The following is a 205,308-nucleotide window of genomic DNA, read 5'->3' as shown; positions in this document are numbered from 1 at the left end:
CGGCGTCGCCACCCAGGACCCCGTCCTGCGCAAGCGCTTCACCGGCCAGCCCGAGCACGTGATCAACTATTTCTTCTTCGTCGCCGAGGAAGTCCGCGAGATCATGGCCTCGCTTGGCTTCCGCACCTTCAACGAGATGATTGGCCAGGTCCAACTGCTCGACCAGACCAAGCTGGTCGCGCACTGGAAGGCCAAGGGCCTCGACTTCTCCAAGCTGTTCGTCAAGCAGAAGGAAGAGAAAGGCCAGAAGATCTATCACTCCGAGCGCCAGAACCATCATCTGGAGGCGGTGCTCGACCGCACGCTGATCGAGAAGGCGCAGCCTTCGCTCGACCGCGGCGCGCCGGTGAAGATCGAGGCTGCGATCAACAGCACCAACCGCTCCGCGGGTGCGATGCTGTCGGGCGCGATCGCCAAGATCTATGGCAATGCCGGCCTGCCGAACGACACCATCCAGGTCAGCCTCAAGGGCACCGCCGGCCAGGCTTTCGGCGCCTGGCTCGCGCATGGCGTCACTTTCGAGCTCGAGGGCGAAGCCAACGACTATGTCGGCAAGGGCCTCTCGGGCGGCAAGATCATCGTCAAGCCGCCGGCCAACAGCGCCATCGTGCCGGAAGAAAGCATCATCGTCGGCAACACCGTGATGTACGGCGCGACCGACGGCGAGTGCTACTTCCGCGGCGTCGCCGGCGAACGCTTTGCCGTGCGCAACTCGGGCGCGGTCGCCGTCGTCGAAGGCGCGGGCGATCATTGCTGCGAATACATGACCGGCGGCATCGTGGTCGTGCTCGGCAAGACCGGGCGCAACTTCGCGGCCGGCATGTCCGGCGGCATCGCCTATGTGCTCGACGAGACCGGCGGCTTCGACAAGCTGTGCAACATGGCGATGGTCGAGCTCGAGCCGGTACTGTCGGAAGAGCTGGTCAACGCCGGCACCTATCATCACTCCGGTGACCTTGAGGCGCACGGCCGGGTCGACGTGTTCAAGAACCTGCTCGATTCCGACGTCGAGCGGCTGCACGTCCTGATCTCGCGCCATGCCAAGGCGACCGGCTCCAAGCGCGCCGCCGACATCCTTGCCAATTGGAAGGAATGGCTGCCCAAATTCCGCAAGGTGATGCCGGTCGAGTACCGGCGCGCACTGCGCGAAATGGCCGCCAACGCGGACGCCGAGCCGAAAATCGCGATCGGGGCGTAAGGCGATAAGCCCTCATGGTGAGGAGCGCGTGAGCTGCGTCTCGAGCCATGAGGTCACCACCGGGGCCTTCATCCTTCGAGACGCGGCGCCAAGTGCGCCGCTCCTCAGGATGAGGGGTGAAAGAACAAACGGATTTAAGCGGCAGGGACTTCGGGTTTAATGGGCAAGATCACGGGTTTTCTCGAAATCGAACGGCACGACCGCAAGTACACCCCGGTCGCCGAGCGCGTGAAGCATTTCAACGAGTTCGTCGTTCCCTTGACCGAGAAGGAGACGCGCGACCAGGCCGCGCGCTGCATGAACTGCGGCATTCCCTATTGCCACGGCACCGGTTCGGTCACACCGGGTACGCCGGGCTGCCCGGTCAACAACCAGATCCCCGATTTCAACGACCTCGTCTATCAGGGCAATTGGGAAGAAGCCTCGCGCAATCTGCACTCGACCAACAACTTCCCGGAGTTCACAGGCCGCATCTGCCCTGCGCCATGTGAAGCCTCCTGCACGCTCAACATCGACGACAACCCGGTCACCATCAAGACCATCGAATGCGCGATCGTCGACCGCGCCTGGGACAATGGCTGGCTGAAGCCTGAAGTGGCCGCCGTCAAGACCGGCAAGAAGGTCGCCGTGATCGGCTCCGGTCCGGCCGGCATGGCCTGCGCGCAGCAGCTCGCGCGCGCCGGTCACGACGTGCACCTGTTCGAGAAGTTCGCCAAGGCCGGCGGCCTGCTACGCTATGGCATTCCCGACTTCAAGATGGAGAAGGGCATCATCGACCGCCGCGTCACACAGATGGAAGGCGAAGGCGTCACCTTCCACTACAACAGCCATGTCGGCGCCGACGGCAATGTCGATCCGCGCGAGATGCTCAACCAGTACGATGCGATCGCGCTGACCGGCGGCGCGGAAGCTCCGCGCGACCTGCCGATTCCCGGCCGCGAGTTCGACGGCATCCACTATGCGATGGATTTCCTGCCGCAGCAGAACCGCCGCGTCTCCAGTGAGCCCTTGAACGGCGTCACCGAGATTTTGGCCGGCGGCAAGCACGTCGTCGTCATCGGCGGCGGCGACACCGGCTCCGACTGCATCGGCACCTCGCTGCGCCAGGGCGCGCTGTCGGTGACCCAGCTCGAGATCATGCCCGCCCCGCCCGAGCGCGAGAACAAGGGCCTGACCTGGCCGAACTGGCCGCTGAAGATGCGCACGTCGTCGAGCCAGGCCGAAGGCGCGGTCCGCGAATACGCGGTGCTGACCCAAAAGTTTTCCGGCGAAAACGGCAAGGTCAAGAAGCTGCACTGCGTGCGCGTCGATGACAAGTTCAAGCCGATCGAAGGCACCGAATTCGAGCTCGACGCCGAGCTCATCCTGCTCGCGATGGGTTTCGTCCATCCCGTGCACGAGGGCCTGCTCAAGCAGCTCGCGGTCGACCTCGACCCGCGCGGCAACGTCAAGGCCAACACGCTGGACTACCAGACCTCGCGCCCGAACGTGTTCTCCGCCGGCGATATGCGCCGCGGCCAGTCGCTGGTGGTGTGGGCGATCCGCGAAGGCCGGCTGTGTGCAAGGTCGATCGACACGTTCCTGATGGGGAAGACGGATCTGCCGCGCTGAATTTGGCGTGCGCTGACCGCCACGAATAAGACTGTCATCGCCTGCCTTGTGCGCAATTGCGCACGATCCAGCATTCCAGAGATGTCAAACGTACTGGATGCCCCGCCTTCGCGGGGCATGACAGCAGAGCTAATTCTGCAACCTCACCCCCAGCATCACCACCGTCCCCTGCGAGCTTGAGCCCGGCTGGTTCGAATCCAGGATGTCGTGGCGCAGCGTGCCCTTGATCCAGACATTGCGGTTGAGCTTGTAGATCAGATTGCCTTCGATCGAGTAGGCCTTGTCGTTGCGATTCTGGCCCTGGTAGTCGTAGGTGCCGTAGGTGAACTTGCCGACCGCGGTGAGCCAGCGGCGGAAATCGTGATCGACCTCGGCGGCATAGGTGTGCACCAGCACGCCGGAGGAGCCGGGGATCGTGGTTTCCGCGATCTGCGTGTCGGTGTTGAATTTCACCGTCGTCAGCCCGCTTGCGTTCCAGATCAGCGAGCCCGAGGTGAGGAAGCCCGAGAGCTGGCTCAGCCGCGGATCGACATAGTTGCGCGCGGAATAGCCGACCGAAATCTCGCCGGTGAGGATGCGCGAGAATTCGAAGGACGAACCGACCTTGGCGTAGCCGCCGGTTGAATCGCGGAAGTAGCCGTTGCGATCGGCGGCCTGGTCGTGGACGCGATTGTCGCCCTCGATCTCGACGAACGGCTTCAGGCCCGGCTTCAGCTCGTAGGAGAAACGCCCGACGCCGCCATACTGGTTGAAGTCGCGGTCGTCGTTGCTGAAGGTCGAGCCGTCGGTGAGCTTGGAGTCGGTGTAAGCCGTGCGATCGATGGTGGCGCCGGCCGCGACCTGGAAGCGGTTAAAAGTCTGGTCGAAACCGAAGGTGCCGCCATAGGTGGCGTAGACCGGATATTTCTGCAGGCCGGCCTGTACGTTCGGGCTGCCGGGATTATCGGTCGCGAGCCGCAACCGGAATTGCGAGGTCAGCTTGAGGTCGCGGTCGACGTCGAAGCGGCCGTCGACATGACCGGTGAAATCGGGGCGATTGATCTCGACCGGCGACGGCGACGCAAAGCCGTCGATCGTCGCCGGCATGTTGTTGGTGTAGCCGGAGAACGAGCCGCGCAAGTCAGCGACAAGCGCGTGGCGCTCCCAGTCGGACATGACGAGAAGATCAGGCGCAACGACATAGACCGGCGAACCGACCGGCTTTTGCAGGCGCGCCGGATTGGTGTCGTAGCCGGTGGAGAGCTCGAGCCCGCCCTTGATCAGGAAGCTGCCGGCATAATCGCCGACCGCGCCGAACGCATCATCGTCGACCTTGAGACGGCGGCGCAAAGGTTGGCCGGGCACGGTGCCTGCCATCGCCGGCGGCACTGGTGCCTTGTTCGCGGTCTCCGACGGCGGTGGCGCGATGCGTGGCGGGCCGAGGCCCGCTGCGGGTGTTGCGGGCGGCACCGGCGAGCCAGGCCCAGCGGACTTCTTCGGCTTCGGCTGGCCCGGATAGAGTTTTGGCTGCTGGCGCTTGCGATTGAGCGAGTCGTAGCCCGAGCTGCTCGCGCCGTTCGCCGCGGGCAGGCCATAGGTCGGCACCTGGCCGATACGTGACGGCGCGGGCGTCTCGCGGCTCTTGCGCGGATCGTCGTTGGGATCCGGTGGCGCCGGGATCGCGTCCGACGGCGCCTGCGGGACTCCGGCCGTACGGCGCGTCGGCAGCGTGTCGGGCGCGGCAAAGCCGCCGCGGTTGGGATTGAACAGGTCGGGCGTCAGGCTTTGGGCGGCCGCCGGGCCAGTTTCCAGTGCGGTCAGCAGCAGGCATGGCAAAGCGGCGCGAAAGGCGTACGCGCGACTGCTCCGGCCCCTACCTGGAGGCGACCCCACGATGTAATAACTCCAACGAAATCAGATACTTAGTCGATGGCCACCCGCGAACACGCGGGAACCATCGTTAATGGAGTTAAAACAATTATGGTTAATGACCCGTTGAGGGCTTTGGCGCTCGCGTCGCCTCGAGGGCCGGGGCGTGCTAAGCAGGCGGCAATCGCCTTACCTTCCTGGATAGATGCATGCCGAGTTCGAAACCGCTGATGACCCAATCATCCGGCCCCACCCCGACAAGTGTCGAATCCGCGCTCCGCACGCTGGAGACCGAGAGCGGCGGCATCAACGCGCTCGCGGCCGCGCTGCGCGGCCCGCTCGGCGAGGCCTTTGCCAAGGCGGTCGACCTTATCCGCAACGCCAAGGGCCGCGTCATCGTCACTGGCCTCGGCAAATCCGGCCATATGGCGCGCAAGATCGCAGCGACCCTGGCCTCGACCGGCACGCCGGCCTTCTTCGTTCACACCGCCGAAGCCGCCCATGGCGACCTCGGCATGATCACCACCGACGACGTCATCATGGCGCTGTCCTGGTCCGGCGAGCAGCCGGAGATGAAAACCCTGGTCAATTACTCGGCGCGCTTTGCGATTCCCATGATCGCGGTGACGTCGAACGCGACGTCCTCGCTGGGCCAGGCCGCCGACATCGTCATCGAGCTGCCGAAGGCGCGCGAGGCTTGCCCGCACAATCTGGCGCCGACCACTTCGACCCTGATGCAGGCCGCGATCGGCGATGCGATTGCGATCGCGCTGCTCGAAGGCCGCGGCTTCACTGCGCTCGAGTTCGCTCATTTCCATCCCGGCGGCAAGCTGGGGGCGATGCTTAAATTCGTCCGCGACTACATGCGCACCGGCGCGGAAATCCCGGTGAAGCCCGAAGGCACCAAGATGTCGGACGCGGTGATGGAGATGTCGGCCAAGGGGCTCGGCTGCGTCTGCATCGTCAACGCCGCCAACGAAGCCGTCGGCATCATCACCGACGGCGATTTGCGCCGCCACATGCGGCCGGATCTTCTGACGGCGTCGGTCGACGACATCATGACCAGGCAGCCGAAGACCGTGCCGCCCTCGATGCTCGCCAGCGAGATGATCGAGGTGCTCAATGCGCGAAAAATCACGACGCTGGTCGTGACCGAGGCGGACAAGGTGGTCGGCATCGTGCATCTGCACGATCTGCTGCGGGCGGGCGTGGCGTAGGTCCCTCCCCGTCATTGCTTCGTCGCAAGGGCTCCTCGCAATGACGGCGGTTAGAGCTACGCCTATCGCGGAAACCGCGCCGCCTTCTCCTCCAGCGGCAATCGCAGCCCATTCGCCAGTTACGACACCGTGCGATAGAATCCGCACAGCAGCATGATCTCCAGGATCTGCGCCTCGTCGTAATGCGCCGATAGCGCGGCAAACTCGGCGTCGGTGAAGGTCGCGCGGTGATGCAGCGCGTCCACCGCGGCGATCAGCACCTGCTCGGCCGGAGACCAACACGGTGAATTCGCATCGCCCGCGACAGTCGCGCGGACCTCATCCTCGGTGAGCTTCGCCGGGCCGGCAAAGACCGCGACATGCACGCCCCATTCATATTCACATTTGTTCAGCGCGCAGGTGCGGTCGATGACGATCTCGCGCTGGCGCAACGACAGCGGCCCGGGATCGAGCAGACCGCCGGCGCGAAATTTGTCCCAGGCGCGGGTGTGGCCCGCAATCACCCGGAACAGCACCAGCGGCGGCGCGCCGCGCATGATGCGGTCGAACTGCGCCTGAATCTCCGGGGGATAAGGCGGCTGCAGTGGTGCGATGCGCGGCATCGGTCGGGACATGGGGCGCCTCCATTGCTACATTTATCGTAGCAATAAGCTACACTTTCTGTAGCGATACGCAAGAGGGCTTCGATGGCAAAGCAGGCCGACTCCAAAAAACGCAGCGTGCGCGGCTCGCGCAGCGGACGGCCGATCATGGCGCTGCTCGACCTGCTCGGCCAGCGTTGGACCCTTCGCATCCTGTGGGAGTTGCGCGACGCAACCCTCACCTCCCGCGCACTGCGCACGGCCTGCGACGAGGCTTCGCCGACGGTGCTGCAGGCCCGACTGACGGAGTTGCGCGAGGCGGGATTCGTAGAGCTGGGCGAAGGTGGCGGCTATGGGCTGACGCCGCTGGGGCGGGAGCTGTGCGAGACGTTCATGCCGCTGCACCGGTTTGCGGCGAGGTGGCGCAGCAAGAGTGCTGCCTGAGCTGGCCACGCCGCTCCAACAAACTCGTCATTGCGAGCGCAGCGAAGCAATCCAGACTGCTCCCGCGGAAAGATTCTGGATTGCTTCGCTGCGCTCGCAATGACGGCGACTACGCAGCAGCCACCGTCAGGTTCGCACCATCCACCTGCACCACCTTCACACGCGTTCCCGCCGGTGTATCCGGGCCCGCCACGCGCCACACTGTGTCGCCGATGCGCATGGTGCCGTTACCGTCGACGATCGGCTTCTCCAGCGTGAACTCGCGGCCCAAGAGCGCCTCGCTGCGCTTGTTGAGGAAGGGGCTCGCGCTTGCATTCGGCTTCGGCCGGGCGAGCCGGCGCCACACCGGGACGGCGGCGGCTGCGAACACCGCGAACATCACGAGCTGGATCTGCCACGATATGACGACAGCGAACGAGATCAGGCCGACCAGCAATGCGGCCAACCCAAGCCAGAACAGGAACACACCTGGCGCGATCACCTCCAGCGCCATCAGGACGAAGCCGAAGATCAGCCAGTTCCAGGTGCCGAGCGATACGAACATGTCGGTCATGACACGACCTCTTTATATTGGCGCATGCCCTTGTCGGAAAACCGGTCTCCACTTTGCACTAACGTGGCCCTCCGGGTCCGGGGCATGCGCTTGATATTGGCGCATGGCCTTATCGGAAGACCATGCACTGATCCTATCCCTGCCGCGGCGGCACCGCCGGCGGCGTAGAAGCGGAGGATGGCACCGAGCCGCCACGACGGGCGGCGGCAGCGGCAGATACGGCACTTTCGCCGAACGTCGCCTTGGCGATCTCGCCGATGCCGGCGAGCGAGCCCAGCATGCCCATCGCTTCGACCGGCAGCATAATGACCTTCTGGTTCGGCGACTCGGCCAGTTGGCCGAACGCCTTGATGTATTTGTCGGCGATAAAGTAGTTCAACGCCGCCACGTCACCCTTGGCGATAGCTTCGCTGACCATTTGCGTGGCCTTGGCCTCGGCTTCCGCCGATCGCTCGCGCGCTTCGGCGTCGCGGAAAGCGGCCTCGCGGCGGCCTTCCGCTTGCAGGATCTGCCCCTGCTTTGCACCCTCAGCGCGCAGGATCTCGGACTGGCGCGCACCTTCGGCCTGAAGGATGTCGGCGCGCTTGACACGCTCGGCCTTCATCTGCCGGCCCATCGCTTCAACGAGGTCGGCGGGCGGCACGATATCCTTGATCTCGATGCGGTTGACCTTCAACCCCCACGGCGAGACCGCGGCATCGACCACGCGCAAGAGCCGTTCGTTGATCTCGTCACGATGCGAGAGCACCTGATCGAGGTCCATCGAGCCCATCACCGATCTGATGTTGGTCATGGTCAGCACGATGATCGCCTGCTCGAGGTTGGAGACCTCGTAGCTCGCTTTGGCTGCGTCGAACACCTGGAAGAAGGCGACGCCGTCGACCGTCACGGTGGCGTTGTCCTTGGTGATCACCTCCTGCTCGGGAATGTTGATCACCTGCTCCATCATGTTGATCTTGCGCCCGACGCGATCGAAATAGGGCACGATCAGATTGAGCCCGGGGCTCAGCGTCTGGGTGTATTTGCCGAACCGCTCGATGGTCCAGTCATAGCCCTGCGGCACCGTCTTCACGCCAGCAATCAGCGTGACGATGACGAGCAACACCAGAACAATCGCGAAAATATCGAAACCGCTCATATTTCCTCCAAGGCGGGAAAAGCCCTTTCCCGCGCTGCCATTGGTCGGGATCGAGACCCTACCGGTTCAGCGGTCGCGGGTTACGTCGGCATCCACGCGATTCTGCACAAGACGCGACGAGAGGGAAAGGCCACGATTATGTATTTGTGGGCCGGCCTTGAAAGCGCGCAGGCGCAGACCTACTGCCAAACGTTAAGATTTGCGAACCTATTCGATCACGTCGTGTGCAGTTGCGAGCAGGCTCGCCGGGATCGTGACGCCCATCACCCTGGCCGTCTTCAGATTGATGACGAGCTCGAACTTGGTGGGGTTCTGGACCGGCAGGTCAGCCGCCTGTGCGCCCCTGAGGATGCGATCGATATAGCTGGCGGCACGCCGCAGCTGCTCGGCGCTGTCGGTGCTGTAGGACATCAGCCCGCCCTCGTCGACGAAGCTGCGGCTCCAGAACACCGCCGGCAGGCGCGCGTCCGCAATCGCCGCCAGGAGAGGCGCGCGATTGGCGATGGTGAAGAAATCGGGCAGGACCAGGAAGCCGGCGTCCTTGCGCGCGGCCAGCGCCGCGATTGCGGCGATGTCATGCACCGGCGCGGGCTCCGCCGTCACGTGAAGCGTCCGCGCGGCATCCTCGATCGTTCGCAGCATCAGGGGCGCGAACGGCGCGGTTGCCGGATTGTAGACGACGAGGACGCGCGACACCTTCGGGGTGATCTGCGTCAGCATCTCCAGCCATTTGCCGGCGAGCGGGCCGTCATAATCGGTGAAGCCGGTGATGTTGCCGCCGGGATGGGCGAGGTTTTGGACAAAGCCCTGGCTGACGGGATCAGTGACGACGGCGAACACGATCGGAATTGTCGTGGTGCGCTGGCGCAGCTCCTCCACCGAGGGCGTGCCGATCGCGAGCAGAATGTCTGGCCTGAGCGCGATCAGCTCGTCAGCAAGCCGGGCGATGGTCGCACGATCGCCGGCGCCACTGCGCCAGTCGACCCTGAGATTGTCCTGCTCCTTCCAGCCATGGGCGGCGAGCGCCTCGGCCAGGCGGGTCTGTCCGATCACATCATCGCCGGCGGTGACCGCGAGCACGCCGAGCCGGCGCAGCGCGTTCGGCTGTTGCGCCAGCACCGAGGCCGGCAGCGCCGTGACCGTCCCAAGAAGCGCCAGGAGCTCGCGGCGGTTCATGGAGCGCCCATCAGATCCAGCCCTGAAGCTCGCGCAGCACCAGGGTGCGGATCACATCCATGCCGGGGGCGCTGTCGTTGAGGCAGGGGATCGCGGAGAACTGCTCGCCGCCATTGTGCTTGAATATCTCGGCATTCTCCTGGGCGATCTCTTCCAGCGTCTCCAGACAGTCGGCCGAGAAACCCGGCGTCACCACCGCGATGCGGCGCACGCCTTCTTTCGCAAGACGCTCCATCGTCTTGTCGGTGTAGGGCTGCAGCCACTCGTCATTGCCGAAGCGCGACTGGAAGGTCAGCAGCAGTTTTGTGTCGTCCATGCCGAGCCGGCGGCGCAGCGCCTCTGTCGTGGCGATGCAGTGGCTCTGATAGGGATCGCCCTTGTCGACATAGGATTTCGGCATGCCGTGGAAGGAGGCGACAATCAGCTCGGGCTTGAACGGCAGTGTCGCCAGATGCGCCTCGATCGAGACGGCGAGCGCCTCGATATAGGCCTCGTCCTCGTAGTAGGGCGGCGTCACCCGCAGCGTCGGCTGATTGCGCAGGCGCGCGAGCACGCGGAACACCTCGTCGCAGACGGTCGCCGAGGTCGAGGCGGAATATTGCGGATAAAGCGGCACAGCGAGGATGCGATCGCAGCCCTTCGCAATCAGCGCATCGATGCCGGACTTGATCGAGGGATTGCCGTAGCGCATGGCCCAGTCGACCACCACGTGCGCACGGTCCGACAGCGCGGCGGCGAGCTTGTCGCTCTGCGAGCGCGTGATGGTCTTCAGCGGCGACTCGTTCTTTTCAGTGTTCCAGATCTTCTGGTAGTCGAGCGCCTTGGTGCGGGGACGGCTGCGCAGGATGATGCCGTTGAGCACCAGCTGCCAGATCAGGCCCTGGTCCTCGATGACGCGGGCGTCCGAAAGAAACTCCTTGAGATAGACCCGCACGCCCGGGGCGTCGGCAGTGTCGGGCGTGCCGAGATTGACCAGCAGCACGCCGACGCGCGGCTGGGCCGATGGCGCGGCCGGTTTCGCTGAAACGATGGGGGCAATGGTCGTCATGGTCCGTTGGGTCGCGCGTTGCTCCGAACTTGTCAAGGTGAGCCCGGTTTCGCTAGGGTCGCCCTCAAGCGGGGGAGGGAAGATGACACTCGCGGAATGGTGCGTTCTCGGAGCGCTGCTGCTCTATCTCTTGACGATCACCTCGATCAAATGGATCCGGTTTCGCGGCTTCGACAACGCCCGGCCGCGCGACCCCGCGTTCTATGAGGACGCGATCGCGCAGCGCGCGCTCGGCGCACATCAGAACGGCATCGAGACCTTTCCGTTCTTCGCCTTCGCCGTGCTGCTCGCCGAATTCCGGGACTCGCCGCAGCGCCTGATCGACGAGCTCGCGGTGCTGTTCCTGATCGTGCGGATCGCCTATGTGCTGACCTATCTCGGCAACCGCCCGGCACTGCGCTCCATCCTCTGGAGCATCGGCTTTGCGATCAATCTCGGGATTTTCTTCATGCCACTGTTGAAGCGATTGCTGCCGGTGTGAGCGTGTGAGACCGTAGCCCGGATGAAGCGAAGCGCAATCCGGGACAGCTCTATCGCGGAAACGCCCCGGATTGCGCTTCGCTTCATCCGGGCTACATCCTTAGAAGCAGGTCGTCCGTTCAGCCGCGATGTAACCGAGCAGCAGGCCCGCGCCGAACAGCAGCACGAGGGCGGCCGCACCGAACTCGATGCCGCGCATGAACAGCGCGCCGCCGCCGTCCCGGGCTCCGCTCAGGCGGCCGGCGATGTCCTTGGCTGAAACGGCGATAACCGCGATGGCAGCGACCGTGATCGCAGTACCCAGCCCCATCAAAAAGGTCGCGGCGATGCCGGCCCAGAACAGGCCCTGGGCGAGCGCGAACACCAGCACCAGGATCGCGCCCGAGCAGGGGCGGATGCCGACGGTAAGGATCGCGGCGAACCCGCGCCGCCAGCCGCCGGGGCCGGCGAGCTCGCTCGGCGTGGGGCCGTGGGAGTGGCCGCAATGCTCGTCATGAACATGGTCGTGCGCGTGATGGGCGTGCGCGTGACCGTGGTCGTGGTGATGGTGATCATGATGATCGTGCGCATCATGATGATGGTGATGATCGTGATCACGATGGTCATGCGGCACGCCGGCGATCGCCGGCACCGGCTGCGTCGCCTGGAGCGCGCGGATGAATGTGCGGCCCTTGACCCACACCAGCCGCAGGCCGAACAGCGCGATCAGGCCATAGCTTGCGATCTCGATCGCGCCCTCCGCCTTGCACATGGTCTTGGCGGTGGCGTTCAGGATCCAGGCCGAGATGCCGACGATCAGGATCGCCACCACCGACTGCATCAGCGCCGAGGCAAACGACAGTGCGATGCCGCGCCGCGCGGTCTCGCGGTTGGCGACGAGATAGGAGGCGATCACCGCCTTGCCATGACCAGGGCCGGCGGCATGGAAGATCCCGTAGGCAAACGAGATGAAGAGCAGCGTCCACACCGCGGAGCCGTCGGTCTTCGCGGCGCGGATGGTCGACGACATCTGGCGATAGAATTCCGACTGCTTGGCCAGCAGCCAGCCGATCAGGCCGCTGGCCTCCGGCTCGGCCGCCTGCGCCGGCTTCGGCGCGCCGAATGGATTTTGCGCCAAGACATCGTGAAGCGCGGCATCGGCCACGCCGACGACGAGGAGAACGGCGGCGCAGGCGAAGAGCACGCGCCCGAGAGGCGAGAGATGCGGCTTCAAGGGCAATCCACCGTGATCTTGTTGGCGAACATCATACCGAAATTGGCGTTCGGGCCGTCCATGAACGTCTGCTCGTTGAGCTTCTGCGCCGTCGCGGTGCCGTCGCTGGGACGATCGAGCTTAATCTGGCAGCCCGCGGGCGCGCCGATCAGCTTGACCGGATTGTCCTTGGCCATCTGGAAGTCGATGAAGAAGGAGCGGTCGAACACTTCGAGCATCAGTTGCTTCGGCTTGAGCGGAGTCTTCAGCGGCAAGGTAAAGTGCAAGGTCAGCACCGTGTCCTTGTAGTCGAGATAATAATCGACCGGCTCGCTGAAGCGCTCCTTCTTGCCGTCGGCTCGCGCAAAGGTGAAGTAGGCATATTCCTTCAGCGACTCGACATTGGTCTGCGCCAGCGGCCCCAGCTCCTCGCGCGTATAGGTGCCCTTGGTCTTGCTCTCGAGTCCCTGCACCGCATAGGCCGAGAACATGTCATCAAAGGTCCAGGCGTGGCGGACGCCGGTGATCGAGCCATCCTCGGCATAGAGCAGCTCGCTCGTCGCCGTGATCCAGACATGCGGATGCGCGCTCGCCGCACCCGCTGCAAGCAGCAGGCCGACGGCGAGCAGCCATCCCAGCAGGGCGCGCATGCCGGTCATGCCGCCTTGGCGTCGTCGAGCAGGCCGCGGCGGCGGAGCAGCGCGTCGGGCTCGGGCGGGCGGCCGCGGAAGGCCTCGTAAGCGGCCTCCGGATCGACCGATCCACCGCTCGAATAGATGTCGTCGTGCAGGCGCTTGGCCACCGCCGGATCGAAGATGTTGCCGGCTTCCTCGAACGCGCCGAAGGCGTCGGCGTCCATCACCTCCGACCACATGTAGCTGTAGTAGCCCGCGGCATAATGGTCGCCGGAGAAGATGTGGCCGAATTGGGTCGGCCGGTGCCGCATCGAAATTTCCTCGGGCATGCCGATCTTCTCCAGCTCCTTCTTCTCGAAGGCGCGGACATCCTGCGCGGCGGCAGCCGGCTGGGAGTGGAACTCGAGATCGACCAGCGCCGAGGAGACGAACTCGACGGTGGCAAAGCCCTGGTTGAATTTTCGCGCGGCGAGGAAGCGCTTGAGCAGGTCATCCGGCAGCGGTTCGCCGGTCTGGTAGTGGCGGGCGAATTGCTGCAGCACCTCGGGCCGCTCCTGCCAGTGCTCGTAGAGCTGGGAGGGCAGCTCGACGAAGTCGGTGAACACCGAGGTGCCCGACAGCGACGGATAGGTCACGTTGGAGAGCATGCCGTGCAGGCCGTGGCCGAACTCGTGGAACAAAGTGCGGGCATCGTCGGGCGACAGCAACGAAGGCTCGCCGCCAGTGCCCTTGGCAAAATTGCAGACATTGATGACGAGCGGCGCGATCTCGCCGTCGAGCTTCTGCTGGTCGCGCAGCGAGGTCATCCAGGCGCCGGAACGCTTGGAGGGGCGGGCATAGTAGTCGCCGTAGAACAGCGCCTTGTGCTTGCCGTCGAGGCCCTTCACCTCCCAGACCCGGACGTCGGGATGCCAGACCGGCACGTCCTTGCGCTCCGCGAAGGTGACGCCGAACAGGCGGGTGGCGCAGTCGAAGGCGGCGGCGATCATGTGGTCGAGCGTCAGATACGGCTTGATCGCGGCATCGTCGAAATTGGCGCGCTGGAGGCGGAGCCTCTCGGCGTAGAAGCGCCAATCCCAGGGCGCGAGCTTGAAATTGCCGCCCTCTTCCGTGATCAGCGCCTGCATCTCGTCGCGGTCGGCGAGCGCCCGGGTCCGGGCCGGCTTCCACACCCGCTCCAGCAGGCCGCGCACCGCATCCGGCGTCTTGGCCATGGAGTCCTCGAGCCGGTAGGCGGCGAAGGTCGGGTAGCCCAGAAGCTTGGCGCTCTCCTCGCGCAGCTTCAGGATCTCGCCGATGGTCGTGTTGTTGTCGTTACCATTGCCGTTGTCGCCGCGCGCCGTAAAAGCCTTGTAGACCTTCTCGCGCAGATCACGCCGGGCCGAGCTCTTCAGGAACGGCTCGGTCGAGGAGCGCGACAGCGTCACGATCGCCTTGCCGTCCATGCCGCGATCTTCTGCCGCAGCCTTGGCGGCGGCCACAAAGCTCTCCGGCAGGCCCTGGCGGTCGGCCTCCCCTAACTCCATGAACCAATCCTGCTCGTCACCGAGCAGATGATGGCTGAAGCCGGTCGCGAGCTGGGCCAGTTTCTCGTTGATCTCGGCCATGCGCGTCTTGGCCTCGTCGGAGAGGCCGGCGCCGGCGCGGTGGAAGCGGGTGTAGGTGCGCTCCAGCAGGCGGAGCTGCTCCCGGTCGAGGCCGAGATTGGCGCGGTTCTCGTGCAGCTGGGCGATGCGACCAAACAGCACGGCGTTCATCATGATCGGATTCCAGTGCCGCGCCATCCGCAAGGAGACCTCCTTGTCGATCTCCAGGATGGCCGGGTTGGAATGCGCCGAGACCAGGTCGTAGAAGACGGAGGCGACCTTGTTGAGCAGCTTGCCGGAGCGCTCCAGCGCCGTGACGGTGTTGGCGAAGTCGGCCGCGGCCGGATCATTGGTGATCGCCGCGATCTCGGCGGAGTGATCGGCAAAGGCCTGCTCGAAGGCGGGCAGGAAGTGCTCCGGCGTGATCTCGTCGAAGGGCGGGGTCGCAAACGGCGTCACCCAGGCCTTCAGCAGCGGATTGGTCTCGGAGTCCGTAGTTTGGCGGGGGTCTGACATCGCTGGTCTCGTTTTTCTGGCTCGATTGTTGGGGCCAGCTATAGCACGCGATGGGGCTTTTTTGAGCCATTTGGCCTTGCTCCCGCCCGCCTTTTCGGGGAGATTGCGGCCCTCGAAGCCACGGACCCCAATGCCCATGAACGCGCCTTCCTCGTCGTCCCGTCAGATCGTCTGGCCGAGCGTCATCACCGTCATCAGCGCCGCCATCCTGATCGGCGCCGAGGTGTTCGGCGCGGCATTTGCCGGCGGCTGGGCGCTCGCGATCCTGTTCGGGCTCGGCGACCAGGGCGCGCACATCCTGCAGGCCGTGCTGTTCGCACTCGGCGTGCTCGTGATGACAGCCTTCATCCGCGCCGCTCAGCGCGTCGAGCCGTTCTTCAAGCGCCGCTGACGCCTCACGCGCGCGAGAGTCACGCGCGCGGCACAGAAAACTTAACGCGCGTTCATCTTCCGCGTCGCGCGCGCAACACTGCGCAAGCAGATGTTAGGCAATTCTGTCCTCAGCCTAAAAAAAATCTTGCGAAGCTGAGTCAAAACCCTTATGTGCGCTCTTGCCCAATTTCGCACGTGCCTGTGGTCGTGTGTCAGTCGGTAGGTATCCGGACAAGAGGCCGGACAGCCGCCAAGGGGTGAAGAAGCCGAGGGGCTCTTCGGAAGTGCGGAAGTCGGAAGCCTTCATAAGGTGGAAGACGAAAGCAAACCCGGAGCGTCCAGCATCTCTCTCAAAGAGATGCCTTGTCGAAGGTGACTTCACTTTTTGCAACCGTGACTGGCAGCCGGAGGCGAACCGGCGCACTCCGCTCTCAACGGGGGACGCGACTTAAAGCAACGACGGATCGGGCTTTTTTGGTCTCTACCGGCAGTCCAACGCCGGCGCGGGCTACTGAAAAGGCTTGTCCTTCATTGCCAGGTGTGCGGGCGGGAAAATTCCCAACCAATCCACGGCAGCACAGTCTGATGTGAGTCTTTGGCTCGTCACGCCTCCATCGCGTGATCTGGCCGGAGCGCTCTTATCCGACGTCATTTTTTGAACGGATCCCCGTCGCTGGGCCGTTTGGGAGAGTGCTATGACCGAACGTATTCAGGAATTCCTGCGCAACCGCCGCAGCGAGGGCCGGGACACCGAGCCTTGCCTCGTGGTCGACCTCGAAGTCGTGCGCGACAATTACCAGACCTTTGCCAAGGCGCTGCCCGACAGCCGCGTGTTCTATGCCGTCAAGGCGAACCCGGCGCCGGAAGTGCTGGCGCTGCTGGCCTCCATGGGCTCCTGCTTCGACACCGCGACCGTCGCCGAGATCGAGATGGCGCTGGCTGCGGGTGCGACGCCCGACCGCATCTCCTTCGGCAACACGATCAAGAAGGAGCGCGACATCGCGCGCGCCTTCGCGCTCGGCATTCGCCTGTTTGCGGTCGATTGCGCCGCCGAAGTCGAGAAGGTCGCCCGTGCCGCTCCCGGCGCGAAGGTGTTCTGCCGCATCCTCTATGACTGCGCCGGCGCCGAGTGGCCGCTGTCGCGCAAGTTCGGCTGCGACCCGGAAATGGCCGTCGAGGTGCTCGACGTCGCCAAGCGCCTGGGCCTGGAGCCGTGCGGCATCTCCTTCCATGTCGGCTCGCAGCAGCGCAAGGTGAAGGCGTGGGACCGTGCGCTGGCGATGGCCTCGCAGGTGTTCCGCGACTGCGCCGAGCGCGGCATCAACCTGACCATGGTCAACATGGGCGGCGGCTTCCCGACCAAGTACCTGAAGGACGTGCCGCCGGTCGTGACCTACGGCCGCTCGATCTTCCGGGCGCTGCGCAAGCACTTCGGCAACCAGATTCCGGAGACCATCATCGAGCCGGGCCGCGGCATGGTGGGTAACGCCGGCATCATCGAATCCGAGGTCGTGCTCATCTCGAAGAAGAGCGACGAGGACGAGGTGCGCTGGGTCTATCTGGACATCGGCAAGTTCGGCGGTCTCGCCGAGACCATGGACGAGTCGATCCGCTACGCCATCCGCACCCCGCATGACGGTGCGGACATGACCCCGTGCGTGCTCGCGGGCCCGACCTGCGACAGCGCCGACGTGCTGTACGAGAAGAACCCGTATCCGCTTCCGGTGACGCTCGAGATCGGCGACAAGCTGCTGATCGAAGGCACCGGGGCCTATACGTCGACCTACTCAGCGGTGGCGTTCAACGGCATCCCGCCGCTGAGGACATACCACATCTAAGCAGCCTCTTTTTCAGAGGCCAGACGAACCCGGGAGCCGGTCCGCCGGCTCCCTTCCTGACATTGCCATTCTGACGACGCCTTGGACTGGCGTGCCGCGCGCACGTCAGCTCAAGCGGGGACTGACGCGCCATGACTGCTTTTCGGAAGCCACAAGTCGCCCTCACTTCGAAAGCCGCTCCGTTCGCGATCCGTGCGGAACGTGCTGTCGACGTCACGATGCGTGAAGCACTGCTGGATGCCAGCTTTGGCGAAGACCGCCATGGCCGCACCTGCGAGCGCCTGCGCGACGGACGTGCACCTGCCGCAGGCCTTGCCCTGTCGGCAGTGCGCGAGGGGACACTCGTGGGAACCGTGCGGCTGTGGCACGTCAGCGCCGGAGGCAGGCCCGCTCTGGTCCTCGGACCCTTGGCGGTGGACCCTGCCTGCCGCGAGCTCGGGATCGGCGCCGCGCTGATGCAACAAGCGCTGGCCGCCGCCCGGGCGCGCGGGCATGCCGCCGTGATCCTGCTCGGCGATGCGCCCTACTACGCCCGTTTCGGCTTCTCGCCCGAGAAGACCGGCGCGCTGGTGCTGCCCGGCCTGTTCGAGCGAGACCGCCTCCTGGCGATCGAATTCCAGGCCGGTGCGCTGGATGGCGCCGAGGGAATGATCGTCCCGACCGGCGCCGCCCTGCCCAAACGGAGGGTAGTTCGCGCCCTCCAAGCGCACGCGGCCTAAGGGATAGCCATGATGGCGACCACCGAAGCCGCGCTCAGCGGCTTCGTCCGACTGCGCCTCCGATAAGCTCTATTCGTTTGGGGTTGCGTGAGCCCCAGAAACGCCCTTTAACCCACGAAATTCCCGCTTTCAGTCGAGGCCGAACCCATGTCCCGTCGCCTGATTTCCACCGGCTCCCCCCTCGAGAAGAGCGTCGGCTACAGCCGCGCCGTGATCGACGGCGATTTCGCCTTCGTCGCGGGAACCACCGGCTATGACTACACGACGATGACGATGCCGGCCGATGTCACGAGCCAGTCACGCAACTGCTTCAAGACCATCGCAACCGCCCTGAAGGAGGGCGGATTCGAGATGGCCGATATCGTCCGTGCGACCTACTACGTCACTGACGCAAACTACATTGACGCCCACTTCGCCGTCTGCGGCGAGGTTCTCGGTGACATCAGGCCGGCTGCGACCTTGCTGGTCGTCAGCGCCCTCGCCAAGCCCGAGATGAAGGTCGAAATCGAAGTCACCGCCAAGCGCCGAAGCGCCTGAGCCACCCCTCACCCCTTGTCCGCCAGCACGTTCCGGAGAACCCATCCCATGAGCCACCCCTCGCAGATCTACGCGAAGATCACTGGTCCCATCGTCATGGTCGGCTTCGGCTCCATCGGCAAAGGCACGCTGCCGATGATCGAGCGGCATCTCGATTACGACAAGTCGCGCGTCACCGTGATCGATCCCAAGGACGAGGGCCGCAAGGCCCATTGCGAGAAGCAGAATGTGCGCTTCATCCAGAAGGCCGTGACCAAAGACAATTACCGCGAATTGCTGACCCCGCTTCTCACCGAAGGCGGCGGCCAGGGCTTTTGCGTCAACCTCTCGGTCGACACCGGTTCGACCGACATCATGGAGCTCTGCAACGAGCTTGGCGCGCTCTATATCGACACCGTCAACGAGCCCTGGCTCGGCTTCTATTTCGATGCCTCGAAGGGCCCGGAAGCGCGCTCGAACTACGCGCTGCGCGAAGTGACGCTGGCCGCCAAGAAGGCGCGCCCGGCGGGCTCTACGACGGCCGTCTCCTGCTGTGGCGCCAATCCCGGCATGGTCTCGTTTTTCGTCAAGCAGGCGCTGCTCAATGTCGCGGCCGACCTGAAGCTCAATGCCCCCAAGCCGAAGACCAAGGCCGAATGGGCTGACTTGATGCGGCAGGCCGGCATCAAGGGCATCCATATCGCCGAACGCGACACCCAGCGCGCCAAGAAGCCGAAAGAGCCGGATGTCTTCGTCAACACCTGGTCGGTGGAAGGCTTCCTGTCGGAAGGCGTGCAGCCGTCCGAGCTCGGCTGGGGCACCCATGAAAAATGGATGCCCGAGAATGCGCACACCCACGAAGCCGGCTGCGGCGCTGCCATCTATCTGATGCAGCCCGGCGCCAATACGCGCGTGCGCACCTGGTGCCCGACCCGCGGCGCGCAATACGGCTTCCTCGTCACCCACAACGAGTCGATCTCGATCTCCGATTACTTCACGGTGCGTGACGCATCGGGCAAGGCGGTCTATCGGCCGACCTGCCACTATGCCTATCACCCGGCCGACGATGCCGTGCTGTCGCTGCATGAAATGTTCGGCCGCGCCGCCAAGATGCAGGAAAAGCATCACATCCTCGACGAGAACGAAATCGTCGACGGCATCGACGAGCTCGGCGTGTTGCTGTTCGGCCACGACAACAATGCCTATTGGTACGGCTCGCAGCTCTCGATCGAGGAGACCCGCAAGCTCGCGCCCTATCAGAACGCAACCGGCCTGCAGGTGACCTCCGCCGTGCTCGGCGGCATGGTGTGGGCGCTGGAAAACCCGAAGGAAGGCATCGTCGAAGCCGACGAGATGGATTTCGATCGTCTGCTGGAAATCCAGCTGCCGTATCTCGGCCCGGTGAAGGGTTTCTACACCGACTGGACGCCGTTGACGGATCGTCCAGGACTGTTTCCGGAAGACATCGACACCAGCGATCCCTGGCAGTTCCGGAATATTCTGGTGCGGTGAGGGCGCGACGCCTGATCGATCGTGATGCCCGGCCTCGCGCCGGGCATTTTCGTTTCGCGGCCCGCTTTGGTCCTTCGTTACTTCGCCAGGTTACTTGGCCAGTGTTTACTTGGCCATGTAATCGAACGCCACGCTGCCGAGCCCTAGCGTCAGGTCCGCCTTGAAATGCAGCGCCGAGATCACCTCGCGCACCGGCAAGCGAGCGACGTCACAGAGTGCGTGGGGAAACAGGCCGAGTGCGGCAGGGCCGGTCCATGCTTCCTTCAGCACGACGTCATCGAGATGAAAACGCACCAGCTCGCAGATCCGCGCGCTGCCGTCGACATGCGGGATGATCTTCAGGATGAAGTTTGGCGCCGCCATCGACTTAAGCACCGTGTCGTGGTCGACCTTGCGGTGCTTGTAACCCATCGTTGCCGAAGCGCAGAGCACCGAGCCGTAGTGCAGCGAGCCGACGAGCACGTCGGTTTCGACCTCGATCTTCGGTCTTGCGAGCTTCTTCGGAAATCCCCAGAGCTCGCGGCCGCCGGCAATCGGAGCCTCGTCGTCCAGATACATCGCGTGAGTGTAGGCGCCCTCCTCGCCCTTGAAGCGGACCGGGATCACCTGCCCGGTTTCGGTGTAGTTACCGAAGCCGGTCGAGTCGGGCATGCGGATGAACTCGTATTTCACCACCGGCTCCGTCACCTCAAGCGGCTCGGGCACCACGGCCGCAAGGGCTTCGGGATCGGTCCTGTAAGTGATGATGAAGTATTCGCGGTCGAAGAAGCGATATGGCCCCGGCGGGAATGACGGGTTGGTGAGCGGCATCGAATAAGCGGTGCGGCGGACGTCTTCGATCTTCATGGAGGACCCCATCTGTCGTTGGTGCGACAGATTATGGAGCGGGTCGTGCGCCGAGGCGAGATCGTAGAATCGGCATCGATCGTAAAATGCGCGTCACAATAGGTTGCCCTGGGGGCTACTTCTCCTTGATCGGCGGCGCGACCTTCTCGGCCGGGGCCGGCGGCAGGGCCGGCTTGGTCGCCGCGCCCTGGGTCTGCGGATCGGGGCGCGCCGGCTCGGGGGCCGGCGTGGTCGGCCGGTCGCCGCCGGGCTTGGCTTCGGCCGGCGTCTTGCTCTGGTCGTTGGACGGCGTGCCCTGCAGCGGCTGCGTTGCCTGCGCCAGCTCCAGCCGGCTCTCGGCGCGGATTTGGGCGAGGGACATCACTGACACCACGACGCCTGCTGCGAACAGCGAGCAGGCAATTGTGAGGTCGAGCTTCAGTCTACGGTTTTCATTCTGGCCGGGCATGTCGATCACCGCCTTTGTCCGCGGGATCAACGAAGTTCTCCGACCGCGGTTCCATGCCCGGCAAGCCGGGAACCGGGTGTCAGCGTGCCAAAACGCCACACTCAGTCTGTGGTGCTGACTTCCCAGGTGGCGTGGCGCACGCCGGGCAGGTGCTGGAGATCGGTCGCCGCCGCGTTGAGCTCGTTCGGATCGACCGCGGACGCAACCAGCTTTGCGACGATCTCCAGAATATCGTCGCCGATCTCGACGATTTTGATGTCGGCCACCTGATATTTCGCCGCCTCGAGCTTGTCGACGAGGCGGTCGCGCATGTCGGGCAACGCGTCGGTCGCGACCGCGAGCTTGAAATAGTAGGTCGCCTCAGAGGTCTTCTCATTCAGCGGGATGCGGTTGATGGCGTTGACCAGGGGGCGCAGCATGGTGTTGCCGGCGATGACGAACACGGTCAGCGCCGCTGCCTGTGCGACCATGTCGGCCCCGGCGCAGGAGCCGACCGCGGCAGAGGCCCACAGCGTCGCCGCGGTGTTGAGCCCGCGCACGTCCATGCCCTGCCTCATGATGACGCCGGCGCCGAGGAAGCCGATGCCAGTGACGACATTGGCGATCACCCGAACCGCGCCGTCGGCACCCATCAGATGCATGGCAAGATCGACGAAGGCGGCGGCCGCGACCGCGACCAGCACGTTGGTGCGCAGGCCCGCGGTGCGCTGCCGGTATTGCCGCTCGGCGCCGATCAGCGTGCCCAGCACGAAGGCCGTGAACAGGCTGACCAGCGTGTCGGCAAAATCAGCGAGCTGGAAGGTCGTCAGGAACCGCATGATTCCCTATACGGCCGGAATGATGACAGATCAAAGCTCCAGCAGGCCGCCGTCCCCATTTTCGTCGGCGAAGGCCAGCAGCGTGCCCTTGGCGTTCCAGGCGAGCCCGGCGACCGGCGGGGTGCCGTTGCGGCGGACCAGGATCTCCGCGCCATCCTCCAACCGCACCATCAGCACGGTGCCGTCGCTGTAGCCGGCGGCGAAGATGTCGTTCTTCGGGTGGCAGGCGACCACGGCGACGCGCGCCTGCAGCGGCGCGAGCATCGCAGGCTCCTTGCCCATCGGACCGTCCTTGCTGGCGAACGGCCAGATGATGACGGTGTCGGCACCCGAAGTCGCCAACCCCTTGCCACCCGCGCTCCAGGACATCGAGCGGACGCGGCCGGGATAGCCGGTCATGCGCATATGCCGGTTATCGGCGAGCCGCCAGCCGTGCAGCGCCGCCTCGTGCATGGTGGTGACCAGGAATTTGTTGTCCGGGCTGAAGGTGACGCCGAGATGCGAGCCGGCCCAGGGCAGGAATTCGGCTGATCCCTCCATGTTGGGAAACCACAGCGTCGCGCCGTTATAATGGGCGATCGCGAGCCGCAGCCCCTTCGGCGCGAATGCGAGGCCGCCGACGGTCGAGGGCACTTCGAGCGATTTTTCCTCGGCCTTGCCGCTCTTGACGGTCGCGGTCTTGCCGGCCGACCAGGCGTAGGCACCATCCGGATGCAGCGCCACCGCGTCGATCCAGCGCCGCTTCGGATCGGTGGCGAGCAGCGTCACCTCGCCCCTGGCGTCGAGCGCGACGACCTTGCCGTCGTCGCCGCCCATCACAAGGCGCTTGCCGTCTGAGGCGGCCGAGAGAATGCCGCCGCTGTGAACGGCGACGGTGCTGATCTCGCCCTTGGCGTCGACGAACGCGACGTTCTCCTCACTGCCAACGAAGGCCGCGCGGGGGCCAAGGAAATGCACCGAGGTCACGCCCATGCCGAGCGCAACCGGCTTGACGCGGTCGGTGACGGAGACGATCGAGGCTGAATCCGGAGCCGGCGTAAACTCTTTCATCACGAGACGATGCAGCTCTCGAAGCCCGTTCGAATGAGCTCTTCGGGCAGTTCGCGGCCGATGAAGACGAGGCGGCTTTGGCGCGGCTCGCCGTCCTTCCATTTCCGCTGGTGGTTGCCCTCCAGCATCATGTGGACGCCCTGGAACACGTAGCGGTCATCGTCGTCGTGGAAGGCGAGGATACCCTTGGAGCGCAGGATCTTGCCGCCCTCGACCTGCACCAAATTCTGCAGCCAGGGCATGAACACGTTCGGATCGAGCGGCTTGTCGGTCTTGAGCGACAGCGATTGCATGTCCTCGTCGTGATAGTGCTTCAGGCCGTGGCCGTGACCATGATGGTGATGATGGTCGTGGCCGTGATGATCATGGTCGTGGTCATGATCGTCGACCTCCAAAAAGTCCGGCTCGATATCGAGGATGCGGTCGAGGTCGAATGCACCGCGATCGAGCACGTCAGCCAGGGCGACCGAGCAGCGCTCGGTGCGGTGGAGTTTCGCATAGGGGTTGATAGCGCGGATGCGGGCCTCGACCTCGGCAAGCTCCGGCTTGGTGACGAGATCGGTCTTGTTCAGCACGATCACATCGGCGAAGGCGATCTGGTTCTTGGCTTCGGGTGCGTCCTTCAGACGGTCAGACAGCCATTTGGCATCGGCAACGGTCACCACCGCGTCGAGCCGCGCGTTCTTCTGCACGTCCTCGTCGACGAAGAAGGTCTGGGCGACCGGCGCCGGATCGGCAAGGCCGGTGGTCTCGACGATGATGGCGTCGAACTTGCCCTTGCGCTTCATCAAGCCGTCCATGATGCGGACGAGGTCGCCGCGCACGGTGCAGCAGATGCAGCCGTTGTTCATCTCGAACACTTCCTCATCGGCGCCGATGATGAGGTCGTTGTCGATGCCGATCTCGCCGAATTCGTTGACGATGACGGCGTATTTCTTGCCGTGGTTTTCCGACAGGATGCGGTTCAACAGCGTGGTCTTGCCGGCACCGAGATAGCCGGTCAGGACGGTCACGGGAATTTTGGAGGCGGTCGCTTCAGACATAACAACTCCGACTTCGGGCTTTCCGCGCGACGCACGGCGGGGTGGCCCCCTGCCCTAGTGGTCAAGCGCGCTGGTCAGGGCCTTTATATTGTGCCTGACCATGTCAATGTAAGTGGGTGCAGGCCCCTTTTCGCCGGTCAAACCGTCCGAAATCAGGGTCCCGCCGACCTTTGCCCCGGTCTCGGCTGCGATCCGCCGGATCAGGCGGTCATCGCTGATATTTTCCAGGAAAACGGCCGGGATTTTTTGAGCCTTGATCTGGCCGATGATGGCGGCGATGTCCCGCGCGCTGGGCTCGGTTTCCGTGGAGACCCCCAGGGGGGCAATGAGCTGCACGCCGTATTCAGCGGCGAAATAGCCGAAGGCATCGTGGGTGGAGATGACCTTGCGCCGCTCCGCCGGGATTTTGGCCACGGCGTCGCGAACCTCGCGGTCGAGCGCTTCGAGCTTTTCCAGATAGGCTTTTGCCTGGGTGCGGAAGGCCTCCGCACCATCAGGATCGGCCGCAGCCAATGCGTTGGCGATGTCAGTCACATAGACCTTGGCATTGAGGACGGACTGCCAGGCATGGGGGTCTGCCGCCGAGCCGAGCTTAAGCGGGGCAATCCCGGCGCTGGCGATCACGATCGTCGCCTTGCTGCCGGAGGATTGCACCAGCCGCGGCAGCCAGCCCTCGAGTCCGAGACCGTTGACGATGACGAGTTTTGCGTCCGCGATCCGCTTCGCATCGCTTGGCGCCGGCGTGTAGACATGGACGTCGCTGTCGGGGCCGACCAGCGTCGTGACGTTGACCCGGTCGCCGCCGATGGTGCGGACGAAATCGCCGAGGATCGAGAAGCTCGCGACGACGTTGAGCGGCTCCGCAGCGTGCAACGGCGAGGCGATCAGCAGGAGCACGCAAAGCAGGAGGCGCCGCATCGTCATGCTTCCAGATGCCGGCCGGGAAACAACTGCCGGACGATGCCGCCGACGCGACCGAACAGGACGGAGACGATGTAGAACACCGTCGCCACCAGAATGATCGCAGGGCCCGAGGGCACGCGGGTCTGGAACGACAGCACGAGGCCGGCATAGCCGGAGACGGCGGCAGCGACGACCGCGATGCAGATCATCACCGTGAGATCGCGCGACCAGAACCGCGCGATGCCCGCCGGAAGGATCATCAATCCCACCGCGAGCAACGTGCCGAGCGCCTGAAACCCGTTGACGAGGTTGATGACGACGAGCGCCAGGAAGGCGAGATGCGCAGGCCCTCCGGCGCGGCTCACCGTTCGCAAAAACAAGGGATCGACGCTCTCGATTACCAGGGGGCGGTAGATCACGGCGAGTACCAGCAGCGTCACCGTGGCGTTGAAGGCGACCACCAGCAGCGTCTGGTCGTCCATCGCGAGGATGTTGCCGAACAGCACGTGCAGCAGATCGATATTGGTGCCCTTGATCGAGACGATGGTGACGCCCAGCGCCAGCGAGGCCAGATAGAAGGTTGCAAGCGAGGCATCCTCCTTCAATCCGGTCGAGCGCGCGACCACGCCGGCAAGGATCGCCACGGCAAAGCCCGCAATCAGCCCGCCGGCGGTCATCGCGAACAGATTGAGGCCGGAGAGCAGGAAACCGACGGCGGCACCGGGCAGGATCGCGTGCGCCATGGCATCGCCGACGAGGCTCATCCGCCGCAGCATCAGGAACACGCCGATCGGCGCGCCGGCAAGCGACAGTGCGATCACCGCGGCGAGCGCGCGCCGCATGAACTCGAATTCGGTGAACGGACCGATCAGCGCGTCATAGACCATCTGGGATCACGCCGCCCGCGAGCGAGCATCATCGGCCGCGCAGGCCGCCGCACTGTCGTCAAAGGCTTCGCACATCCGCATCGCGACCAGTAGGTTTTCCGGCGTGAGCACCTCCGCCGTCGGTCCCCAGGCCACGGGGCCGCGCGCCAGCACCAGCGTCTCGGCGAAATGCGTGCGCACCATCTCCATGTCGTGCAGCGCGGCGAGCACGGTGCGGCCTTCGCTATGCCAGTGCTTCACCAGCGCGAGCAGGTCGGCCGTAGTCTTGCTGTCGATGGCGTTGAAGGGTTCGTCGAGCACGATCAAGCGTGCATCCTGGAGCAGCACGCGCGCGAACAGCACGCGCTGCCTCTGGCCACCCGAGAGCGTGCCGATGGTACGGTTCTCGAAACCGTTGAGACCGACGGAAGCGATCGTGCGCAGGATTTTTTCGCGCGCAGCCTTGCCGATCCCGCCGAACAGGCCCGTCGCGCGCCACAACCCGGTTCCGACGAAATCGAACACCGAGATCGGGAAGCTGCGGTCGATGTCCGCGCTCTGCGGCAGATAGGCGATGTCGCGGCTATCGAGCCCGCCGAGATGGATGCTGCCGTCGAGCGGCCGGAGAATGCCGACGATGCCACGCAGAAGGGTCGACTTGCCGGCGCCGTTCGGGCCGATCACGGCGACCAGCGCGCCGGGCGCGACCTCGCCGTTGAGATGGTGCACGGCCGGATGGCGGTCATAGCCGAGCGTGACGTTGTGAAAGTGTACGGCTGCCATGGTTACCTCATCGCGAGCCAGACGACGCCCCAGAGCACGGTGCAGACGGCGACTGCCGCCGCGAGGCGGCCGGCCATGGTCATGCGCAAGATCGACCAGGGCGCGTCCTGGGCCGGGTGCGGAGAGGCCGCGTCGTGGACGTGGGCGTGGCTGTGGTCGTGCCCATGCGAATGCCCGTGGTCGTGAGAATGGCCAGAAGAATGACCATGGGCAGGGTCGTGATGATGGGCATGGGATGCGGCGGGAACCATGTCCAGGACGTTATATTATAACATTACCCCTGTCCACGGCCGGCTCAGGGCTTGCCGATCACCATCGCGATGGCGGCCGCCACGAATGGGAACGGCACCGAGACGGCGCAGCGGAACCAGACGAAACGGGCCGGCATGAACGGGATTTCCCACAGAATCACGCGCTGGAAGGCGAACAAGGCCCAGGCCACGACATAGGCGACCACCTGGGGCACCCCGCCGCCCGACTTCAGCGCCACCGTGCCGATGGAAAAGCCGATCACCGGGCCGCCGGGCGTGGCCGCGCCGGCGACCACGGCAGTCGCAACCCCGAGCCAGCCGCTGTCCGGTCCGAGCCAGCCGGAGATCACCTCCTGCGGGATGATGGCCGCGATGTAGCCCGAGCCGATCACGCCCAGTGCAATCCGCGGCACGATATTGATGAAATCCATCGAGCCTTCGCGCAGCGAGGCCTTGAACACCGGAGGGCCGCGGCGGAACGCGATCAGGCCGACGCCGAACACCGAGCCCCACAGCAGGATGTCGATGAGAAGCGCCGCGCTCATGCCGCGTCCTCGTCGCTGTCGCGCTTCGGATAGAGCCGGACATAGACGAAGCGGCCGAGCGCGCCGGCGAGCACCGGGAGCGGCAGCGAGATCACGATCCGCCACAGCGTGAAATCGGTGCCCATGATCGGGATTTCCCAGGCAACCGCGCGCCCGTAGCCGATCAGGGTCCAGCTCACGACCATGGCGATGGTGGCACCGAAATCGGCGCCGACTGCGAGCAGCGCGCTCGCCACGGGATAGGCGGTGAACGGGCCGCCGGGCAGGATCGCACCGAAGGCGGTGCCGATCAGAAGCCCCTTCAGGCCGGATTTCGGCCCGAGCGAGCGCGAGACTTTTTCGTGCGGCAGGATTTCCGAGATGAAGGCGCCAAGCAGGCAGCCCGCCAGCACGCGCGGCAGGATGCCGCCGAACAGCGAGAGGTCGTGGGTGAGAATGTCGAGGACGCCGTCGGTCCCGTCACGCCGCCAGACCAGCGCTGCGCTCACCGCCACCAGCGCTGCGATGATGATGGTCGACCAGCCGATCGGCTTGCGGACACGCCCCGGCCGCGGCTCGAACTCCGCGTCCTCGGCAGGCGCAGGACTATTCGGGGACGGTTCTGACAACGGGCTCGGTCGGCTCGAGGGTGATGCCCGTCCTGATTAAGGGTGCCGTGGAGGTGATGCAAACGGAACGATGACAGACCCGTGCGCGCGCCACGCAGGACTGATTCAATCAATTCCGCACAGCAAAAAGGCGGCCGCACATGCGACCGCCTTTCGCTGTTACGATGAGGCTAACTCAGACCTTGTCGAACAGGGACTCGACGTATTCCCAGTTCACGAGGTTCTCGACGAACGCCTTGAGATAGTCGGGACGGCGGTTGCGATAGTCGATGTAGTAGGAGTGCTCCCAGACGTCGACGCCGAGGATCGGGGTCGCGCCGTGCACCAGCGGATTCTCGCCGTTCGGGGTCTTGGCGATTTCAAGCTTGCCGTCCTTGACCTGGAGCCAGGCCCAGCCGGAGCCGAACTGGCCGACGCCGGCTGCCTGGAAGTCCGTCTTGAACTTCTCGAAGCCGCCGAGGTCCTCGTTGATCTTCTTCTCGAGCTTGCCCGGCAGCTTGGTGCCGCCGCCATTGGGCTTCATCCAGCTCCAGAAGTGGATATGGTTGTAGTGCTGGCCGGCATTGTTGAACACCGCGGGGTTCTTGCCGAACGAGCCCTTGACGATCTCTTCAAGGGATTTGCCTTCCCATTCGGTCCCCTTGAGCGCGTTGTTGCCGTTGGTGACGTAGGCCTGATGATGCTTGTCGTGGTGGAATTCCAGCGTCTCCTTCGACATGAACTGGCCGAGGGCGTCATAGGCGTAAGGGAGGGGGGGCAGCGTGAATGTCATGGGTTCTTGTCCGCAACTGGGTGGGGAACGTTTTAACGGTCACCCCTTATAGAAGGTTCCTGCGCCGTTAAATACCGCCAAATTGCGAAAAGGCGCGATTGCGACGGCATGGCCCGATTGCACAGCTTTCAGATCACCGAAAAATATCATTGCCTTTGAAGCGCTTATGGCAGAACGAATGCGTCACGGAGCAGAGCTGCGAAAGCCATGAGCATCGAAATCGACATTTTGAACGGCGACGCCGCGTGGCCGATCGCACAACCGCTGCTCAGCGCGGTCTGGGGACGCGGCGCCGCCGAGAAGCCATCCTGGAGCCACGTCAAATGGGCCCATGCCGATCTGCGCGTGCTGATCGAGACGCCTGAGGACGGCCTCGTCTGCCATGTCGGCATCTATTTCCGCACCATCACCTGGAATGGACAGAAAGCGCATGTCGGCGGCATCGGCGGGGTCTGTACGCGCGAGGATCGCCGGGGCCGCGGCTATGCGACCATGGCGATCGACGCGGCGGTGCATACCATGCGCGCCAACGAGGCGGTTCGCTTCGCGATCCTGTTCTGCGAGCCGCACAATGTCGCGTTCTACGAGGCTCGCAAATGGCGCGCCTTCACCGGCGACATCTATTGCGAACAACCTGAGGGCCGCGCGCGCTTCACGGATCTGGCGCCCTATCTGTTCGACATCGTCCGTGCGCCGACGCTCGGCATCATCGACCTCTGCGGCCTGCCGTGGTGAGAGATTCACTGGGGCAAATGAGCGCAGCAATGTGATTCCATCAGGCGTTGCACGATTCTGATTTGCTGCTATGGAGACGCCTCCATTCCGAGGCCCGTCCATGTCCCGCAGATTCGCCATCCTCTCCGTCCTCCTGGCTGCGCTATCCGGCGCGACGGCCGCGCATGCGCAAAGTGCTGACGCGAGCGGGACCTGGCTCACCCAGGCGGGCGATGCCCGCGTGAAGATCAGCAAATGCGGCGGCGGCATCTGCGGCGTCATCGTCTGGCTGCGCGAGCCCACCGACACCGCGACCGGCCAGCCCGCCACCGACAGCAAGAATCCCAATCCGGCGCTCGCCAGGCGCCCGATGATCGGCCTGCCGCTGTTCTCCGGCATGCAACCATCAGGGCCGAACAAATGGTCGGGCCAGATCTACAATGCCGATGACGGTAGCACCTATGCGAGCAGCGTCTCGGTGACATCAGCAGAGACGCTGCGCGTCGAAGGCTGCGTCGGCGCGCTCTGCGGCGGCGAGACCTGGACGCGGGCGGGACGCTAGGTTGCGGCCGCAACCATCGCCTTGAGCGCCGTCGCCGCCGAGGCGTAGCCGCCACGCGCGCCGTCGATGAAGTGTACATGGTCGCTGCGCAGCGCCGAGGGCGTGAAGCAGGTCATCATCGCGGCATCCTGCGGATAAAGGCCGTAGCGCACGACGCCGTCGCGCGCGGCGGCCGCAAGACGATCGCTCAGGGCACGCTCGAGCTCCGGCGTGCAGTCGAGGATCATGCGCAGGCCGTCGTCATATTTGCGGAAGTCGGAATTCTCGACCACCTGGCGCTTGTAGACCTTCGGCAGGAAGCCGCCGACCTTGATGTCGAAGCGCATCAGGACATAGGCGAAAAACGTATAGGCGAGCAGGCCGGCGCGGCGCTTGAGCAACGACCCGCCACGGATCGCCCGCGCCTCGTAGTCCAGGCCCTGCGGCGGCCATTTCAGCGGCGGCCCCTGCGATGGCACGGGACGCCCCGCATCGGGACTGCGCTCGACGAGATGGATGATGTCCTCGATCACCTTGCGGAAGGCCTGCGGGTCGACACCGCCAACCGGCATCACCAGCACTGACAGGATCAGCCCGCGTGAGGCCGGCATCACCTCGAAGCGACAGGACAGGCCGGAGAGATCGGGCTGCGTGCCCGAGGGCGCCTCAGCGACGGCGAACTCGCCGCGCTTCATCGCAGCGTCGGCGAAGGCGAGCCCACCGCCGGAGAACATCGCATAGGACAGATTGGCCGACGGACCGAAGCGCGCGACGCGCACGTCGAGACCTTTCGCCCTTATGGCGCTCACCGGCACGAGCGCGACCCGCATTTTGAGATCGAGGTCTTCCCGCACCCAGGTCGCGGTCGCGGCCAAGGCTTCGTGCGCCGCATCGAGATCGGCCGGCGCAACCGCAAAACTGGCGCCGTCGCCGCCGAACACGAAGGGAAATTCGCGTCCCTCCAGCGCATTCGTCACCGCCGCGATCACGGCGGCCCCGGCCATGTTGACCGCCTTGTAGCGCTGCGCCGCAATCGCCTTGGTGGAATCGACGATGTCGGCGACACCGATGCTCCAGTCCTCCGGCAGCGGCGAATAGAGTTTTGGCTCCATCAGGCTGGTGAAGCCACGGAAGACAGGGATGCTGCCGTAGAAGGAAGCGGCGCTCATTGCAGAAGCCGGTCTGGTTTCAGGTGAGACGAGATACGTGGCGGGACAGATTTGGGTTCGCCGGCCGGCTCCCCCGAAAAGGCTGGGCATCATTGGCCGAAACGGGCTCGACAACAAGATGCCTGCTCGCGCCGGCGAGCACAATCAAATGCAATGGCCGACGGGACGGTTTCGCGCTCGTTGGAAATAGGCGATAGGCTAGTGCACCTTTTCGCTCTCGCGCTTTCGCAGAGCCTCGAGAGAGGCATCATGACAGCCGATCAGCCGCACGAATTGCTGCGGATACATTTCGTGGCCGTGGCTGCCGGAGTTTTGATGCGACATCGGCGGACAGCGGGCATCGCCCAGTTTCGCGGGCGAAGGCTCCACGGGCGCTTGGCCCGGACTCGCAACGGTGATGTTTGGCGTGGCCATACTTTGCGAGGCCATATTTCGAGAGGCCAAATTTTGTGAAGCCATGGACTGCTCCCTGTCGTTTAGGGCAGTTCGATTGACGTAACCCAATCGAGTACGAGGCATCTTACGACCAAATCCGGCTTGGTGTCATTGCGCCGGATCAACCCGATTGTGACGGCAGAGTTCCGTCTTAGGCCGTATTCCCGGCGTCGATCGTGAACACGGTGCCGGTCACATTGCGGCCGCCCTCGCCGAGCAGATATTCCACCATGCGCGCGACGTCGTCGGTCTCCGGCAGCCGGCGCAGCGCGCTACGGCCAGCGATCCGCTTGCGGCTCTCGTCGGAGAGATTATGCGTCAGCTCGGTGTCGATGAAGCCGGGCGCGATCGCGTTCACAGTGATGCCGAGCTTGCCGACCTCGCGTGCGAGCGATCGGGTGAAGCCGGTGGCGGCTGCCTTGGTCGCGCCGTAAACGGACAAACCGTTGTAGCCTGTCGTCGCGATGATCGAGGAGATGTTGATGATGCGGCCGGCGCCATCGGCCATCATCTGGCGCGCGACATATTTGGTGAGGACGATCGGCGACAGCACGTTGAGCTGCACCAACGCCTCGATCTCCGAATTGTGCATGGTCGCGAGCAGGCCCTCGGTGCCGAGACCGGCATTGTTGACGAGGCCATAGGTCGGGCCGAATTCATCGCGCACGAGCTTTGCGAAAGCGGGGATCGCGTCGATCACGGCAAGGTCGCAGGCACGGAAATGCAGTCGGCCCTCGGAGGCAGCGATCGCGGCCTTGAGCTCGTCGCTCTCGCGCCGCGCGGCTGCGATCACGTTGTAGCCGGCGCTGACCAGACGCTTGCCAATCGCAAGGCCAATGCCGCGGCTGCCGCCGGTGATGAGAACATTATGCATCGGTGCGCGCCAGTTTGCCGGCCGGGGTGACGTCGAGCGCCTCGACGAAGCGGATCACCGCCGGCACCTTGTGGGACGCCAGCTGCGCGCGGCACTGATCCAGGATCTGGTCGCGGATTTCCTTCGCGCGTGCCTGGTCGGTGCCGTCGGCAAGGATCACGTCGGCGACGACGATGCCGCCCGTGATCGGGCTGCGCCGCGATTTCGCGCGCGACATCCGCACGTCGGGATGACGGTTGATCGCCGCCTCGATTTCTTCCGGGTGAACTTTCAGCCCGCCGATATTGATGATGCCGCCGCGGCGGCCGACGAAATAATAGCGGTCGCCGCGCAGTTCGACGATATCGCCACTGTCGACGAAACCGTCGCCGTCGGTGAGCGCAGCCGCGTTGCGGCCGATATAGGCGTGTGCCGTGCGCGTCGAACGGATGCGCAGCGAGCCGTCGACGACCTTCATCTCGACGCCGTTACGGTTGCCGAGATAGTTCGCCGGAAACCCTTCAAGCCCGTCATTGACGGCGAAGCCGACGCCGGCCTCGGTCGAGGCATAGGCATGGCCGACGGAGGAATTGGGGAATGCCGCCTTGAGGCCGTCGAGCACGGCCTGGTCGGCGATCTCGCCGGAGAGGCGGACATAGCCCGGCGCGAACTGCGCGGCGGAGCCGCTCATCAGGAGCTTGCGCCAGTGCGACGGCGTGCCAGAGATGTGCGAGACGCCGCGCGCGTTCAGCCGCGCGACGTGATCGGCGAGCGCCTCGTGCGGGTCCGACAGCACCATCGAGCCGCCGGAGAGAATGGCGCGGAGGAATATCTGCAGGCCGCCATAGCGGCGGATGTCGTAGAACGTGGCCCAGACCGGCGCGGGACTCTTGGCCGGGCCTTCGGCAACGATGGCGCCGGTGAGTGCTTCCAGCGTATGGCCGACGATTTTCGGCACGCCTGATGTGCCCGAGGTGAGCATCAGCCATTCGGTCGCGCGCTCGGTCTGCACAGGCGTCGTGGCTTGAAGCGGCATTTGTGCGGTGACGACCAGCGACACACCAGTCGCGGCCCAGCGACCGGGCTCGTCGGTGACGACGGCGTCGATCCCGGCATCGGCGATCAGCTCGTCCAGATACGCAGGATTAAGGTCCGGCGGGCACAGCAACATGCGACGGGCGATACCGTCGAGCTCGATCATGGCGAGGCCCGACCGGAGCTGGTCCGACAGTTTCAGCAGGACCGCGCGGCCGGACAGCTCGCGCAGGCGGCCGCCGAGCACGGTCCGCGGCAGGATATCGGTCAGCGACACCACATGGTGCGCATCCGACAGGGTGCGGCCGGTCAGCTCCGCGCCGAGATGGTCGCGGAGCGCGAAGATCTCACGCGGGGACATTTTCGTAGGCCCGCACGAAATCGCCCACGGTGGCGGGGAACGCAGCGTCCTCGGAAATGGTGAAGGGGTCGACGCCGGTCTCGTCCTCGAGACGCGCGACCAGGATCGCGAAAGCGAGCGAGTCAAAGCCCGTCTCGTGCAGGGACAGATCGTCCGAGAGTGCAGGAAGCGTGACGTGCTGCTCTTTGGCGATCTGCTGGATCGCTTCAATGACCTTGGATCGTACCGACATGGCTGGCTCGCCTTCTTCCTTAGTTAATCGATCGTATGTCTTGCGGCGGCTCTTGACGACCGCCTCCCCTTGCCAGTGTGTTTACCGGACAGAAGTAAATGGCCTCTTGGACAATTCAGATAAAATTGGACCTATTTCCGGATTTTGTTGCTGTTACAGCCGGATCGTACCGTCCGCGATATGCGCATACGTGTCGAAACCGAGCGCGAAATAGGCGCCCGATCTCGGGTCGAGCATGAACAGCGGCTCGGCGATCGCGCCCGGGTCAAACCCCTCGCGCGCCAATTCCCCCTTCTTCTGCTTGAATGTCTCGGTCGCATCGAGCTCGCGCGAGATGCGGATGAAGACCGGACGGGCATAGACCGGCAGGCGCTGCGCGAAATGCGCAGACAGTGCGGCGATATCAAAGCCCTCGTTCACGACGATCGCGCTCATGCCGGCGCGGCCGTCGGCGCCGGGGATACTGACGCCGTAGGTGGTGGCATCAACCACGCCCGTAAAATCGCGCACCGCGTCGTTGACCTCGGAGGTCGCGACGTTCTCGCCCTTCCAACGAAAAGTGTCGCCGATGCGATCGACGAAATGGAAGAAGCCCTTGTCATCGAGCCGCATCAGATCGCCGGTGCGGAACCAGGCATCGCCCTTGGCGAAGACATCGCGAAGGATTTTCTTCTCGGTCTCGCCCGCGTCAGTATAGCCCTCGAAGCGGCCACCGCCCTCGTCTGCCTTGCCGATACGGCCGATGGCCTCGCCCGCCTCGCCGCGCGCGCAGGCGATGCAAAAGCCCTCGTCATTGCGCAGCAGCGCGCCGGTGTCGGGATCGAGCTTGACGAGGCCTGCAGGAAAGCGATGCGCAAGCAGCGGCGGAATGCGGCCGATGGCGCCGGGCTGGCCCTCGACGTTGAACAGCGAGAAATTGCCTTCGGTCGCGGCATAGAATTCGAGAATGCGGGGAATGGCGAAGCGGGCCTGGAAATCCTCCCAGATGTCGCCGCGCAGGCCGTTGCCGCAAGCGAGCCGCAGACGGTGACGGTTCTCATATTCCGACGGCGGCGCCTTGAGCAGATAGCGGCAGAGCTCACCGATATACTGAAACAGCGTGCAGTCGTGCCGCACAATGTCGGGCCAAAAATTCGAAGCAGAAAACTTCTCCGCGATCACCACCGAGCCACCGGCGGCGAGCATGCTGCACGGCGCGACGATGCCGCCGACCGAGTGGAACAGCGGGAGGCAATCATAGAGCCGATCCTGCGGCGTCGCGCCGGTGAGGCCGGCGAACCAGAAACCCCAATTGAGGATGCGGCGATGGCTGATGCTGGCAGCCTTCGGCAGGCCGGTGGTGCCGGAGGTGTAGATCAGCAGCGCGCGGTCATCGATGGTGACCTCGCCGTGCTCGTCCGACAACAGCGCCCCGTCGTCGAGCGCGGCGAGCGCAACATCGATCGCACGCTCGCTGCGGGCATCGCCATGGGTCCATATCTTGGCGTCGGTCTTCAGATGCGGCATCGCGCTCTGCAGCGTCTCCGAGAGGTCATGCGCGACGATGATATGCGAGGGCTTTGCGACATCGACGCAATGCGCGAGAGATTGCCCGACGAGTTTGGTATTGATCAGCGCCACCACGCCGCCAACACGGCTGATGCCGACCCAGGCCGCGACATAATCGATGCCGTTCGGCATGATCAGACCGACAGTATCTCCTTTGGCGACGCCAACCGAGAGTGCCCAGCGCGCATAGCGATTCATGCGCTTCGACAGACCGTCATAGTCGAGGCTTGCGTCGTCCGTGACCAGCGCGACGCGGTCGGGCTGGCGACGCGCCCAATCATCGACGACGTCGGCGAACAGGCGGCCCGGCAGTGTCTCGATCCGCGCAGTCAGCTCGATCGCCTTCAGCCAGATCTTTGAAGGCGAGGGCGCGCGCGCGGCTTTCGTTTGCTCGATGACGCCGGTGGTCATGCCGTTCATTCTTTCGGGCGGTATCTGCTTGTTCCCGGCAGCTTAGCTCGCGCGCCCTGCCCAGGTGTTAAGAGACAAGGTAAAACTCGGTTAGCTCTCGATTAACTGCGATCATCCTTTACCAAGCCGACGGGAACGTGGTGCGGCCTGGCGCGATTCTTGCGATAGCCAATCCAGTCATTCGAGCGCGCCGCGCGCGTCCTCTCGCCCGCGAGAGATGAACTGGAGGCCACGATGATCACCAGGCGACATTTCCTTCAGACCGCCGCCTGTGCCGCGGCCACGCTGATCGCTCCGCGCGCCTTCGCGATCGGCAACCCGTCCTATCCGTCGCGCAGCGTGAAATGGGTGGTGCCCTATGCACCGGGCGGCGCCACCGACGTGCTGTCACGTCTGATCTGCCAGCGGCTGTCCGACCGGCTCGGGCAGACGTTCGTGGTCGAGAACAAGCCCGGCGCCGGCAGCAATATCGGCACGCAAGCGGTGATCACCTCCGCACCGGATGGCTACACGCTGCTGCTGACCTCGACTGCCAATGCGATCAACGCCTCGTTCGATCCGGCGCTGCCCTATGACTTCGCCAAGGGGATCGCGCCGGTCGCCGGCGTCGCACGGATTCCGCTCGTACTGGTCGTCAACAACGATCTGCCGGTGAGGAGCGTCGCCGACTTCATCGCCTACGCCAAGGCCAATCCCGGCAAAATGTCGATCGCATCCTCCGGCATCGGCACGTCGCTGCATCTCTCCGGCGAGCTGTTCAAGTCGAAGGCCGGCGTCCAGTTCACCCATGTGCCGTATCGCGGCTCCGCACCGGGCCTGACCGACGTGATGAGCGGCCAGATCCAGGGCATGTTCGACAACGTCACCTCGTCCTTCGAGCTGGTGCGCGCCGGCAAGCTGCGCGCGCTCGGAATCACCACGCGCGAGCGCTCGGAGATTTTGCCTGACGCACCACCGATCGCCGACACGCTTCCCGGCTACGAGACATCTTCATTCTACGGCGTCGGCGCTCCCTACGACACGCCGCGCGAGATTGTCGACCTGCTCAATCGCGAGGTCGACACGGCGCTGTCCGACGCCGAGATCAAGGCGCGCATCGCCGAGCTCGGCGCGATCCCCCTGCACGGCAATGCCGGCGAGTTCGGCGGAATGCTGACGGCCGAGACCGAACGCTGGCGCAGGGTGGTGGAGCTGTCGGGGATCAGGAAGGAATAGCGTCCGGCCCTTATTCGGCGATCTCCTTGGCAACTCCGCGGTCCAGGTTGCGGTTGAGCCGTCGCAACAGGTCGCACAGCATCGCAATTTCGGCCTCGCTAAAGCCCTCGACCAGCTCGGCGCGGCCCGCGTGGAGTGCCCCGCGTAACGCCGGCGCCTTCGCCAACGCTTTCTTGGTCAACGAAATCAGGCTGCTGCGGCCATCCCTCGGATCAGACGCGCGGCGGATCAGACCATCGCGCTCCATCCGCGCAAGAGTCTGCGCCATCGAGGGCTGCTCAATGCGCGCCAGCCGAGCCAGATCGCGTTGCGTCATCGCGCCGCCATCGCGCAGCAAATAGAACACCGGAAGCTGTCCAGCGCTGGCGCCGAACGGTTTCAGGCGCCGCTCGGCGAGGCGCATCAACCCGCGTGAGGCCATGTTGATGAGTGGTGCCGGCGTGCTGAACAACTCCCATTCGTCAGCAACAGGAACATCCTGCTTATCCACCTCCGCAATTGCACTGTCCCGCTTCACATCAGCCATTGCATAGGTACCTATGTATAATATATAGGGACCTATATATCAGTTTTCAGGAGTCTGTCTATGGTCGCCCGCCCCCGTATTGCCATCATCGGCGCCGGCCCTGGCGGCTTGATGCTCGCCCGGATCCTGCATTGCGCCGGCATCGCTGCCACCGTGTTCGAGAAGGAGACGCATGCGCTCGAGCGACCCCAGGGCGGCACACTCGATCTCCACGTCGAGGACGGCCAGCTCGCCCTGAAACGCGCCGGGCTGGAAGCGGAATTTCATCGCATTGCCCGCTATGATGACCAGGGCAGCCGCCTTTACGACAAGCACGGCACGATGCTGTTTGCCGACGATGATCCCGTCGACGCCGACCGGCCCGAGGTGGACCGCACCGCGCTCAGAGAGATTTTACTCGCGTCATTGCCCGATGGCGCGGTCCGCTGGGATCACTCGCTGCGCGAGGTACTCCCGGCCGACGACGGCACATTCGCACTGCGCTTCGAGAACACGATAGAAGGCCGGTTCGACCTCGTGGTCGGGGCGGACGGCACCTGGTCGCGTGTGCGGCCGCTGGTTTCGGCTTACGAGCCGCAATACACCGGCATCACCTTCATCGAGTTCGGCATAGACGATGCGGATGCGCGCCACCCGGCACTCTCCGCACTGGTCGGCAAGGGCAAGCTCGGCGCAGAGGGCGACGGACGCGGCATGATCGTGATCCGCAACGGCAACGCTCATCTCCGCGGCTATGCCATCTTCCGCGTCCCGTCTGATTGGGCAGCAAGGACATTCGATCTCGCATCACCGGCGGCGACCCGTGCGCGGCTGCTCGAGGAATTTGCGGGTTGGTCGCCGAAACTGCTCGATCTCATTCGTGCCAGCAACGACAGGCTGGTGGCGCGCTCGATCCACGCATTGCCGGTCGGCCATCATTGGATCAATCGTCCCGGAGTAACGCTGCTCGGTGACGCCGCGCATGTGATGTCGCCCTTCGGCGGCGACGGCGTCAATATGGCGATGTTCGACGGCGCGGAACTCGGTCGGCATCTCACCGAGAATGACGACTGGTGCGAGGCGGTGCGCGTCTATGAGCGCGAGATGTTCACGCGTGTGGCGCTTCCCGCCGCGCATGCCGCCGAAGCTGTCGCAACCGAGCTCTCCCACATCGGGCCAGAGCTCTCATTGCAACACATGCAGGGTTATCTCGCCGCCCGAGCGATCGGTGCCGCCGGCACGGCGAGCGGTGACTTAGCGTGATCCTAACCGGCTCACCTGTGCGGCGATGAGCAGAACCATCGGCGCGTCGGAATGTCCGCTGAAAACCGCATCACAGTCCGTCAGTACACCTGCTTGTGACGCTTGCGCGGCCGGGGCGGCGGCTGATCGAAAGCGTAATAGGGATTGACGTCGCAGCTGGCCGCGAGGCCCGATGCCGTGGCGCGGCACTGCTCCAGCGAAGTGAAGCTGCAGTCGAAATAGCCGCCGCCGCCACCACCCAAGCCACCGCCGCCGCCCGTGAATTTGTGCATGCACACCGGGTAACGCGGATCATAGGTCTGGGCGCTGGCATCTGCCGCCACGAACAGCGTGACAATGGCGGTGAGGGTCAGGAGAGGCAGGCGCATCGGACATTTCCTCGAATTGGCGGCGTCGGCGGATCTGATGCCGACGGCCTCCTATGACATAACGCCACGCCGGAGGCGACTGTTCCTGGGGACAATGACGGCAAGGTGAGCGCGCCGTGGCGCTACCCGCCCAGCCCCTGCAACACCAGCCGGTTCAGCCTCGCCGCAAACGCGGCCGGATCTTCCGGAAGCTCGCCATCCAGAATCTGCGCCTGTTCGAGCAGAAGCAGGCTGAGGTCATCGACCGTCTTCGAACCGGCTTGCGCTTTGGTGATCGCCGTGACCATGGGATGGCGCAGGTTGATCTCGAGGATCGGCTTGGTGCGCATGCCGCGGTTCTGCTGCGCCAGGATGCGCTCGAGCTCGCGGCTCGGACCCTGGCTGTCGGCGACGAGGCAGGAGGCCGAGCTGGTGAGGCGGGTCGAGGTCTTGACGTCGCTGACGCGCTCGCCGAGCGCCGCCTTGATCACCGCGATGGTGGCGGCCTCGTCCGCCTCGGGCTCGTCCTTCTTCGTATCGTCCTTGTCGTCGACGCGCGGGATCAGGTCGAGATTGAGATCGCCCTGGCTCAGCGACTTCAGCGGTTTGCCTTCGAACTCCGTCGGCATCGAGGTCCAGAACGCATCGACCGGATCGGACAGCAGCAGCACCTCGATGCCGCGTGCGGTTGCAGCTTCCAGCCGCGGACTGGACTTCAGCCGCTCGATGCTGTCGCCGACGAGATAATAGATCTCGGTCTGGTTCGGCTTGAAATCGGCGACGATGTCCTTGAGCGCGCGTTTCTCGCCAGTCGTAGTGGTGAAGCGCGACAGCGCGAGCAGCTTTTCGCGGCGCTCGAAATCCTCGTAGATGCCCTCTTTCAGCACCGCACCGAATGCTTCCCAGATCTTTGCGAAGTTTTCCGCATCCTTCTCGGCGAGGCCTTCGAGCTCGTTGACGACGCGGGTCGCCACGGCCTTGCGGATCTGCGCCAGCTGCGGGTTGTTCTGGAGCATCTCGCGCGAGATGTTGAGCGGGAGGTCCTCGCTGTCGACGACGCCGCGGATGAAGCGGAGATAGCCGGGCAACAGGTCCGCATCGTCGGTGATGAAGACACGGCGGACATAAAGCTTGACGCGGCCCTTGCGGTTCGGCTCGAACAGGTCGAACGGCTTTGTCGACGGCGCGAACAGCAGCACGGCGTAGGAGTAGCGGCCCTCGGCGCGATAATGCAGCGTCATCGCGGGATCGTCGAAGGCGGACGCGATCTGCTGATAGGCTTTCTTATAGTCCTCCGGCGTGAGCTCGGACTTCGAGCGTTGCCACAGCGCACTCGCCGAATTGATCTGGCGCGGTTCACCTTCTTCCGGCACCAGCTCGATCGGGAAGAGAATGTTGTCGGAATAGGCACCGACGATCCGCTCGATCTCGAAAGCTTCGAGATATTTCTTCGCATCGTCCTTCATGTGCAGGACGATCTCGGTACCGCGCGCCACATGCGCCGCCTCCTCGTCGCTGGCGCGCGCGATCTCGAAGCCGGAGCCACCTGATGACGTCCAGCTCCAGACGTCGCTCTCGCCGGCGCGGCGGCTGACGACGACGATCTTGTCGGCCACCATGAAGGCGGAATAGAAGCCGACGCCGAACTGGCCGATCAGGCCGAGGCCGTCCTTGGCCTCCTTCAGCTTCGACACGAAGGCCTTGGTGCCGGAGCGGGCGATGGTGCCGAGATGGTCGATCAGCTCCTGCCGTTCCATGCCGATGCCGTTGTCGGCGATCGTCAGCGTCCCTGCCGTCTTGTTCGGGATGATCCGGATCTTGAGCGCGTCGCCCTCGCCCAGCAGGGCCGGATTGGCGATCGCCTCGTAGCGCAACTTGTCGCAGGCATCCGAGGCGTTGGAGACCAGCTCGCGCAGGAAGATGTCGGTCTCCGAATAGACGGAGTGCACCATCAGGTGCAGCAGCTCGGAAACCTCGGCCTGGAAAGGCTGCGTATGCGTGGCTGTATCGGACGTCGTCATGCGTTTACCCGGTCAATCAGAAGTGGAGAAACCCGGGATATAACGCGATGGGATAAGGGATCAAGTGCACACGCAAAACCGCCCTCCCGGCAGGAGGGCGGTTTTGCATGAGAGACGAGGCAGATCAGGTCACGCAGCGGCCGGGCTGCAGCAGCTTGGCCACCTCGGTCAGGGCGCTGACCATCGGCTCGCAGGCGATTGTCGGCTTGCGGCCCGACTTCAACAGCGTGGGAGCCGGCTTGGCGTTGCCGGTCTCGATGACCGCGGGGACCCGGAGCAGCACGGACGTGTCGGCCAGATCGTTCAGCCGCATCGAGACGGTGCGGGTGGGAGCCGCCGCCGGCTTCGGCTCAGCGAGCCGGTCGGACTTGCTGATGCGATTGACGTTATGAGTTGCGACATTACGACCCGAGGTTTGGCCCGGCTGGTCGGCCATCGCCTCCCAGCGGTCGGCCAGATCGTGGCCGGAGGCCAGTTGCACGGCGCCAACCTGAACGGCGCCAAGCGTCGCGGCGAGTGCGACGGCACCAAAAAATACCTTTTGAATCTGTGGCATGGCTGTCGGTCCCTCGCCCCATGGCGATCGGGGGAACAACGCAAGCAGAGGACCGGAGTTTCCCAGACGTTAAGATCACTTAACCGTGTGCCAAATTCACTCCAGGCCGCACAAAAAATTTTGCAACCGCCTGGAACGACTCTCGCGCCTGGGAGTCGTCTCAACAGCCGGCTATTCCCCCCTGCCCCATAAGCCGGCGACGTAGGGCGCGACTGTGGTGATGCCAGTCGCGCCTTACTTTTTTCCCGGGATTTTGACGACTTCCATCGAACCGCCCCACCATCCGCCCCGCCTCTAGGCAAAGCCTGCGCCGCCTTGTTTTGAGCAACAGGCCCGTCCTTCAGGTGGTTCCCAAACACAGGTCTGGCGATCTGAATCGGGAGCCCAAGATCGGGGCGTTGATTCGGAAGGCGTTGCGAGTGTCCCGGACGCTTTACCGGGCCAGCCCGAGGTTCATATCGTGCCGGCTGGCCACTTCGCGTTCCTCCGCCGTGCTCACCGGAGCTTGCCGCCAACCTGCCGCGCTTCTGCACCGACCCGGCGGGCTTCGATCGGGCAGCCTTTCAACGTAGGCGTTGCCCCTTGGGCGCGGAAGCAACCGCCTCGCCACGTGTCAAAAAGGGAGCGCCCTGCTCCCATTGAGCCTTACCTGCTTGGTCGGCCCTTGCCGGGCCGGCGACGTCCGGTCAAGGCCGCGAGCCGCGAAGCGGGGGCGCGGTAGCGCCAGCCTTGACGGGATGGCGGCGGCGGTCACACCCACTCGCGTCAGGCAGGCAACGCCCCTCGCCGACCGCGCTCACAACCCGAGTTCTCGTTTGCGGCCAAAGCTCCACTCGATGCCGCTGCCATCACCCCGCTTGACGCCGGTGATGTGCGGGCCAATCCGCCGATCCAGGATGGGCTGCCAGGGCACGAGACTGAAGCCGAGGCCTCCGTCGTAGCGCCGCGCGCGAAGATTTAGCGCGAGAAGCCGATAGGTAGGCTGCCGCACGTCAAACACGCCTGCCTTGGCTTCCTCTTCGAGTTTATCGGAATTCATAAGATCGACGCGCCACCATAGATCGGCGACGAGCGCGCTGAGCTATAGTTCTCCGATGATGCCGGAACGGGAGACTTCTTACCTCGTTTGCCTAAACCTGAAACAGCCCCTTCACTGAGACGGGCCTTTGGCCTTGACTGAGCAAACGGACAGCCCCAGGAGTCAGGTTCCGGAATTAACTTCGCGTTGCGAGATCAAGCTTAATTCGCGAGTTCAATTGCCGCGGGCATCGAACACGATAGCTTGACATTCATCGGACATTGCCCTCGTCCGCTTTTACCAAGGCGAAGCCCGCGCGCCATCATACTCGGCGCGTCGGCTCTGCTTCCGACAAACGCGGCCATTGAATGCAAAAGTTATTCTCCGTCATCCTGACTGCCCTGACCTACATTTGCCTGTTGGCGCTCGTCATCACAGGCGTCGCGCGCGCCGGTATGGAGGCGAAGGAGCGCAAGTCTCATAGTGTCGCGCGGACCCAAGATGAACTCTGAGCCTTTTTCATCCGCACATGCTAGGCTTTGGCGACCAATGGCGGACGTGATCTCGCTCGCGAGCAAGTTGCCGAGGCAGAACGCGAGGCCGCTGGTCAGCTTCAGGACGCTGAGCCGACGGAAGCTGATCGAAGTCGAAATCACTAGCGCAGCTGATTGTAGGGCTCGACCATAGTGTCTGCCGAATGGAAAGGGATCGAGAGGCGACGGACCACGCGGAAGACGGTGGATCAAACGGTGCTGCTCTCGCTGCCCGGCGACGTAATCGTTACTCCGTGCAGGATGCTAAACCTCTCCGTCCTGGGCGCCGGCATACAGTTGAGGGATACGCCCCTTCTTTCGACGGAATTCCTGTTGTCTTTCGATGACTTTCGAATGCCCTTCAAGTGCTGTCTGGTGTGGCGCCAAGGTGATTTGGCCGGCCTAGAGTTCGTTTACTAGCTCAGACCCCAATAGCGGGCGGGCGATCGGCAGTCCGCCACCCTTCCTGCCGCAATCGGTTAAGGAATGCCGACTAAGGACGGGCTGGGATTCGCATCGACGGGACGACAATGTTGCGGACGCTTAGACTACTGCTGCTTCAGGGTGCTGTACGCGTGGCGATCCCTACCGCCGCGACTGCCGGCCTAGTTGGGGTCCTGTACTTGATTGCTACCGGTTTCCAGCCCAAGGCGCAGTCGGTCGCAGAAGCGACTGCTTCAGGCAGCGTCACCTGCATTCCCAGTCACTGCCGCTCGAAGGCCGCGATCGTCCAGCCAAAGCATTAGGCTGACCGCCCAAGGCCGGCCAACGCCGGAATACGATCGTAGCGACGTATAAGGCCCTCCCAGGGCCCCGGTTTGTATGATCGCTTAGGCTACTCAAAGTAGATTTTTCACATTGGCGCGCGACCTTGACCTGCCAGATTCCGTTGCCAAGGTCGGGGATGCAGGCGGACAGAGCTTCGCTGGAAAAGCCACAACTGAGTACGTTGGCATTCTGCGCGGCTAGCGCGGCGGTGCTGCCGTCACTCGCTGAAACGTCACAGTCGGTGCAACCGCAAACTCGGCGCCCCCTAGCCCGTTGCGCCGGCGCATCAATGATGTCTCTGAATGGTCCTAGAGCTGCCCCGTGTCTCGCGTCTGCGCTGCATCATGTCCCTGCGAAGCTGGCCACGGTTCTGCTCCGGTGGCACTACAACGTGACCGGGATCGGTCTCGGAACCGGCGATCGCGGCGGCCAGGCTGCCTAGCGTTGGATATTGGAACACACGAACGACGGACATCTTCAGTCCCAACTCCGCGCGGATCTTCTCAACCACCCGAACCATCATCAGGGAATTCGCGCCCATATCGAAGAAGTTGTCGTCGATCCCGATCTCGTTCACGCCCAGCAGCTCCTGGAAGATGGCTGCAAGCTTGCGCTCCACGTCTGTCGCAGGCGGAATGAACGGCGTGGCGGTCTCATGACGCGCAGCATCGGGCGCAGGCAATGCTTGGCGGTCCAGCTTGCCATTGGGGGTCAGCGGCAGCGCCTCCAGCGGCACGAATGCCGTGGGAATCATGTACTCCGGCAGCGTGCTTCGCAAATGCTCTCGCAGCGCGGGCAGGAAATTGGCCCCTGAGACAATCCGGAGCGCGGGACGATTTGCGTAAGCGGACACGTCAGACACGGCGGGGGCATTGTCCGTCACCGCAATGTCCGCTGCAGTCCCGGCTACCTTCGTCCCTTGTGGGGGTCTGAAGAGGGCATCGAAATATCCCGGTCCTGCGGCAGACCACTCGATAGCCACCTCATAATTCGCATCGAGCACGCGCACGTCCTCGGGATCGATTCCGGATGATGGGCCCGCAGCGATGTCACCCACGCGATCGGCGGGAGAGCGTATCTGCAGCGCGCGCAACGCGGCCAGCGGCGCGGCGACCCGCGCGTTAGGAATGCCGGTGATGCGCAGCGAGGTCGACCCGGACCGCACCAATTTCCTCAAGCCGTCCAGCGTGCACGGCTCGGGCGCCTTCTCGGTGTCCGCGACTACCGGCCGTCGCGGTATCCCGCCGCGCTTGCTGATCACCACGTCATAGCGGAAGCGAGTCATCTCGCTCGGCTCGCGGCCGAGCTTGAGTTCGACCTGCACGTTCTCGATGTCAGGAAGCCGCTGTCGAAGGGACAAGAACAGGTGGGGGTCCAACACCAGTTCCGGTTCCTCCTCGAGCCGTTTGCGCAGCCGGGCCTGGAGCTCCCCTGCCGGGGCGTCGGACGTGACCTTCTGTAGTTCGATCTCGCAGAGCATCGCCTCCAGCAGCGCGCGGTGGCGCACGTCGCCGACAAAGATCGCGCCGCCTGGTGTCAACTTTTTGAGGGCGGCCGCCAGCACGTCCATGAGATACGCCACGCTCGGGAAATATTGGGCGACCGAGTTGATGACGATCGTGTCGAAGGGGCCGCCCTCGACGGCAGCCAGCGTATCGGCGGACCGTTGCTCCAGAACCACGCCGGCTAGATCTCGCCGCTCGGCCTCGGCCTTCACTCGTGCCAGGGCTGCGGCAGACAGGTCAATGCCGTGATAGAGTTCGCAGTTCGGCGCGACGCGGAAGAGGATCATGCCCGTTCCACAGCCGACCTCCAGTACCCGGCGGGGCCGCAGCTGCTGAATCCGCTCGGTCGTACACGCGATCCATTCGCGCATCTGCGCTTCGGGAATCAAATGGCCGGTATAGCTGCTCCTCCACCCGGCGGTCTCGGAGTCGCCGCTATGCTGATAGGTCTCGTCCCAGATCGTCCCCCAATGACCAATTGTCGGAGCGCTGCCCCGGGTAGGCGCGACGATGTAAGCGACGAGCTGCTGCACACCCGTCGCGTCCGGTCTGGCCACGACCGCACTCTGTTGCACCGAGGGATGGCGGTTCAATGCAGCCTCGATCTCGCCCGGCTCAATCCGGTGACCGCGGATCTTGACCTGGTGGTCGAGACGTCCGAGGTGCGCAAGCGTGCCGTCGGGCAGCCACTGCCCGAGATCGCCGGTCCGGTAGAGACGAGCTCCGGAATCGCTGAAGGGATCAGGGACAAAACGCTCGTTGGTCAGCTGCGGTTGTTCCAGATAGCCCCTGGCCAAGCCGGCGCCGCCGATGAGTATCTCACCGGGGACGCCGACCGGTAGCGATCGCAGCGCTCGATCGACGACATAAACCCTGGTATTTGCAATCGGACTTCCGATCGTGATGGCGTCATCTGCGCCCCCCACTGGGCTCGTCGTTGACCATATACATGTCTCCGTGGGGCCGTACATGTTGCGGATTTCGCCCTGATAGCGTTGCCGCAATCGTTCGACCAATGTCTGAGGCAGCGACTCCCCGCCCAGGAGCAGCATGCGCAGCGAGCTCAAAGCGTCGAGCGAGGCGTCGTCGGACACCAGCATGCTCGCCAGCGACGGCGTGGCCTGAAGGTGAGAAATGCCATGGCGACGAATCTGCGAAGCAATATCCTGATCGGGCTCGGTTGAGATCCTTGTAACGGACGGATTGGCGAGGCGGCGCAACTCATCCAGATAGGGAAGACTGGCCAGCACATCGTCGGCCGAAACGCCGAAATCGATCAGGCAGGCGATCTCGTCGACGCCGAACTGCTTCAGCTTATCGATCGTCGCCAGGCACGAGCTCGGTGATCCAAACAGGCCCGCGGTCTTGAAGTATCGCTCGAAGGCGTGCTCCATGATGACGTGGAGTTCCTCGGCGTCTAGATCCGCGAGGCTTATCTGCGGCGCGGCCGATGCTTGCCGATCATCGCCCTTGGCGAATGCAGTCAGCTCCCATCGCATCTTGGAGATGAGGTCGGTCGAGGTCTTGAGGTATTCCAGGAAAGGACCTCGCACCTTGGTACGGACCTCCGCCGCGTCGGGGCCCACGAAGGTGTGCAGCATGAGGGTGACCACCCCTGCCCCGTCATGGCCGGCGTCGGTCCAAGCCTTGCGATAGACCGCGATATTCGCGACGAGCTCCTCGGACTTCATCACCAGCAAGTTTGTCAGCACGTTGGCGCCTAGCCGTCCGGCCAGCGCGAAAGTGTCCGGATGCGAGCTTGCGGTCACCCACAATTTGGGCTCGCGCTGCACCGGAGGCGGAAAAGTCTTCACTTCGACCGGCTGGCCGTCGCCGCCAACCGCCTTGACCGCCTCGCCGCGCCAGAGCGCCTTCACGGTCTCGATGCCGCTGGCCATCAGTTCGCGGCGCTTCTTGTAGTTCTCCGGCTGCAGCACGAAGTCGCGGGCGTGCCATCCGGATGCGAAGCTCAGTCCGACGCGGCCGTTGGACAGGTTGTCGACGACCGACCATTCCTCCGCGACGCGGATCGGGTTGTGCAGCGGCAGCACCACGCTCCCGGCCCGGATGCCGATGCGCCGGGTGACGGCTGCGACTGCTGCGCCGGTCAGCGCCGCATTTGGATACAGGCCGCCGAAGGGATGGAAGTGGCGTTCCGGCGTCCACACCGCGGAGAAGTTGTGCTCATCGGCATATTTGGCACCTTCGAGCAACAGGCGGTACTTGCCGCCGTCACCCTCGGCCGCATCGGCGGCGAAGTAGAACAGGCTGAAATCGATCGGTCTGGCGCTCGATGCCGTACTTGCCGCCCCGCGCGCCAGCCGCTCGGGCTCATGCTGGATGACCACCGTAAAGCCGCGCGCCAGCGTCCAGAACAGCTCCAATACCGAAATGTCGAACGAGATGCTGGTGGTCGCGAGCCACACGCCCGGCTCCGTCCCCAATGCCTGGTCCATGCCTTCGAAGAAGTTGGTGACGTTGCGGTGCTCGAGCATCACCCCTTTGGGACGTCCGGTGGAGCCGGACGTGAAGATGACATAGGCAAGGTTTTCGCCTGACACCGCCACGTACGATCGATCCGCTTGGCCGGCCTCTCCGCCCGACTCAACGCACAGAGCGCGGGTGTGAGGCGGCAGCGCGCCGGCCAGGTTCGTCGTGGTGACTACCACGCCGGCGCGGGAGTCTTCGAGCATGAGCGCGATCCGCTCACCGGGATACGAAGGATCCATCGGCACATAGGCTGCACCGGCCTTGAGGACGCCAAGCAGACCGATCATCATTTCGGCCGATCGCTCGACGTAGATGCCGACCATCTGGTCCGGCTTCGCACCTTCAGCGATCAGCGCGCGGGCGACATGGTTGGCGCGCCGATCGAGTTCGCGATAGGTGAGCGAGCGGGCGCCGTCGACCAACGCCACTTTGTCAGGTGTGCGATCGACCTGCGCTTCAAAGGCCTCATGCACACAGTGCGGACCCGGCAGTGGTCTCTCGGTGTCGTTCCAGGCCCGGAGTATCGAACCGGCGTCCTGCGATGGCAGCCGTGGCAGATCGCCGAGCTTGGCCTCCGGCTGGTCGGCGATCGCGACAAGGATCGCCCGCAACAGATCGGCGATGCGCTCGGCGGCGGCCGGCGCAAAACAGTTCGTGTCGTATGACAATTTGAACGTTAACCGACGGCCGTCATAGGCCATCACGTTGAACGGAAAATTGGTCTGGTCGTGCAGCATGAAGTCGCGACGCTGCCATTCCTGACCGAACGACTTCAGGCGCGCATCGTCGGTTTGCGAATTGAAGACGATGATGGAGTCAAAAAGCGATTGTCCGCGAGGCACCTCGCTGAGGCGAAGGATATCGACGAGCGGCGTGTGTTCGAACCGGCGCAGCTCGACGTGCTGCTCGCGCAGTTGGCGGCATAATTCCAGCACCGGCAATTCAGAGGGCAGCTTGACCCGGATCGGCACGGTATTGATGAACAGCCCGATAACTCGGTCTGCTCCTTCGATCGACGACCGGCGGCCGGCCCTGGTCAGTCCATAAACGACATCCTCCTGGGCCGAAAACGCCGAAAGCACGAGTGACCAAGCGACCTCGACAAGGATGGACGTCCGCAATGAGGCCTGCGCGGAGAGATCATGCAGCTTCCCCGTGTCGGCCGGCGATAGCGCGAATTCGAGGGTGGCGTGACCTGCGGCGGGGCGCACTTCCGAAGCGGCAATCCGCAGCGTTTCGAGATTGGTCGGAGTGCGGAAGCCGGTCAGAAAGTTGCGCCAGTACGCCTCGGCGGCCACTGCGTTCGTTGCTAGGTGCCGTTGAAGCCAGGCGATATGCACGCGAAAGGCCGGACGTTCCTCGAACGACGGCTGCGCGCCGCGCGCTATAGCTGCATAGACGTCGAGCACCTCCTTCACCACGAAAGCGTAGCAGGAGTCCAGAATGGCGTGCGAATATGTGAAGACGAGTCGGTGGCGATCGGTGGCGAGATGCAGTACCGTCACGCGCCAGAGCGGCGCAACGTCGAGGGCGAAGGCTCGCGATCGATCCTCGGCCAAGAAAATGCTCAACGCCTCTTCCTGCTGCTCGGCCGTCATTCCCGACAGGTCGCGCGTCTCGAACGGCACCACGACCTCGCCCAGGACCTCCTGCAGAGGAACTTGCAGGCCTTCCCAGCGGAACCGGGTGCGCAGGATCGAGTGTTGTTTGGCGACCATGGCCCATGCATCGGCGAGGGAATTGGTGTCGATCGGCTCCTTGAGCCGTATCTCGAGCTGTTCAACATCCACGCCCCGGGTACGCGCCTCAAGGTGATGGAACAGCATGCCCTGCTGGAGCGGCGAGAGAGGATAACTGTCCTGAACCATGGTACTCCCAAAAGGTCATCGCGGGCGGCCGCCTGGACCGCGAAAGGGCGGGCGCAGCCTCAGCGGCGTTATATTAACCGCCAAAAATCATATTTTAAATCAGATGCAATATAACTGTTATAGCCGACAAGGTCAGAGCAATTTAAAAAAAAATAAGAGCTTGATTTACAGTCGGTGTTAATGCCGGGACCCAAAGTGTCATCGGTAGATTTACCTTACTGGCGATGTTTCGAAAAAGTTCGAGCTATCTGATCGCGTCCCATGGACGGAGAGCGACAAATGCATAACGATTGCAAGCCGGCTCGTTAACGGCACGCCGATCAAGCTAGATCTCGTCGACTGGCTCGGCTCGGCGGCACCTCGCCCAGTTAAACCGCCTTCATATTTCAACTTGAATTATTCGGTGCTTTGCAGCTGATTTACGCCCCTCGGAGCGAGCCCGGTACAGGAAAAAGTGATGTCAATTGGAGGTACAAGCGGCAGCGAAGCGTCTTCCATCGCAGTCGTTGGCATGGCAGGACGTTTCCCTGGCGCCCCCAGCGTGGCAAAGTTCTGGGAGAACATCCGCGAGGGTCGTGAAACCGTTTGTGTCTTCACCGAGCAGGAGCTGCTTGCCGTCGGCGAGCGCCCCGAGTTGCTGCGCGACCCGTCCTATGTCAAGGCGTGCGGCTATCTGGATGGCATCGATCAATTTGATGCAGGATTTTTCGGCATCTCCCCCCGCGACGCCGCCGTGTTCGACCCGCAGCACCGCCTGTTTCTCGAATGCTCATCGGAGGCTTTCGAGGATGCGGGCTATGTCGGCGGAAAGATCGGCGGCCCGGTCGCCGTCTTTGCCGCGTCAGGCGCGAGCGAATATTTCACCTACAACCTCGCGACCAATGAAGAGGTCCTGCGCTCGATCGGCGCGTGGCTGCTGCGTCACACCGGCAACGATCCGAACTTCCTCGCAACGCGCGTATCCTACGAACTCGACCTCGTCGGCCCGAGCATGAATGTGCAGACGGCCTGCTCGTCATCGCTCGTCGCGGTTCATCTCGCCTGCCAGAGTCTGCTCAATGGCGAATGCGACGTGGCGCTGGCTGGCGCCTCCACCATTTACCCCGAGCAGCGAGGCTACCTGTATAGGCCGGGAGAGATCCTGTCTCCCGACGGACACTGTCGTCCATTCGATGCCCAGGCCGGCGGCACGGTGATGGCATCCGCCGTCGGTTGTGTCGTTCTCAAACGGCTCTCGGACGCCCTGCGCGACGGCGACTGCATCCGTGCAGTGATACGCGGCTCGGCGATCAACAATGATGGCTCTGACAAGGTGGGATACCTCGCCCCCAGCATCAGCGGGCAGGCCCGGGTCATTTCCGAGGCGCTGGACCTCGCCGGTGTCGCGCCCGAAGAGGTATCCTATGTAGAGGCGCACGGCACCGGCACGCTGATCGGCGACCCCATCGAGATCACGGCGCTAGTCGAGGCTTTTGGGCCCAACGTCCCACGCCGGTCATGCGCGATCGGTTCGGTCAAATCCAACATTGGCCATGCCGGCGAGGCCGCGGGCATGTGCAGCCTGATCAAGACCATTTGCGCGCTTGAGCACCGCGAGCTGCCGGCCACGCTGCACTATCAGACGCCAAATCCGCAGGCCAGCTTTTCCGACTCGCCATTCTTCGTCAACGCCAGCCTGCGGCCGTGGCCGGCGACCTCTGGCAGGAGGCGGATTGCAGGTGTCACGAGCCTCGGCGCCGGCGGCACCAACGCCCACCTCATCCTAGAAGAGGCCCCGCCACGGCCCTCGCGGGCGCGTCGGGACGCGGGACCGCAATTGCTTCTGCTGTCGTCGCGAACCAGCGCGGCGCTCGACGCTGCGACACGGAATCTGGCCAACCATCTGCGGACGAATCCGAAACTGCCGCTCGATGAGGTCGCATTCACGCTGATGGCCGGGCGCGAGGCCTTCGAGGTCCGCCGCTCTTTGGTGGCGCGCGATACGGCCTCGGCGATGGCCCAATTGGAGGCCTGCGATCCGCAGCGCATCTTCACGGGCAAGGTCGCGCGCGAGCAACCTTCGACGGTGTTCCTCTTCCCGGGCGGCGGAGCGCAATACGCCGGCATGGGCGCCGAACTCTATGAGAAAGAACCCGTTTTCCGCGACGCATTGGATGCCTGCCTTGCCGTCGTTCAACCCTGCCTCACGGTCGATCTACGCAGATTGATGTTCCCATCGCCCGACGCGGTGGCCGAGGCGGACAAGCAGTTGGAGGCCCCCTCTTTGGCTCTTCCTGCACTGTTCGCCGTCGAGTACGCCCTGGCGATGCTGCTGCGATCGTGGGGCCTGGTCCCCGCCGCGCTGATCGGACACAGCGCCGGCGAGTACGCCGCCGCCTGCGTCTCGGGCGTGCTCACGATGCCGGATGCAATGTCGCTAGTTGCGCTGCGCGGCAAGTTGTTCGAGACGCTGCCCCGCGGCGCCATGCTGTCGGTCGCGTTGTCCGAGGAGCAGATGCTGCCGCGGCTTGGCAACGAGCTCTCGCTTGCTGCCGTGAACGGACCTTCGCTTTGCGTCGTATCAGGCCCGGTGGACGCGATCGCGCGGCTTGAGGCCGAGTTTGCTGCGAAGCAGATCGACCACACTCGCATTCACATCGACGTCGCCGCACACTCATCGATGCTTGAGCCGATCCTGTCGGAGTTCGAGTGCTTCTGCCGACCTATCCGGTTCCAGAAGCCGGCGATCCCGTTCGTGTCCAACCTGACCGGAACCTGGATCACCGACGCCGAAGCGATGGACCCGGCCTACTGGGTCCGTCATCTCCGAAACACTGTGCGGTTCGACCAGGGCGCTCGGACGGTGCTGGGGAGTGGCAGCCGAGCGCTGTTGGAGGTCGGACCTGGTCGCACGCTCGCCAGCCTCTGCAGGCAGCAGCCCGGCAAAGCCGCGGTCGTGACCACCTCGCTTCGTCATCCCAACGAAGCGGCGTCGGACGTCGCCTTCCTGAAAGAGGCGGTGGGCCGACTCTGGGTTACCGGCATCGAGATCGATCCTTTCAGTTTCTTCGCGCAGGATTCACAACGCCGCGTGCCGCTGCCGACCTATCCCTTCGAAAGGCAACGGTATTGGATCGACAAAGGCGTACAGGCCACGCACACCACCTCGCTGACACGGCGACCTGATTTGAGCCGATGGTTCTCGGTCCCCGCGTTCGTGCGTTCGGCGCCCTCCGGGCAGCTTCCTGAAGAGGAGCTTCGCAAGCCGTGGCTGGTTTTCACCGACAGTTCACCTTTGGCCACCGCAATCGTCAAGCGCCTGCGCGCGTCCGGCGGACGGGTTGCCACGGTCACAGCTGCGCCTCAGTTTGCAGAGCGCAGCGCGCTGAGCTTCACGATCGATCCGGCCCGCGCCGCCGATTACTCCAGATTGATGGAGGGGCTGCGAAGGCAGGATGCGCTGCCGGCGCATATTGTCCACCTCTGGGCGCTCGCTCCGAGGCCGAGGCGGTTCTTCGGCTCGACCGGTGACGCCGACCTTGCTGCTTGGGACAACGGTGCGGTTCGAAGTTTCTACAGCCTGCTATTTCTGGCGCAGGCCTTGACATTCGAGATCGATCAGGTCCGGCTGACCGCGATTGGCACCGCGATCGAGGCGCTTCCCGGCGAAAGCGAGCTACATCCCGAAAAGTCTACCTTGATGGGCGTCTGCCGCGTGTTGCCGCGCGAGATGCCAGGCGCATCATGTTCGGTCCTCGACGTGGTCATGCCGCCGGCCAGATCCGGCGCGGAAGCGCTCCTGGCGGATCGCCTGCTCGGCGAGCTCTGCGGCAGCAAGCGCGATCCACTTGTGGTGCTGCGCGACGGTGGGCGATGGGTGCAGCGTTTCGATCCGCTGGTGCTGGATCCCGCGCCGGACGTGCGCACCTGGCTGCGGCCCGGCGGGGTGTACCTCGTCACCGGCGGACTGGGCGGCATAGGTCTCGAACTGATGCAGCATTTGGCGCTGCACGCCAAGGCCCGCCTTGTGTGCGTCGGCAGGTCGGCGATGCCCAAGGAATCCGCGTGGGATCGCTGGCTCCAGGACCACGGCGTAGACGACAGCACGTCGCGGAGAATCGAGAAAGTGCGGGCATTGCAGGCGCTTGGCGCCGAAGTGATGCTGGCCGCCGCCGACGTTACCGACCGAGACGCCATGGCCGATGTGGTGACCGAGGCAACGCGACGCTTCGGCCGCATCAACGGTGTCTTCCATTGCGCCGGCGTGCTCAAAGATCAGTTGATCGCGCTTCGCGCGCCCGAGACTCGATCGGCCGTGCTTTCGGTCAAGGCCAAGGGTGCCCTGGTCCTGCAATCGCTGTTCAGCGATGGCGACCTGGATGTCCTGGTCAATTTCTCGTCGGTCAGCTCAATTCTCGGACTGGCCGGACAGGTCGACTATACTGCGGCCAACGCTGTTCTTGACGCGGTGGCCAAGGGCCGCACGGCTCGGGGCAGCCGGACGCGCACCGTCAGCATCAATTGGAATGCCTGGAAAGAGGTGGGCATGCTCGCAACCCTGGTCCGCGAGCGTCACGGCACGACCGCTGGCGATCTCGCAAGCGCGGGCGCCCTCCTTGGCGACTGCGTGCGCGACGATGTCGAGCAGACAGTGTTTCGTTCCGTGCTGCATCCCAGAACACATTGGCCGTTGGGCGAGCATATCGTTAGGGACGGCCAAGCGGTCATTCCGGGCACGGGCTTCCTGGAGCTTGCTTGCGCGGCGCTTGCCTACCGGCCCGAAGATCGGCCCATCGACATTCGCGACCTCATCTTCCTCCAGCCTTTCACGGTCGGGTCTGGCGAGGCGCGCACGATCAATATCAGGTTGAATCGCGAAGGCGACCATAGACTCGTGATTTATGGCGAGTCCGACGAGCAGCCATACGTCACGGCGCGTGCCGCCTATGTCGACTCGCCAGCAGTTCCGAGGCAATCCGTGTCAGCCATTCGCGAACGCTGCCGCGAGCGTGGCGAGGTGATAAACGGCCGGCTGGTCCAGAACTTCATGGATTTCGGCCCGCGCTGGGCCAACCTCCGCGCGATCAATCTCGGCGAGGGCGAAGCGCTGATCGATCTCGCATTGCCGGCTGCCTTCGCCTCCGATCTCGCAACCTATGCGCTGCACCCGGCGCTGCTCGACATGGCGACCGGTGCCGCCCAAAAGCTGATCCCGAGATTTGCAAGCCATGATGATTTCTACGTTCCATTCTCTTATGGCCACGTGCTGGTCAGGCGACCGGTGCCGGCAACGTTCTCCAGTCACGTGCGTCTGCAGGCCGCGGACAGCAAAAGCGCAATCTTCGATGTCACCCTGCTCGACGAAGACGGCAACGAACTGGTCTCGATCGAACGGTTCATCATGCGCCGGGTCAAGGCGTTTGCTGCCACGCCGGCTTCGCCCAGGCCTGCGCGGCCGGATGGTCCCGAGACGGCCGAGGAAAGCTTCCTGCGCGAGGGCATGACCACTGCGGAAGGTCTTGAAGCGCTGGATCGCATTCTCGGCTGCGACGTTTCGCCGCAAATCGCGGCCTCCACCCTCGACCTCGACCTCTGGCTCGACCGGCTGGACCATGGCGGCCGCGGAACACCGGCGGAGGAGGTGAATTGGTCCATTGGTACACCAGGCCTCGTGCGTCCCGGTGGCGATGCCGGCCTCAGAGCCCCCCGCGATGCAATCGAGCGCGATCTTGCGGCTATCTGGCAGGACATGCTCGGCGTTCAACAGGTCTCGATTGACGATGACTTTTTCGAACTGGGCGGGCAGTCGCTGATCGCGATGCGGCTCTTCAACCGGATCCGCAAGGAGCATGGAGTCGAACTGCCTCTCTCCGTGCTGTTCCAGGCGCCGACCATTGCTGCCACCGCCGCGCTGTTGCGAGAGGCCAAGGGCTTGGCCGCGATCGATCCTTCGGCGGATGGTGTCGGGGCACTCCCGCAAGTGAGGGTCCAGGACCTGCCTTCGTCGCATGGCGCGTCGGCGGCCATCGATCATGAAGCCGCCGAATTCCCGCTCGCAGCGGATATGCATTCCGCGAGGCTCCCGGTGGTGCCCCGATCATTAGTCGAGATCGCGCGCGGCGGCGATCGGCCGCCATTGTTTTGCGTTCATGGCGCCGGGGGTAACGTCCTTAACTTCCGCGACCTCTCCTGGGGACTGCACCATGACCAGCCGTTCTTCGCGCTGCAGGCCCGTGGTGTCGATGGCAGGAGCAGCCCGCATACGTCGATCGAAGACATGGCCCGGGCCTATATTGCGGAGATCCGCGCGTTGCGTCCACACGGTCCCTATTTGCTGGCCGGCTACTCGGGTGGCGGTGTCGTCGCTTTCGAGATGGCGCAACAACTGACGGCCCTGGGTGAAGAGGTCCCGCTCCTCGTGTTCTTCGACACGTTCCATCCTCAGATGCCGATGCGCACAGTTTCACTGGACCGGATGCTCCTCCGTTTGCGCAACGAGGGCCTCGGCTACATCAAAGAGATCGTCCGCAAAAGACGCGAGCGCGTCCATGTGGCGCGCGAACGGTTGCAAATCAAGATGTACGTCCGCGGAAACAAGCCCGTGCCGCACGCGCTGCGGGATCGCCAGCTCACTGATAATTTCGGCCAGGCCGCCGCGTGCTACCGACCTCAGCCGTGGCAGGGAAAAGCGATTCTCTTCCGGGCCGAGAGTGTCCCTTACATCTATGGCGGCGGAGGGCCCTACTATGGGTGGGACAGCGTGATCATGGGCGGATTGAACACGGTCATGATTCCCGGCAATCATGACACGCTGTTGCTTGGAGCCAATGCGAAGGTATTGATGGGTCCATTGAATGCGGCTCTCGACAAGGCAGACTCGCGGACACCTTGCCAGTCTGCACGGAACGAGCGCACGCGCGTCTAACCCGCCGACGGCCCGCGCCCAAAACCTTCATTGTTTCTCGGGCGAAGCAAACGGATTTTCGCGATCACCCGCATTGGCGTAGTCGCGCCGGCAGGAATAGGTTTTGACCAAGCGCTTGAGCGTGGCGAGAGCCGGCGCACCGTTGCCATGCCGAAAGGCTGCATAGGCGGGACAGACGTCCTTCTGCATCAGAAGCCGGCAAGCCGCCATATCTCGGCCCGCGACGGCATCCGCCCGCTGGCCGTAGGAGATGGCAAATTGCCATGCCAGCGCTTGCAGGTGCCGGCCCGTCGCCGGCGATAATCCTGCCGGGATTGCCGCGCCCTCCGGAGAGCTGCCGAACAGGACCGCGTAGTTCACCAGCGCGATGAAGTAGCGGCCGAAATCGCTCATATGCACATTGTCGGAAAACAGCAGGCGCACGCGCGCAGCTGGCGAATCGCTCGCAACGCCCGGCACGCTGCCGTCCCACAGCGCGGCAGCCAGCTCGGCGAGCGCACTGCCACCGGGCAGCACGCGAACACGCGGCGCATCGCCGCGCGCTGGCAGGTCGAGGTTCGCGCGGCTGGCGATGCATTCCCACATCGGCGAGACCGCCCGCTCGTAGTCGATCCAGGGCCACGGCGCGTCGGGATTCACGGGAAGCCAGGAATGATAGAGGAATACCTCCGCGTCGGGATTGCCTGCCAGAAGGTGTTTCGCGATGTCGGTCAGATAGAAAGCGGTGCGCTCCCTACGCGCGATGGCGGGCAAGTCATGACGCTCGGTGACGACGAGGACATCATAGGTGTCGCCGGGTGCCAGCCGCCGGGGTTGGCGCAACTCTTCGGCGACATCTAGGCCGGCGCCTTCGCGGTTCTGACCGGAACGATAGCCTGGCCAGTCGGAAGCCGACGGCACCTCCCCTTTGGTGCGCTGGCGCAGCAGCGAATAACCCAGGACCTGCGTCTCGAAATCCAGTCGATGGCCCAGTGAGCCCGCAATCTGCGCGACAACCTCCGGAACTCCCTCGCTGAGACTGTGGCCCGAGTAGAAGGCGCGGACGTGATCCCCGCGTGGCCCTGACGACATGCCGGCCGCGTCACGTCTTTGCTCGCTCATCGCTATGCCTCCCTCGTCACCCAGGATGATCGCCGCCGCAATCACCGCCAGCCGGCAGACATATCGCCGCGTCATGGCCCTTGCTCGCAAGTTACAACGAATGCATCTGTTCTGCGTACCCGCAATTCAAGTGCGCAATTTTTTGCTAGCGGCATGAATCTGATACTATCGCTTAGAACTCACCCGAAATGAACCCGCTCAAGGCAGCCGTGCCGGCGGGGAGACATACGCGGCCCTGGCTCCGAGGTTGAAGGCCTGCCAGCAAGCCAGCCCAGGCGGGCCTTCCCTCACGGGCACCGCATTAAATACGATTCCAAAGTCTGACTTTGATGACATTGTGCTTCGGCAGAGCCGCTGTAAATTGCTGCTCACCGGGGCTGGCACGTATTTCACTTGGATCGTTTTCACCCGGGTTTTTTGGCAATTCGGGCACCAGCAGCCCTTGCTGCGGCCTTCGCACCATCAGCGATTATGCGCCCCAATTTATTAATCTCTTGCGAGGAAAGCTATGAGCAACTCAGCCCAAACACGCAGTGCTTGCCATTTTCTGTCAATTGAGGCGATCGAAGAACGCCTCGCGACGATCGCTATCATGCAGCGTCGTCTTGAAACTGCTTGCGCTCGAAACGTGCCCGCGCGAGCGTTGCGCTGAAAATATTCAAAGCCGGTTTAGCTCAGTGGTAGAGCGCCGTCCCCGTATGACGGAGGTCGGAGGTTCAATTCCTCTCAATCGGCACCGCTTATTTTCCCCTTTGGCGCTCGCTCGCGTCGCATTTGTCGTTTCTCGAAACGGTTTACCAGCATGAGTTATGAGAAGTTGAGCGACGTCAGCGCTTTGCTCCTTTTGGGGTTGCTTGCCGACGCTAACCGATAGCGTAGGATTCAGATGATTTGCAAAGATGAAGGTACAACTTGACCGCAGCCCTCGTCTTCAGAACGCCACGTTTGTATTGGGCCTCTTCGACTATTCTCGCTTACACGTTCATTCTCAGTATCTAAAATCAAAGAGGCCTCCAACTGAGGCATTCGCATTTGATTCTCGATTGTCCACACAGGCCGTGAGCCAATGAATCAGAAATGGGGTTGGCGGCAGACGCTGAGCTGGCGATCGGGCTATAACCGGGGCAAGTCGGGCAAGCCCTATTGGTGCCCATGGTGGGCTGACGAGCAAGTCTATGGGCTCGCATTCCTGCAAGGCAAAGGAGTGCAGACCTTCAGGGACCGCACCGAAAAGAAAGCGCCACCAAACTTGTGAGCCAGCGGGGCCTTGGCGCAACATCGTACACAAGCCCGCTTTCAAAAATTCGTCGGCCGAATCCGCAACAAGCAAAGACTGTGCTGTTCGAATTCCACCGGGTTTAATCAACGTCATCCTCTAGTTCTTGTCGAACTCCTTCGCGCGCTGGAACAGCGCGGATTGAAACCCGGTAAGGATCAACTTGTTCAAGCTCTCACGATCGAACAATGGAAGACGTCGCGACAGCTCCCGCACCTGTCGCCGGCTGACTGGCGGGCGAAAAGTATAGTCTAGGCGCGTTCGACATCGGTGATCTCCAACGCTAGAAAACTTCGCTCTCGGTAAATGTTTACGCCGCCACTTGCGCAGCCTTCGCACGCTCCTCAAGAGCATAGATCGTCGATAAGAGGTTGTCGCGTCGCTCGCGAAGATTTAGCGCGAGAAGCGGATAGGTTGGTTGCCGCACGTCAAACACGCCTGCTTTGGCTTCCTCTTCGAGGATATCGGAATTCATAAGATCAACGCGCCACCATAGATCGGAGATGAGCGCGCTGAGCTGCAGCTCCGCCGTGATACCGGAACGGGACACTTCTTGCATCGTTTGCCTCAACCTGAAACAGCCGCCCATTTGGGGGCAACCTTAGGCCCTGACTGAGCAAACGGAGTGCCAAAGACAGCTCAAGGGATCAGGTTCTGGAATTAACTACGCGCCGCGAGATCAAGCTTAGTTCGCGAGATCGATTACCGCGGCATCGAACACGGTTCCTTCCGGAGCCCGGAGCGCCGGGCAGGATGCGATGGCGTCGGATGGCCTGGAAGTCAAAAACGTTGGCGTCGGCCGCGTGATTCCCTCCATTCCAAGACGATCGATGACGGGAGCCACGGCCGCGCCGTGGCTCCCGATTACGTTCGCTCGCTGCGGCTGCCAGCCCCGGCGTTTGAGATTTCCGGATCAACTCGACGCAAAATGCAATGTGATTATATTTGCAACTGAACGAAACTAACCTATTAACTTAACGTACACTTGGGCTTCGGCCCTAGTGAGTGAGGGAGGGCTCGCCGGATTGGAAGTACGGCGAACACTCCCCCAAGCACAAGGCTACCTACGCATCCCATGACCGTGCCCCAATTGCGGAATTTGCCTCGATTTGATTAATAATGCCGCCGAACCATGCAGTGAGACTTAGCTGACTTAAGTCGGTTCGAAAGCAAACCGCTAAAGCCTACCGCGCGGTCAGGGAGTGCAATAAATAAGCAGGCCGATGTTTTTATTAGACCTTCGGATTAACGGAACGTTCTGCGGCCTTCCCAGCTTCCAAGACGACTGCTTTCGCCCTGCACAGGAGTTGAAAGATGACTCTCGTCACCGGCTGGGGCCGTTTCCCGGTCATCGATACCGAAATTTCGCGGCCCTGCTCGCTCGCGGCGGTCGGAGAAGCCATTGCTGCGACCGCCGGCGCCATCGCCCGGGGCAACGGTCGCGCTTATGGCGATGCCGCGATCGGCGCCAGGGCGACCATCGCGATGACAAGTTTCGACCGGATCAGGTCGTTCGATCCGGCGACCGGACGTATTCGCCTCGAGGCCGGGGTGTTGCTGTCGGATCTTATTGAGACCTTCGGTCCGCGCGGCTTCCTGCCCTTCGTCGTCCCAGGCACCCGCTTCGTCTCCGTCGGCGGCGCCATTGCGGCCGACGTGCACGGCAAGAACCACCATTGCGAGGGCGGCTTCGGCCGCTATGTAGAGCGTATCCTTCTTCGTACCGGGCAGGGCGAAACCATTGAAGTCTCGCGCGAGGATCATTCAGACGTCTTCTCCGCGACCGTCGGCGGCATGGGGCTGACCGGGGTCATCCTTGAAGCGAGCATGCGGCTGCGACCGGTCGAGACCGGCTGGATCCGCGAACGTATCATCTCCGCATCCGATCTGACGGCCGCGATGCGCGCGCTCGATGCCGGCGATTCCGCTACATATTCGGTCGCGTGGATCGACTGCGCGGCGCGCGGCAGCGAACTCGGCCGCTCGCTGATCTACCTCGGCGAGCACGCCAACAGAGGCGACCTGCCGGACGACACCGATGAATTTCCGACCGGCCAGGCTCCCGGGTTCTCGGTGCCTATCGACTTCCCATCGATGACGTTGAACCGCTACAGCATTCGCGCCTTCAACGAGCTCTATTACCGCAAAGGTGCTCGGCGCGCCGGCGGCGACCATGTGGTCTCGCTGTATCCTTATTTTTTTCCGCTTGACACCATTGGCGGATGGAATCGCATCTACGGACGGCGCGGCTTCCTCCAGCATCAATGCGTGATCCCCGGGCACGGTGCACGCGAAGTGCTCGGCGATATCCTCGAACGCATCACACGACGCGGCGATGCCTCGTTCCTTGCGGTGCTGAAGAAGCTCGGCCAGGGTGAGGGGCTTCTGTCGTTTCCGCTGCCCGGCTATACGCTCGCGCTGGATTTTCCTCTGCGCGGCGACATCCTGTCCTTTCTCGATGAGATTGATCGGCTGGTCGTTGCCGCCGGCGGGCGGCTTTACCTCGCCAAAGACGCGCGCCAGTCGCGCGCGACGTTCGAGGCCGGCTATCCCGACCTGCCGCGCTTCAACGCGATTCGTCAAACCCTCGATCCCGAGGGGAAGATCCGTTCAAGACTTTCACAGCGTCTGTTCGATGAGGTTCAGCCGTGACTTCGCGCAAGACCGTTCTGGTGCTGGGAGGCTCGTCCGATATCGGCCGCGCCACCGCACGCGCCTTCGCCAAGGCGGGATATGACGTCGGCCTTGCAGGCCGTGACGTTGCGGTGCTCGAGCCCGATGCGGCCGATCTCCAAGCCCGCTATAACATCGAGGCGAAGATTTGGGCATTTAACGCGCTCGACACTGCGTCATTCCAAAGCTTCGTCGGCTCGCTGCCGTCGTTGCCGGATGTCGTCATCTCTATCGTCGGATTGCTCGGCGTGCAGGAGAATGCGCAAAACGACTTAGATCACGCGGCAACTATCATGCGCTCGAACTACGAGGGGCCCGCGTTGATCCTCGGCCTGTTCACGGAGAAATTTCTGGCGCGCGGCAACGGCACGATCGTCGGCGTCTCGTCGGTTGCAGGCGATCGCGGGCGGGCCTCGAACTATGTTTACGGGTCGGCCAAGGCGGGATTCTCGGCGTTCCTGTCAGGCCTTCGCGCCCGCGCCAGCCGCGGCGGCGTTCATGTCATCACCGTGAAACCCGGCTTCGTCCGCACCAAGATGACTGAGGGCATAAAACTGATCGGCCCGCTCACCGTCGAGCCGCAGATCGCGGGCAACGCGATCCTCGACGCCGTGCAGAAGCAGCGCGACGTCATTTATGTCAGCGAGAAATGGCGCCTCGTGATGCTTGTCATCAAGACACTGCCAGAAGCAATCTTCAAGAAGCTGAAATTTTGAGCTGTTGGTCCATCTTCCCGTTCTTAGGGGGATAGGTTTACGGTAAAGCGCTGCTACCACAGGCCGGCGCGGGCTGGATCTGCCCCCTCGCCCGATTGCTGCGTGCATGGCCGAAGCGTTGCTTCGGTGATTCTTGAAATCAACCGCCCAAAGCGGCCTATGCCCTTCTCCCCAGCGGCGCGAAGTGAACTAAGGGCGGCGCTTCTGTTACGACACGACATAAAATCTTGGCACAACTCGTGCCCGATCAACCTCACCGGAGTTTTGCGCCACACCCGCCGGGGCTGGAAAGCCGTCGCCCGCGCCACATTTAAGCGGGCGGCGCTTTTGCTTCGCGAATGCGCAAGGCCGGTCGCAAGGCGACGGCACGCTAGATCGAGAGCCCAACAAAGCCGAACTCGCCACTTCGGGCTTCCTTTTTGGAACTCGGGATAACTCGAATCAAGACAATTGACGCTGGCCAGGATCAGCAAATATTCCCGATGTGGAACACATGGTGCGCCCGAATGCGCCTAGCCAAAATTCCAAGATCCTTAATCGAATGACCCAGGTTAGGATATTACCCTCGTTACCCCAAAATCGCGGCAACCGGTCTCCAATCGGCCATCAGAGCTTAGACGCCCAGCGCACGGCTCGCAGAGCCTAGAGAACGAGCTTCCCTGAATGGCAATCCATGGGTGCCACCCTGTAAGGATTGAGTAACGCCCGCTCGGATAACTATTTGCCTTTAGGACAAAGGATTTTGCGATGGAAGGCGAAGTTGATCGTGAATTGGCCATCCTGGACCGAGAAATAACGAAGCATCGACAACATATTAAAGATCAGGCAATCTTAATCGGGGTTCTCGAGCGGGATGGCCACAATATCTCCGACCAAGAATTGACCTTAAAGCAAGAACGCTCCGAGCTCGCAAAGAAGATCACCCGACAAATCGCGCTGCTCCAGAGGACCGTCATTCCTGCGAAATAACAGTTCAGCGCAGTCGCCGGGCGGCCCCCGGAGATCGACGCTTTTGTGAGGATCCAGCCGTTCTATTGCATTCCTCGGCGCCGATGTTTAATTTGATCGCAGTGATATACTAGCAAGTTATTATTTCGAGACAAAACTTTGCGGACCCTTGCCCGCTCAGTCGAAGTTCGCACAGCTCGCATTTTTGTTTAGTTCGATGGATCTGGCTCCAACCAGGAGCTTAGTCAGGCAGTTTCTCTCCGTGTGTAGACAATGCTACGAAACCTGATCCGTGTTGCCGCTTGGGGCATATTCGCGTCAATTGTCCTTGCGACATTATCTCCCATCGGGCTTCGCCCACAGACGGGTCATGTCGTCATCGAACGTTTCGCGGCTTATTGTGCACTATGCGCATTTTTTGTGGCTGCTTACCCTCAACGCTTCATCCATGTTATAGTGCTGGTTCCCATAGCAGCCATTTCCCTGGAATTGTTGCAGCACCTAACCCCCGATCGGCACGGGCATCTGTTCGATGCCGTTGAAAAAATCGCAGGCGCGCTAGTCGGAGGTAGTTGCATTCGGCTTTACCAAACCCTCGGCCGAAGCGCTTCGCAGCTCTCCTAGGGCGATGCATTTCCCCATTGTCGCATCTCTCTCTGATAGTTCGTTTGCGATGGACGGCATGCAGCGTCAACCATTCCTACCCGACCGCTCAGGCCCACTCACATCGGGCCGCGCTGTACCATCAGTAGCCAGGAGGGTCACGATCCGCGATCGATCCCGCAGAAGGACCTTAAGAGAGCCAGTCTCTGCGATTATTAAACATCTTTCCATTTAGCTATGTGCGCGGCTCGTTAGATCGCGCTAATTTCGTTCCACCAATTGCCGGTTTAGCTCAGGGTTAGAGCGCCGCCATCGTACGGCGGAGGTCGGGAGTTCAAGTCTCTTCAACCGGCACCAAATCTTCGCGCGCACAAGATCTCTTTGCACATCACCCGCTTACGCGCCCGCGGTCGCCCCCTTTGGCCAAGCCACCGACAACTGCTTTCAGCTAAGTCCACGAATGTCTGTCGCCGCGCTTGTTGACCGATCCAGTAAATCAGAGGTCATTCCCTCGAGCGGGCGGGCCGCCGCCACACCTCTGCCCTCCTAACCACGCGCTCAGATGGATCGCGGCCGAGCTTAGATCGCAGTTCGACGAGATCGGTAAAGACGTTGGCCTGGCGGCGCAACTCGTCGGCAATCATTGGGGGTACGCTTACTGCGGTTGAAATGACCGTCACCCTCACGCCGCGGCGCTGCACGGCTTCGACAAGGGGACGGAAGCCGCCATCGCCGGAGAACAGCACCAACTGATCGACGAATTCGGCGATTTCCATAACATCTACCGCAAGCTCAACGTCCATATTGCCTTTGACCTTGCGGCGGCCCGTAGCGTCAATGTACTCCTTCGTTGGTTTGGTCACTACTTTATACCCGTTATATGCTAGCCAATCGATCAAAGGACGCATCGACGAGTATTCTTGATCCTCAGCCACGGCGGTATAGTAAAATGCGCGCAGAAGGGTCCCACGGCTTTGAAATTCCCTTAACAAGCGCATGTAATCAATATCTAACTTCAGACTCTTCGCAGCGGCGCACAGATCAGGCCCGTCGATGAAAACTGCGATCTTGCCTGGCGAGCATGACATACCTCTCACCTCTCCCTGAAACGCAGGCTGGCGGCCCCCGGCAATGCCCATCTCGTGCACAAAACCGTTCCTACGTAACCACCCTAAAGAACACGGCCGCCCGGCGCGCTCTCGAGCAATAACGGAATCATTGACCCAGGTGTTGCGATTGGTGCTTGGCTAGATTGATACCGACTTAGCCGCCAGAACCGATCCACTCGTGCGGGCAATATGTGCGCGACGGAGGATCGATCTCAAAGCCATCCTGGCGATTGCATCCTGTCGATCCACTCCCGCCGCCCGGTCCCATTGCACACACAGCGTGGTACACGACGATATCGATCACCACACGGCAATCACCACGATAATAAGATTCAATGCCTTGGAGAATACTACGCCTGACGCGCGCGCGGATAGTTTATGCGCGGAATGCGATAATAAACCTCGCTGATCACATGAATTGATCGCCCTCACAAGACCCCACGCTCAGGGTTCGACGAGATCGGCCCCTAGTGGGTCTCACCGAGTATTCACCCCATCTTCAGTCTTCACGGCAAGGCGTGACGTTCCCTCCGTCAACAGCAACGGCCAGGGCAATGACGACTTACCCCGTCAGGCGGCATGCCATTTCCTCAATGCTCGGCTTGCTAGACCCGCTATTCCGGGCAACCTCACGACTGACAAGTCAAGCGAGATGTAACTTCTATCTCAAAGCCATCCGAGGTCTACTTCCCGGTCGCGGCATGGCGACCGAACAGATTCCTCGCAATTTGCCGATCGCGCCGGTCTTCTACTGCAGCGTGGCTGCGCTGGGTTTCGCCAGCCTCGACCTGGAGCACCCCCGGCGAGCTATTGAAGGCGGTACCAATTATTAGAACCCTAGAAACTTCTGCGAGTTCGTCAGTCTCCGCAGGATCCGTTGACGGGTGATCAAGGCAGAGAGGATAATCCGGTTAGCTCGCCACGATTGGAAGAGCGGCTCCAACTGTGCCGCTCTTCGACCGTCGACTCTACTCCTCTTGCTTCTTCGTCGATCCAACTATTTCTTTTTGCCCAGCTTCGTCCTTTTCTCGTGACTCCAAGGCACGCCGCGAGGAAAGTCGGAGCTCTAGATCGGCAACTACTTTTCGCAGGCGCTTCAATTCCAGATATCGACGATCGAGGTCACCAGGCATCAAGTTTCGACTGCTTGAACCGCATTTCCGGATCTCACCAACGTGAATTGCAGATCACCGAGGCGTCAGGTCAAGTTTCACAGTTTACAACCTGGACAACGGCTAGTGATGCATGAGTCGCACGCATCGATCAGAAACACCTAGAAACAAATTAACTATTCCAGCAATTAAGCTATCTGCTATAATTCAGTTAATCAACAATTAAATGACCAATATTTTATCGGCCTTTAACGGCCGCCACACCTGCCGGATTGACGTTTATTAACTCAGTCGAGGTATTGCCATGGGGGTTTTAAATTCCCGCCAGGTTGACATCAACGGGCATGCAGCGTTGCGCGCAGACTCCGCGGAATTTCAGTGCAATTTCGGTAGAAGGGCATTCTCGCTCGAACATGATCTCGCCGAGAATTCACTGTTCTCGCTCGAAGTATTGGAAGATGCAGCCGACTCCTGGGCGAAGCTCGGCAAGTTGAACCTGGTCTCGGTCTCGATGGGCCAGACCAGGACTGACGCGAGATTCTCGGAAATCGCGGAAAAGAGCAGCATTTCCGGAGCCATTCGTGACCTGTCCCATTCTGGCAGCTACGTCAAGATCAGCAACATCAATGCGCTCAATGCGAACTACGAAGAGGTATTGCAGCAGGCATTGCGAGACGTGGAAGACTTGCTTGGTCAGCGGGTCGTCCCGCGCATCACTTGGGCCCAAATGACGGTCTTTCTTGCTTCGCCCAATATTGTGACTCCCTACCACATTGACCACGAAGCGAACTTCCTTTGTCAAATCGCGGGAGAGAAGGACGTCTGGCTCTATGACCCAAACGATCGAGAGCTTCTTCCAGATCGCGAGATTGAGAGGTTCTATCTTGGCGATCTGAATGGTGCCCTCTACCGGGAACATTTGCGAGGTCGTGGAAGACAGTTTCGCCTTACTCCGGGGGTGGCCGTACACCACCCTTCGTTGGCGCCACACTGGGTGAAGAATGGAGCGAACGTTTCCATCAGCGTCAGCATAAACTTTTGCATGCGTGAGCTGGACAGAAGGGCTCACGTCTATCAGGTCAACGCGCTCATGAGGAGGATTGGGCTGCGCCCTTCTCCTCCCGGGCGATCAGTCACGGGAGACACTGTCAAAGCCCGCGCGATCGAATTCGTCGGCACGTCGCGCCCGAAGAATTATAGAGATGCCGTTTTCTCTGGGCTTGACAGATTGCGTGCGCCCTACCGCCTGGCAAAAAGGGTCGTGATGCGATCAACTCGGTGATCGCGGACAGGTGCCCCGACGAACAGAGATCTATGCGTTAGGCTAGACCACTAGCCATTGCGCCAGACGCACCGCGCCCCAAAGGAGTGCCATCGTCCATCCCGCCATCGAGATTGAGCACAGCACCATCCAAGCAATTTTCACTGCGAACGTGCGTCTGCTGCGCTTGTATACCTGTGCAACTTGGGACATATGACTCGTTACGCTGTCCATTTACGCCGTCTGTTCGCCCGTACGAATTAGTCGCTTGACCAAGACGTTAGGTTCAGGGAAGCATGTCGCTGCTCCCAACAAGCCGAACATAGACTAGGCAAAGCCGACAAACCTGGTCAAGCATCAGGGCAAGACGAATTTCGCAAGCGGGAACCAAGAATAATAGCTGCTCGCTTCTAACATCAGACGGATGTATTATTTCAATTGGCTGAATGGCCACATTTTATTTCATCAGTTTTGACCGAGATGTTCCAGGATCGATCGGAAGGCCAGGCGCGTCCCTTAACGGCGGCTGATATTTTAAGGATCAACGGGGGTGCAGGCCCTGGCTTTGATGCGCTCCGATTGCTGCTTTCGGTGTGGGTTTTCACCTTCCACGCCATGTTTATTTGCGATGGCCCTGACGCTGCCGAAGCGTTCGCCTCTGACCCAATTCACGGGGTGTTTGTGAAGCCCGTGCTGCCGATGTTTTTCATAGTTAGCGGCTATCTTGTCACCGGCAGCGCCGTCCGCACGCGAGGTGTTTCGATCTTTCTCTTGTTCCGCGCGCTAAGGATCTTGCCTGCACTGATCGTCGAAATCGCACTCAGCGCGCTCATCCTCGGCCCTTGGCTGACGGTAAAGACTTCGTCTGAATATTTCTCCGACCCGCTATTTATAAGGTATTTCCTCAACATCATCGGAAGCGTTCAATTCTTCCTACCTGGATTATTTCTTCAAAACCCAGTGCCCGGCGCCGTAAATCTCAATCTATGGACGCTAAGGCCCGAGTTTTTTTGCTACCTCTTCATCGCGTCTATGATCGCGACGAAGGCGATTTTTAGCAGAAAGCTTTGCACGCTGGCTGCGCTAGCGACGATTCTTTTGACCGCCCTGTACATGCTCCGCGGCGGGCAACTGTACAATTTCGTCGGCGTTCCAGATTGGAAGATGCTGATCGGATCATTCGTCTTCGGATGCTGCGCTTTCCATTGGAACAATCGTCTCATCATGTCCGGCGGCAACGCCGTTATAGCTTTCCTCGTTGCCTCCGTCGCCGCTATGTACTCGTCTCTCATAGTCGTCGGCTTACTGGCGCTCACCTATCTTGTCATCTTTGCAGGCACCCGCAAAGTCCGCCTCCCAGCTCTTCTGCGTGGCGGAGACTATTCCTATGGAATCTATCTGTTTGGATTCCCGATACAGCAGACATTGGTCTGTTTGCTTCCGACGGAATACAGACACGGATCGGTCGTTTTGATGTTGGGGCTACCGCTGACTTTGGCATTTGCTATGTTTTCCTGGAATTTCGTCGAGAAGCCGGCGTCGCAGCTGAAGACGAAGATCAAAGGTGGATCCAACGACGCTTCCAGCGCCGCTTCGCAGGCCGCTGCAGAGTGATAGGATTTGCTGGTTGTGCGCAGTTTCAGGCGATATCCCAGCGGGATCTTTTCTCGGGTTGGATCAGGTCGAATCGTCAACAGTCCGTGCCCCGATGCACCTCACAGCATCGCCGAGACCAAGGTATCAGCGAGCAGTTCTCCAATCACAATGAGCGGGCGCTTGCGAGCACCACTTTATCAATCAGCGCAGAAAAGGATGCGGCGGTCGTCTTAATCGCGTACCGTGACGCTAGTGAAGCGTCCGCATCTTGGCGTTGCTTTTGACTATACGCGTCGTTACCTTGACGGGCCCCTGGAACGCAATTCGCGCTGCCACAGCGTACAATGACATCTCGAGCTGAGAGACCTTTTGCCGAAGAGAACGTACTTCACGGTAACGAAGCTCCAGCTGCTCTCGGCTCGAAGCGACCTCTGATGCGTTCGATTTCTTCAGAGAGGTGTCCATCGAAGGAATTCCTAGACTCGAGCTACCGGAAAATTAGGCCAAGCGGGATTTTGCAATACGGTGGTCATGTCATAGCTGGGCCGCACTCGGGCAAGATACTGGGGCACGCCGCTTAAGCAAATGAACTCGCGAATTAAGCTTGACGTACGAGAGATTGATTAAAACGGCCCGTAGAATTGCGGACTTAGAGCCGGATAAGTTGGAAGCCAAGCGGCAACGTAGGTTCCGCGACCAAGCGAAGCAACCCCTAAGCGGATCGCATCTCCGACGGAGCGCTCACTGGCGCCGCGGAATCGGCGACGGGACCCCTCAGGTCGAAGCGATCACGTTGAAACCGCTGCTTGTTAGTGTCGGTTTCCCGTCCGATATCTCGATTAAACTCAAGTCAACAAGCGTCTGAAGCGTAACCGGGTCGACGGGTAATATTCCGAGTCGATTGCCCCTAATATCCCTCAATGCCCATCGCAAGGCGATCGCACGCTCTCTATCGACGGGCGCCGTTCGGAGATCTGGCTCAACGACAGCCTTCAGCAGAGCAAGCTTGCGGCCAGTCGCTGGGATAGGAGCTCCCCTCTCGTCACCCAAGCTACGTAGGTTTCCCGCAGAAAATCGAGCCGGTGCTTGTCCCGATCGGTTAGGTTGCGGCTCGGAGCCATCAGCCTCGATCGCCCTCTCCACGATCGGAGCCGGCGCCCGCCGTTCTAGGGACGTAAAGCATGAAGCTGGCTGCAGCCGTTCGCCTCTACGTACATCGGGCAACCGCTCTTCAATTTCGGCGTAAGCTGCTGGAGGGCATTCCTTTTCAGCGGCGCAATAGGCTTGCGATCCCGAAAACGTCGCTGGTCCTTCGCCAATAGCTGTCTCCTGAGCCAAAGGCCCGTCCAATACGGACGTCGAGAATTGATTTGGATTTGGGTGCCCTGCAATCAGACGAGAGACCTCGGCGCCAGCATCGTCTGGTTCAGATACTGGAGAGTCGTCAATGGCGGCACCTGCAGGGGGTACTGTCGGCACGGTGCACTCGGCATTGGCGTCACCTGGTCTCGCTAGGCTAGCCTCACCCGGCGCGGGATCGGCGACGCTCAAGTCAGCCGGGTTGGATGCTGAAAGGGTAAGCCCCTCGGTGGTGGCTCCGCTCCGAGCCATCCAAGCCGTTCCTCCGACGTTCATATCGGAAACCGCTGCTGCAGGTACCTGATCGGCCTTCAAGAAGGCGGGCTCTTTCTCAGATCCAGGGTCAGCAGGTAAGCGAAGTTGAGTTCCGTCGCTGGATTGGTTGGATGATTCGTTCTCCAATGACGGTTCTTGTTCAAGAGACGTCAAAGATCCGTCAGAGCCCATCGCAAGAAACGAAGTGTCGTCCGCTGGCTGGGATAGCTGTGAATCCGGCTCCGTGACCGGCCGCTCGTCGGAAACTGGAGCACCGCTGACCTCGCCAACGAGCGATCTTGGTTCGTCCGCGCACTGCAGGGTCGCGTCGAACTGAACATCGGCCCCCAAGCTGCTGTCCGATAGCTCCACTTGCTGCTGGCGTTCTTCCAACGCGACCTCAACCTCAACAACCGGGGTGCTTGCAGTTTCGCCCGGAGTCGGGTCCGTTTGTTCCATTACAGCGTCAGCTTCCGACCGCGAAGCCATTTCGATGCTGAGAACAAGAACAGCCTTCGCATTGTTGACCGGCGCGTCGGAATCCAACTGGTGTGAGATCGATTTTGTTACCGACGCCTGGCCCATTTCAGTCGCCAACTGGGTTTCACTGATCGACGGACCACAGTTTGGATCGTTCTCCGTCGCACCTGGTGGCTCTTCGCCGAGTTCTGCCGGACGCAGACATTCTTTTGTCGTCAACTCATCTGTCGCGATAAGGATTCGCTGGCGATCATTTGGAACCTGGTCGAGCATATCGTCAGGCGATGCCCCCCCAATCATCTTGAAGGGTTCGTCAAGCAGACGCCTGAACTCTTCGACATTCCATTCGACTGGGTTTATCTCGGGCATTTCCAACCTTCTGTTGGCATCTTTCGAACGGCCGAGCGCAAAAAAGCGATCGCGAAGAGCCCTCACAATGGCGCTGTTCGCAATTAAATGTTCCATAAAACTACGTCCGTAGAGCAATCACCCCCAAGGGCTGCGATTTAATTACAAAAAATCGATTAACATTTAATTTTATCGCCGGCCAAGGCAACATTCAACCCTGACGCTTCTATTTTCCGGACAAGGGAAGGCAGATACTCTGTTTCCCCACGCCCCACACCTCCAGTCCTGTTACTTTGTTTGTGGTAAACTGTCAGCGATTTGCTTACCTGGGACATCCCATGGACGTTCTATTGGCCGCCGTCGAATTGCTGGCGGCGTCCCTCGTATTGACCGTGGTTCACTTTCCGTTGGAGGCCACGCGAAGCCTCTTGAGCTTCGGCGCGGCCCCAGCAGTCGGCCGCGCACGCCGGAAACAAGTGCGAGCGATTGCTTCTTATACTGCGCGAACACGTGAAACACTCGGCCACCTTATGAATGAGGGACGCCTGATCCTCGCACGACTTCGCGATCCAGCCAAAGACGGTGCGACATCTCGTGCCTACGCGCAGTCTTGGACAACCCAAGTTGAAGAATTTCTCCACAACGAACTCGGCAGCTCCTATGTCGACCGCTTTCACATCCCGTCTGAGGTTGGCGATCATGAGATCATGGGCGTCCCATCTGAGCAATTATCGGATTGGAAGACTCTGAGAAATTGCCTATTTAATTTGGAGCTGTTCAGCACTGAACTATGAGCTGAGGCAAGGCGTAGAGCCCCGGCGAGGCCCTCAGAGACATCCCGCAAGGCGCACCTTCCGGCGAGAAGTTCGATTCAGATGGTAAGGCTTCCCGGGTGCAGAAACCAAATTGATCTTGGACGGCGAGTCGGTTGACTACCTCAAATAGCCTCATATAGTGCGCATTTTAACCATGTGCCTGCGCCCTTGAAATTCCTACCGGTAGCTGGGCAGTGGAGGCTATTGAACGCGAACCATTCTGAGAAGACGTAAGTGGTTGCTGGCACGAAAGTATTTTCGATAGGAGCATTCATGAGCAGGTCTGGGCGAGACCCTCAACGGGACTTTGGCAAAATGACTGATCAAGAACTAGCCGACAGCTATCTTGAGTTGGTAAGATTAAGACAGACGATAAGAATTGCGGAATGTGGTCGGCGACTTCAGACTATTCCTGCTGTGCTAACCGCTCCGTCATCGTCCACGATCTTGTTGCAGTAGGCGTTGCAACAAATATCGTTCCGACGACTTTGCCAGACCGATCCACGAAACTGTTCAGCCGTCTCCTGCAAACGATTTCGCTTGGCACGGAACCAGGCCCGCGCTTCCATGAATAAGCAGACGTCGGCCAGTCGTCGGTGAGCGACAAATGTACCAACGACTTTCTGCACGACAATACTTGGCCACAACTCAGGGTCGCATCCAGACGCTAGACCCGAGAGGCATGTCCCTTTTGGCGGCGCTCGCCGGATTTTGCCTTGCCGGCACCAAGTTTGCCGATCGCGAATTCCTCGATCCGGCGACCGGATTTTAAAGCCGCAACCAGCCAGCGTGGTTGCTTTCCTCGCCCGGACCAAGTTTCGGTGGGGGTATTTGGATTTCGATATTTCGGCAAAACTTCGGGATATTTGCGCCGACTACGAACCACCTCGGAAGAAGACTGCATCTCCGTGTAACGGGCCTGATCTTCGCGATTAAGTTGTGCAAGGCGTTTTTCGAGCTCACGCTTTTCCGTCGTCAAACGTGTCGATAAGATCCGACCAAGCTGTTCATGCAACTGCCACAACTCATCGACCGACATACTATCGAAATTCAACTTGGGGGTCATTTAGGTCGTCTCTGTGATGGAATCATCGACGGCATATGCATCGAAGAGGGTTTCATGCCGCATTTCGGGCAATACCGCAAGGCTTGTCCGATAGAGCCGCCGTTCTCGGGTACGCTATTCGTGGGTACGCTAAAAGACCTCATGGATGTCTGCTTGCATCCGATGGAGGGTAGCATAGCGGCCACCACTCTTGATCAGTTCGTCGTGGGTTCCATCCTCTACCAATCGACCGCGATCGATGGTGAATATTCTATTGGCACGCCGCACAGTTGAAAGACGATGGGCGATAATAAAAACGGTCCGTCCTTGTGCAATGCGACGCATATTGTCTTGGATGATGCGCTCGCTTTCGTAGTCAAGTGCGCTTGTCGCTTCGTCGAAGATAAGAACGCGCGGATTCGTCACGAGCGCACGGGCGATCGCAATTCTCTGACGTTGCCCGCCTGACAGGCTCGTGCCACGCTCGCCGACAACCGTGTCATAGCCTTCTTGAAGTTCGAGGATGAACTCATGAGCGCCTGCAAGTTTCGCGGCCTCAATGACCCGCTCAATCGGCATACTGGGATCCGATAAGGCGATGTTCTCGCGTATGGACTGATTGAAGAGAACGCTCTCTTGCAACACAGAGCCAACCTGTCGACGTAGCCACGACGTATCGACCATCGAGATGTCAACGCCATCAACAAGGATCCGGCCACTCTCCGGGATGAAGAGCCTTTGGATCAGTTTGGCTACCGTGCTCTTCCCTGATCCGGAAGGACCTACGATGCCGATGACTTGTCCCGCGGAAACGCTGAAGCTGACCCCGTGCAGCACTTCGGGTCCATCCGGGCGGTATCGAAAAAGCACACGATCGAAAACGACGTCGCCTCTAATGGAGGGCAACGCTGCGCGGGCAGGATTGAACCTCGGCTCAGGAGGAGTGTTGAGAATATCACCGAGCCGGTCGACCGATATCTGCGCCTGATGAAAGTCTTGCCATATCTGTACAATACGCAGCACCGGCTGACTCACTCTGCCAGCAAGAATGTTGAATGCAACAAGTTCGCCCACCGTAAGATCACCCGAGATCACAAGGCGAGCTCCAAAATACAGAATTCCGGCCGTTACAAGCTTGTTGACGAATTGAACGCCGTTGCTGGCATAGTTGCCCAACCGCAGAACCCTGAAGCTCGCGGCCACGTAGCCTGCCAACTGCTCCTCCCACCGCCTCTGCATCTGAGGCTCGATGGCCATTGCCTTTAACGTGTCGACACCATTGACGCATTCCACTAGAAACGCTTGGTTCTCTGCACCGCGCTTAAACTTCTCGTCGAGCAGCCGACGAAATCGCGGCGTCGCCCCGCCGGAAATGAGTATGTAGAGCGGAAATCCGAGAAGGACGATCCCGGTCAATAACGCGGAGTAGCAAAACATCACGCCGAGAAACACAAAGGTGAAGAAGAGATCGATCACCAGCGTCAGTGCAGAACTGGTGAGGAAATTTCGAATGTTTTCAAGTTCTCGCACTCGAGCAACCGAATCGCCCACACGCCTCGCTTGAAAATACGCCGTTGGTAGCGCTAGCAGATGCTGAAACAGTCTCGCTCCGAGCTCCACGTCGATGCGGTTCGTCGCATGGGAGAAGAGGTAAGTCCGCAAGATGCCGAGAATGGTTTCGAACAGCCCTATTCCAACGAGGCCGATCGCAAGCACGTCCAGGGTGCTGAGACTTCGCTGCACCAGCACCTTGTCAATGACGGCCTGAAAGAACAGAGGTGACGCAAGACCAAGGAGTTGCAGAAAGAAAGACCCGACTAGCACCTCAGTCAATTGCACTCGGTATTTGTGAATAGCACCGAGAAACCAGGACAAATCGAAATGGCGCGTTAGTTCAGCTAAACTGGCACGCTTGGTCATCAGAACAAGCCGGCCGTTCCAGATTTCCTCCAGATCCGCCCTTGTGATCAATTCCGGTCGGGGTGTCCTGGTCGATTGGGCGACGATCTTGTCGTCCCCCACTTTGCCGAGAAGAAGAAATCCGCCGTCCTTGAGTGCAGCAATTGCCGGCAGGGGCGTTTTGACGAGTCGATTCCAGTCGCTTTTAATCTCTCGCGCCTTGAGACCTAAAGCTCGGGCACACCGCACCATCTCGGCGGTACCTATATCCGCCATGCCGCAATGATGGCGAATTTGCGCCGGGTCAGCGCTAACACCATGGAAGCGCAACAGCATAGCAAGCGCTATGAGCCCCGGATCGTTTGGCCCGGTTATTTCCGAATCTACGGTCATCATCTGCCCTGCGGGAGGCAGCGCCAGGATTCGGCGCCTGCCTCGATAGATCATATTTGTTATTGGTAAACTTATAGCGATATTCGGGCGGTGATTTGGCACCTAGTATTCAAAAAAACCTCAATCGGCTCAGATAATAAGGCTTAAGTCAGAGAATCGGCGCGATTGTTCGACTGGAGAAACTGGGGGAAGTTGCGGAGCCAGTCGCCTTGAAAATTATACTGTGATTTCAATGGATTAAATACCGAAATGAAATCGACCTCAAGGATAATACCGTTTCCCACCCTTCCCAAGTCTCGCTCCGCCGAAGAGCTTGAATTTCTGCCGGCCGCGCTTGAGATCGTTGAGACACCGCCCTCGCCGCTTGGACGCGCCATAGGCGCGACGCTTCTTGCGATGTTGGTCTTTGGCCTTTCCTGGGCAAGCTTCAGCCGTGTGGATATCGTTGCGACTGCTACCGGGAAGGTCATTCCAACCGGCCGCAGCAAGGTTATTCAGCCCTTCGAAACAGGCGTCGTGCGTACCATCCGCGTCTCGGAAGGGGAGTTCGTCAGTTCGGGGCAGATAGTGATCGAGTTGGATCCGACGATTGCTGACGGCGAAATCACTCACCTTCAGGGTGACCTGAAATCAGCGCAACTCGACACTGCCCGCCTCAAAGCTGCGTTGGCTGATACCGATGACCCTCTCGGCGCCTTTCAGCCTCCGGAGTCAGCAAGTGCCGATCTCGTTGCTATGCAGCGTCAGTTTCTGATCGCGCAAGTCTCCGAGCATCGGGCCAAGATAGCTTCACTGGACGGACAGAAAGCGCAAAAGGAAGCTGCATTGGCGACCATTACTGCAACGATCAACAAGCTCGATGCGGTGATTCCGACTATCGAAGAACGCGTGAACATTCGCAAGACGCTCAATGAATTTGGATCCAGACTTCAGTATTTCGAGGTCTTGCAGCAACTAACCGAGAGTCAGCAAGAGCGATTGGTTCAGAAGACCCACGCTACGGAAATGCAGGCGGCAATCGCGACCATATTGGAAACCCGGTCCCAGACAAGGGCCGAATACCGCCGGACTCTGCTGGGCGATCTCGCCGAAGCTGAGAGAAAGGCCGCGGGATTCGCTGCCGATCTTTCCAAGGCCGAACAGCGGGCCAAGTTCCAATCGTTGACGGCACCAGTCTCCGGCACGGTGCAACAGTTGGCCGTTCATACGATTGGCGGAGTGGTCACTCCCGCGCAGGCTCTCATGGTCATTGTCCCTCTCGATAGCAAATTAGAGGTAGAGGCCGCAGTGAACAATCGAGACATCGGCTTTGTTCATGCCGGGGATCAAGTCGCAATTAAAGTCGACACCTTCGACTATACCAGATACGGCCTCCTGCAAGGAAAAGTGCTGAGCATTTCATCGGACGCCGTCACGCGCGACGTTCCTGGCGAAAAGTCGATTGATAGGCAGGCAGTCGGATCTACGAGCACGACGAGTGAGCCGAAAGGTCAGGAGATGACCTATGTCGCACGTATTTCCGTCTTGAATCCGAACCTTCGTATCGATGACCGGGTTGTGAGCCTTGCGCCAGGAATGGCCGTTACGGCCGAAATTAAGACAGGGTCAAGACGGCTGATCAGTTACCTGCTCTCACCGCTCGCAAAATACAAACAGGAGAGCATGCGCGAACGCTGACGCGCACTCATCTATTTCAGGGAGCAATCTGGCGAGGGCTCATCGAGCTCGGCTGCCCTTGGCGCGGCAGGAAGGTGCGCTTGGGCATTCCATGGAGCCGCGCGAGCGCCGTCGACCGGGCCACAGGTGTCGGAATTCGACCTGGTGCTGGCACCAACACGTCGGCTGGAGCTTCAGAAAAAGAAGGGCGAAGCGCGCTCAGAGATATGTTGGTGCCCGGTTCAGCCGCGGCATTCACATCGAGCGTTGCAGGGGAGCTTAAGGCTCCCGTAAAGGCCAGCCCACTCGACGACATATTCCCAGCTTTCGGCAAAAGACCCAGTTTAGTCCATTCGGGAAATCGAGATGCTTTATCGTCGCTCAATTCAACCCGGGTTGGTGGCGAAGTCGTATCCGAATTGACCCAATAGGGCACCTTGAATTTATGCGGTCGGGCACCGAGCAGTTTTGCAGCGCCTCCTTCCAAATCCGGTAATGCAACTTGCCTTTCGATCGACCGGAGTGAAGCGCCACCATTGGCCATTGTCAGCTCGGGCGTTGTGGCGTGATCGCTTTGAACGGGATCGGGCTGTATCTCGGAATTCGAGGCTTGGCGAACGCTCTCCCCGGAAACTGAAGATGTAAGGAACGATCCAGGCATTGGCCCCAAGAGTCCGGATGGTGTCGGTGGCGGCGGGGCGACCCTTAGCGATCGATCGTCCGGGTGAACTGTCTCGCCTGGCAAGGGAGAAGGAATATCGTACTCATGCCTCTTGAACTCAGGAGGCGGAGCGAAGGCGACGTTTAGGCTCTGCAGCATGTGGCGCGCATCATAGGCGTGCGGCCCTTCTGGATAAAGTTCCAAGTAGGACCACAAAGCTTCCGACCCGCCAGCGCGACAGGTCCGCTGCCAGATGAGCATTTCCCGCCGAACTGCCATAAGCGCTCGAATGCGCGGAGCCATCGGGTCGTTCGAATGATCTGCTAGATAATCCGAATACGAATCAAACGTATCTCGCAAGAGTGCCGCGAAGTAAGCGTTTTGCGTAGAAAGTCCCGACATCGGTTGCGAACGCAACCAGCCCGAATCCTGGGACACTGATCGCTCAGGGGTACCCGCGACGCGCGCATCTAACGTGAGTTGCGATCCAATCCCCGAACTATGCCACGGCACCTGCTCCCCACGCGTCATTTCGTTGACCCGCATCCGGACACGCACGAAAGCTTCGGCGATCGTGGAATTCTCATCACTCAACATAGCGGCAATGGCGCTGGCGTATGAGCCGCTGCCATCGCCGGCGTCGAGCGAAATGCCCGGCGACGCGCTCAACGCGACCAGGACGTTGGGCCGAGTCTCGATCCATCCGAGCCCGTCGGCGGGTGGCCGCCCCGAGAGCAAGAAGGGCCCCTTGCGCGCTGCATCCAGGATGACTAGTGCTGCCTTAGGATGGAGGGCCGAAAGCGTGCGGACAAGGTCAGAAACGCGCACGCCGAGCCGGAGTCGATCTGCAATTTCATCAACTTCAGCATCGGTGTCGACCGGCAGCAGAAAAGTTTCTCCCTCCAACTGCAGCGCATAGCCGCAAAAATAGACAGCGACAAGCGTGTCGGGGCCGACTTTCGAGACCGTCTCGGCAAAACCAAAAATGGTTCTTGCGAGACTTTCGTGATCTAGGTCTCGAGCCGCGGTTACGTCAAACCCGGCCTTCCGCAACGAGGACGCGACGAGATCGGCGTCGCTTGCCGCAGCCTTAAGGCTTTGAGCCCTGTAGGACGCATTGCCAACGACAAGCGCCAGACGTTCTTGAGAAGCGTCCGCCGGAACGACAAACATCAACAGCACAATTGAGAACCAAGCGACTTTGATCGTAGACGCCTCCGCAAGCTGTGCCGGCCACCAGCCGAAGCTCTATCCCCAAGTGTGATTGGACTGTGGACGTTGAACGGGCATCATCAGCTGGGAATTTTGGCCTCCAAGATCGTTTCCATTCGTATGGAAGCCGCCACTGTCGATCACCGATGACGTCGGGAAGGCGGACGCCACGTGTTGTGACCACAAGGCCAACCGCTGGTCCACAGCGGCCAACCACGCCGCCGTTCCCTCCGAAGGAGCGCCAACCGAGGTACTGCCGGACAAGGGAGGATCAACGATGGACGTCCCACCATTGCCGTCACTCGACGCAACGAAGTTGCCGAGCGAATAGTTGCCGACGACAGCGAGCTTTGCAGAATGTATTCCATCGCTGACTGTGAGCGTGCCGCGCGACGCATTCCCCGAGTAGGATAGAGACGCGTTGGCGCCGCCGGCGACGTCGGTAAGATCAATGATATCGCCTCGCGCCAGCCGGCCGCTGAATGAACCGGTGAATTTGGTGGAGTTGTCGATTATCAGTGTGCCTGTGGACCCCGCAAAACTGACCGTCCCGGAATAGGCGCCTGGTATCTCCACAGTCGCCCCACTACCGACGACGAGAGAGCCCGAACTAATCTTGGTGCCACTACCTGATAGAACGATCACACCGTCACCATTCAGGTCGGCATGAAAGATCGATTCATAAGACTGAAGCGTTGAACTTGTACCCGACACGATCGATGTAAGGTTTGCGATCCAGTTGCCGTTCGCGTCCACGCTGGCAATCATGTACTGAGAGCTGCCGTTGGCCTTGAGAGCTACGTCATAACCGGTTGCCGTCCGCACTGCGGCGATCGGCTTATACCAGGTGAAATCGTTTGCGATGGAGAGGCTGACTCCCTCATATTTCAGAGACGGCCCTGTCCGAGTCGAGTCGAGCAACAGATAGTTGTCGCCAGCGGTCGTCAGCTTGATCTTCGTATCAATTTGCAGCGCGCCGGATGGATTGGTCACGGCACCAGTCAGGTTCGCAACGTTGCCGGAGCTGTCCGTCACGGTTGCCGAATTCAGATTGACCGCCTTTACCGCAAGGTCGGAGGTGTTTTGGCCAGCCCCAACCGTGTAGCTGAAAGTCAGCACGTTGGTTCCCGAGCCGCCGGCATAGGTCGCCACGCCGCCGTCGTTCAGCGTCAGCGTCGGCGTGCCACCGGCCACCGCCACCGCCTCACTGAAGTTGACTGTCAAGGCGACAGCACCACCAAACGCAACTACGCCGCTACCCGCCGCAATGCCACTTCCGGAGGCAACAACCGAAGATACGGTCGGTGTAGTTGTATCGATTTGCAACGTGCCAGACGGATTGGTCACGGCACCGGCCAGGTTGGCCGCATTGCCTGCACCGTCCTTCACCGTCGCCGCGTTCAGGTTGACCGCCGTCACCGCCAGGTCGGAGGTGTTCTGGCCGGCGCCAACGGTATAGCTGAAGGTCAACGCGTTGGTGCCCGAGCCACCGGCATAGGTCGCCACGCCTCCGTCGTTCAGCGTCAGCGTCGGCGTACCGCCGGCCACCGTCACCGCCTCGCTCAGGTTCACCGTCAGCGTGACCACCTTGCCCGTATTCAACTTGCCACTGCCAGACGTGATTCCGCTGCCCGAAGCCACCATCGACGCAACCGTTGGCGCAGTATTGTCGATTGGCTGTGAACTCCCCCCGCCCGCCGCGGGCCCTCCGCCCGCGACCGGAGTCATAGCTAGACTGGCGTTGTTGCCGGCGCTGTCTTTCACCGTCGCCGAGTTCAAGTTGACACTCGCCACTACGAGGCTGGACGTATCTTGTCCAGCGCCCACAGTGTAGCTGAAGGTTAGAGTATCCGTACCCGAGCCACCGGTATACGTCGCCGCTCCGCCATTGGTCAGCGCCAGTGTCGGCGTGCCGCCGGCGACTGTCACCGCTTCCGTAAACTTCATGGTCATCGTCACAACGCTGCCAGCGACAGGATTCCCCGCAGTGATACCGCCCCCAGAGGCAACCAACGACGCGACAGTCGGAGCCGTCGTGTCGATCTGCAACGTGCCCGTTGGATTGGTCACGGCACCAGCCAGATTGGCCGTATTGCCCGCGGTGTCTTTCACCGTCGCGGAGTTCAGGTTGACTGCCGTCACCGCCAGGTCGGCGGTGTTCTGGCCGGCGCCAACCGTATAGCTGAAGGTCAACGCGCTGGTGCCCGAGCCGCCGGCATAGGTCGCCACGCCACCGTCGTTCAGCGTTAGCGTCGGCGTACCACCAGCCACCGTCACCGCCTCGCTCAGATTCAGCGTCAGCGTCACCACATCGCCGGCATTGAGAATGCCGCTGCCCGACGTGATGCCGGTGCCCGAGGCCGCCGCCGACGACACCGTCGGTGTCGTGGTGTCGATCGAGGGACTGCCTTGAGCGATGCCCGTCAGCGATAAATTAGCCGAATTGCCAGTGCCGTCAGCGACGCCGGCGCCGTTCAAGTTGAAGGCCGACACCATAAGGTCGGGGGTATTCTGACCTGCCAATACAGTATAGCTGAACGTCAGCGCGCTGGTGCCCGAGCCACCAACATAGGTGGCAATGCCGCCATCGTTCAACGACAGTGTCGGAGTGCCGCCGGTCGTATTGACCGTCACCGCTTCGCTCATCGTGATGGTGTAAGCGACAATCTTGCCCGCGTTGAGTGCACCTGTTGCGGGCGTTTCTGAAATCGTGCTGATCACGGGCGCCGTCGTGTCGATCTGCAGCGTGCCGGATGGATTGGTCACGGCACCTGCCAGGTTGGCCGTATTGCCCGCGGTGTCTTTCACCGTCGCGGAGTTCAGGTTGACTGCCGTCACCGCCAGGTCGGCGGTGTTCTGGCCGGCGCCAACCGTATAGCTGAAGGTCAACGCGTTGGTGCCCGAGCCACCGGCATAGGTCGCCACGCCGCCGTCGTTCAGCGTCAGCGTCGGCGTGCCACCGGCCACCGTCACCGCCTCACTCAGGCTCACCGTCAGCGTGACCACGTTGCCGGCATTGAGCGTTCCGGTCCCCGCGGCAATCCCGGTGCCGGAGGCTGCCACCGACGATACGGTCGGGGCCGTCGTGTCGATTTGCAGCATGCCGGACGGGTTCGTCACCGCGCCGGCCATGTTGGCCGCGTTGCCCGCACTGTCCTTCACCGTCGCCGCGTTCAGGTTGACTGCCGTCACCGCCAGGTCGGAGGTGTTCTGGCCGGCGCCAACCGTATAGCTGAAGGTCAACGCGTTGGTGCCCGAGCCACCGGCATAGGTCGCCACGCCGCCGTCGTTCAGCGTCAGCGTCGGCGTGCCACCGGCCACCGTCACCGCCTCGCTCAGGTTCACCGTCAGCGTGACCACGTTGCCGGCATTGAGCGTCCCGGTCCCCGCGGCAATCCCGGTGCCCGAGGCTGCCACCGACGATACGGTCGGGGCAATTGTATCGACGGCGGATGCGATCGTTCCGACAGTAATCGAATCGGGCACTGATCCTGAGCTGGTTCCCGTCGAACTCTTTGCCTGAGCAGAGAAACTATGAATACCGTTCGTCAGGGCAGCTGTCGAAAATGACCAGGTATTGTCACTATTTACCGTGGCCGTGCCGATTTGCGTGGTCCCATCGAAGATGGCGACCGTGGTAATCGAGTAGCCGCCCGTTACCGCCCCGTAGAGCGTAGCGACGTTTCCAACCAACGCGTTGCCCGTAATGGTCGGAGAAGGAGGTAGGCTTGAGTTGTTGCCGAACCCAATTCCATTTTCACTGCCAATCGAGCTGATATCGCCGAGCGAGTTAACATCGTAGGCTTGGATGCTATTCCAGGTATTGCCTGCGAACGTGGGAGTGGTGAAAGTCCAGTGCCCGGTGCCGTCAACCGACGTATTTCCCAGAGTTGTGCCGTAAGGCGTCGAAAAGTAGACGGTCGTATTTGCATCCGCAGTGCCGGTGAATGTGAAGGTCCCGTTGCCGTTATCCACGGGGTCGCCGAATACCGGCGTCTTGACCGGCTGCGTGTCGATTATAACCCCGGGAAACTGGACAGAGGCGCCTGTCAGGATCGCAGCGTTTCCGCCGCTATCTGTGATCGATGCACCACTAGGGAGGTTCGCGCCAGTAATCCCAAGCCCCTTGGTGCTACTGTCGTTCGCTCCAACGGTATAGGTGAACGTCAGAGAATTGGTGCCGGATCCGCTCTTATAGACTGCCGTGCCCCCATCATTGAGCGACAGCGTGGGTGCTCCTGTCACCGACACCGCCGAGCTCATCTTCAGAGTGAACGTGATGGTGGTTCCCGTCACTGTCTCTCCAGTTGGAGCAGACGTGACAACGCTGGTGATCATTGGGCCCGTAAACGCGCTGATCGTTGCGCTTGCCGCGGTCGATGCCGCTCCAACGTTACCGGCACTGTCCGTTGCAGTCGCAGTAAGGTTATGGCCGCCGACTGAGAGCGCGCTGGTCTCATAAAACCATGATCCGCTGGAAGACGTGGTCACCGTACCAAGCTTGGTCGCGCCATCATAAATCGAGATGGTGCTGTTCGCTTGCGCCGTGCCTTTCAGCATGACCTGATTGCCGTTCACCACGTTTCCGAGGATGAGCGGTGCGCCGGGCCCTGACGTGATGACCGTGTTCGCATAGTCTACGGTGATGGCCTGATTGCTGGACCAGCCCTCGTAGATACCTTCTTTCCAATAGACGCCACCGCCATACCCGAGCGCGCCGTGATAGTCGACGACTTGCTGACCGTTAATCCAGACCTCGAGGAATCCGCTCGAATTGTTCTGGAAATTGACTTCGAGCTGGATGTCTATGGGTTGACCGCGCACGATCGGCGCCTGAGAAACCCACAAGTATCCATTCAGGGTATCGCCCGGCGTTGTCGCGGCGGTCCACGCTGTTTGGCCAGGAAGGGCGTAAAACGCCTGGATCGCGAGATAGTCGCCTTCGCCATATCCGTTCGCACCGGTCAGGTGGAACGCTAGCGGCGGACTTCCCCCGCTAATCGTTTGGTATGTCGGGTCGTTGTCGTCCGCGTGGAATTGCCCCAGAATCTGCCAAGCTAGGCCATTGCTTGTGTCATTAAAGCCAGGCTGAACTGTGAGCTGATACGATAGATTGATCGTAGACTTCGCGGAGAAGATCGTGCCACCGCTGATTTCACTGCGATGGCTGTCGTTGTCAGCCCAGACATCGTCAGGACGCACTTGAAATTGAAGCGTGTGGCTGTCGACCTGCGTGATCGCCCAGGGCGCATTCCCGTTGATGTTCGCATTTTCGACATAGTACGGCATTCCACCCACTGAGATGGGCGCTGACCACTGGTCGGTCAAAGGAGAAAAGTTAGTGATTTCTCCCACGACGTTTTGCACCATTGCCGAGGACGCAGCACTCGTAACGCCGGCGATCGTCGCTGTTGCCGTGAAGCTATGAGTTCCGTCCGTCAATGAAGACGTCGCGTATGACCAGACGCCAGCACTATTGGTCGTTGTTGTGCCCAGCACGATACTGCCGTCGTAGACAGTAATCGTACTATTTGGCGTAGCCGTGCCGACCAGAGTGAGCTCGTCGGAGTAGCTCGAGCCAGGATCTCGGTCGAAGGCGATGTCGTCCGGAGAAGCCGTCAAGATGACGGGCGGATTGGTCTGCGCAACCATTTAGATTAGTCCCCTTGAATGGCCAGCACTAAGATGACGAGATCAAAATACTGGTTCAAAGTAGGGAACATTTATAACGTTCAGGTTTTTTGGAACCCTCGAGTTTTACGAAACCTTCGCGCGGTTTAATTTTTTTATATTGCACGCATTTAATTGATCGAACCCGACTCAAGCCATTGCTGGCAGCCGAGCAATGAGTATTTATAACTACCCCGGTTAAGATCGGATCCCGCAACGTCGTCCCCTTTTAAGTCCACTGCCCCAAGGCGGCAGATCGGCGCGCGCCCGCACGCCCACTATGCCTCCAAGTCCACAAAACGTGGTTAATCACGCTTTACGGCGCTGTGTGGAACCTAAATTGTTCAAAATGTGAAACCTTTGGGCTTATTCTCTCAGGAAAACCGCATCATAGTACCGATTATTCTCTTGAGGTACCATATAACCATTTAGAGTTGGAATTAGACCACCGGGATAATGCGGACCGCGCTTGGAAATCGATTTGCGGATCGGCCCGGAAACAACGTTGTCGCCGTAAGCGGCAGGACCGAATTACTGCGACCCTCCGGCGATTAATTGGTCTCGGTTTCTAGAGGCTGTCGCTCCACCGATTTGTTCAGGTTCGGAAAGCAGCCTCATTTTTCCGCGTTTACGAAAATTCAGAGACGGACTCGTCTATCGATCAGGTTCGGTTTAAAGTTGGCTGTCGCTATTTCAAACAATTTTTATCCGCTAGTTTTTTTGAAGGTTGACATGCGATGTTAACTACAGCGCCGCACCCGATCGAGGCCCCCGCTTCTTCCGGCCCAGGTAAGCCCTTGGTGGTCGACCTCGACGGCACCTTAGTGAGGACCGATCTTCTTATTGAAACCAGCTTTTCCGAGTTTGGGAGAGATCCCTGGTCGCTTCTCAGTCTCAGCGTCGCTCTCCGTCGGGGCAAAGCCGCACTGAAGCATGAGTTGGCTCAGTCGGCCTCCTTCGATCCGGCGGCACTTCCTTACGAACCGGCGGTACTGGCAAGAATCGAGAGCGCTAGAGATGCAGGACGCCCGGTCTATCTCGCATCAGGAAGCAACGAGCGCCTGGTTAAGGCGGTTGCAGACCATCTTGGAATTTTCTCGGGGTGGTACGCGTCGAATGAAACAGTCAATCTGACTGCAGAAGCGAAGGCCGAACTCCTCGTCAGCGAATTTGGGGAGGGAGGCTACGACTATATCGGAAACGACAAAGCCGATCTTCCTGTCTGGGCCAAAGCCGCCCAAGCTATCTCTATTCGAACTCCCGCGGCCGTAAGACGCGCCCTTGATCAGCTTGGGATAGAGACCGAGCATTTGCCGGCCGACCGGCCGAACTGGCGAACCTGGGCAAAGTTGCTACGCGTTCATCAATACGCAAAGAACGTCCTGGTTTTCGTTCCTCTCCTACTAGCCCACAAATTTTCTCTGGGAGTGATCGCAGAGGCGGTGCTCGCCTTCGTCGCCTTCTCTCTGTGCGCCTCAAGCGTCTATCTCCTAAATGATCTTGCTGATCTGCAGGCGGACCGAAGACATCCGACCAAGCGAAATCGCCCACTCGCAAGTGGCGCGATTCCGACATCGGAAGGCATCATTGCTGCCCCGATCCTGTTTGCTTCATCCGTGTTGGTCGGATCACTGGTCTCGCTGAAATTCGTCGCCGTCCTTCTGGGGTACTTCGCATTGACGACGGCATACTCATTTGTGCTCAAGCGAAAGATGCTTGTGGACGTGATCGCATTGGCGATGCTCTATGTCGTCCGTCTCGTCGCCGGTGCAGTCGCGGTCGAGGTCATGTTTTCGGAATGGCTGCTTGCGTTCTCAATGTTCTTCTTCACGGCTTTGGCGCTGATCAAGCGCTACGTCGAACTCGCAGTGCGGACGGATTCGGGCCTTCCCGAGCCCGAGAACCGCAACTACAAGCTCGCTGACCTCGATGTGGTCGCGGGACTCGCTGCGGCCGCCGGTTTCAACGCGATTACGGTCTTCGCGCTTTACATTTCGTCCGATGCCGTCCATTCCCTATATCGGCGTCCCGAACTGCTTTGGCTAATTTGCCCGGTGCTTCTATATTGGATCAGCCGGGCCCTCATGATGGCGCATCGACGGCACATGGACGACGACCCCATCGCATTCGCACTGCGGGACAAGAATAGTCTCGTGGCGGGCTTGGTTGTTTGCGTCCTTATCCTCTGCGCCATGTGACACCATCATCAACGATGACCGTCGCCGTCCGCTATCTGCTGTTCGCAGCTTTATCGACCCTCGCCAATCTAGCCGTGCAAAGGTTGGTCATTCAGGTGTCGACATCTGAATCGGCGCTCATATTGTCGATGCTCTCAGGAACTGCCGCAGGATTCGCGATCAAATATGTCCTGGACAAGCGCTGGATATTTGAAGACCAGTACGCCGCATCTGCGACGGAGCTGAAGAAGATAGTGCTTTACGGCGCATCTGGGGTGGCGACGACGGTCATGTTTTGGGCAACCGAGCTATCCTTTCTGCATATTTGGCAATCCGAGCGCGCAAAATATAGCGGCGCTGTTTTAGGCTTGGCGATCGGCTATGCCGCAAAATACGCGCTGGACCGGGCCTTCGTGTTTCGAAAGGCCGGCTAACGCGATCGGGGTCCCCTCACTCTCAGCGAACTACGCTTGCGGCCTTACTCCCAATAGGCCGTAAGCTGCCAAGACCGCGAGAAGCGGCTCCACTCCGGACCGAAGATTCCATCTCAAGAGACCGGCCGCAAATCCGGACATCAAGGTGGTCGCGATCACTATCATGACAATCCAGATCCATGGCGGCGCTCCACGATGCGCACGAAGAATGGTCAGGCCTGCTCTGCCAACTCCGAAAAGTACAACCGCGTGAATAATCGTCCAAATCGCGAACAGCGCTACGAGCAGACCATTTCGCTTGAACAGCTCAGCAACAACACCTGCAATACCGAGTTGATCTCTCGTCTTAAGCCACGAGAAGCCATCCGGCGTTTCGCCCAAGCCCAGATAATAACCGAACATGTGGTTCGCGCCAGGGTTCAGAACCAAATTGAACGCATCGGTGTAAAGTGTGTTGAGAAACGCCAACGGATGAGCGACGGACAATTTGACAAATGGCAGCAGCCCAAGGCGTCCCGTGCTGTCCATTGGCAATGACAGGATGCGATCTGCGCGGAACGCCAGATTTGTTTGAAAATCCGCATTTGAAGGACCGAGACCAAAGTCTCCCGTAAAAAGGAGCCTCAGCATCATCCATGAAATTGGGAAAACCGCATACGCCAGCAGTGCCGCCAGCAACGAGGACCCGCGCACCTTGGGAAACATGACTGCGAGGAAGACAGCTATGGCCAACGGGACAAGCAACCCCTGCGGCCGGATAGAAGAGGCAAGCCCCAAACAAGCGAAGCCAGCATAGACCAAATGGAAGTTGGCCGGCAACAAAGCCTGTCGCGACCGGCCAACGGCCAGACAAACGCAGATTGTGCCGAACACTAGAAGAAAGGTGAACCAAGCCTCGGTCGCCAGCAAATGAGGGTTTAGCAGGCCCCCCGGCATCATGATCACGAGTGCCCCTGCCACAGCAGCGACCTTCAGATCATCGGAGATCCGCGCAACGAAGAAGTATACCGAAATGAGAGTAAGGACCCCCAAAGCGATCTGGCTAACGATAACGAGCTTGCGACCGCCAACCGAATACAACACAGCGTGCTGAAGAAAATCACCGGGGACGCCGGAATTCAAGGCAACGTTTGCCACCGCTGCTCGCGAGTCGGCCTGCATCAGTTGATCGATGTGCTGAAGCCGATCAATCGCCCGATCGCCGCGAAGAAAGGCTGTGGGGTTGGCCAAGTCAAATAAGAACAGGGAGGTGTGAATGCTGACGAACAATAGCACCAACAGCATGCCAACTCGCAACGTCGACGGGTTGGAGACATGGAACGACCGCAAACGCAATTGCCGGGTGAGTTGGAGCATACAGTTCCGTCCGAAAATGATTTGAATTCAACAATTGCCTGGCGTTATTCGTGCACCCAAAAAAGGGCACCTTTCTTCTATTGGATGTGCATCTCCACATCCGCCGGCAAAGTCGGAGCAAACTTTCTCAACTTCGCTCTTATGTCGTCAGCGGCATCCTTCCCGGTGGCGAAAAACACCACTTCACTGCGCGCCGGACTTACTCGCGGGCCGGAGAGATCCAAGCTCGCCACCTTCACCCAGGTATCTGGAATTCCTTCGAACCAGTCGGGGTAGATCATTACCAGAGGGGTGTTCTTCCTCGTCACAATCTCATCGAGCCAGGCGCTGTCCTTGTGAGCCCGCAGCAAGGCTTCGGGCGATGCTAATCCATTGAGGTCGAGCACGTACCTGCGAGGATCGACTTGATAGCTCACCCACCCGAGATCGTTTACTGCAAAATTCTTGTCCCAAAATGCATCGACGAATCGGTGCATCTGATACTGCTGTTCATAAATATTCTGAACGCCCCGCGGTATTCGAGAAATGCCGATCGCATAGGGCAACGCACAAAAGAGCAGAATTGCCGTCGCTATGACCGGTAGCACGGTGCGTTCTCCGAGTTTCCCGCTGGAGGACAGGGGAATTGCCCTGAAGAAGATGAGCGCACCAAAAACCATCGCGTACGGCTCGTATCGAAAGAACCCTCCAAATCTCCCGGCAAACAATTGCAAGCCCAGCCCAAGGAGCGCACCAATCAGCGGCCACCGTTTTGTGGCTGGGACGCTTACGATTTCAAATAGGATGCCCGCAATCAAACAAGCAAAAGGAATGCGAATTAAATCGCCCTGACTTGCGCCGGCGAACAATCCGGTCCAGCCACCCCAGCCGCTAGCTTTGGAGATGACCGAACTCGGAAGCGCGGGCAAACCTGCAGAAAGAAGGAACAAGCTGAAGACGGCCGGGACGACTAGACTTCCCACTCCTAGGAAGAAAGCGGCTCGCCATTGGCGCATTCCAGCCAACGTGATGACCATAGCCGCGACAAGCGCAAACATCTCATAACGGATCGACGGCCCCAGCGCCACGAAGAACAGACACCAAAGCGGAATTCGCCGCTCGAACAATGCCTCGATTATTCCAAATGCGCAAATCGAAGCTATGAGGACCTGCGCACTGTGTTCGAGCCCCGTAAACGCAAGGCCACTCAAGTTGCCGATCACGACAAAGAGAAGCGCGACTGCGCAGCGTTTCGATACAGACCAAGAGGCAGTCTTCAACCAACTCTCATCGACCACGATACCGATCAATGCAGCCGTTATCACGCCGCAAACAACGTTGATGGCGAACGGCAAGTACTGGTGCCAGGGCGTACCCGCTCCGACAATCAGAAGAAATGGCCAAAGAATGCTTGATGATGGCGACGCGGGCTCGCCGAGATTGATCCCGTAATGACCCGCCGCCAAACGCTCCGCCAACGCCAAATGTATGTATGGATCGTCAAGGGTGTATCCGAAATGTCCTCGCGCGTAGACGCACGCAACAATTCCACAAAGGAAGGTGATCGCCAGAAATGCGATCACGGCAACTTGCGAAGATGTATATTTTGCCCGCCAATCACTGAACGTACCGGGTGCAACAACGCTCCGATCGAAACTGGAAGAATTTGGGGGCATAGGACTTATTCCATACGGAGAACGAACCTAAAGAACTTCGTAACTTAAATTCGGCGCAGCGACGCAGTCGGCCGACCTTTTCGAGCAGATCTGACGTGAGGAATCAATTGCGATTGCTGGATCATGAGCGCGACAATGATCGACGTAAGAATGGTGGTTAGGCATTTCGCCATGAAATTACTTTCGGTCACGTTCAACACCAGCGTGACTGCCCAAATCCCGAAAGGGAAGATGTTAGTGCGAACCTGATCCGCTGGGTTCATAATCACCAGACGGATTGCTCCCCACAAAATCGCAACGAATACTCCAAAAATTATCGGAGAGAAAACGTAGCCAAACTCAATGAACTTGTCGAGATAACCGTTATCCACGCTCCATTCCGACATATTCGCCGAGACGTTCGCGCCGAAACCTCCCCCAAGCATACTGTAACCCGAGGCGTAGAAGGCCTGCAGAATGATCGGCCAAAAATCCGCCCGGCCACTAAGATCTGTTGACTTTCCAAGGATTGCGACAATCACATAGTTTAGAATACCAAAACGGAAAGCGAGCGCGATCAGGCCAGTGGCAATCGCAAACTTTACGAACATCGGCGTCCGAAGGGGAAACGGCAGGCGGGCTACAAAATTCGCCATGTACAGGAACGCAGGCGTGATCAACGCGGCGACCATCCCGGTCGCGGATTGGGAGCCAACCAGAGAAATCGCACTACAGACCACAAAGAATGCACACACCGGCGCCGGAAATATTGAACTACGATAGAATAACAGAAGTCCGAGAGTCAGCCCGGAAAAATAACCCAGGCCCTGCTTGTGGCTGAATACTCCCCGCCAGAGGCCTGCGTGGACGGTTTGATACGGGTCGGTCAATTGATGAATGGCCGTCTCCGGGAACAAGAGCACCCACAGGATGCTCAAGAGACATCCAATCGCCATCGTCCTCACGACGAATCTAATCGATTGGAAGCCAGGCAGCAGCGCCGCGATGGCCAGCCCGAGCAAAGCCGTTGTCATATAGGTATTGGCGGACTGAACTGTGGCAAACCGATTGTAAGACCAGGCTGCGGAGGCGAACGAAACTATAATCGGCACCCAGATCATCCAAGATCGAGAGAGAAGCGTTCTTGTGGGCCGTGAAACGAGAATAGTCGCGAAGACAAACAACTCCGAGCCAATCGTTATGATTTGAAGTACGGGAGAGCCAATCCAGCGGCCCGTGGTCATATCCATGGCCAATTGAACGGTAAACGCCGGAAAATAGAAGACCAGAAAGACGCCTAGCAGGAATTGCACTGGTCCTGACGCCTGCGCCACGGGCCGCCTAGCACCGAATGGCTGACCAAGGTTTGAGGGTGACGACGTCGGGCCAGCGACAATGTCCATTCGGCGAGTTAGCAATCCAGGCATTCCGATTTTTCCCGAAAGGGCTTCGTCCCAACACATCGCCGTGGAGCCGGCCCGTCGGCACCGCACAAAATCCCTGCAGCTTTACGCCGCGCCGCCATCAAATTCAAGAATTAATAGAATTTCCGGCACTATTTCAATGCTTTAACTTTAACGGACAGATCACATCCATATCGACGAAGGAGCCGGGTTCCTGATGGAAGAAGTCCCACAAGCGTGCTAGATTTAAATCCATATCGGCCATGTAGCAGTTAATTTGGATTATTTGATGCTTCACGTAAGCAAAGATCGTCAACTTTCTTCGTTTGAGCCGGAATTGGCAAATTTACCTCCGGGGTCAGGCTCGGCAGCTCAATATATCCAGACGGTACTTGGATTTCTGCGCCGTCAGGCTTGGGTGCTCGGACTCGCAGGACTATTCGCCGCGGGTGCGACCGGGCTCTATCTTCTATTCGCACCCCCGTCCTATAAGGCCACTGCCACGGTAGGCATCGATACGACCAAGTTCCAGCTGTTTCAGCCTGCTGGCGAGTTGATCATCGACACCTCATCGGCAGTCGAAAGCCAGCTCGAGATCATAAAATCGGAGAAACTGGCACTAGAGGTCATCAAGAAGCTGCATCTGGCGGACAACATTCCGGCTTCGCAGGGCGGCCTGTTCGGGTCATCGAAGCAGCTGACAGAGTTTGAATACACTCGGCAACTCGTCGCGGTCCTCCAGAAACATGTCACGGTCAAACGTCTCGGAATCGCATGGATCATCGAGATCAGTTACGACAGTCGCGATGGTGAACAAGCGGCGCAGTTTGCCAATGCGTTTGCAGACGCGTACATCGCCGATCAACTCGATTCAAAGTACCAGGCGACACGGCAAGCAAGCGCTTGGCTGGAGGGGCGCGTCAAGGATACGCGTGAGCAGACCATGGTCGCTCAACGTTCGGTCGTAGAGTTCAAGGCCAAGAACAACATTGTTGACACCGGTGGACGGCTGATGAGCGAGCAACAGCTCACCGAGCTCAATAGCCAGTTACTGACGGCCCGAGGCCAGACGTCCGAAGCGAGGGCACGGCTTGATCGCGTGAACGCCGTCGTCCAATCCGCACTGTCCGCCGACAATGCCAATACTCTGGTCACCGATGTTCCGATCAACGACACGATAGCGAAATTGCGAGCCCAGCTTATCGACCTCACAACCAGAGAAAAGGAGTGGTCGGCCAAGTTTGGAAGCGACCATCTCGCAGTGATCAATTTGCACAATCAGGCCAGACAGGTGCGCTCTGCCATGGTTGACGAGCTTCGCAGGGTCGGCGAGGCCTTCAAGAGCGACTATGATCTCGCGCTCCGTAAGGAAAAGGGCCTTGAGACAGAAGTGGCCCAAGCAGTCTCCCAGTCGGAATCATCGAGCCGCAATCAGGTCAGGCTGCGCGAACTCGAGAGTACGGCAGCGAGCACGAAGGAGCTCTACGACAATCTGAACAAGCGATATCTCGAATCAGTCGAGCAAAAGTCATTTCCAGTTACTGAGGCGAGGGTTATCACGCGCGCGGCTCCCGCTCTCGATCGCGAGTACAAGACTCCATTCAAGATTGCCGCTGCGATTTTCGGCATAGGGGTCTCCTTTGGTTTTGCGCTGGCCTTTGTTCGCGAGTTCACCGACAACGTGTTCCGCAGCGTTGGCCAAGTCGAGCGGCAGTTACATAAAGATTGCATTACACTGGTGCCGCTCTGGAAACAGGAGGCCGAGACCAATCCAGCCCCCCCGCTCGTACCGGAAGGAGGACGACGGCTCGTGCGGTCGAAGGGGCCTGCATGGGCCGGCATTAATGCTCCACTTTCGAGCTACGCAGAGGCAATGCGCTCCATAAAGCTGGCGATCGATCTCAATTGCCCAGGCAAAGGAGCGAAAGTCATTGGCTTGACCTCGTCGCTTCCCAGAGAGGGTAAATCCACGGTTGCAGCCTCCCTTGCGCTTACGATAGCGACCGCCGGAGCAAAGGTGATTCTGCTGGATTTCGACCTTCGAAATCCAGCCCTGACTCGGACACTGGCGTCCCAAGCAAACATTGGCTTCCTTGACGTTATCTCGGGAAGAACGTCGCTCGCGGATGCTATGTGGTCCGACCAGACAAAATACCTTTCGTTCCTACCCACGATTACCAATGGTCTCTTCGTGCAAAGTAACGAGATCATGGGCGCGCAACTTACGAAGTCGTTCATCGACAAACTGCGCGATGAGTACGCTTACATCATTGTCGACCTGCCACCTCTGGCACCCGTAATTGATGCTAAGGCGACAACTCACCTCATCGACGCTTATCTGTACGTTGTTGAATGGGGCGGCACCAAGATCGATGTCGTCGAGCATGCGCTCGGCCGAGCACCCGGCATTTTGGAGAATACCCTCGGGGTCATCTTGAACAAAGTCGACATGGATAGGCTTCACAAGTACGACGGTGAGAACAAGAGCTACTACGTCAACAAGCACTATGCGCAATACGGGTATACGCATTAGCCATCGGAGTTTGCGGCCTTTGGCCGAATAATCTCGGTGTTCGTCTAGACGGGCGAGATGGCTATGCCACCTATGGGGTTCCGAACCGTCGACGAAATAGCTTGGTGGGATAGCACGCTTCCCAAAGGATTCACCCAAGCACCGAAAGCTGACGCGCACGCGACGTAGACAGCGGTTCCTCTCAGGTTTTCGGTCCCGAGGACCGGGGTGGTGAGACGGCGGGAGGACGTTCGATCCAACGGTTCCGTGCTTCGACCTGCCCGTACCTGCCAGCATGTTCTCAGGCACCAGGATCGCCGGCCCTTCCATCTCCTTGCGGAAGTCTACCGAATTGGTCGCCACTATCACCTGGACCGCCCGTGACGGGCCGATCATCGGCTGGCTTCCATTGTCTGGATGATCGTCTCAATCATCTTCGTGTCTGCGCCACGACCAGCCCAGATCGTGCTGCCGTCAACTTCGATGTTGACGATCCAGGCGCCCACCTTGGCCTTACAACGAGACCCTCCGCGCGCCGACCCAGGTCCGGATCACGAGCGGGCACCGCTACCGCGTAATCTATAACCGTGGGTATAAACTGCATTTCGTCCGCTTCGGGCTAACCTCTGGCTGCTTCTCGCAACTGGCGTCGCCGGCCAACCAATCCCTGTGGTGGCAATCCGTGCCGACGCGCCATCAAATAGACCGAGTCGCCGATCGCTAGAATCCGCGCGACGATCCGCGTCATGTCTTCGTCGATTCACTTCCATCGGCGTCCAGATCCGGAAAATGCCTCAAGCTGACGCGCCAGTTGCGCTGCGAACTCGTACTTATGGTTCCAACCGCAAGATCAAGCTTTGCCGCCACACAAAGATTGGTCCGACGGCTCGGACACGCCAAGCAGGTCGCCTAAATTGAGCGGTGGAATGCGCATTTGCGTGCATCGAAGCGTCAATGGTGCAAGATACGGTCTATCCCCCGCCCTTCAGCTCATCACGATTTGCCAGCTACGACCGGGCTGGCTTCCGGGTGCCGCTGACGGCGCGCCGCCAGATTGAGAGCGCCCCAAAGCCCTCCACCACGCGAGAAATCCGAGAAGTACAGAGCGGCGTAGATGCCGGACGTGCCATAGATCACGCCAAGCAAGACCACCATCGCCGCACCAACTGTGTTTGTCACACCGCTTACGACGGTCGATATCCTGTGGTGCTCTGCAGCATTCAAGGCGTCGAAGGCGAGAAACTGAATGGCGGTCGGAATCACCGTCCACGCGAGAACTCTAACGACGTCAGAGGCTGCTACGAACGCTTGGCCAAACACGAACGACATATAAGGCGCAATCAGGAAAAGGCAGATACTGGTCGCGGCACTAATCCCGACCGAATAGGGAAGATATTTTGCTGCAAGGGCAAGGCTCGCGAGCGGTCCATCCCGGCCAGCAACTGCTAGTTTGCCGTAGATGACGCGATCAAACGCACCTGGCACAACCAGTGCTGCGCCTATCAATCGGCGGCCTGCACCATATACGCCGACAAAATCGGGCGAAGCGATAGCACTCAACACAAGAACGTCCACGCTATGCCGGAGCATGATAAGGAAGCTGGAAAGAGCTAGACTGCCCCCAAGCCAGACCTCCCGACGAAGTACACCCCAGTGCGGCCGTCCAAAACGCCAGATTAAAGCGACGCAGGTAAGGCCGAGGGCGACGTGGATAGACGCCCACCATAACGCCCAGACCTGCAGCGAAGTTACACCGAAGTAGCCACAAGCAGCGAGTGCAGCGAGAGCGCGTGCTACCCCGGTCCCGCTGTTTACCAGATTGGCCGTCCTGAAATCTCCGCGGGCCAAAAAGATGTTCTCAACCAAGTTGAAGAACGACGGAAATACCACGTTGGTGGGCACGAGGAGCAGTAGAATCTGCAACCATATCGACAGATTACCTGCGTCCGCAGTTGCGGCAAAGAACATGCCTCCGACGACCAACACGGTCAGCGCGGCACCTGTGAGGAGGATCATCAGGAGGGTATGGCCGAGTGCCTCAGCATATCTCCCTGAGTCGCGGCTGGCGATTCGACGCAACGCTTCGCCTGGACCAAGCCCGCACCACGCATTCGCCAGCGCCGTCACGGCGCTGATCGTCGTCAATTCGCCGAACTGAGCGGCGCCCAAGGAGCGGGCAAGAATTACGAAAGCCGCAGCTTGTGCAAGCACACCAATGGCCAAACTACCGATCGAGCCGGCGACAAGCCGGACCATTGGGAGTTTCGGTCGAAGATACTTTGCAACGCGAGACATTTTTCAATATTTTCTAGTATCAACAATATAGCGAAGACCACACCCTTAGCGCGCTCGGCTGGTGACGGCGCCCAGAATTACCGGGATTCGATATGAAGACTGACCGCCCACATCAGACTCTCGATCATCCCAAGCCCGCGCCTGTTCCAACGTTAATCTGTCGCTATTCATTCAGCAATGCAGCATCCACACCAGATTACCCTGCAAATTCATGTCTCTTCCGAATGCTCTGTCGCGAAGAAAACTGCTTAGGTCACGCGTAACCTTGCATAATAACCGCGACTAGTTGAACGCCCCAAATGCGGGTGAGTTTGAATAGTCCGGGAGAGGCCCGGAATCAACCACTCGTCTATCACGTCGTAACCGAGCGTCCCAAGGGTCGTTAGAAACTCCGTTCTATCCCGAATCTGATAGGGAATTTCGGCACACTCGAAGTTTTCAAGCGTTACGACGGTAGGACCTTCACGCGTCTGGACCTTGTTCAAAAGCAGATGTCGCGGCAGCGCCGGTAGCCTCTTTAGGAAAGTATCGAACGGAACATCAAGGTACTGCAACAGCCCGGAAGCGAGCAAAACATCTGCATCGGGAGCGTCAGACAAATCGCCAATAAATGTAGGCCCACGCAACTTGCCCTCATCCACAAACTGACGTCCGACGCGGACGATGGCTGGCAAATCATAGATGATCCAATCGATCGTCCCTTCCAACTCCAAATACCGGCTGAAAGCTCGGTATTTGGTGCCAAGATGACCGCCCGCGTCTAGAACAGTATCCACCCTGGGTAAGAGGCGATTTAGCCAGAACAGGACGGGGTAATCCTCGAGCTTGAGCTCCGACATGTATTCGAAGGAATGCATGACCACTTCGTCATTGTCATATCCTACAAGCGCTCCGGGCCGGACAGCCGCGATCGCTTCATCAAATGATGCGTAAGCTCCCCGGTGCCTCAGGTAGGAAGATCTGACCAAGGCGAGCAGGCGACCGACAGCCGCACGGGCAAACAAGACCGGACGCGTGGAAACAGTGTGCTGTAACGTTGCTGGTAACTTAGGCATCAATATTTTTCAGCATTGCGCAAATATGGTTGTGTGGGAAGAAGTTATCAAAGTCTACGTCGCATTGACTCCGGCACTTTTACCACCATGTTTGGTGCGCAATACGAGATCGCGTCAGGACATCGGGACGAGCTTCGACGCGGAGCAATGCTATCCGGACTCGTGAAATATCCGCCCGTCTTCGGTTATGCAGGATACCGACCACCTGGCATCATCGGGTGACCTAAACTCAATCTTGGTTAACTCACAAGACTGCCGTTTTCGAGAACGTTTTGAGCTCGCCGACTCAGCAACCCTCGCAGACCCACACAAGAGAACTATCACTGCCTCTCTGGAACTAGGGCTACCTTTTCAAAGCGGATTTCGGCGGAATCGCGGATCATTTTATCGAGCAATGGCTGGTTACCCCCTCTCAGATACAATTCAAAGAACGCAAATGAATACCGGTCTATGGTTCGGGCTGCCCTGGTGGGATCAATCGCTCCAGAGCGGCTGAAGAAATGTATTGGAGACGAAAATACGTAGTCTGAGAAATTGAAGTGTTTTGATGGCTTGATTGTCAGCCAATATCCTCCAAATGTCGAAAACAGCTTCCGAGCCTGGGCGAATTGCTCCCAATCCAACGCCTTCTCGCGACGCTTCGATAGACTAAGCTGCTCGAGCCCGTCAGCCGGGACTGGATCGATCTCGCTCATAAAGAACAGCGGAGCGATCGCCCCATGCTCCAAGGATTCGCAAGCCATAAAGCCATCCATGTTCAGACATGCTTTGAACCTTCGGTCGAGCCAGCAGGTCTGCGCGGCAACACCTCCTCCGAGCGAGAAACCAAATATCCCGACGCTATTCAGGTCGAGGCGATGCGCAAACGGCTCGGTTGGTCCCGCCGCGTCAAGCTCCTCCAACGCATCCACGACAAATCGTGCATCTTCGGCCCTGGTTCGTATCTCCGTCTCGGCGGTCTTCAGAAATCGATTGAACGAGGCTTCTGTCGCGTAGAAGTCTTCATCCAGCAACTTGCTCTTGATCACCTGACCATCTGGAAGAACAGTTGCATATGAACCATAGGGATGGTCGATTCCGACAACAACGTAGCCCTGACTGGCCAATTGCTCGGCCAGATGAGTGTTCTCAGTTCGCATGCCGTTCCAGGAAGGCACGTATAGCAAGACAGGGTACCGCGTCTCTGACCTCGCCATCGTCGCGTCAATGATGGAATGCGTTGTCACCAGCGAGAAACGTGCGTCCCAAGCCGCCGTGCTTTCTCTCTGCTGGTACTTGGCCAGCTTCCCCTTGAAGGAGCGATCCGCCGGATACCAGATCTGCACCATCAACTCTCGTGGACCACGAGGATCAGCAGAATTCCCTCGGTTTCCATCAACGAAGTGCCGGATACTGGTCCCGACGGGATTGGGACCGGTCGGCGAAGGAAGCTCGAACACAGGAAATATGGTACTGAGGAGAACTCCGATTCCGACGCAGCATAGCGCGCTCCAACTGACAACGTACTGCGCTTGTGTGTCCATCGTCCACTGTAGCGCAGCTTCCCAAGACAGGCCTAGGATCAACACAACATAGATGGGAAGCATCTGCCATCGCGCGCCCTCAAGCAGTCCATGCAGCACAACGATCGGAATGCAGAGGAACAGCAGGCCAGAGAGCCATGGATAGCCGTCGCGATGTGGCGAGAGTTGACAGAGAAGATAAGCAATCAGTGCAACGGTAGCCGTAAGCTCGAAAATTCGCATCCGCCTGTCCTCCCGGCAACCACGTTCTTCGCCCCGCGGTCAGCCCCCAGACCGCCGGCCAGCCGGACTATTATAGCTAAGTAAGATACCTTTTCAGCTGCTCTGCCAATTTAGAGACATTTGGCTGGTGCAGAAACGACAGGTGATCACCAGGTACATAATTGACGCTGACACCTTTCGAGGCGACCCGTTCCCACCCGAGAGATTTATTGAGGTCATACTCGGGGTCACGCCCCTCAACCCTAAAGAGGATAATCTGCGCCGAAATCGGTTTTGGCCGGTAGGATCTCGATACAGCCTTGAACATCGTCAAGTTATCTCGCAATTGCATCGGCATCGGCCGATGTGCCAGACGCGCGGCCCGCTGTACGATGGTCCACAATTGCAGACGCACGTTCTTCCGCAAGAAGAAGAATGCGCTCGAGATGGCGACGTCCGCCTTGCGATCTGCGACTCGGCGATAGTAGCGTTTCATTCGATCGCAGGCCCGAACGATCGCGAAGCGAAACCACTCCTTGAAAGGCAGATTGCGATAATATCCGGGATTTCCCGTGTCCAACATAACGAGGACCGGCACTTCCTCTCCTTCCGCGATCAGTTGCGCAGCCATTTCGAATGCGACAATTCCCCCAAACGAGTACCCACATATTCGATATGGCCCCGCAGCTTGCATGCGACGTATTTCGCTGTTGTACAGTCTGGCGAGTTCGGGAACTGTCATCGCTTTTTCAGCACCATCAAGCTCCGGCGATGCAAGTCCATACACTGGCTGATCGTGAGGTAGCGCTTTGGCCAGCTCTTCATAAGCGAGCACATGCCCTCCACCACCATGTACGCAAAAGAGCGATATCTTGGTCCCAGATGTACGAAGAGGAACCAACGACGAATGCGTACCATCAGTGCCACCTGCTATGACAGCGGCGATCTGCTCGATCGTCCGATCAACGACTAGCTTTGAGAGATCGGTCTTTACGCCAAATTCCCTCTCGATCTCGGCGACAAGCGATGCCGCCAACAGCGAATGGCCACCCAGCTCAAAGAAATCGTCGCGGACGCCAACCCTCGGCAGGTCGAAAAGCCTTTGCCACACCGCCACGAGCTTCGCTTCCGCAAGATTTCGCGGAGCAAGAAACTCCGACGCCCGACTCGGAGCAGGCGCGATCTGGTTGAGCCTCTGCGGGACGTAAGGCGGCGTCAGACCCGATATTCGTTCATTCGGCGCTTCGGCGATCTTTTCGAGGATCGATTGGTAGTAGGAAAGCACGCCACGTATCGACGCGGACTCAAACAGGCCTTGATCATACTCAGCATTTAGCCAAACTTCGCCATCACGTTCGATAATCGCGAGTTGAAGCTCAAACGGGTTTCCTACGCTGATGGAGGGAGACGGGATGATCGTGAGCCCTCCTGCCTCACGCCCTTGTAGAAATGCAGATTGATAAAGAAAATAGAATTGAAACAGCGGATTTCTGCCCCGCACGGATCTCATTTTAAGCCGGGCCATGATACTTTCAAATGGCAGCACGGCGTGGTCAAATGCATCCATCGCGACGTCGCTGGCGCGCGTGAGAACATCGACCAAACTCGGATCGCCCGTCAGATCGAGCCGGATTGCAAGTGGCCCAGAAAACGGACCGATTACAGACTCCGTCTGCGAACTGCGGTTTGCGCTCGGAGATCCGATCGTTAAATCTTGCTGACCGGTGTAGCGCTCTAACAAAACGGCGAATGCTCCCAAAGTCAGCATATACATCGTGATGTTCGCCGACCGGCTTCGCTCCTTTAGTCGTTCAACCAGACCGTCCGCCAAACGCAGTCTCTCGATTGCACCCCGAACTTGCTGGCGCTGACCAGGAGCGTGGTCGGTCGGAAAATCCAGCACGGGAAGCGGTGCCACGAGCGACTTCATCCAATAGGCCAAATGCCGGCTGGCTTCCTCCGATTCGAGCCATTGATTCTGCCAAACTGCAAAATCGGCATACTGGATGGGAAGTGGTGCAAGGTCATGAGACCGCTTCCCCACGAGTGCTTCATATATGGCCCAAAGCTCCCGCTGCAGGATGCTTTGAGACCAACCGTCGGAGATAATGTGGTGTACAGTGATGATCAGGATGTGGCACTCGGCCTCCAAACAAAACAATCGAACCCTTGCGAGAGGTCCACGTTCGAGGTCAAATACCTCCTGCGCCTCCTCACTGAGCAGACTATCCAAATCGAAACCCGACTGCCGCGACACTTCCCGCAGATCGGTGATATACAACTCGCAGTTCGCTTCGCTCGATATGATTTGCGTTAGCTCACCATCTCGTTCTCTGAACGTCGTACGAAGACTTTCGTGCCTCTCGACAAGATCGACCAAGCTTTCTTGGAGGAGCTCAACCGATAGAGGGCCCTCAACGCGGACCGTTGATGGCATATTGAACGCAGCACTATCAGATCTTAGCCGCGAGAGTTTCCAGAATCGAAGTTGACTCACGCTGGCGGAAAACTCGCAACTATCCTCCGGTGACGTCGCGACTTCGGTCGATGCATCCTCGCTCTCGGGCAGCCACGACGACGTTTCCTTGAGATCAGTGCCGTGCTCCGAAAGCTTAATATCTGGGCTCGAGACAATCATCCGGAGAACGCTATCAAAGCCATCAATCAGTCGATCGGCCGTCTCGGCGCTATAGAGATCGGAGCTGTACTCAAGGGACAAACGCCAGCCCTCTGCTCGCTCGACCAGGAAAAAATTAAGATCGTAGAGGGCTCCTGACGACTTCGACGGAACCGGCGAGACTCGAACGTCGGGAAAATCGAACTCGGAGTTCACTGCTCCTCCGAATGCGCGCTGGCAGACGAAATTGACGGAACAGAACTGCTCTTCTCGCGGCTTGTCATTTTCAGGCAGTGCTTCAACTACACTCTCAAATGGAACGACCTGGTGAGCAAGCGCTTCCCAAACCTCATCCCGTACGCGCGCAGCCAGCCGGGTTAGGCTAGGATCGTCCGACAAATCCACCCGAATTGCAGTCTGATTAACGAATAGCCCAACGAGATTCTCGAGTTCAGGTTGACTTCGGCCCGCGAGGGGCGTCCACATCGCAATGTCAGTCACCCCGGTGCACCGATGCAGCATCGCAACACACGCTGCGAACGTGGTACTGAACATCGTGCCGCCGTACCGTTCGCTGAACGCCTTCAACGCATCTGTCGTACTTTTCGGCAACAGACGCGAGATTATTGCGCCTTTCTTGGTACGCTCACCAAGCCCTTGCGTATCAGGCGCTAACTTGAATGGTCGATAGGCCTCAAACTTGCGCGTCCAGTAGCGCAGTTCCCTCTCGCGCTCTTTTTCAGCTCGTTCGGCGCTCCAGACGACATAATCCGGAAATTGGATCGGAAGTGGAGGGAGTTCGACGGCTCTCTTTTCGGCCATAGCCGTGTAGAGCTCTCGCAGTTCCCGCATCATGACCCCGATTGACCAGCCGTCACAGATAATGTGATGGAGGGTCAGCATCAGAACGTATTGAGACTGATCGGCACGAAGCAAGCCGACACGGATCAGGGGGCCCCTTTCAAGATTGAACAAACGTGTAGCCTCGGCCGCACACATTCGCTCAATTTCAGTCGTTCGTCGCGACTCGGACAGATGCCGAAGGTCGGTAACCGGGATCAGCAAACTAAGCGACGGTGCAACTAGCTGGTGAACATCTCCATCTACAAAGCCAAATGTGGCGCGAAGCACTTCGTGCCGGGCGACGATCTCATTGAAACACCGTTGCAACGCGGAGAGATCGAGGGAGCCTTCGAGAATCCAACGGAACGAGGCGTTATATGCAGAATTGTCCGGCCGCTGCTCGTTATCAATCCAGATGCGCCTCTGCGCCGGGGAAAGCGGAAACGCAAGGACATCGTCCTCGGGTTTGGCCGACATACCCGGAGCACCAAGACCCCCTTGCATGGGACTCAAAGAGGCCATTCTCAGTCGTAGGCCTCTCTGCTGCGGGCCACATCGCGCTTTACACGGTACATGTTCCGTTCCAACGGTGTGATCATTTGTGAATGCGCCACTGGCTGATCCTGGCTCAGCTCTGCCAACACGCCACCTATGGTACGCCGTTGAAGAACCTGCTTTGGGGTAATCGACAGACCCGCCTTGACTGCTCGTGAGGTAATCTGGAAGACATGAAGCGAGTCTGCCCCGAGTTCGAACAAGTTGTCAGTGACGCCGATTTTGTCGAGTTTCAGTATTTCGCAGACGATCTTCGCCAGGCTCTGTTCCTGCGGGGTCGCTGGCGCCGAGTAGTCGCGGGATTGAAGTGCGAAGCCAAAGTCCGGTGTGGGCAGCTTCTTCTGATCCACCTTGCCATTTATTGTCAGAGGCATGGCATCGATGGCGACGCATACATGCGGAATCATGTGCGCCGGTAGCTTACTCTCTAGATATCGCCGCAGGTCGGCAGACGTGATCGGATCTCCCTCCGAGGCTACGTAGTAGGCGACGAGCCTAGCGCTTCCGCCGCCGTCGTCGCGTACAACTGTCGCAACCTGCTGGACCGCAGGGTGCTCGGCGAGCGCCGCCTCTATTTCTCCCGGTTCGATACGAAAGCCACGGATCTTCAGCTGAGCATCAGCCCTGCCGAGATATTCGATATCCCCCGTCGAAAGAACTCTCGCTAGATCACCCGATTTGTACATTCGGGCGCTGGGGACTGCGGAAAAGGGATCAGGAACAAAACGCTCCGCGCTGAGCTCCGGGCGGTTGAGGTAGCCCCGTGCGACGCCGGCCCCACCCACGTAGATCTCACCAATCACGCCTGGAGGCACCTGACGCCGCTTCGAATCGAGCACGTAGAGGCGCAGGTCCGGAATCGGCGTACCAATCAAGCTCCGGGCCTCCGACGCAATCTCGTCCGCAACCAGCGGCCGGTAAGTGACGTGTACGGTCGTCTCCGTGATGCCGTACATGTTGATGAGTCGCGGGCTGCTATCTCCGTGACGCTTAACCCAAGGCCTCAAGCTCGCAAAATTCAGCGCTTCGCCTCCAAAGATCACGTATCTAAGAGACAATGGCTTGATAAGACCCGCCTCCTCGACTTGGATCAATTGATAGAATGCTGCCGGCGTTTGATTGAGAACCGTAACGCGTTCATCTGCCAATAGCCTGTAGAAATCCGGAGGAGACCGGGTCACAAGATATGGCACGATGACGAGACGTCCGCCAGTGAGCAGACAACCCCAAATCTCCCAGACCGAAAAATCGAACGACGAGGAATGGAATAGTGTCCACACGTCGGTCTCGTCGAACTTGAACCAGTCATGCGTCGACTCGACCAAGCGCGTCACATTACAATGGCTGACGAGAACGCCCTTCGGCTTCCCAGTGGAGCCGGACGTATAGATCACGTAGGCAGGAGCTTCGGGACCGCCGAGCGCCGACAAATTCTCCGAGTCTTCCTGGCTGATAGCGGCCTGATCCCTGTCAACACAAATGACCCTTGCGGCGCCCTCTGGAAGCCTGTCTACGAGCGCTTCTTGTGTCAGCAGCACAGTTGGCCTGGCGTCCTCAACCAGCATGCTCAGACGCTCGAGTGGATAAGAAGAGTCGAGCGGCACATAGGCCGCCCCCGCCTTCAGGCTTGCCAACATCGCAACGACCATGTCGATGGACCGCTCGAAACTCGTCGCTACCATTGATGAAGGTTGCACGCATGAGCGCTGCAGGTAGCGCGCCAACCGATTTGCCCGTACGTTGAGTTCGCGATACGTGAGACAGCGTTCGCCGATCTGTATCGCAACCTTGTCCGGCGACCGAGCTGCGCGCTCCTCGAACATCCTGACGATCGATTGCGTCGAAGGCGCCTCGATGGGATTCGGATTGAGTCCTGCCAGGATCGACGACATCTGCTTCTCGGTCATCAATGCCAGATCATCAACGCTCTGTTCCGAATTGACGACCGCGTCGACCAAGAGCGTCTCGTAATACTTCATCCACTGCGATATCGTGCCCTCGTCGAAGAGGTCCGAGTTGTAGTCGCAGTCGATCATCAGACCTCGATCAGACTCAATCACGTTGAAGAAGATATCGAGGATGACCGAAGCCTTGGGATTCGGCTCTACCTCCGCCTCAAGCCCTACAAAGCGAGCGCCTGCTCCAAGGCGCTCGAGATTGAATTGGGCATCCATTAGAGGCGTCCGGGCGGGATCGCGGGTGATGCCTAACTCTCGTACCAGCGTCCCGTACGTGTAGGCTTGATGATCATACGCATCAAGCAGTGCCCGCTTGGTGCTGTTCAATGCTTGGGCAAACGACGCGCTTGGATCGATTTGAGTCCGCAGAGGCAGAAAGTTGACGCAATGGCCGACGAGACTGCCGCCATCGAACAGGGCTTGTCCCGCGGCCGGAATGCCAACGACGACGTCACTCTGGCTGCTCAGTCGATGAAGAAGCACGGAAAAGCCAGCGAGCAGCGTCGCGAATAGAGTGCACCCATTCTTGGCTCCTAGCTGTTTTATCCTACGATAGGTTTCAGCATCAATGTGAGACCTTGCGGTTGCGCCTGCATGCGTCTTTACTGAAGTTCTTGGCCGATCCGTTGGCAACGCCAAAGGTTCAGGCAACTTCCGGAACTGATCGAGCCAATACGCCTCGACATTCGCATGCTCGCTGGAGCTCTGCAGTTCGAATTGAGTTCGCGCATACTCGCTGAAGCGGGCCGGCGCCGAGAGTTCCGGCTTACTTCTCTCAACCTTCGCGGAATACAACGTCGCTAGTTCGTCGACCAGCACGTTGGTCGACCATCCGTCGCAAACGATATGATGGGATGTGACCATCAATTTATGATAGGTCTCCCCCAGCCGAAGGACTTCTGCGCGGATGAGCGGGCCGTTAACCAGATCAAACGGAAGCCGCGCATCCGCGGCCAGGATGCGCTCGCACTCCGCCTCGCGCGCAGATGGCTCAACACTCGTCAGGTCGCGTATCGAGACGTCGAGCCGAAGCTCCGGCTTCACATGCATGAAGTGACCGTCTGCATCGATGGTTGCTCGAAGCGCCTCGTGTCGCGCGAGCAGATCGTTCACCGACTCGCGAAGCGATTCTATCCGTAATTCTCCTCTCAACGTTACGCCGAACGACTCGTTGAAGGCGCAGGACGCGTCGCCTCCCAATACGGTCGCAAGAAAGATCTCGCGCTGAGCTTCCGTAAGCTGTATCGATTCCGGCTTCTGCGCCCCTAGATTTCGCGAATTCTCCGAAACTGCGCCGGACGATGACAAATCCGTCGGACCGGACACAAAGCCGGCCTGTCGCATCTCGACAGCGCTCTCTTTGAATGCGCGAACGATACTCTCCAAATCGGCGTCACTGTGCGACGTCGTTAGAAAGCAGGGAAAGCCTTCGCGAATATGGATACCTTTGTCGCGAAGATAGAAGAAGTAGAGGCTTGAAAGCCGCTCTGAAGTCGCGAAACTGAAGTAAAATAGACTACCGAAAGACTCTATGTGTGTGGGTATACCCTCCAACTTCAGCACCTCGTTGAGCCGATGGACCAGGTCTGTGGTCCGTTGGTTCAGACGCTCCTGAAGAGCAGCGCCATGATCCTTGAAATGCGCCAACACTGCATGCATCGCCGCGAGGACGAGAGGATGACGCACGAAGGTGCCGGCAAAGAACGTCACGCCAGCCTCAGGATAGGAATCATCTCCAAACTGCCATGAACCGCCGTCAAGAGCGTCCATGAACCGGTGAGTACCGGCGAGAACACCGACAGGCATGCCACCTGCTACGACTTTTCCATAAGCGGCGAGGTCTGCGCGGATGCCGAAGAGCGCTTGGCAGCCACCAGGGTGCACGCGGAATCCCGTGACGACCTCGTCGAAGATCATCGCCGTACCAGAAGCTGCCGTAATTTGCCGGACCTCCTTCAGGAAATCGAGCGGCTGCAATGCAGGGTGTCGACTCTGCACGGGTTCGATAAGAACGGCAGCAAGATTGTCGGCGTTCTTCCGGATCCAATCAAGAGACTCTTGGGTACCGTAGTCCAGCACCACCATGTTTGAAGTACTATCGCGCGGGATACCTGGGGCAATTGGAACAGCAATCGGTCCTCCGGTCCTGTCCTTGATACCTTTTACGAGGACTTCGTCGAAGAGGCCATGATAGTCGCCATTAAACATGACGATCTTACTTCGACCGGTAACTGTTCGGGCCACCCGCAAGGACGCAAGGACCGCCTCCGAGCCCGTGTTGCAGAACGCCATGCGTTCGTTGCCAGTCATGTCGCAAAACATCTCGGCCACTTCGCCGGCGCGCGCGCTTTGCGGGCCGGTCTCAAATCCAACGTGAAGTTGCGCTTCGATTGCTTTCTCGACGAAATCGGGGCGGTGGCCGAACATGATTGGGCCGAAGCCATTTACTAGATCGATGTACTCGTTACCGTCGATATCCCAGATGCGCGATCCCTTGGACCGATCCGTCACGATCGGATAGACGATCTCCTTCCATTGGTCACGAAAGCCCGCAACGACCCGGGGATCGGCAAGCACCTTGCGGTACTTCTGGGTGAAGTCTTTGGACTTTGCGGTTCGCTGCGTTACTCGGTCGATGAGGCTCTTCAAGTGGCTCTGTTGCTGATCGGTGAGGTCGTGCGATGCTCCGACTTGCTGTGGCTTGTATGGACCGTGGGACCTGGCGGCGTCCAACTTAGCGGGTTGGCGAGAGGTGGCTGCCGGCTCCGCGGCTCGAGTTGGCGCGGGCGGAGCTACCGAGGCGCGCGCTGCTGGGGAGACCGACGACTCAACGACACCAGTCTGTATCGTCTCAAGCTGCTTCGCGAACAACTGGTTCATTGCCTGCAGTTGCTCGCGCATGAGCTGCGCCAGCGCGCTTTCGGCAACCGAACCCTTCCCGTCCAATTCCACAGAGACGGCTCGCGCGGCGGGGGGCGGCAGCCCTCCGACAGCCGGGGAAGCGGATTCGGAGCGGCGTGCAGGCTCGCCTGAAGGTTCAGCGAACATCTCGGACGGCAGCTTGCTCTCGAAATATCCCGCCAATGTCGCCAAGCTCGATATGTCGTTGAGCAACTGGCGGAAGGTGACCTTGATCCCAAATTTCTCCTGTAAGGCTTGCGCGAACTGAGTGAGAAATAGAGAGTCAAAGCCCAATTCAAGAAAGCTCGTCGTCCCTTCGATCGAGGCTACGTCTACGCCGGACAACTCCTGCAACAGGTCGCCAAGCACGGCCCGAATCTTGTCCGTCCGGGTCGATCGCGAGACCGAGGTCTGCTCAGAATCAGTGTCCCGCGCCATGTTCGCCGCTTTCGCTTTCTGCCTAGACTGTGAATTCGCCATAGATTGCGGCGGCAGCGCCGCAGCAGTGGGCTCGATCGCAACCGGCTCGTCATTTGCCCCCGCGACGTCTGCGAGCCAGTGGCGCTTACGTTCAAATGGATAGGTCGGCAATGCTACCCGCAAGCGGTGCTCGCCATTTTGCAAGCTCCTCCAATTCGGCCGGATTCCGCCGAGCCACAACGCTCCCAGAGCGTTGAGCAGTGCTTCAGCATCGCGATAGCTCGAAAAGCCATCCGAGAGCGACGACACGACAATCTGGTCATCAGAAGGACCCTTATGCTGTCGCGCGAGAGTGCCAAGAACGTTGCCGGGTCCGATTTCCAAAAGAACGGCTTGGGGATTTGCTCGTATTACCTGGACCGCGGAAGAGAATCGTACCGGCTCGCGTGCGTGTCGCGCCCAATAGAGCGGATCTGTTGCCTCTTCGCCAGTTATCCAGCCGCCGGTGACGCCGGAAACATAGGGAATATTGGGCGAACTGAGCTTGGTACCCGCGAACGCCTCGGCCAACGGCCCAATGATGGGCTCCATCATCGCCGAATGGAATGCATGTGACGTTACCACCCGCCGGCAGAGGACCTTGCTATCGTTTAACTGGCGTTCGAAATCGGCAAGTTCGTCAAGAGGCCCGGCCACGACACAGAGAGAAGGGGAATTGATTGCAGCTAGAGACAGTGGCTCACTCAGAAGGTCGCGGAGATTGGCTTCCGGGAGCCGGACCGAGAGCATGCCACTCGCGGGCAATTGCTGCATCAATCGTCCTCGAAGTGCAACCAACCTCAGCGCATCCTCCAAGGAGAGAACACCGGCAATGCATGCCGCAACAAACTCTCCAATGCTGTGGCCGACCATTGCTGTCGGTCTAATCCCCCAACTCATCCAGAGCTGAGCCAAGGAATATTCGATCGTAAAGATAGCTGGTTGTGCGACGATCGTGTCCGTCACAGCGCGTTTCGCTTCTTCGGTTGCTCCTGCCGACGGATACAGGAGCGTTCGAATATCCACGCCGAGGTGCGGTTGCAGGATCTCGGCACAACGGTCAACCGCCGTCCGAAAGACTGGCTCGACGTCGTAGATTTCGCGCGCCATATCGACATGCTGTGAACCCTGCCCCGGAAACATGAAACAGATCTCCGGAGTTTCGTTCGGCTGTAAGCGCGTCTGTACTTGCTCGCGCTTCGATAGCAGGCGAGCCGCTTCGTCGAGATCGCCGACCACGAGGGTCCGCCGACATTGAAATTCACGCCTCCCCTCCTGCAGCGTCCACGCGACGTCAGCGATGTCGAGGCCGGGACGAGAGCGAAGGTGTTCCGCCAAATTGTCGGTGATTCGCTCGAGAGCGGCTTCCGAACGTGCGGACATAACCAGTAGATGCTTGGACCTGCTCGACGGTATCGATGAGCGCTCCGGTGCTTGCTCAAGCACGAGATGGGCGTTAGTTCCGCCCACACCGAAGGCGCTCACTCCTGCACGGCGAGGACCGTCATCGTTCTTCCAGTCCGAACAGGTCGTCACAACTCGGAATGGACTGCTCTCCAAATCGAATTTCGGATTTGGGTTTTTGTAGTGCAACGTCGGCGGGAACACGCCGTGTTCCACGATATTGGACGCATTGATGAGTCCAGTAACGCCGGCCGCAATATCCAAGTGTCCGACGTTTGTCTTGGCGGTTCCGATCGTGCAGAACTGCTTGCGTCCGGTCGAGGTGCGAAAGGCCTGCGTTAGTGCAGCGAGCTCTATCGGATCCCCCATGGGCGTTCCGGTTCCGTGAGCCTCGATGTAGCCGATCGAATCAGGATCAATCCCGGCGGCCTCGTGGGCCATCGTAATGACGCTTGCCTGACCTTTGACGCTTGGCGCAGTGTAGCCGACCTTTGCCGATCCATCATTGTTGACGGCGAAGCCACGTATGACGGAATGAATCTGATCACCGTCGCGGAGTGCATCGTCTAGCCGCTTCAGCAATACGACGCCAAGTCCGCTGCCAAAGACGGTTCCCTGGGCGGCCGCGTCGAAGGCCCGGCAATGCCCATCGGGCGAAACCATTCCCCCGTCCTGGTAAGGATACCCGCGCTCCTGTGGAAGGGTAATCGAAACGCCACCAGCCAGGGCCATGTCGGTCTGATACGTTAACAACGCCTGACACGCCTGCGTGACCGACAACAATGACGTCGAACAAGCCGACAGAAGCGTGAAGCTCGGCCCGCGCAGATTCAACTTGTAAGAAACGCGCGTAGACAAGAAGTCCAGGCTGTTTCCCATCATCTCGATGTAGTTGGATACCTGGTAGCCCGAGGTGAACTTCTCGATGAAGCCTGGTCTCGTACAAAGGCGCGAGAGAAAATATGAGGATAGGCTAGACCCGGCATATACCCCGATGAGACCAGGATACGACTCCGGCACATAGCCGGAGCTTTCGATTGCTTCCCAGCAGCACTCAAGAAATAGCCGATGCTGTGGATCCATCAACTCCGCTTCGCGCGGATAGATACCAAAGAAGTCTGCATCGAAGAGCTCAATGTCTTCGACAATCGACCGCGCATTCACATGACTAGTACCTGCGACAGGGACTTCTTGCCCGAGAATCGGGGGAGACTCCGCACCGAAGCGAGAGATCGATTCGACCCCGTCAACCTGATTTCGCCAGAATTCGGCGATGTTGCGTGCGCCGGGAAAACGCCCGGCCATGCCGATGATCGCTATGCCTTCTGGGTCCTCCCGCTCGGCATCCCGGTCGCTCACGATTGATCTCTCCCGTGGAACTCTCTCCTCCGGCCAAATGCTGCGCGCTGCCGCTGCGCTCTCTCGCGCGCGTCTGCTCGTGATGTTGTGGTCGCGGCACGCATGCTCAAATGGCGCGCGATGCCCCGTATCGTCGTGAACTGGAAGAGATCGGTGATGGGGAAACTGAGTTTCAGCCCTCTCCGGATCAGACCATAAACGTTGGCGAGCAGCAGTGAATCGCCGCCGACATCGAAAAAATTATCGTCGAAGCCAAAGCTTCCCGTACCTAGAACTTCGCGCCAGATTTCCTCGATCTCCCTCTCCATTGGTGCCGAGGCGCGCTCGGTCGTGGCCCGGACTTGCTCCCGGGGGGCAGGGAGAGCCGCACGGTCAACTTTGCCGTTGACTGTCAGCGGAAACGCCTCAAGCGGCTCATAGGCATATGGGACCATATGCTCGGGCAGCCGCTTCGCGAGAAAATCGCGTAAATCGTGAGCTGTCGGAGAAGCCGACGGCTTGCCGACGATATAGGCGACCAACCTTGGCTCTCCCGGTCCATCTCTGCGCGCCAAGACGACGGCCTGTGAGACGGAGGGATGATCGGCAAGCGTTGCCTCAATTTCTCCGAGCTCTATGCGGTAGCCGCGGACCTTTACCTGCAAGTCGCCGCGTCCGAGATATTCGAGATCTCCTCCCTCGACTATTCGCGCCAAATCTCCGGATCTGTACATCACCGCCGACGGCTCATCCGCAAACGGATCTCGCGTAAAGCGTTGCGCCGTCAACTCGGGCCGGTTCAAATACCCCCGAGCAACTCCGGCGCCGCCCACATAGATCTCACCGACGTCACCGGCGGCGACGGGCTTCAACTCCCCGTCGAGCAAGTAGATGCTTAAGTCGGGGATAGGAATTCCGATAAGGCTTCTCACCTCTTCGCGTGAATCCCTTGCGGACACGGGCCTATAGGTAACGTGAACCGTCGTCTCGGTGATTCCATACATGTTGATAAGTCGAGGCATCTGGTCGCCATGACGATCGAACCACGGGCGTAGATTTGCGAAGTTGAGCGCCTCACCGCCGAAGATCACGTAGCGAAGCTTCAGTGCCTCAACGGCACCCGCCTCCTCGAGCTGGACCAGCTGATAGAACGCCGCCGGCGTCTGGTTGAGCACTGTAACCTGATCTTCAACCAGCAACTGATAGAAATCGCTCGGCGAACGAGTGACCCAGTGAGGTACGCAGACGAGGCGACCGCCGTTCAAAAGGCATCCCCAGATCTCCCAAACCGAGAAATCGAATGCCGAGGAATGAAATGAGGTCCAAACATCGCTTGGACCGAAATTGAACCAATCCGCCGTTGCGGTGAAAAGCCGAGCCGCGTTCCGATGGGTCACCATCACGCCCTTAGGCCTACCGGTCGATCCCGAAGTGTAGATCACATAGGCAAGACTATCGAACCCGGCAATTTCATTTAATCCGATCGAGCTCAATACCGAAATGGATTGGCTGTCTTTGTCGACGCAAACGACTGATCCGCCCGATCTTTGTCTCACCCTCTCGGCGAGCGCCTCGCAGGTCAAGATGACAGACGGGTTTGCATCGTCCAGGATCATCGAGATCCGCTCAACCGGGTATGAAGGATCAATCGGGAGATACCCTGCACCCGCTTTGAGGACGGCAAGCATCGATATAATCAGCTCGAAGGAATTTTCGAAGCAGATAGCGACCAAGTTGTCTGCCTGTAAGCCAAATCCGCGCAGATGCCGGGCAAGCTGGTTCGATCGCTCGTCGAGCTCCCGGTACGTCAAGCGTTCGCGCCCAAATTGGAGAGCGACACACTCCGGCGCTCTCGCTGCCTGCCGCTGGAAGGACTGGCTGAGGGTTTCGCACGAGAATCCCGGCAAGTCTTGCGACCCCGTCTCTTTGGCCAGCGAATTAACTTCTGCTTGCGCCATCTATATTGTCGCTTCTGCTCGCCCCTCGAAAACGAACATGGGGCAGAACGGCACACCGGAGATTGCAATAATTTAAATGAAGTATAATCGTCCGAACTTTTTTGTCAGCCTGTTTGCAGATGTTTATCGGTTTCGTGGCTTAAGTGGTTAATCAAACGAGATTGATTGCCATCCAATAGCGCGTGATGTCGGCAGGCGCAGAGCCCAAAGACTTTGTGAAAATCGCGCTCCAAAAGATCAAACCCGTCGAGCGTACACAGTCTTTTCATCCAGGACGCATCCGCTTACTGAAAACTCAGGGCTCAGTGGCGCTTTATTCATGACGTCCGCAAGCACGTCGGTCTTGAGAACCTTGGCGGGATTTCCAGCCACGGCGCTGTTTGCCGGAACATCCTTAGTGACGACGCTGCCTGCCCCGACGATGGCGCCACAGCCGATCCTGACGCCGCCAAGGATGATCGCGTGCGGTCCGATCCAAACATCATCACCAATGACGGGATATTCGGTCTGCCGGCCACTTCGCGTGATCTTATCCTTGCGACCGATCACGACGCCATTGAACAAGGTTACATTGGTGCCAATGATAGCCTCTCGGTTCACTACGAGCCCCCAACCGTGCACGATGACAAGACCAGGCCCGGCTTGAACGACCGAGGGCATATCGATCCCAGCCTTCGCCGAGGCATGGCGATGGGCGCCTCTTGCCAACAGCCTCAGAAAGGAAGAATGCTCAGCCCCCCATTGGCAGAGCCTCAGCGTGAAGACAGGCCGAAAGGTGCGATTGAAGAAGGCGAGCGCTAAGATGGAGCCGATCGATGGCGACTTGCCGCGAACTCGGTGAGCGTCGGCCTTGACCTTGGTCCAAAACGAGCCCATCGCCCGCCTCACTTCCTTGAAGCAAGAGGGCTCAGGAGTCGCCTCACCAAATTGCCAGCTACGAAGTCGGCGCTACCGCTTCTCGTTACCTGCTCCCTCGATCCGGCACGCGCTGCGATACCACCTTCAAATAGTACTTCATACGCGTTGATGAGCTTCGGGGCCTCATGCGGCCAGGCGAGCCGATCAACGACCCTAGCCCTACCGAACTCTCCGAGTTGCACCCGACGCTTGGCGTCGCCCAATAACTCAACAATCTTGGCAGCAAAATCGACCGAGTCATTGGCTTTTGCGTAGAGGGAGGCATCGAGCGCCGTAAACCGGCCTTCGGTAAGGTCGAATTGAACGATCGGTTTTGCGAGCGCCATGTACTCCATGATCTTATTCATGGTCGACTTGTCGTTCATCGGATTGCATTCGTCCGAATTCACGCAGACATCGGCCGTGTTGAGGATCCTAAGCAACTCGTCGTCCGAAACCCTGCCAGCGAACGTGACGTAGTCGGCAACGCCCAACTCAACCGCAAGCGCCTTGAGTCGCTCAAGCTCAGGACCACCGCCGGCGATGCAAAACTGGATGTCGTGGCGATCGAGATCACTAACGATATGCCGGACGGCTTCGAGAAGGTAGTTGATCCCCTCCTGCGCGCCGAGGACGCCTACATAACCGACGCAATAGTCTCGCCCCTTCTTCACGGATGGATCCGGGGGAACGATCCTGAGTCGCTCCAGATTAGGACCAGACCGCACTACGAAAACACGCGAGGGCTCCATCCTGCCCCGCTTGATAGCGATCTCACGGTAGGAGTGATTAGTCGCTATCGAAATGTCGGAGACAGCGAACGTCAAACGCTCAAGGGCGACCACGACACGATAGAGCAGATTGCGCTTCCCGAACTTTGCCTCAAACAGTTCCGGATTGATATCGTGATGATCAAAGACAAACTTCTTGCCGAAAAACAGTTTGAAAAATCCACCTATCAAGAAGATTAGATCTGGCGGATTGCACGCATGAATTGCATCAAATCCTCGTTCAAAAAGCACGCGCCACGCCAGCAGAAACTCCCAGAACAGCGCAACTCCATATTCCACGAAATAAAAATAGACGCTTCGTGCTTCGACTATTGGATGTCGGTAAATGTGAATACCGTCGATGACTTCACGACGAGCAGAAGCGCCATGTCCCACCGGGCAGATCACGCTCACTTCGTAACCGGCCTGAACCAGAGTCGTAGCTTCGTTCCAGACTCGTCGATCGAACGGTACCGGGAGATTCTCGACGATTATCAGGATTCGCTTCGGCTTCAATGGATTACCAGCTAATACCATTGTAATTTTCCTTCAATCGAGAATGATCCTTGATCCGGACCAGATCGACCACAAACTGGTCCGGTCGTACGCGATCAGCGATTGTCCGAAATTCAGCATCTCCATTGCCCACGACGATGATTTCGCCGTGTGAGAGCGCGTCATCCATGGACTCGACGAGCAGTGACGACACATGTGGAATCATGCGAAGCAAATAATCCTTGTTCGCACCGACAAGCTTGGACAAGCTAATATTGCGATCGAAAATCCGAACGTCGAAACCCTTTCCGATTAGGCGTTCAACAATTTCGAGTATTGGGCTTTCGCGAAGATCGTCCGTTCCGGCCTTAAAGCTCATCCCGAGGATGCTCACGGGCCGCTTCCCCAGCTGCGTAATCATCTCAAAGCCGCGGGTCGTCTGCCGCTCGTTCGATGGCAGAACGGACCCTAATAGCGGGAGATCCAGATCCAGCGAGCGGGCCTTGTGGACCAGTGCGCGAACATCCTTGGGCAGGCACGAACCGCCAAACGAGAAACCGGGCTTAAGATAATAGCTGGACAAGTTAAGCTTGGTGTCCCTGCAGAAGACGTCCATGACTTCGTGACTATCGATCGAAAGGTTCTTGCAAATAACGCCAATCTCATTCGCAAATGCGACCTTCACCGCATGCCAAACATTGTCTGAATATTTGATCATCTCCGCGACTTGGATCGAGGTCCGAATTAGAGGTGCCTTTATTATGCTGTACAGCGCCTCAAGCTCGCCCGCGGTTTGGTCATCTTCGGCGCCGATCACCGTCTTGGGCGGCGCAAAGAAGTCATCGATCGCGGTTCCCTCGCGGAGAAATTCCGGATTCGAACCGATGCCAAAGTCGACACCGGCTTTTTTCCCGCTCGACTTCTCGAGTTCCGGGATAACGACATCGCGGATGGTTCCAGGCAGTACGGTAGACCGAACGATGACCGAGTGACGAGACTGTTTCTCGACGAGCGCAGCACCGATCTCCGCACAAACCTGCTTGAGTGCGGAAGTATCCAGATCGCCATTGCGCTTGCTCGGCGTTCCGACACATATGAGGGACAAATCGGTCGCGAGAACCGCATTCCGCGCATCGCCAGTTGCTCTGAGCCGGCCTTTGGCGACAGCCTCAGCGATCATATCGCCGAGTCCCTTCTCGATCACCGGCGCGCTACCCTGATTTATCAAGGCTACCTTGGCCGCCGCGGGATCTACACCAACGACAGAATGACCAAGCGAGCTGAAGCATCCTGACGTAACAGCTCCGACGTACCCCAACCCAAAAACGCTGACTCTCATGTTTCAATCACTGGAAATAAATAAGATGATTATGCAATTATCGCTTTTAAAGTACTTCAGGCTATACAATTAATGCAACATATTTAATTAGTGAACCATTTTTGCTATTTAGGAGACGCAATTGTTGGCGAACGCCCGTTTCCGCGCCAATGCTGCTAGGAAACCTTACCCAAACTAACGAACGGCCGCCCCCCGCCAGATCTCTATCATCCGTGTGACATAGGCACCGATTTCATACTTCGACGCGTGCTCATTTTTGGCTGCAGCCCCGAGCGAGTCGCGGAACTGCCCATCCACAATCAGCCTGCGGAGGGCCGATGCCAGAGCGTCTACGTTTCCAGTTGGAACCAGCAGGCCATTCGTGCCATCGCTGATGACGTCGGCGATGGCGCCGACCGGCGTGGCGATAACCGCGACGCCATAAGCAAAAGCCTCAAGAATCGACATCGGGAGGTTTTCGGCGAAGGATGGGAGAACGAATATGTCGGAGCCTTGCAAGACCTCATTCGTCGCCCGGGCGTCCAGCCAGCCAGGCACCTTCACGCGATGTCCGATCCCGAGCTCTTCCGCGCGGGCCCGGGTTTCCTGAATCTGGCCATTTCCAGCTATCGTAGCCACCCAATTCAGACCGCGATCAAGCTGCCCAAGCGCTTCCACAAGCTGCGGCGTGCCTTTCCGCCTCCCTAGTTCGCCGAGAAATGAAATCCTCACAGGACCTTCCAAGGCGGGCTGGCGTTTCAAATCAGCCGGCGCTGTCGCATTTGGAAGGATGACGATCCTATCCTCGGCTTGAGGTACATGCGTTTGAACCAATTTCGACCATACGTTCCCGAGCACGATCACTGCCTCGCTTTCCGAGAACAGCGGGTCAATCCACGCGCGAACACGAGGGCTTGCTGCGGGCCAAAATTCCTGGAACCGCGATCCGTGGAGGTGAACAACGTACGGGACACCCAAGCGACGTGCAAAGCGCGCTAACAGCGCCTTTCGGATAGCACTGCCATCGGCAGCAACGTTGATATGCAGAAGGTCGACGTTGCCGCGCTTTCTGGCGAGCCAAAACCGAACTAAAGCCCAGCTGAAAACGAACGGGGCGAAAGCTCGCGGACCCGGTCCGCGCGTAACCAGCCTAGAAGCCTGGACGCGCGCCGAATGGGCCTGCTCAATTCTCGCGACAATTAAATCCGTTAATCGGTCGATACCCCCTCTTTGACGCGCGCCAAACGGCGTCGCGATCAAAACTTTCAGTGGTCGCGCAGAAACCATTTGAAATACCCTATGCAATGAATAACCTTGCTCAGTAAGCCTTGAGCGAGGCAAGATAAATCCGGCGGAGGGTAGATGTCCAATTCGGATAGCGGTTAATTTCGCCGCTACCGTGCGCTATATTGCTCTGGCCCGCGAAAGGGATGGGCATTAAGATCAAAACCAAGAAGATTTATTTTGTGGTGCCCGCTGATGGGTTTTGCGCTATTGAGCTTGTCATATTTATAAGATGTACACATTTAAGTTGCGGAGTGGTTCATGCTCTCGAATTACACCCCTCTCGTCGATCTGGATTGGAAGGATTTCAATCCGTGGGCGGTGACGCCGGTCACGCATCGCGTTGCGGATGACCCAAGATTCCGAATCGAGCAGTTGGTTGAATTGGCTAAACGTCTCGATAGCAAAGGACGAATCCGCGCCCATACCAATTCAGCCGAGGCCGCCACATCATTTGCTAATGCCCCGGAGCTGCATCCAATAAACGACGACCCGGTGCGAACCATTGAACATATCCAGGCGGCCAAGGCCTGGATGTCGCTGCTTAACGTCCAGACCGACCCGATCTATCGCGAGTTGGTCGACGAGGTTCTGGATAGTGTGCGCCCAAATGTCGAACTCAAAGACCCGGGTATGAGCTATCGTGGTGGTTGGATCTTTGTCAGTTCGCCAAGAACGGTCACGCCGTTCCATATCGACAAGGAGCATAACTTCATACTGCAGATCAAAGGGCAGAAGACGGTCTATGTCTGGGAGCCCGACGATCTGCGGGTGGTCAGTGAACGCGCCCGCGACAACTTTCATTCCCGGCACGATCGCGAACTGATTAGATGGCGAGAAGAGTTCCGAGAGATGGCGCATTGTTTCAAGCTAGGCCCTGGACAGGGAGCCTACATGCCGTCCACCAGTCCACACCTGGTTGAGGTCGGGGACGAACCCTCCATTACGGTCAGTTTCACTTACTACACCGACAGCACCCGCCGTGACAGCCTGATTCACAAGGTGCGGGGGCGTCTGGCGGAGATGGGCATCAACATTGCTCCGTCGCTTGGTGCGAGGGTTTTCGACGAAGCGCTGTATTTCGGCGCGCGAGCCGCTCGCACAGCGACGCGCATCTCCTACCGGGCGACCGGACGACGGATTGGTGAAGAGACCGCGGCGTACGCTCGCGCGGAAGGCGCATAAGGTGACTTTAGAATCCAAACAAGATCATATGACCACCATCCAGGGAGGCATGTGTCTATGCAGAATGACATCGATGCGTATGAGCTCCGCGCGAAGCCTTAATTCGCTTCTGGATTGTTCGCGGAACCGCTTAGTGACGGCGCGAGCCTGAAGCGATGAGTTTGTGGGACGACGCACGCCAAGAATTGGATATCTGGGCAAATTCAAAGCTGAAAGCTCGGTTCTGGATTCGCGACGACGATGCTTTTGAGGTATCATCGGACTTAGAGCGACTTCGCAACGTTGCCGTTCGCTTCGATACCAAGATCGGGCTCGCGATCATCCCCGGAAAGATTACTCCGGGCCTGCAGGAGTTCCTTGCCGAAAACATTCAACACTTTTATCCGATGTGCCACGGTTGGAAGCACATCAACTACAACCTGGGAAAGAATCCTGCAGAGTTCGGGCCAGACCGACCGATCAGCAACATGATTGTGGACGCAGAGTTCGCACTACAATCGTTCAAAGAGTGCTTCGGCTCGTCACAGCCGATATTTGTGCCGCCCTTCAATCGCATTACGCCCGCCCTGATCAAGGCGTTGCCCCAAGTAGGATTCGCGGGCGTTTCCCTTATGCCGAATCATATCGAGCGGAAACTCCTGCAGCTGAATTCTTGGATGAAGTGGGGTGGAATAATCACAATGCCTCGATTCAAGGACGGCATCCGGATTGACGTTCACCTCGACGTCATAGATTGGAGAGCCAGAACAGCTCAAAATACAAAGATCGTCTCTAATCTCCTTGTCCAGCAGTTGCGAGGCAGAAGGCTGGGCGTTGTGCCAGTCGATACCCCAATTGGATTGCTCACACATCATTTGGCGCACGATGAGCCAATCTGGCGCGCCATCAACGAGACGCTCGACTTTCTCAGATCACATGAATCAGCGGACTTTATCGATGTGGGCCAATGGATTGACGGCAATTCTGCCGCCCCTCAATACGGGTAGTCTCTGATGCCGAATCGAACGTCAAAACCACGAATTTGTCAGAATACTTTGTGTTTCGACGACGAAAGTCGCTATTACGCAGACGACGCGGACGGAATTGAATAGAGGAGCAACATTGCCGTTGCACCCGCCGGAGAACAGTGAAAGCTTTCTAGAAGCTGGTACCAATACTCTGCAATCTCCTTTGGAGCAGTGGCAGCTTGGCTTACCGGCTCGACCGGCATGCGGTGAAATTCACGTGTGGCGGCTGCGATTTTCCTCCCCCAAACTAGCCGAATTGGGCTGGCAATTTATGACCAATGACGAACGGGCACGGGCTGAATTATTTCGATTCGCACCAGACCGAGAGCGCTTTTGTCAAAGCAGGTTTCTGCTCCGACAGGTGTTAGGCGGATATCTCAAGCAGGATCCGGCTAAGGTGCCCGTCATGCCGGGGGCGCACGGCAAGCCAGAACTGGACAGCGCGATCTCATCGCACGGCCTGCAGTTTAACCTGACCCATAGCCACTCCGTGGCGCTGCTAGCGATCACCACCGGCCAGACAGTCGGGATCGATGCTGAAGACATCGCCCGCTTCGGCAACCCTGACGTGGCCGGATTGGCTGACAGCTTACTGAGCAAACGCGAGATTGAAGTCTTCATGTCTCTCGATCAGAAAAGCAGAATTATCTCTTTTCTTCGATGCTGGACGCGGAAAGAGGCGCTATTGAAAGCAGTTGGAATAGGCCTCCTCGCGAAGCTTGATGACTTCGAGGTTCCGATGGACGACCGCAAAATATGGAGTGTTCAATGGCCACCCGATCACAGGCCCGACGCGTCAACGTTCCAGATGGCAGATTTATCTGGACTCGGTTATTCGGCAGCGGTGGCAGCCCCCATGATCTCGGGGCCCGTACAGCTCTTCGAACTTCATCATCCGGAATTGGCAACCCGTTACGGCAATGAGGCCCCGCCTCTTTGAAGGAAAGGCTCACCATGCGAACCGGAAAAAGCGTCGCCGCTGCTGCAACCATATCTTTGGCCATTCTGCTCTCCGCAAATTGCTCATCCGAGGCACAGGTTTCAAATTCGGCCGACTGGACGCCCCTTGCAAATTCTGAAAAGCCGATCACCATTCGAGGCACCCCATACGCCGTCGAGTCCGCCGGTTCCAAGTGGGGCATCCGCCAAAAATCTGTTGGTGCAATTGACATAACGCGCTTCGAGGTACGCGCGGGAGATATATGGAGCGAAGACCGTGCGTCGGGTGAAAACAAGGAGCGTTCCGAGTTCGATGGCTACAAGCGTCGGTTTGAATATGGCTCTGATGTTTGGGGCGCATATTCCTTTCTCGTTGAACCCGGCCCGGAATATCAATCCGATTGGACGGCCATCAGTCAGATGCACGGATCCAAAATCAGGCCTTTTCACATGCACTTCAAATTAGGTCGCTTGACTATCTACTGCGAGTCTTCGGGACCTCACTCAGGATTACAAACAAGTACCATCTACAGTGAGATGCTGAGTCGCAATGAGTGGCATCACGTTGTCTTTCATCTGCGCGAGGGCGTCCCCAACGGGAGATTCGAATTCTGGCTCGATGGCAGGAAGGCCGTCGATTTTTCAGGAATGATAGGGGCGCCTGGCAATCAAGCTTACTGGAAATTTGGAATTTACCGAGGCTACGGGCCGATCGCTACGCCGCTCGCAATTCAATTCGCCAATATGGAAATCGGCCCGACCGAGCTTCTTTCCAGAGTAGCGACACCACTGTCCGTCGAATGAGGACAGCCCAATGGATGCAGCGACACCACTCGCGTAGCGGACTGCATGCTAACGTTGCAGCATCATTGTTGCGCCTATTTTCCGAACGGTCGAACGATCAGAAACCGCACTATCCTGCGCGCGCCATGCTCAGTGTCCAGTGGATATGGGCTGTGTCACGATAGTGGTGGCTGTCCCTGAGCTAAGCGCTTTTGCCGAGTTTGCAAGCGAAACTGGATCCTGCGCTGTCGCCACAATTGTGCGGACGAAGGTCAAAAATTTGGTCGATTCCACAGATGCTGCATTCGAAATGTAAATCACGTCCTTGTTGCGCATTTCGAAGCTCGACGTAAGGAAATAGCCTCCCGCGTCGCGCAGATCTGCTTGATAGATGATCGGGATGACAGGTCCTTCAAAGCGCGAGATGTCGACCCCGAGTTGCTCTGCGACCTCCCGCGTTTCACCGCGGTAGAGGAACACGGACGCCGGGTCAGCCAACTGGTCGCTGAGGCCCGTGGCCTTCGCGATCGCCTCAGACATCGAAACGCGCCACGCTTCGAACGGAAATTGACCTTGGCGGCCCGAAGCTCCGAAAGCCAGGAACGTCTGCGGCTCTCGATACACGTAGATCATATCTCGCGGACGAACATAAATGTTGTTCGCAGGCTCATCGATGAGGGCACCAAACGGGGCAACTGCCTTCTTGCCGCTTCGCTCAAGAACGACCCAAGATTCGTTGCCAGCACCCAGAAGCCCCCCAGCCCGTCCGATAGCCTCCAGCAAATGCTCTCCGCCGGCGTTTGCTGGGTATCGACCAGCGGCGCGCACGTCCCCCAACACGGTAAAGGCGGACGAACGCTGCTCAAGCAAGGTTACGACAGCATTGGGCTCAAGCGAGCGCTTCTTGAGGGCGGCAACGATCTCGCTTTCGATCTCCGCCGTGGTGTGCCCCTTGGCTTGTATTGGCCCTGCCGACGGCACTGTTATGTTGCCGTCCGGTCCCACCGCCTGGGGCGGAACGGTGAAGAAATTGCCGGGGCGCACTCCCAGATCATTCTGCACAAACAGGCCTGCACCCGTTTCATATACGGTTACGCCAAGAATATCCCCTATCTCCACGACAACCCGCTGGGGCCCTCGCCTATCGGCGATCCGACCCGCGATCCTTGGGGCGTGAGCCGCAAGGACCTTCATCGTCTCCGGCCGCAGCCGGACGAGAGCATACGGAAATTCGCTCTGGCCAGAAGTGATGTCCCAGCTCTGCGGGCCAGCAACTGGCATAATACCACACCCGCCTACCAGCGAGGAAATTAGCGCCGTCAGAAATACCAGCCGGAAATGCATGCCCCTACCCCTGCCACACTACGCTCTAACACGCTTGGGCTAAGGAGTAAGATGAGCCAGCGGCCGGCAATTTAATATTTTCAACCAAGTGTTTCCTGAAAAGCACAATAAAAAGACGGGAGTGACCAGCGAGTTACATTCCGGCGGCTTAAACCCCATTGTCGGGAGTTTGAGCACCAGATTTTAGCCGGTTTGGGTAAATGGTCCGTAGCGCCACTCCTCGACATTTCAGGCCCCTCAACCCGACGGGCCGAATCACCTTCTCTCTTGAGTTTTGCATATTGCCGAGGGAAATCTCGATCTCGCGGGCCGGAAGCACAGGCGATGCTTCCGGCAGTGCAGCGATATCAGGAGAGAACCGCCTCATTCGGCCCCCTCTCAAGCAGTGCATTCAACCAGCATTCAGGCTTTCCCGGTTCGCCTCAGGACAAGCGACATTGCTGGCAGTTGAATGGACGATCTTACTCCGGATTGAAGCCTCCGGAGGGTGCCGCTTCTTAAGGATTCCGAGAGCGAATCCACCTGCGGAAAGATGCCAGGTCAGGACACTAAAGAACCCCAAATTCAATGACTTTGTCCTGATCGCCATCATCGCGACCGGCGCCCCGGCGGCGATCAACATCGTCAGTGTCGGCGGGGCAAATTGGGCCACCACCACCGAGCAGATCCAATAGGCCCAAACGCCGATCGAGAGAGGAACAATTCTCACCTCGCGCAGCGCGCGTTCAACATATCGGCCGGCCATCGCCGCACGAAAGAGTTCGCCAGCGCTTAGGAAACGGCCGCTGAGGATCCGGTGCCAAAGCAGCGGCCAAGTCCCCATCGCATAGCTGTAGTGGTCCACGGCCTTATCCTCAAGCCTAACCAGCCGCCAGCCTTTCGTCCGAAGCCGAGCCCCAAGATCGTATTCCTCGAATGCATGAAGGTTTCGGTCGGAAAGGTATCCAGCTTGCGAAATCGCAAGGCGCCGGTAGAGACCGCCCCCATTGAGGCAGTGAACGTCAGTCGAGCCCTTCTTGGCCGCCCGCTGAAACCGCTTGATCCGACCCTTGAGCTCAAGATTATCAGTTCGCATCTCGTGGATGTACCCGCCAACCCCTGCAACCTCAATCTGATCATCCAGGATAGTGATAGCTTTGCGGATGAAGTCGGCATCGAGCTCCATGTCACCATCGAGGATGTAAACATAATCTCCCCTGCAATATTGATAACCCAGCTGAGGCCCGACGCCGCAACTCCTCTCGGAGACGTCTTCCAGCACCGCCACGGTCGTTGGGAAATGCTTTGCGATCGTGACGGTCTCGTCCACCGATGCGCTGTCGGCTACAATGACCTCGCCGTCGTAGTCTGCGACCGCGGCAAGCCCGCTCTCAATGGCTCTTGCGACGTTAGCGGACTCGTTGAGCGTCTTGATGATGATGCTGATCTTAATCATTTGTGATCTATGCGCCCCAAGGTACCGGGCCAAAATATTATTCTAGCAAGAGATTCAATCTGAACTCAACGTGACACCCCAATTGACGAACAACATCCTAAACGCATCTGCTCGTCATCACGATAATGCCCGGTACATGCCGAACCATTTGCCATAACGGGCCCCAAACCTGCAATCATCGAGTGCTTGTCGATTGTATAGCGGCCTCAAGATCGAGCTTCCTCCGGCTTGAAAATGAAACCCTGCCCGGCTGGAAGCTCTGGGAAGCGGAGGCCTGTAGACCGTACCCACTGAGTCAGCGCCTCGCGGCGTCCTTCCATGGATCAGGAACCGGTTCGCTCGCTTGAGAGAGGTCGCGCGTCAATCAGGTGCATGGCTTCCGATGATTGGGCGGTCAAAGGGCGCGTTTATGAGCTTGCCGCTCCAAGCCTGCGATGGACGATCGATCGCGATGGCACGGCAGCCGATCCATCCAACGCTGTGACTCGGCCCGAGCGCCGATCAATCGCCGCGACGATCTCTCCTTCACGGCTTTAAATAATTTAAATGTTTACGCGGCTCGGTTTTTGGTTATAGTGCCACGGTTAATTTTAAGTAAATACGTCGAGAATTTCAAAACTACTCAGCGATTTCAATTAGTTCGGTGCTGGTTTGACGGACGGCTCTGATATTCGCGGGCAGATTGATCGGTTTCGGCCGCAGCCCGCTGGAGGAACTCTTCGCATTTCGGGGAGCGCCATTCCCTATCTGCTCTCTACGATCGACTTGACTGTCATTCTCCTGTCGAGTGCGATCGCAGGGAGCGCTTATCAAATCTTGATCAGCCACGACCAGCTGAACCTGCTTCCCTATTTCGCCATCGGAACCCTTGCAGGACTGCTGTACGTTTTCCGAATGAGTGGAAGAGATCACTACAGCTTCCCAAACGCGATGCAAGCGCATCTCGAGACCGGCGCGATCATGTCTTGCTGGTCCGTGACGGCGCTACTGTTAGCGCTGCTTGCATTCCTGCTTAAGATTGGCCCGAGCTACTCACGAGGCGCGTTCGTCGCCTTCAGCATTCTCGCGCCATTGCTTCTATTCGGGGCACGCAGCATCGTGAAAGCGGCTCTAGCTGCGGCCGCATCGCGTAAGATCGTAGGATGGCGTCCCATCGTGCTGATCGGCTCATCGAGCGAAGTTGCAGCCTTAAGACGACAACGATTGCTGAAGCAGTTTGGCACGGGAGACGTCAAGATCTTTCTGCTGAGCGACGCCAACAGGCCGGATGCCATGCATGCGGATGTAAGCACCCTGAATTTGGCCAGCGACTTTGCCAGACGCCACGATTGCCTGGAAATTCTGGTTGCGTTGTCGTGGACGGAAGCAACACGTTTCGAACTCATTCGCAGTCGCCTGAAGGCTCTTCCAATGGCCGCGTGGCTACTACCTGACGTCAACGTTCGCTCGCTGACGCAGGGTGCTTCGTCCGAGTGCCTTCGTAAACTCGCCGTTCATATTCAAAGTGCGCCGTTGAGCGATGCCCAGTGCCTGATCAAGCGCACAGCCGATATTATCCTAGCCGCCCTGGCGCTACTTTTCCTGTCGCCGATCATGGTCATCACAGCGATCGCTATCAAATTGGACAGCCCCGGTCCGATCATTTTCCATCAGGATCGGAAAGGCTTCAACAAGAGGCGCTTCACAATATTCAAATTCCGAACCATGACGGTTCAGGAGAACGGCTCAGCAATCGCACAGGCGACCCGGAATGACCCCCGCGTAACTGAGCTTGGACGCATTCTGCGAGCCATGAGCGTGGACGAGTTGCCGCAATTGTTCAATGTCTTGCGGGGAGAGATGTCACTGGTTGGACCTCGCCCTCACGCACTCGCCCACGACGACCAATTTGAACAAATGTTAAGCGACTATTCCGTTCGTCAGCACGTCAAACCGGGCATAACTGGTTGGGCCCAATGCAACGGGGCCAGAGGGGCAACTCCGACCGTAGATGACATCGCCGAACGGGTTCGGCTGGACCTCTGGTATATCAATAACTGGAGTCTCAGGCTCGACGCCAAGATTCTAGTCAAGACGTTCTCAGAAGTACTCAAGCAGCGTAATGCTTACTAAGATCAGGGCTTGGCGCTTTCATATCTCGTAGACCGAACCTCTGGAAGTTCGAAACCAGTAGTCTTGTGATAAGAATTGTTCGTCATGCATCAGCCAGCTTTCGGGCGAGCGTGTCTTTGGGGGCAGTGCTGGGTCGGAGATGATCGGGCAACGGGCTTCCCCACGTTGTCCCAACTCTGGCGATTACACTCGTCAGCATGAGCGAACCAAAGGAAGCGCTTGTCAAAGTCATCGCGATTCTGTTGTCGCTGTTCGTTCTATGGGCGCTTCGTCGAGCGTCTTGGGCTCGGCGCGAGCCGCTCCGCGAGCGATTGTTGTGGTGTCTGGTCGCAGCTGGCGCGTTCGGCTACGTAAACTTCGGGGGTTTCCATACGGACGGCACGCCATTCCACATCTGGGACCAATATCATTATGTATTAGGCTCGAAATATTTCCCCGAACTTGGCTACGATGGTATTTACGTTGCAACAATCGAGGCATTTGAAGAGAAAGATCCGACATTCGTCCCGCCACCTCGGATCCGCGACCTTAAGACGAACGATGTGGTGCCACTCGCGCGATTGGCGGAGCTACAACACCAAATTCGCATGCGTTTTTCCGATAGTCGGTGGGCCGCATTCCGCGAGGACGCGACACACTATCGTATCCACCAGGACATCTTTCTGGATCACGGTTATAATCCGCCCCCCTCTAGGATCGCGATCGAACGAATATTCACGGCATGGCTTCCGTTTCGGCAACTTAGTGTCGCTCTCTATGCGTCCGTCGACTTCTTGTTGCTCGCTATTGCCAGCGTAGCAAGAAAAGGCACGCGCAATTCAATTCGCGCTCGGATTTATCGGCGTCGGCTTCCTGCTGGTCGCCTTAGGCTGCATGGCCGGACGCGGCGCGGCAGGGTGGCTAGAATCGGCACAGCGCCTGTCGCTGCTCGGCGGTGTAATGGGGCCCAACGCTGTTGGACTTATGGTCCCATTCAGTTCGAGTCTCAGCAATATGCGCGGCGAACTTGTCGATCCGTCGAGCTTATATGTTTATACGCGAATTTCGGCTGACATTATCATGACTAAGCGCGAGCACATTTGGTACATCATCCTGGCAAGCGCAGCTTTGACAGCCATGTGTCTGCGCGTCATATGGACGACGCGCGATGTCGTCACGGCGTTTGCGTCTGGTGTGACAGCAATTATGATCATGGCTACACCCGGCTGCTACTATGCTTCGTTCTTTGTACTTCTAGCGCTGGTAAAACCATTGCGAACGGCAACTTCGTTTTTTGGTAGCTAATCTGTTCATGTATTTGGCTGCTGTAGCAGTCGTCCTGCTTTCTCGGCATGGCGTCATTCAGCTCAACGGCGCCGCACTGTACGTGCCTGTATCCATTCTGCTGCTGTTGGCGCTGCTGGATTGGCTTTGGATCGCGCTGCAGTCGAGCGTTCCGCAAACACATCTATTCGTAACCGGAAGTTATCGAACGGAGACGTAGATCTTTTGAGGCGCGCGTAGCAGTTCTGAAATTCACGGAATGACGCCGGCGCCGAATGCGAAAGGCTCGCCTCCTCGTCTGGAGCGCTTCATCTGCCCGGGCGCGTCGATGGATCCGGGTTGATCGTCGAGCGGGGGCGGCAGACAACCACGGCAAATGACCAGTTTCTGATTCAGCTTTTCCTCGGCTGCACGATTGATTGCCTCCAGAGCAGCTACCCATTCCTTCGAATAAGGAGTCATCTTGGCCAGCTCGTCTTCAGACGGTACGTTGTCTGGTGTTTTCGGCCCATTCGCTGCCGGCACTTCGAAGCCAGATTTGCGAGATTTGGAAAGTTTAACAAAATGCGGGCGCGGGACTGCAACAATAGGAAGCCCGTCCGGATGAGAGGCGGCGTACGCAGAGCGCTGCACGAAGCTTCTGGTGTCTCTGCAACATCCGGAAAGAAAGGAGGCAATAGCCAGAATGAGTAGGAAGTGCCTGACCATTGCGGCCCCTTACTATTGCTTCGTAAGTGACCACTGGATTATCGAAATATGGTAAATATTCAATTATTGCCGCAATAGATTTAATTGCACGAACCAAACGGTCTCGACCCATGCCGGCACGTAGAACCGCCGCAGCGTGAACCTCTCTTCGGTCTGCTGTTTGCGAGTCACGCCTCGACTCTGACTGGCGAGGCGAGGGAGGCCCTTCATGCCTCGTGACAGGGGGATCCTCTCTCAGAGCGTTGGTAGTGCTCACCATTTTGAAGCCGTCTGAGAACTCGAGCAGGCAGGAGTACATGGTCCCGAGCGCGATCACGCGACACCGCTGTCCCTGCCGCCCCTCATTCTTCCAGCGATACGTATAAGGAAATCCTGGGCGGGAAAAGTCGTCGGTCATTGGCCAAGACTTGCATCTCGCTTGGGTGGGGATGAACGCCGCGGGCTAGACTTGATCGGATCAGTTGCAGAACAACTGGTTCCCATATCGCTGGCAGGAGCGACCATTACTGAACATGGTCGTGTTCCCGTATGTCTGCGCCGTAGCGCCGTTACTAAAATACGAGCTGTTCCCATAGGTCTGAAAGCTTGTCCCATCGCTATTATAGGTTGTGCTCCCGAACCGCCGCGAAGTATCTCCGTCATTCCAATAGGTAATACCTCCGTTGCGTGCGCTCGATAGTCCGCTCGATCCGCAAGGAACCTGTCCAGCCACGGTTTGGCAGTTCTGAGCTTGAGCTGAAGATGCCCATAGCAGCAGTAACCCAAAAATGAACCGCATAACTGTCTCCCGTGGCATAAAAACTATGCCCTGAACTTATCTCGAAGCTTACCATAGCCCCGCTCCAATGAAAGCGCTCTACGGCTGCGGACGCATCTGCTCAACCAATCAAGCAACTCCAAGAGACGCACCCCTTACCGATCCACCTGTCATTCAGACCTGTACCGGCGCCGTAAACCAACGGCGCGTTTAACCGTACAGTTGACTGGGTAAGATGTTAATAATTCACATTTCCGAGTCCCGCCGATTATCCAAGAGAATTTTGGTGATGTCCCGTGAAGGCAATTGATTTTACGGTCGTAGTTCCGACGTTTCGACGGCCAGACCAACTCCGCGAGGCGATCTCGAGCGTACTTGGTCAACGTGAGGCGGAGATCGAGATTATTGTCGTCGATGACAGCCCAGAGCGGTCTGCCGAAGCCGTCGTCGCAAGCGTCGGCGACGCACGCGTCACCTACCTAGCTAACCCGAAACCGTCGGGGGGCTTTCCAAGCGCCGTCAGAAACCTGGGTTGGCCAATCGGACGCGGAGATTTCGTACATTTCCTTGATGATGATGACATCATCCCACCCGGGCATTACGCTACCGTCAAGGAGGCTTTTGCAAAAAACCCGAATGTAGGCGTAGTATTCAGTCGCATCGATCCCTTCGGCGATTGCTCGCCTTCCCAACTGCAGCATGAAAAGCGCTACTTTAACAGAGCCGCACGGCTCGCGATGTTCTGTGAGCGCTTTCGCTCAAGACGCGTTTTTGTTGCATGCCTCATGTTCCATTGGGCTCTGTTAGTTTGCAGTGCAGTGATGTTGCGCCGACGATGCCTTGAGCAGCTCGGCGGTTTCGACGCACAGCTTCGCCTCCGCGAGGACATAGACCTTTATGCTCGAGCAATGCGACAATTTGACGTGTGCTTTCTCGATCGCGTTGGACTTAAATATCGCATTGGAAACCCGTCGCTTATGCACGCGCCTGAGCTCACCCAATTGGATCTCGACGATCTTCACGTCGCACAACATCTAACAAACGCAAGGTACAAGTCGACTTGGGGCAGCTTCGAATTTTACGCTTTGAAGTTATTTGCTCGCGCGATATTCATTTTTGTATAAGCCGATTATGGCAGAGTTAATGTCTCCGATTGTCAGTAGGCTGTCCCACACCGACGCCTTCCAGAAGCTGCGTTGTGAATGGGAGAATCTTGATAGCAGCTTGACCCCTCGCATGCCATTTACGTCGCCCATCTGGAACGAGCTTTGGTGGAAACATTTCTCTCGGTCTGGGCTGTTGCGGCGCGACGAATTCTTCGTCCATGAAGTTCGAAGGCCCGACGGGCAACTTCTCGCGATTGCTCCGCTGATGCGCACTTACGAACCAAATATCGGCCCGCTTCGCGTGTCCAAAGTACAGTTTTTCGGAGCGGATCCGAGCCTTACTGAGGTTCGAGGCCTTGTATGCAAAGCCGAACATCAGCGTGACGCGTTGTCCGCTCTCGCAAAGCACTTTGGCGAGAAAGAAAAGAACTGGGATGTCTTCAAATGGAGCGGCATTCGTTCCGACGCCGTCGTCCAACTGCCTCAGGGCAAACTGAGAACCGAACGCATTCTTCCTGACTACATCGTGAACCTACCAGGCTGTTGGGAGGACTTTCACTCAACCCTTTCCAACAACACCCGCAAGAGCATCAGGAAAGGGTACGAGTTCCTAGACCGCGACAGGCATAAGCTCGCCCTCCGCGTGACCGAATCACCCGACCTCAAAGATGAGGTTTTGCACCGTTTCTTTCGTCTGCATCAGGCTCGGTCATCGGCTGCAGACATGAAGCAGCACCGTGATAACTTCCATACGGCTCAAAGCCGTCGTTTCCTCGATGATATTATCGGCGCAATGGGATCGCGCGGGCTGGTCCGTATTTTCGAGCTCGAGGTCGACGAAGAGATTGTGGCATCACGGGTTGCCTTTGGCCTGGGCCAAGACATCTATCTGTACTTTTCTGGTTTTGAGCCTAGCTGGAAAAAGTACGGTGTGATGACGACTCTCGTAGTGGAGATCATCAAATGGGCGATCGGGCACGGTTTCTCCACGCTCAATTTGTCGACAGGCAAAGACCAATCAAAGCTCCGTTGGTTGCCAACGGAAATTGCTTTCCACGACATCGTTCAGTCGACAGAATCGATCCGCAGTCAGCTTGTTGCCAAATCTGAACTTTGGAGACGAGGCGCTCTCAAAGGCCTCCCATAGCTTTTCACTAGAACGTCATCGATGACTTGGCTGCTTGCGCGTTTCTGAAGTACTGGAAGCAGGGCACAGTACACACGCATTACAACAATCTACTCGGCTACTGGCGAATTCGTCGAGCGGCGGTTAGCGAAGGAACGTTCGGCTGCCGGGAATCTCTTGACGGAATGCCGCACAGCTGTACGACGAGAAACCAAGAACAAGCGGTCGCCGCTTCAATCTCTGAGGATGCTACTCTTGGCACCCGCCGGTCGTCGCTGTCCGATGAGGGATTTTTCGCTGTCCTCAAATGAAGCTAGCTTGTTGAACAATTGCTTCAGGCTGTCCAAGTCATCGAGGCCAACCTCAGGCCCATCGTTCTGGTGCGGTTGTGCGAGTCCGGACAACGTCGTCGTATCGTCCTCTCCACATTCTTGCGCGCGGGATCCATACGCGGGTGGGGGCGGATCAACATTCGGCGTCCTAGCCTCCGAGCCGAGACCGTCACGGCTCCCCTCTTGCGTCGGAGACTCGGCAGCCTCGCTTGCACCCCCATTGTGACTTGCTGCACTGACGATCATCTTGAGTATGACGGGGAGGAAGTCTTTCCTTTCGAACACGGTGTACACTCGAGCGAGCTGGCCCACATAACACGGTCCAAATCTCTCGAGAATTTTGGCCACGCTCGCAAGATCCGCATCGGATTCCAAGAGCCACTTCCAGCGTTGTTCATACTCATCTCCTTCGCGACTTAAGAGAAATGGGCTTGAGAGAGTTTGGGGAGTCGCGCGCGACGAGTTGAGATCAATCAGCCGAGCCATTGCACTTTCCGGCAGGCGAGACGCTCTCCACCCCTCCTCCGCAACCAACAGACAAATAAGACCGCTCCCCATCGCAAAAAATCCGGCCGCTGCCCAGGCGATCGTGATGCACAGAAGACAACCGGCTATCAGGAGCAGAGCCCCCAAAATATACATTTTTTGCAAAGCCGCCTGATAAAAGAATAATTAATAGGTTATTCAATAATATAATTATCTGCAAGCCGCCAGATCTCATGGAGAATTCAGCCTGAGGCCATCCATATCTTGTGTCGATTGCTGCCGCACACACGCACGAAAGCGGACAAACTGCGACCGGTAAAAACCGGCGTCGGCAGAAAAAGCGAGTCTTAGCGGGTATTCCCCTCGCGGCAGCACAGCACATTAACCAATCTTTGGTTGTAGTTGCTGGAAACCTGCAATTGCATCCCGCTCTTACCCGCGGTTCCGACGTCCAACAAAGTTGGTAAGCCACTTTTTTACGCGTGAGCCATGCCGTGGGCGCTGCTGCGACAGCTGATCCTCATCGGAGCGTGCGATGAGACGATAATACTCCTCAATAACTGCTCTTTGAGAAATCCAACCCTTATCAATCTGAGCCCTCCTCAGAAAGTCGTGGTTGATTCCATTTCCCAGACTGCGTCTTGCCCCGTCGAGCAACTGCGCAAGTTCACGAGGATCACTGGTAGACATAGCAAGAAACCTGAATTGCCCTGCGTAGTTCCCGCAATTGGCTGGAACAAACATGAGTGTGTTAACTTGTATACCTACGCGCCTAGAAGCCGCCCGATTTTGGTTCCACCCTTACGTTGGGGTGATTAGCTAAACGATTCGCTTGGCACGCTAGATGCGCTGCCTTGTACTGGGCGGCATGAATTCTGGGGGAGCCGGATGTCGATTTTATGGATTTTGCTTGGAGGCGCGGTTGCAATCACAGTTGCAATTCTTTCCCTTGCAGTCTATGCGGGTGCAATGATTGCCCGTCCGCCGGCTGAGCGAAAGTTCCGAGTTACAATGTTGTCGGACGATGGGCCAGCGTCCTCAAGACAGGTATCGCCGCCTCATTCGTCGTCGCATCGCATGGTCATCCGCGAGACCAGGGCTCCGAGCTAAACTGGGTATATATAAGCATACCGGTCCCGCCGGTGAACCAGTTTGCGCAGCAGTATTTTGCGGAGCACCGGCGTCGGCTTGCAGTTAAGCTTTCCCCACATTTTCCGTCGGATTGCAAGCGCACTCCAAAGTTGCGAGAGAGAGAGAGACACAAGCAACTCTTTTTGCGATGCAGCAAATGGTGCCCTCTAGCGCGATTGGTCCAAGATCATGTGGCACGTTCGTGCGCATCAGTCCTGGCAAGGGTTAATGCACCCATGCATCAACATTCTCTTTTATTATCTTCGCCGCTCGAACCAACTCGAGACGAAGCGGATGGCGCGTCACGAGCAGGCCGATGCCCCACCCGACTATCGATAGCAGTACGCCGAGCAATCCTGTTTCAATCGAGACGTCACCCAGATGCCCACGGGTGAGAACTACCCAAATTGGAAAGGAGCCACTAAAGATCGTGAGCACAACGCTCTTCCGAAGCGCGCCGAAGAAATCGCTCCAGCAAAAATCGAGATACCGGCGAACTACTGCAACCGCGATCAGCGCGTTTAAAGGTATGATGCCAACCAAGCACCACGCAATCGAGAATAGGCCATGGCTTGCGGCAAATGCAGTAACCGCGGTGTTCAATATGACCTGCCCAGCAACGAGCGGCGGCAGCGATCTCACGGCGCCAACCGCAACGAGAACAGGATATTGGAGGGCCAAGGGAAAGGAGAAAGCGGCCGCAAGACAGAGGATCCTCACAAGCGGCGCGACCTCAATCCATTGAGGCCCCAGCACAATGCCGACCAAAGGCGTCGAGACCGTACCCAGCAATAGGAGGCAGGGCCAATGGACCGCAGATATCAACTCAAGCACATTGAGATAGACCGCACCGGTATCTGACTTTTCACGCACGCTTCGCGAAAAGACCGGAAGGGCGGTTGCGCCCACGCCGGCGAGTATTACTCTTTCGGGAAAAGCTGCAAGCAGAACCGCACGCTGCGCAATCCCGACATTGGCCGCATCGAGTACCCTACCGATGACAATATATGGGGCATATTCGCCTATTGCGGCAACGAGCGCTGTCGCGCCATCAAAGGCTCCAAAACCTATTACGCTGCGCCACTCACTTAGTGATGGTAAATAGATTGAGCGATCGGAGCGAAGCAGAAAGCAGAGCACGCTCCCCGCAACCGAGGCCGCAACCGTTGCCCAGGCAAGCGAAATGTATCCAAAACCCAATTTTGCTAGCCAAAAACTTGTGAGTCCACCCACGACGGCCATCGACGCATTGACGAACGCAAAGGATCCAAAAGCCATTTCGCGGCTCATGAGTGCAAAGACTGGAAAAATAAACGGCCCGAGAAGGTATCCGAGCGCAGCAATCCGGATATAGTGGCCGACCTCTGGCAAGTTGTAGAAGTCCGCGATCGGACCAGCGGAAGAGTACAAGAGAACCGATATCGCGATTGATATGAGAACACTCGCCGTGATGCTCGTGCGGATTTGCCGCGCCGTCAGTTCTTTTTCCTGAATTAGATAGGCGCCTCCGCCGATCTCACGCAGGGCTTCAGCAACGATAAGAGCCGAGCCGCCGAGAACTGAAACGCCGAAGGCAGAGGGCCCTATCAGCCTTCCGACGATGATTGCCACCGCGAGATTGATTAACATGACGAGGTTTCGCCCGATCGTCGCCCAGAAAAGCGCCCTTCTCACGCCCATCTGACCTTCTCCATGGAACCGGCCAGGGGAGTTCTGGCGTTTGCATGGCCGAGCCCAGGGTGCCGCGGCCGTGGCGGGCAATCATGCTCCGCGAGAGGGCTGGCGACAAATCGACACACGAGGTCAAGTCTCAGCGCGCTAGACAAATCCCCTCCGGTTCCCTGTCATGCGCCTGTTAATCCTATGATCTGGATATCTGCGTCGACCGAGAATATTCCAGTAGTATGCAAACTGTGGTACTGCAACACCTTAGCCGCTAATTCTGACTTTCAAGACAGTTAAATTTGATACGCCGAGGAGCAGATTTTCCCTTGGACCTAGAGAACTCAAATTCCGAAAACCCGCAGCTTTTTCCCCTTACGCAAGGTCAGGTCAGCATTTGGCTAGCCCAGATGCTGAACGAGCACGATCCGGCTTTCAATATAGGAGAGTGCGTCGAAATCAGCGGAGCCATTGACAAAGAGTGCTTCGAATTGGCTTTGCGGCAGGCGGTCAAGGAGGCAGGCGCCCTGCACCTCCGCGTCGTTCGAACCGCCGACGGGCCCCAACAATACCTCGGTAAAGACGACGATTGGGTAATGCCATTCGTCGTCTTTGATTCGCGCTCAGCAGCCGAAGCCTGGATGCGCGCGGATCTGTCCCGCGCTTTTGATCTGGCTCACGGCCCGCTGTTTCGTTTTGCCTTGCTTCGCGTCAACGCCGACTGCTGTTTTTTTTATGCGGTCAACCATCACCTCGTGAACGACGGCTTTGGATGGACGCTTCTGCTTCGTCGTGTTGCCGATATCTACGGTCGTCTGATCAACGGGCAGCACTGCGAACTCGAACGCTTTGCGTCGCAAAACGACCTCGTCGAAGCCGAAGCTGCTTATCGTCGATCTCAATATTATTTGCGGGATCGAGACTATTGGCTGAACCTTCTCGAGGGATGTCCGGAGGCCACAACTCTTTCTACTTGCACGGCTGCCACTGCACCAGACGCAGGCGTCCGACAGATCACCGGTTGGCTTCCTGGTGAAGTTGACATCGAGTCGTTCGGCCGAGCCTACGGATCGAGTGCGGCGGCCGTGATGATGGCCGGCATCGCTCTCTATTTCTACCGCATGACTGGATCTTGCGACATTGTGTTGGGAATGCAAGTCTCGGCGCGAATCGGCCGTCACTCAAAACGCGCCGTCGGCATGGCAGCCAACGTGATCCCTCTTCGGCTTCGCCTGAATCCTAACGAAGATTTTGACGCCCTGCTACGCCGAACAGCCCGCGCGATGCGCGAGGCCTTCCGTCATCAATTGTATCGGATCGAAGACCTGCGCCGCGACTTGGGGCTATCGCCACAAACCGCCGACCTATTCTCCGCCTTTGCGAACTATATGCCCCTGGATGAAGACATCCGCTTCTCGGACCAGGTTATTCGGCGCCTCCCGTTGGGCAACTGGCGGGTCGAGGACATCCAATTTGTCTATTACGGAGGCTCGGCTAAGACCGGATATCGGATCGACGTTGTCGCCAACTCTGCCAGATACGACCAGAAACAACTTGATGAGCATCTCGGCAATCTGTTTTCCCTAATAAGTCAATGCACAGCGAGGCCCGATACCATTAGCAACCGTGCCGCCCTTCTCTCCTCGTCGGAACAGGAGAAGATGTTGGTCGGCATCAACAACGCCCGCTACGACTACCAAGACGACACTCTCGTTCATCAATACTTCGAAAAGCAGGCAAGAGCTACCCCTGATAGGGTTGCAGTCTCGTTCGAAAGGACGAACCTGACTTACTCTGAATTGAATCTCAGCGCCAACAAGCTTGCCCGCTGCCTTCAGGCGGAAGGTGTCGGACCGGACATGCTTGTTCCGATCTGTCTCGATCAATCCATCGAGATGCTAGTGGCACTCCTCGCCGTCCTGAAATCTGGAGGAGCCTATGTCCCGATTGATCCCGCTCTTGGGCCCGACCGAATCGCATTGCTGCTCGGAACAATCCGTCCATCGATCATCCTGACCGCGAATAGCGTACGAGCGCGACTCCCGAACGTGCAATGCAAAACGATCTGCATGGATCGTGACGATGAAGTCATTTCGTCTTTTGCGGGGACTGACCTCGATGCACAGGCGGTTGGATTAACTCCGAATAACCTCGCTTGTGTAATCTTCAGCTTGGGCCTCACAGGCAGACCGACGGAAACGCTGAACGAGCACCGGGGGCTCGCAAATCGGTTGCAGTGGATGCAGGACCAGTATCACCTTACGATTGACGATTGCGTGCTACAAAAGACGCCATTTGAGCTTTCCGCATCGGTCTGGGAATTATTCTGGCCACTCGGGGTCGGAGCCAAGCTGATCATGGCTAAACCGTCAGGATATCTTGAGCCGGAGTACCTGACACAGCTGATCGATGCGTTTGGTATCACCACAGCTCATTTCTTTCCATCCGCACTTCCGTCGTTTCTTAATTCCGAGGGCATTGTAAGGTGTCGTTCGTTGCGTCGGATTTTCTGCAGCGGCGAGCAGTTACCGTCCCAATTGGCACGGCGGTGTCGCGATCATCTGCCGGAGGCACGCCTCTATTATTTATACGTTCCGACCAATGGTGAGTTCGAGGCCGCTCACTGGGAATGCTTGACTGAAGGCCCCTCTCAAGGAACAGCGATTGGACGCCCGATCGCCAATACTCAAGTGCACATTCTCGATCCATTGATGCAGCCGGTGCCAGCCGGCGTCTTGGGCGAGATCTACATTGGGGGCATTGGGGTCCCGGGCAGCCACCCGAACTTCGCCACGGAAAAGCTCGTCCGATCGCCAGTTGACCCTGCTCATCCGAACGCGCGTCTATACAAGACCGGGGACCTTGGACGGTGGCGTTCCGACAGTGCCGTGGAGTTTCTCGGGCGCCGCCACGACCTTCGAATGCGGTTTCATGGCCTTTCGGTCGACTTAAATGATATCGAGCTATTTCTGACACGGATCGAAGGCGTCAAGGAGGCCGCAGTTGTTGTCTGCGAGAACGCTGCGTCTGAGCCGAAACTCCTCGCCTACTTCACAGAGAGCGCGGCATCCCACTCGTTCAGCGGACAGACTGCCGCCCTGATCGAAAAAATGCGCACAGCAGCGTCCCGGAGCTTGCCCGGTCTTTGGCAACCGGCGTCGTACCTTCCCATTGCTGCCCTGCCCTTAGCCGCTAGCGGAAAGGTCGATCGAGCCTCACTTGCAGCCCGAGGCTGGCCAAGAACGGAAACTGCTCTCGATTTCGCGCCGCTAGGAAGCACAGAAATCGCGCTATACGCTATTTGGCGGGACGTCCTGAGGATCGAGCATTTCGGAAGGTTCGACAACTTCTTTGATTTGGGCGGCCACTCGCTGCTCGCGACCCAGCTTGCCTCGCGTGTTTCCCGTATTCTCAACGTCGAACTTGCTCTTCGCACGATCTTCGAGACCCCAACGCTGGAGGGCCTCGCCCGACGAATCGACGAGGCCAACGGAAAACAGGCAATTATTCCTCCACCCGATTCCGCGGGTCAAGCCGCCGAAGACGGCACCGCAGAAGTAACCTCGGTCAGACAAGTGGTCGGACGGATCGCCTCTCAGATCGACAGATCTCAACCGACGCTTTCTTTTTCGCAGCAGCGAATGTGGTTGATACAATCCCTCGATCCGCAGAATTCCGCCTACAATTTAAGTGGCGCCGTGCGCTTATTCGGCACTCTTGATGCCGAAGCCTTTTCGAAAGCCTTGGACGAAGTGCGTCGCCGGCACGAGAATTTGCGCAGCACTTTCTACGAATTGGACGGCGAGATCGGGCAGCGGATCGAACCTTGGAGCCCCCAAAAGCTCGTCGCGGCCGACTTGCGAGCATTTGGCGATACAGCGTTGGAGGAAGGTCTGCGGATCGCACGTGCCGATGCACGAGCGCCGATTGATTTGACTTGCGGCCCCGTTTTTCGTGCGTTGCTCTTCCGAATCGCGGACAAAGAGCATCTGCTTCAGCTGACCGTCCATCACATTTCGGGCGACCAATGGTCGGTCGGAATCGTCGCTCGTGAGTTGGCCACAGCGTACAACTCGCTGCGTGCAGGAAAACAAGTCATTCTGGAACCAATCACGCTTCGTTACCAAGACTATGCAATCTGGCAGCGCCAACATCAAAGCATCTTCGAAGAGCAACTATCGTATTGGCAGGAGACACTAAGGGGACTTCCCTCGCTTGAGCTGCCGGTCGACTTCGTCCGTCCGCAAGTACGCAGATTAAACGGTGCCGCCTATCTGGCGCCGATCGACCCGTCGTTGCTTGTGAAGCTGGATAATTTGAGCAAACGCGAGGGCAGCACCCTCTTCATGACCATGTTAGCGGCGTTCGCGCTTCAACTGCACCGATTGAGCGGACAAGAAGACTTTGCGATCGGCGTACCAATTGCAAATCGCACCAATAGCGATCTAGAAGCCCTTGTAGGCACCTTTGTAAACACGCTCGCCCTACGCGTTGATTTGTCTGGGCAGCCGAACTTCCTGACCCTGCTAAAGCGGATCCGCGCTACCGCACTGGATGGATATGCGCATCAGGATATTTCCTTCGACAAGTTGGTCCAGGACGTTGCGCAAGCACGAGACAACAGTAGAGCACCTCTCGTGCAAGTTATGTTCAATATGCTGAATGCACCGTTCCACGGCGTTACATTTGACGAACTGGAGTGGGAGCCTGTTGCCATAGACAGGGGAGGCGCACAATTCGAACTGAGCCTATCAGTAGACCCCCAAATATCGAAGCGGCTCACTTTCGAGTACAATACGGATCTGTTTGAACATCGAACGATCGAACGTTTTGCGGCTCAATACATCGAAATTCTCAAGAGCATTGTGGCCACCCCTACGCGGCATATCACTTCGGTACCGATGTTGCCCGCGGCAGAAGAGCAGATCCTGCGTCGCTGGAACGCCACAACCACACTCGACCAAAATCGGCCTCGCTTCATTGCCATGTTTGAAGAGCGGGCTGTACGAGCTCCCGACGCACCGGCCATAATCTTCAATGGGCAAGAGATCAGCTACTCCGCGCTGAACGCACGTGCTAACGCCGTTGCAAAGACTCTCTCTAGATCCGGTATCCGACCAGACGACGGGATCGCAATCTGTATGGCGCGATCAATCGATCTTGTGGCGGTGTTGCTCGGCATACAAAAGGCAGGAGCGTATTACGTTCCTCTTGACCCGTCTTTTCCCACAAGCCGGCTTGCGTACATGCTGGCAGACAGCGGCGCCTGCGCGTTGATTACGGATTCGGTCTCCAAAGATCAAATCGTTCCGCCCGATGGCTTACTTCACCTCGATAGCGGATCTCTGATGACAGAGAGCGAAGTGACAGGCGACGATGACGCGCATGGCACCTCGTCTCAAGGCGTTGCCTACATCATCTACACGTCGGGATCGACAGGACGACCGAAAGGCGTCGTGGTCGGGCACGAATCGCTATCGAATTTCCTGCTCTCAATGGCGCGGCGGCCTGGCCTGAGGGATAGTGATGTGATGGTTGCCGTGACGACGATCTCGTTCGACATTGCCGGATTGGAGCTCTATCTGCCTTTGAGCGTAGGTGCGTGCATAGAACTCGCGCCCAGGACGACGGCTTCCGATGCGGTTGCGCTCTCGCGCCTGATCGCGGAGAGCAGGGCAACAATAATGCAAGCGACGCCCACGACTTGGCGCATGCTCATTGATAGCGGCTGGGAGGGTGACGGCCGCCTCCGGGCGCTGTGCGGCGGCGAAGCGCTATCCCGCGATTTAGCCAACGCTTTGCTCGCCCGTGTCGGTGAACTCTGGAACTTATATGGGCCGACCGAGACAACTATCTGGTCAACTGCAGCACGGCTTGAGCCTGGCCAGTCGCCAATTTCGATAGGCCGCCCGATCGAAAACACCCGTGTTTACATCGTGGACCAAGACGGTCACCTAGCGCCGATCGGCGTTCCCGGCGAAATTCTGATTGCTGGCACAGGCGTGGCAATGGGGTATCATGGGCAGCCAGAGCTCACGGCGGAACGATTTCTGCGCGATCGCTTCGTTGAACGGCAGAGAGAGAGAGTCTACCGAACGGGCGACCTTGGGAAATGGAGCTCAGACGGTGAACTCTATCATCTTGGCCGAATTGACAATCAGATCAAGGTGCGAGGTTTTCGAATCGAAGTCGGCGAGATCGAATTCGTGCTGAGGCAGCACCCGGCAGTAGCGGAAGCGATTGTCGTCGCGCGCGAGCTGAGTGCGGCGGACAATCGCCTGATAGCCTACGTCGTTTATAAACATGAGGAAGCGACGGCTAGCGAACTGCGGAATTACCTGCGAAATCACCTTCCCGACTACATGGTTCCCGCTCTTGTTATAGCGATTGATAGTGTCCCCATGACGCCCAACGCAAAAATTGATCGCGCAGCCCTGCCCAATCCGTTCAGCGCTCGGGCACCACTGGATTCGGAACACGTTGCGCCCACCTCAACAATGGAGAGAATGATCTCCGAAATTTGGGGAGACCTACTTCGAGTGAGAGGGATCAGTGCTGACGACAATTTCTTCGAGTTGGGCGGCCACTCGCTTCTTGCCGTGAGAATGGCCGGCATCTTTAAGCAGCGCACAGGACGAGCGCTGGATCCCCGGACCTTATATTTCAAGACCCTGCGACAGATCGCCGAAGCCGGCGGGCATGCAAGCTGAGCAGAAATCTTGACCATGTTGCCGTTCTTCTTCGGATCAAACCAACGACGTCTTTTCGGGGTTTATGAGACGGCAACACATTACCCGGCTACAGGTGCGGCATTGCTCTGTAGTTCGTGGGGCAGGGAATATAGCAACGCCCACCGATCGATTCGCGCGCTCTCGAAGAGGCTCTGCGCTATCGGCCTCGACACGCTGAGGTTTGACTACTACGGCGCTGGCGATTCAGGCGGCGAAACAGTCGACGCGCAATTGGATGGCTGGAGAGCCGACATATCGACCGCGTTGAGCGAACTGAAGGACATGAGCGGGAGGCCGCGCATCGCGGTTGTCGGCATGCGGCTTGGCGCGACCCTCGTGGCCCAATCGGCGCAACAACTTTCGATCAAAGCCGACAATATTATCCTGTGGGATCCGATTTTGTGCGGCTCCGATTACGTTGACTCGCTCTTGGATCGGCAAAACCGCCACGACGAAAAGTCCTCCGATCCTGCCGTGTCTGGTTCATCGGCTGTTGCGGCTGATTCAGAGTTGGGGGGGCTCCTCGTATCGTCGTCTTTCGTTGATGGCTTAAGCTCAATAGATTTGTGTTCGCGCAGGGTGATGCTGCCTTCGAGAGTGTTGACGATCTTCACCGACGGTCCGCATCGGGATTGCGAGATCGGCAGCCTCTCGAAAGACAGCAGCGAGGTCGCGACCCTGAAAGCGCCCTCACCGTGGAAAGATTCAGCCGAACAGGAGGAGGGCCTTCCTGTTGAAGTAATTGATCGGATCCTCAAGTGGCTGAAATGACAGTAAAGTTCGTCGAACGCGTTGCGCAGTTCGGCCCCGAAAAAGGCGTGATCGGGATCGTTGCAGAACCTGCTGAAACTACGAGCGACGAGAAACTGGGCGTTGTCATACTTAACACAGGCACGATCCATCGCGTTGGGCATCACCGAATGTACGTGTCGATGTCCCGAAAGCTCGCCCGGGCGGGCCGTACGGTTCTACGGTTTGACTTTTCGGGCCTTGGCGACAGTTCGCCTCACTCATCGGCCCGACCGCTCCTTCAATCTAATTTGGAGGATATTGAAGCAGCTATTGATTGGCTCCAGACGACGCGAGGGATTTCCCAAGTTGTTTTAGTCGGCCTGTGCTCAGGCGCCGACCACGCAATCCTATACGGATTCTCCGATGCGCGCATTGTCGGGCTGGTATTGATCGATCCCTACGTCCCGCCAACGGCCCGCTATTTTTTGGATTATCTTTCTCGACGTTTGCGTGATGTCAAAAGCTGGAGGAATTTTCGTCTGCACAGGAGCAAGCTACTACGGCGCCTCCTCGAACATCTGTCGCAGGCTCTGCACAAGGAAGGTGGACCGGGGCACCTCGTATATCAGGGACTGGATGTCCGGGCCTCACTTGAGAAAGCCTATGAGGTTACCACGCAGGTAGGAGTAAAGTTGCTGGTAATTTGTACGGGGCGGCATCATGCGCCTCGCCAGACCTACCGCGAGCAATTTACTAGCGCCTTTTCCAGGGTTTCTTTCGAAGCTTCATTACATTTGGAGTTTTTCAAAGATACCGATCATACTTTTAGTTCCGTAGAATCCAGAAATGAACTCGACGAGTTGGTGAGATTTTGGTGTGAGACCACCAAGTTCGACCGTTCGCCTTTTCAGTTATCGAACAGATCCGATATCGCGGCGCTCTGGACCGCTTAAATCGAGCTCATTTCGTAGCGACAGATTGAAAGCAAAACACTTGAAATTCTCCAAAGGACTCGACGGCGTTTAACCTTCGCCATCAAGCTTAATTCCCGGCTCCGGTTGCGACTTCCAGTTGTCGATGTAGATTGCCATGGTTGGGCGATTGCCTCACCCCCAATCCAGGGCCTACGCAAGGCGAAGCCGGCGAGCGATCATACCCCTCTCGCTGGTCTGCTTTTATTATCTGCAAGGGAGTTTTTTCGTGTGGTCCTACGGTATTGCAGCTCTCTGTGTGGTGCTCCTGATCGTTGGAGCCGTCACTTTCATATTGTTGAGTTTCGACTTTCCCGACGAACCGCGCCCATAGCCTATCGGAATCGCCACGCCTGCCCTCGGTGCGCATGATAAGCGCCGCCATGGAGGTAATCTGCTCCTTTCTCCGGATTTGTGTCCCCGACGTAAATTTTGAGAGTCGGGCGATACCAGCACGGAGCGTCTCTGCGAAAACGTCCGACAGCAGGTCCCAACGGACATGAACATCCGTCGATATCACTTCGTCGATAAAGCGGCCAACCAGCAAGAGGAAGATCTTAGAGAGAGCGAGCGCTAAGATCTCTACTCTTTTGCCGCTGGCCTTTTGCTAACTGGGACAATATCCCTCTTGCTCGAACAATCGAGGCGTTTCCACGCTTGCGCAATCGCTCAATGACGAAAGAAATAAAAAACACTCCTTGGTCAAGATCTGATGACGAACAGTTTCGATCGCTTGTTGAATCGGGTGCATCAGTCAATGACATCGCCAATTCGTTGATGAGGACAGCCGCGCAGCTCCGCACGCGGGCGTATCATTTAGGATTGCCTCTTAAGTGGTTTAAGGCCGACGGCAAAAACGATAAATCCCGTCTGTCTCGCGCTCGTCGCAACGACATAACTTAGCCTGAGCAAGATATGCCCACCAGTCCGTTCTTTGCCACCGCCGCGTGCGAACTCTTGCGCTGTCACCGCGATGGCTGCCGCCAGGACTAATGCACCCATCAATCCAGCAATCATTTCTTTGTCGCCAACGCCGAGCACTTTCTCAGTTGGGCGCTGGATCACCCAAACAGCAACAAGGAGGATGGCGCTAGATTATGGTTTGCCCGTTCGGAGTCTTTCAAAACGAGGGATGACGTTTCGCCTTTGCACGACATCGCGAGCATCCTCAGCACACCTCGTCAATCCAACTCGCACACCTTGAAACGGCTCGCGCTGGCCGCAGTGATCCGTTCGGCGTCTTGGGCTCTCCCGTTCCCAAGCCACCAGCGCCACACTAGCGTTTTTCGGGTCGGTGCTGACGAAGGGAAGAACATTGAAAGCATGCAAAGTCACCCGGTCTATCCGGCATGAGCAAGCTGATCGCAGCCTCGGGTGAGTTAGACCGCCGTCGCTTGATCTCGCCGAGACACGGCAAACCGATACTATCAGTCAGCCATTCCGCGGAGCTACGTATCCTATTTTGGCTCTGAATTTATCGATCAGCTTATATTTTACAGACGACAGGAAGTCTGAAACACCTCTGGAACGATATTCGCTTATACCGCGTTTGGTTCTTCGCGCATCGATCGGCTTCGCGGGGCTGTAATAATACAGGGCGATTGAATCCCTCGTCACCCCCTCTGGGCAATTCAGTGGGTCCGGATGGCCATGGTAACTACTTTCGTCAGTCGAAAAAACCGCAACCGTGTTAAAAAACGGAGCGATCGAGACCTCCTTTCGGCTCATGTCTCTTGACCATAATTCTAGAGATCCGCCCCAGGACTCCTCCCAACCGGAGTTCAAATAAATGAGCAGATTAAGACGGCGGTATAAACCGAGTTGTTCGTTCCAATTGAAATCTGCATGCACCTTGAGAAAGCCGCCTGTCGTCGAGCTGTGAATCCCTCCTCCAACCAATTGCGGGTCGCCGACCAGATCACTCTCGCCGGTCATGTCCTCCAGGAATTTGATAAAGCTGCGATGGTGACAAGTATCAATCAGTTCTCGTACCGCTGGCGGCATCCTCTCGTAAGTTCCGCAATAACGCTTCTTCTGCGTCCCGTAGAAATCCTTCTCTCCATCAAAAAACGAAAACTCTTTAACTTGCCTCGAGACCTCGGCAATTTGTTCCACATCCCAAAAATCCTTGAGAGCGATATGAGGGAAGGGTCGAGCCCGTTGATAGGCAACAGCAAAATTTTCGCCATCTAATGCAAGATTTGATCGCATAACAGTTGATCGCATAAGCATGCTTTTTGCCTTTGCCTGTCTAATCGTTAAGCATTTGTTTTTAAATGTGCGCACGTCTTATGACAACTGGTATCGCACTCGTCAAAGCCCGGATTGCATATTTAAGATTAAGTGTAATATTGGACGCCTCAAAGGAAAGGTGGCCTGCCGCTTCGCTTTCCTAAATCGTGAATAAATAAAGATGGTCGAGATTAGAAGCCGGACGTATCGGTTTGGAATCGCAGACTGGCCTACCCCCACGGCAAGCCGTTTGGACGTCGTTGCTCACTTCGCGCCGCCTCAGGCGACTCTCAGGAAGCCCAGGCGCGCCCGCAGAAAGCGGATAGGAAACCGAGCACGCACGGACCAAAGGGCTCTAGCGAGCACCTGAGCGATCCTAGGGCCAGGGCCTCTTGAGGGGCCCCGGTGGACACAGTCACGATGGCGGGCCAACACCAAGCACCACGAAAAGAAGCTCAGTGCCTTCCGCGGGACTTTCAGGACTCTCAGCGGAGTTCGGAGAGAATTGCAGGAAAAGCCCCTCCACGTAATCTCAAAGCTCCGGCGAGTCGCTGGGTGCTCCTAGTTCAACGTTCGTTTCTGGCGGCACCGCTATTTCCGAGCGGATAAATTCGAGAGAAGGCATGTTTTTCTCAGGGTACCAGTGCGTCACGGTACTGGCCGAATCCGGCCACTCCGCTTTTCGAAACAGGCCCCTAGCGCATCGACCCCGAGCAACCGTGCTCGGAGCCATCTTTTCGAGAAGAGACATGAAGTAAGGTGCTGCACTACATCGAGAAGGCGAGCGGCATTCAATTCCACCTTGACGGGATGCCCTCCGGTGGGGCTTGCCGAACTAGCGTTCGGGGGATGGCTCGCCAACCAATCCTTGGTGCCGCTGACCCCGTTGAAGTGGCGCGACAGTTTGTCAGCTCGGCACCCCATATCCGATCATTGGGGGCAACGTATCCCGGCCGCAGCTTCAAGGCGAAGGAAAAGAAAGAAAAACGCCCTCAAGACGGGGCGCCCGTAGAGCTGCCGCCGTCGCGAAAAAAGGCCTCCAACTGAGGCGGCCTTACTCGTCCCAAATGCGCTCACCGCAATCACATTCGAACGCTCGAATGACTGCTTGTCTGTCCGGGAAGTGCACTGTTCTAATTAACCTCAGCGCGGCACCGCAAGTGCGGCATTCTCGGCTTGAATCGCTTTCGGTCTCTCCGATTTTCTCAGCCTTAAACATCTCCATAGGACCTCTTAAAACTCCCAATCAGAACCCTTTTAACAAGCCTTGGAACCATGATCGAACGTCGCAAAAGCAAACGCAATGCCTACCAGGCTTTAAATCGGGCCATTCTTAATTTCAAACTGGGCCACCGCGGTCGGAGACATTCCAGCCTAGCGTCCCGCACGCCATAACAAGAACGGACCAAGAACATTCAATGCTGACAAAAATATCAGGCTTGCGATATTTAATCAGGTCCTGCTGGCCCCATCTCGCTTGACATGCGATTTGGCCCTCCCGTGGAAAGTTCGTGGAGGGTCTCCCATCGACCATGGGGGATGAGGCCTAAGCTATCGAAAAGCTTAACTGGGCGAGCTGGGCTCGAGCCTCGGCCCCGATCCAATCGGTTGCAGATCTAAAACAACCCTGGCTCCTCGGGCCCCCACAGTGCATCCGGCCGGAACCGTGGACTAAGTTGAGCAGCGCCTTTTCTCCAAGGCCATTCTCCAAGGCCATTGCGCAGCCAACAGCGACCCAACCAGTAGTTAGTATCCACAACGGACAGCTGTAAGGCGTGCCTGGAACGATCACGTCGGCCATGGTTCCAACTGCACATCTCAGGCGCAAATTAATCACAGCACCACCTCTATTGAATCAAATAGTGGTCCCGCAAGCCGATTATCGCTGGAACATCGCCACGCTTGCCGTGAGCACGAATGTTGGATGAGGTTTAGCTACCTTCGCGAAACGGCGCTTTCTCCGCATAATCAAATCTCAGAAAGAGAGCCGTCTATGGCAACCCAAGCTCCGACCATTGAACAATTCTCAGCAGACAGCGGTACGCGCGGCGATGGGGTCACCGATTCCAACGTCGTTACGTTGTGGGGGCAAGCCGCGGCAAATACGACCGTAACGATTTATGATGGCGCGACACGGTTGGGGACGGTTGCCACGAGCAGCTCAGGCTCATGGGCATTCACGACGCCAAAGCTCGCGGACAGCACCCACAGTCTGACGGCTACGGCGACCGATGCATCGGGCACCAGCGCGGCATCACCTGTCATGTCAATCAAGGTCGTGCCAAGCGTGACGAAATTCGTGTCCGGGACGGACAATTGGAGCAATCCATCCACCATCGACGGTCAGGGCTGGTACAGTGAAAATGCCGGGCAACCGTGGAGCCTGACGACACCGGACTCTCACACAGTTCGAATGGAGTTGCGCGCTGGCGATTACTGGGCGGACGGAGGTAACAGCTCTCGTTCGGAGATCTTGGCTGCCAATTCGGTGGCCAACGGCGACGTTTTCAATGCCACCTACCAGATGACAATCGAGCCCGGCACCTCGAACGTGAATTCCGGCCTCTCCTGGCTTTCGCTCACGCAGATGTATGGCGCAAATGGAGCCACATTCTCCATTCAGCTCAAGGGCGAGCAAATGGCGGTCGTGGTCAATCTCAACGAGGCGACCGAAAAGCAAGTATATATCGACTCAAATCCAATTCAGCGTGGCCACGCCTACAGCATTCAAATCCAGGCGCGCTTTGCCTCGGATTCAACCGGCTATCTCGAGATGTGGCGAGACGGTGTCCAGATCGTCAACTACCACGGGGTGCTGGGAGACCCCGGGGCAAACTACAACCTGAAGCTCGGCATCTATCGGGGAGATCCGACGGATGCCAACTACACGATGGCGGCCGATTACAGCAATATCGTCACCTCGACCGATCCCACCTTCCCGACCCCGCCGTTCGGCGGAGCGGGCACCGGTCAGACGCCTACGCCTCCAACATCTCCTACGATCAGTTCGTTCTCCAACGATAGCAATGTTGTCGGTGATGGAATCACGAACGACAATACCTTGGTGCTCAGTGGCGCTGCCACTGCGGGCAACACCGTCAAAATCTATGACGGAGCAACCTTGCTCGGGTCTGCAACGGCAAACAGCAGCGGAAACTGGACCTTCACGACCGGCACGCTCGCAAACGGCAAGCACAGCTTCTCCGCGTCTGCGACCTCCTCGAGCGGCACCAGCGCTTTGTCGAAATCGCTTGTCGTCACTGTCGATACCGTCGCCCCGGCGGCTCCGGCAATCGTTTCCTCCTCTCCTAAGGCTGGCCAGAGCTCGGTGTTGACACTCACAGGCTCTGCCGAGGCAAACAGCAAGGTGAACGTCTACGATGGAAAGACCCTGCTGGGATCGGCAACTGCAAACGGAAGTGGGGCGTGGATTTTCACCGCGGCGGCTTTGTCGACCGGGACGCATCAGCTTACAGCGACGGCCTCGGACGCGGCCGGCAACAACAGCGTGAGTTCGTCTGCCTTCAATGCCACGATCAAGGCGCCCTCTAGCGCGCCAACGGTAGCGTCAGTCTCGACATCCGGTGCCGGAATTTTGTCCGGGACTGGCAATCTTGCCGCCGGGAAGACAGTCACTCTGGCCCTCAAATTGAGCGAGGCTGTGACGGTCACGGGCGGCATTCCCACGCTGAAGCTCAACGATGGCGGTACGGCAACCTACAGCGGCGGCTCCGGCACGAATGTGTTGTCGTTCACCTACAAAACCGCAGCCGGTCAAAACACCTCTGACCTGACGGTGACGGGTGTCAATTTGGGCACGGCAACCGTGAAGGGTAGCGCCGGCGGCGGAACGGCCAATCTTACGGGTGCAGCCTCGAACCCTGCCGGCACGCTGCGGATCGATACGACGAGTCCGATAGTGACGTCTGTTTCGGCGTCCGGTTCCGGAATAACGGCGGGCTCGGGAGTCGTCGGGGTTGGCAGGGTTGTCAACCTGACGCTCAAGTTGAGCGAAGCGGTCACCGTCACAGGCGGCACGCCCACGCTCAAGCTCAACGATGGCGGCACAGCCACTTACGCGTCGGGCTCGGGCAGCGACGCGTTGACCTTCAAGTACACGGTCGCCGCCGGCCAAAACACAAAAGATCTTGCCGTGACGACGGTCAATTCAGGCACGGCAACGGTGAAAGACGGCGCGGGCAACATCGCCAATCTTGCGGCCGCGATCTCAAATCCCGCAGGCGTGCTGCAGGTCAACACGACAGTCACGGCAACAAATTCGCCAACTCCGTTTGCCGGGAGTGGCGGAAGCCACACACCACATGACTGGCAGGGGCATTTTACTGCCTTCAGCGACGCCGCCCGCACAACAGTTGCGTCCGCCGATAGGGTCGGTCACACCGCCAAAGCGTTGGATGCATCCGCGGGCGATACGGCGAACGTGATGGGGCCCTCGCTGGATCACCGCCTGGCGCTGTTCACACAGCATATCGCGTCGGCTTTTCCGTCTTCGCCATTCGCTGAAGCGAATACATCGCCGATCAGTCAAGCAGCATGGAAGGGTTCAGAGCTGCACCTGGCTCAGCCCATCGCAAGCCAGCAGCACGCCCCAATGACGGGACCACTCTAAGCTGTTCAGTGAGCATCGGCTTTGCCCACGAAGCTGCGGCCCAGCGGCGACAAGAGCATGCTGAGGCCGGAGTGATTACCATGCAAAGGGGTCAACCCGACCATTCCACGGGGCAGTTCGCTCCCTGCAGCCTGACGCGGAGCCGATGCAATGCCGGTCCCTTGTCACGCCAGACATCGCGGGGGCCGAATCCTTATGTGATGCGAAGTGAGATAAGGTGTGCGACTCGACATCGCTTCGCGATACAGATCAGCATAGCTGTCGGCAACGATCGTCGCGGTGAAACGAGACCGTATTCGAGCCAAAGCGCCATCACGGGATTGCGCAAGAAAGCTGGGGTCGGCAACGAACCGTTCTATCGCTCGTACGAGACTGGCCTCATCTTTTGGTTCGACGATGACACCCGTCACGCCGTCATCGATGATATCCGGAATACCTGCCCACCTTGTGCCGATCGCCGGGAGGCCGAGCGCCATACCTTCGAGGAGACTTACAGGATACATTTCGCCGGGCTCGTAGGTTGGTAGCACGATCACCTGAGCACTACGCATCAGCGCGGGCACCTCGCGGTGATCAACCTTCCCCCTGCATTCGACGATCTGCCGCAAACCCAGCCGGTCGATTTCCCCTTCTATCTGTCCGCGCGTTGGCCCATCACCGATGAACATGGCACGGAGTTGGGGATACCGCGGGGAGAGCTTGGAGAGCGCCCACAATAGTTCGAGATGTCCCTTGCCCAAGACCATGCGTGCGACCAGGACGAGTGTGAATCCGCTCTGGCTCGCTGCGTGCCTCCCCTCTGCGAATAGCTCCTCGTCGACGCAAAATGGAATGACTCTGGACCGATCCGCAGGCACACCTTCCGAAATCAGTTCAGCAAGGGCCGCTTTGTAGGGCATGACGATTGTTGACGCGGTGCGCTTCTCAATCCAGAAGGTTATTTCGGCGAGCAAATCACGTTGCGGCGCGAACCAGCTCAAGGTGCCGTGATGCGTGACGACGACGTCGGCACCTGCCATTGCCGCCGCGATAAAGCCGTCAAGGCAGGAGAGACCAACCGCCTGGATGTGCAAGACGTCGTTGCTCTTGAGCAATCGATAGATTGCCCCGATACGTTGAGCGCGCAGCACGGCAGTTCCGAGTTTCCAGGGCAAGAGCCGTGCGGCGGAATTTCGATCGGGAAGGTCATGCACAGCTATGCCGTACCCGCCTGCAATTTCCCGGACATCCTGCCGGTTGTGCAGATCCATCAAAATAGATGGAGTAAGGCCGCGTCGCTTTTGAGCAGCGGTGAGCTGCAAGATGAAGGTCTCGACGCCAGTCATGCCGAAATTCGTGCCCATGTAGTGCAAAACTCGCACTTTTGGGCGGGGATCTGACTGAGTGAAAAGCTTCAACTGCAGTGCGGGTAACCCAACTGAGGCGAGCGACTGGCCATACAGGGTGGCATGGATTGCCTCGCCTTGCGATCTTGCGAGATCGATCTCCAAAAGCGCCAGGAGACTCGCCAAATCCGCAAAAGACAAAGCAAATACCAACAGGGCAGGAATAATATAGGCCGCTAATACGGCTGCTCGCATGAGTTCAAATCGTAATATTCGCGAAAGATAAATTTGCGTCCCGCACAATAAACCATTGGCCGCATCAAGCACTGCGACGTTATGGCGCAAACGGCGGATCACATCGTCGCACGCAGCCGACTGATCTCGCCGAAATCAATCCCGACCACTCACCGAGGGCACCCCCGAACGTCACGATCATTGTCAATCAGTAACCTGCGCACGCTGACTTGTTCTGGGTAAGCTCACTTTCTAAATTTGTTCAGGACTGGTTGCCGCCCCCTCGACGTTTGCCGCCGCGTGTGCAATTATGCGTTGATGCCTCTCTCGCGCGCGTACTGCGGGGACTAACGCCGTTGATCGTTCAGAGGACTGCGACGCTCCTCGACGCGCATTTTCCAGGTTTGATGCGACCGGTCGCTTTTTAAGCCTTTGAGTTTGCAGTGTAGCGCGTAGCAAAACCCTATAAGGGTTTGCTGCTACACGATACTACGCTACATGGGACACTCGGGTGTGTTTCGAGGTTGAGGCTTGATCCGGACTAGTCCGGTCGGTTCTTCAATTATGTGTTGAATCAGGCCCTTTCGAATTCGCGCAAACGTAGCGCGCGGTTTTTTTGTCTTCTGACTTGATAAGCCTATTCAGGGCCAATTTCTCTTTCAAAGAGTCTGCATGCGCGGAGCCGGCCTGACCGTGCGTCACGATCACACGAGCGAGCGCGTCCAACGACTGCGTCTGTTCCAAGCCAAGATTACGCGGGAACGGCGCCTCTTTCGGCGCTCGCATCGACGACTAGCCTAAGGTTGCTTTTCTTGGGAGCGACTCTCTTGGGATGGCGTCTTCCTAGTGCTTCGGCCTCTGCTCGCGCAACAAGCCCGCGTAGCCCCTGGACCTCCAGCATGATGTCATGAAGTTTTTGGCGTTCCTCGGAAATATGTCGGCGCCGCACGCTGAATGAATCCATTGGCCCCTCACAAATGGCATACGATATGAATTTTACAGTCCGGCAATAGCGCTACGTTATTTGAATTTCGCAGTTCTCGAAATAGCCCGTGCAACATTTAATGAAGATGAATGGCTCGCCAGCTGGTGCCCAGCCTCACCCGTAAATCTCCCGAGGCCGACATTCCGGCAACGCGTCCGCCTCAATCGAACGGCTGAGATTTCAGTAACTCCGTGACCGGAAGCCCCCAGGTGATGTCTTGGGACGGGCCGTTTGGCTAGCTGGCAGGCTCTCCCGAGCACAAGGCCGCGTATGCCCCCCGGGTGCCCATCCCCACGCCGGAGGCTCTTCTCATGTCGTTAAGGTTGAATTGAGGGCCCGATCGCGTTGGTGGGGTGCCGTGCTACATATGCCAAAGCGATAGGTGTCTGCCTCTCGCTATCCAACTCCCGTCGGCTCGCAAGGTCGGCGGTTTTTTTTCGATACGGCGACAGCCACCTCAGCCCGGTAAGCCTAGCACTCCCGGCGCTCAGATCCGCAATTGAATCAGCAGCCGGGAGCATTGGGGGCTGGAAGCCAAGCCGTGCCATGTTCGTCCTTGAGGACAATGGGTGGAACAGCGGACTCCTGTAGTTGTACGGAGTCCATTTTCGGAACGGGGTGTTCTACTGTGAGATCCGGGCGAGATTTAAGGCCTAATTTCTAGTTTGCCCGGGATTGCCACAGCGGGGCTGGAACCACGGTGCGGCTTTTCCCCCAAAAGCCCATTAACTCCCGCGAGCGCTGACGTTTTTCGTCAGACGAAATTTTCGCGCCGAAATTTGATTCCGAAATTCATTGTTGGAGCGGCGATGTCTCATCTCGTAGCAGTTGCGCTTGGCGCCCCAATCGTTGCGGCAGTAGCCTGGGTGACAATCATCCTATACCTCAACATGATCCTTCCCGAGGAGCACGACTAGAAGCACAAGGCCAGTATCATCGAATATGGGCAAGATCGGATTTGCCATCATCCTTGCCGCCCTTGCGGCATATGCCGCGGATCACCGCTGGAACGATGGCCGCTACACTGACAGCACGGCAGCCGTGCTACGTCATGCGCAACATGCGCTTGGCCGGTGAGTTTGGCTCGATCGCATCTGGACTTGTCGAACGCGCGGGACCAGGTCATCCGATGTTCGAAGACGTCGCATGCAAGTGCGGACCGGTCAGCGGAGATCTGCTCCACGTAGTCGTCGATTGCGTCGATCAGCGGGCGCGCGTAGCCAGCCGTCCGTTCCCTGATCAGATAGCTGCGAAGCCGGCCGAGTTCAGCCAGATCGGCACCGACGCGCGCCGCCCTGATGCGCTCATCCATTTCGCGCATGCACTCATGATGCCGAGCCTTCGCGACCGCGCGTTTCTCTACCTTCGTCATGCCGCCACCGAAACGCGGCGCGGGCGAGAGTCAAATTGTCGATTCCTAGCGGCCTAAATCGCTAGGCGGGCTACTGCTGTCGTGGGTGTGGAAGACTCGACCGCTCGGCATCCCCAAGGAGCAGCTCGAGCATGAAACCAAACGATGGGCGTCCAGATCAGTGGCAACAGCGCCGACATCAGCAATTCGCGACGTTGCGGCCAGCCGCCCACGGGTTTTGCGCCGCAACGCGGTACCAGGTCCGCCTAAAGTCGCGATTGCTCGCGTGCGGCAGCTCGCTAGCATCTCCCTGTGCGACCTCTGCCTCGTACCCAAAGCCGCCGGCCCGCACCGCGAACCCCATGTCGGCGCCACGGGCCCGCGGTAGCGGACCGATCTGTCAAAAGATCAAGGTAATGCGGGTGTAGAGTGCGAAGATGCGAAGCGCGATCGACGACTGTGTCGAGCAGTTCGCAGGCGATCGGACCGCACTTGCATGCGAAGTCTTCCAGCATCGGATGACCTGGTCCCGCGCATTCGACGAGCCCTCTCCAGCCTGAGGGCCGCACGCTGGTGACACTGCTCAGTGCCGGTGAGTACATTGCGACATTGCCGAACAAGGGGCACGCCACGCCGGAATGGCAGGCCGCCATGCAGGCGCTAATGCTGGCGGCGGAAAGCGGAGTCCGGCAATGCTCGCCCGGATTGGCGTCTTGCGGGCGTTGAACCGACACTACGTCCTCGAGTTCAACCCAAAGGGCAAAGAGCCGCATTGGGGCCGCGTAAGCTAAGAGGGATTAATGACCGTCTTCGTCTATGTGAACACCGCCAAACAGGTCGGCGACGTCGACCACATCAAGGTCTTTGCCACGGTCGAGGTCGCAGAGATCTGGTCGAGCAGAATGATCCTGAGGGCGTCACGTTCGAGTACGACGTGATAGGTCCATCAGTTTGAAGCGAGCTTCCTGCCCCCCGAGCAAAGGCAAAGGACGCAAGGTGGTTCCAGCCCCTGCTGCCGATTCAATTGCCGATCAGACCACCAGGAGTACTGGGCCCGGTACTGCGATCGTTATGACACTGCCGATACAAAGTGGCCCCAGTCCAGGGCTGGCGGCGGCTGGGCTCACCTTGGAGGCGGAGCGCAGTGCTAAAGCGGTTTCGCTAGGCATCCAAGCGGGCTTTGCCAAAGGCTGCGCGTTTGTGCATTGGTCCCCAGTGGCTTTATGTCTCCGACCTAAGAGCCGCTAGCCGTCCGACACGGCGAACTGTTTACCAATCACAGGCCCAAATCCTAAAAGTACGCACCTGCTAACGTTGTTTCGTTAGGTTAATCCAATGGCTAAGTTGCATCTGCCGGTTCGTCCTCGCACAATGCAGACAAGGGGCCGGCAGCCCAAATTCATTTCAGCGGATTTTTACCGACCGGCCTGACGAACTGTCATTTGTGTTGCGGCCTTTTTTAATGCGTTGCGAGGATATCAATGAGCAAATCAGCTCAGACGCGCGGTGATTGCCATTTGAATTCTGTTGAGGCGATCGAAGAACGCCTTGCGGAAATTGCTAACATGCAGCGGCGACTTGAGAGCACAGTCGCCCGGACAAGGCCAGCGCGCAAGCAGTTGCACTGAGTATCTTCAAAGCCGGTTTAGCTCAGTGGGAGAGCGCCGTTCCTTCTGGCGGAGGTCGGAGGTTCAAATCCTCTCAACCGGCACCAATTATTTCGCTCGCGCGAGTTGATTGCATACCAAGCTTCGGACCTGCGCCTCAGTCAGCCGGTTATGTTTTCTGAGGTGACCTTCAATGAACCTTTTCGGCCTACCTAAGACCAATCAGAGTATTACTCGAAAGCGCGAGGGCCAATTGAGCCAAGCGGATGCATCGATCGCTCAAGAGCGAAGTGGCCGCCGTCTTTCGCCAACCGGCATCGCATGGGCCGCTTCATGCGTTGTAGCAATGCTGGGCTGGACAAGCGCGCTCGTATGGTTTCTGTGGAACGTGCTGCGCGCTCTATCCGGATGAGGTCCGGCCTCAGAACCAAATCTGCGCCACTTTGACTGCCGCGCAGATGATCATTCCCCAAAGTGCAATGTTGATCTGTATTGTTCTGGCCATGGACCCTCGACAGGACCGCTTGAGTGCGGTTTCGACTCTGGCAACACAGTGTCAACGATTCGCTAAAAGTTCCCAATCCAACATGTCTGTGCGGCGCACTTGCAAGAGCTTCGCCAAATTTCGATAACGTTTCGGCCCATACTGACGCAGCTTTCGCAAGTTCGGCGTTTTTTTGGATGGGGCACGATTGAACGAGGCTTCAGTTTGAAGGCCGATGGGTTGACGTGCGAAGAGTTAGCACACACCCAGACCGGTATTAACCGAGGAAGATACAACTACGAGAAACAACAGCCTGCCGGCAGCGAGCACGTAAACTGGCCGCTGTGATCTCCGCTTTAACAGAAGGCCCGGACGAGTAGCCGGCCATTTAGGGGAGAAGACACATGGAACTTCGGTGGTGTGGTTGATTTTCGTCGGCCTTGGCGCGTCGAACGTCGTTACTGCAGACCCACTTCATGTTGGGAATTTTCCAGACATCAAGAGTTGCACTGAGGCGGTCCAGAAAGTTCAAGTCGGTCCAAATTCAAACATGACTTATCCAGGCTTTTTCATGTGTGTGCCGGCGAACACAGGTAAAGCAAGCGACCCGCCCGCTCCATTGAATTAAGTGGAGGCGCGTAGCCACTGTCTTAGCACCAGAGTGGGTTTACCTGACGCGCTGTATTTAAACCTTAGCTGATGGTAGCCAGCACCCTCCCGAGAAAGCCCCGGAGCGCGGCGCGGACGGCGCCTAAGTCTTTCCCGACGAGCGGATAATGGATCCTCGCCCAGAATGTTTCCACTCAGCAGGTTGCAGGTTCGAGTCCTGCGGTGATTGCCAATCAAAATTTTTCCAAAACGATTTCAAAATGTTGTGGCCTGTTAGGCACCGCTTTGAATTTGGTTAGTCACTCGATGTTCTCTCCCTCAGTCCCATGAATGAACGCGAGATTTGGTAGCAAGGAGCACTAGCATGAGCATAGTCCCGGCTCTTGCTCACGCGCTACCGGTTAAAGTTTTGGGCGATGACGGTTAGAGCGGCGCCTAAGGATGAGGCCCGCTGGTTCACGCTGGTAGCCTCCCTTTAAGACGAAAGCCGCAGCGAGTATTCGCTGCGGCCCCGCCGTGTCAAAAAAATCCGGGTGAAAAGATCTAAGTGAAATATGGAGCCAGCCCCGGTAAAAGGATAATATCGGGCCTCTGAGCGACCGCAATATGATCTAAATCACAAATCAATTAGTCATTAATCTGAACCATCTGCCGGCGCTGATGGAGGGAGAACGCCGCCGCGACTGGCTGGCTAGCTGGCGGGCTCTCACCCCGAGCACAAAGCCGCGTATGCCCCCGCGACCCCGTCCCGAAATAGAAACTGAACCGATTAAATTAAAAACCGGATAACAGTCGTCGCTGAAATAAACATCTTTGGGAAGATCCAAAGCGACGTACAGGCCGAAGAGGGCTGTCGCGAACAAGAACGATGTGAGCGCCATTCCAATATATGCGAACACAGTGAATACTCTCAATTAAACCAATTAAATAACCGTCATATGCCCGTCATCGGGACCATCGAGGTGCTTGAGCTTCGAGTCGGCTACGTCCGCTTCGGCATGCTGTGCAGGCAGGACATTAAGCGTCCGGACGTGCTCGCGCTCATGCGTTCATACGAAGCCGACGGGAAGCTGGAAACCAGCGACCGCGTGCGCAGCATTGGTGAGCAAATCTGCGACTATGTCGATGTCGAAGGGGACGGCTACAATCCATCCCGCAACCTGAATGGGCAGATGATTACCAACATTTCGACGCCGCGTCCTGGCGTCACTGAACCCGTGACGTAACGCGCGTCTTCAAGCTCATCAACGCACCCTGGACGAGAGCGAGGTTTGGTGACGTTGTTGGTCTTGCCTTGCGCTTCGATGCTCTGACCATTCCCCGCCCTGGCATGGTCAATGAAATGGAGTGGAGCGAGGTCGATTGGGATGCCGAACGTTGGACTATTCCAGCAGTCAAGATGAAGACCGGCTGGGACCATGTCGTGCCTTTGTCACGACAGGCACTCGCAATCTCGGGGAAAGCTCAGAAGCTAACCGGCCATCGCCGATACGCGTTTTCCTGCTCGAAGGACAAGGCGCCGTCGAACAACACTCTCAACAAGCGCTTGCGGCTGCTTGGCATTGACACCAAAACTGATCATTGTGCTCACGGATTCCGGCCCACCTTCTCGACCCTGTCTCACCACGAAGAGATCAAGGACGCCAAGGCATGGGACGGCGATGTCGTCGAGCTGCAGCTCGCGCATCTCGATAACTCTACTGTGGAAGGTCTCTACAAGAAGCACGGACCACTCGCGCTGATCGGCTCGAAGCTGATGCAGCATTGGGCTGATCGAATCGACCACTGGCTCGATCCCAAGAGGGTGATGCCGATCAAGGGAGGCGCGCGGCGCTGAATTACCTATCAAGCTGATCAAAGGTTGGTCACGCCGATATAGTTGTGTCCACAAGTTCAAGAAGCGACCGGACTATCACTAGGCGCCGCCGGCCGATTGTTGTCGTGACGTGATAAGCTGGCCAGATCCTATCAACTCATAAAGCTTCGTGCGTCCCAAGCCCGTTACCACGCAAGCTTCGTCCACCGTGCAGCTGATTCGCTCGCGAAACGGGACCACTTTCCCGTCCCGATCGTTCGTAGGCGATAACGGGCCTCTAAGCGGTCTCCGTGGGTCATCCGTCATAGTCTCTCCTTGTCACGAAAACGGCCGCTTGGTTGCAGCGCGCTGGAGACAGATCGGATGATACAAAACGCAACGGTCAATCGAATTACGCCATGTGTACATCAAGCTCTGGCAAGCTTCAGCGCATGTGGTGAAACTGTTCAACACGGCGTGAGCAGTCCAGGCGTCATAACCTGCCTGCCGCGGAAGCGTGAGAAAAGATTGATGCGCGAGGATATTACCAGGTCGCGTCAGCCCGACCGCTCATAACGGTCTGGTTGCAGGTTCGAGTCCTGCCGGGCCCACCATTTTTTTCAAGGGATTGCGCCGACTTCTGGCGCTTTGCCTTATGAATCAACCAACCCTACGTTCTTGCTCGGTGCCGAGTGCGTTCCAATAGCGTTCGCAGCCACGCGCAAGTGGTCGGGATGGTGATGGCCGTAGGTTTCTCGTAGCGTCTTCTCGCTCATACCGAGGAACCCAGCGGCCTCCCATCGGCGCTGCCCGCTGCATCAACCACGTAGCCGCCGCCCGCGAGACATTTAAGCGGGCGGCGTTTTTGTGAATCGAGCCGCCTCAGTCCGCGCGGCTTCTTCGGGCGCGTCATCTACCCTGCGGCCTTCCGCATCCACGATCCAGGCTTCACGCTTTGAGCTGCGATGGGCCTCGACGACAGAACGGGCCGTGGTCCGATCGACCGTCTCAACGTCAGCAATAGAGCCGTCCGAATTTTTGACCTTAACTATCCAAGGCATGCCCAAGATTAAAAACGACGACGCACGCGAAGGGAAGTGCTGGCTGCAACCTGTCGGACACACATCGGTCCTCAATCGACAGTTCTGCCGAATTTCGATATTCGCCGGTAATGAACCGGAGATACGTTCGGCATTCTAGAACCCTACGTTGCCTGCTTTTTAAGGGCATTGGGATGACGCCGGACAACCCACCTATCCTTCTTTGCAAGGCATGCAGGCGGCCCATGGCGTACTTGGCGAGGCTCTCAGAGATTGCAGGTTTGCCCGCTGTGTACGCCTATCGTTGTCTGCCCTGCCTGAGGGTCGACACCATCGTGCTAGGTTCACACTAGGAACGCCGGTCCCGCGAAAACGTTGGGTAATCGGTCTGTGGCTCGACAGTTTCGCGCCATCCACCCGGAACGGCCTGTCGTCTATCGCGCGTATGGCGGCGGGCCGGTTCTCGTTGTGTAGCGCCTAGGATCAACTGAACCGGCACGCTTCTTCACGGGCCGTTACCCGTTAAGTGCGGTGGATGACGGCATGATTGCCGCAACCGAGAAGTATATTTGCGCCACACCCACCGTTGCTGGAAAGCCGCAGTGGCTCTCCTAAGCCGCGAATTCAATAACCTCTCCCCCGCTTCGTCCGTACGTATCCCGAAGAACGCATCAAAGTGACGGTCAAGAGCGAGCTTGTCCCAAATGCGCATGTGACCAATCCGCGTCGGTTTGGGCATAGCGCCCTGTTCGACGAGCCAGAAATAGCATCGCTAAGGGACTCAACAGAACGAATTGTCTCGTCCAGCCCCTGCCCTGTCGCGACGATGGTGAGCCGTCTTACGACGTCGCCCTCGGCCATTTAAATGATTGCCTTTCGCCGGCCGCTTGTGCGACACGGTTTGTTCTCAATGAATTGTTGAAATGAATCAGAGGCGTTCGCGGAAGGTTTTGCACGTTTCTGGAAAACTATTTCCAGCATCGAACCAACCGCGAACACGCTACGACGTCGCAGCTAGGATGAAAGAGAGGCCCGTGCGCTGATGCCACCGATTTGACTAATCGTGAAGCAGGACTCGTTGGAGCGGCGTGACCCAATTCCTAGCTAAGCACGCGCGGTTCTCGATTGGAGAAAATGCGATGCGTTCCATTTTGGGCTTTGGCCTTTTGATCGCCTTGTGCGGCGTTGCGAACGCGGCGCCGGCGCACCACACCCACCGGCACGCTGTGGTTCGTTCCAATCAGGGCGCGTTCGCACCGGGCTCCGCTTCGAGCTTTGCGTACGCGCCACCTCGCCTGCCGCTCCAAGACCGGTCCGGCACCCCGGACTGCGACAAACCTGAAGCGTATTTCGGCGCTTGTCAGGGATATGCGCCTGGCGAAAAGGAGCAATTTCTCGATGGTGTGAGACAAGGTGGTTAGATCGCCCAAACACATCGGATGATCTTAACAACTGCGATCGTTGAGAGGCAAACGAAGGCCTCACCGACGTCAGCAACGGGTCAAGACTATTAGCAGGCCCCTTCGTTAGATTGTCCGTGTAGGCAAGTTGAGCGCGCCGCGCTCTCTTGGCGAAAAGCCAAGTTTTCCCAGCAGGCTGATCATGACCGATACGTGACCGTGCTTTAGCTCGCCGTTTTTGAACCGGGCCGCCAGCGTGGCCGCTATCTCGACAAGGAAGCGATCGGCGCTGGTTAGCCAATAGCCCCGGGTCTTCATTTGCCGCCATACTTCGGCAACATCGGTTGTGACGTCGGCAGGCGGATCAGGCAGCGACGCCGTTACAAGCGGCTCGCCTGTCGAGCCTGCTTCCGGTTTGGGTTGCGCTTAAATGCCCCGCGAAGTTCAAGCAGAGCAATTGGTGTTCTTGGTCTGGCCATTGGCCTCCTAAAGCTTTGGGTTTGGTGGACGTAGAACTTTTCCCATGGGCCGGTTAGAGCCCCACAAGTGGTAAAGAATCGACGCCCCCCTACCCCATCCGCGCCATTGCTTGGCAGGAGGCGCAGCGGTAGCTTCGCCGGGAGGTTTTTATCGATGGATCAACATCGGACAGCATTGGTTCTGTTTGCGCTCGCCTTGGCCACCGTCATCATGGTCGCGGCCCTAATCACGCTGGATCGCGTCAACACTCATACGACGAGCAACGACGCACCACCTGGAACGGCAGGACTCGCTAGACCCCACCCGCCGTTAAACCGTGCGGCCGGTGAACCGCTGCAGACGGTAGGCGGGCCGTCTGGCGCGATTCGGCAGCGCCCTTAACCGAACTATCGGCGGGCGGGCCAAATGCACTTCGCAAGACGAAGCGGGTGGCCTTGGCAGTTGCAGAAACAAGAACTACGCGTGTGGTCTATTTCACAATGTCGTTGCGCGCGCTTGCTTAGATTTGGCACCCATGCGGAGCCTTATCATGCGCGCCATCATTGTTCTGATTGTCGCGTTGGTCGCGATAGCCGCCATCTACAGCGGTCCATTCAAGCCGCTAGCAACGGCGGAAATGCCTGCTGTGAATGCGCCTTGAGAGCGCACACCAGCGCCTGTATGCTCACTACATTGTGCGTCGTAGGCATATTTTCATGTCTTATATCTTGACCAGATGCCCAGTGACCGGACGAGTTTTACCAACCGGCTTGGATACGGACAGCGCTATCTTCGAAAGCCTAGTCGCTATAGCTCTTCCCGTTCGTTGTCCATGTTGCAGTCAGACCCACCACTGGAAGCCGGGGAACGCTTGAGTCAGCCACCCGGGCGAACCGACTTCCTTGCTGTCATAATTCCGTAATCTCTCTGTATTGGGCCTTGCTTTTGTAGGGGCGTGCCATGGCAGAAACACAGTCGGAGAAGCGCGAGCAAATCCTGAAAGAGCTGGCTGAATTCGAGCGACGCGAAAACGAACTCCTGAGGAAAGACCGCGAAGAACGGGCAGCAGCGCTGCACCTTCCTCTACACGCAATCAAGGTTCACTAGCCGCGTTGCCCAGCGCGTTAACTGTTGCGGTAGGGGTCGGCGCCTTTTTCGCAATCCGATTTTTAGCGGGACACCGCGGCTGATCGTGCTGCCTAGGAAGCCAGCCGAAGATCGTATCGGCGCTTCAACGGATCGCTTGTGACCTTGGCGGCATATTGAATACGGTCGAGATCGCCTCTGTCGTTCGCTATGACACACAATTTCCAGTCCATGCCCTGTGGTTCATGGGCCTCGTACTCGACTTCTACTGAGACGACATGTTCGGAGCCGGGGAAACTACGAATGTCCTGAAGCGCAATGCGCTCGAGGTTCGCCTTTGAAATTAACGCTTTTGCCACCTTCATCTCCTGAGTTGGCAAAGGGCCGCCGAACGGCACACCCGAGCCAACCGGACCCGGGTGGCTAAGTTCCTATGGGGCTGCAATGCTTCAGTCCTTAGGCCGCGTCGCGGAGCGCGCCTACTGTTGACGATCGCCGATGTCGAACGCGCCTAGGCGGTAATCGTCCCCCACCGACTGCTCAGTCGTCGGCCGCGCGATCAAGGTGAACGTCGCGTCGGGGTAGCGCGTCCACACTTCAATGTCCTCTGACGTGACGGTCAAATATCCGAAAAAGCATCTATATCGACCCGGCTCGGTTACCCGGCCGATTTTGTCCCAGTTGATCTTGTTGACCCGCATCGCTAGCTCCACTCGTTCTCAGGCAGAGAACCGGGCGGAGGTTCAAGTTCTTCGAGGCCGGCTTCGATCACCGCCAACTCCTCTGGATTGCGTTGATAGCGTTTTCTGGGTTGATGCCCGACACGGCTTGCAGCTGGGCGAGCACCTTGCGTCGATGCGCCAGCAAGTCCGTTAGTGCGCGACGGTCCCGCACCTTCACGTAGCTAGCGACGATCAGTTCGATGGCCTTTGACACGTTCGTCGTTTCCCACCTTGCGGATTATCGTGGCCGGCTAAGTTCTGTCAGACCGGCTTCGGTCATACGATATTCGACATCCTCGCCGGTTGAGCGTCGCTCCATCCATCCGTTTCGTAAAAGAGCGAGCGTTGTTCCGGGGTGATCGGGAAGCTTCGAAGAAGACACCCAATCGCGGTCACGAAGAGGATCGAGCATTTGCCGGTGATACTGATTAAAAAGCGGCCTGCGCTTTTCCTGCCGACCGATGTCTTGACGTATCGTTTCAAGCGGGCGTTCGGGTTCCATGGCCGTTGGTGCCATCGCATCGTTTACGATCAGTTACTGGATCGGGAGCAGCCGGCAATCTTTTCTAAATGGTTCAAGAATATTGTTTCGTGGCATGGATCACGAGGACGCATCCGCCTGGCTCGTGCCGGCCCTTAGGCGAAGCTATGCTCGGTTAGCGGCATGGATGGTGCGCGATAATCGCGTGCCTGAGCCCGCCCGCATGCCGGCAGCGCCACGGGTTGAACGTCCCAACAGAATTCCCGAGAAGCCGCGGAGGCCTGCGCCTCCGCGTGCCCAAGCCGCGAGGTCACGATGACAAAAAGCCGCGGGTTGACGCGACATTGGTCGCCCGAAGAAGAAGCGCGACTGCTTTCGCTCATCGCCGATGGCGCCACGGCTGACGATGTCGGAAAATGCTTAGGTCGCACGCGCCAAGCGGTTTACTCTCGCTTGCAGCGCTTTCAAAGGCAGCAGGGCCGAACGAGCCGAACGAACAGAAAAGCTTTTGCGCAAGTGTCGATCTATTAAACGCCGCCGTTGCGACACCGTCCAATTGGATCATCCCAAGGTCGCATTTGCAACTTCGACAAATGACGGCAGGCTACCTGTCTTATCCTAGGTGAGCCCGCACGATGACCAGCCCGACTGACGACGAATTGCGCGCCGCGGTCACCGCTGCCATTGAGCAGTGGAAGACTTCGCGCCAGCTCCCCTACCTGTCGCCGAGCGATTGTGAGACGCTGAACAAGTTGATCATCACCGGACTTCAAACCGTGCTGTTTCAGCGTGCGAAGGCCTTCGACAAGCGTTAGAACGCACAGCTTGATCAAACCCGGCGGAGTTCGACGACGCGATCTTTAATCGAAGCATGCGCACGCAAACCGGCGTCTATCCAAGCCTTCGCCTGAGTGTGCCCGACCTTCATGGAGCTTTCGTTGCTCCACCACGCACTGCTTCAAAATAGGCCGGCACTTACGCGGCGACGTCGAACGATGCGATTAGGGTACGCAGGTCGTTGGCCAGCTCGCGATAGTGTTCGCTCGCACGCAGGTAAAACTCGCGATTACCTCGTCCGATCGTTTGGCGATCAATTCGCACTCAGTCGCGAGGCTCTCAAAGCGTTCCAGTTTGGCTTGAAAACCGATCATGTGGCGCCCCCCAAAACTCGTTGCTAAAAAGGATGGGAAACATATTCGCGGAATTAGGTCAGGGCAAGCATCGTTACATGCCGTACCAAATTACCGGGCCGCGGCTTCGGTTGGCGTCAAGCTGTGCGCAGCACGCACATGTGCATCGAGGTTCGGATGCTGACCGAGTCACCGCAGAAGCAGCGCGCAAACGGCCCGCGCGCTCTGTTGGCGGCGGAAGCGCTAGATCATGCATCCGGTCCTTCCAATTCTCCCAGTCGCGCTGGCGTCGCCATGCCTCGAAATCAGCTTCTGTGAGAGTGACCGCCAACTCCACCCAAGCACATTGGAAGGCGGCCGTGCATCGTCGAATGTTTCGGCGATCCCAGTTCTATGCTCGCCGGGATCAACGCCGGGATAGAAGCCGCAAGACCAGCCCCATTGCGGCGCCGAGCTGGGTACGCCCGCGCGCCGGCCGATGACACCGATCCGGACGTCGTTAAGATGGATCAGTCACGTTTCGCGATGGGGATCATCTTTGCTGCGGCGGCGGGTGAGCGGAGGCATGTCGCCATCAAAGCGGTAACGGATAAGGCCTGCAAATTGTCAATTCCTTGGGTGTCGAGGGTGTGGTCGACCCGCCACTACTCGTGGGTGTGGACAATGGCCGGCGGGCATCACTGCCGCCGGCCATCGCTTGCGCTGCCTTGGGCTGGGGGTAGATCGGCAGCGCTGACTAAGCCTGTCGAACGGTGATTAACAACCTGCTAACCAATTCGGGCAGGCTCTGGCTATTTCGCGGGCAACAAGGCGGCGGCCTGTGCTGCGGTTCGTTCTTGGTTGAGCGCGAACAGGCGCGCGAGCGCCTGGTCTTCCGACATGTCAGCCGGCCAGCCCTAGGCGGCGGCGACTGCCGCATCCAACTCGGCGTGCGCATTGACTAGCCAAGTCAGGCGTTCGTTGTAAAGGTTGGTCATCCGCCTGGGCAGCGTCGATCTACGCCTTTCGTGCATAGAGCTGGGCTTGTTGAACCATCCTTCTCCGCGTTAACCGGAAAATCCGATCCAACTCTAATTAGACAACAGTGCTGCTTGTTGGCGCACCTGGTGCGAGGTTATCTCGTATTGCGAGGTTCGGCGGGACCGGCAATTGAAGCAAAGAATCTTTTGAGGAGTTCTCGCCATGATTGAAAGGTCAATGGAACGTCGCGCACTGCCGCGCGAGGTCATCAATGCACCGGCATTGCTTTCCTTCGATGGAATTTCGGGGGTGCATCCGTGTGTGGTGCGCGACATCAATGCTTTTGGCGCTTGCCTTTCAGCGCCCTATTACATATTCGCCAACGAGTTTGATCTATTGTTTAGCGGCTTTCACAACACGCTTGCCTGTCGAGTAGTGTGGAGGCGGGCAACCCTTTCGGGCGTGGTGTTCGTTGTGCGCCGCCGCGGATCAAAGCCGGAGAGTGCAAGCATCGTTCAACTTAATGTGCCCAATGCACTCGTGCCGGAGCGGCCCACTGGCGACGTCTGCGTCCTCCCTTTTGATTTGACCTGATGGTCCCGCATCGAATGGGTAAGCGGCTCGTGACAGACGCTATGACGAGCTGTCGCGAGATTGGGCTGCAGGCAAGTCTGACGCGCTATCCAACAGATACACTAGAAATAAGTGCCGACCGACCGCGAGAACACCAGCACGGCGACGCTAGTCCCGCAGGATTTGCGCTTCGGGTCACGAGCCGTGATCCTTGCGGTGAGCAAATCACGTCGGCTCTGTCTCCGACAGGAGACCTCAACCGACCTCCAACACTTGTCGCGATGGACCGCTTCCAGAAAACAAGCTGACAGCCCGGCCTGTCATCTCGCTCAATTCTGAAGTGTGCCAAATCTGTCGGATGGGGGCCCCGAGGAGGCCGGCGAGATAACTAGGGCGCACATGCAATGCGCTCGGAGAGGTAGCTCGGCATTCTCCGAGCGCCTTGGCGCTATTTAACGGCCGGTAGGCCCGCTACGGCCGCAGGTGATGGATTGTTCAGGCATTTGGGATGGCCGAAGCCACCTGCGCTTTGGCCAACTCCGCCCTGACCGTTGGGTGCCTGTCCAGTCCCGCCGGTTCCGTCGGCATTAGCCGTGATGTCGAATATGATGTTGTCCGGGTGGTTTGCATCGGCAACTCCTTGAACCCCTTGAAACTCATCAAACCCGAGAGCGTGCCGAGTCCGCCAGGCGACCATGTGATCGGTGCACGACGTGTCGCCACTGACACCCAGGCCACCTACTCGCTGTCCGGCCTTGTAGAGTGCCAGCCCGCCGCCGAATACGTTTACCCCACCAATGCGTTTGCCGATCATTGGGTCGACGTTCGTACCGAACGCTTGGCTGTTGACGGGAGCCGGGTTGAAACTTGCCTGGGTCACGCCCCCAAAGCTCGATTGGTTGCCATAAGCAACGCCGGTATCCACCGGATTGCTGTGCTGTAAGCCGTAGAGGCTGCCACCAGGTTGGACAGCGGAGAAGAGATTGGCTGTCGACAAGGCAAGACCGGATGGGAATGCACTACCCGGGGGAGTGACTCCGTGGCCAAGGCTGAAATCATTCGCAGTATTTGCCTTCTGTGCGGAAATCACGCGGCTGCCGAGCCACTGGGCCGTGAACTGGCCGCCGGAAAATGCAACCGCGCAAACTGTCCCATCGCGGTCGACGATCGTGCCCCACATGTGAAAGCCAAGCCCACCATTTGGGCCGTTCGCTGCCGTTAGAGATCCAGCCAAAGCGGATCGAAGCTGCGATAGATTGGGCAAAGATCCGCAGTCCGCCATAACGGGACCGGCAAGTAACGTCGCGAGGACACTGACGGAATATGAAAGCAGGCGAGGCTGAACATTCATTGGCTGCTCCTCTGCTGTTGAACACGTGATCAAAATCGATGATGTGGGCCCCCATCAATCTTCGTCTGAAAGACAGCCCGCAGGTTCACGTCGCGTCAGGCGTTTTGTGTGTCAATATCTCTTACGTGTCCTGCAAGTATGCTGTTCGCTTCACGCGAAGCCGTCCCCGAAACAATTTGGCTGACAAAATACCGCAATCTCAACGTTCGTCCGCTTCGGTCAAAATGCGAATACGCAACCTGCGCCAATCTAGTCCGCCATTGCCTCCGCGGACCTCAGCGAGGTGCGCCGCCACTTCGCAGATGGGCCATTAGCCAACAAAAGGAATGCGGGGGCCGACTTACGTTGTCCTCCGAGGAACCACTGCACCACTCCTTTGTTGGGCTGATCATCTGGACAGCAAAGGAACACGATCATGGACCGTGAACACGTAAAAGGCGCGGCCGACAAGGCCAAAGGCGCGATCAAAGAAGGTGCCGGTAAGCTTACTGGCGACAAAGAGATGGAGGCCGAGGGCAAGATCGATAAAGCCAAGGGAGCGGCCCACAACGCCGCAGGAGATGTGAAAGATGCGGCGCGAGACGCCGCTGACGCCCTCAAAAAGTAAGAAGATGTAAGACCAAGAACTAGCCGCCTCCAGGCGGCCATTTCTTTGGGAGACCAGCAACAGAAGTGGCCATGCCAAGAGAAGTTGCCGGGCCCAGACAAAAAGAGCGCCAACGGAGATGGCCTAATCCTCTGGAGGCGCGGAATAAGCTAAGCTATTCGTAATCTCGCTGCAACCCGCGCGTTGATGACACTTGCGCACCAATCTGAGGCGCAGGCTGAGGTGTTGGAGCAAGCGGAGTTATTGATTGAAAAATGGGTAGAGAACGATTGCTTTACCAATTTTCTAAAGCTTCCGAGCACCAGCTTTGCTAATCGTCCCGCAATCCCGGCGTGCTATTGAAGGGCAAAAGAATAAGGGAGTGCTGCGGTGTTCAACCTCATACGGATCTTGTCGCTGTTGGCCTGTGCCTACGCGAGCTCGGCGTTCGCAGAGATGCAATTGGAGCCGGCCGTTCCCTCTCTCGCGCAGCATGACCATGGCTGAGCAGACTGACCTCGGGTTAGTTCACGCCCGCGCCATTTGTGACGAGATCGGCACGAGACTGAGCTGCGTTCTCCGGCCTGACCACGAGGATTTGCCTACTCGGCTGCGAGTTCTCCTCGACCGCCTTAAGCAAATGGACGGCGGAACGCCTGCCCTGCCTCCAACGACAGTAGACATGACTAGACAGCTGAGGGATGCAGCTTAGGACTTCTCCATGCAAGAACGCCGTTGTGCAGAACGAACGGAGATCGACGAAGTCGCCTACATCGCTGGCGACGGATCAAGCGTGCGCTGCCGCGTCGTGAACATTTCGTCGGACGGCGCCGCCGTAGAGTTGCCCGACCCATCCTGCTTGAGGCCCCGGTTCAAGCTTATGCTTGAGAACGATCGGCTCATCAGAAACTGCCGGCTGATCTGGCGTTCGGGGAACCGTGTTGGCGTTTCTTTCGAAGATTAGTGGCGGGTTGCATCATTGGAGTTGCCGCCCAAGTCATTTTGGCGTTTTTGCCTCGGCCGCCACGACATCAAAGCGAACGTATTGATACCGAGGCAATAGGGCCGCCAGCATTAACCAGCGGGCCGGCCATCGTGCTGGGACCTCGGTCGGAGGGCCTTTCTTGGCCTAGAGAGAGCTGCATTCGTGGCGCGATCAAGCGAGAGTGGGAACTTCCAGCGTCTCGCGACGGTTCAGGCTCTATGACAACTTTCTATTTTGATCTTCATAGCGGCGTAGGCATTGAGGCCGCCCGCCGTCTCGCTCTCGAGATGCTCGGCCAGACTATCCTCGACGACGCGGCGCGGCACGCGGGATGGGTTTCGAAGGTAGAAGTCAGAGACCGGAGAAGCCTGATGCTACGGGTCTCCGCTGCGCGTTTCCGCACGATCGGCGCAGCGGCAGCGACGTCGCACATTGCATGCCACCCCGCGTCTCAACCGTTCGGTTGAGATCTTAGCCGCCCATTAAGCGGGAACGGTCAGTCTGCGCCTTGGGACGGGGCCGTGGGGGACATACGCGGCCTTGTTTCGGGAGAGCCCGCCAGCTAGCCAGCCCCGGCGGTGCTCTCCCTCACTCGACGCCATTAAATGCGTTCCCAAGTGTGTCCCAGATGACATTGCACTGCGGCGAAGCTGCTGTAGGTTGCTGCTCACCGGGGCTGGCTCCATATTTCACTTAGGTCTTTTCACTCGGAATTTTTTGACACGGCGCGGGCCGCAGCAGGAGATAACTGCTGCGGCCTTCCGCTGGTTAAGTTGATCGGGCCGACTGCTCAGGCTCGCGCTGGCTGGCAGTATTGCCAGACCCGAGCGTCCCTGAGCGGCCCTTCAATCGCAGAGAAATGCCGAGCTGGTGTGCCTTCACAGCGAGGGCTGACGGAGCTCGTTGCAGTTCGGCGGCGATTTTTGCGCGGGGGATGTTCCCGGCCATTTCCTTAAGCTTTTCAACGTCGTCCTGGGACCAGTGGCGGCGCGACATCTTCCACCTCTTCTGAAATTGCCCCTTCGGCAAAAGCTAATAAAAAACGAAAATTCTCGTAGATCAAGGGGCAACCTGACGACCCGGCGGGGCCGCAAAGGGGCTCGAGCAGCGCATAAGAGCGTATCGCCAACAAACTAACATATGTTTGGGATTGCCAGGATTTCCCGGCGCTTGTCAGATTTTTGTTGGCAACAACGAATCATCTTGGCATGCTTCTTTAACCGGGGCTGGCACGTTCATCTCGCATCTATTTTACACCCGGGCTCTGAAGCAACGACAACGCTGCAGACGTTTCAGCACGAGTTTAGATCAGCGTAACGAACTAATGAGGCCGCCTTTAGGTGGCCTCTTCGTTAAGCACTCAATTTCTCCGGGGATATTGCAATGGCAAAACCAGCCGTTTCCCGTGATGCATTTCGTGGATTGTTCGCTTTCTACGCGGCGAAAGCCCATCACGATCATAAAGCCGAAAGTGAGGAATGCCTTCTCAAGCTGTTCGGGTCCGCGGAAGACATTCCTGATCGTCTGTTGCAACAATGGTCTGATAGAGCTGATCTACTCGGCTCCGAAACCGTCGGCAGTATAGTGGAGCCGCGTGCACATGAAATCACGGGCGGCGGTGCGCGATACGACCACGCCAGCGACTTTCTCCACGCGCTCCTGAGAGACCTTGGGAAAAAAATGCAGTGATTAAGATACGCGCAGATTTTCCGCGCTGCTCTTACCGCGCCTCTGATCGACTTTGACTTCGTAGGAAATCTTCTGCCCTTCGCGCAGGTCCGAGAGGCCAGCGCGCTCGACGGCGCTTATGTGCACGAAAACATCTTGGCCGCCGTCATCCGGCTGGATGAAACCGAAACCCTTGGTCGCATTGAACCACTTAACAACACCAGTCGCCACGTCCGTATCTCCTGCTTCTCAATACCAACTAAAGTAAGTCGACCAAGGTTCTTTCGGCAAGTCTTGATCCGTTTGGTTTGGATGGGGAGCGTCCTCCCGTCCTTGCCTCGCCAGCGCCGCGGGTGTCTCCACTGCGCCGACGCTGAGTGCGTTGATCAAGCGTCCCTAAGCCTCGCGGCTGTTGTTTCCCCTCGCTAGACTCCCCCTCCAATCACACGGGCCACGTGAGCGGCCTGTTTCATTTTCCTCAGCGCAGTCTTGCAATGGCGGGAAGCACGCTTGTCGCGTCCGCCTCTGGTGGCCCAAGGAGAGCCCAAATGGCGACCGCCAAGACAAGCGCGCTGGAGAAAGTCCACAATGCCAAACGCATTACGGCATAATCGCCATAACGGACAGATCAGCATCAGTGAAGCTTGAACCTCCCGATGCAAAATAGATTGTGGCAAGCATCACAATGGCGAACGCTATGTAGCCAAGAATAATCGCGCCATCGTGATTGCGAACCAAGGACGGCATAGGTGCGGAATGTTGTGCAATAGCCATGACCAAATTTCCGATAGAAATTGCGCTTCATTGCGCGACATCATCTTAGGTTTGGTCTGCGAAAGCGCTGTGAAGCAATTCACAGCATAGGCGCACAAATTCCCGTCATTTCTTGTTAGTTGCATTCCGTGAGTTTGCTCGCCAGTACAATCGTCTCCCCGGCTGGATGTGCTGGAAAGGCCAGTCAACCGCAACGCTACTCTGCTTGCGGCTTGCCGATAAACTCGCGCCGACAGACTCAGCTGGCCGATGCAAACTTAATCTCCAACTATGAACTAGTTCACAATTGCTTCTGATTGCGAGGCGCAAACCTCCAGCTTCAGCGGAGCATTTGATTCATGCGCTGTTCAAATGGGAAGCGCGTTCCGCGGCGCATTTTGATTGCTTGTCTGCTCCTCTTGTCTGGAGCAGCCTTGGTGATCGCGGCGCCCTCATATTTCACTCCCCGAAGTCAGCCGGTGTCCGAAATGGCATGCTTAGCTGACGGCTACTGCTGAATGTAAATCGGCGCGTCCTTTGACCCCCAATCGGCGCCCAAGGCTGACCCCACCCCATGTATCATAAGTGTCGACACGCATTCTCGATTCCGCCGCCGCACTGGGGGTCAATGTTGGAAGCCGAAGGGGGTCAATATTCGGAGCCGAAACACATGCGTGGACCAAGTGTACCGACTTTGTGTACCGAGCGCACAGTCGGCCGTCCGAAAAAATCCCTTTTTGATCAAGGATTACGCTGATTTCCGCGATTTCTTGCTGGGGTGGCGGAGAGAGTGGGATTCGCCCCCCAAAAGAAACGTTAGTGTTGGTAGCGTCGTTGGTAGTCGAGCCCAACGACTTAAGGAAATCGCGTATTATCAATTAGTTGCTTTTTAATTTCGACGCCGGCCAGGGCGGCTCCGGTGTCGGCAGCGATCAGGGCGGACGCAAGAGCAACACATAGCGTCGAGCACGGTTCGCGCGGCTGATGGCGCGGAGGAATTCAAGACCATCGCGATTTTCTGCGGCCTGGATGCTGCTCTCCCTCGTCGCGGCCATGCTCTACGGCCCGGATTTCACGGCCTTTTGAGGCGCTTGCGCCTTCAGCACGCGGTCGCTCGAACTCGCTCGCGTCCTTCGCGACGAGGCTCACACCGTTCCCGCCTTCGCTTCGCTCGCTCCGCGAGCGGCGGCAGCGGTGGTACGGGTGCATTGACCATCTCGGACTGCGTCGTCTCGATCGCCTGGTCGACGCTGGTGCGCGCCTCCATAAAATCGAGTGCGGAACGGCCTTTGTCGGTGATCTTCCACCCGCCGCTTTCGCGATCGACCAGACCTTGCGAAAAGATGTCGAGCTCAGGTACGCGCGCAGCCAGCCGCTTGGTCCGGTCGGCCCAGTCTCGGCCACTGGTCGCCAAGATCGCCATGTCGCGCTTGATGTCGTCCATCACAGCGAAGCCGCCCGGATAGGACACCAAGATCTTCAACACCGTGACCTGAAAATTCACAGCCGAGTCTCACTCAGTGCTACACAGTCGGCGTCCCGGAAAGGGCTTCGCGACCGAAGGCCCCGGCTCGCCGGGGCCTTCGCGCAGTTAGTGCGATCAGTATCTCGCCGCGATCGGGGCACCAAAGCCACCGAAGCGATAGTTCAACCGAGCGGTGACCATGTCCACATCCTGGCTAACCCTGTCGCCGAGGAGGATAACGCCACCGGGTGAGAGCACACCTGCGCCTGCGAAGGTGCGGTTGTCATTCCCCATCCAGAGATGATCGTATTCAACACCGATCGACCAGTTCGGCGTGAAGCCATACTCCCAGCCAACGCCCAAGGCACCGCCCCAGCGCGTGTGGCTTGCCGAGTCCAGACCGACCCCGGTGAGGTTGTTGAAGGCATCAAGACGATTGTGGGTCACGGCCGCACCACCCTTCACGTAAAGCAGTGACGCGTTCCACGCCCAACCAAGTTGCGCCGTGAAGAGACCAATGCCGTCGGTCTTCCCTGTGGTCGATAGCAGCGGATCGATCAGGGTGACGCGCGTGTTCTTGATGTCGGCCCAATCGCCCTGCGCTTCCAGTCCAAGCACAAACTGATTTGTTTGCCAGCGATATCCGATCTGTCCGCCGACGAGACCTCCGGAGCGAGAAGCGCAACCACCCGCGACTGTCCCTGCCGGTGTCACGAAATCCACGCAACCGCGGCTCTGGCCCCACCCGCCGTTGGCGCCGATGTAGAAACCGGTCCAGTCATAGATCGGAGCGACAATTGGAGGCGGCGCCTTAGTGTACGGACGGGCCGCCAAGTCAGCCGCGGATGCGGGGGCGGATAGACCTACGGCCATCATCGAGACTGAGGTGATTAGAAGTTTTTTCATTGCGATGGCTCTCCCCTGAAACAAGTTTAAAATGGCAAGCCCCCACCTAAGGAGCCAATGCTATCTCGCTCGCCTGCAGGTTGATGTAGCCAAGCCGCAACAGTTGGCGCAGATGTTCAACGAGAATTCGTCAAAGGTTTTAGTCACTTACATGGAACCGGACACCCGCCAACGTGCATATTGCGGATGGCAAAACCGCCGACCTGCGGCGGACCACGACCTTTGGCTCTCCTGACCGTGACGACCTCTGCTTTACGTCTCGCTTCAGACACGTCGCCGAGGCGGGCCAACTGCGCACCCGTGGCTGCAAGCCTCGCGCGAAATGCAGTCATATTGACCTTTATTGAGTGCGCGATCCGATGAACCTTTGCGAGATTTGCAGGACCCACAGTGAACGGTTTCACATTTTGCGTCCTGGGCCGGGGCTAAGCTCGGTATGGAATTCGCCCGAAGCAGAAGTCCTGCGGCGAAACACTTTTCCGATTGTCACGACGCAAGACTGATGCATTTTTGATCGAAATTCCGGAATTGAAGACTGACCGAAGTAATTCCAAGGGAGCTTTCCTATGGATTATTTTGCCGAGGATTCCGCGCACGTTACCAATAACTTTTCCCTGAACGAACCTGCTGCCAGCGATCCCGAAGACAGGGTCACCCGCAAGCGTTGGGTGAAAGGCGTCCTGGCCTTCTACGCCTGCTTGCTCTTAGCTGGTGCGACCGCGATTGGCGTCTACCAGGGCGTGACCACGTCAGGCGGCATAGAGCAACATGCCTCCTTGGGCACGGACGTTCGATCGAACCACTAACATCTGATGCATTTCACAAGTGAGGGGGCCATTCGCCCTCATCTCAACGCGCCCATCGAGCGCCAAACTCGAAGGATCCGGTCATGGCAACCATAGACTATACTCACACCGCGTCATCGGCGCAGGTGACACGAGACTACGACGGATGGATCATTGCCGGTTATGGTCTCTTGGGAGCAATCGCGCTTGTTGCGCTCTATTTTGCGGCAGGCGGTCCCGGAAACGGCGAGGCTGCCCTTGCCGTTATGGTGGCCATGCCCTGATTTGACGGCGCACGATGCGAGGGCTTCTCGTTCTCCTTGTAGCGTTATCGCTTATGTTGGCCGCACGAGCCGAAATGCGATGAAAGGAAACGCTAGAGATCCCGGCACTGCGGGAGGCTATGCCGACGCCCGATGAGGAAGAAGGATTACGTTAGAAGCGCTCTCGACATATCGGCCCCAAGCGTCCATCAACTGTCGCCGCTTCTTCAACGCGTTGCCACGCCGATAGGCTTGTTCGGTTTCGTCGCCAACCTTGTGAGCCAACGCCATTTCTGCAATTTCGCGTTCGAAACGCGTTTCGTCGCCAGCCCAATCGCGGAAGCTGGATCGGCAACCGTGCGTCGTCATCGCCGGATAAACTGCCTTCAGCGCGTGGAGCACGGCACTCATGCCGAGCGGCTTCGTATGGTCCTTTGACCATTGCCCCGCGAATACATAGGCGTCGCGCGCCGCCTCCTTCGGAAGGACCGCTTTCAAGATCGCGATAGCCCGGTCGCAGAGTGGCACTTCGAAATCTTTTCCGTCTGGATGGTCTTCTGTCTTCATCCGTTCGGCCGGAATCGTCCAAAGCCGCTCACCGAAATCTACCTCGCGCACGCGCATGAAGCGGGCTTCGCCGGTTCGTACTGCCGTCAAGATGATGTATTCGGCGGCGAGGTTGACCGCCGTGTCCGCCGCTTCGTGGCTGGCTTGCAGCGCCCGGACGATGCCGGGGACGTCCTTGTATGGCGCGGCCTTGTGATGGCGCTTCGAGCGCTTCGACTTCGGCAAGAGCGGCTTCAAGGTCTTCCACATCGCGGGGTTCTTCCCGGACCGAAGTCCTTTGGCCTCTGCAGCGTCAAGCACGCGCTCGATCCGGCTTCGCGTTTCGCGCGCCGTGCGGTTGATCGTCATCCATATGGGCGACAAAATCCCCAACACGTCGTTCACCGTGATGCTGGCGAGCTCCGTACCTCGGATGGGCTTGCACCGAACCTTCAGGTCACGTGTCCAATCGGCGTGCGTATTTTTACCCTTGAAGCCGGCCTTGATCGATAGCAGGAAGGCGTCCGCGAATTCTCCGAAGTTGCTAGCCGCCACTATTTTGGCGCGCCGCTCCGCCCCCGGCTCTTTGCCTTCGGCTAGTTGCTTGCGCGCCTCTGCCGCCTTGAGACGTGCGTCGGCGAGCGAGATGCCATCCCTGCCTTTGCCTTTGGCCGAGCCCAGCCCAATTTCTCTACGCTTCCCGGTGCCACGCACACGGTAGAGGAAAACCCACTGGCGCCGCGCGTGCGTACCCGCCTCGATCGCGAGGTAAAGCCCACCGCCGTCGCTATGACGGCCGGGCTCAACGATGGTCTCGGCCTGCCGAGCCGAGAGCTTGTGCAGCTGTCTTTTGGCCATTTCCGCCCCACCATCCGCCCCACCATTGAACACGGATCGCAGCGGATTGCGGCGAATATCCGTGAGCAGCGTCGAACTTTCGACGAAACGATTCTAGCACAGTTTACAACGGCTTAGAAGCTTTCGGCGCACGATTGGGGACACGCGCGGAGGTCCGTCACGGACGTGGTGATGCCAGTCGCGCCTTACTTTTGTCTGGCGTTCACTTTTGCGCGCAGACTATTTGGCCTTCCCCGCGAGCCAGACCCGCCCCTCACCGTAGAGCTTCTCGACCTCGGGGCCGATCAGGCCGGGCATATCGCGCTTGACCTTGTAGCCGATCAGCTCCTGCATGTAGGCGAGGTGGCGGTAGCCCTCGGGCAGCGCAGCGAGCGCCTGCTGGTCGAGGCGGAGGGTTGCTGCGGAATCGACCGGGTCGATCCGATCCTTTTCGTAGATTGGCTGGCGGCGGACGATGCCCCATTGGCCAATACCTGATTGGTCATGCCGCTTCTCCAGGAAATCGTAGAAGCGCCCGGTGCAGACGACGTCGCAGAGCACGTCGTGCACCAGGGCCCGTTGCGAGATCGTCATCTTGGTTTGCGCGATGGCCCGCTCGCGGGCGAGATCGATGCTGGTGCCGCCGAGGAAATGCAGGATGCGCACGCCCTTGGCAAAACCCTCCTGGCTGACGCGCATGAAATCCCGCGCCGGCCCCTGAAACCAGGTCGCGGACATCCAGCCGTCGTCGTGCCAGACGGTCGCAAAGCGCTCCCAGTCGCCGGCGTCGCGCCACACCGCCCAGTTCTCGACGAGGTCGCGGATGGCGAGGCGGTCGAGGAGTTGCTGGTCCATGATGCGAAATCTCCGGAAGGCTTGATGCGGCGATGGATGTCATCGGCGCAAAATATCAACGGGGCAATGAGGTTGCCGTCAAGCGGTGATGCTTCGCGGCCCCACCGACCGCCCACAGCCAGACAGGCGCGATGCGAGCAACGATGCTTGCAATCAACCAGATGGCGATTAATATTCGTGCCGATGCAGATTAAATTTCCTTTGCTGGCCGCTCTCTTTGGATTGCTGACCGCCCTCCCCGCGCATGCGCAGATCGACACTGTCCAAGCCTGGAAAACAAGGCTGGCCGCGCACCTCGCCGCCAAGAAGCTATTTCCGCCTCAGGCACGGGGCCAAACCGGTAACGCCAAGGTCATTTTCGTCATCGACCGGTCCAGCAAGCTGATCTCGCGAGCGTTGGTGGAGAGTACCGGCTCGCCACCGCTCGATGAGGCCGCACTGGCCATGGTGGAGCGGGCCGAGCCGTTTCCAGAGCCGCCCCCGGAGCTGAAAGAGGATACTTTCAGCTTCACCGTGCCCATTTTCTTCAAAAGACTGGGGCCGCCGCCTGTGAATGACGAATGGCTCGAATCCTGGATCGACGAACTGACCAAGAGGACCGCCAACAGCCCGCCATCTGACAAAGATGATGCCAGATTGAACGCCAAGCTTCACAGCATCTGCCGCGGTTGTTGAGTCCTCCGCACCATTTCATGCGAAGCCTCATGCAAATGAAACTCCTCCTATCGGCTACGCTTATCGGATTGCAGGCGGCTTTCCCCGCGCTGGCACAGACCGATAAGCAGATCGAACGCGCGAGCGCCTGGAAGGCAAGGCTGACGGAACACATTGCCGGCAACACGCTACTCGCAATCGAAGGGCGCGGACAGGCCGGCCATGCCAAAGTGACATTCGTCATCGACCGCTCCGGCAAGTTGAAATCGCGGACGTTGGTCGAGAGCACCGGCTCTCGGCAGCTGGATGTTGCTTTAGTGGCGATCTTCGATCACGCCCAGCCGTTTCCCGAACCGCCATCAGAGCTGACGGAGGACATGTTCTCTTTCACAGTGCCGCTGGTCTTCGCCGGCCGTCATTTCGACGTAGTCCCCTACGGGTTGGCAGCGAGCGTGCCGACGCCCGCCTTCGCGGCGTCTGACGCCATGGACGCGTGGCGCAATACAGTGACCGAACAGGTCTGGCGCAATAGGATGTTTCCTCCGGATGCGATCGGTCAGAGAGCCAACGCCGGCGTTACGTTCGTGATCGATCGCTCCGGCAAATTGATCTCGAACGCTTTGGTGGAAAGCACGGGCTTCGCGCCGCTAGATGCCGCGACGCTCGCGATGGTGGAGCGATCCGCGCCGTTTCCCAAACCTCCTGCCGGGGCGCCCGACGACCTCCAGAGGATGACCGTTCTCATGACGTTCGATGGGACGCCGCCGGGACAGTCCATTGGCTGGTCATGGACAGAGGACGAAGCCAAGATCAAGGCCAAACTTAAAGGTGTCTGTCGCGGCTGTTGAGGCGAAGTGCCTACGAATAGAAACGGCGCGCCTTGTGGCGCGCCGTCTTCATGTCCGATTCGAGCTTCTTACGCCGCAGGCGCCTTCGGCGCGCGGTTGCGCGAGTTGCGCTGGAAGAACAGCGCCTGGCTCGCCACCGCCGACACCATCGCGGGCTGGAACGGCTTCGAGATCAGGAACGCCGGTTCCGGACGCTCGCCGGTAAGGAAGCGCTCTGGATAGGCGGTGATGAACACTACCGGCACCTCGAAGGTGCGGAGCAGTTCGTTGACGGCATCCAGGCCCGACGAACCGTCGGCGAGCTGGATGTCGGCGAGGATCAGGCCCGGCCGCTTGTTCTTGGCGAGCGCCACCGCATCGGCATGGGTGCGCGCGACGCCGACGACATTGTGGCCGAGATTCTTCACCAGGCTCTCGAGGTCCATGGCGATGAAGGTCTCGTCCTCGATGATCAGGACGTCGGTCGCGATCTCGGCCGCCATCTCGCGGCCGGCGGCATCGGCCAGCCGCCGTGTCTCGGCGACATCGGTCGCGAGAACATAGGCGACTTCCTCTTCCGAGAATCCTTCGAGCGAGAGCAGCAGGAAGGCCTGCCGCGGCAGCGGCGTGATGTTGGACAGCCGCCGCTCCGGCGGCATCGGCAGCGTCGCCACCTCGGAATCGTCATTGACCGAGACCGAATTCCAGATCTGGGTGAACAGCCGGAACAGGCCGGCACGCGGCCCGTGGCTCTCGTCGAGCACCGACGGATCCCCCAGCATGGCTTCCAACATGGCTGCGACATAGGCGTCACCGGAGGCCTGGTTGCCCGTCAGGGCGCGTGCATACCGGCGCAACAACGGCAAGTGCTCAGCAACAAGCTGCGAACGGGACATCCCCACTCCAATCATTTCGGGCCAACCTCAAAAATAGGGAACTGCGAGGGGAGGCCCGGGTTCCCCTACTGGGGCTGATTACGCTTCAGGATAAGAAAAGTTCCCGTTGAGGCGGAACTTTTTGTCGAACCTGGAATTGAACTCATCCAGGGAACGGCTCCCGGTTGAGAAAACTTCTCTATTTTGCAGTCACTTAACTCGGGGAAACGTGGAACAGGTCATGAAAGATCTCAAGTCTCAAGCCAGCAAAAGCACGACCCCCGGCAAGGGAGGCCTCACTCCGGAGATCCAATCCCGGATCGGGCATCAACTGCGCGCCATGTACGACGACGTCGTGCGGCAGGGGGTTCCGGACCGGTTCGCGGAGCTCATCAAAAAGCTTGATGCGCCGGGAACTGGATCCAACGAGAATGGGGCTGGGGGCTCCAACGACAACAATGGGAGGGATTAATGCCTCTCACGAACTCCCTGCGTGACGACATCCTCGCGGCCGTGCCGAGCCTTCGCGCGTTCGCGATCTCGCTGAGCGGCAATGCGGACCGCGCCGACGACTTGGTGCAAGAGACGCTGTTGCGTGCACTTGCCAACATCGACTCGTTCCAGCCGGGCTCCAACCTGCCGGCATGGCTGTTCACGATCCTGCGCAACCTGTTCCGCTCCGACTATCGCAAGCGGCGGCGGGAGGTGGAGGATGCCGAGGGCAACTATGCCAAGACGCTGAAGACGCAGCCCTCGCAGAACGCCCACCTCGAATTCGAGGAGTTCCGCGGCGCGCTCGAAAAGCTTCCGCAGGACCAGCGTGAAGCGCTGATCCTGGTCGGCGCCTCCGGCTTCTCCTATGAGGATGCGGCATCGATCTGCGGCTGTGCGGTCGGCACCATCAAGAGCCGCGTCAACCGCGCGCGCTCGAAGCTCGCCGCGCTGCTCTATGTCGACGGCGCCGAGGACTTCGGGCCCGACGAGACCGTGCGCGCCGTGATCGGCGGCAGCGGCGGATAGCGCGTCAATCGATCTAAGGCGACAGCTGTGAAGGCGGCCGTTTGCGCGGCCGTCTTCGCATGCGTGTGGGCAGCTTATTTCCGCTCGGTCACGTCTCGACGAACGTCACCGTGTCGGCGACGCTCGCGCGCGAGGTGCGGTAGCTGTTGATCTTGTGCACGTTGTCGGCATAGCCGAACGAGATGCCGCAGACGACGCGGCGGTCGGCGGCCAAATTGAAGTGGCGGCGGATCAGGCCGGAATGGCGGGCGAGCGCGGCCTGCGGAATCGTGCCGAGCCCCAGCGCTTGCGCCGCGAGCATGAAGTTCGACACGTAGGCCCCGCAATCGATCGCGCCATAGATGCCGAGCGGCTCGTTGGTGTGAATGATCGCGACATGCGGCGCGCCGAAGAAATTGTAGTTCTCCAGCGCCTGTTTTGCGTAGGCCATCTTGTCGCCGCGCGCGATGCCGAGCGTGTTGTAAAGCTGGAAGCCGCTCTCGCGGCGGCGTTCGAGATAGACGCCGGCGTATTCACGCGGCGGCGTGAAATCATAATCGTCGCCGAGGCCGCCCGAGGCCTCCTTGTAGATCAGCTGGCGGAAGCGCTCCTTGGCCTCGCCGCTGGCGATGATGACCTGCCAGGGCTGGCTGTTGCACCAGGACGCCGTGCGCTGCGCCGTGGTCAGCACATGCTCGATGGTGGCGCGATCGACGTCCTTGGGGAGAAACGCGCGGACGGAGTAGCGCTCGTTGAGGAGCTCTTCGAGCACGCCGATGCGGTCGTTCTGAGTTACTTTAGCATCCATGAACTAGCTCGCTCCTCGTAGGGTGGGCAAAGGCGCGATAGCGCCGTGCCCCACCGACAGACTTACCCCGGCGCATCTGCATATGGTGGGCACGCTTCGCTTTGCCCACCCTACGAGATGCAGCGAAACGCGAGATCACCGCCCCTTGGTCGGGATCTTGTTATACGGCACGTCCTTGTCGACACGGATGTCGCCGGGCAGCCCCAGCACCCGCTCGGCGATGATGTTGCGCAAGATCTCGTCGGTACCGCCGGCGATGCGCATCGAGGGCGAAGACAGCAGCATCTGTTGGAACTGGCCGTGCACCGTCTCCTCGTCCGCGCCGGTGAGCACGCCGGCCGCACCCTGGAGGTCCATGGCATAAGTTGCGATGTCCTGGAGCATCATGCCCGACACGAGCTTGCCGATGGAGTTTTCCGGTCCCGGCCGCTCGCCCTTGGACAGCGCCGAGATCGCGCGGTAGCTGGTGTATTTCAGCCCGCTCGACTTCACCGCCCAACTCGCAAGTTTTGAGCGCACGGCGGGATCGTCGATCGCGAGCCCATCTTCCAGCATCAGGTTGGAGCAGAACTCGAACAGTTCGGGCACGCCGGTCGCGAGCCGAGAGCCGATCGACATGCGCTCGTTCATCAGCGTGGTCAGCGACACGCTCCAGCCCTCGCCGACGGCACCGAGCCGCTGGCTGTCGGGGATCACCACGTCGGTGAAATAGACCTCGTTGAACTCCTGCATGCCGTTGGCCTGCTTGATCGGCCGCACCTCGACGCCCGGGCTCTTCATGTCCAGGAAGAACATGGTGAGGCCCTTGTGCTTGGGCACATTCGGATCGGTACGCGCGATCAACAGGCCGAAGTCGGAATAATGCGCGCCCGAAGTCCAGATCTTCTGGCCGTTGACGACCCAATTATCGCTCTTCTTCTCGGCGCGCGTGCACAGTCCCGCAACGTCGGAGCCGGCCGACGGTTCGGAGAACAGCTGGCACCAGATCTCTTCGCCCGAGGCGAGCTTCGGCAGATAGCGGCGTTTTGCATCTTCACTGCCCCAGGCCATCACGGTCGGGCCGCACATGCCCTCGCCGATCTGGAACGGCTGCGTCAGCTTGCCGTAGACGCCCTCCTCCTGCTGCCAGATCACGCGCTCGATCGGCGTCGCACCGCGACCGCCATATTCCTTCGGCCAGTGCAGGCAGGCCCAGCCGCCCTCGGCCTTCTTCTTCTGCCAGGCCTTGCCGACCCCGACCATGTCGTGCTTCGCAAGTCGGATGCGGCCGAGCGAGGATTTTGACAGCTCCTGCTCGAACTCCTTCGGCGCATTGGCGGCGACCCATTTGCGCGCGGTCTCGCGGAATGCGGCTTCCTGCGGGGTGTCGTCGAAATTCATGGCGGACCTCTACCCTCTTCCCTTGGTCGGGATCTTGTTGAACGGCACGTCCTTGTCGACACGGATATCGCCGGGCAGGCCAAGCACCCGCTCGGCGATGATGTTGCGCATGATCTCGTCGGTGCCACCTTCGACGCGTGTACCCGGTGCACGCAGCAGCATTGCCTGGAAACGGCCGGCGAGCTCGCCATCCTCGCCGCTGACGACGCCGCTCGCGCCCTGCAAGTCGAGCGCGTAGGTCGCGACGTCCTGGATCATCGTGCCCGCGACCAGTTTGCCGATGGAGTTCTCCGGCCCCGGCCGCTCGCCCCTCGACAGAGCGGAGATGGCGCGCATGCTGGTGTAGCGCAGCCCGCTTGCCTTCACCGCCCAGTTGGCGAGCTTCGAACGGACCGCGCGATCCTCGATCGCCGGGCCGTCATCCAGCATCAGGCTCGAGCAATATTCGAACAGCTCCGGAAAACCGGTCGAGACGGCCGCACCGATCGCACTGCGCTCGTTCATCAGCGTCGTCAGCGAGACGTTCCAGCCGTCGCCGACCTCGCCGAGGCGCTGGTGATCGGGGATGCGAACATTGGTGAAGTAGACTTCGTTGAAGTCCGACGCACCGCTCGCCTGCTTGATCGGGCGCACTTCGACGCCCGGGCTCTTCATGTCGAGGAAGAACATGGTGAGGCCCTTGTGCTTGGGCACGGTCGGATCGGTGCGGGTCAGCAAAATGCCGTAGTCGGAATAATGCGCGCCCGAGGTCCAGATCTTCTGGCCGTTGATGACCCAGTCGTCGCCGTCCTTCTCCGCGCGGGTGCGCAATCCTGCGACGTCGGAGCCGCCGGCGGGCTCGGAGAACAGCTGGCACCACACCTTTTCGCCGGAGGCGAGCGGCGGCAGATAGGTGCGCTTATGCTCCTCGCGCGCGAACGCCATCATGGTCGGCCCGCACATGCCGTGGCCGATGATGAACATACGGGACAGCTGGCCGAACGGCCCTTCTTCCTGCTGCCAGATCACGCGCTCGATCGGCGACGAGCCGCGGCCGCCATATTCCTTCGGCCAATGCAGGCACGCCCAGCCGGCGTCGGCCTTCTTCTTCTGCCAGGCCTTTGCGACCTCAAGGATGTTGGCGTTCTTGAGCTGAGTGCGGCCGAGCGAGGATTTGCGCAGCTCGTCCTCATATTGCCTGGGTGCGTTGGCGCCGATCCAGGCGCGCGCAGCGGCGCGGAATTCGGCCTCCTGCGGGGTGTCGTCGAAGTTCATGACGGTGTCCTTCGCTTACGCCGCGTTCTTCTTGCGCATGCGATCGATCAACTGGTCTTCCCAATAGGACAGGCTGCCGAGCCCGAGCGCCATCGCGTTAGCGCGGCGGTAGTACATGTGGCAGTCGAACTCCCAGGTGAAGCCCATGCCGCCATGAACCTGGATGTTGTTCTTGGCGCAGTGCTGGAACGCCTGCGTCGCGCTGATGCGCGCGGCGGCTGCCGCTTCCGGCAGCTCGGCCGCATTGGTCGAGAGCGCCCAGGCGCCGTAATAGCTGTTGGAGCGCGCCAGCGTTGCCGAGACATACATGTCGGCGAGCATGTGCTTGACCGCCTGGAACGAGCCGATCTGGCGGCCGAAGGCGATACGGTCGAGCGCGTAGTCGCGGCCCATCTCCAGCGCCCGGTCGGAGCCACCGACCTGCTCGAAGGCGCAGAGCACCGCGGCGCGGTCGAGCACCTGGGACAAAATGCTCCAGCCTTCTCCGGCGGCACCGAGCGGCTCGGCCTTGCAGTCCCTGAAGGTGATCTCCGCCTGACCTCGGGTCGGATCGAGATTGGTGAGGCTCTTCACCTCGACACCACCGGCCCTAAGATCGACCAGGAACAGCGAGATGTCGCCGTCGCGACCGCTCGACCCCGTGCGCGCGGCGACTACCGCGAAGTCGGCAATCGCGCCATCGGCCACCGGCTTCTTGACGCCGTTGAGCACACCATTCGCAGCCGTCAACTTGACGTTCTTCGGCGACGGATTGCCCTTGCCCTCGAACAGCGCCAACGTGCCGATCGCCTCGCCTGAGGCGATCGCGGGCAGCCACTTCTTCTTTTGCGCGTCGCTGCCGGCGATCAGCAGTGCTTCGGCAGCAAGATACACCGTCGAAGAGAACGGCACGGGTGCATTTGCCCGGCCCATCTCTTCCGCAATCACGCAGAGCTCGAGATGCCCCGCGCCCGCGCCACCGAATTCTTCGGGGATCGCGACGCCGAGGAAGCCCATCTCAGCAAGGCCCTTCCACAGCTCCTTGTCGTACGGCGCCTTGCCGTCGAGCACGACGCGCACCGCCCTGGGCGAGCATTTCTCAGTGAGGAATTTGCGCGCCTGATCGCGGAGCTGCTTCTGGTCGTCAGAGAAATCGAAGTTCATGGCGCGTACCCGTGTTGAATGATGTCGATTACTTGAGAACGATGACGTCTTGATCCGGCGTATCGGCGTAGAGCCGCTCGACCAGTGCAGCGCGGCGCTCGAGGCCGGCGCGCTGGTTGATGTAGCCCTTGTCGGTGAGCTCGTTGCCGTCGATCGAGGGCGGCTCGGCCATCAGCATCGCGCGGGCAATGACGCGGCTACTGGCGCCCCCGCATTCCGTGTTGTGTGCCTCAAGCCCGCGCCTGAAGCAGGCAATCACCTCGGGATGCTTCACCGCATCCTCGAAGCTTAGATCGGGATTGCCGACGAGTTGGCGGCAGGCGTGCAGGTTCGGCCATGCCAGCAGGCCGATCGAGCACTGATCCTGGCCGGCCACCAGCGCATCGTGCACGACCGGCGTTGCCGCCGCGATCGCATCGGTGCGAAGCGAGCCGACATGCACGAATGTGCCGGTGGTGAGCTTGAAGTCCTCCACGACGCGGCCGGCAAAGATGATGCCCTTCACCGGATCTGTATCGTCAACAAAAATGCCGGCATCGCCGATGCAGTAAAAGCCTTCCTCGTCGAACATCTTCCTGGTGAGATCCGGCTGGCCGAAATAGCCGGGCGTGACGTTGACGCCGCGCAGGCGCAGCTCGTATTTCGAGCCGCACGGCACCATCTTCAATTCGACGCCGGGGAACGGCAGGCCGATCAGGCCGACGCGTTCGGTGTCCCAATAGGTGCCGGTCGAGGTCGGCGCAGTCTCGGTCGAGCCCCAGCCGGTGTAGAACACGATGCGCTCGCCGGTGGTCTTCACGGCGAGAGCCTGCATGCGGTCGTAGAGATCGTCAGGCAGCCGCGCGCCGCCATAGGCCATGATCGACAGGTTCTTGAAGAACGAACGGCACAACGAATCGTCCTTCTCCATGGCAGCAGCGAGCGCAGCGTAGCCGGCCGGCACGTTGGCGTAATAGGTCGGCGAAATCTCGCGCAGGTTCTTGATGGTCTCTTCCAACTGCCCCGGCATCGGCCGGCCGTCGTCGATATAAAGCGTGCCGCCATCCACCAGCACCGGATGGAATGCGGCATTGCCGCCCATGGTGTGATTCCAGGGCATCCAGTCCAGCACTGTGGCGATCGGACCGCCCGGCGTGCGCGGCCGCACCTGCATCATCATCGCGGCATTGGCGCACATCATCTCTTGCGTGTTGATGACGGCCTTGGGCATGCCCGTCGAGCCCGACGTGAACAGCAGCTTGCCGACGGTGTCGGGCGTGATTTTTGCGATCGATACCTCGACGTCCCCAGTCACCGGCGTTGCCGCGAGCTCAGCAAAGCTGACGCTCTTGACGCCATCGCAGGGCCGCACGACGTGAACGACAGTGAGCCCGGTGAGATCGAGCGCTTTCAGCGCCTTCTCGAAGGTTGGGCCGTCCTGCACCATCACCACGGCCGGCTTGATCAGATCGAACAGGTATTTCAGCTTGACGTGATCGTGGCTCATCAGCGAGTAGGCCGGCGACACCGGCGCCGCCGGCGATCGCGCCTGCATCGCGGCCTGCGTCATCAGCGCGTGCTCGATCGAATTGCCGGAGAGGATTGTGACCGGGCGCCCCTCGAGTCTGAGGTTCAGTAGCGCCTGCGTCAACGCATCCACCGTGCGCTTGGCCTCGCCGTACGACACCTTGCGCCATTCGCGGTTCGGGCCGCCGCGCTGCGCGAGCCAGATGCGCTCCGGCGCTTCCTTCGCCCATTTCGCGAGCGAGGCCGGAAGATGCTTCTCGTAGGCCTGCAGCGGAATGCGCGACTTCAGCACCACCGTGCCGTCAGCACGCCGCTCGACATCGATGTCGCGCGCCAGCCACTCCACCTTGCGAAAGGCGGGCTTCGCCATCACCGCCGCCGCGCTTCCACTCATTTTGCGTCTCCCGGAATTATTGTCCTTTGCGGATCTTTGTTGTTCAGCGCTTGATATAGACAGGCTTTCGCTTCTCAAGGAAGGCCCTGATGCCTTCCGAAAATTCCTCAGAGCGGCTGCACAGGACCTGATTGCGATCCTCCATCGCAATCACCGCTTCCAGCGAGCCCGCATCGACGCTCATGTTGAGGCATTCCTTTGACAGGCGTAGCCCCACGGGCGAGGCCGTCATCATTGCGTCGACATAAGGCTCGGCCGCCGCATCGAGCTTGTCTTCGTCCACGACCTCGGAGACGAGCCCGACGGCAAGCGCGCGCTCTGCGCCGATGAAACGTCCCGTCAGGATCAACTCGGAGGCGACGGAAACTCCGACGAGCCGTGGCAGAAAGTAGCTGGTGCCGATGTCGCAGCCGCCAAGACCGAGCTTGATGAAGGCGCAGTTCATGCGGGCCGATTTCGTCGCGATGCGAATGTCGGAGGCCAAGGCCAGCGCAAACCCGCCGCCGGCCGCCGCCCCCTGCACCAGCGACAGGATCGGCTGCGGACAGCGCCGCATCAGCATCACGATGTCGGCAATACGCCGCTGCGAGTCCAGGGACTCGGTGACGCCAGGCGGCTCCTGCTGTCCGGCCCGGCGCGCCATCGCGGCCTTGAGATCGAGGCCTGCACAAAAATTCTTGCCGGCGCCTTTGAGCACGACGACGCGCGTGTCGCGGTTGCGCTGGAGGCCCTGGAAATAGACGTTGAGCGCATCGATCAGCGCAGGATCAAGCGCGTTGAGACTGTCAGGGCGATTGAGCGTCACCCGGTCGACGCCGTCGTCGTGCTCGATCAGCAGCGGTTGGGACATGGGGCCTCGTGCTTGCCGCCGGTCGCGGCGCCGATTGCTGCGCCCTCTCCCCTTGTGGGAGAGGGAATGTACATCGCTGACCACATACTCGCTTGGGTGAGGGGTCTGTCTCCGCGGAGAGAACCCCTCATCCGGCGCTTCGCGCCACCTTCTCCCACAACGGGAGAAGGGAAGAAAAACTACCGCGGCGCCATGCGGATGGCGCCGTCGAGACGGATGGTCTCGCCGTTGAGCATCGGGTTCTCGACCATGTGCACGGCGAGCGCGCCGTATTCCTTGGCATCGCCGAGGCGCGAGGGATGCGGCACTTGGGCCCCCAAGCTCTTGCGCGCCTCCTCGTTCAGACCCATCAGCAGCGGCGTGAAGAACAGGCCGGGCGCGATGGTGTTGACGCGGATCTTCTGGCTGGCGAGGTCGCGCGCGGCAGGCAAAGTCAAACCGACGACGCCGCCCTTCGACGCCGAGTAAGCGATCTGGCCGATCTGACCTTCATAAGCGGCAACCGAGGCAGTGTTGATGATTACGCCGCGCTCTTCACCGACCGGCTCGATCGTGACGAGGCGCTCGGCGAACAAGCGCAGGCAGTTGAACGTGCCGATCAAATTGACGTTGATGATGCGCGCGAACTTCTCCAAGGGATAGACGCCGTCGCGGCCGACGATGCGCTGCGAGCCGCCGATGCCGGCGCAGTTCATCAGCACGCGGGCAACGCCATGCGCGGCTTCCGCCTTGGCGATCGCCGCCTTGATCTGCTCTTCGCTGGTGACGTCGGCATGAAGGGCTACGCCCTTCACTTCGGCGGCGACCTTCTCGGCGTTGTCCTTGTTCTGGTCGATCACGCCGATCTTGGCGCCCTTGGCGGCCATGGCGTGCGCGGTCGCTTCACCAAGACCCGAACCACCACCGGTGATGAGAACGGCTACGTCTTTCAATTCCATGACAGGCTACCTTTCCTCTACCTTTTCCTTGGGCGTTTCTTCTCTAGACTTGTACGTCTCGGCCGGATTATCCGGCCGCGGCAGCTTCCTCGGCTTGCGTGAGGATGCCGCCGCAGATCAGCGTTTCCATGTGCTTGATGTATTGCCGGCAAACGTCATCGGTGACCGGACCGACGCCGGTCGCGCGAGACATCGCGTGCCGGCCGAAGAACAGGTGATCGCAGGCGCCGATCAGGCTGGTGTAGAACAGCACCGGATCGGTTTGGCGGAACTCGCCGCGGCTGACGCCTTCGGTGAGCAGACGGCGATGAAAGTCGAGCAGCGGCGCGACGAAGAATTTTGAAACTTCGTCCGCGGAGTCGGCGACGCTCTCGTGCAGAAGATAATGGATCAGCCGGTTCATGTAGGGGAACCGGTGATAGGCGCGGATGATGCCGGCGATATGCAGCTTCAGCTTCGCGGTCGACGTGATCGGCTGTGCCAGCAGATATTCCAGATTGGACATTTCGGTCGCAGCATCGCGCGCGAGCAGCGCCAGCAGCAGGCCGTCCTTGTTGCCGAAATGATATTTGACCAGCGCGGCATTGGCGCCCGACTTCTGGGCGATGTCGGAGAGCGAGATCTCGATCGAGGAGCGTTCGATCATCAGCTCGCTTGCGGCCACGAGCAATTTCTCTGCCGTGGAATTCTTTCCGCTGGGGAGCCTGTTCGGTACGCTGGTAGTCACGGAAATCCCTTGTTCTCGCCGCTTGAAGCGGGGCGCAGATAAGCCGAAGCAGCGCCTCCCCACAAGAGTTAATTGATCGATTGACTAAACGATATCTCGCCCATTAAATCCGCCCCGACAACTCAATTCAGAACAATCATGGGAGAGACCGAAATGGCCGAGGCTTATATCGTCGCCGCTACGCGTACCGCGGGCGGGCGCAAGGGGGGCCGCCTCGCCGGCTGGCATCCGGCCGATCTCGCCGCAAAAGTGCTGGACGAGCTGGTCGATCGCACCAAGGTCGATCCTGCGCTGGTCGAAGACGTGATCATGGGCTGCGTGATGCAGGTCGGCGAGCAGTCCAACAACGTCGCGCGCAACGCGATCATGGCATCAAAACTGCCGGAGAGCGTGCCGGGCACCTCGATCGACCGTCAGTGCGGCTCCTCGCAGCAGGCGCTGCACTTCGCGGCGCAAGCCGTGATGTCCGGCACAATGGACGTGGTGATCGCGGCCGGCGTGGAATCGATGACGCGCGTGCCGATGGGCCTGTCCTCGCAGCTCCCGGCCAAGAACGGCTTTGGCAATTACAAGAGCCCGGGCATCGAGCACAAATATCCAAACATCGTGTTCAGCCAGTTCACCGGCGCGGAGATGATGGCCGAGAAGTACGGCCTGTCGAAGAACGATCTCGACGAATATTCCTACAACAGCCATCAGCGCGCGATTGCAGCGACCCAAGCTGGCCACTTCAAGAAGGAGATCGTGCCGCTCGAGATCACCCGCGCCGATGGCAGCAAGGACACCCATCACATCGACGAAGGCATCCGCTTCGACGCGACGCTCGACGGCATCAAGGGCGTCAAGCTGATCGCCGAGAACGGCAAGCTCACCGCGGCGAGCGCCAGCCAGATCTGCGACGGCGCCTCCGGCGTAATGGTCGTGAACGAGCGCGGCCTCAAGCAGCTCGGCCTCACTCCGCTCGCGCGCATCCACCACATGACCATGACCGGCGGCGATCCCGTCATCATGCTCGACGCTCCCTTGCACGCCACCAAGCGCGCACTGGAGAAGGCCGGCATGAAGATCGACGACATCGACCTGTTCGAGGTCAACGAGGCCTTCGCCTCGGTGCCGACCGGATGGCTGAAGACCACCGGCGCCGATCCGGCGCGCCTCAACGTCAACGGTGGCGCGATCGCGCTCGGCCATCCGCTCGGCGGCTCGGGCACCAAGCTGATGACGACGCTGGTCCACGCCCTGCACCAGCGCGGCAAGCGCTATGGCCTGCAGACCATGTGCGAAGGCGGCGGCATGGCCAACGTGACGATCGTCGAACGACTGTAAGAAGAAAAGCGAAGAACAAATGGCGAGCGGTGAGTGGTGACAAGGAGCGGCTTCCGCCCCTGTCGCCATTCACCGCTCGCCTCTTTTTTGAGGAAACGCCATGACGCACCCTTCCATCTACGCGAAGGCCACGCCCGACAAGATCGCCTACCAGATGGCCGGGACCGGCAAGGCGATCACCTATCGCGAGCTCGACGAGCTCTCGAACCAGGGCGCAAACCTGTTCCGCTCGCTGGGACTGAAGGCCGGCGATCACATCGCGCTGCTGATGGAGAACCGCCTTGCATTCATGGAGATCTGCTGGGCGGCGCAGCGGAGCGGGCTCTATTATACCGCGATCAGCCGCTATCTGAAGCAGGACGAGATCGACTACATCATCGGCGATTGCGGCGCCAAGGTCGTCGTCATCACCACGCCGAAATGCGCCGATCAGATCAAGGACCTGGTCAAGGGGGCGCCGGGCGAACCGATCTTCTACATGGTCGACGAGCCCCTGCCCGGCTTCCGCTCCTACGACAAGGAAGCAGCCGAGCAACCTATGACGCCGGTCGCCGATGAGGTCGCCGGCTACGACATGCTGTATTCTTCGGGCACGACGGGCCGGCCCAAGGGCATCAAGAAGGCTTTTGAGGGTAACAAGATCGACGTGCCGAATGCGTTCCTGCGCGTACTCTGCGCCGACATGTGCGGCATGAACGCCGGAAGCACCTATCTCTCGCCGGCGCCGCTCTATCACGCGGCGCCGCTGCGCTTCAACATGATGGCGGTCGTGCTCGGCGGCACCTCCATTATCATGGAGCATTTTGACGCCGAGGATTTCCTCAAGCTGGTCGAGAAATACAAGGTCACGCAATCCCAGCTCGTGCCGACCATGTTCGTCCGCATGCTCAAGCTGCCGGACGAGGTCCGCGCCAAATACAACGTCTCCACACTGAAGGGCGCGATCCACGCCGCCGCGCCCTGCCCGGTCGACGTCAAGGCAAAGATGATCGAATGGTGGGGACCGATCCTGATCGAATATTACGCGGGCTCGGAGGGCAACGGCGTCACCGTCTGCAATTCGCAGCAATGGCTGGAGCATCGCGGCAGCGTCGGCCGCGCCGTGGTCGGCAAGATCAAGATTCTGGACGAGAACGACGAGGAGCAGCCGACAGGCGAGATCGGCACGGTCTATTTCGCCGATGCGCCGGCGTTCACCTATCACAACGATCCCGAGAAGACGAAGAAGGCCTATAACGCTAAGGGCTGGTCGACACTCGGGGACGTCGGCTATCTCGACAAGGACGGTTTTCTGTTTCTCACCGATCGCAAGTCCTACATGATCATCTCCGGCGGGGTGAACATCTACCCGCAGGAAACCGAGGACGTGCTGATCACGCACCCCGAAATCGCCGACGTCGCGGTGTTCGGCGTACCGAACGAGGAGATGGGCGAAGAGGTCAAGGCGGTGGTGCAACCACACAACATGAAGCGTGCCGGCAAGGAGCTCGAGGCCGATTTGATCGCCTACTGCAAGACGCGCCTCTCGGCGATCAAATGCCCGCGCTCGATCGATTTCGAAGCCGAGCTGCCGCGCACGCCGACCGGCAAGCTGGTGAAGCGGCATCTGCGCGATCGGTATTGGCCGAAGACGGCGGCGAAGATCTAATCGAACAAACTCGGCGTGTGGTTCACCAGTGCGCCTTCGATCTCGAGCATCTTCAGCTTCGTCACCACGCCACCATTGGCCGAGAAACCGCCGGGCTTGTTGCCGGCTGCGAGCACGCGGTGGCAGGGTACGACGATCGGGCACGGGTTGTGCCCGAGCGCCTGGCCGACATCGCGCGACAGCTGGACGCCGCCGAGCTGCTTGGCGATGTCGCCATAGGTGATGGTCTTGCCGGGCGGGATCGCGCGGGCGATTTCGTAGACGCCGCGGTTGAAGTCGGGCACGCCGTCGAGATCGAGCGGGATGTCGGTGAGGTCATCAGGCTCGCCCGCGAGCAGTCTGACAATGCGGTCGATCGCCCGCTGCACCTCAGGGGTCGGCTCGGCCTCGCTGGCGTTGGCATGGCGCTGGCTGATGCGGGTGCGGATCTTCTGCTCGCCACCCATCGGCAATTGCGTGCCGTTGATGCCGCGCGGGCCCCAGGCGATGGCGCAGAGGCCGATCTTGGTGTCGAACAGGGCAAAATGCTGGTCGGTCATGGCTTGGTTCCTGGCTCGCGTCCTTAGTCGCATGCCCCCATTGTGATCTCGGCCCAAATCTAGGCTTGGAAATAGTTGCGATCCACCCGGTTTCCGGGAATCTTGCACAGGAGTTCCGCACACCTTTCCGCGAGCCGAGAATGCAAAGCCTCCACGTCAACGGATACGATATGCACTATCTCGACGTGGGCGAGGATAGAGATAGGCCGCCGCTGGTCTGCGTGCACGGCTCGCTCTCCGACTTTCGCGTCTGGGGCTGCGTGCTCGGGCCGCTGACGCAGCGGCGCCGGATGATCGTCGTCAGCCTGCGGCACTTCTTCCCGGCACAATGGGACGGCGTCGGCGACACTTATTCGATTGCCCAGCATGTCAGCGACGTCATCGCCTTTATCGAGAAGCTCGACCTCGGCCCGGTCGATTTGATGGGACATTCCCGCGGTGGCCACATCTGCTTCCGCGTGGCGCAGCAGCGGCCCGATCTGTTGCGCCGGCTGGTCCTTGCGGAGCCCGGCGGCGAGCTCGATGCGAGCCTCGATCCGGACTATGCCGGTGGCCCCTCGCCGCTGCTGGCGCGGTTCACGGCCTCGGCCGAGAAGATCGCAGCCGGCGATGTCGATGGCGGGCTCGCCGTCTTCGTCGACACGCTGGAAGGACCCGGCACCTGGCCACGGCTGCCGGCGATGGTGAAGCAGAACCTTCGCGACAACGCCTTTACGCTGATCGGCCAGGTCCGCGACAATCGCCCGCCGTTCTCCAAGGCGGATGCGGAATCGATCAAGATGCCGACGCTGTTCATCCTGGGCGCGCGAACCAAGGGCCTGCTGCCGAAGGTGCTACATGCGCTCGCCGCGCACGTGCCCTACTCCAAGACGGCGATCATCCCGAACGCGACGCATCCGATGTTCGAGCAGGCGCCGCAAAAATACTCCGAAGTGGTTCTGGATTTCTTAGCAAGTTGATTCTTGGCGAGCTGATCATGCAGACATTCCGCGTCAACGGTTACGACATGGCCTATCTCGCAGTCGGCGAAGGTCCGCCGCTGGTTTGCGTGCACGGCACGCTCGGGGATTTCCGCACCTGGTATTCTGTGCTCGGCCCGCTGTCGAAGAACCATCGGGTCATCTCGGTCAGCCTGCGGCACTTCTTTCCCGAGCATTGGGACGCCGTCGGCGATGACTACAAGATGGCGCAGCACGTCGCCGACACGATCGCTTTCATCGAGCAGATCAAGCCCGGCCCGGTCGATCTGATGGGCCATTCGCGCGGCGGGCACATCGCGTTTCGTGTCGCGCAGGCGCGGCCTGATCTGTTGCGAAAGCTGGTGCTGGCCGAGCCGGGCGGCGATCTCGATGCCAGCCTGCCCGTACCCAAAGGCACGCCCGCACATGCCCCGCTCGCCGCGAAGACGATACGCTCCGTCGAGATGATCCGCGCGGGCGACATCGAGGGCGCACTGCAGAACCTCTACGAAGGCATCGAGGGCGACGGCTCGTGGCGGCGCGTGCCGGCGGCGGCCAAGCAGCAGCTGCGCGACAACACGCTCACCTTCCTCGGCCAGATCAACGAGCAGCGCAGGCCCTACACGCTTGAGGATGCGCAGGCGATCAAGACGCCGACGCTGCTGATCGGCGGCGGCGCCACCACCGGCAGCCTGTCGGTGATGTGGCGGGTGCTGGCGGAACACATCGCGGGCGCGCAGACGGCGGTGATCCCCAATGCCGGGCACTGGATGTTCGAGCAGGCGCCGCAGGAGTTCGGCGAGGTGGTGGACAGGTTCCTGGCGGCGTAGCGGGAGCCCGGGGCGGCAATTTCCTCGAAAACAACCCCATGCACAGTAGACCGCACCAATAAAATCAAAGGCTTATCCGACCCAAACGACGGCATTGACGACATCCTCCTCTAGCGGTATTTTCGAATACGGAATTCCGTATTCCATTTTCGGAGCCGCCGGCGTGATCCCTCTCGACCCGCTGCCGAACCTGATCGACCAGGTCTATGCCCGGATCCTGGAGGCGATCTCCGATCGCACGCTGCAACCCGGCCAGCGCATCCGGCAGAACGAGCTTGCCGACAAGCTCGGCGTGTCGCGCCAGCCGGTGTCGCATGCGCTGCATCTGCTGCACCGTCAGGGTCTCGTCGCCGAGAGCGGCAAGCGCGGCTTTGAAGTCACCCAGCTCGATCCCGCCCGCATCCGCCAGCTCTACGAGGTGCGCGGCGCCATCGACGCGCTCGCAGCCCGGCTTGCCGCGATGCGCGCCGCAACCGACACGGCGGGACGCGCGCGGCTCGACGCAGCACTCGCCGCCGGACACCGCATCGATCGCAAGACGACGCTCACTGATCTGATCGCGCTCGACGTCGAATTTCATCGCGCCATCTACCAGCTCGCCGGCAATCCCGTGATCGAGGAGACGATCACGCCGCAATGGCCGCATATGCGCCGCTCGATGGCGACCGTGCTGTCCGAACTCGACTATCGCGGCAGCGCCTGGGCCGAGCATGCTGATATCGCCAAGCACATTCTCGCAGGCGACGCGAAGGCGGCCGAGCGCGCCGCGCTGGCGCATGCGCAGACGGCGGGACGAATGACCGAGGAGAGATTGAGGGCGACGGACGAGGTGGCGGCGTAGCGACACGCGCGCCGGCCACGACGAGAAAAACAAAACAAAGCAAAGGAGGACGACCCATGAAATTGTCTCAGGAGCAATTGGAGTTCTTCCACCGCGAGGGCTGGCTGTTCCTGCCCGAACTGTTCAGCCAGGACGAGGTCGATTTCCTCGCGCGCGAGGCGGTCGGCATTTACGATGCCAACCGGCCCGAGGTTTGGCGCGAGAAGAGTGGCGCGCCGCGCACGGCGTTTGCCGCCCATCTCTACAACGAGGCCTTCGGCATTCTGGGCGCGCATCCGCGCATGATCGATCCTGTGGAGCAGCTGTTCGGCGAACCGGTCTACATGCACCAGTTCAAGATCAACGCGAAATCGGCCTTCACCGGCGACGTCTGGCAGTGGCACCAGGATTACGGCACCTGGAAGCGCGACGACGGCATGCCGGAGCCGCGCGCGATGAACATCGCGATCTTCCTCGACGAGGTGATGCCGATCAACGGCCCCTTGATGCTGGTGCCGCAGAGCCAGAATGCCGGCGACCTCAAGGCCTCGCATGACCTCGCCACCACGTCCTATCCGCTGTGGACGCTGGACGAGGACACGGTGACGCGGCTCGTCAAGCAGGGCGGCATCGTCGCGCCGACCGGCAAGCCCGGCGGCATGCTGATGTTCCACGGCAATCTCGTGCACGGCTCGGCCGGCAACATCACGCCCTACCCGCGCAAGATCGTGTATCTGACGCTGAACGCGGTCTCGAACTACATCCGCACCCCAACGCGGCCGGAGTACATCGCGCACCGCGATTTCGCGCCGATCAAGACGGTGGATGATGATGCGCTGGTGCGGCTGGCGCGCGCGCCGCGGCAGGCGGCGGAGTAAAGTTGCCACCACGGGCGTGATCCACCTCTCCCCTCCGGGGCGAGGTGGACCGAGCGCAAGCCTCAGTCAGCAACGCTGAACATCGGAATCCCCCATGAATCTCTTCCGCCTCCTCCAGGCCCGCGCATCCGCCGGCAAACCTGTCCGTGTCGCGCTGATCGGCGCGGGCAAATTCGGTTCGATGTTTCTGGCACAGGTGCCGCACACGCCGGGACTGGAGGTGCCGATCATTGTCGACATCGACCGCGACCGCGCACGCGAAGCCTGCCGCACCGTCGGGTGGAGCGCCGAGCGGATTGCGGCCACCGTGTTCACCGATGACGGCGCGCGTGCCATCGCGGGCGGCGCGATGGATGTGGTGGTGGAGGCGACCGGCAATCCGGCTGTCGGCATCAAGCATGCGCGCGCGGCGATCGCGGCGGGCAAGCATATCGTGATGGTCAATGTCGAGGCCGACGTGCTGGCCGGTCCCCTGCTCGCCGAGGAAGCGCGCAAAGCGGGCGTGGTCTATTCGCTCGCCTATGGCGATCAGCCGGCGCTGACGGCGGAGATGGTGGATTGGGCTCGTGCGACGGGCTTCCGCGTCGTCGCCGCCGGCAAAGGCACAAAATATCTGCCGACCTATCATGACGTGACGCCGGATGGTGTCTGGCAGCATTATGGTCTGACCGCCGGCGAAGCGCAGTCGGCCGGCATGAACCCGCAGATGTTCAACTCATTCCTCGACGGCACCAAATCGGCGATCGAGATGGCCGCGATCGCGAACGCCTGCGGGCTCGACGTGCCGACGGAAGGCCTGCTGTTTCCACCCTGCGGCGTCGACGATCTCCCGCACATCATGCGCCCCGGCGACAAAGGCGGTGTGCTGGAGCGGTCCGGCGTGGTGGAAGTCGTCTCGTCGCTCGAGCGCGATGGCCGACCGGTGTTTCGCGATTTGCGCTGGGGCGTCTATGTCGTGCTGGAGGCGCCGAACGACTACGCTGCGGATTGCTTCAAGCAATACGGCCTGAAGACCGATGCCAGCGGGCGCTTTGCCGCGATGTACAAGCCCTATCACCTGATCGGGCTCGAGCTGAACATTTCGGTGCTCTCGGCCGCGCTGCGAGGCGAGCCGACCGGCCAGGCTTTCGGCTTCCGCGGCGACGTCGCCTCCGTGGCCAAGCGCAATTTGCGCGCCGGCGAGATGCTGGATGGCGAAGGCGGCTACACCGTGTGGGGCAAGCTGGTGCCGGCGGCCGCGAGCCTCAAGGCCGGCGCGCTGCCGATCGGGCTCGCCCACCGCCTCAAGCTGAAACACGACGTCGCCCATGGCGAGATCGTACGGTGGAGCGATGTCGAGTTCGACGCGAACAACGAGACGATCAAGACGCGGAAAACGATGGAGGCGGCGTTCGCGAAATAGCGACAAGGTACCCACAATTCGGGGACGCTGCGGATCGGCCGAAGTCTGATGTCGGCTATGCCCTCAAGAGCGATGCCAAAGCGAACCTCGTTGGAGGTCCGCATCGGGCCAGAAGCGGGCATGTCATAGCTCAGTATTTCCCCGGCGAAGTGCCGCCTATCGTGAACTCTGTTTTGGGAACAGGTTGCTAGTTTGGACACCTTGTCGAGTCAGCCGCAGGCCAGTCGCTGGGGTACACGAAGTCAGTAAAGGTCAAAGTTTTCGGTTTGCCGTGTTGGCTTAACTGGTGCAGCGCAAGAAGGATTTCCTTTCCACAGTTGCCCTTCGACTGTTCTTCTACGAAAAACCAACTCTTCTCGTCCTTAAATCTGCCAGATATGTCCTTCGTTACAGCTGATCCGAACTGACGATCAATGGATTGAGTCAGGTCATCACCATCTAGATCAATTTCCGGCTGAATAAGACATACAGTATATTTGAAGTCGGGCCGCTCCGGACGCAGAACCGAAACATATAATCGAGCCCGCGATCCTCCCGGTAAATTTAATTCCCAAGCGCTGATAAAAGAGTTCTTCACGCCGTTTTCATTGTGCATGAACGGCATCGGGGCAGCTTCCGATCGAAATAGCTTCCAATTTTCTTTCAGGGCAGTCTTTTCACCGGCGGCCATCACTGCCTCCGAAGAGTTCGGCGCAATGCAGACCTCATTGAGAATGGATACAGCTTTCTCGGACGGGGTTTGAGCAGTTGCGACCGTGGCCAACATTTGCGCTGAAATTATCGTGGCCCAGAAACGCATGTTCGAACGTCCTTGAAATTTTAAAGTTAAGGCACCCGCCGGTAGTCGCGGTACAGACGCATCAAAGCATATCGGGCCGCTATCGGGCCAGGGCCGAGTTCCGCTTCGGGTCAAACTAAGAAGGACTCTCATTGAGAAAAGCGAGTCCGCTCTTGCCTCGAATGCTGACGTGCAAGCGGGCATGGATCGAGAGGAATCCGTGTCGCGGCAGAGCGCGCCGAGCTAGCGAGCTCGTCTAACGTTGGGCATCAGGTCTATCAGGCCCAGATCCACGAGCGTGCGATGGAAGCGACGCTTCCGTTCGGAAGCTGACGCGAAGTAGGCTTCTCCACAATCATCAAGCAAGCTCGCGCGCGTGGCAAATATCGGGTCAAGCGCAATGCCCGCCCGCTGCAAAGCAACAGTTCCGAGAAAGGCGAGATCGAGGTCGGCGCCCCTTCCGGGGCTGAAATGGGGGATATTCAAGGCTTCGATCGCATAGAATGTACGAAACGGGCGTCGCACATCTTCCGGTCGTTTCAGTTGTCGATCGATCTGCTTCGTCAACACCGGTTGATGATCCCCGTAGTGCACGATGAGAACAGGCCGCCCAGGGAAGCTGCTCGCCAGCCTGGCTCTGAGCATTTGCCAGGTAGACGCGGTCTCTGCCAGTCGCGCGTAATACTCGACGTATCCAGCATCGGGAAAGCTGGCCATGGCAAAGGCACGCTCCCTCTCAAATTGACCTGATGGCACCAGCTGCCGATTATGCGGACCGTGATTGAAGTTGGTCAACGCATAGAGAAATCTCGGCGTCGGGTCGTTAGCAATCCTCTTGATGTGCGCATCGATGACGGCATCCAGGAACATTGCGTCAGAATTTGTGACCTCGAAACGCCGGACATCGAATGGTGGCGGAAGTTCGTCGACGAAGACGCGTTCGTCGATGCCGATCGAACCGTAGAATTTATCGTAACTGAGAAACCCGCGGCGACAGCTGGATATGAGGGTTGTCTTGTAACCGAGCGACGCCAACGAGCGTGGCAAGCTGCTGTGAAAACGGCCAGCGCCCTTCTTGAAGAGGTAGTAGGCGCTTGAACCGAAGCTGGCACTTGAAAGACCGGTCAGCAGGCTAAATTCCGATTGCCACGAACCTCCGCCAAAGATGTCGACATTCAGGCGCCCAAATTCTCCATCTGACGGGGACAGGAAGGCTTCGACGACTGGCTCGAGCGGCAGCCCGAAAATGCGTGGGTCGAAGACAGACTCGTGCTGGATGACGATAATGTCGGGAGAGACGGCGGAACGAGAAGGCGTGGCCTCCCTCAAGGGCAGTGCTTCGTTCCCGATATCGCTCAGCGCCAGCCCGCCGAACTGTCGCCAGCAAGCGGGGTCACCCAGCGAGGCCATGAAGGTCGCGTAGAAGCACCGCCCTTGCGCCAGATTCAGCCGCAAAAACGTGACGCCCTTTGACGCGGAAGCCTTTGCAAAGCCAATGAGCGCCAGAAGGAACAAGAGAATCCGAAACGCGATAGAAATGGGAGATCCAGCCGCGTAGAGCAGGACCGCGCTCGAAGCAAAGGCGAATAACGCGCTTCCTGCCAGAACACCCAGCATCATGCGTGGGTATTGCAGCACGAAAAATGGGACTGTGCCCGCAAACGCCAGAGGCAAATCGGAAACGGTCAGCTTCAGCGCGCTGTGATTGAATTTAACGATCGATATGCCGGCGATGGCTACGGCCAGCATGCCGGACAGCAGGATCGCTCTCTCGACATCGGCCAGAAACACCAGCAGCAGGGCTGCATTGAAGAGAAGAGCCGCGACTGCAAACGGCAGATGTTCAACGCTGCGTTCGGTCAGCGCAACGCCGGCAATGACCGCCACGAGAATGAAAATCAAAGTCATGGAATCAAGATGCCCCGAGCATTTGAATTTTTCAAATTGGGGGCTCGGATTCAGCCGAGCATCATGTGGCATCGCCGGCGTCAATAAATTCCGCATCGCAACAAGACACGCTCCCTCCGCATCATCTTGGCGATGCGGTGCGCGTCATGGCGGTTTCGTGGAGGGGATCGAGCTAGATTGCGCGCTTCAAGGCAGGAGAGTTCGACGCCAACAACGAGACGATCAGGACAAGGAAGGCGATGGAGGCGGCGTTCGCGAAAGACGGGTAGGCGGTGTATTCTTCGAGTCACCGGCAGCGAGAGCCTTTTCTTCGAGCCATTTTAGATTGCATTAATCTGCATTCGCTACCAAACGAGCTTGATGACTGACTACGATAACCGCGCACTCAAGCGAGCTGAGGTCGCAAAGGGCAATGGATTCGATCACGAAAGTACTCGCCGGCCCCGCAGCTGTTTGGACGATTGTCATCTGCATTGCAGGCCTGCTCTCCGTTGGCCTCGGGATCTATTGGCTTTTTAACAAGCAGGCCAAACTGAGGGACCTGGCTGAATTGAGAAAGCAGCTTGATGATCTGAGGCCCTCCGACCCTGAATACGGCGCTGTCAGAGCACTCTACACGTCGATGATGATCGATGCGGAGCGCTGGGGCTTTTTCCATTCTGCGTCTGGATCGGACGGCGACGGAGGGAGTTCCGGCCATGGCGGCGGTGATCATGTTGGCGATGGGGGCTCTGCCGGCGGCCATCACTGACGATCTGTCACTCCCGACAATCAGCACCTGATGTTGGCGTCGGAAGGTGACCGCGCTGAACATTGGGCCCGGATCACCCCGCGGGGGCAGCCCATCTCTGGACACTGACATCCGCCAGCGCCTCGAATATGGCCGGCGTGCGTTCCAGCCGGGCGATCGTTCGCGCGCCTTCGAGGGCGGCGACCAATGCGGCTGCGGTAGAGGATGCGCGCGCGGGAGCGAAACCACACCCCCTGAAATGCTCCGCAATAATCTCGGTCGAATCGACAAATCCGCGCGCGACCCGTTTGGTCAGCTCGGCGTCGAGCGCGGGCAGCTCATTCGCCAGATTTTGCATCAGACATCCATACTGGAAATCAGCGGCGACCATTTCGGCCGCGAATGTGCCGAAAAGCTGGTGAACGAAATTCAGAGCGTCACCCGTCGTATTCGCCGAGATATCGCGCAAGACGGCCATTCTACTCGCAACGTAATGATCAATTGCTTCTTCCGCGAGCTGCGCCTTGCCGCGTGGAAAGTGAAAGTAGAACGATCCCTTGGGCGCACCGCTTTCTTGAATGATCTGGGTCAATCCGGTCGCCGTGTAGCCCTGGATGCGAAACAGTCGTTCGGCCGTGGCAATCGCGCGAGCGCGGGCGTCAGTCTTACGTGGCATGACGTGAACATAACACCTTTCGCTTGACGTTACTATGGTGATCACCATAATATGGTGATCGCTATAGTTTGGCGCTTACACGCGGACGGAGCGTTTCGTCATGAGTCATCCAGCTGGTTTCAAGCCATCGGCGTCCCGACGAACCGTCCTGGCGATGGGCGCGGCCAGCCTGGTTGCGGCTTCGCTTCGACCGGCCCGCGCAAACCCCGTGGGAGCAACTGATTTGCCCACATCAACATATGGCGCGGGAACGCTTCCCAACGGGGTCCGCTCGCGCATGATCCATGGGGTCAACGGCCTCGATGTCCATATTCTCGAGGCCGGTTACGAAAGCCTCGGCCGGCCGCTCGCGCTGCTTCTGCACGGCTTTCCGGATCTGGCTTACGGCTGGCGACACCTGATCCCAATTCTGGCTGACGCCGGGTACCATGTCGTGGCGCCCGACCAGCGGGGTTTTGGCCGCACCACCGGTTGGGTGAACGGCTATGACGTCCCGCTAGGGCCCTTCAGCCTCTTGAATATGACGCGTGACGCCCTCGGATTGGTTTCGGCGTTGGGGTATCGGCGCACGGCAATGTTCGTCGGGCACGACTTCGGCTCGCCCGTGGCGGCCTTTTGTGCGCTGGCCCGACCTGACGTGTTTCCATCGGTGGTGCTGATGAGCGCACCGTTTCCCGGTCCGCCGGCGCTTCCGTTCAACACCGCGGACAGCGAGGCATCGTCGGTTCAACCGAACACTGACAATCAGAAGTTGGCGGCCGCGCTGGCGGCGCTCGATCCGCCGAGACAGTATTATCAGCAATATTTGAGCACACGGCGGGCGAACGATGACATGTGGCAACCCCCCTCAAGGTTTACACGCGTTTCTTCGCGCATTTTTCCACGTCAAGAGCGCTGACTGGCCGGGAAACAAGCCGCATCCGTTGAAGGCGCGAACCGCCGCAGAACTTGCGCAAATGCCGACCTATTACGTCATGGATCTCGGCAAGACGATGCCCGAGACCGTCGCTCCATTCCAACCTTCCGCCGCCGAGGTCCTGGCCTGCAAATGGCTCACCGAGCCGGAGCTTGGCGTGTACACGGAGGAGTATGGCCGCACTGGGTTTCAAGGCGCCCTGCAGGCTTATCGGGTCTATTCCGATCCTGAGCTGAACGCTGAGTTGCGCCTGTTTTCGGGAAGGACGATCGATGTCCCGTCGCTCTTCATCGGCGGGACAAGCGATTGGGGCACTTATGCGGCGCCGGGCGCGCTCGATCTGATGAGGACGAAGGCGGCGACGAGGATGGCCGGCATCGAGCTGATCGACGGCGCCGGTCACTGGATCCAACAGGAGCAGCCGGTTCGGCTCAGCACGCTCCTGCTCGCCTTCATCAAGGACGTTGGTGGGGCGGGAGAGGTCGCGCGGTAGGCGCGGGTGAGGGTTCTCTCCTCTGGGGGAGTTCTTCGTTGTCGAGACACGCTCTCCCCAACCCTCCCCCGCAGGCGCAGGGTAATCGCATATGGGAGTGATTCCCCTGTGGCCATCCTTCGAGACGCCCGCCGTTGGCGGGCCCTCAGGATGAGGA

147 protein-coding genes, 3 tRNA genes and 2 pseudogenes are annotated in these 205,308 nt (G+C 59.3%); 66 read left to right on the top strand and 86 right to left on the bottom strand.

Features of this window, described 5'->3' with window-relative positions; genetic code table 11:
- Both FXB40_RS27050 and FXB40_RS27045 read left to right on the top strand, forming a co-directional pair.
- Nucleotides 1-1,198: GltB/FmdC/FwdC-like GXGXG domain-containing protein (locus FXB40_RS27050; protein WP_246207978.1), on the top strand; the 1,198-nt coding region annotated here is incomplete at its 5' end.
- Between the two features lie 159 nt (nt 1,199-1,357).
- Nucleotides 1,358-2,809, top strand: coding sequence for a glutamate synthase subunit beta (locus FXB40_RS27045; RefSeq protein ID WP_148775169.1), 1,452 nt, complete (start codon nt 1,358-1,360; stop codon nt 2,807-2,809).
- A gap of 129 nt (nt 2,810-2,938) precedes the next feature.
- On the opposite strand, the gene FXB40_RS27040 is transcribed toward FXB40_RS27045, so the two are convergent.
- Complete coding sequence (locus FXB40_RS27040; RefSeq protein WP_148775168.1) at nt 2,939-4,681, bottom strand: outer membrane beta-barrel protein; 1,743 nt, start codon at nt 4,679-4,681, stop codon at nt 2,939-2,941.
- A 185-nt stretch (nt 4,682-4,866) separates the two neighbouring features.
- Here FXB40_RS27040 and FXB40_RS27035 point away from each other — a divergent pair, with 185 nt between their 5' ends.
- Nucleotides 4,867-5,874: a KpsF/GutQ family sugar-phosphate isomerase gene (locus FXB40_RS27035; protein ID WP_187437167.1), complete on the top strand. Its 1,008-nt coding sequence runs from the start codon at nt 4,867-4,869 to the stop codon at nt 5,872-5,874.
- 119 nt (nt 5,875-5,993) lie between these two features.
- On the opposite strand, the gene FXB40_RS27030 is transcribed toward FXB40_RS27035, so the two are convergent.
- Nucleotides 5,994-6,488 carry a carboxymuconolactone decarboxylase family protein gene (locus FXB40_RS27030; protein ID WP_148775167.1) on the bottom strand — a complete coding sequence of 165 codons (495 nt, stop codon included), beginning with the start codon at nt 6,486-6,488 and terminating at the stop codon, nt 5,994-5,996.
- 72 nt (nt 6,489-6,560) lie between these two features.
- On the opposite strand from FXB40_RS27030, the gene FXB40_RS27025 reads away from it, so the two are divergent.
- Nucleotides 6,561-6,899, top strand: coding sequence for a winged helix-turn-helix transcriptional regulator (locus FXB40_RS27025; RefSeq protein WP_148775166.1), 339 nt, complete (start codon nt 6,561-6,563; stop codon nt 6,897-6,899).
- A 109-nt stretch (nt 6,900-7,008) separates the two neighbouring features.
- On the opposite strand, the gene FXB40_RS27020 is transcribed toward FXB40_RS27025, so the two are convergent.
- From FXB40_RS27020 to hemH, 4 genes are all read right to left on the bottom strand, one after another.
- Complete coding sequence (locus FXB40_RS27020) at nt 7,009-7,452, bottom strand: NfeD family protein (RefSeq protein ID WP_148775165.1); 444 nt, start codon at nt 7,450-7,452, stop codon at nt 7,009-7,011.
- Nucleotides 7,453-7,585: 133 nt separating this feature from the next.
- On the bottom strand, nt 7,586-8,590 hold the full coding sequence (locus FXB40_RS27015; RefSeq protein WP_148775164.1) for an SPFH domain-containing protein: 1,005 nt from the start codon (nt 8,588-8,590) through the stop codon (nt 7,586-7,588).
- Nucleotides 8,591-8,797: 207 nt separating this feature from the next.
- On the bottom strand, nt 8,798-9,766 hold the full coding sequence (locus tag FXB40_RS27010; protein WP_148775163.1) for an ABC transporter substrate-binding protein: 969 nt from the start codon (nt 9,764-9,766) through the stop codon (nt 8,798-8,800).
- A 10-nt stretch (nt 9,767-9,776) separates the two neighbouring features.
- Nucleotides 9,777-10,814: a ferrochelatase gene (gene hemH, locus FXB40_RS27005; RefSeq protein ID WP_148775162.1), complete on the bottom strand. Its 1,038-nt coding sequence runs from the start codon at nt 10,812-10,814 to the stop codon at nt 9,777-9,779.
- Nucleotides 10,815-10,896: 82 nt separating this feature from the next.
- On the opposite strand from hemH, the gene FXB40_RS27000 reads away from it, so the two are divergent.
- A complete protein-coding gene (locus tag FXB40_RS27000) occupies nt 10,897-11,295 on the top strand; it encodes an MAPEG family protein (protein WP_148775161.1) in 399 nt (132 codons plus the stop codon).
- 99 nt (nt 11,296-11,394) lie between these two features.
- Here FXB40_RS27000 and FXB40_RS26995 read toward each other — a convergent pair whose 3' ends face one another.
- Genes FXB40_RS26995 through FXB40_RS26985 form a run of 3 tightly spaced genes read right to left on the bottom strand, consistent with a single transcriptional unit; the run spans nt 11,395 to nt 15,223 of the window.
- A complete protein-coding gene (locus tag FXB40_RS26995) occupies nt 11,395-12,507 on the bottom strand; it encodes a nickel/cobalt transporter (RefSeq protein ID WP_430648152.1) in 1,113 nt (370 codons plus the stop codon).
- Nucleotides 12,504-13,145 carry a DUF1007 family protein gene (locus tag FXB40_RS26990; protein WP_148775159.1) on the bottom strand — a complete coding sequence of 214 codons (642 nt, stop codon included), beginning with the start codon at nt 13,143-13,145 and terminating at the stop codon, nt 12,504-12,506. Before FXB40_RS26990 ends, FXB40_RS26995 begins: the two co-directional genes overlap by 4 nt.
- Entirely contained in the window at nt 13,142-15,223 is a 2,082-nt protein-coding gene (locus tag FXB40_RS26985) for a M3 family metallopeptidase (protein WP_148775158.1), read from the bottom strand. The genes FXB40_RS26990 and FXB40_RS26985 overlap by 4 nt, the downstream gene beginning before the upstream one ends.
- Nucleotides 15,224-15,359: 136 nt before the next feature.
- On the opposite strand from FXB40_RS26985, the gene FXB40_RS26980 reads away from it, so the two are divergent.
- The 5 genes from FXB40_RS26980 to FXB40_RS26955 all read left to right on the top strand — a co-directional run bounded on the left by FXB40_RS26980 (nt 15,360) and on the right by FXB40_RS26955 (nt 20,180).
- Nucleotides 15,360-15,614, top strand: a complete 255-nt coding sequence (locus FXB40_RS26980) for a hypothetical protein (protein ID WP_148775157.1) — start codon at nt 15,360-15,362, stop codon at nt 15,612-15,614.
- Nucleotides 15,615-16,290: 676 nt separating this feature from the next.
- Entirely contained in the window at nt 16,291-17,433 is a 1,143-nt protein-coding gene (locus tag FXB40_RS26970) for a type III PLP-dependent enzyme (RefSeq protein ID WP_148775156.1), read from the top strand.
- Between the two features lie 131 nt (nt 17,434-17,564).
- On the top strand, nt 17,565-18,152 hold the full coding sequence (locus FXB40_RS26965; RefSeq protein ID WP_148775155.1) for a GNAT family N-acetyltransferase: 588 nt from the start codon (nt 17,565-17,567) through the stop codon (nt 18,150-18,152).
- A 147-nt stretch (nt 18,153-18,299) separates the two neighbouring features.
- Nucleotides 18,300-18,689 carry a RidA family protein gene (locus tag FXB40_RS26960; protein ID WP_148775154.1) on the top strand — a complete coding sequence of 130 codons (390 nt, stop codon included), beginning with the start codon at nt 18,300-18,302 and terminating at the stop codon, nt 18,687-18,689.
- Between the two features lie 48 nt (nt 18,690-18,737).
- Nucleotides 18,738-20,180 carry a homospermidine synthase gene (locus FXB40_RS26955; RefSeq protein WP_148775153.1) on the top strand — a complete coding sequence of 481 codons (1,443 nt, stop codon included), beginning with the start codon at nt 18,738-18,740 and terminating at the stop codon, nt 20,178-20,180.
- Between the two features lie 105 nt (nt 20,181-20,285).
- On the opposite strand, the gene FXB40_RS26950 is transcribed toward FXB40_RS26955, so the two are convergent.
- The 12 genes from FXB40_RS26950 to FXB40_RS26895 form a co-directional block, all read right to left on the bottom strand.
- Nucleotides 20,286-21,026, bottom strand: coding sequence for an acetoacetate decarboxylase (locus FXB40_RS26950; RefSeq protein ID WP_187437166.1), 741 nt, complete (start codon nt 21,024-21,026; stop codon nt 20,286-20,288).
- 115 nt (nt 21,027-21,141) lie between these two features.
- Entirely contained in the window at nt 21,142-21,474 is a 333-nt protein-coding gene (locus FXB40_RS48145; RefSeq protein ID WP_187437170.1) for a hypothetical protein, read from the bottom strand.
- A gap of 101 nt (nt 21,475-21,575) precedes the next feature.
- Nucleotides 21,576-22,292: an MgtC/SapB family protein gene (locus FXB40_RS26940; protein ID WP_148775151.1), complete on the bottom strand. Its 717-nt coding sequence runs from the start codon at nt 22,290-22,292 to the stop codon at nt 21,576-21,578.
- Between the two features lie 30 nt (nt 22,293-22,322).
- A complete protein-coding gene (locus FXB40_RS26935; protein ID WP_187437169.1) occupies nt 22,323-23,342 on the bottom strand; it encodes a WD40 repeat domain-containing protein in 1,020 nt (339 codons plus the stop codon).
- Nucleotides 23,342-24,385 (bottom strand): CobW family GTP-binding protein, encoded by a 1,044-nt coding sequence (locus tag FXB40_RS26930; protein WP_148775149.1) that lies wholly within the window; start codon nt 24,383-24,385, stop codon nt 23,342-23,344. The genes FXB40_RS26935 and FXB40_RS26930 overlap by 1 nt, the downstream gene beginning before the upstream one ends.
- Nucleotides 24,386-24,439: 54 nt before the next feature.
- Nucleotides 24,440-25,303, bottom strand: coding sequence for a metal ABC transporter substrate-binding protein (locus FXB40_RS26925; RefSeq protein WP_187437165.1), 864 nt, complete (start codon nt 25,301-25,303; stop codon nt 24,440-24,442).
- Nucleotides 25,304-25,305: 2 nt separating this feature from the next.
- Nucleotides 25,306-26,175 carry a metal ABC transporter permease gene (locus tag FXB40_RS26920; protein WP_148751761.1) on the bottom strand — a complete coding sequence of 290 codons (870 nt, stop codon included), beginning with the start codon at nt 26,173-26,175 and terminating at the stop codon, nt 25,306-25,308.
- Nucleotides 26,176-26,181: 6 nt separating this feature from the next.
- Nucleotides 26,182-26,937, bottom strand: a complete 756-nt coding sequence (locus tag FXB40_RS26915) for a metal ABC transporter ATP-binding protein (protein ID WP_148775147.1) — start codon at nt 26,935-26,937, stop codon at nt 26,182-26,184.
- A gap of 2 nt (nt 26,938-26,939) precedes the next feature.
- Nucleotides 26,940-27,188: a hypothetical protein gene (locus FXB40_RS49385; RefSeq protein ID WP_148775146.1), complete on the bottom strand. Its 249-nt coding sequence runs from the start codon at nt 27,186-27,188 to the stop codon at nt 26,940-26,942.
- Nucleotides 27,189-27,232: 44 nt separating this feature from the next.
- Nucleotides 27,233-27,733, bottom strand: a complete 501-nt coding sequence (locus FXB40_RS26905) for a hypothetical protein (RefSeq protein WP_148775145.1) — start codon at nt 27,731-27,733, stop codon at nt 27,233-27,235.
- Entirely contained in the window at nt 27,730-28,341 is a 612-nt protein-coding gene (locus FXB40_RS26900; protein ID WP_148775144.1) for a permease, read from the bottom strand. Before FXB40_RS26900 ends, FXB40_RS26905 begins: the two co-directional genes overlap by 4 nt.
- Before the next feature lie 175 nt (nt 28,342-28,516).
- Complete coding sequence (locus FXB40_RS26895) at nt 28,517-29,113, bottom strand: superoxide dismutase (RefSeq protein WP_148775143.1); 597 nt, start codon at nt 29,111-29,113, stop codon at nt 28,517-28,519.
- Between the two features lie 207 nt (nt 29,114-29,320).
- Here FXB40_RS26895 and FXB40_RS26890 point away from each other — a divergent pair, with 207 nt between their 5' ends.
- Together FXB40_RS26890 and FXB40_RS26885 are read left to right on the top strand one after the other, a co-directional pair.
- Entirely contained in the window at nt 29,321-29,848 is a 528-nt protein-coding gene (locus tag FXB40_RS26890; RefSeq protein ID WP_148775142.1) for a GNAT family N-acetyltransferase, read from the top strand.
- Nucleotides 29,849-29,948: 100 nt separating this feature from the next.
- Nucleotides 29,949-30,389 (top strand): DUF2147 domain-containing protein, encoded by a 441-nt coding sequence (locus FXB40_RS26885; protein ID WP_148775141.1) that lies wholly within the window; start codon nt 29,949-29,951, stop codon nt 30,387-30,389.
- Here FXB40_RS26885 and FXB40_RS26880 read toward each other — a convergent pair.
- The 6 genes from FXB40_RS26880 to FXB40_RS26855 form a co-directional block, all read right to left on the bottom strand.
- Nucleotides 30,386-31,537: a DUF3095 domain-containing protein gene (locus FXB40_RS26880; RefSeq protein WP_148775140.1), complete on the bottom strand. Its 1,152-nt coding sequence runs from the start codon at nt 31,535-31,537 to the stop codon at nt 30,386-30,388. The genes FXB40_RS26885 and FXB40_RS26880 overlap by 4 nt on opposite strands.
- A gap of 198 nt (nt 31,538-31,735) precedes the next feature.
- Nucleotides 31,736-31,951 (bottom strand): hypothetical protein, encoded by a 216-nt coding sequence (locus FXB40_RS26875; protein ID WP_187437168.1) that lies wholly within the window; start codon nt 31,949-31,951, stop codon nt 31,736-31,738.
- A gap of 172 nt (nt 31,952-32,123) precedes the next feature.
- Nucleotides 32,124-32,846 (bottom strand): SDR family NAD(P)-dependent oxidoreductase, encoded by a 723-nt coding sequence (locus FXB40_RS26870; RefSeq protein ID WP_148775139.1) that lies wholly within the window; start codon nt 32,844-32,846, stop codon nt 32,124-32,126.
- Nucleotides 32,839-34,221, bottom strand: a complete 1,383-nt coding sequence (locus tag FXB40_RS26865) for a class I adenylate-forming enzyme family protein (RefSeq protein WP_187437164.1) — start codon at nt 34,219-34,221, stop codon at nt 32,839-32,841. The genes FXB40_RS26870 and FXB40_RS26865 overlap by 8 nt, the downstream gene beginning before the upstream one ends.
- Nucleotides 34,208-34,453 (bottom strand): acyl carrier protein, encoded by a 246-nt coding sequence (locus FXB40_RS26860; protein ID WP_015688794.1) that lies wholly within the window; start codon nt 34,451-34,453, stop codon nt 34,208-34,210. The genes FXB40_RS26865 and FXB40_RS26860 overlap by 14 nt, the downstream gene beginning before the upstream one ends.
- Nucleotides 34,454-34,606: 153 nt before the next feature.
- Entirely contained in the window at nt 34,607-36,421 is a 1,815-nt protein-coding gene (locus tag FXB40_RS26855; RefSeq protein WP_148775138.1) for a long-chain-acyl-CoA synthetase, read from the bottom strand.
- A 225-nt stretch (nt 36,422-36,646) separates the two neighbouring features.
- On the opposite strand from FXB40_RS26855, the gene FXB40_RS26850 reads away from it, so the two are divergent.
- Complete coding sequence (locus FXB40_RS26850; protein ID WP_148775137.1) at nt 36,647-37,627, top strand: Bug family tripartite tricarboxylate transporter substrate binding protein; 981 nt, start codon at nt 36,647-36,649, stop codon at nt 37,625-37,627.
- A gap of 10 nt (nt 37,628-37,637) precedes the next feature.
- On the opposite strand, the gene FXB40_RS26845 is transcribed toward FXB40_RS26850, so the two are convergent.
- On the bottom strand, nt 37,638-38,048 hold the full coding sequence (locus tag FXB40_RS26845; RefSeq protein ID WP_246207982.1) for a MarR family winged helix-turn-helix transcriptional regulator: 411 nt from the start codon (nt 38,046-38,048) through the stop codon (nt 37,638-37,640).
- Nucleotides 38,049-38,213: 165 nt separating this feature from the next.
- On the opposite strand from FXB40_RS26845, the gene FXB40_RS26840 reads away from it, so the two are divergent.
- Nucleotides 38,214-39,395 carry an FAD-dependent oxidoreductase gene (locus tag FXB40_RS26840; protein WP_148775135.1) on the top strand — a complete coding sequence of 394 codons (1,182 nt, stop codon included), beginning with the start codon at nt 38,214-38,216 and terminating at the stop codon, nt 39,393-39,395.
- 80 nt (nt 39,396-39,475) lie between these two features.
- Here the strand turns inward: FXB40_RS26840 and FXB40_RS26835 are convergent, their stop codons facing one another.
- The 4 genes and pseudogenes from FXB40_RS26835 to FXB40_RS49380 all read right to left on the bottom strand — a co-directional run.
- The gene (locus FXB40_RS26835) at nt 39,476-39,763 is read right to left on the bottom strand and encodes a DUF3551 domain-containing protein (protein WP_148775134.1); all 288 of its coding nucleotides are present in this window, start codon (nt 39,761-39,763) and stop codon (nt 39,476-39,478) included.
- 122 nt (nt 39,764-39,885) lie between these two features.
- Complete coding sequence (gene htpG / locus FXB40_RS26830; protein ID WP_148775133.1) at nt 39,886-41,763, bottom strand: molecular chaperone HtpG; 1,878 nt, start codon at nt 41,761-41,763, stop codon at nt 39,886-39,888.
- A 124-nt stretch (nt 41,764-41,887) separates the two neighbouring features.
- A complete protein-coding gene (locus FXB40_RS26825) occupies nt 41,888-42,319 on the bottom strand; it encodes a hypothetical protein (RefSeq protein ID WP_148775132.1) in 432 nt (143 codons plus the stop codon).
- 796 nt (nt 42,320-43,115) lie between these two features.
- Nucleotides 43,116-43,256: pseudogene (locus FXB40_RS49380) on the bottom strand (DUF3363 domain-containing protein); the annotation flags it as partial.
- A gap of 767 nt (nt 43,257-44,023) precedes the next feature.
- Here FXB40_RS49380 and FXB40_RS50495 point away from each other — a divergent pair.
- Nucleotides 44,024-44,290: a PilZ domain-containing protein gene (locus FXB40_RS50495; RefSeq protein WP_430648140.1), complete on the top strand. Its 267-nt coding sequence runs from the start codon at nt 44,024-44,026 to the stop codon at nt 44,288-44,290.
- 634 nt (nt 44,291-44,924) lie between these two features.
- On the opposite strand, the gene FXB40_RS26810 is transcribed toward FXB40_RS50495, so the two are convergent.
- The gene (locus tag FXB40_RS26810) at nt 44,925-50,501 is read right to left on the bottom strand and encodes a MupA/Atu3671 family FMN-dependent luciferase-like monooxygenase (RefSeq protein WP_148775131.1); all 5,577 of its coding nucleotides are present in this window, start codon (nt 50,499-50,501) and stop codon (nt 44,925-44,927) included.
- Between the two features lie 457 nt (nt 50,502-50,958).
- Between FXB40_RS26810 and FXB40_RS26805 the strand changes: the two genes are divergently transcribed.
- Nucleotides 50,959-57,405, top strand: a complete 6,447-nt coding sequence (locus FXB40_RS26805; RefSeq protein ID WP_148775130.1) for a type I polyketide synthase — start codon at nt 50,959-50,961, stop codon at nt 57,403-57,405.
- A 27-nt stretch (nt 57,406-57,432) separates the two neighbouring features.
- Here the strand turns inward: FXB40_RS26805 and FXB40_RS26800 are convergent, their stop codons facing one another.
- On the bottom strand, nt 57,433-58,551 hold the full coding sequence (locus FXB40_RS26800; protein ID WP_148775129.1) for a hypothetical protein: 1,119 nt from the start codon (nt 58,549-58,551) through the stop codon (nt 57,433-57,435).
- A gap of 618 nt (nt 58,552-59,169) precedes the next feature.
- On the opposite strand from FXB40_RS26800, the gene FXB40_RS26795 reads away from it, so the two are divergent.
- Nucleotides 59,170-59,242 (top strand) — tRNA-Thr (locus FXB40_RS26795).
- Nucleotides 59,243-60,092: 850 nt separating this feature from the next.
- Here the strand turns inward: FXB40_RS26795 and FXB40_RS26790 are convergent.
- Complete coding sequence (locus FXB40_RS26790; RefSeq protein ID WP_148775128.1) at nt 60,093-60,341, bottom strand: hypothetical protein; 249 nt, start codon at nt 60,339-60,341, stop codon at nt 60,093-60,095.
- A gap of 755 nt (nt 60,342-61,096) precedes the next feature.
- Here FXB40_RS26790 and FXB40_RS26785 point away from each other — a divergent pair.
- From FXB40_RS26785 to FXB40_RS26765, 4 genes are all read left to right on the top strand, one after another.
- The gene (locus FXB40_RS26785; protein ID WP_148775127.1) at nt 61,097-62,434 is read left to right on the top strand and encodes an FAD-binding protein; all 1,338 of its coding nucleotides are present in this window, start codon (nt 61,097-61,099) and stop codon (nt 62,432-62,434) included.
- A complete protein-coding gene (locus FXB40_RS26780; RefSeq protein ID WP_148775126.1) occupies nt 62,431-63,171 on the top strand; it encodes an SDR family oxidoreductase in 741 nt (246 codons plus the stop codon). Before FXB40_RS26785 ends, FXB40_RS26780 begins: the two co-directional genes overlap by 4 nt.
- Before the next feature lie 747 nt (nt 63,172-63,918).
- Nucleotides 63,919-64,140 (top strand): hypothetical protein, encoded by a 222-nt coding sequence (locus FXB40_RS26775; RefSeq protein WP_148775125.1) that lies wholly within the window; start codon nt 63,919-63,921, stop codon nt 64,138-64,140.
- Nucleotides 64,141-65,003: 863 nt separating this feature from the next.
- Nucleotides 65,004-65,079: transfer RNA gene (locus tag FXB40_RS26765), tRNA-Thr, on the top strand.
- Nucleotides 65,080-65,225: 146 nt separating this feature from the next.
- Here the strand turns inward: FXB40_RS26765 and FXB40_RS26760 are convergent.
- On the bottom strand, nt 65,226-65,810 hold the full coding sequence (locus FXB40_RS26760) for a LabA-like NYN domain-containing protein (protein WP_148775179.1): 585 nt from the start codon (nt 65,808-65,810) through the stop codon (nt 65,226-65,228).
- 1,437 nt (nt 65,811-67,247) lie between these two features.
- On the opposite strand from FXB40_RS26760, the gene FXB40_RS26755 reads away from it, so the two are divergent.
- Together FXB40_RS26755 and FXB40_RS26750 are read left to right on the top strand one after the other, a co-directional pair.
- Nucleotides 67,248-68,225: a cupin-like domain-containing protein gene (locus FXB40_RS26755; RefSeq protein WP_148775123.1), complete on the top strand. Its 978-nt coding sequence runs from the start codon at nt 67,248-67,250 to the stop codon at nt 68,223-68,225.
- 417 nt (nt 68,226-68,642) lie between these two features.
- Nucleotides 68,643-69,818 carry an acyltransferase family protein gene (locus FXB40_RS26750; protein WP_148775122.1) on the top strand — a complete coding sequence of 392 codons (1,176 nt, stop codon included), beginning with the start codon at nt 68,643-68,645 and terminating at the stop codon, nt 69,816-69,818.
- A gap of 756 nt (nt 69,819-70,574) precedes the next feature.
- On the opposite strand, the gene FXB40_RS49375 is transcribed toward FXB40_RS26750, so the two are convergent.
- Complete coding sequence (locus FXB40_RS49375; RefSeq protein WP_246207974.1) at nt 70,575-72,359, bottom strand: hypothetical protein; 1,785 nt, start codon at nt 72,357-72,359, stop codon at nt 70,575-70,577.
- A gap of 221 nt (nt 72,360-72,580) precedes the next feature.
- Here FXB40_RS49375 and FXB40_RS26740 point away from each other — a divergent pair, with 221 nt between their 5' ends.
- Nucleotides 72,581-73,036, top strand: a complete 456-nt coding sequence (locus FXB40_RS26740) for a hypothetical protein (protein WP_148775121.1) — start codon at nt 72,581-72,583, stop codon at nt 73,034-73,036.
- A gap of 688 nt (nt 73,037-73,724) precedes the next feature.
- On the opposite strand, the gene FXB40_RS26735 is transcribed toward FXB40_RS26740, so the two are convergent.
- Both FXB40_RS26735 and FXB40_RS26730 read right to left on the bottom strand, forming a co-directional pair.
- Nucleotides 73,725-74,123, bottom strand: a complete 399-nt coding sequence (locus tag FXB40_RS26735; RefSeq protein WP_148775120.1) for an H-NS histone family protein — start codon at nt 74,121-74,123, stop codon at nt 73,725-73,727.
- A gap of 129 nt (nt 74,124-74,252) precedes the next feature.
- Nucleotides 74,253-76,394 carry a type I secretion system permease/ATPase gene (locus tag FXB40_RS26730; protein WP_246207972.1) on the bottom strand — a complete coding sequence of 714 codons (2,142 nt, stop codon included), beginning with the start codon at nt 76,392-76,394 and terminating at the stop codon, nt 74,253-74,255.
- Nucleotides 76,395-76,643: 249 nt separating this feature from the next.
- Here FXB40_RS26730 and FXB40_RS26725 point away from each other — a divergent pair, with 249 nt between their 5' ends.
- Nucleotides 76,644-78,071 (top strand): HlyD family type I secretion periplasmic adaptor subunit, encoded by a 1,428-nt coding sequence (locus tag FXB40_RS26725; RefSeq protein ID WP_148775118.1) that lies wholly within the window; start codon nt 76,644-76,646, stop codon nt 78,069-78,071.
- A gap of 16 nt (nt 78,072-78,087) precedes the next feature.
- On the opposite strand, the gene FXB40_RS26720 is transcribed toward FXB40_RS26725, so the two are convergent.
- Nucleotides 78,088-79,884 carry a caspase family protein gene (locus FXB40_RS26720; RefSeq protein WP_148775117.1) on the bottom strand — a complete coding sequence of 599 codons (1,797 nt, stop codon included), beginning with the start codon at nt 79,882-79,884 and terminating at the stop codon, nt 78,088-78,090.
- Between the two features lie 75 nt (nt 79,885-79,959).
- Nucleotides 79,960-85,575 carry a heparin lyase I family protein gene (locus FXB40_RS26715; protein ID WP_148775116.1) on the bottom strand — a complete coding sequence of 1,872 codons (5,616 nt, stop codon included), beginning with the start codon at nt 85,573-85,575 and terminating at the stop codon, nt 79,960-79,962.
- 755 nt (nt 85,576-86,330) lie between these two features.
- Between FXB40_RS26715 and FXB40_RS26710 the strand changes: the two genes are divergently transcribed.
- Entirely contained in the window at nt 86,331-87,791 is a 1,461-nt protein-coding gene (locus tag FXB40_RS26710) for a UbiA family prenyltransferase (RefSeq protein ID WP_148775115.1), read from the top strand.
- A gap of 14 nt (nt 87,792-87,805) precedes the next feature.
- On the top strand, nt 87,806-88,204 hold the full coding sequence (locus FXB40_RS26705; RefSeq protein WP_148775114.1) for a GtrA family protein: 399 nt from the start codon (nt 87,806-87,808) through the stop codon (nt 88,202-88,204).
- A 30-nt stretch (nt 88,205-88,234) separates the two neighbouring features.
- Here FXB40_RS26705 and FXB40_RS26700 read toward each other — a convergent pair whose 3' ends face one another.
- From FXB40_RS26700 to FXB40_RS26690, 3 genes are all read right to left on the bottom strand, one after another.
- Complete coding sequence (locus FXB40_RS26700; protein ID WP_148775113.1) at nt 88,235-89,560, bottom strand: hypothetical protein; 1,326 nt, start codon at nt 89,558-89,560, stop codon at nt 88,235-88,237.
- Between the two features lie 77 nt (nt 89,561-89,637).
- Nucleotides 89,638-91,122 (bottom strand): hypothetical protein, encoded by a 1,485-nt coding sequence (locus FXB40_RS26695; protein ID WP_148775112.1) that lies wholly within the window; start codon nt 91,120-91,122, stop codon nt 89,638-89,640.
- A 137-nt stretch (nt 91,123-91,259) separates the two neighbouring features.
- Nucleotides 91,260-92,507, bottom strand: coding sequence for an O-antigen ligase family protein (locus FXB40_RS26690; RefSeq protein WP_148775111.1), 1,248 nt, complete (start codon nt 92,505-92,507; stop codon nt 91,260-91,262).
- Nucleotides 92,508-92,886: 379 nt separating this feature from the next.
- Between FXB40_RS26690 and FXB40_RS26685 the strand changes: the two genes are divergently transcribed.
- A complete protein-coding gene (locus FXB40_RS26685) occupies nt 92,887-95,130 on the top strand; it encodes a polysaccharide biosynthesis tyrosine autokinase (RefSeq protein ID WP_148775110.1) in 2,244 nt (747 codons plus the stop codon).
- A 972-nt stretch (nt 95,131-96,102) separates the two neighbouring features.
- Here the strand turns inward: FXB40_RS26685 and FXB40_RS26675 are convergent.
- The 10 genes from FXB40_RS26675 to FXB40_RS26630 form a co-directional block, all read right to left on the bottom strand.
- Nucleotides 96,103-97,365: a lipopolysaccharide biosynthesis protein gene (locus FXB40_RS26675; RefSeq protein WP_187437161.1), complete on the bottom strand. Its 1,263-nt coding sequence runs from the start codon at nt 97,363-97,365 to the stop codon at nt 96,103-96,105.
- Between the two features lie 287 nt (nt 97,366-97,652).
- Nucleotides 97,653-98,459, bottom strand: a complete 807-nt coding sequence (locus FXB40_RS26670) for a TIGR04325 family methyltransferase (protein ID WP_148775108.1) — start codon at nt 98,457-98,459, stop codon at nt 97,653-97,655.
- A gap of 320 nt (nt 98,460-98,779) precedes the next feature.
- On the bottom strand, nt 98,780-100,204 hold the full coding sequence (locus FXB40_RS26665; RefSeq protein WP_148775107.1) for an alpha/beta hydrolase family protein: 1,425 nt from the start codon (nt 100,202-100,204) through the stop codon (nt 98,780-98,782).
- Nucleotides 100,205-100,280: 76 nt separating this feature from the next.
- Nucleotides 100,281-104,120 carry a condensation domain-containing protein gene (locus FXB40_RS26660; RefSeq protein WP_187437160.1) on the bottom strand — a complete coding sequence of 1,280 codons (3,840 nt, stop codon included), beginning with the start codon at nt 104,118-104,120 and terminating at the stop codon, nt 100,281-100,283.
- Between the two features lie 47 nt (nt 104,121-104,167).
- Nucleotides 104,168-112,279: a non-ribosomal peptide synthetase/type I polyketide synthase gene (locus FXB40_RS26655; protein ID WP_148775105.1), complete on the bottom strand. Its 8,112-nt coding sequence runs from the start codon at nt 112,277-112,279 to the stop codon at nt 104,168-104,170.
- On the bottom strand, nt 112,276-114,216 hold the full coding sequence (locus tag FXB40_RS26650; protein WP_148775104.1) for an amino acid adenylation domain-containing protein: 1,941 nt from the start codon (nt 114,214-114,216) through the stop codon (nt 112,276-112,278). The genes FXB40_RS26655 and FXB40_RS26650 overlap by 4 nt, the downstream gene beginning before the upstream one ends.
- Nucleotides 114,217-114,453: 237 nt before the next feature.
- The gene (locus FXB40_RS49935; RefSeq protein WP_148775103.1) at nt 114,454-115,092 is read right to left on the bottom strand and encodes a serine O-acetyltransferase; all 639 of its coding nucleotides are present in this window, start codon (nt 115,090-115,092) and stop codon (nt 114,454-114,456) included.
- 8 nt (nt 115,093-115,100) lie between these two features.
- Nucleotides 115,101-116,420, bottom strand: a complete 1,320-nt coding sequence (locus FXB40_RS26640; RefSeq protein WP_148775102.1) for a glycosyltransferase family 4 protein — start codon at nt 116,418-116,420, stop codon at nt 115,101-115,103.
- Nucleotides 116,404-117,717, bottom strand: coding sequence for a nucleotide sugar dehydrogenase (locus FXB40_RS26635; protein WP_148775101.1), 1,314 nt, complete (start codon nt 117,715-117,717; stop codon nt 116,404-116,406). The genes FXB40_RS26640 and FXB40_RS26635 overlap by 17 nt, the downstream gene beginning before the upstream one ends.
- Nucleotides 117,718-117,891: 174 nt before the next feature.
- Nucleotides 117,892-118,983: a glycosyltransferase family 4 protein gene (locus tag FXB40_RS26630; protein ID WP_148775100.1), complete on the bottom strand. Its 1,092-nt coding sequence runs from the start codon at nt 118,981-118,983 to the stop codon at nt 117,892-117,894.
- A 258-nt stretch (nt 118,984-119,241) separates the two neighbouring features.
- Here FXB40_RS26630 and FXB40_RS26625 point away from each other — a divergent pair, with 258 nt between their 5' ends.
- The 4 genes from FXB40_RS26625 to FXB40_RS26610 all read left to right on the top strand — a co-directional run bounded on the left by FXB40_RS26625 (nt 119,242) and on the right by FXB40_RS26610 (nt 122,915).
- Nucleotides 119,242-120,165, top strand: a complete 924-nt coding sequence (locus tag FXB40_RS26625; protein ID WP_148775099.1) for a cupin-like domain-containing protein — start codon at nt 119,242-119,244, stop codon at nt 120,163-120,165.
- Nucleotides 120,166-120,320: 155 nt separating this feature from the next.
- Nucleotides 120,321-121,151 (top strand): polysaccharide deacetylase family protein, encoded by an 831-nt coding sequence (locus FXB40_RS26620; protein WP_148775098.1) that lies wholly within the window; start codon nt 120,321-120,323, stop codon nt 121,149-121,151.
- Between the two features lie 115 nt (nt 121,152-121,266).
- Entirely contained in the window at nt 121,267-122,112 is an 846-nt protein-coding gene (locus FXB40_RS26615) for a 4'-phosphopantetheinyl transferase family protein (protein ID WP_148775097.1), read from the top strand.
- 14 nt (nt 122,113-122,126) lie between these two features.
- Nucleotides 122,127-122,915 (top strand): heparin lyase I family protein, encoded by a 789-nt coding sequence (locus FXB40_RS26610; RefSeq protein WP_148775096.1) that lies wholly within the window; start codon nt 122,127-122,129, stop codon nt 122,913-122,915.
- Nucleotides 122,916-123,044: 129 nt separating this feature from the next.
- Here FXB40_RS26610 and FXB40_RS26605 read toward each other — a convergent pair whose 3' ends face one another.
- Both FXB40_RS26605 and FXB40_RS26600 read right to left on the bottom strand, forming a co-directional pair.
- Entirely contained in the window at nt 123,045-124,238 is a 1,194-nt protein-coding gene (locus tag FXB40_RS26605) for a polysaccharide biosynthesis/export family protein (protein WP_148775095.1), read from the bottom strand.
- 391 nt (nt 124,239-124,629) lie between these two features.
- The gene (locus FXB40_RS26600; protein ID WP_148775094.1) at nt 124,630-125,673 is read right to left on the bottom strand and encodes a glycosyltransferase family 2 protein; all 1,044 of its coding nucleotides are present in this window, start codon (nt 125,671-125,673) and stop codon (nt 124,630-124,632) included.
- Nucleotides 125,674-126,342: 669 nt separating this feature from the next.
- On the opposite strand from FXB40_RS26600, the gene FXB40_RS26595 reads away from it, so the two are divergent.
- Both FXB40_RS26595 and FXB40_RS26590 read left to right on the top strand, forming a co-directional pair.
- Nucleotides 126,343-127,785 carry an undecaprenyl-phosphate glucose phosphotransferase gene (locus tag FXB40_RS26595; protein ID WP_347339783.1) on the top strand — a complete coding sequence of 481 codons (1,443 nt, stop codon included), beginning with the start codon at nt 126,343-126,345 and terminating at the stop codon, nt 127,783-127,785.
- Between the two features lie 873 nt (nt 127,786-128,658).
- Nucleotides 128,659-129,069: a hypothetical protein gene (locus FXB40_RS26590; RefSeq protein ID WP_148775093.1), complete on the top strand. Its 411-nt coding sequence runs from the start codon at nt 128,659-128,661 to the stop codon at nt 129,067-129,069.
- A 231-nt stretch (nt 129,070-129,300) separates the two neighbouring features.
- Here the strand turns inward: FXB40_RS26590 and FXB40_RS26585 are convergent, their stop codons facing one another.
- Nucleotides 129,301-129,756, bottom strand: coding sequence for a hypothetical protein (locus tag FXB40_RS26585; RefSeq protein WP_148775092.1), 456 nt, complete (start codon nt 129,754-129,756; stop codon nt 129,301-129,303).
- Nucleotides 129,757-130,809: 1,053 nt separating this feature from the next.
- Between FXB40_RS26585 and FXB40_RS26575 the strand changes: the two genes are divergently transcribed.
- Both FXB40_RS26575 and FXB40_RS26570 read left to right on the top strand, forming a co-directional pair.
- The gene (locus FXB40_RS26575) at nt 130,810-131,637 is read left to right on the top strand and encodes a glycosyltransferase family 2 protein (protein WP_148775090.1); all 828 of its coding nucleotides are present in this window, start codon (nt 130,810-130,812) and stop codon (nt 131,635-131,637) included.
- Nucleotides 131,638-131,656: 19 nt separating this feature from the next.
- The gene (locus FXB40_RS26570; RefSeq protein WP_187437159.1) at nt 131,657-132,766 is read left to right on the top strand and encodes a GNAT family N-acetyltransferase; all 1,110 of its coding nucleotides are present in this window, start codon (nt 131,657-131,659) and stop codon (nt 132,764-132,766) included.
- 212 nt (nt 132,767-132,978) lie between these two features.
- Here the strand turns inward: FXB40_RS26570 and FXB40_RS48745 are convergent, their stop codons facing one another.
- Together FXB40_RS48745 and FXB40_RS26565 are read right to left on the bottom strand one after the other, a co-directional pair.
- Nucleotides 132,979-133,563 (bottom strand): hypothetical protein, encoded by a 585-nt coding sequence (locus FXB40_RS48745; protein ID WP_210352189.1) that lies wholly within the window; start codon nt 133,561-133,563, stop codon nt 132,979-132,981.
- A 1,356-nt stretch (nt 133,564-134,919) separates the two neighbouring features.
- Entirely contained in the window at nt 134,920-136,374 is a 1,455-nt protein-coding gene (locus FXB40_RS26565; protein ID WP_148775088.1) for an oligosaccharide flippase family protein, read from the bottom strand.
- A gap of 284 nt (nt 136,375-136,658) precedes the next feature.
- Here FXB40_RS26565 and FXB40_RS26560 point away from each other — a divergent pair, with 284 nt between their 5' ends.
- From FXB40_RS26560 to FXB40_RS26550, 3 genes are read left to right on the top strand one after another with little or no spacing between them, the layout of a single operon-like run.
- Nucleotides 136,659-143,066 (top strand): amino acid adenylation domain-containing protein, encoded by a 6,408-nt coding sequence (locus FXB40_RS26560; RefSeq protein ID WP_347339781.1) that lies wholly within the window; start codon nt 136,659-136,661, stop codon nt 143,064-143,066.
- A gap of 15 nt (nt 143,067-143,081) precedes the next feature.
- Nucleotides 143,082-143,858 (top strand): alpha/beta hydrolase family protein, encoded by a 777-nt coding sequence (locus FXB40_RS26555; RefSeq protein ID WP_148775086.1) that lies wholly within the window; start codon nt 143,082-143,084, stop codon nt 143,856-143,858.
- On the top strand, nt 143,855-144,772 hold the full coding sequence (locus tag FXB40_RS26550; RefSeq protein ID WP_246207980.1) for an alpha/beta fold hydrolase: 918 nt from the start codon (nt 143,855-143,857) through the stop codon (nt 144,770-144,772). The genes FXB40_RS26555 and FXB40_RS26550 overlap by 4 nt, the downstream gene beginning before the upstream one ends.
- Nucleotides 144,773-146,221: 1,449 nt before the next feature.
- Here FXB40_RS26550 and FXB40_RS26545 read toward each other — a convergent pair.
- Nucleotides 146,222-147,022, bottom strand: coding sequence for a 2OG-Fe(II) oxygenase (locus FXB40_RS26545; RefSeq protein WP_148775084.1), 801 nt, complete (start codon nt 147,020-147,022; stop codon nt 146,222-146,224).
- Between the two features lie 1,993 nt (nt 147,023-149,015).
- On the opposite strand from FXB40_RS26545, the gene FXB40_RS26540 reads away from it, so the two are divergent.
- On the top strand, nt 149,016-151,652 hold the full coding sequence (locus FXB40_RS26540) for an Ig-like domain-containing protein (RefSeq protein WP_187437157.1): 2,637 nt from the start codon (nt 149,016-149,018) through the stop codon (nt 151,650-151,652).
- A gap of 164 nt (nt 151,653-151,816) precedes the next feature.
- Here FXB40_RS26540 and FXB40_RS26535 read toward each other — a convergent pair whose 3' ends face one another.
- Nucleotides 151,817-153,334 (bottom strand): glycosyltransferase family 4 protein, encoded by a 1,518-nt coding sequence (locus tag FXB40_RS26535; RefSeq protein ID WP_246207963.1) that lies wholly within the window; start codon nt 153,332-153,334, stop codon nt 151,817-151,819.
- A 1,826-nt stretch (nt 153,335-155,160) separates the two neighbouring features.
- Nucleotides 155,161-155,568 carry a hypothetical protein gene (locus FXB40_RS26530; RefSeq protein WP_148775082.1) on the bottom strand — a complete coding sequence of 136 codons (408 nt, stop codon included), beginning with the start codon at nt 155,566-155,568 and terminating at the stop codon, nt 155,161-155,163.
- Between the two features lie 779 nt (nt 155,569-156,347).
- Here FXB40_RS26530 and FXB40_RS48140 point away from each other — a divergent pair.
- The 5 genes from FXB40_RS48140 (at nt 156,348) to FXB40_RS26505 (ending at nt 162,503) form a co-directional block, all read left to right on the top strand.
- Entirely contained in the window at nt 156,348-156,485 is a 138-nt protein-coding gene (locus FXB40_RS48140) for a hypothetical protein (RefSeq protein ID WP_187437156.1), read from the top strand.
- 701 nt (nt 156,486-157,186) lie between these two features.
- Nucleotides 157,187-157,261, top strand: a tRNA-OTHER gene (locus FXB40_RS26520).
- Nucleotides 157,262-159,185: 1,924 nt separating this feature from the next.
- The gene (locus FXB40_RS49365; RefSeq protein WP_246207961.1) at nt 159,186-159,473 is read left to right on the top strand and encodes a phage integrase central domain-containing protein; all 288 of its coding nucleotides are present in this window, start codon (nt 159,186-159,188) and stop codon (nt 159,471-159,473) included.
- Nucleotides 159,474-159,541: 68 nt separating this feature from the next.
- Nucleotides 159,542-160,084, top strand: a complete 543-nt coding sequence (locus tag FXB40_RS49360) for a tyrosine-type recombinase/integrase (protein WP_246207959.1) — start codon at nt 159,542-159,544, stop codon at nt 160,082-160,084.
- A 2,137-nt stretch (nt 160,085-162,221) separates the two neighbouring features.
- Nucleotides 162,222-162,503: a hypothetical protein gene (locus FXB40_RS26505; protein WP_148775081.1), complete on the top strand. Its 282-nt coding sequence runs from the start codon at nt 162,222-162,224 to the stop codon at nt 162,501-162,503.
- Nucleotides 162,504-162,608: 105 nt separating this feature from the next.
- Here FXB40_RS26505 and FXB40_RS26500 read toward each other — a convergent pair whose 3' ends face one another.
- On the bottom strand, nt 162,609-162,800 hold the full coding sequence (locus tag FXB40_RS26500; RefSeq protein ID WP_148775080.1) for a hypothetical protein: 192 nt from the start codon (nt 162,798-162,800) through the stop codon (nt 162,609-162,611).
- 1,101 nt (nt 162,801-163,901) lie between these two features.
- On the opposite strand from FXB40_RS26500, the gene FXB40_RS48135 reads away from it, so the two are divergent.
- Complete coding sequence (locus FXB40_RS48135; RefSeq protein ID WP_187437155.1) at nt 163,902-164,048, top strand: hypothetical protein; 147 nt, start codon at nt 163,902-163,904, stop codon at nt 164,046-164,048.
- 92 nt (nt 164,049-164,140) lie between these two features.
- Here FXB40_RS48135 and FXB40_RS26495 read toward each other — a convergent pair whose 3' ends face one another.
- From FXB40_RS26495 to FXB40_RS26485, 3 genes are all read right to left on the bottom strand, one after another.
- The gene (locus FXB40_RS26495; RefSeq protein WP_187437154.1) at nt 164,141-164,386 is read right to left on the bottom strand and encodes a hypothetical protein; all 246 of its coding nucleotides are present in this window, start codon (nt 164,384-164,386) and stop codon (nt 164,141-164,143) included.
- A gap of 120 nt (nt 164,387-164,506) precedes the next feature.
- Entirely contained in the window at nt 164,507-164,728 is a 222-nt protein-coding gene (locus FXB40_RS26490) for a hypothetical protein (protein WP_148775078.1), read from the bottom strand.
- 67 nt (nt 164,729-164,795) lie between these two features.
- Nucleotides 164,796-164,963 carry a hypothetical protein gene (locus tag FXB40_RS26485; protein WP_246207957.1) on the bottom strand — a complete coding sequence of 56 codons (168 nt, stop codon included), beginning with the start codon at nt 164,961-164,963 and terminating at the stop codon, nt 164,796-164,798.
- Nucleotides 164,964-165,865: 902 nt separating this feature from the next.
- On the opposite strand from FXB40_RS26485, the gene FXB40_RS26480 reads away from it, so the two are divergent.
- Both FXB40_RS26480 and FXB40_RS26475 read left to right on the top strand, forming a co-directional pair.
- On the top strand, nt 165,866-166,045 hold the full coding sequence (locus FXB40_RS26480; RefSeq protein ID WP_148775077.1) for a hypothetical protein: 180 nt from the start codon (nt 165,866-165,868) through the stop codon (nt 166,043-166,045).
- Between the two features lie 1,497 nt (nt 166,046-167,542).
- Nucleotides 167,543-167,914, top strand: a complete 372-nt coding sequence (locus FXB40_RS26475; protein WP_187437153.1) for a PilZ domain-containing protein — start codon at nt 167,543-167,545, stop codon at nt 167,912-167,914.
- 427 nt (nt 167,915-168,341) lie between these two features.
- On the opposite strand, the gene FXB40_RS26470 is transcribed toward FXB40_RS26475, so the two are convergent.
- A complete protein-coding gene (locus FXB40_RS26470) occupies nt 168,342-169,244 on the bottom strand; it encodes a GlcG/HbpS family heme-binding protein (RefSeq protein ID WP_187437152.1) in 903 nt (300 codons plus the stop codon).
- A gap of 415 nt (nt 169,245-169,659) precedes the next feature.
- Here FXB40_RS26470 and FXB40_RS26465 point away from each other — a divergent pair, with 415 nt between their 5' ends.
- From FXB40_RS26465 to FXB40_RS26450, 3 genes are all read left to right on the top strand, one after another.
- Nucleotides 169,660-169,851 carry a CsbD family protein gene (locus tag FXB40_RS26465; RefSeq protein ID WP_148775076.1) on the top strand — a complete coding sequence of 64 codons (192 nt, stop codon included), beginning with the start codon at nt 169,660-169,662 and terminating at the stop codon, nt 169,849-169,851.
- A gap of 700 nt (nt 169,852-170,551) precedes the next feature.
- The gene (locus tag FXB40_RS26455) at nt 170,552-170,794 is read left to right on the top strand and encodes a PilZ domain-containing protein (protein ID WP_148775074.1); all 243 of its coding nucleotides are present in this window, start codon (nt 170,552-170,554) and stop codon (nt 170,792-170,794) included.
- Between the two features lie 1,404 nt (nt 170,795-172,198).
- Nucleotides 172,199-172,504: a hypothetical protein gene (locus FXB40_RS26450; RefSeq protein ID WP_148775073.1), complete on the top strand. Its 306-nt coding sequence runs from the start codon at nt 172,199-172,201 to the stop codon at nt 172,502-172,504.
- On the opposite strand, the gene FXB40_RS26445 is transcribed toward FXB40_RS26450, so the two are convergent.
- The 4 genes from FXB40_RS26445 to FXB40_RS26435 form a co-directional block, all read right to left on the bottom strand.
- Entirely contained in the window at nt 172,505-172,714 is a 210-nt protein-coding gene (locus FXB40_RS26445; RefSeq protein WP_148775072.1) for a cold-shock protein, read from the bottom strand.
- A gap of 369 nt (nt 172,715-173,083) precedes the next feature.
- Complete coding sequence (locus tag FXB40_RS48130) at nt 173,084-173,257, bottom strand: hypothetical protein (RefSeq protein ID WP_187437151.1); 174 nt, start codon at nt 173,255-173,257, stop codon at nt 173,084-173,086.
- Between the two features lie 1,078 nt (nt 173,258-174,335).
- Nucleotides 174,336-174,740 (bottom strand): hypothetical protein, encoded by a 405-nt coding sequence (locus FXB40_RS26440; RefSeq protein ID WP_148775071.1) that lies wholly within the window; start codon nt 174,738-174,740, stop codon nt 174,336-174,338.
- Nucleotides 174,741-174,836: 96 nt separating this feature from the next.
- Entirely contained in the window at nt 174,837-175,607 is a 771-nt protein-coding gene (locus FXB40_RS26435) for an outer membrane protein (RefSeq protein WP_148775070.1), read from the bottom strand.
- Between the two features lie 566 nt (nt 175,608-176,173).
- Between FXB40_RS26435 and FXB40_RS26430 the strand changes: the two genes are divergently transcribed.
- Both FXB40_RS26430 and FXB40_RS26425 read left to right on the top strand, forming a co-directional pair.
- Nucleotides 176,174-176,413: a hypothetical protein gene (locus FXB40_RS26430; RefSeq protein WP_148775069.1), complete on the top strand. Its 240-nt coding sequence runs from the start codon at nt 176,174-176,176 to the stop codon at nt 176,411-176,413.
- Between the two features lie 83 nt (nt 176,414-176,496).
- Entirely contained in the window at nt 176,497-176,676 is a 180-nt protein-coding gene (locus FXB40_RS26425) for a hypothetical protein (protein ID WP_148775068.1), read from the top strand.
- Between the two features lie 117 nt (nt 176,677-176,793).
- On the opposite strand, the gene FXB40_RS26420 is transcribed toward FXB40_RS26425, so the two are convergent.
- Together FXB40_RS26420 and FXB40_RS26415 are read right to left on the bottom strand one after the other, a co-directional pair.
- On the bottom strand, nt 176,794-178,059 hold the full coding sequence (locus FXB40_RS26420) for a tyrosine-type recombinase/integrase (protein WP_148775067.1): 1,266 nt from the start codon (nt 178,057-178,059) through the stop codon (nt 176,794-176,796).
- 219 nt (nt 178,060-178,278) lie between these two features.
- Nucleotides 178,279-178,893: a nuclear transport factor 2 family protein gene (locus FXB40_RS26415; RefSeq protein WP_148775066.1), complete on the bottom strand. Its 615-nt coding sequence runs from the start codon at nt 178,891-178,893 to the stop codon at nt 178,279-178,281.
- 183 nt (nt 178,894-179,076) lie between these two features.
- Between FXB40_RS26415 and FXB40_RS26410 the strand changes: the two genes are divergently transcribed.
- Entirely contained in the window at nt 179,077-179,568 is a 492-nt protein-coding gene (locus FXB40_RS26410) for an energy transducer TonB family protein (RefSeq protein WP_148775174.1), read from the top strand.
- A 29-nt stretch (nt 179,569-179,597) separates the two neighbouring features.
- Nucleotides 179,598-180,395, top strand: coding sequence for a TonB family protein (locus tag FXB40_RS26405; protein ID WP_148775065.1), 798 nt, complete (start codon nt 179,598-179,600; stop codon nt 180,393-180,395).
- A 68-nt stretch (nt 180,396-180,463) separates the two neighbouring features.
- Here FXB40_RS26405 and FXB40_RS26400 read toward each other — a convergent pair whose 3' ends face one another.
- A complete protein-coding gene (locus tag FXB40_RS26400) occupies nt 180,464-181,270 on the bottom strand; it encodes a response regulator (RefSeq protein ID WP_187437150.1) in 807 nt (268 codons plus the stop codon).
- Nucleotides 181,271-181,490: 220 nt separating this feature from the next.
- On the opposite strand from FXB40_RS26400, the gene FXB40_RS26395 reads away from it, so the two are divergent.
- Nucleotides 181,491-181,721 (top strand): NepR family anti-sigma factor, encoded by a 231-nt coding sequence (locus FXB40_RS26395; RefSeq protein ID WP_187437149.1) that lies wholly within the window; start codon nt 181,491-181,493, stop codon nt 181,719-181,721.
- Entirely contained in the window at nt 181,721-182,269 is a 549-nt protein-coding gene (locus FXB40_RS26390) for a sigma-70 family RNA polymerase sigma factor (RefSeq protein ID WP_084292346.1), read from the top strand. Before FXB40_RS26395 ends, FXB40_RS26390 begins: the two co-directional genes overlap by 1 nt.
- Before the next feature lie 88 nt (nt 182,270-182,357).
- On the opposite strand, the gene FXB40_RS26385 is transcribed toward FXB40_RS26390, so the two are convergent.
- The 8 genes from FXB40_RS26385 to FXB40_RS26345 form a co-directional block, all read right to left on the bottom strand.
- Nucleotides 182,358-183,056 carry a nitroreductase gene (locus tag FXB40_RS26385; protein ID WP_148775062.1) on the bottom strand — a complete coding sequence of 233 codons (699 nt, stop codon included), beginning with the start codon at nt 183,054-183,056 and terminating at the stop codon, nt 182,358-182,360.
- A 135-nt stretch (nt 183,057-183,191) separates the two neighbouring features.
- Complete coding sequence (locus FXB40_RS26375; protein WP_148775061.1) at nt 183,192-184,436, bottom strand: acyl-CoA dehydrogenase; 1,245 nt, start codon at nt 184,434-184,436, stop codon at nt 183,192-183,194.
- A gap of 9 nt (nt 184,437-184,445) precedes the next feature.
- On the bottom strand, nt 184,446-185,690 hold the full coding sequence (locus FXB40_RS26370; protein WP_148775060.1) for an acyl-CoA dehydrogenase: 1,245 nt from the start codon (nt 185,688-185,690) through the stop codon (nt 184,446-184,448).
- 15 nt (nt 185,691-185,705) lie between these two features.
- Entirely contained in the window at nt 185,706-186,833 is a 1,128-nt protein-coding gene (locus FXB40_RS26365; protein ID WP_148775059.1) for an acyl-CoA dehydrogenase family protein, read from the bottom strand.
- A gap of 28 nt (nt 186,834-186,861) precedes the next feature.
- Nucleotides 186,862-188,733 (bottom strand): AMP-binding protein, encoded by a 1,872-nt coding sequence (locus tag FXB40_RS26360; protein WP_148775058.1) that lies wholly within the window; start codon nt 188,731-188,733, stop codon nt 186,862-186,864.
- A gap of 43 nt (nt 188,734-188,776) precedes the next feature.
- Nucleotides 188,777-189,583, bottom strand: coding sequence for an enoyl-CoA hydratase/isomerase family protein (locus tag FXB40_RS26355; protein WP_148775057.1), 807 nt, complete (start codon nt 189,581-189,583; stop codon nt 188,777-188,779).
- 179 nt (nt 189,584-189,762) lie between these two features.
- Nucleotides 189,763-190,521 carry an SDR family NAD(P)-dependent oxidoreductase gene (locus tag FXB40_RS26350; RefSeq protein ID WP_148775056.1) on the bottom strand — a complete coding sequence of 253 codons (759 nt, stop codon included), beginning with the start codon at nt 190,519-190,521 and terminating at the stop codon, nt 189,763-189,765.
- Between the two features lie 67 nt (nt 190,522-190,588).
- Nucleotides 190,589-191,191: a TetR family transcriptional regulator gene (locus FXB40_RS26345; RefSeq protein WP_148775173.1), complete on the bottom strand. Its 603-nt coding sequence runs from the start codon at nt 191,189-191,191 to the stop codon at nt 190,589-190,591.
- Between the two features lie 210 nt (nt 191,192-191,401).
- Here FXB40_RS26345 and FXB40_RS26340 point away from each other — a divergent pair, with 210 nt between their 5' ends.
- Together FXB40_RS26340 and FXB40_RS26335 are read left to right on the top strand one after the other, a co-directional pair.
- Nucleotides 191,402-192,574 carry an acetyl-CoA C-acetyltransferase gene (locus tag FXB40_RS26340; RefSeq protein WP_148775055.1) on the top strand — a complete coding sequence of 391 codons (1,173 nt, stop codon included), beginning with the start codon at nt 191,402-191,404 and terminating at the stop codon, nt 192,572-192,574.
- 100 nt (nt 192,575-192,674) lie between these two features.
- Complete coding sequence (locus tag FXB40_RS26335) at nt 192,675-194,222, top strand: acyl-CoA synthetase (RefSeq protein ID WP_148775054.1); 1,548 nt, start codon at nt 192,675-192,677, stop codon at nt 194,220-194,222.
- On the opposite strand, the gene FXB40_RS26330 is transcribed toward FXB40_RS26335, so the two are convergent.
- Complete coding sequence (locus tag FXB40_RS26330) at nt 194,219-194,761, bottom strand: methylated-DNA--[protein]-cysteine S-methyltransferase (RefSeq protein WP_148775053.1); 543 nt, start codon at nt 194,759-194,761, stop codon at nt 194,219-194,221. The genes FXB40_RS26335 and FXB40_RS26330 overlap by 4 nt on opposite strands.
- Before the next feature lie 140 nt (nt 194,762-194,901).
- Here FXB40_RS26330 and FXB40_RS26325 point away from each other — a divergent pair, with 140 nt between their 5' ends.
- From FXB40_RS26325 to FXB40_RS26305, 5 genes are all read left to right on the top strand, one after another.
- The gene (locus FXB40_RS26325; protein ID WP_148775052.1) at nt 194,902-195,720 is read left to right on the top strand and encodes an alpha/beta fold hydrolase; all 819 of its coding nucleotides are present in this window, start codon (nt 194,902-194,904) and stop codon (nt 195,718-195,720) included.
- A 17-nt stretch (nt 195,721-195,737) separates the two neighbouring features.
- Complete coding sequence (locus FXB40_RS26320; RefSeq protein ID WP_148775051.1) at nt 195,738-196,550, top strand: alpha/beta fold hydrolase; 813 nt, start codon at nt 195,738-195,740, stop codon at nt 196,548-196,550.
- A 163-nt stretch (nt 196,551-196,713) separates the two neighbouring features.
- Nucleotides 196,714-197,391 (top strand): GntR family transcriptional regulator, encoded by a 678-nt coding sequence (locus FXB40_RS26315; protein ID WP_148775050.1) that lies wholly within the window; start codon nt 196,714-196,716, stop codon nt 197,389-197,391.
- Between the two features lie 56 nt (nt 197,392-197,447).
- On the top strand, nt 197,448-198,248 hold the full coding sequence (locus FXB40_RS26310; RefSeq protein ID WP_148775049.1) for a phytanoyl-CoA dioxygenase family protein: 801 nt from the start codon (nt 197,448-197,450) through the stop codon (nt 198,246-198,248).
- Between the two features lie 94 nt (nt 198,249-198,342).
- Nucleotides 198,343-199,650: an NAD(P)H-dependent oxidoreductase gene (locus tag FXB40_RS26305; protein WP_148775048.1), complete on the top strand. Its 1,308-nt coding sequence runs from the start codon at nt 198,343-198,345 to the stop codon at nt 199,648-199,650.
- 187 nt (nt 199,651-199,837) lie between these two features.
- Here FXB40_RS26305 and FXB40_RS26300 read toward each other — a convergent pair whose 3' ends face one another.
- Nucleotides 199,838-200,449: a hypothetical protein gene (locus FXB40_RS26300; protein WP_148775047.1), complete on the bottom strand. Its 612-nt coding sequence runs from the start codon at nt 200,447-200,449 to the stop codon at nt 199,838-199,840.
- A gap of 222 nt (nt 200,450-200,671) precedes the next feature.
- Nucleotides 200,672-202,432: a sulfatase-like hydrolase/transferase gene (locus FXB40_RS26295; RefSeq protein WP_148775046.1), complete on the bottom strand. Its 1,761-nt coding sequence runs from the start codon at nt 202,430-202,432 to the stop codon at nt 200,672-200,674.
- A 316-nt stretch (nt 202,433-202,748) separates the two neighbouring features.
- Here FXB40_RS26295 and FXB40_RS26290 point away from each other — a divergent pair, with 316 nt between their 5' ends.
- A complete protein-coding gene (locus FXB40_RS26290) occupies nt 202,749-203,087 on the top strand; it encodes a hypothetical protein (protein ID WP_246207955.1) in 339 nt (112 codons plus the stop codon).
- Nucleotides 203,088-203,160: 73 nt separating this feature from the next.
- Here the strand turns inward: FXB40_RS26290 and FXB40_RS26285 are convergent, their stop codons facing one another.
- The gene (locus FXB40_RS26285; protein WP_148775171.1) at nt 203,161-203,742 is read right to left on the bottom strand and encodes a TetR/AcrR family transcriptional regulator; all 582 of its coding nucleotides are present in this window, start codon (nt 203,740-203,742) and stop codon (nt 203,161-203,163) included.
- Nucleotides 203,743-204,019: 277 nt separating this feature from the next.
- Here FXB40_RS26285 and FXB40_RS26280 point away from each other — a divergent pair.
- A pseudogene (locus FXB40_RS26280) lies at nt 204,020-205,151 on the top strand (alpha/beta fold hydrolase).
- Nucleotides 205,152-205,308 lie beyond the last annotated feature (157 nt).

It is taken from the genome of Bradyrhizobium rifense, from assembly GCF_008123425.1.
Classification (GTDB): Bacteria; Pseudomonadota; Alphaproteobacteria; order Rhizobiales; family Xanthobacteraceae; genus Bradyrhizobium; species Bradyrhizobium rifense.
Note: the sequence above shows the minus strand (reverse complement) of the source record. Positions and strands in the feature narration are given on the sequence as shown.

What these genes read in the sequence shown, in the direction of transcription:
- FXB40_RS27045 (WP_148775169.1), top strand. Translation starts at nt 1,358, where the DNA reads ATGGGCAAGATCACGGGTTTTCTCGAAATCGAACGGCACGACCGCAAG.
- FXB40_RS27035 (WP_187437167.1), top strand. Translation starts at nt 4,867, where the DNA reads ATGCCGAGTTCGAAACCGCTGATGACCCAATCATCCGGCCCCACCCCG.
- FXB40_RS27030 (WP_148775167.1), bottom strand. Translation starts at nt 6,488, where the DNA reads ATGTCCCGACCGATGCCGCGCATCGCACCACTGCAGCCGCCTTATCCC.
- FXB40_RS27025 (WP_148775166.1), top strand. Translation starts at nt 6,561, where the DNA reads ATGGCAAAGCAGGCCGACTCCAAAAAACGCAGCGTGCGCGGCTCGCGC.
- FXB40_RS27020 (WP_148775165.1), bottom strand. Translation starts at nt 7,452, where the DNA reads ATGACCGACATGTTCGTATCGCTCGGCACCTGGAACTGGCTGATCTTC.
- FXB40_RS27015 (WP_148775164.1), bottom strand. Translation starts at nt 8,590, where the DNA reads ATGAGCGGTTTCGATATTTTCGCGATTGTTCTGGTGTTGCTCGTCATC.
- FXB40_RS27010 (WP_148775163.1), bottom strand. Translation starts at nt 9,766, where the DNA reads ATGAACCGCCGCGAGCTCCTGGCGCTTCTTGGGACGGTCACGGCGCTG.
- hemH (WP_148775162.1), bottom strand. Translation starts at nt 10,814, where the DNA reads ATGACGACCATTGCCCCCATCGTTTCAGCGAAACCGGCCGCGCCATCG.
- FXB40_RS27000 (WP_148775161.1), top strand. Translation starts at nt 10,897, where the DNA reads ATGACACTCGCGGAATGGTGCGTTCTCGGAGCGCTGCTGCTCTATCTC.
- FXB40_RS26990 (WP_148775159.1), bottom strand. Translation starts at nt 13,145, where the DNA reads ATGACCGGCATGCGCGCCCTGCTGGGATGGCTGCTCGCCGTCGGCCTG.
- FXB40_RS26985 (WP_148775158.1), bottom strand. Translation starts at nt 15,223, where the DNA reads ATGTCAGACCCCCGCCAAACTACGGACTCCGAGACCAATCCGCTGCTG.
- FXB40_RS26980 (WP_148775157.1), top strand. Translation starts at nt 15,360, where the DNA reads ATGAACGCGCCTTCCTCGTCGTCCCGTCAGATCGTCTGGCCGAGCGTC.
- FXB40_RS26970 (WP_148775156.1), top strand. Translation starts at nt 16,291, where the DNA reads ATGACCGAACGTATTCAGGAATTCCTGCGCAACCGCCGCAGCGAGGGC.
- FXB40_RS26965 (WP_148775155.1), top strand. Translation starts at nt 17,565, where the DNA reads ATGACTGCTTTTCGGAAGCCACAAGTCGCCCTCACTTCGAAAGCCGCT.
- FXB40_RS26960 (WP_148775154.1), top strand. Translation starts at nt 18,300, where the DNA reads ATGTCCCGTCGCCTGATTTCCACCGGCTCCCCCCTCGAGAAGAGCGTC.
- FXB40_RS26955 (WP_148775153.1), top strand. Translation starts at nt 18,738, where the DNA reads ATGAGCCACCCCTCGCAGATCTACGCGAAGATCACTGGTCCCATCGTC.
- FXB40_RS26950 (WP_187437166.1), bottom strand. Translation starts at nt 21,026, where the DNA reads ATGAAGATCGAAGACGTCCGCCGCACCGCTTATTCGATGCCGCTCACC.
- FXB40_RS48145 (WP_187437170.1), bottom strand. Translation starts at nt 21,474, where the DNA reads ATGCCCGGCCAGAATGAAAACCGTAGACTGAAGCTCGACCTCACAATT.
- FXB40_RS26940 (WP_148775151.1), bottom strand. Translation starts at nt 22,292, where the DNA reads ATGCGGTTCCTGACGACCTTCCAGCTCGCTGATTTTGCCGACACGCTG.
- FXB40_RS26935 (WP_187437169.1), bottom strand. Translation starts at nt 23,342, where the DNA reads ATGAAAGAGTTTACGCCGGCTCCGGATTCAGCCTCGATCGTCTCCGTC.
- FXB40_RS26930 (WP_148775149.1), bottom strand. Translation starts at nt 24,385, where the DNA reads ATGTCTGAAGCGACCGCCTCCAAAATTCCCGTGACCGTCCTGACCGGC.
- FXB40_RS26925 (WP_187437165.1), bottom strand. Translation starts at nt 25,303, where the DNA reads ATGCGGCGCCTCCTGCTTTGCGTGCTCCTGCTGATCGCCTCGCCGTTG.
- FXB40_RS26920 (WP_148751761.1), bottom strand. Translation starts at nt 26,175, where the DNA reads ATGGTCTATGACGCGCTGATCGGTCCGTTCACCGAATTCGAGTTCATG.
- FXB40_RS26915 (WP_148775147.1), bottom strand. Translation starts at nt 26,937, where the DNA reads ATGGCAGCCGTACACTTTCACAACGTCACGCTCGGCTATGACCGCCAT.
- FXB40_RS49385 (WP_148775146.1), bottom strand. Translation starts at nt 27,188, where the DNA reads ATGGTTCCCGCCGCATCCCATGCCCATCATCACGACCCTGCCCATGGT.
- FXB40_RS26905 (WP_148775145.1), bottom strand. Translation starts at nt 27,733, where the DNA reads ATGAGCGCGGCGCTTCTCATCGACATCCTGCTGTGGGGCTCGGTGTTC.
- FXB40_RS26895 (WP_148775143.1), bottom strand. Translation starts at nt 29,113, where the DNA reads ATGACATTCACGCTGCCCCCCCTCCCTTACGCCTATGACGCCCTCGGC.
- FXB40_RS26890 (WP_148775142.1), top strand. Translation starts at nt 29,321, where the DNA reads ATGAGCATCGAAATCGACATTTTGAACGGCGACGCCGCGTGGCCGATC.
- FXB40_RS26885 (WP_148775141.1), top strand. Translation starts at nt 29,949, where the DNA reads ATGTCCCGCAGATTCGCCATCCTCTCCGTCCTCCTGGCTGCGCTATCC.
- FXB40_RS26880 (WP_148775140.1), bottom strand. Translation starts at nt 31,537, where the DNA reads ATGAGCGCCGCTTCCTTCTACGGCAGCATCCCTGTCTTCCGTGGCTTC.
- FXB40_RS26875 (WP_187437168.1), bottom strand. Translation starts at nt 31,951, where the DNA reads ATGGCCACGCCAAACATCACCGTTGCGAGTCCGGGCCAAGCGCCCGTG.
- FXB40_RS26870 (WP_148775139.1), bottom strand. Translation starts at nt 32,846, where the DNA reads ATGCATAATGTTCTCATCACCGGCGGCAGCCGCGGCATTGGCCTTGCG.
- FXB40_RS26865 (WP_187437164.1), bottom strand. Translation starts at nt 34,221, where the DNA reads ATGTCCCCGCGTGAGATCTTCGCGCTCCGCGACCATCTCGGCGCGGAG.
- FXB40_RS26860 (WP_015688794.1), bottom strand. Translation starts at nt 34,453, where the DNA reads ATGTCGGTACGATCCAAGGTCATTGAAGCGATCCAGCAGATCGCCAAA.
- FXB40_RS26855 (WP_148775138.1), bottom strand. Translation starts at nt 36,421, where the DNA reads ATGAACGGCATGACCACCGGCGTCATCGAGCAAACGAAAGCCGCGCGC.
- FXB40_RS26850 (WP_148775137.1), top strand. Translation starts at nt 36,647, where the DNA reads ATGATCACCAGGCGACATTTCCTTCAGACCGCCGCCTGTGCCGCGGCC.
- FXB40_RS26845 (WP_246207982.1), bottom strand. Translation starts at nt 38,048, where the DNA reads ATGGCCTCACGCGGGTTGATGCGCCTCGCCGAGCGGCGCCTGAAACCG.
- FXB40_RS26840 (WP_148775135.1), top strand. Translation starts at nt 38,214, where the DNA reads ATGGTCGCCCGCCCCCGTATTGCCATCATCGGCGCCGGCCCTGGCGGC.
- FXB40_RS26835 (WP_148775134.1), bottom strand. Translation starts at nt 39,763, where the DNA reads ATGCGCCTGCCTCTCCTGACCCTCACCGCCATTGTCACGCTGTTCGTG.
- htpG (WP_148775133.1), bottom strand. Translation starts at nt 41,763, where the DNA reads ATGACGACGTCCGATACAGCCACGCATACGCAGCCTTTCCAGGCCGAG.
- FXB40_RS26825 (WP_148775132.1), bottom strand. Translation starts at nt 42,319, where the DNA reads ATGCCACAGATTCAAAAGGTATTTTTTGGTGCCGTCGCACTCGCCGCG.
- FXB40_RS26810 (WP_148775131.1), bottom strand. Translation starts at nt 50,501, where the DNA reads ATGGTTCAGGACAGTTATCCTCTCTCGCCGCTCCAGCAGGGCATGCTG.
- FXB40_RS26805 (WP_148775130.1), top strand. Translation starts at nt 50,959, where the DNA reads ATGTCAATTGGAGGTACAAGCGGCAGCGAAGCGTCTTCCATCGCAGTC.
- FXB40_RS26790 (WP_148775128.1), bottom strand. Translation starts at nt 60,341, where the DNA reads ATGCAAGAAGTGTCCCGTTCCGGTATCACGGCGGAGCTGCAGCTCAGC.
- FXB40_RS26785 (WP_148775127.1), top strand. Translation starts at nt 61,097, where the DNA reads ATGACTCTCGTCACCGGCTGGGGCCGTTTCCCGGTCATCGATACCGAA.
- FXB40_RS26775 (WP_148775125.1), top strand. Translation starts at nt 63,919, where the DNA reads ATGGAAGGCGAAGTTGATCGTGAATTGGCCATCCTGGACCGAGAAATA.
- FXB40_RS26760 (WP_148775179.1), bottom strand. Translation starts at nt 65,810, where the DNA reads ATGTCATGCTCGCCAGGCAAGATCGCAGTTTTCATCGACGGGCCTGAT.
- FXB40_RS26755 (WP_148775123.1), top strand. Translation starts at nt 67,248, where the DNA reads ATGGGGGTTTTAAATTCCCGCCAGGTTGACATCAACGGGCATGCAGCG.
- FXB40_RS49375 (WP_246207974.1), bottom strand. Translation starts at nt 72,359, where the DNA reads ATGGAACATTTAATTGCGAACAGCGCCATTGTGAGGGCTCTTCGCGAT.
- FXB40_RS26740 (WP_148775121.1), top strand. Translation starts at nt 72,581, where the DNA reads ATGGACGTTCTATTGGCCGCCGTCGAATTGCTGGCGGCGTCCCTCGTA.
- FXB40_RS26735 (WP_148775120.1), bottom strand. Translation starts at nt 74,123, where the DNA reads ATGACCCCCAAGTTGAATTTCGATAGTATGTCGGTCGATGAGTTGTGG.
- FXB40_RS26730 (WP_246207972.1), bottom strand. Translation starts at nt 76,394, where the DNA reads ATGACCGTAGATTCGGAAATAACCGGGCCAAACGATCCGGGGCTCATA.
- FXB40_RS26725 (WP_148775118.1), top strand. Translation starts at nt 76,644, where the DNA reads ATGAAATCGACCTCAAGGATAATACCGTTTCCCACCCTTCCCAAGTCT.
- FXB40_RS26720 (WP_148775117.1), bottom strand. Translation starts at nt 79,884, where the DNA reads ATGTTTGTCGTTCCGGCGGACGCTTCTCAAGAACGTCTGGCGCTTGTC.
- FXB40_RS26715 (WP_148775116.1), bottom strand. Translation starts at nt 85,575, where the DNA reads ATGGTTGCGCAGACCAATCCGCCCGTCATCTTGACGGCTTCTCCGGAC.
- FXB40_RS26710 (WP_148775115.1), top strand. Translation starts at nt 86,331, where the DNA reads ATGTTAACTACAGCGCCGCACCCGATCGAGGCCCCCGCTTCTTCCGGC.
- FXB40_RS26705 (WP_148775114.1), top strand. Translation starts at nt 87,806, where the DNA reads ATGACCGTCGCCGTCCGCTATCTGCTGTTCGCAGCTTTATCGACCCTC.
- FXB40_RS26700 (WP_148775113.1), bottom strand. Translation starts at nt 89,560, where the DNA reads ATGCTCCAACTCACCCGGCAATTGCGTTTGCGGTCGTTCCATGTCTCC.
- FXB40_RS26685 (WP_148775110.1), top strand. Translation starts at nt 92,887, where the DNA reads ATGCTTCACGTAAGCAAAGATCGTCAACTTTCTTCGTTTGAGCCGGAA.
- FXB40_RS26675 (WP_187437161.1), bottom strand. Translation starts at nt 97,365, where the DNA reads ATGGTCCGGCTTGTCGCCGGCTCGATCGGTAGTTTGGCCATTGGTGTG.
- FXB40_RS26670 (WP_148775108.1), bottom strand. Translation starts at nt 98,459, where the DNA reads ATGCCTAAGTTACCAGCAACGTTACAGCACACTGTTTCCACGCGTCCG.
- FXB40_RS26665 (WP_148775107.1), bottom strand. Translation starts at nt 100,204, where the DNA reads ATGCGAATTTTCGAGCTTACGGCTACCGTTGCACTGATTGCTTATCTT.
- FXB40_RS26660 (WP_187437160.1), bottom strand. Translation starts at nt 104,120, where the DNA reads ATGTCGGCCAAACCCGAGGACGATGTCCTTGCGTTTCCGCTTTCCCCG.
- FXB40_RS26650 (WP_148775104.1), bottom strand. Translation starts at nt 114,216, where the DNA reads ATGGCGCAAGCAGAAGTTAATTCGCTGGCCAAAGAGACGGGGTCGCAA.
- FXB40_RS49935 (WP_148775103.1), bottom strand. Translation starts at nt 115,092, where the DNA reads ATGGGCTCGTTTTGGACCAAGGTCAAGGCCGACGCTCACCGAGTTCGC.
- FXB40_RS26640 (WP_148775102.1), bottom strand. Translation starts at nt 116,420, where the DNA reads ATGGTATTAGCTGGTAATCCATTGAAGCCGAAGCGAATCCTGATAATC.
- FXB40_RS26635 (WP_148775101.1), bottom strand. Translation starts at nt 117,717, where the DNA reads ATGAGAGTCAGCGTTTTTGGGTTGGGGTACGTCGGAGCTGTTACGTCA.
- FXB40_RS26630 (WP_148775100.1), bottom strand. Translation starts at nt 118,983, where the DNA reads ATGGTTTCTGCGCGACCACTGAAAGTTTTGATCGCGACGCCGTTTGGC.
- FXB40_RS26625 (WP_148775099.1), top strand. Translation starts at nt 119,242, where the DNA reads ATGCTCTCGAATTACACCCCTCTCGTCGATCTGGATTGGAAGGATTTC.
- FXB40_RS26620 (WP_148775098.1), top strand. Translation starts at nt 120,321, where the DNA reads ATGAGTTTGTGGGACGACGCACGCCAAGAATTGGATATCTGGGCAAAT.
- FXB40_RS26610 (WP_148775096.1), top strand. Translation starts at nt 122,127, where the DNA reads ATGCGAACCGGAAAAAGCGTCGCCGCTGCTGCAACCATATCTTTGGCC.
- FXB40_RS26605 (WP_148775095.1), bottom strand. Translation starts at nt 124,238, where the DNA reads ATGCATTTCCGGCTGGTATTTCTGACGGCGCTAATTTCCTCGCTGGTA.
- FXB40_RS26600 (WP_148775094.1), bottom strand. Translation starts at nt 125,673, where the DNA reads ATGATTAAGATCAGCATCATCATCAAGACGCTCAACGAGTCCGCTAAC.
- FXB40_RS26590 (WP_148775093.1), top strand. Translation starts at nt 128,659, where the DNA reads ATGGCCGGACGCGGCGCGGCAGGGTGGCTAGAATCGGCACAGCGCCTG.
- FXB40_RS26585 (WP_148775092.1), bottom strand. Translation starts at nt 129,756, where the DNA reads ATGGTCAGGCACTTCCTACTCATTCTGGCTATTGCCTCCTTTCTTTCC.
- FXB40_RS26570 (WP_187437159.1), top strand. Translation starts at nt 131,657, where the DNA reads ATGTCTCCGATTGTCAGTAGGCTGTCCCACACCGACGCCTTCCAGAAG.
- FXB40_RS48745 (WP_210352189.1), bottom strand. Translation starts at nt 133,563, where the DNA reads ATGGCTCGGCTGATTGATCTCAACTCGTCGCGCGCGACTCCCCAAACT.
- FXB40_RS26565 (WP_148775088.1), bottom strand. Translation starts at nt 136,374, where the DNA reads ATGGGCGTGAGAAGGGCGCTTTTCTGGGCGACGATCGGGCGAAACCTC.
- FXB40_RS26555 (WP_148775086.1), top strand. Translation starts at nt 143,082, where the DNA reads ATGTTGCCGTTCTTCTTCGGATCAAACCAACGACGTCTTTTCGGGGTT.
- FXB40_RS26550 (WP_246207980.1), top strand. Translation starts at nt 143,855, where the DNA reads ATGACAGTAAAGTTCGTCGAACGCGTTGCGCAGTTCGGCCCCGAAAAA.
- FXB40_RS26545 (WP_148775084.1), bottom strand. Translation starts at nt 147,022, where the DNA reads ATGCTTATGCGATCAACTGTTATGCGATCAAATCTTGCATTAGATGGC.
- FXB40_RS26540 (WP_187437157.1), top strand. Translation starts at nt 149,016, where the DNA reads ATGGCAACCCAAGCTCCGACCATTGAACAATTCTCAGCAGACAGCGGT.
- FXB40_RS26530 (WP_148775082.1), bottom strand. Translation starts at nt 155,568, where the DNA reads ATGACGAAGGTAGAGAAACGCGCGGTCGCGAAGGCTCGGCATCATGAG.
- FXB40_RS48140 (WP_187437156.1), top strand. Translation starts at nt 156,348, where the DNA reads ATGACCGTCTTCGTCTATGTGAACACCGCCAAACAGGTCGGCGACGTC.
- FXB40_RS49365 (WP_246207961.1), top strand. Translation starts at nt 159,186, where the DNA reads ATGCCCGTCATCGGGACCATCGAGGTGCTTGAGCTTCGAGTCGGCTAC.
- FXB40_RS26505 (WP_148775081.1), top strand. Translation starts at nt 162,222, where the DNA reads ATGCGTTCCATTTTGGGCTTTGGCCTTTTGATCGCCTTGTGCGGCGTT.
- FXB40_RS26500 (WP_148775080.1), bottom strand. Translation starts at nt 162,800, where the DNA reads ATGAAGACCCGGGGCTATTGGCTAACCAGCGCCGATCGCTTCCTTGTC.
- FXB40_RS48135 (WP_187437155.1), top strand. Translation starts at nt 163,902, where the DNA reads ATGGCAGAAACACAGTCGGAGAAGCGCGAGCAAATCCTGAAAGAGCTG.
- FXB40_RS26490 (WP_148775078.1), bottom strand. Translation starts at nt 164,728, where the DNA reads ATGCGGGTCAACAAGATCAACTGGGACAAAATCGGCCGGGTAACCGAG.
- FXB40_RS26480 (WP_148775077.1), top strand. Translation starts at nt 165,866, where the DNA reads ATGACCAGCCCGACTGACGACGAATTGCGCGCCGCGGTCACCGCTGCC.
- FXB40_RS26475 (WP_187437153.1), top strand. Translation starts at nt 167,543, where the DNA reads ATGATTGAAAGGTCAATGGAACGTCGCGCACTGCCGCGCGAGGTCATC.
- FXB40_RS26470 (WP_187437152.1), bottom strand. Translation starts at nt 169,244, where the DNA reads ATGAATGTTCAGCCTCGCCTGCTTTCATATTCCGTCAGTGTCCTCGCG.
- FXB40_RS26465 (WP_148775076.1), top strand. Translation starts at nt 169,660, where the DNA reads ATGGACCGTGAACACGTAAAAGGCGCGGCCGACAAGGCCAAAGGCGCG.
- FXB40_RS26455 (WP_148775074.1), top strand. Translation starts at nt 170,552, where the DNA reads ATGCAAGAACGCCGTTGTGCAGAACGAACGGAGATCGACGAAGTCGCC.
- FXB40_RS26450 (WP_148775073.1), top strand. Translation starts at nt 172,199, where the DNA reads ATGGCAAAACCAGCCGTTTCCCGTGATGCATTTCGTGGATTGTTCGCT.
- FXB40_RS48130 (WP_187437151.1), bottom strand. Translation starts at nt 173,257, where the DNA reads ATGGCTATTGCACAACATTCCGCACCTATGCCGTCCTTGGTTCGCAAT.
- FXB40_RS26435 (WP_148775070.1), bottom strand. Translation starts at nt 175,607, where the DNA reads ATGAAAAAACTTCTAATCACCTCAGTCTCGATGATGGCCGTAGGTCTA.
- FXB40_RS26430 (WP_148775069.1), top strand. Translation starts at nt 176,174, where the DNA reads ATGGATTATTTTGCCGAGGATTCCGCGCACGTTACCAATAACTTTTCC.
- FXB40_RS26425 (WP_148775068.1), top strand. Translation starts at nt 176,497, where the DNA reads ATGGCAACCATAGACTATACTCACACCGCGTCATCGGCGCAGGTGACA.
- FXB40_RS26420 (WP_148775067.1), bottom strand. Translation starts at nt 178,059, where the DNA reads ATGGCCAAAAGACAGCTGCACAAGCTCTCGGCTCGGCAGGCCGAGACC.
- FXB40_RS26415 (WP_148775066.1), bottom strand. Translation starts at nt 178,893, where the DNA reads ATGGACCAGCAACTCCTCGACCGCCTCGCCATCCGCGACCTCGTCGAG.
- FXB40_RS26410 (WP_148775174.1), top strand. Translation starts at nt 179,077, where the DNA reads ATGCAGATTAAATTTCCTTTGCTGGCCGCTCTCTTTGGATTGCTGACC.
- FXB40_RS26405 (WP_148775065.1), top strand. Translation starts at nt 179,598, where the DNA reads ATGCAAATGAAACTCCTCCTATCGGCTACGCTTATCGGATTGCAGGCG.
- FXB40_RS26400 (WP_187437150.1), bottom strand. Translation starts at nt 181,270, where the DNA reads ATGTCCCGTTCGCAGCTTGTTGCTGAGCACTTGCCGTTGTTGCGCCGG.
- FXB40_RS26395 (WP_187437149.1), top strand. Translation starts at nt 181,491, where the DNA reads ATGAAAGATCTCAAGTCTCAAGCCAGCAAAAGCACGACCCCCGGCAAG.
- FXB40_RS26390 (WP_084292346.1), top strand. Translation starts at nt 181,721, where the DNA reads ATGCCTCTCACGAACTCCCTGCGTGACGACATCCTCGCGGCCGTGCCG.
- FXB40_RS26385 (WP_148775062.1), bottom strand. Translation starts at nt 183,056, where the DNA reads ATGGATGCTAAAGTAACTCAGAACGACCGCATCGGCGTGCTCGAAGAG.
- FXB40_RS26375 (WP_148775061.1), bottom strand. Translation starts at nt 184,436, where the DNA reads ATGAATTTCGACGACACCCCGCAGGAAGCCGCATTCCGCGAGACCGCG.
- FXB40_RS26370 (WP_148775060.1), bottom strand. Translation starts at nt 185,690, where the DNA reads ATGAACTTCGACGACACCCCGCAGGAGGCCGAATTCCGCGCCGCTGCG.
- FXB40_RS26365 (WP_148775059.1), bottom strand. Translation starts at nt 186,833, where the DNA reads ATGAACTTCGATTTCTCTGACGACCAGAAGCAGCTCCGCGATCAGGCG.
- FXB40_RS26360 (WP_148775058.1), bottom strand. Translation starts at nt 188,733, where the DNA reads ATGAGTGGAAGCGCGGCGGCGGTGATGGCGAAGCCCGCCTTTCGCAAG.
- FXB40_RS26355 (WP_148775057.1), bottom strand. Translation starts at nt 189,583, where the DNA reads ATGTCCCAACCGCTGCTGATCGAGCACGACGACGGCGTCGACCGGGTG.
- FXB40_RS26350 (WP_148775056.1), bottom strand. Translation starts at nt 190,521, where the DNA reads ATGGAATTGAAAGACGTAGCCGTTCTCATCACCGGTGGTGGTTCGGGT.
- FXB40_RS26340 (WP_148775055.1), top strand. Translation starts at nt 191,402, where the DNA reads ATGGCCGAGGCTTATATCGTCGCCGCTACGCGTACCGCGGGCGGGCGC.
- FXB40_RS26335 (WP_148775054.1), top strand. Translation starts at nt 192,675, where the DNA reads ATGACGCACCCTTCCATCTACGCGAAGGCCACGCCCGACAAGATCGCC.
- FXB40_RS26330 (WP_148775053.1), bottom strand. Translation starts at nt 194,761, where the DNA reads ATGACCGACCAGCATTTTGCCCTGTTCGACACCAAGATCGGCCTCTGC.
- FXB40_RS26325 (WP_148775052.1), top strand. Translation starts at nt 194,902, where the DNA reads ATGCAAAGCCTCCACGTCAACGGATACGATATGCACTATCTCGACGTG.
- FXB40_RS26320 (WP_148775051.1), top strand. Translation starts at nt 195,738, where the DNA reads ATGCAGACATTCCGCGTCAACGGTTACGACATGGCCTATCTCGCAGTC.
- FXB40_RS26310 (WP_148775049.1), top strand. Translation starts at nt 197,448, where the DNA reads ATGAAATTGTCTCAGGAGCAATTGGAGTTCTTCCACCGCGAGGGCTGG.
- FXB40_RS26305 (WP_148775048.1), top strand. Translation starts at nt 198,343, where the DNA reads ATGAATCTCTTCCGCCTCCTCCAGGCCCGCGCATCCGCCGGCAAACCT.
- FXB40_RS26300 (WP_148775047.1), bottom strand. Translation starts at nt 200,449, where the DNA reads ATGCGTTTCTGGGCCACGATAATTTCAGCGCAAATGTTGGCCACGGTC.
- FXB40_RS26295 (WP_148775046.1), bottom strand. Translation starts at nt 202,432, where the DNA reads ATGCGGAATTTATTGACGCCGGCGATGCCACATGATGCTCGGCTGAAT.
- FXB40_RS26290 (WP_246207955.1), top strand. Translation starts at nt 202,749, where the DNA reads ATGGATTCGATCACGAAAGTACTCGCCGGCCCCGCAGCTGTTTGGACG.
- FXB40_RS26285 (WP_148775171.1), bottom strand. Translation starts at nt 203,742, where the DNA reads ATGCCACGTAAGACTGACGCCCGCGCTCGCGCGATTGCCACGGCCGAA.